This is a genomic window from Hydrogenophaga borbori (assembly GCF_003417535.1).
Classification (GTDB): Bacteria; Pseudomonadota; Gammaproteobacteria; order Burkholderiales; family Burkholderiaceae_C; genus Hydrogenophaga; species Hydrogenophaga borbori.
Genome location: NZ_QVLS01000003.1, coordinates 169,281 through 392,179, shown reverse-complemented (window position 1 = coordinate 392,179; position 222,899 = coordinate 169,281). Strand labels below are relative to the sequence as shown.

At 70.7% G+C, this 222,899-nt stretch carries 211 protein-coding genes, 3 tRNA genes, 1 other RNA gene, 1 pseudogene and 1 riboswitch (2 of these 217 cut by a window edge); of the genes and pseudogenes, 118 read left to right on the top strand and 98 right to left on the bottom strand.

Annotated features, from left to right (window positions below; genetic code table 11):
• The 5 genes from DY262_RS07620 to DY262_RS07600 form a co-directional block, all read right to left on the bottom strand.
• Window positions 1–740: the 5' portion of a prepilin peptidase gene (locus tag DY262_RS07620; RefSeq protein ID WP_116958337.1), read on the bottom strand. Its footprint begins 118 nt before the window's first position; the window shows 740 of its 858 coding nt (coding positions 1–740); it begins with the start codon at window positions 738–740; its stop codon lies off the left edge, out of view.
• Window positions 740–1,957, bottom strand: coding sequence for a type II secretion system F family protein (locus DY262_RS07615; RefSeq protein ID WP_116958336.1), 1,218 nt, complete (start codon window positions 1,955–1,957; stop codon window positions 740–742). Before DY262_RS07615 ends, DY262_RS07620 begins: the two co-directional genes overlap by 1 nt.
• 34 nt (window positions 1,958–1,991) lie before the next feature.
• Window positions 1,992–3,722 (bottom strand): type IV-A pilus assembly ATPase PilB, encoded by a 1,731-nt coding sequence (gene pilB / locus DY262_RS07610; RefSeq protein WP_116958335.1) that lies wholly within the window; start codon window positions 3,720–3,722, stop codon window positions 1,992–1,994.
• A gap of 176 nt (window positions 3,723–3,898) precedes the next feature.
• Window positions 3,899–3,975 (bottom strand) — tRNA-Pro (locus DY262_RS07605).
• A gap of 49 nt (window positions 3,976–4,024) precedes the next feature.
• A complete protein-coding gene (locus DY262_RS07600) occupies window positions 4,025–4,954 on the bottom strand; it encodes a polyprenyl synthetase family protein (protein WP_245980887.1) in 930 nt (309 codons plus the stop codon).
• Between the two features lie 281 nt (window positions 4,955–5,235).
• Here DY262_RS07600 and rplU point away from each other — a divergent pair, with 281 nt between their 5' ends.
• The 4 genes from rplU to proB all read left to right on the top strand — a co-directional run bounded on the left by rplU (window position 5,236) and on the right by proB (window position 8,146).
• Window positions 5,236–5,547: a 50S ribosomal protein L21 gene (rplU, locus tag DY262_RS07595; protein ID WP_070399112.1), complete on the top strand. Its 312-nt coding sequence runs from the start codon at window positions 5,236–5,238 to the stop codon at window positions 5,545–5,547.
• A gap of 12 nt (window positions 5,548–5,559) precedes the next feature.
• A complete protein-coding gene (rpmA, locus tag DY262_RS07590; protein WP_070399111.1) occupies window positions 5,560–5,817 on the top strand; it encodes a 50S ribosomal protein L27 in 258 nt (85 codons plus the stop codon).
• Between the two features lie 80 nt (window positions 5,818–5,897).
• A complete protein-coding gene (cgtA, locus tag DY262_RS07585; RefSeq protein ID WP_116958333.1) occupies window positions 5,898–6,971 on the top strand; it encodes an Obg family GTPase CgtA in 1,074 nt (357 codons plus the stop codon).
• Between the two features lie 17 nt (window positions 6,972–6,988).
• Window positions 6,989–8,146 (top strand): glutamate 5-kinase, encoded by a 1,158-nt coding sequence (proB, locus tag DY262_RS07580; protein ID WP_116958332.1) that lies wholly within the window; start codon window positions 6,989–6,991, stop codon window positions 8,144–8,146.
• A gap of 6 nt (window positions 8,147–8,152) precedes the next feature.
• Here the strand turns inward: proB and DY262_RS07575 are convergent, their stop codons facing one another.
• Complete coding sequence (locus DY262_RS07575; RefSeq protein ID WP_116958331.1) at window positions 8,153–8,671, bottom strand: CNP1-like family protein; 519 nt, start codon at window positions 8,669–8,671, stop codon at window positions 8,153–8,155.
• On the bottom strand, window positions 8,668–9,309 hold the full coding sequence (locus tag DY262_RS07570; RefSeq protein WP_116958330.1) for an RNA pyrophosphohydrolase: 642 nt from the start codon (window positions 9,307–9,309) through the stop codon (window positions 8,668–8,670). The genes DY262_RS07575 and DY262_RS07570 overlap by 4 nt, the downstream gene beginning before the upstream one ends.
• A 168-nt stretch (window positions 9,310–9,477) precedes the next feature.
• Between DY262_RS07570 and DY262_RS07565 the strand changes: the two genes are divergently transcribed.
• Window positions 9,478–11,223, top strand: coding sequence for a proline--tRNA ligase (locus DY262_RS07565; protein ID WP_116958329.1), 1,746 nt, complete (start codon window positions 9,478–9,480; stop codon window positions 11,221–11,223).
• Window positions 11,220–11,849 (top strand): lytic transglycosylase domain-containing protein, encoded by a 630-nt coding sequence (locus DY262_RS07560; RefSeq protein WP_116958328.1) that lies wholly within the window; start codon window positions 11,220–11,222, stop codon window positions 11,847–11,849. The genes DY262_RS07565 and DY262_RS07560 overlap by 4 nt, the downstream gene beginning before the upstream one ends.
• Before the next feature lie 6 nt (window positions 11,850–11,855).
• On the opposite strand, the gene DY262_RS07555 is transcribed toward DY262_RS07560, so the two are convergent.
• The 5 genes from DY262_RS07555 to hemA all read right to left on the bottom strand — a co-directional run bounded on the left by DY262_RS07555 (window position 11,856) and on the right by hemA (window position 16,733).
• The gene (locus DY262_RS07555) at window positions 11,856–12,863 is read right to left on the bottom strand and encodes an AAA family ATPase (RefSeq protein WP_116958327.1); all 1,008 of its coding nucleotides are present in this window, start codon (window positions 12,861–12,863) and stop codon (window positions 11,856–11,858) included.
• Window positions 12,864–13,030: 167 nt separating this feature from the next.
• Entirely contained in the window at window positions 13,031–13,354 is a 324-nt protein-coding gene (grxD, locus tag DY262_RS07550; RefSeq protein WP_116958326.1) for a Grx4 family monothiol glutaredoxin, read from the bottom strand.
• Between the two features lie 43 nt (window positions 13,355–13,397).
• The gene (prmC, locus tag DY262_RS07545; protein ID WP_116958325.1) at window positions 13,398–14,231 is read right to left on the bottom strand and encodes a peptide chain release factor N(5)-glutamine methyltransferase; all 834 of its coding nucleotides are present in this window, start codon (window positions 14,229–14,231) and stop codon (window positions 13,398–13,400) included.
• Window positions 14,232–14,292: 61 nt separating this feature from the next.
• Window positions 14,293–15,378, bottom strand: coding sequence for a peptide chain release factor 1 (prfA, locus tag DY262_RS07540; protein WP_116958324.1), 1,086 nt, complete (start codon window positions 15,376–15,378; stop codon window positions 14,293–14,295).
• 62 nt (window positions 15,379–15,440) lie between these two features.
• Window positions 15,441–16,733, bottom strand: coding sequence for a glutamyl-tRNA reductase (gene hemA, locus DY262_RS07535; protein WP_116958323.1), 1,293 nt, complete (start codon window positions 16,731–16,733; stop codon window positions 15,441–15,443).
• 49 nt (window positions 16,734–16,782) lie between these two features.
• Between hemA and DY262_RS07530 the strand changes: the two genes are divergently transcribed.
• A complete protein-coding gene (locus DY262_RS07530; RefSeq protein ID WP_116958322.1) occupies window positions 16,783–17,043 on the top strand; it encodes a hypothetical protein in 261 nt (86 codons plus the stop codon).
• A 103-nt stretch (window positions 17,044–17,146) separates the two neighbouring features.
• Here DY262_RS07530 and ugpQ read toward each other — a convergent pair whose 3' ends face one another.
• From ugpQ to ugpB, 5 genes are all read right to left on the bottom strand, one after another.
• Window positions 17,147–17,890: a glycerophosphodiester phosphodiesterase gene (ugpQ, locus tag DY262_RS07525; RefSeq protein WP_116958321.1), complete on the bottom strand. Its 744-nt coding sequence runs from the start codon at window positions 17,888–17,890 to the stop codon at window positions 17,147–17,149.
• 2 nt (window positions 17,891–17,892) lie between these two features.
• A complete protein-coding gene (locus DY262_RS07520; protein WP_116958320.1) occupies window positions 17,893–18,903 on the bottom strand; it encodes a sn-glycerol-3-phosphate import ATP-binding protein UgpC in 1,011 nt (336 codons plus the stop codon).
• Window positions 18,904–18,914: 11 nt separating this feature from the next.
• A complete protein-coding gene (gene ugpE, locus DY262_RS07515; protein WP_116958530.1) occupies window positions 18,915–19,769 on the bottom strand; it encodes a sn-glycerol-3-phosphate ABC transporter permease UgpE in 855 nt (284 codons plus the stop codon).
• 4 nt (window positions 19,770–19,773) lie between these two features.
• The gene (gene ugpA, locus DY262_RS07510; protein WP_116958319.1) at window positions 19,774–20,655 is read right to left on the bottom strand and encodes a sn-glycerol-3-phosphate ABC transporter permease UgpA; all 882 of its coding nucleotides are present in this window, start codon (window positions 20,653–20,655) and stop codon (window positions 19,774–19,776) included.
• Window positions 20,656–20,760: 105 nt separating this feature from the next.
• The gene (ugpB, locus tag DY262_RS07505) at window positions 20,761–22,080 is read right to left on the bottom strand and encodes a sn-glycerol-3-phosphate ABC transporter substrate-binding protein UgpB (RefSeq protein ID WP_116958318.1); all 1,320 of its coding nucleotides are present in this window, start codon (window positions 22,078–22,080) and stop codon (window positions 20,761–20,763) included.
• A gap of 177 nt (window positions 22,081–22,257) precedes the next feature.
• On the opposite strand from ugpB, the gene DY262_RS07500 reads away from it, so the two are divergent.
• The 17 genes from DY262_RS07500 (at window position 22,258) to DY262_RS07420 (ending at window position 40,399) form a co-directional block, all read left to right on the top strand.
• Window positions 22,258–26,127: a DUF3683 domain-containing protein gene (locus DY262_RS07500; RefSeq protein ID WP_116958529.1), complete on the top strand. Its 3,870-nt coding sequence runs from the start codon at window positions 22,258–22,260 to the stop codon at window positions 26,125–26,127.
• A 130-nt stretch (window positions 26,128–26,257) separates the two neighbouring features.
• Entirely contained in the window at window positions 26,258–26,683 is a 426-nt protein-coding gene (locus DY262_RS07495; RefSeq protein ID WP_116958317.1) for a gamma-butyrobetaine hydroxylase family protein, read from the top strand.
• 11 nt (window positions 26,684–26,694) lie between these two features.
• On the top strand, window positions 26,695–27,426 hold the full coding sequence (gene ubiE / locus DY262_RS07490; RefSeq protein ID WP_116958316.1) for a bifunctional demethylmenaquinone methyltransferase/2-methoxy-6-polyprenyl-1,4-benzoquinol methylase UbiE: 732 nt from the start codon (window positions 26,695–26,697) through the stop codon (window positions 27,424–27,426).
• A gap of 55 nt (window positions 27,427–27,481) precedes the next feature.
• Entirely contained in the window at window positions 27,482–28,501 is a 1,020-nt protein-coding gene (locus tag DY262_RS07485; protein ID WP_116958315.1) for a Tim44 domain-containing protein, read from the top strand.
• A 50-nt stretch (window positions 28,502–28,551) separates the two neighbouring features.
• Window positions 28,552–29,148, top strand: a complete 597-nt coding sequence (locus DY262_RS07480) for a ubiquinone biosynthesis accessory factor UbiJ (protein ID WP_245980867.1) — start codon at window positions 28,552–28,554, stop codon at window positions 29,146–29,148.
• 58 nt (window positions 29,149–29,206) lie between these two features.
• On the top strand, window positions 29,207–30,772 hold the full coding sequence (gene ubiB, locus DY262_RS07475) for a ubiquinone biosynthesis regulatory protein kinase UbiB (protein WP_116958313.1): 1,566 nt from the start codon (window positions 29,207–29,209) through the stop codon (window positions 30,770–30,772).
• Window positions 30,773–31,002: 230 nt separating this feature from the next.
• Window positions 31,003–31,353, top strand: coding sequence for an FmdB family zinc ribbon protein (locus DY262_RS07470; protein ID WP_116958312.1), 351 nt, complete (start codon window positions 31,003–31,005; stop codon window positions 31,351–31,353).
• A gap of 10 nt (window positions 31,354–31,363) precedes the next feature.
• The gene (locus tag DY262_RS07465; protein WP_116958311.1) at window positions 31,364–32,038 is read left to right on the top strand and encodes a DUF502 domain-containing protein; all 675 of its coding nucleotides are present in this window, start codon (window positions 31,364–31,366) and stop codon (window positions 32,036–32,038) included.
• A gap of 13 nt (window positions 32,039–32,051) precedes the next feature.
• Window positions 32,052–33,854 (top strand): aspartate--tRNA ligase, encoded by a 1,803-nt coding sequence (gene aspS / locus DY262_RS07460; RefSeq protein ID WP_116958310.1) that lies wholly within the window; start codon window positions 32,052–32,054, stop codon window positions 33,852–33,854.
• Between the two features lie 129 nt (window positions 33,855–33,983).
• Window positions 33,984–34,298 (top strand): ElaB/YgaM/YqjD family protein, encoded by a 315-nt coding sequence (locus DY262_RS07455; RefSeq protein ID WP_070399087.1) that lies wholly within the window; start codon window positions 33,984–33,986, stop codon window positions 34,296–34,298.
• 8 nt (window positions 34,299–34,306) lie between these two features.
• Complete coding sequence (locus DY262_RS07450; protein ID WP_116958309.1) at window positions 34,307–34,681, top strand: phage holin family protein; 375 nt, start codon at window positions 34,307–34,309, stop codon at window positions 34,679–34,681.
• A 58-nt stretch (window positions 34,682–34,739) separates the two neighbouring features.
• Window positions 34,740–35,045, top strand: a complete 306-nt coding sequence (locus DY262_RS07445) for a hypothetical protein (protein WP_116958308.1) — start codon at window positions 34,740–34,742, stop codon at window positions 35,043–35,045.
• Window positions 35,035–35,514: a dihydroneopterin triphosphate diphosphatase gene (gene nudB / locus DY262_RS07440; protein WP_116958307.1), complete on the top strand. Its 480-nt coding sequence runs from the start codon at window positions 35,035–35,037 to the stop codon at window positions 35,512–35,514. The genes DY262_RS07445 and nudB overlap by 11 nt, the downstream gene beginning before the upstream one ends.
• Window positions 35,515–35,574: 60 nt before the next feature.
• Window positions 35,575–36,315: an endonuclease/exonuclease/phosphatase family protein gene (locus tag DY262_RS07435; RefSeq protein ID WP_116958306.1), complete on the top strand. Its 741-nt coding sequence runs from the start codon at window positions 35,575–35,577 to the stop codon at window positions 36,313–36,315.
• A gap of 17 nt (window positions 36,316–36,332) precedes the next feature.
• Window positions 36,333–37,586, top strand: a complete 1,254-nt coding sequence (gene clsB, locus DY262_RS07430; RefSeq protein WP_116958305.1) for a cardiolipin synthase ClsB — start codon at window positions 36,333–36,335, stop codon at window positions 37,584–37,586.
• A gap of 30 nt (window positions 37,587–37,616) precedes the next feature.
• On the top strand, window positions 37,617–38,657 hold the full coding sequence (locus DY262_RS07425) for a ligase-associated DNA damage response exonuclease (protein ID WP_116958304.1): 1,041 nt from the start codon (window positions 37,617–37,619) through the stop codon (window positions 38,655–38,657).
• On the top strand, window positions 38,654–40,399 hold the full coding sequence (locus DY262_RS07420; RefSeq protein ID WP_116958303.1) for an ATP-dependent DNA ligase: 1,746 nt from the start codon (window positions 38,654–38,656) through the stop codon (window positions 40,397–40,399). The genes DY262_RS07425 and DY262_RS07420 overlap by 4 nt, the downstream gene beginning before the upstream one ends.
• Window positions 40,400–40,442: 43 nt before the next feature.
• Here DY262_RS07420 and ruvC read toward each other — a convergent pair whose 3' ends face one another.
• The 7 genes from ruvC to DY262_RS07385 all read right to left on the bottom strand — a co-directional run bounded on the left by ruvC (window position 40,443) and on the right by DY262_RS07385 (window position 47,172).
• Window positions 40,443–40,991 carry a crossover junction endodeoxyribonuclease RuvC gene (gene ruvC, locus DY262_RS07415; protein WP_070399077.1) on the bottom strand — a complete coding sequence of 183 codons (549 nt, stop codon included), beginning with the start codon at window positions 40,989–40,991 and terminating at the stop codon, window positions 40,443–40,445.
• A 19-nt stretch (window positions 40,992–41,010) separates the two neighbouring features.
• Entirely contained in the window at window positions 41,011–41,997 is a 987-nt protein-coding gene (locus DY262_RS07410) for a phosphatidate cytidylyltransferase (RefSeq protein WP_116958302.1), read from the bottom strand.
• An 85-nt stretch (window positions 41,998–42,082) separates the two neighbouring features.
• Window positions 42,083–42,700, bottom strand: a complete 618-nt coding sequence (locus tag DY262_RS07405) for a lysophospholipid acyltransferase family protein (RefSeq protein WP_116958301.1) — start codon at window positions 42,698–42,700, stop codon at window positions 42,083–42,085.
• A 118-nt stretch (window positions 42,701–42,818) separates the two neighbouring features.
• A complete protein-coding gene (gene mtgA / locus DY262_RS07400; RefSeq protein ID WP_116958300.1) occupies window positions 42,819–43,568 on the bottom strand; it encodes a monofunctional biosynthetic peptidoglycan transglycosylase in 750 nt (249 codons plus the stop codon).
• The gene (locus DY262_RS07395) at window positions 43,568–44,449 is read right to left on the bottom strand and encodes an energy transducer TonB (protein WP_239478261.1); all 882 of its coding nucleotides are present in this window, start codon (window positions 44,447–44,449) and stop codon (window positions 43,568–43,570) included. Before DY262_RS07395 ends, mtgA begins: the two co-directional genes overlap by 1 nt.
• Window positions 44,450–44,457: 8 nt before the next feature.
• Complete coding sequence (locus DY262_RS07390) at window positions 44,458–46,521, bottom strand: ribonuclease catalytic domain-containing protein (protein WP_116958299.1); 2,064 nt, start codon at window positions 46,519–46,521, stop codon at window positions 44,458–44,460.
• A 36-nt stretch (window positions 46,522–46,557) separates the two neighbouring features.
• A complete protein-coding gene (locus DY262_RS07385) occupies window positions 46,558–47,172 on the bottom strand; it encodes a YqiA/YcfP family alpha/beta fold hydrolase (RefSeq protein ID WP_116958298.1) in 615 nt (204 codons plus the stop codon).
• Between the two features lie 22 nt (window positions 47,173–47,194).
• Between DY262_RS07385 and rodA the strand changes: the two genes are divergently transcribed.
• The 6 genes from rodA (at window position 47,195) to DY262_RS07355 (ending at window position 53,898) form a co-directional block, all read left to right on the top strand.
• Complete coding sequence (rodA, locus tag DY262_RS07380) at window positions 47,195–48,352, top strand: rod shape-determining protein RodA (protein ID WP_116958297.1); 1,158 nt, start codon at window positions 47,195–47,197, stop codon at window positions 48,350–48,352.
• The gene (locus DY262_RS07375; protein ID WP_116958296.1) at window positions 48,349–49,299 is read left to right on the top strand and encodes an NAD(P)-dependent oxidoreductase; all 951 of its coding nucleotides are present in this window, start codon (window positions 48,349–48,351) and stop codon (window positions 49,297–49,299) included. The genes rodA and DY262_RS07375 overlap by 4 nt, the downstream gene beginning before the upstream one ends.
• A 37-nt stretch (window positions 49,300–49,336) precedes the next feature.
• The gene (gene tldD, locus DY262_RS07370; protein WP_116958295.1) at window positions 49,337–50,797 is read left to right on the top strand and encodes a metalloprotease TldD; all 1,461 of its coding nucleotides are present in this window, start codon (window positions 49,337–49,339) and stop codon (window positions 50,795–50,797) included.
• Entirely contained in the window at window positions 50,794–52,155 is a 1,362-nt protein-coding gene (gene chrA / locus DY262_RS07365; RefSeq protein WP_116958294.1) for a chromate efflux transporter, read from the top strand. The genes tldD and chrA overlap by 4 nt, the downstream gene beginning before the upstream one ends.
• 210 nt (window positions 52,156–52,365) lie before the next feature.
• Window positions 52,366–53,499 (top strand): 3-deoxy-7-phosphoheptulonate synthase, encoded by a 1,134-nt coding sequence (locus DY262_RS07360; RefSeq protein WP_116958293.1) that lies wholly within the window; start codon window positions 52,366–52,368, stop codon window positions 53,497–53,499.
• 78 nt (window positions 53,500–53,577) lie between these two features.
• Window positions 53,578–53,898 (top strand): hypothetical protein, encoded by a 321-nt coding sequence (locus DY262_RS07355; protein WP_070399067.1) that lies wholly within the window; start codon window positions 53,578–53,580, stop codon window positions 53,896–53,898.
• A 16-nt stretch (window positions 53,899–53,914) separates the two neighbouring features.
• Here the strand turns inward: DY262_RS07355 and mpl are convergent, their stop codons facing one another.
• Window positions 53,915–55,339, bottom strand: coding sequence for a UDP-N-acetylmuramate:L-alanyl-gamma-D-glutamyl-meso-diaminopimelate ligase (mpl, locus tag DY262_RS07350; protein ID WP_116958292.1), 1,425 nt, complete (start codon window positions 55,337–55,339; stop codon window positions 53,915–53,917).
• A gap of 40 nt (window positions 55,340–55,379) precedes the next feature.
• Here mpl and DY262_RS07345 point away from each other — a divergent pair, with 40 nt between their 5' ends.
• From DY262_RS07345 to DY262_RS07315, 7 genes are all read left to right on the top strand, one after another.
• Complete coding sequence (locus DY262_RS07345; RefSeq protein WP_116958291.1) at window positions 55,380–55,991, top strand: hypothetical protein; 612 nt, start codon at window positions 55,380–55,382, stop codon at window positions 55,989–55,991.
• Between the two features lie 5 nt (window positions 55,992–55,996).
• The gene (locus DY262_RS07340) at window positions 55,997–56,524 is read left to right on the top strand and encodes a TlpA family protein disulfide reductase (protein ID WP_116958527.1); all 528 of its coding nucleotides are present in this window, start codon (window positions 55,997–55,999) and stop codon (window positions 56,522–56,524) included.
• A gap of 174 nt (window positions 56,525–56,698) precedes the next feature.
• Window positions 56,699–57,163, top strand: coding sequence for an acetyl-CoA carboxylase biotin carboxyl carrier protein (accB, locus tag DY262_RS07335; protein ID WP_070399064.1), 465 nt, complete (start codon window positions 56,699–56,701; stop codon window positions 57,161–57,163).
• Between the two features lie 13 nt (window positions 57,164–57,176).
• Complete coding sequence (gene accC / locus DY262_RS07330; RefSeq protein ID WP_070399063.1) at window positions 57,177–58,526, top strand: acetyl-CoA carboxylase biotin carboxylase subunit; 1,350 nt, start codon at window positions 57,177–57,179, stop codon at window positions 58,524–58,526.
• Window positions 58,516–59,430 carry a 50S ribosomal protein L11 methyltransferase gene (gene prmA, locus DY262_RS07325; protein ID WP_116958290.1) on the top strand — a complete coding sequence of 305 codons (915 nt, stop codon included), beginning with the start codon at window positions 58,516–58,518 and terminating at the stop codon, window positions 59,428–59,430. The genes accC and prmA overlap by 11 nt, the downstream gene beginning before the upstream one ends.
• 35 nt (window positions 59,431–59,465) lie before the next feature.
• Entirely contained in the window at window positions 59,466–60,728 is a 1,263-nt protein-coding gene (locus DY262_RS07320) for a DUF3426 domain-containing protein (protein ID WP_116958289.1), read from the top strand.
• A gap of 18 nt (window positions 60,729–60,746) precedes the next feature.
• Window positions 60,747–61,646: a carbohydrate kinase family protein gene (locus tag DY262_RS07315; RefSeq protein WP_116958288.1), complete on the top strand. Its 900-nt coding sequence runs from the start codon at window positions 60,747–60,749 to the stop codon at window positions 61,644–61,646.
• A gap of 67 nt (window positions 61,647–61,713) precedes the next feature.
• On the opposite strand, the gene DY262_RS07310 is transcribed toward DY262_RS07315, so the two are convergent.
• The 8 genes from DY262_RS07310 to DY262_RS07275 form a co-directional block, all read right to left on the bottom strand.
• Window positions 61,714–62,232 carry a histone H1-like DNA-binding protein gene (locus tag DY262_RS07310; protein WP_083293152.1) on the bottom strand — a complete coding sequence of 173 codons (519 nt, stop codon included), beginning with the start codon at window positions 62,230–62,232 and terminating at the stop codon, window positions 61,714–61,716.
• Between the two features lie 220 nt (window positions 62,233–62,452).
• The gene (locus tag DY262_RS07305) at window positions 62,453–63,664 is read right to left on the bottom strand and encodes a ribonucleotide-diphosphate reductase subunit beta (RefSeq protein ID WP_116958287.1); all 1,212 of its coding nucleotides are present in this window, start codon (window positions 63,662–63,664) and stop codon (window positions 62,453–62,455) included.
• 147 nt (window positions 63,665–63,811) lie between these two features.
• Complete coding sequence (locus DY262_RS07300) at window positions 63,812–66,625, bottom strand: ribonucleoside-diphosphate reductase subunit alpha (RefSeq protein ID WP_416186996.1); 2,814 nt, start codon at window positions 66,623–66,625, stop codon at window positions 63,812–63,814.
• A gap of 443 nt (window positions 66,626–67,068) precedes the next feature.
• On the bottom strand, window positions 67,069–67,662 hold the full coding sequence (gene ampD / locus DY262_RS07295) for a 1,6-anhydro-N-acetylmuramyl-L-alanine amidase AmpD (protein WP_116958285.1): 594 nt from the start codon (window positions 67,660–67,662) through the stop codon (window positions 67,069–67,071).
• Entirely contained in the window at window positions 67,637–69,163 is a 1,527-nt protein-coding gene (locus tag DY262_RS07290) for a sigma-54-dependent transcriptional regulator (RefSeq protein WP_116958284.1), read from the bottom strand. The genes ampD and DY262_RS07290 overlap by 26 nt, the downstream gene beginning before the upstream one ends.
• Window positions 69,164–69,177: 14 nt before the next feature.
• Entirely contained in the window at window positions 69,178–70,992 is a 1,815-nt protein-coding gene (locus DY262_RS07285; protein WP_116958283.1) for a sensor histidine kinase, read from the bottom strand.
• Between the two features lie 9 nt (window positions 70,993–71,001).
• On the bottom strand, window positions 71,002–71,253 hold the full coding sequence (locus tag DY262_RS07280) for a PP0621 family protein (RefSeq protein ID WP_116958282.1): 252 nt from the start codon (window positions 71,251–71,253) through the stop codon (window positions 71,002–71,004).
• Between the two features lie 10 nt (window positions 71,254–71,263).
• A complete protein-coding gene (locus DY262_RS07275) occupies window positions 71,264–72,064 on the bottom strand; it encodes a cytochrome C assembly family protein (protein ID WP_116958281.1) in 801 nt (266 codons plus the stop codon).
• 148 nt (window positions 72,065–72,212) lie between these two features.
• Between DY262_RS07275 and ffh the strand changes: the two genes are divergently transcribed.
• From ffh to DY262_RS07250, 5 genes are all read left to right on the top strand, one after another.
• Window positions 72,213–73,583, top strand: a complete 1,371-nt coding sequence (ffh, locus tag DY262_RS07270) for a signal recognition particle protein (RefSeq protein ID WP_116958280.1) — start codon at window positions 72,213–72,215, stop codon at window positions 73,581–73,583.
• Between the two features lie 43 nt (window positions 73,584–73,626).
• Window positions 73,627–74,250 (top strand): hypothetical protein, encoded by a 624-nt coding sequence (locus DY262_RS07265; RefSeq protein WP_116958279.1) that lies wholly within the window; start codon window positions 73,627–73,629, stop codon window positions 74,248–74,250.
• Between the two features lie 108 nt (window positions 74,251–74,358).
• Entirely contained in the window at window positions 74,359–74,991 is a 633-nt protein-coding gene (upp, locus tag DY262_RS07260) for a uracil phosphoribosyltransferase (RefSeq protein ID WP_116958278.1), read from the top strand.
• 147 nt (window positions 74,992–75,138) lie between these two features.
• Window positions 75,139–77,667: an ABC transporter permease gene (locus DY262_RS07255; protein ID WP_116958277.1), complete on the top strand. Its 2,529-nt coding sequence runs from the start codon at window positions 75,139–75,141 to the stop codon at window positions 77,665–77,667.
• 4 nt (window positions 77,668–77,671) lie between these two features.
• Window positions 77,672–78,091, top strand: a complete 420-nt coding sequence (locus DY262_RS07250) for a group II truncated hemoglobin (RefSeq protein WP_116958276.1) — start codon at window positions 77,672–77,674, stop codon at window positions 78,089–78,091.
• An 8-nt stretch (window positions 78,092–78,099) separates the two neighbouring features.
• Here DY262_RS07250 and DY262_RS07245 read toward each other — a convergent pair whose 3' ends face one another.
• The 3 genes from DY262_RS07245 to radC all read right to left on the bottom strand — a co-directional run bounded on the left by DY262_RS07245 (window position 78,100) and on the right by radC (window position 80,351).
• The gene (locus DY262_RS07245) at window positions 78,100–78,894 is read right to left on the bottom strand and encodes a DUF3047 domain-containing protein (RefSeq protein WP_181936442.1); all 795 of its coding nucleotides are present in this window, start codon (window positions 78,892–78,894) and stop codon (window positions 78,100–78,102) included.
• Between the two features lie 85 nt (window positions 78,895–78,979).
• Window positions 78,980–79,624 carry a Smr/MutS family protein gene (locus tag DY262_RS07240; protein ID WP_116958274.1) on the bottom strand — a complete coding sequence of 215 codons (645 nt, stop codon included), beginning with the start codon at window positions 79,622–79,624 and terminating at the stop codon, window positions 78,980–78,982.
• Between the two features lie 34 nt (window positions 79,625–79,658).
• The gene (gene radC, locus DY262_RS07235) at window positions 79,659–80,351 is read right to left on the bottom strand and encodes a RadC family protein (protein WP_116958273.1); all 693 of its coding nucleotides are present in this window, start codon (window positions 80,349–80,351) and stop codon (window positions 79,659–79,661) included.
• Window positions 80,352–80,430: 79 nt separating this feature from the next.
• Here radC and DY262_RS07230 point away from each other — a divergent pair, with 79 nt between their 5' ends.
• From DY262_RS07230 to DY262_RS22135, 4 genes are all read left to right on the top strand, one after another.
• On the top strand, window positions 80,431–80,877 hold the full coding sequence (locus DY262_RS07230) for an FKBP-type peptidyl-prolyl cis-trans isomerase (RefSeq protein WP_116958272.1): 447 nt from the start codon (window positions 80,431–80,433) through the stop codon (window positions 80,875–80,877).
• Complete coding sequence (gene ispH, locus DY262_RS07225) at window positions 80,877–81,830, top strand: 4-hydroxy-3-methylbut-2-enyl diphosphate reductase (RefSeq protein WP_181936441.1); 954 nt, start codon at window positions 80,877–80,879, stop codon at window positions 81,828–81,830. The genes DY262_RS07230 and ispH overlap by 1 nt, the downstream gene beginning before the upstream one ends.
• Window positions 81,831–81,852: 22 nt before the next feature.
• Window positions 81,853–83,199 (top strand): serine--tRNA ligase, encoded by a 1,347-nt coding sequence (serS, locus tag DY262_RS07220; protein WP_116958270.1) that lies wholly within the window; start codon window positions 81,853–81,855, stop codon window positions 83,197–83,199.
• Between the two features lie 94 nt (window positions 83,200–83,293).
• Window positions 83,294–85,279, top strand: coding sequence for a methyl-accepting chemotaxis protein (locus DY262_RS22135; protein WP_116958269.1), 1,986 nt, complete (start codon window positions 83,294–83,296; stop codon window positions 85,277–85,279).
• Between the two features lie 34 nt (window positions 85,280–85,313).
• Here DY262_RS22135 and DY262_RS07210 read toward each other — a convergent pair whose 3' ends face one another.
• Window positions 85,314–85,760 (bottom strand): MarR family winged helix-turn-helix transcriptional regulator, encoded by a 447-nt coding sequence (locus DY262_RS07210; protein ID WP_116958268.1) that lies wholly within the window; start codon window positions 85,758–85,760, stop codon window positions 85,314–85,316.
• A 118-nt stretch (window positions 85,761–85,878) separates the two neighbouring features.
• Here DY262_RS07210 and DY262_RS07205 point away from each other — a divergent pair, with 118 nt between their 5' ends.
• The 6 genes from DY262_RS07205 to DY262_RS07180 all read left to right on the top strand — a co-directional run bounded on the left by DY262_RS07205 (window position 85,879) and on the right by DY262_RS07180 (window position 91,608).
• Window positions 85,879–86,823, top strand: a complete 945-nt coding sequence (locus tag DY262_RS07205) for an amidohydrolase family protein (RefSeq protein ID WP_116958267.1) — start codon at window positions 85,879–85,881, stop codon at window positions 86,821–86,823.
• A 28-nt stretch (window positions 86,824–86,851) separates the two neighbouring features.
• Complete coding sequence (locus DY262_RS07200) at window positions 86,852–87,838, top strand: tripartite tricarboxylate transporter substrate binding protein (protein ID WP_116958266.1); 987 nt, start codon at window positions 86,852–86,854, stop codon at window positions 87,836–87,838.
• A gap of 82 nt (window positions 87,839–87,920) precedes the next feature.
• Window positions 87,921–88,907 (top strand): HlyD family secretion protein, encoded by a 987-nt coding sequence (locus tag DY262_RS07195; protein WP_116958265.1) that lies wholly within the window; start codon window positions 87,921–87,923, stop codon window positions 88,905–88,907.
• Window positions 88,904–89,809 carry an ABC transporter ATP-binding protein gene (locus DY262_RS07190; RefSeq protein WP_116958264.1) on the top strand — a complete coding sequence of 302 codons (906 nt, stop codon included), beginning with the start codon at window positions 88,904–88,906 and terminating at the stop codon, window positions 89,807–89,809. The genes DY262_RS07195 and DY262_RS07190 overlap by 4 nt, the downstream gene beginning before the upstream one ends.
• Complete coding sequence (locus tag DY262_RS07185) at window positions 89,806–90,939, top strand: ABC transporter permease (RefSeq protein ID WP_116958263.1); 1,134 nt, start codon at window positions 89,806–89,808, stop codon at window positions 90,937–90,939. Before DY262_RS07190 ends, DY262_RS07185 begins: the two co-directional genes overlap by 4 nt.
• A 66-nt stretch (window positions 90,940–91,005) precedes the next feature.
• Complete coding sequence (locus tag DY262_RS07180; protein ID WP_116958262.1) at window positions 91,006–91,608, top strand: TetR/AcrR family transcriptional regulator; 603 nt, start codon at window positions 91,006–91,008, stop codon at window positions 91,606–91,608.
• On the opposite strand, the gene DY262_RS07175 is transcribed toward DY262_RS07180, so the two are convergent.
• Window positions 91,605–92,288, bottom strand: a complete 684-nt coding sequence (locus tag DY262_RS07175) for a TetR/AcrR family transcriptional regulator (protein ID WP_181936440.1) — start codon at window positions 92,286–92,288, stop codon at window positions 91,605–91,607. The genes DY262_RS07180 and DY262_RS07175 overlap by 4 nt on opposite strands.
• Before the next feature lie 88 nt (window positions 92,289–92,376).
• Here DY262_RS07175 and DY262_RS07170 point away from each other — a divergent pair, with 88 nt between their 5' ends.
• The 10 genes from DY262_RS07170 to DY262_RS07125 all read left to right on the top strand — a co-directional run bounded on the left by DY262_RS07170 (window position 92,377) and on the right by DY262_RS07125 (window position 101,803).
• Window positions 92,377–93,198 carry a class II aldolase/adducin family protein gene (locus tag DY262_RS07170; protein WP_116958260.1) on the top strand — a complete coding sequence of 274 codons (822 nt, stop codon included), beginning with the start codon at window positions 92,377–92,379 and terminating at the stop codon, window positions 93,196–93,198.
• Between the two features lie 33 nt (window positions 93,199–93,231).
• Complete coding sequence (locus DY262_RS07165; RefSeq protein WP_116958259.1) at window positions 93,232–94,206, top strand: TRAP transporter substrate-binding protein; 975 nt, start codon at window positions 93,232–93,234, stop codon at window positions 94,204–94,206.
• A gap of 8 nt (window positions 94,207–94,214) precedes the next feature.
• Entirely contained in the window at window positions 94,215–94,730 is a 516-nt protein-coding gene (locus DY262_RS07160) for a TRAP transporter small permease (protein WP_147326190.1), read from the top strand.
• Complete coding sequence (locus DY262_RS07155) at window positions 94,718–95,995, top strand: TRAP transporter large permease (protein WP_116958257.1); 1,278 nt, start codon at window positions 94,718–94,720, stop codon at window positions 95,993–95,995. Before DY262_RS07160 ends, DY262_RS07155 begins: the two co-directional genes overlap by 13 nt.
• 11 nt (window positions 95,996–96,006) lie before the next feature.
• The gene (locus DY262_RS07150; RefSeq protein ID WP_116958256.1) at window positions 96,007–96,762 is read left to right on the top strand and encodes an SDR family NAD(P)-dependent oxidoreductase; all 756 of its coding nucleotides are present in this window, start codon (window positions 96,007–96,009) and stop codon (window positions 96,760–96,762) included.
• Window positions 96,755–97,555, top strand: a complete 801-nt coding sequence (locus DY262_RS07145; RefSeq protein ID WP_116958255.1) for an SDR family NAD(P)-dependent oxidoreductase — start codon at window positions 96,755–96,757, stop codon at window positions 97,553–97,555. The genes DY262_RS07150 and DY262_RS07145 overlap by 8 nt, the downstream gene beginning before the upstream one ends.
• Window positions 97,556–97,565: 10 nt before the next feature.
• Window positions 97,566–99,098: a class I adenylate-forming enzyme family protein gene (locus DY262_RS07140; protein WP_116958254.1), complete on the top strand. Its 1,533-nt coding sequence runs from the start codon at window positions 97,566–97,568 to the stop codon at window positions 99,096–99,098.
• 117 nt (window positions 99,099–99,215) lie between these two features.
• Window positions 99,216–100,364, top strand: a complete 1,149-nt coding sequence (locus tag DY262_RS07135) for a helix-turn-helix transcriptional regulator (protein ID WP_147326189.1) — start codon at window positions 99,216–99,218, stop codon at window positions 100,362–100,364.
• Between the two features lie 124 nt (window positions 100,365–100,488).
• Window positions 100,489–101,253: a hypothetical protein gene (locus tag DY262_RS07130; protein ID WP_116958252.1), complete on the top strand. Its 765-nt coding sequence runs from the start codon at window positions 100,489–100,491 to the stop codon at window positions 101,251–101,253.
• 7 nt (window positions 101,254–101,260) lie between these two features.
• Complete coding sequence (locus tag DY262_RS07125; protein WP_116958251.1) at window positions 101,261–101,803, top strand: hypothetical protein; 543 nt, start codon at window positions 101,261–101,263, stop codon at window positions 101,801–101,803.
• A 249-nt stretch (window positions 101,804–102,052) separates the two neighbouring features.
• Here DY262_RS07125 and DY262_RS07120 read toward each other — a convergent pair.
• Window positions 102,053–102,144 (bottom strand) — tRNA-Ser (locus DY262_RS07120).
• 100 nt (window positions 102,145–102,244) lie between these two features.
• Between DY262_RS07120 and DY262_RS07115 the strand changes: the two genes are divergently transcribed.
• Window positions 102,245–103,669 carry a sensor histidine kinase gene (locus DY262_RS07115; protein ID WP_116958250.1) on the top strand — a complete coding sequence of 475 codons (1,425 nt, stop codon included), beginning with the start codon at window positions 102,245–102,247 and terminating at the stop codon, window positions 103,667–103,669.
• Window positions 103,670–103,721: 52 nt separating this feature from the next.
• On the opposite strand, the gene DY262_RS07110 is transcribed toward DY262_RS07115, so the two are convergent.
• From DY262_RS07110 to ppc, 8 genes are all read right to left on the bottom strand, one after another.
• Entirely contained in the window at window positions 103,722–104,315 is a 594-nt protein-coding gene (locus DY262_RS07110; protein ID WP_009517829.1) for a LuxR C-terminal-related transcriptional regulator, read from the bottom strand.
• A gap of 147 nt (window positions 104,316–104,462) precedes the next feature.
• Window positions 104,463–105,764: a tryptophan--tRNA ligase gene (locus DY262_RS07105; RefSeq protein ID WP_116958249.1), complete on the bottom strand. Its 1,302-nt coding sequence runs from the start codon at window positions 105,762–105,764 to the stop codon at window positions 104,463–104,465.
• Between the two features lies 1 nt (window position 105,765).
• Window positions 105,766–106,434, bottom strand: coding sequence for a site-2 protease family protein (locus DY262_RS07100; protein ID WP_116958248.1), 669 nt, complete (start codon window positions 106,432–106,434; stop codon window positions 105,766–105,768).
• A gap of 33 nt (window positions 106,435–106,467) precedes the next feature.
• Window positions 106,468–107,103, bottom strand: a complete 636-nt coding sequence (locus tag DY262_RS07095) for an L-threonylcarbamoyladenylate synthase (RefSeq protein ID WP_116958247.1) — start codon at window positions 107,101–107,103, stop codon at window positions 106,468–106,470.
• A gap of 3 nt (window positions 107,104–107,106) precedes the next feature.
• A complete protein-coding gene (locus DY262_RS07090; protein WP_116958246.1) occupies window positions 107,107–108,015 on the bottom strand; it encodes a DMT family transporter in 909 nt (302 codons plus the stop codon).
• Window positions 108,016–108,028: 13 nt separating this feature from the next.
• Window positions 108,029–108,934 carry a DMT family transporter gene (locus DY262_RS07085; RefSeq protein ID WP_116958245.1) on the bottom strand — a complete coding sequence of 302 codons (906 nt, stop codon included), beginning with the start codon at window positions 108,932–108,934 and terminating at the stop codon, window positions 108,029–108,031.
• Window positions 108,934–109,797, bottom strand: a complete 864-nt coding sequence (locus DY262_RS07080) for a 3',5'-nucleoside bisphosphate phosphatase (protein WP_116958244.1) — start codon at window positions 109,795–109,797, stop codon at window positions 108,934–108,936. Before DY262_RS07080 ends, DY262_RS07085 begins: the two co-directional genes overlap by 1 nt.
• Before the next feature lie 42 nt (window positions 109,798–109,839).
• Window positions 109,840–112,626, bottom strand: coding sequence for a phosphoenolpyruvate carboxylase (ppc, locus tag DY262_RS07075; protein WP_116958243.1), 2,787 nt, complete (start codon window positions 112,624–112,626; stop codon window positions 109,840–109,842).
• Between the two features lie 149 nt (window positions 112,627–112,775).
• On the opposite strand from ppc, the gene hemC reads away from it, so the two are divergent.
• Genes hemC through DY262_RS07055 form a run of 4 tightly spaced genes read left to right on the top strand, consistent with a single transcriptional unit; the run spans window position 112,776 to window position 117,034 of the window.
• The gene (gene hemC / locus DY262_RS07070; protein WP_116958242.1) at window positions 112,776–113,720 is read left to right on the top strand and encodes a hydroxymethylbilane synthase; all 945 of its coding nucleotides are present in this window, start codon (window positions 112,776–112,778) and stop codon (window positions 113,718–113,720) included.
• Between the two features lie 4 nt (window positions 113,721–113,724).
• Window positions 113,725–114,552 (top strand): uroporphyrinogen-III synthase, encoded by an 828-nt coding sequence (locus DY262_RS07065; protein ID WP_245980865.1) that lies wholly within the window; start codon window positions 113,725–113,727, stop codon window positions 114,550–114,552.
• Entirely contained in the window at window positions 114,549–115,706 is a 1,158-nt protein-coding gene (locus DY262_RS07060) for a uroporphyrinogen-III C-methyltransferase (RefSeq protein WP_116958241.1), read from the top strand. Before DY262_RS07065 ends, DY262_RS07060 begins: the two co-directional genes overlap by 4 nt.
• A gap of 23 nt (window positions 115,707–115,729) precedes the next feature.
• The gene (locus DY262_RS07055; protein ID WP_116958525.1) at window positions 115,730–117,034 is read left to right on the top strand and encodes a heme biosynthesis protein HemY; all 1,305 of its coding nucleotides are present in this window, start codon (window positions 115,730–115,732) and stop codon (window positions 117,032–117,034) included.
• Window positions 117,035–117,149: 115 nt separating this feature from the next.
• Here DY262_RS07055 and DY262_RS07050 read toward each other — a convergent pair whose 3' ends face one another.
• Complete coding sequence (locus tag DY262_RS07050; protein ID WP_116958240.1) at window positions 117,150–120,065, bottom strand: Rne/Rng family ribonuclease; 2,916 nt, start codon at window positions 120,063–120,065, stop codon at window positions 117,150–117,152.
• 556 nt (window positions 120,066–120,621) lie between these two features.
• On the opposite strand from DY262_RS07050, the gene DY262_RS07045 reads away from it, so the two are divergent.
• The 7 genes from DY262_RS07045 to DY262_RS07015 all read left to right on the top strand — a co-directional run bounded on the left by DY262_RS07045 (window position 120,622) and on the right by DY262_RS07015 (window position 125,253).
• Window positions 120,622–121,596, top strand: coding sequence for an RluA family pseudouridine synthase (locus tag DY262_RS07045; protein ID WP_181936439.1), 975 nt, complete (start codon window positions 120,622–120,624; stop codon window positions 121,594–121,596).
• Between the two features lie 72 nt (window positions 121,597–121,668).
• Window positions 121,669–121,977 carry an H-NS histone family protein gene (locus DY262_RS07040; RefSeq protein ID WP_070399010.1) on the top strand — a complete coding sequence of 103 codons (309 nt, stop codon included), beginning with the start codon at window positions 121,669–121,671 and terminating at the stop codon, window positions 121,975–121,977.
• Between the two features lie 116 nt (window positions 121,978–122,093).
• Window positions 122,094–122,861: a metallophosphoesterase gene (locus DY262_RS07035; protein ID WP_116958238.1), complete on the top strand. Its 768-nt coding sequence runs from the start codon at window positions 122,094–122,096 to the stop codon at window positions 122,859–122,861.
• A gap of 54 nt (window positions 122,862–122,915) precedes the next feature.
• Window positions 122,916–123,614 carry an RNA polymerase sigma factor gene (locus tag DY262_RS07030; RefSeq protein ID WP_116958237.1) on the top strand — a complete coding sequence of 233 codons (699 nt, stop codon included), beginning with the start codon at window positions 122,916–122,918 and terminating at the stop codon, window positions 123,612–123,614.
• Between the two features lie 103 nt (window positions 123,615–123,717).
• Entirely contained in the window at window positions 123,718–124,287 is a 570-nt protein-coding gene (locus DY262_RS07025) for a ferritin-like domain-containing protein (RefSeq protein ID WP_116958236.1), read from the top strand.
• Window positions 124,284–124,700 carry a c-type cytochrome gene (locus DY262_RS07020; protein WP_116958235.1) on the top strand — a complete coding sequence of 139 codons (417 nt, stop codon included), beginning with the start codon at window positions 124,284–124,286 and terminating at the stop codon, window positions 124,698–124,700. Before DY262_RS07025 ends, DY262_RS07020 begins: the two co-directional genes overlap by 4 nt.
• Before the next feature lie 49 nt (window positions 124,701–124,749).
• Entirely contained in the window at window positions 124,750–125,253 is a 504-nt protein-coding gene (locus DY262_RS07015) for a low molecular weight protein-tyrosine-phosphatase (protein ID WP_245980864.1), read from the top strand.
• Here DY262_RS07015 and DY262_RS07010 read toward each other — a convergent pair.
• The 3 genes from DY262_RS07010 to DY262_RS07000 all read right to left on the bottom strand — a co-directional run bounded on the left by DY262_RS07010 (window position 125,241) and on the right by DY262_RS07000 (window position 128,844).
• Window positions 125,241–126,218, bottom strand: coding sequence for an NAD-dependent epimerase (locus DY262_RS07010; protein WP_116958233.1), 978 nt, complete (start codon window positions 126,216–126,218; stop codon window positions 125,241–125,243). The genes DY262_RS07015 and DY262_RS07010 overlap by 13 nt on opposite strands.
• Window positions 126,219–126,248: 30 nt before the next feature.
• Window positions 126,249–127,940: an AMP-binding protein gene (locus DY262_RS07005; protein ID WP_116958232.1), complete on the bottom strand. Its 1,692-nt coding sequence runs from the start codon at window positions 127,938–127,940 to the stop codon at window positions 126,249–126,251.
• A 97-nt stretch (window positions 127,941–128,037) separates the two neighbouring features.
• On the bottom strand, window positions 128,038–128,844 hold the full coding sequence (locus DY262_RS07000; RefSeq protein WP_116958231.1) for a 2-keto-4-pentenoate hydratase: 807 nt from the start codon (window positions 128,842–128,844) through the stop codon (window positions 128,038–128,040).
• Between the two features lie 40 nt (window positions 128,845–128,884).
• Here DY262_RS07000 and DY262_RS06995 point away from each other — a divergent pair, with 40 nt between their 5' ends.
• Window positions 128,885–129,583, top strand: a complete 699-nt coding sequence (locus DY262_RS06995) for an alpha/beta hydrolase (protein ID WP_116958230.1) — start codon at window positions 128,885–128,887, stop codon at window positions 129,581–129,583.
• On the opposite strand, the gene DY262_RS06990 is transcribed toward DY262_RS06995, so the two are convergent.
• Window positions 129,568–130,527 (bottom strand): EamA family transporter, encoded by a 960-nt coding sequence (locus tag DY262_RS06990; protein WP_116958229.1) that lies wholly within the window; start codon window positions 130,525–130,527, stop codon window positions 129,568–129,570. The genes DY262_RS06995 and DY262_RS06990 overlap by 16 nt on opposite strands.
• A 70-nt stretch (window positions 130,528–130,597) precedes the next feature.
• Here DY262_RS06990 and DY262_RS06985 point away from each other — a divergent pair, with 70 nt between their 5' ends.
• Window positions 130,598–131,071 (top strand): Lrp/AsnC family transcriptional regulator, encoded by a 474-nt coding sequence (locus tag DY262_RS06985; protein WP_181936438.1) that lies wholly within the window; start codon window positions 130,598–130,600, stop codon window positions 131,069–131,071.
• Between the two features lie 133 nt (window positions 131,072–131,204).
• On the top strand, window positions 131,205–132,533 hold the full coding sequence (locus DY262_RS06980; RefSeq protein WP_116958228.1) for a glycerate kinase type-2 family protein: 1,329 nt from the start codon (window positions 131,205–131,207) through the stop codon (window positions 132,531–132,533).
• Here DY262_RS06980 and DY262_RS06975 read toward each other — a convergent pair.
• The 11 genes from DY262_RS06975 to DY262_RS06930 all read right to left on the bottom strand — a co-directional run bounded on the left by DY262_RS06975 (window position 132,530) and on the right by DY262_RS06930 (window position 142,999).
• Complete coding sequence (locus DY262_RS06975; protein WP_245980862.1) at window positions 132,530–133,459, bottom strand: M14 family metallopeptidase; 930 nt, start codon at window positions 133,457–133,459, stop codon at window positions 132,530–132,532. The two genes, DY262_RS06980 and DY262_RS06975, sit on opposite strands and share 4 nt — an antisense overlap.
• A 32-nt stretch (window positions 133,460–133,491) precedes the next feature.
• Window positions 133,492–134,481, bottom strand: coding sequence for a Bug family tripartite tricarboxylate transporter substrate binding protein (locus tag DY262_RS06970; protein ID WP_116958226.1), 990 nt, complete (start codon window positions 134,479–134,481; stop codon window positions 133,492–133,494).
• 96 nt (window positions 134,482–134,577) lie between these two features.
• The gene (locus tag DY262_RS06965) at window positions 134,578–135,468 is read right to left on the bottom strand and encodes a LysR family transcriptional regulator (RefSeq protein WP_116958225.1); all 891 of its coding nucleotides are present in this window, start codon (window positions 135,466–135,468) and stop codon (window positions 134,578–134,580) included.
• A 37-nt stretch (window positions 135,469–135,505) separates the two neighbouring features.
• Window positions 135,506–135,661, bottom strand: coding sequence for a hypothetical protein (locus DY262_RS21765; RefSeq protein WP_175442831.1), 156 nt, complete (start codon window positions 135,659–135,661; stop codon window positions 135,506–135,508).
• Window positions 135,662–135,755: 94 nt separating this feature from the next.
• Window positions 135,756–136,727 (bottom strand): NAD(+) synthase, encoded by a 972-nt coding sequence (gene nadE / locus DY262_RS06960; protein ID WP_116958224.1) that lies wholly within the window; start codon window positions 136,725–136,727, stop codon window positions 135,756–135,758.
• Window positions 136,724–136,981 (bottom strand): acyl carrier protein, encoded by a 258-nt coding sequence (locus DY262_RS06955; protein WP_116958524.1) that lies wholly within the window; start codon window positions 136,979–136,981, stop codon window positions 136,724–136,726. Before DY262_RS06955 ends, nadE begins: the two co-directional genes overlap by 4 nt.
• A gap of 38 nt (window positions 136,982–137,019) precedes the next feature.
• A complete protein-coding gene (locus DY262_RS06950; RefSeq protein WP_245980860.1) occupies window positions 137,020–138,555 on the bottom strand; it encodes a class I adenylate-forming enzyme family protein in 1,536 nt (511 codons plus the stop codon).
• Window positions 138,552–140,495 carry an asparagine synthase (glutamine-hydrolyzing) gene (gene asnB, locus DY262_RS06945; protein WP_116958223.1) on the bottom strand — a complete coding sequence of 648 codons (1,944 nt, stop codon included), beginning with the start codon at window positions 140,493–140,495 and terminating at the stop codon, window positions 138,552–138,554. The genes DY262_RS06950 and asnB overlap by 4 nt, the downstream gene beginning before the upstream one ends.
• Before the next feature lie 36 nt (window positions 140,496–140,531).
• Window positions 140,532–141,662, bottom strand: coding sequence for a hypothetical protein (locus tag DY262_RS06940; protein ID WP_116958222.1), 1,131 nt, complete (start codon window positions 141,660–141,662; stop codon window positions 140,532–140,534).
• 13 nt (window positions 141,663–141,675) lie between these two features.
• Complete coding sequence (locus tag DY262_RS06935) at window positions 141,676–141,945, bottom strand: acyl carrier protein (RefSeq protein WP_116958221.1); 270 nt, start codon at window positions 141,943–141,945, stop codon at window positions 141,676–141,678.
• A gap of 19 nt (window positions 141,946–141,964) precedes the next feature.
• Window positions 141,965–142,999, bottom strand: coding sequence for a 3-oxoacyl-ACP synthase III family protein (locus DY262_RS06930; protein ID WP_116958220.1), 1,035 nt, complete (start codon window positions 142,997–142,999; stop codon window positions 141,965–141,967).
• A 253-nt stretch (window positions 143,000–143,252) separates the two neighbouring features.
• On the opposite strand from DY262_RS06930, the gene DY262_RS06925 reads away from it, so the two are divergent.
• The gene (locus DY262_RS06925) at window positions 143,253–144,341 is read left to right on the top strand and encodes a PA0069 family radical SAM protein (RefSeq protein ID WP_116958219.1); all 1,089 of its coding nucleotides are present in this window, start codon (window positions 143,253–143,255) and stop codon (window positions 144,339–144,341) included.
• A 14-nt stretch (window positions 144,342–144,355) separates the two neighbouring features.
• On the opposite strand, the gene DY262_RS21970 is transcribed toward DY262_RS06925, so the two are convergent.
• From DY262_RS21970 to thiC, 7 genes and pseudogenes are all read right to left on the bottom strand, one after another.
• Window positions 144,356–144,565 (bottom strand): oxidoreductase-like domain-containing protein, encoded by a 210-nt coding sequence (locus DY262_RS21970; RefSeq protein ID WP_245980882.1) that lies wholly within the window; start codon window positions 144,563–144,565, stop codon window positions 144,356–144,358.
• 9 nt (window positions 144,566–144,574) lie between these two features.
• Window positions 144,575–144,823: pseudogene (locus DY262_RS21965) on the bottom strand (DUF1653 domain-containing protein); the annotation flags it as partial.
• Entirely contained in the window at window positions 144,820–145,902 is a 1,083-nt protein-coding gene (locus DY262_RS06915; RefSeq protein ID WP_116958218.1) for a thiamine phosphate synthase, read from the bottom strand. The pseudogene DY262_RS21965 and the gene DY262_RS06915, both read right to left, overlap by 4 nt.
• Before the next feature lie 33 nt (window positions 145,903–145,935).
• Window positions 145,936–146,739, bottom strand: coding sequence for a thiazole synthase (locus tag DY262_RS06910; protein WP_116958217.1), 804 nt, complete (start codon window positions 146,737–146,739; stop codon window positions 145,936–145,938).
• Window positions 146,740–146,765: 26 nt separating this feature from the next.
• Entirely contained in the window at window positions 146,766–146,981 is a 216-nt protein-coding gene (gene thiS / locus DY262_RS06905) for a sulfur carrier protein ThiS (protein ID WP_116958216.1), read from the bottom strand.
• Window positions 146,978–148,066 carry an FAD-dependent oxidoreductase gene (locus tag DY262_RS06900; protein ID WP_116958215.1) on the bottom strand — a complete coding sequence of 363 codons (1,089 nt, stop codon included), beginning with the start codon at window positions 148,064–148,066 and terminating at the stop codon, window positions 146,978–146,980. The genes thiS and DY262_RS06900 overlap by 4 nt, the downstream gene beginning before the upstream one ends.
• Before the next feature lie 2 nt (window positions 148,067–148,068).
• The gene (gene thiC, locus DY262_RS06895; protein ID WP_116958214.1) at window positions 148,069–149,979 is read right to left on the bottom strand and encodes a phosphomethylpyrimidine synthase ThiC; all 1,911 of its coding nucleotides are present in this window, start codon (window positions 149,977–149,979) and stop codon (window positions 148,069–148,071) included.
• 111 nt (window positions 149,980–150,090) lie between these two features.
• A riboswitch (TPP riboswitch) is annotated at window positions 150,091–150,205 on the bottom strand.
• A gap of 69 nt (window positions 150,206–150,274) precedes the next feature.
• Here thiC and DY262_RS06890 point away from each other — a divergent pair.
• Window positions 150,275–150,658 (top strand): VOC family protein, encoded by a 384-nt coding sequence (locus DY262_RS06890; RefSeq protein ID WP_116958213.1) that lies wholly within the window; start codon window positions 150,275–150,277, stop codon window positions 150,656–150,658.
• 31 nt (window positions 150,659–150,689) lie between these two features.
• Here the strand turns inward: DY262_RS06890 and DY262_RS06885 are convergent, their stop codons facing one another.
• Together DY262_RS06885 and DY262_RS06880 are read right to left on the bottom strand one after the other, a co-directional pair.
• On the bottom strand, window positions 150,690–151,241 hold the full coding sequence (locus tag DY262_RS06885) for a glycine zipper 2TM domain-containing protein (protein ID WP_116958212.1): 552 nt from the start codon (window positions 151,239–151,241) through the stop codon (window positions 150,690–150,692).
• A 123-nt stretch (window positions 151,242–151,364) separates the two neighbouring features.
• Window positions 151,365–151,943: a mechanosensitive ion channel domain-containing protein gene (locus DY262_RS06880; RefSeq protein WP_116958211.1), complete on the bottom strand. Its 579-nt coding sequence runs from the start codon at window positions 151,941–151,943 to the stop codon at window positions 151,365–151,367.
• A 53-nt stretch (window positions 151,944–151,996) separates the two neighbouring features.
• On the opposite strand from DY262_RS06880, the gene DY262_RS06875 reads away from it, so the two are divergent.
• Window positions 151,997–152,686 (top strand): phytanoyl-CoA dioxygenase family protein, encoded by a 690-nt coding sequence (locus DY262_RS06875; RefSeq protein ID WP_116958210.1) that lies wholly within the window; start codon window positions 151,997–151,999, stop codon window positions 152,684–152,686.
• A 13-nt stretch (window positions 152,687–152,699) separates the two neighbouring features.
• Here DY262_RS06875 and xdhB read toward each other — a convergent pair whose 3' ends face one another.
• Together xdhB and xdhA are read right to left on the bottom strand one after the other, a co-directional pair.
• Window positions 152,700–155,006 carry a xanthine dehydrogenase molybdopterin binding subunit gene (gene xdhB / locus DY262_RS06870; RefSeq protein WP_116958209.1) on the bottom strand — a complete coding sequence of 769 codons (2,307 nt, stop codon included), beginning with the start codon at window positions 155,004–155,006 and terminating at the stop codon, window positions 152,700–152,702.
• The gene (gene xdhA / locus DY262_RS06865) at window positions 155,003–156,490 is read right to left on the bottom strand and encodes a xanthine dehydrogenase small subunit (protein WP_181936437.1); all 1,488 of its coding nucleotides are present in this window, start codon (window positions 156,488–156,490) and stop codon (window positions 155,003–155,005) included. The genes xdhB and xdhA overlap by 4 nt, the downstream gene beginning before the upstream one ends.
• Window positions 156,491–156,584: 94 nt before the next feature.
• Between xdhA and DY262_RS06860 the strand changes: the two genes are divergently transcribed.
• The 11 genes from DY262_RS06860 (at window position 156,585) to guaD (ending at window position 168,148) form a co-directional block, all read left to right on the top strand.
• Complete coding sequence (locus DY262_RS06860; protein ID WP_116958207.1) at window positions 156,585–157,541, top strand: LysR family transcriptional regulator; 957 nt, start codon at window positions 156,585–156,587, stop codon at window positions 157,539–157,541.
• Window positions 157,542–157,599: 58 nt separating this feature from the next.
• Window positions 157,600–159,153: an ABC transporter ATP-binding protein gene (locus DY262_RS06855; RefSeq protein WP_116958206.1), complete on the top strand. Its 1,554-nt coding sequence runs from the start codon at window positions 157,600–157,602 to the stop codon at window positions 159,151–159,153.
• Entirely contained in the window at window positions 159,140–160,198 is a 1,059-nt protein-coding gene (locus DY262_RS06850; protein ID WP_116958205.1) for an ABC transporter permease, read from the top strand. The genes DY262_RS06855 and DY262_RS06850 overlap by 14 nt, the downstream gene beginning before the upstream one ends.
• Before the next feature lie 2 nt (window positions 160,199–160,200).
• The gene (locus DY262_RS06845) at window positions 160,201–161,121 is read left to right on the top strand and encodes an ABC transporter permease (protein ID WP_116958204.1); all 921 of its coding nucleotides are present in this window, start codon (window positions 160,201–160,203) and stop codon (window positions 161,119–161,121) included.
• Between the two features lie 90 nt (window positions 161,122–161,211).
• Window positions 161,212–162,366, top strand: coding sequence for a BMP family ABC transporter substrate-binding protein (locus tag DY262_RS06840; protein WP_116958203.1), 1,155 nt, complete (start codon window positions 161,212–161,214; stop codon window positions 162,364–162,366).
• Window positions 162,367–162,418: 52 nt separating this feature from the next.
• Window positions 162,419–162,506, top strand: a non-coding RNA gene (locus DY262_RS06835) — sX9 sRNA.
• A 34-nt stretch (window positions 162,507–162,540) separates the two neighbouring features.
• Window positions 162,541–163,536 (top strand): aromatic ring-hydroxylating oxygenase subunit alpha, encoded by a 996-nt coding sequence (locus tag DY262_RS06830; RefSeq protein ID WP_116958202.1) that lies wholly within the window; start codon window positions 162,541–162,543, stop codon window positions 163,534–163,536.
• A 2-nt stretch (window positions 163,537–163,538) separates the two neighbouring features.
• Complete coding sequence (locus DY262_RS06825; protein WP_116958201.1) at window positions 163,539–164,549, top strand: adenosine deaminase; 1,011 nt, start codon at window positions 163,539–163,541, stop codon at window positions 164,547–164,549.
• A 65-nt stretch (window positions 164,550–164,614) separates the two neighbouring features.
• Window positions 164,615–165,583: a hypothetical protein gene (locus DY262_RS06820; protein ID WP_147326188.1), complete on the top strand. Its 969-nt coding sequence runs from the start codon at window positions 164,615–164,617 to the stop codon at window positions 165,581–165,583.
• Window positions 165,584–165,690: 107 nt separating this feature from the next.
• Entirely contained in the window at window positions 165,691–166,788 is a 1,098-nt protein-coding gene (locus tag DY262_RS06815; RefSeq protein WP_116958199.1) for a BMP family ABC transporter substrate-binding protein, read from the top strand.
• A gap of 76 nt (window positions 166,789–166,864) precedes the next feature.
• On the top strand, window positions 166,865–168,148 hold the full coding sequence (gene guaD, locus DY262_RS06810; RefSeq protein ID WP_116958198.1) for a guanine deaminase: 1,284 nt from the start codon (window positions 166,865–166,867) through the stop codon (window positions 168,146–168,148).
• Window positions 168,149–168,187: 39 nt separating this feature from the next.
• Here the strand turns inward: guaD and DY262_RS06805 are convergent, their stop codons facing one another.
• The 10 genes from DY262_RS06805 to hemP all read right to left on the bottom strand — a co-directional run bounded on the left by DY262_RS06805 (window position 168,188) and on the right by hemP (window position 179,797).
• Entirely contained in the window at window positions 168,188–170,131 is a 1,944-nt protein-coding gene (locus DY262_RS06805; RefSeq protein WP_116958197.1) for a metallophosphoesterase family protein, read from the bottom strand.
• A 153-nt stretch (window positions 170,132–170,284) separates the two neighbouring features.
• Window positions 170,285–171,283 carry a cytochrome d ubiquinol oxidase subunit II gene (locus DY262_RS06800; protein WP_116958196.1) on the bottom strand — a complete coding sequence of 333 codons (999 nt, stop codon included), beginning with the start codon at window positions 171,281–171,283 and terminating at the stop codon, window positions 170,285–170,287.
• Between the two features lie 18 nt (window positions 171,284–171,301).
• On the bottom strand, window positions 171,302–172,663 hold the full coding sequence (locus DY262_RS06795; protein WP_116958195.1) for a cytochrome ubiquinol oxidase subunit I: 1,362 nt from the start codon (window positions 172,661–172,663) through the stop codon (window positions 171,302–171,304).
• 25 nt (window positions 172,664–172,688) lie between these two features.
• Entirely contained in the window at window positions 172,689–173,279 is a 591-nt protein-coding gene (locus DY262_RS06790; RefSeq protein WP_116958194.1) for a GbsR/MarR family transcriptional regulator, read from the bottom strand.
• A gap of 115 nt (window positions 173,280–173,394) precedes the next feature.
• Complete coding sequence (locus DY262_RS06785) at window positions 173,395–174,198, bottom strand: heme ABC transporter ATP-binding protein (RefSeq protein ID WP_116958193.1); 804 nt, start codon at window positions 174,196–174,198, stop codon at window positions 173,395–173,397.
• Window positions 174,195–175,277: a FecCD family ABC transporter permease gene (locus DY262_RS06780; RefSeq protein WP_116958192.1), complete on the bottom strand. Its 1,083-nt coding sequence runs from the start codon at window positions 175,275–175,277 to the stop codon at window positions 174,195–174,197. The genes DY262_RS06785 and DY262_RS06780 overlap by 4 nt, the downstream gene beginning before the upstream one ends.
• A 22-nt stretch (window positions 175,278–175,299) precedes the next feature.
• A complete protein-coding gene (locus tag DY262_RS06775; protein WP_116958191.1) occupies window positions 175,300–176,190 on the bottom strand; it encodes a heme/hemin ABC transporter substrate-binding protein in 891 nt (296 codons plus the stop codon).
• Between the two features lie 8 nt (window positions 176,191–176,198).
• Window positions 176,199–177,272 carry a hemin-degrading factor gene (locus tag DY262_RS06770; RefSeq protein WP_116958190.1) on the bottom strand — a complete coding sequence of 358 codons (1,074 nt, stop codon included), beginning with the start codon at window positions 177,270–177,272 and terminating at the stop codon, window positions 176,199–176,201.
• A gap of 20 nt (window positions 177,273–177,292) precedes the next feature.
• Window positions 177,293–179,515, bottom strand: a complete 2,223-nt coding sequence (locus DY262_RS06765) for a TonB-dependent hemoglobin/transferrin/lactoferrin family receptor (RefSeq protein ID WP_181936436.1) — start codon at window positions 179,513–179,515, stop codon at window positions 177,293–177,295.
• 108 nt (window positions 179,516–179,623) lie between these two features.
• Window positions 179,624–179,797 (bottom strand): hemin uptake protein HemP, encoded by a 174-nt coding sequence (gene hemP, locus DY262_RS21760; protein WP_245980859.1) that lies wholly within the window; start codon window positions 179,795–179,797, stop codon window positions 179,624–179,626.
• A gap of 145 nt (window positions 179,798–179,942) precedes the next feature.
• Between hemP and dcd the strand changes: the two genes are divergently transcribed.
• From dcd to DY262_RS06745, 3 genes are all read left to right on the top strand, one after another.
• Window positions 179,943–180,509 carry a dCTP deaminase gene (gene dcd, locus DY262_RS06755; RefSeq protein ID WP_070398958.1) on the top strand — a complete coding sequence of 189 codons (567 nt, stop codon included), beginning with the start codon at window positions 179,943–179,945 and terminating at the stop codon, window positions 180,507–180,509.
• 61 nt (window positions 180,510–180,570) lie between these two features.
• Window positions 180,571–181,458 carry a KPN_02809 family neutral zinc metallopeptidase gene (ypfJ, locus tag DY262_RS06750; protein ID WP_116958188.1) on the top strand — a complete coding sequence of 296 codons (888 nt, stop codon included), beginning with the start codon at window positions 180,571–180,573 and terminating at the stop codon, window positions 181,456–181,458.
• Between the two features lie 151 nt (window positions 181,459–181,609).
• Window positions 181,610–183,079, top strand: a complete 1,470-nt coding sequence (locus DY262_RS06745) for a DEAD/DEAH box helicase (RefSeq protein ID WP_116958187.1) — start codon at window positions 181,610–181,612, stop codon at window positions 183,077–183,079.
• A gap of 13 nt (window positions 183,080–183,092) precedes the next feature.
• Here DY262_RS06745 and DY262_RS06740 read toward each other — a convergent pair whose 3' ends face one another.
• Complete coding sequence (locus DY262_RS06740) at window positions 183,093–183,926, bottom strand: symmetrical bis(5'-nucleosyl)-tetraphosphatase (protein ID WP_116958186.1); 834 nt, start codon at window positions 183,924–183,926, stop codon at window positions 183,093–183,095.
• 27 nt (window positions 183,927–183,953) lie between these two features.
• On the opposite strand from DY262_RS06740, the gene DY262_RS06735 reads away from it, so the two are divergent.
• Window positions 183,954–185,273, top strand: a complete 1,320-nt coding sequence (locus DY262_RS06735) for a hemolysin family protein (RefSeq protein WP_116958185.1) — start codon at window positions 183,954–183,956, stop codon at window positions 185,271–185,273.
• Between the two features lie 12 nt (window positions 185,274–185,285).
• Here the strand turns inward: DY262_RS06735 and DY262_RS06730 are convergent, their stop codons facing one another.
• Entirely contained in the window at window positions 185,286–187,550 is a 2,265-nt protein-coding gene (locus tag DY262_RS06730) for an ATP-dependent DNA helicase (RefSeq protein ID WP_116958184.1), read from the bottom strand.
• Between the two features lie 42 nt (window positions 187,551–187,592).
• Here DY262_RS06730 and DY262_RS06725 point away from each other — a divergent pair, with 42 nt between their 5' ends.
• The 3 genes from DY262_RS06725 to DY262_RS06710 all read left to right on the top strand — a co-directional run bounded on the left by DY262_RS06725 (window position 187,593) and on the right by DY262_RS06710 (window position 192,637).
• The gene (locus tag DY262_RS06725; RefSeq protein ID WP_245980852.1) at window positions 187,593–188,336 is read left to right on the top strand and encodes a hypothetical protein; all 744 of its coding nucleotides are present in this window, start codon (window positions 187,593–187,595) and stop codon (window positions 188,334–188,336) included.
• Between the two features lie 486 nt (window positions 188,337–188,822).
• Window positions 188,823–190,571, top strand: coding sequence for a hypothetical protein (locus DY262_RS06715; RefSeq protein ID WP_116958183.1), 1,749 nt, complete (start codon window positions 188,823–188,825; stop codon window positions 190,569–190,571).
• Between the two features lie 377 nt (window positions 190,572–190,948).
• Window positions 190,949–192,637, top strand: coding sequence for a hypothetical protein (locus tag DY262_RS06710; RefSeq protein WP_116958182.1), 1,689 nt, complete (start codon window positions 190,949–190,951; stop codon window positions 192,635–192,637).
• On the opposite strand, the gene DY262_RS06705 is transcribed toward DY262_RS06710, so the two are convergent.
• The 3 genes from DY262_RS06705 to DY262_RS06695 all read right to left on the bottom strand — a co-directional run bounded on the left by DY262_RS06705 (window position 192,631) and on the right by DY262_RS06695 (window position 196,623).
• Window positions 192,631–194,913 (bottom strand): heavy metal translocating P-type ATPase, encoded by a 2,283-nt coding sequence (locus tag DY262_RS06705; RefSeq protein ID WP_245980850.1) that lies wholly within the window; start codon window positions 194,911–194,913, stop codon window positions 192,631–192,633. The two genes, DY262_RS06710 and DY262_RS06705, sit on opposite strands and share 7 nt — an antisense overlap.
• A gap of 118 nt (window positions 194,914–195,031) precedes the next feature.
• Window positions 195,032–196,309 (bottom strand): NAD(P)/FAD-dependent oxidoreductase, encoded by a 1,278-nt coding sequence (locus DY262_RS06700; protein ID WP_116958181.1) that lies wholly within the window; start codon window positions 196,307–196,309, stop codon window positions 195,032–195,034.
• A gap of 11 nt (window positions 196,310–196,320) precedes the next feature.
• Window positions 196,321–196,623: a c-type cytochrome gene (locus DY262_RS06695; protein ID WP_116958180.1), complete on the bottom strand. Its 303-nt coding sequence runs from the start codon at window positions 196,621–196,623 to the stop codon at window positions 196,321–196,323.
• Window positions 196,624–196,832: 209 nt separating this feature from the next.
• Here DY262_RS06695 and soxC point away from each other — a divergent pair, with 209 nt between their 5' ends.
• The 8 genes from soxC (at window position 196,833) to soxB (ending at window position 203,932) form a co-directional block, all read left to right on the top strand.
• Window positions 196,833–198,173 (top strand): sulfite dehydrogenase, encoded by a 1,341-nt coding sequence (soxC, locus tag DY262_RS06690; RefSeq protein WP_116958179.1) that lies wholly within the window; start codon window positions 196,833–196,835, stop codon window positions 198,171–198,173.
• 1 nt (window position 198,174) lies between these two features.
• The gene (locus tag DY262_RS06685; protein ID WP_116958178.1) at window positions 198,175–199,320 is read left to right on the top strand and encodes a c-type cytochrome; all 1,146 of its coding nucleotides are present in this window, start codon (window positions 198,175–198,177) and stop codon (window positions 199,318–199,320) included.
• Between the two features lie 64 nt (window positions 199,321–199,384).
• Window positions 199,385–199,717, top strand: coding sequence for a c-type cytochrome (locus DY262_RS06680; RefSeq protein WP_070399214.1), 333 nt, complete (start codon window positions 199,385–199,387; stop codon window positions 199,715–199,717).
• A gap of 43 nt (window positions 199,718–199,760) precedes the next feature.
• Entirely contained in the window at window positions 199,761–200,216 is a 456-nt protein-coding gene (soxY, locus tag DY262_RS06675; protein WP_116958177.1) for a thiosulfate oxidation carrier protein SoxY, read from the top strand.
• 45 nt (window positions 200,217–200,261) lie between these two features.
• Complete coding sequence (gene soxZ / locus DY262_RS06670; RefSeq protein ID WP_116958176.1) at window positions 200,262–200,573, top strand: thiosulfate oxidation carrier complex protein SoxZ; 312 nt, start codon at window positions 200,262–200,264, stop codon at window positions 200,571–200,573.
• A gap of 83 nt (window positions 200,574–200,656) precedes the next feature.
• Window positions 200,657–201,463 (top strand): sulfur oxidation c-type cytochrome SoxA, encoded by an 807-nt coding sequence (gene soxA / locus DY262_RS06665; RefSeq protein WP_116958175.1) that lies wholly within the window; start codon window positions 200,657–200,659, stop codon window positions 201,461–201,463.
• A 14-nt stretch (window positions 201,464–201,477) separates the two neighbouring features.
• Window positions 201,478–202,125, top strand: a complete 648-nt coding sequence (gene soxX / locus DY262_RS06660; protein ID WP_116958174.1) for a sulfur oxidation c-type cytochrome SoxX — start codon at window positions 201,478–201,480, stop codon at window positions 202,123–202,125.
• Between the two features lie 82 nt (window positions 202,126–202,207).
• Window positions 202,208–203,932: a thiosulfohydrolase SoxB gene (gene soxB / locus DY262_RS06655; RefSeq protein WP_116958173.1), complete on the top strand. Its 1,725-nt coding sequence runs from the start codon at window positions 202,208–202,210 to the stop codon at window positions 203,930–203,932.
• A 116-nt stretch (window positions 203,933–204,048) separates the two neighbouring features.
• Here soxB and DY262_RS06650 read toward each other — a convergent pair whose 3' ends face one another.
• On the bottom strand, window positions 204,049–205,065 hold the full coding sequence (locus DY262_RS06650; RefSeq protein ID WP_116958172.1) for a porin: 1,017 nt from the start codon (window positions 205,063–205,065) through the stop codon (window positions 204,049–204,051).
• A gap of 254 nt (window positions 205,066–205,319) precedes the next feature.
• Between DY262_RS06650 and DY262_RS06645 the strand changes: the two genes are divergently transcribed.
• From DY262_RS06645 to DY262_RS06620, 6 genes are all read left to right on the top strand, one after another.
• Window positions 205,320–205,988: a thermostable hemolysin gene (locus tag DY262_RS06645; protein ID WP_116958518.1), complete on the top strand. Its 669-nt coding sequence runs from the start codon at window positions 205,320–205,322 to the stop codon at window positions 205,986–205,988.
• A 3-nt stretch (window positions 205,989–205,991) separates the two neighbouring features.
• Complete coding sequence (locus DY262_RS06640) at window positions 205,992–207,473, top strand: AMP-binding protein (RefSeq protein WP_116958171.1); 1,482 nt, start codon at window positions 205,992–205,994, stop codon at window positions 207,471–207,473.
• Entirely contained in the window at window positions 207,470–208,144 is a 675-nt protein-coding gene (locus DY262_RS06635; RefSeq protein WP_116958170.1) for an iron-containing redox enzyme family protein, read from the top strand. Before DY262_RS06640 ends, DY262_RS06635 begins: the two co-directional genes overlap by 4 nt.
• Window positions 208,145–208,159: 15 nt before the next feature.
• The gene (locus tag DY262_RS06630; protein ID WP_116958169.1) at window positions 208,160–208,969 is read left to right on the top strand and encodes an SDR family oxidoreductase; all 810 of its coding nucleotides are present in this window, start codon (window positions 208,160–208,162) and stop codon (window positions 208,967–208,969) included.
• Window positions 208,966–209,628 (top strand): tetratricopeptide repeat protein, encoded by a 663-nt coding sequence (locus DY262_RS06625; RefSeq protein ID WP_116958168.1) that lies wholly within the window; start codon window positions 208,966–208,968, stop codon window positions 209,626–209,628. Before DY262_RS06630 ends, DY262_RS06625 begins: the two co-directional genes overlap by 4 nt.
• An 84-nt stretch (window positions 209,629–209,712) precedes the next feature.
• Window positions 209,713–210,543, top strand: a complete 831-nt coding sequence (locus tag DY262_RS06620; protein WP_116958167.1) for a universal stress protein — start codon at window positions 209,713–209,715, stop codon at window positions 210,541–210,543.
• Window positions 210,544–210,564: 21 nt separating this feature from the next.
• Here DY262_RS06620 and DY262_RS06615 read toward each other — a convergent pair whose 3' ends face one another.
• Complete coding sequence (locus DY262_RS06615) at window positions 210,565–211,014, bottom strand: universal stress protein (RefSeq protein ID WP_116958166.1); 450 nt, start codon at window positions 211,012–211,014, stop codon at window positions 210,565–210,567.
• A 143-nt stretch (window positions 211,015–211,157) separates the two neighbouring features.
• On the opposite strand from DY262_RS06615, the gene DY262_RS06610 reads away from it, so the two are divergent.
• The 4 genes from DY262_RS06610 to DY262_RS21575 all read left to right on the top strand — a co-directional run bounded on the left by DY262_RS06610 (window position 211,158) and on the right by DY262_RS21575 (window position 214,651).
• On the top strand, window positions 211,158–211,607 hold the full coding sequence (locus tag DY262_RS06610) for a host attachment protein (protein ID WP_116958165.1): 450 nt from the start codon (window positions 211,158–211,160) through the stop codon (window positions 211,605–211,607).
• A 9-nt stretch (window positions 211,608–211,616) separates the two neighbouring features.
• On the top strand, window positions 211,617–212,852 hold the full coding sequence (locus tag DY262_RS06605; RefSeq protein ID WP_116958164.1) for an SAM-dependent methyltransferase: 1,236 nt from the start codon (window positions 211,617–211,619) through the stop codon (window positions 212,850–212,852).
• A complete protein-coding gene (locus DY262_RS06600) occupies window positions 212,812–214,203 on the top strand; it encodes an FAD-binding oxidoreductase (protein WP_245980848.1) in 1,392 nt (463 codons plus the stop codon). The genes DY262_RS06605 and DY262_RS06600 overlap by 41 nt, the downstream gene beginning before the upstream one ends.
• A gap of 88 nt (window positions 214,204–214,291) precedes the next feature.
• Window positions 214,292–214,651: a hypothetical protein gene (locus DY262_RS21575; RefSeq protein ID WP_147326187.1), complete on the top strand. Its 360-nt coding sequence runs from the start codon at window positions 214,292–214,294 to the stop codon at window positions 214,649–214,651.
• Between the two features lie 25 nt (window positions 214,652–214,676).
• On the opposite strand, the gene DY262_RS06595 is transcribed toward DY262_RS21575, so the two are convergent.
• Window positions 214,677–215,291: a nitroreductase family protein gene (locus tag DY262_RS06595; RefSeq protein WP_116958162.1), complete on the bottom strand. Its 615-nt coding sequence runs from the start codon at window positions 215,289–215,291 to the stop codon at window positions 214,677–214,679.
• A gap of 193 nt (window positions 215,292–215,484) precedes the next feature.
• Here DY262_RS06595 and DY262_RS06590 point away from each other — a divergent pair, with 193 nt between their 5' ends.
• Entirely contained in the window at window positions 215,485–215,952 is a 468-nt protein-coding gene (locus DY262_RS06590; protein ID WP_181936434.1) for a CBS domain-containing protein, read from the top strand.
• Window positions 215,953–216,021: 69 nt separating this feature from the next.
• Here DY262_RS06590 and DY262_RS06585 read toward each other — a convergent pair.
• From DY262_RS06585 to DY262_RS06560, 6 genes are all read right to left on the bottom strand, one after another.
• A tRNA-Thr gene (locus DY262_RS06585) sits at window positions 216,022–216,097 on the bottom strand.
• Window positions 216,098–216,148: 51 nt separating this feature from the next.
• Window positions 216,149–217,156 carry a class 1 fructose-bisphosphatase gene (locus tag DY262_RS06580; protein WP_116958160.1) on the bottom strand — a complete coding sequence of 336 codons (1,008 nt, stop codon included), beginning with the start codon at window positions 217,154–217,156 and terminating at the stop codon, window positions 216,149–216,151.
• Between the two features lie 13 nt (window positions 217,157–217,169).
• Entirely contained in the window at window positions 217,170–219,854 is a 2,685-nt protein-coding gene (gene pepN / locus DY262_RS06575) for an aminopeptidase N (RefSeq protein WP_116958159.1), read from the bottom strand.
• A 3-nt stretch (window positions 219,855–219,857) separates the two neighbouring features.
• A protein-coding gene (gene prfB, locus DY262_RS06570) for a peptide chain release factor 2 (protein WP_116958158.1) occupies window positions 219,858–220,962 on the bottom strand; the annotation gives its coding sequence in 2 pieces (ribosomal slippage) (window positions 219,858–220,880 and window positions 220,882–220,962; 1,104 coding nt in all).
• Window positions 220,963–221,055: 93 nt separating this feature from the next.
• Window positions 221,056–221,562, bottom strand: coding sequence for a hypothetical protein (locus DY262_RS06565; protein WP_116958157.1), 507 nt, complete (start codon window positions 221,560–221,562; stop codon window positions 221,056–221,058).
• Window positions 221,563–221,621: 59 nt separating this feature from the next.
• Complete coding sequence (locus tag DY262_RS06560; protein WP_116958156.1) at window positions 221,622–222,536, bottom strand: alpha/beta fold hydrolase; 915 nt, start codon at window positions 222,534–222,536, stop codon at window positions 221,622–221,624.
• A gap of 48 nt (window positions 222,537–222,584) precedes the next feature.
• Between DY262_RS06560 and DY262_RS06555 the strand changes: the two genes are divergently transcribed.
• Window positions 222,585–222,899, top strand: partial view of an acetate--CoA ligase gene (locus DY262_RS06555; RefSeq protein ID WP_116958155.1) — the start only. The gene runs 1,422 nt beyond the window's last position; only the first 315 of its 1,737 coding nucleotides appear in the window; it begins with the start codon at window positions 222,585–222,587; its stop codon lies beyond the right edge, outside the window.

Sequence of the window (222,899 nt, the reverse complement as noted above, 5' to 3'; positions counted from 1 at the left end):
TTGATGCCAATGCCGACGACCGCGCCGATCACCGAGGCCATGAGGATGATGGGCACCAGCGCTTGCCAGCCGAACCAGGCGCCGAAGGCCGCGAACAGCTTGAAGTCGCCGTAGCCCATCCCCTCCTTGCCGGTGAGCAGCTTGAAGGCCCAGTAGACGAGCCACAAGGACAGGTAGCCGCCGACCGCCCCCCAGACGGCATCGGCCAGGTGGGTGGGCGTGACGCCGAGTGCCGCGGCGACCAGGCCCGTCCACAGCAGGGGCAGCGTGATGTCGTCGGGCAGCAGGGTGGTGTCCCAGTCGATGCAGGCGAGCGCGACCACGGCCGCGGCGAACCCACACCAGGCCAGGCCGGCGGCGTTGAGGCCCCAGTGCCAGCCTGCCCAGGCGAACAACGCACCGGTGGCGGCTTCCACCAGGGGATAGCGCGGCCCGATGCCCGCGCCGCACTGGCTGCACCGGCCACGCAGCGCGAGGTAGCTCAGCACGGGGATGTTCTCGTACCAACGGATGGCGTGGCCGCAATGCGGGCAGGCCGAGCGCGGCACCAGGAGGTTGTAGCGGTCTGCCGGTGCCTGGGCGTCTCGCGCCGTGCCCTGCAACTCCGCGCATTCGGCGGCCCATTGCCGCTCCATCATCTTGGGCAGGCGGTGGATGACGACATTCAGGAAACTGCCCACGAGCAGGCCGAGCACGCCCAACAGCGCCGCGGCGGGCGCACCGGTGGCCAATTCCGCCATCAGACCACCTGGCCGAGCTTGAAGATGGGCAGGTACATCGAGATGACGATGCCGCCGATCACCGTGCCGAGTACGACGATGATGATCGGCTCCATCAGGCTGGAGATGCCGGCCACCATGTCGTCGACCTCGGCCTCGTAGAAGTCGGCGGCCTTGCCCAGCATGTGGTCGATGGAGCCTGATTCTTCGCCGATCGCGCACATCTGCAGCACCATCGAGGGAAAGATGTTCGCGTTGGTCATCGCGGCCGTGAGGCTGGTGCCGGTCGACACCTCCTGCTGGATCTTTTCGGTGGCGATGGCATAGACCGAGTTGCCCGAGGCGCCACCCACGGAATCGAGCGCTTCCACCAGCGGCACGCCCGCGCCGAACATGGTGGCCAGCGTGCGTGTCCAGCGCGCCACCACCGATTTCTCGATCAGCTCGCCGAAGATGGGCAGCTTGAGCAGCAGGCGGTCCATGAAGCGCTGGACCTTTTCGTTGCGCTTCCAGGCCTGCAGGAAGAAGTAGATGCCGCCGCCGAGGCCACCGAAGATGAGCCACCAGTACTGGACGAAGAACTCGCTCATGGCGATGACGAACAGCGTGGGCGCGGGCAGGTCGGCGCCGAACGAGGTGAACACCGCCTTGAACGACGGGATAACAAAAATCATGATGACGGCCACCACCACGAAGGCCACGATGATCACGGCCGTGGGGTACATGAGGGCCGACTTGATCTTCGACTTCAGCGCCTCGGTCTTCTCCATGTAGGAGGCTAGGCGGTCGAGCAGGTCTTCCAGGATACCGGCCGCTTCGCCCGCCTCGATCAGGTTGCAGTAGAGGCTGTCGAAGTACATCGGGTGCTTGCGGAAGGCCGCGCTCAGCGAGGTACCGGTTTCCACGTCGGCGCGAATGTCGTTGAGCAGCCGCGTGACGTTGGGGTTGGGGTTGCCGCGCCCCACGATGTCGAAGGACTGCAGCAGTGGCACGCCGGCCTTCATCATGGTGGCCAACTGGCGCGTGAAGATCGCGATGTCCTTCGGCTTGATGCGCTTGCCCGAAGACGTGCGGCGCTTCTTGATCTTGATCGGGATGATGCCTTGCCGGCGCAGCGTGGCCGTCACCTGGTTTTCACCCTGGGCGCGCGTTTCCCCGCGCACCGCCTTGCCGTTGCGGTCTTTGCCCTCCCATTCGAACACGAAGTCCTTGACGCTCTTTCTTGCGACGGTGGCCATGGAATTCCTCAGGGGGCTGTGGGTGAGCGGTGGGTCATTCGTTCGTCACGCTGAGGACTTCCTCGAGCGAGGTCTGTCCCAGCTTGACCTTGAGCAGGCCGGACTCCCGCAGCGAGCGAACGCCTTCCTTGCTGGCCTGCTGCGCGATGTCCAGCGAGGTGCCGCCGCGCAGGATGATGCGCTGGATCTCTTCGGAGATCGGCATCACCTGGTAGATGCCGACGCGCCCCTTGTAGCCGTTGTTGCAGGCCGAGCAGCCCACCGGCTTGTAGGGCGTCCAGGTGCCGTCAAGCTCTTCGGGCTTGTAGCCGGCCTCGAGCAAGGCCTTGCGGGGAACGTCCAGCGGCGCCTTGCAGTTGGGGCACAGGCGGCGGGCCAGGCGCTGGGCGGTGATGAGGATCACGCTGGAGGCGATATTGAACGTGGGGATGCCCATGTTCATCATCCGGGTGAGCGTCGTCGGTGCGTCGTTGGTGTGCAGCGTCGACATGACCATGTGGCCGGTCTGCGCGGCCTTGATCGCGATGTCGGCGGTTTCCAGGTCGCGGATCTCGCCGACCATGATCACGTCCGGGTCCTGGCGCAGGAAGGCCTTGAGCGCCACCGCGAAGGTCAGGCCCGCCTTCTCGTTCATGTTCACCTGGTTCACGCCGGGCAGGTTGATTTCGGACGGGTCTTCGGCCGTCGAAATGTTCACGCCGGGCTTGTTCAGGATATTCAGGCAGGTGTAGAGCGAGACCGTTTTGCCGGAGCCCGTGGGACCGGTGACCAGCACCATGCCGTAGGGGCGCTGGATGGCTTCCAGCAGACGCTCTTTCTCTTCCGGTTCATAGCCCAGGGCGTCGATGCCCATCTTGGCCTGACTCGGGTCGAGGATACGGATCACGATCTTCTCGCCAAACAGCGTGGGCAGGGTGCTGACGCGGAAGTCGATGACGCGGTCGGGCCCGACCTTGAGCTTCATCCGACCGTCTTGCGGGACGCGCTTCTCGGAGATGTCCATCCGCGAGATGACCTTGATGCGCGAGGCCAGCTTTTCCTTGATGGCGATCGGCGGCGAGGCGATCTCGCGCAGTTCGCCGTCGATGCGGAAGCGCACACGGTACTGGTGTTCGTATGGTTCGAAGTGCAGGTCGGACGCGCGCATGTTGAACGCGTCGATCAGCATCTTGTGCAGGAACTTGACGACCGGGGCGTCGTCGACTTCGCTGGCCTTTTCAGCGGCATCGGCGGTGGTGGTTTCGGCCGCCAGTTCATCGAACTCGACGTCGCCGACGATGTTCTCCATCGCCTCGGTGACCGATTTGGTCTGCGTCTCGACCAGGCGACTGAGCTTGTCGAACTCTGCGATGACCCAGTCCACGCCCATCTGCGTGGCGAACTTGATCTTTTCGGCCGCCTGCTGGTCGGACGGATCCGCCGTCGCGACGATCAGGCGGTTGTTGCGCTTGCTGAGGACGACGATGCGGAAGTCGGCGCAGATCCTGGCGTCCAGCAAGCCAGCGGGCAGCCGCTGCACATCGATGGCATCGAGGTCGAGCAGGGGGGCGGCGAAAGCCACCGACATGGTGTGTGCCAGGTCCGTTGGCGACACCGCGCCGGAGCCGGTCAGCTCGGCAATAAAGCTGGTTCGGCTGCTTTGGGCCTTGCGGTAGAGGTCCTCGGCCGCGCGCTGGTTGAGCTTGCCCGCGGACACGAGCGCGCGCCCAAGCCCCGGAAGGGCCATGGACGGACTGTCCTGGTTCACCGAATCAACTGACGCCATATGTCCGTAATCTAACGGAAATCAACAACTTGGACGTCACAATTGACGCCAGTTATCCGGAAAACAGGGACTCACGTCGATTGACGTTGTATCCGCGTTGCGTCGGGCGCGCCACCAACTGGGGAACTTGGAGCGCCCACTGGCGCCGCGCGGCGCTCGCTGATGTGACCAGATGATGGTCGGGGTGAGAGGATTCGAACCTCCGGCCTCTACGTCCCGAACGTAGCGCTCTACCAGGCTAAGCTACACCCCGTGTGGATCAGCGGATCCTTTGGCTGATGACGGCGCCAGAACCGTGAACTTCAGGAGCGACGCTCCAGCAGTGCAGCCGCCAATTGTAGCAAAGCCTCTTGGTGCGGATTCGACGGCAGCGTGGCCGCGGCGTCGAGCGCGCGCTGCGCCTCGGCGTGCGCCGCCGCCCGTGCGGTGTCCAGGGCGCCGGTGCCCAGGATGATGCGCTGGATGTCCGGCAGGTTCTCGATGCGGCCATGTTCGATGGCGTCGCGGATCAGCGCGCGCTGGGCGTCGTTCCCCGCTCGCAAGGCGCAGATGATGGGCAGCGTGACCTTGCCCTCGCGCAGGTCGTCGCCCAGGTTCTTGCCGAGTTCGTCGGCGCTGCCCTCGTAGTCGAGCACGTCGTCGATGACCTGGAAGGCCGTGCCCAGGGCCTGGCCATAGGTGGCGCAGGCATGTTCGACGGCCGGCCCCGCTTGCGCCAGGATCGGGGCGAGCCGCGCGCTGGCCTCGAACAGCTTGGCCGTCTTGGAGCGGATCACGCGCAGATAGGACGCCTCGTCGATCGAGGCGTCGCGCATGTTCATGAGCTGCAGCACCTCACCCTCGGCGATCACGTTGGTGGCGTCCGACAGGACCTCCATCACGCGCATCTGGTTCACGTCGACCATCATCTGGAAGGCGCGCGAGTAGAGGAAATCGCCCACCAGCACGCTGGCGGCATTGCCGAACGTCTGGTTGGCCGTGGCACGGCCCCGGCGCAGCGTCGATTCGTCGACCACGTCGTCGTGCAGCAGGGTGGCGGTGTGGATGAACTCCACCACGGCCGCCAGCGTGTGGCGGTGCGGGTGCTCGCAGGACAGGGCGCCGCTGACCAGCAGCAGCAGGGCGGGGCGCAGGCGCTTGCCGCCGGCCGAGATGATGTACTGGGCCACCTCCCGCACAAGGGGTACGTCGGTGGTCAGGCGTTCGTGGATCACCCGGTCAACCGCGGCCATGTCGGCGCGGATCAGCTCGAGCGGGTTGTTCGTCGACAAGGCAAGGGACAAGTGAGGGGGCCCGTGGTCGGGTGGCGTTGGGCGGCGCTGGATTATAGGAAGGCCGTCCGCCTGCCCTTGGGCCCCTGGGTCTGCCCAGGCGGCACGGACGGGCCAGTTTGCCGGGTGGTTCGCGGAAGGCTATAATCCGCAGTTCGGTGGAAATCCGTCTGCCGATGCCTTCGTGGTCAGCCGGCTGTCTCGGCCGGGCTCTGCAGGAAGGCCAACTTCAAGAGGTTCCTATGTACGCGGTCATAAAAACCGGTGGCAAGCAGTATCGCGTGGCTGCCGGCGAAAAAATTAAAGTAGAACAGATTGCTGCGGACGTGGGCCAAGAGATTGTGTTCGATGAGGTTCTGGCTGTCGGCAACGGCACCGAGCTGAAAGTGGGCACTCCCTTGGTCTCCGGCGCATCGGTCACGGTCAAGGTGGTGGCGCACGGTCGTCACGACAAAGTGCGCATCTTCAAGCTGCGCCGTCGCAAGCACTACCAGAAGCGCCAGGGTCACCGGCAGAATTTCACCGAGATCGAAATCGCCTCGATTTCGGCCTAAGGAGCAGGCAAGATGGCACAGAAAAAAGGCGGCGGCTCTACACGCAACGGGCGCGATTCCAAGCCCAAGATGCTGGGCGTCAAAGCGTTCGGCGGCGAGCTGATCACGGCTGGCTCGATCATCGTGCGTCAGCGAGGCACCAAGTTCCACCCCGGCACCAATGTCGGCGTCGGCAAGGACCACACCCTGTTCGCCACCGTGGACGGCCATGTGCAGTTCGCGGTCAAGGGTGCGCTGGGTCGTCACGTGGTCAGCGTCACCCCGGCCTGATCCCGCACGATCCTCGCGCAAGGGGCCCGCGCATGCGGGCCTTTTTGTTGTCTTCGGGCTAGCATTCGCATTCAACCCCCATGAAGTTCGTTGATGAAGCCACCATCGACGTCGCCGCAGGCGATGGGGGGAATGGGTGCGCGTCGTTCCGGCACGAGAAGTACAAGGAGTTCGGCGGCCCCGATGGCGGGGACGGCGGGCGTGGTGGCCACGTGTTCATGCTGGCCGATGCGAGCCTGAATACCCTGGTGGACTTCCGCTACACCCGGCGCTTCGAAGCGCAGCGCGGCGAGCACGGCAAAGGCTCCGACATGTTCGGTGTCAAGGGCGATGATGTGGTGCTCAAGGTGCCGGTCGGCACCATCGTGTCCGACGCCGAGTCGGGCCAGGTGCTGTGCGAGCTGCTGCAGGCCGGTGAGCAGGTGATGATTGCCAAGGGCGGTGATGGCGGCTTTGGCAACATGCACTACAAGAGCTCCACCAACCGCGCGCCGCGGCAAAAGACGCCCGGCTGGCCTGGCGAACGCAAGGCGCTCAAGCTGGAGCTCAAAGTGCTGGCCGACGTGGGGCTGTTGGGCATGCCCAACGCGGGCAAATCCACCCTGATCGCCGCCATCTCCAACGCCCGACCCAAGATCGCCGACTACCCCTTCACCACCTTGCACCCCAACCTGGGCGTGGTGCGGGTGGGTCCCGAAAAGAGCTTCGTGGTGGCCGACGTGCCCGGCCTGATCGAGGGCGCGTCCGAGGGCGCGGGCCTGGGCCACCAGTTCCTGCGCCACCTGCAGCGCACGCGGCTGCTGCTGCACCTGGTGGATGCGGCGCCGTTCGACGAGGCCGTCGACCCGGTGGCGCAGGCCAGGGCGATCGTGGCCGAGCTCAAGAAGTTCGACCCCGAGCTGCACGCCAAGCCCCGCTGGCTGGTGCTCAACAAGGTGGACATGCTGCCGCCCGAAGAGCGCGAGGCCCGCGTCAAGGACATCGTCAAACGCCTGCGCTACAAGGGTCCGGTGTTCGAGATCTCGGCGCTGACGCGCGAGGGTTGTGAGCGGCTGGTGCAGAAGGCCTACGAGCATATCGAGGCACAGCGGCAGCAGGCCATCGGGCCCGTCGAGATCGATCCCCGTTTCGCGCCGGGCGGCGGCGACGACTGATCCGAATCCATCACACCATGAGCCAGGTCATCGATAGCACGGCCAGCGAAGCGGCCGACCTCGTGCGCCACGCGCGGCGCATCGTCGTCAAGGTGGGCTCCAGCCTGGTCACCAACGAAGGCCGGGGCCTGGACGAAGGGGCCATCGGCCACTGGAGCCAGCAGCTCGCGGCCCTCGTCCAGCAGGGGCGCGAGCTCATCATGGTGAGCAGCGGTGCCATCGCCGAGGGCATGAAGCGCCTGGGCTGGAGCAGGCGGCCGCACGAGATCAACGAACTGCAGGCCGCCGCCGCCGTGGGCCAGATGGGCCTGGTGCAGATGTATGAGACGCAGCTGCGCGCCTGCGGCGTTGGCAGTGCGCAGGTGCTGCTGACCCACGCCGACCTGGCCGACCGCGAACGCTACCTCAACGCCCGCTCAACCCTGCTGACGCTGCTGCAGCTCGGCGTCGTGCCCGTGATCAACGAGAACGACACGGTGGTCAACGACGAGATCAAGTTCGGCGACAACGACACGCTGGGCGCGCTCGTGGCCAATCTGGTCGAGGCCGACGTGCTGGTCATCCTCACCGACCAGAAGGGCCTCTACACCGCCGACCCGCGGCGCGATCCCGAGGCGCGCTTCGTGCACGTGGCGCGCGCGGGCGATCCGGCGCTGGAGGCCATGGCCGGTGGCGCAGGCAGTGGCATCGGCAAGGGCGGCATGATCACCAAGATCCTGGCCGCCAAGCGCGCGGCGGCGTCGGGCGCTTCCACGGTCATCGCCTGGGGGCGCGAACCCGACGTGCTGCTGCGCCTGTGCGCCGGCGAGGCCATCGGCACGGCCCTGGTCGCGCAGACGGCCAAACACCAGGCGCGCAAGCGCTGGATCTCGGACCATTTGCAGTTGCGCGGCGCGGTGGTGGTGGACGACGGCGCGGCGGCCAAGATCGCGCGCGAAGGCAAGAGCCTGTTGCCGATCGGCATGACCGCGGTGGAAGGCGACTTCTCGCGCGGCGACGTGATCGCGGTGCGCGATGCGCGTGGCCAGGAGGTGGCGCGCGGGTTGGCGAACTACGCCAGCTCGGAAGCGCGCCTGCTGTGCCGCAAGTCCTCGGCCGATTTCGAGCGCCTGCTGGGCTACGCCGCCGAGCCCGAGATGATCCACCGCGACAACCTGGTGCTCAGCCGGGGCTGAGCCGGCTCAGCGCAACCGGTAGGGGTGCTCGCCCCGCAGCGTCTGGAGGATCTGGCGCGGCGACCCGTTCGGGGCTCTCCCGTCGCACAGGCCGGACTGCGCGAGTTTCAGAGCGCGCCGGGTGCTGCCCCGCGTGTCCAGAGGCTGCCAGTCGTCCGAGGCGCTGGTGCGCCAGCTCGCGCTGTCCGGGTCCCAGCGGCCATAGACCTTGACCTCGGCCGCATTGCACCGCACCCCCTCGTAGAGCGCATTGAGGGCCCCGCTGCGGCTGCGCGCCACGAAGACGTAGCGCACCACACCATCGGCGCCCACGCTCAGCGTGTCCGGGTCGATGCCGTATTCGAAGGACGAGCGGTCTTCGATGTCGACGGTGACGAGCCGGTCGGTGCTGAAGCGCGCCGGCAGGGCCACCTCGCCCTCCTTCCAGGTTTCGGGTTCGCGGTACGGGTACTGGGCCCAGAGCGGGCCGCCCATGGAGGCCAGCGCGACGGCACAGGCCGCCGCGCGGAAGAACCGGCTGTTCATTTGGGGACGGCGCCCTCGGGGCGAATGCTGGGTTGGGGCCCGGGGTCGAAGCTGGCGCCGGGGGGCAGTTCCAGGCCGGGCGGCGCCTCGGTGGCGGGAAAGCCGTCGACCGGGCGATAGCCGCGCCCCGGGTGGTGGCGTGGGTAGCGGCCACGACCGCCCTCCTGGCGCGGGACGTAACGCGCCAGCTCGGTCAAGGCCATCTCGTAGACGCCGCGCTTGAATTCGACGACCACGTCCAGCGGCACCCAGTAGTCGTTCCAGCGCCAGGCGTCGAACTCGGGGTGGCTGGTGGCGCGCAGGTTCAGGTGCCAGTCCTGCGCGACGAGGCGCAGCAGGTACCAGATCTGCTTCTGCCCCTTGTAGTGGCCGCGGGCGTCCCGCCGGATGAAGCGGTCAGGCACTTCGTAGCGCAACCAGTCCTTCGTGCGGGCCACGATGGCCACGTGCTCGGGGCGCAGTCCGACTTCCTCGTGCAGTTCGCGGAACATCGCCTGTTCGGGCGTTTCACCGCGGTCGATGCCCCCTTGCGGGAACTGCCAGGAATGGGAGCGGATGCGCTTGCCCCAGAACACCTGGTTTTTCTGGTTGAGCAGAATGATGCCGACATTGGGCCTGAAGCCCTCTCTGTCAAGCATAATCAACCTCGATTTTTGAACTGCGACCATTATGCATCGCACCCCGCGCCCAGCGAAGTGATCGCACACCGCACGGCCCCGCGTCCCGCCTAGGGATATACCCGCAAGCGGTGCCGGCGCCACCCCTCCTGAACCCCCTTTCGCGCACCGCCCGGTGCAGGCCCCTTCATGAAAGCCAGCCAGTTCCTGATCACGACGCTCAAGGAAGCGCCTGCCGACGCCGAGGTGGTGAGCCACCGCCTCATGACCCGCGCCGGCATGATTCGCAAACTGGGAGCGGGCATCTACAACTACATGCCCATGGGGCTGCGCGTGATCCGCAAGGTCGAGCGGATCGTGCGCGAGGAGATGAACCGCGCCGGTGCCGTGGAGCTCACCATGCCGGTGGTGCAGCCGGCCGAGTTCTGGCAGGAGAGTGGCCGCTTCGAGAAGATGGGCCCCGAGCTGATGCGCGTGAAGGACCGCCACGACCGCGACTTCGTGGTGCAGCCCACGAGCGAGGAGGTGGTGACCGACATCGCGCGCCAGGAGCTGCGCAGCTACAAGCAGCTGCCCAAGAACCTGTACCAGATCCAGACCAAGTTCCGCGACGAACGCCGGCCGCGCTTCGGACTCATGCGTGGTCGCGAGTTCATCATGAAGGACGCCTACAGCTTCGACCGCGACGAAGCCAGCGCCAAGCGCAGCTACGAGGTGATGGCCCAGGCCTACCGCCGCATCTTCGACCGCTTTGGCCTGAAGTACCGCGCGGTCGCGGCCGACAGCGGCGCCATCGGCGGTGACCTGAGCGAGGAGTTCCAGGTGATCGCTGCCACCGGCGAGGACGCCATCGTCTACTGCCCCGGCAGCGATTACGCCGCCAACCTGGAAAAGGCCGAGGCGCTGGCGCCCCAGGGGCCGCGCCCCGCGCCGGCCAACCCACTGACGCGCACGCCCACCCCCGGCAAGAGCACCTGCGCCGACGTGGCGCAGTTCCTGGGCGTTCCGCTGGCCACCACGGTCAAGTCCATCGTCCTGGCCACCGACACGCTCGACGACGCCGGCGCGGTGAAAGCCTCCAAGGTGTGGCTGCTGCTGCTGCGCGGTGACCACGACATGAACGAAGTCAAGGTGGGCAAGGTGCCCGGCCTCGACCAGGGTTGGCGCTTCGCCACCCCGCCCGAGATCGAGTCGCACTTCGGCTGCCGCCCGGGCTACCTGGGCCCCATCGGGCTCAAGCGGCCGGTGGAGCTGGTGGTGGACCGGGAGGTCGCCGTCATGGCCGACTGGGTTTGTGGCGGCAACGAGGCCGACGTGCACCTCACCGGCGTGAACTGGGGCCGCGACCTGCCCGAGCCCACGCGCGTGGCCGACATCCGCAACATCGTCGAGGGTGACGCCTCGCCCGACGGCCAGGGCGTGCTGGCGATCGAGCGCGGCATCGAGATCGGCCACGTGTTCTACCTGGGCACCAAGTACAGCCGTTCGATGGCCGCCACCTTCCTCGACGAGGACGGCAAGCCCAAGCATTTCGAGATGGGCTGCTACGGCATCGGCATTACGCGCCTGCCGGCGGCGGCCATCGAACAGAACCACGACGAGCGCGGGATCATCTGGCCGGACGCGATCGCGCCGTTCACTGTGGTGGTGTGCCCGATCGGCATGGACCGCAGCCCGGAAGTCAAGGCCGCGGCGGACAATCTCTACTCCCAACTGCTGGAGCAAGGTGTGGATGTGATCCTGGACGACCGTGGAGAACGCCCCGGGGCGATGTTCGCCGACTGGGAGCTCATCGGCGTGCCCCACCGCATCACCCTGGGCGACCGGGGCGTGAAGGCCGGTCAGGCCGAGTACCAGCACCGGCGGGACAGCGCGGCCACGGCCGTGCCGCTGGCGGAAGTGGCGGCCCACGTGAAGGCCCGCCTAACGGCATGAACGCAGGCGGCTGGACCCGGCGCGACGGGCTGGCCGCCATGGCCGCTCTGGTGGGCGGGGCTTGGCTGCCGCCGGTTGCGCGGGCCGGCCAGCTGGAGGAGCCCCTGGCCGATTCCGTGCGCACGGCGCTGAGCGCGGCCGTCGCCAACGACACGCCTCCGGTACCCGAGTTCTTCGACACCGAGCGCCGGTTGGCCTATCTGCGCTGGCTGGGCGCCAACAGCGAGCGCCTGCGCCGCCGCAAGCCCGACTTCCAGACCCGCATCGAGTTTCTGCAAACCGTGTGGTACGAGACCCGCCGCGCGGGGCTGGACACCACCATGGTGCTGGGCCTGATCCAGGTGGAGAGCGGTTTCCGCAAGTTCGCCATCTCCAGCGTGGGCGCGCGCGGCTACATGCAGATCATGCCGTTCTGGTCGCGCCTCATCGGCGACGGCGATGTGGGCAGCCTGTTCCACATGCAGACCAACCTGCGCTTCGGCTGCGTGATCCTGCGGCACTACCTGGACCGCGAGCGCGGCAATGCCTTCATGGCCCTGGGTCGCTACAACGGCAGCCGCGGCAAGAGCGAGTACCCGAACGCCGTGCAGGCGGCGGCGCGCCAGTGGGCGCACCCCGACGCCTGAAACCCCCTACTGAAGGAAGCCGATGCGGCCCTTCGCCGGCCCGCCGCGTGGCAGGTCCTCGGGTTCGAGGCGGTAGCGCTGGTCCAGGCGCGCGTTGCCGAAGGCGGTGACGAGCGCGCGGCGCATGTCGCGCGGCGGCAGGCCGCCCAGCACGTCCAGCACGTCGGCGGGCACCTCGGGGTCAAAGCGCTGGCCCCAGTCGTGCTCGCCGCGGATGCCCCGGTAGAGGTTGGCCGCGATCTTGCGCGCCGCCTCGGGCGAGGGCGGCTGGATCTCGAACACGTTCATGCGGTTGAGGATGGGCTCGGGGATGGCGCGCTCGTCGTTGGCCGTGGTGACCCAGATCACCTGGCTGGCGTCGATCGCCACCTCGGCGAACTCGTCGACGAAGTGCTGCGCCGTGTCGTGTTCGAGCAGGCTGTAGAGCGCGCCCAGTGGGTCGTACTGCGCGTCGGCGCTGGCCTTGTCGATCTCGTCCACCACGATCACCGGGTTGGCGTACTGGCCATCCACCAGCGACTCGAACACCTTGCCGGGGCGGGCGCCCTTCCATTGGGACGAGGACCCCGACAGCAGCCAGCCGGCGGTCATGCTGCTCATGGGCACCAGGTTCATGCTGGTGCCCAGCAGGTCGGCGAGCTGGCGTGCGAAGTGGGTCTTGCCCACGCCGGGCGGGCCCAGCAGCAGCATCGGCGTCACCTCCAGGCTGTCGCGGCTGTCCTGGCTCAGGGCCACATGGCGTTTGACGTCGTCCAGGGCTTCGCCGAAGTTGGGCATGAGTTCATAGAGCGGCGCCATGTCGGGCAGGCCGGAGGGCTTGACGGCGAAGCGCTGCGAGCCGCGCTCGAGCATGCGCTGCCAGGTGTTGCGAAGGCCCTCGTGCTCGCGTTCGTTGCCGCTGGCCTGCAGTTTGGCCAGCTTGCGCTCGACTTCGTCCGTGTTGAACACGCTGCGCATCTGGGCGATGGGCAGGCCCAGGGGGGATGGCGCGACCAGGCTGCGTGAGCTGCTCATGGAACTCTCCTTCGAACGCGGCGGTGAGGACATTCAAGCACGGTGCGTGCCATTCCGGCTCGCTGATAAGGACCGGAAACAGCCCGCTGGCGTTCACTTTCGTGCAGAGCGTGCAAAAAGCACGAAGCCGCCCGGTGGGCGGCTTCGGTGGAGATACGGATGGGGGTTCAGTTCTGCGCGCTGAGTACCTGCTGCAGCTCGCCCGACTGGTACATCTCCATCATGATGTCCGAGCCGCCGATGAACTCACCCTTGACATAGAGCTGCGGGATGGTGGGCCAGTTGCTGTAGTCCTTGATGCCCTGGCGGATGGCGTCGTCTTCGAGCACGTTGACGGTGGTCAGCGTGCGGGGGTCCACGCCGCAGGCCTTGAGGATCTGGATCGCTCGGCCCGAGAAGCCGCACATGGGGAAGCTGGCGCTGCCCTTCATGAAGAGCACGATGTCGTGGGATTTGACCAGTTGGTCGATGCGGGTCTGGGTGTCGCTCATGTCGTGGTCCTGCTGGCGGGGCGCACCCCGGTAAGAAAGGGAATTATCGCGCCGCCGGCCAGCGCCCGCCGCTGCAGCGCACGATGCCCGCCAGGTCGGTGCGGCCACCCACGGCCTCGAAGCCGGCGGCGCGCAGCAGGGCCTGCACCGCTTCGGCCTGGTCGTGGCCGTGTTCGAGCAGCAGCCAGCCGCCCGGCGTCAGGGCGCCCGGGGCCTGGGCCACGATGGCCCGGATGTCGTCCAGCCCGTCGGCGCCCGAGACCAGGGCCGACAGCGGCTCGTGGCGCAGGGCCGCCAGGTGCGGGTCGCCGGCGGCGATGTAGGGCGGGTTGCTGACGATGAGCTCGAAACGCTCGCCAGGCACGGCGGCCAGCCAGGCGCCGGCCGCGAAGCGCGGGCTCAGGCCCAGGCGCTGGGCGTTGTCGCGCGCCAGGGACAGGGCGGCCTCGCTGGCGTCGGTGGCGGTCAGGCGCAGGCCAGGCGCGGCGTGCAGCAGGGCCAGGGCGATGGCGCCGCTGCCGGTGCCCAGGTCGATGGCCCGGGCATCGGGCGGCAGGCCGGCCAGCAATTCCAGCGCCCAGTCGACCAGGGTTTCCGTGTCGGGGCGCGGGGCGAGGGCGCGCGGGTCGGACCGCAGCACCAGGCCGTGGAAGCCCTGCTCGCCGCGCAGGTAGGCCATGGGTTCGCCGTCGCGGTGGCGTCGGGCGAGCGCAGCCAGACGGGTACGGGCGCTGTCGTCCAGCGTGAGTTCGTCGTGCGCTGCGAGCCAGGCGCGGGCCTGCGGGTCGCGGCCCAGGGCCAGCAGCAGCAACTGCTGGGCCTCCAGGCGCGGCACGCCGCTGGTCACCAGGGCGCGCAAGGTGTCGGCGATGGTCACGGGATGGCCCTCCGCGCTGCGCACCGCGGAGCTGAGCGGCTTGGGACCGGCGCGGTGGCGCTCACGCCGCCGCCTGTTCCAGTTCGGCCAGCAGCTCGGCGCCGCGCGCCACCTGCAAAGCGTGCACCACCTCGTCGAGTTCCCCCTCCAGCACGCTGCCCAACTGGTAAAGCGTCAGGTTGATGCGGTGGTCGGTGAGCCGGCCCTGCGGGAAGTTGTAGGTGCGGATGCGGTCGCTGCGGTCGCCGCTGCCGATCAGGCCCTTGCGCGTGGCAGCTTCCTTGGCGGCGCGCTCGGCGCGGTCCTTTTCGCGCAGCCGCGCGGCCAGCACCTGCAGGGCCTTGGCCTTGTTGGCGTGCTGGCTGCGGCCGTCCTGGCATTCGGCGGTGATGCCCGTGGGCAGGTGCGTCACGCGCACGGCCGAGTCGGTCTTGTTGATGTGCTGGCCGCCCGCGCCACTGGCGCGGAAGGTGTCGATGCGCAGCTCGGCCGGGTTGAGCTCGATGGTGGCGGCCTCGTCGGGCTCGGGCATGACGGCCACGGTGGCGGCGCTGGTGTGGATGCGGCCCTGGCTTTCGGTGGCGGGCACGCGCTGCACGCGATGGCCGCCCGATTCGAAGCGCAGCCGCCCGTAGGCGCCGTCGCCGTCGATGCGCAGCACCACCTCCTTGTAGCCGCCCAGTTCGCTGGGCGATTCGCTCATGAGCTCGACGCGCCAGCCCTGGCGCTCGGCGTAGCGGCTGTACATGCGGGCCAGGTCGCCGGCGAACAGGGCCGATTCGTCGCCGCCAGCGCCGGCCCGGATCTCCAGGAAGGCCGGCCGGGCGTCGTCGGGGTCGCGCGGCAGCAGCAGGGTCTGCAGCTGGCCGTCCAGCGCGGACAGGTCGGCGGCGCAAGCGGCGATCTCCTCTTGCGCCATGGCGGCCATCTCGGGGTCGCGCAGCAGGTCCCGCGCGGCCTGCTCGTCGGCTTCGCGGGCGAGGAAGCGGTCGAACACGGCCACCACCTCGCTGGCCTCGGCGTGCTCCCGGCTCAGGGAACGAAAGCGCGCGATGTCTTCCACCACGTCGGGCGCCGAGAGCAGGGCGTCGAGTTCGTGGAGGCGGGCGCGCTGTTTCAGCAGGGCGTGGCGGACGAAGGGTTTCATGGGCGGTGCCCGGCCGAAGCGCCCGTGGCTGGACGCGCCACGGCCACCGCGCGCCGGGCGGGCTAGGAGCGGGGGTCTTGGGGCGGCCGGCCGTCGCGCAGGAACAGGCGCGAGACGGTTTCGGCCGTGGCCGCGCGCGCGGCGGCGTCGCCGCTGTGCAGCTCGGCCAGGGTGCCGTGCAGCATCTTCTGGGTGAGGCCTTTGGAGAGTGCTTCCAGCACGGCCTCCACGGGCTCGCCGCGCGCCAGCAGGCGCCTGGCGCGGCCGAGTTCGTGGGCGCGCCAGGCGTCGGCCTGGGCGTTGATCTGCTGGATCAGCGGCACCACGCCGTTGGCCGGGTCGCGCCGCTCCATCCAGTGCATGAAGCTCAGCACGCCGGCGTCGATGATGGCCTCGGCCTGCGCCACGGCGGCCAGGCGGTTGTCCTTGCCGGTCTGCACCACGGTGGCGAGGTCGTCCACGGTGTAGAGGTAGACGTCGTCGAGCGCCTTCACCTCGGCCTCGATATCGCGCGGCACCGCCAGGTCGACCATGAACATGGGGCGGTGCTTGCGCTTCTTCAGCGCGCGCTCCACCGCGCCCAGGCCGATCAGCGGCAGGGTGCTGGCGGTGCAGCTCACCACCACGTCGAACTCATGCAGGTGTTCGGGCAGATCGGCCAGGCGCATCACCTGGGCGCCGAAGCGGCTGGCCAGCTTCTCGCCACGCTCCATGCTGCGGTTGGCGATGGCCATGGCCCGGGGCGTCTTGGCCGCGAAGTGGGTGGCGGCGAGTTCGATCATCTCGCCCGCGCCGACGAACAGCACGCGCACTTCGCGCAGGTCCTCGAACAGTTGCGAGGCCAGGCGCACGGCGGCGGCCGTCATGCTGATGGAGTGCGCGCCGATCTCGGTGGAGCTGCGCACCTGCTTGGCCACGGCGAAGGAGCGCTGGAACAGCTGGTGCAGCGTGGTGCCCAGGGCGCCGGCCTCGTCGGCGGCGCGCACCGCGTCCTTCATCTGACCCAGGATCTGGGCCTCGCCCAGCACCATGCTGTCCAGGCCGCTGGCCACGCGAAAGGCGTGGCGCGCGGACTGGTCGTCGCGCAGCACGTAGGCGTGGTCGCGCAGCACCTGGGTGCTCACGCCACCGGCCTGGGCCAGCCAGTCCAGGGTGGGGTCCAGCACGGCCGGGTCGCCCGCGCCGTAGAGCTCGGTGCGGTTGCAGGTGGACAGCAGGGTGGCCTCGGGCTGGCGCGGCAGGGCGCTGCGCAGGGTGTGCAGGGTGGGCTGGATCTGGTCGAGCGCGAACGCGAAACGGCCCCGCAGATCGAGCGGGGCCGTCTGGTGGTTGATGCCGAGCGTCCAGACAGACATAGCCCGGATTATAAAATTTGTTGCTTATGGACGGCCTTGATCCTTCTCAATGACGCCGGCACTGCTTCTGGGGCATGTGCTGGGCCTGATCGCGCCGGCCGTCGGGGTGGCGCTGGTGCTGTGGTTGGGCCTGCGGCTGCGCCGCGCCGGGCGCTTCGGACGCGGCACACAACTGGCCGTGCTGGCCACTGCTGGCGTGCTGGTGCTGCTGGCCGGGCTGATCGCCTTCGGCCGCGACGGCAAGGTGGCGACCTACGCCGCCCTGGTGCTGGCGCAGGGCAGCCTGGCCTGGTGGCTGCGGGGCCGATAAGGGTCCCCCCGCGCTTCGTGCGACCCCTGACGGCAACACCAGTGGCTCGGCGAAGCCGGTTCCACGGTGCCCCTGGGTTCGACCGCTTCTCGCGCCCCGCTTCTCAGGTGCTGGGCGCCAGCAGGTCGACGCGGTCCGTGATGATCCCGTCCAGCCCCAGGTCGATCAGCCGCTGGGCCGCCCATTCGTCGTTCACCGTGTAGGCCAGGGTGCGCCAGCCCTCGGCACGGGCCAGGTCCACCAAGGCCCGGTCCCACAGGGCGTGGTTGCACACCAGGGCCACGCAGCCCAGGTCGCGGGCCACGCGCTGCCAGCCATCCCAGGGGGTGTCCAGCAGCAGGCCACGCGGCAGTTCGGGGGCCGTCTCCCGCGCGCCTTGCAGCGATTCGGGGCGGAAAGAGGTCAGCAGCGGCGGGTCGCCTGGCTGGCCGGCCCACAGGCGCCGCGCCTCGGCGGCCACGGCGCGGCCGGTGGCCAGTTCCTGCCCCGGCGTGGGCTTGATCTCGATGTTGAGCCAGTGCCGCTGCGCCTGGCAGTGGCGCGCCAGCGCCTCCAGCGTGCACGGCGGCTCGCCCGCGAAGGCGCGCGAATGCCAGCCGCCGGCGTCGAGCCGGCTCAGCTCGGCCCAGGGCCGATCGCCGGCCAGGCCGTGGCCGTTGGTGGTGCGCTCCAGCGTGGCGTCGTGCAGCAGGAAGACCACGCCGTCGGCGCTGAGCTTGGCGTCGCACTCGTACATGCGGTAGCCGTGCGCCGCGCCCAGGCGGAAGGCCGCCAGGGTGTTTTCCGGCGCCAGCTTGCCGGCGCCGCGGTGCGCGATCCAGCGCGGGTAGGGCCAGGGGGCGGCCACGCTCAGGCCTCGACCCGCTGGCCGGACGCCGCGTCGAACCAGTGCAGCCGGTCCTCGCGCGGGCGGGCGTGGATGGTGCTGCCCACGGCCGGCGCGCCCTCGTCTTCGTGCGTGCGGATGATCACGGCCTCATCGCCCAGGCGGCAGTGCACCAGGCGCTCGGCGCCCAGCAGCTCCACCGTCTCCACCTGCAGCGCCCAGCCCTCGGGGCCGATGTCCAGGTGCTCGGGGCGGATGCCCAGGAGGCGGCCCTCGCGCCCGCCCGGGGCCTGCTTGAGCAGGTTCATGGGCGGCGAGCCGATGAAGCTGGCCACGAAGGTGGTGGCCGGGCGGTTGTAGACCTCTTCCGGCGTACCGAACTGCTCCATGTGGCCGGCGTTCATCACGATCATGCGCTGCGCCAGCGTCATGGCCTCCACCTGGTCGTGGGTGACGAACAGGCTGGTGATGCCCAGTTCGCGGTGCAGCTTCTGGATTTCGATGCGCGTCTGCGCGCGCAGCTTGGCGTCCAGGTTGGACAGCGGCTCGTCGAACAGGAAGACCTGCGGCTGGCGCACGATGGCGCGGCCCATGGCCACGCGCTGGCGCTGCCCGCCCGAGAGCTGGCGCGGCTTGCGCTCCAGCAGGTGGCCCAGTTCCAGGATCTGGGCGGCCTTGTCCACGCGCGCCTTGATCTCGTCCTTGGGCACCTTGGCGATCTTCAGGCCGTAGGCCATGTTGTCGAACACGCTCATGTGCGGGTAGAGCGCGTAGTTCTGGAACACCATGGCGATGTCGCGCTCGGCCGGCTCCAGTTGATTGACCACGCGCGGGCCGATACAGATCTCGCCGCCCGTGACCTCCTCCAGGCCGGCGACCATGCGCAGCAGCGTGCTCTTGCCGCAGCCCGAGGGGCCGACGATGACGATGAACTCGCCATCGGCGATGTCGGCGCTCACGCCGTGGATCACCTGCAGGGATTGCTTGCCCTGTCGGTATTGCTTGATGACGTTCTTGAATTGCAGCGTTGCCATGGAGCGTCTCTTTATTTCTCGGTGTCGACCAGGCCCTTGACGAACCATTTCTGCATGAGCATGACCACGATGGCCGGTGGCAGCATGGCCAGGATCGCCGTGGCCATGACCACGTTCCACTCCACGTAGACCTCGCCGAAGATGGCGCGCTTGATGCCCAGCACCACGGGGTACATGTCCTCGCTGGTGGTCACCAGCAGCGGCCAGAGGTACTGGTTCCAGCCGTAGATGAACTGGATGACGAACAGCGCCGCGATGCTGGTGCGCGACAGGGGCAGCAGCACGTCCCAGAAGAAGCGCATGGGCCCGGCGCCGTCCATGCGCGCGGCCTCCACCAGCTCGTCGGGCACGGTGAGGAAGAACTGGCGGAACAGGAAGGTGGCGGTGGCCGAGGCGATCAGCGGCACCGTGAGGCCGGCGTAGCTGTTGAGCATGCCCAGGTCCGACACCACCTCGTAGGTGGGGCCGATGCGCACCTCCACCGGCAGCATCAGGGTGACGAAGATCATCCAGAACACCAGGCCGCGCGCCGGAAAGCGGAAGTAGACGATGGCGAAAGCCGAGAGCAGCGAGATCGCGATCTTGCCGATGGCGATCACCATGGCGCAGACGAAGCTGACCCACAGCATGGGCGCCACCGGCGCGATGGTGGAGCCGCTGTAGGTCTTGCCGCCGAACAGCGCGAGCCGGTAGGTTTCCAGGAAGTGCGTGCCGGGCACCAGCGACAGCGGGTTGCTGCTGGCGATCTGCTCGGCCGTCTGGGTGGAGCCGACGAAGGTGATGTAGACCGGAAAGGCCACCACCAGCACGCCGATCAGCAGGATCAGGTGCGAAACGAAGGTGAGGACGGGGCGTCGTTCGATCATCATGTCAGTACTGGACTTTCTTCTCGACGAAGCGGAACTGCAGCACCGTCAGCGCGATGACGATGCCCATGAGGATGACCGACTGCGCCGCCGAGCCCCCCATGTCCAGGGCCTTGAAGCCGTCGTAGTAAACCTTGTAGACCAGGATCGCCGTGTCCTTGCCCGGGCCGCCGTGCGTGGTGGCGTCCACGATGGCGAATGTGTCGAAGAAGGCGTAGACGACGTTGATCACCAACAGGAAGAAGGTGGTGGGCGACAGCAGCGGGAAGACGATGGTCCAGAAGCGCCGCCAGGGCGAGGCACCGTCGATGGTGGCGGCCTCGATCAGCGACTGCGGGATGGACTGCAGGCCCGCCAGGAAGAACAGGAAGTTGTAGGAGATCTGCTTCCACACGGCGGCCATCACGATCAGGGCCAGGGCGTGGTCGGCGTTCAGCAGGTGGTTCCAGTCCAGCCCCAGCCAGCGCAGGGCGTGGGCCACCACCCCGTAGGGCGAGGCGAACATGAACAGCCACAGCACGCCGGCCACCACCGGCGCCACGGCGTAGGGCCAGATCAGCAGGGTCTTGTAGACCGAGGCGCCGCGCAGCACGCGGTTGGCCATCACGGCCAGCAGCAGGGCGATCACCAGGCCGAAGCCGGCCACCATCGCCGAGAACAGGGCGGTGACCTTGAAGGAGGCCAGGTAGCCCGGGTCGTCGAACAGGCGCTGGAAGTTGGCCAGGCCCACGTACTCGGTGGAGATGCCGAAGGCGTCCTGCTGCAGCACGCTCTGGTAGAGCGCCTGGGCGGCGGGCCAGAAGAAGAACACCAGCACCACCGCCATTTGCGGGGCCACCAGCAGCCAGGGCAACCAGGCGGATCGGAACCGGACGCGTTTTTCCATGGGGGTTTCGCGGGCTAGGGGAGGGGCGACGCTACAACAAAAACCGCCCCGCCCGGGTCGCGCCGGTGCGGGGCGGGCAGGGCGCCTGGGGCGCCCGGCGGGCCATCACTTGCCCTTGTTGGCGGCCTCGAAGCGGATCAGCAGCTCGTTGCCGCGCTTGACGGCGTCGTCCAGGGCCTGCTTGGGTGCCTTGCGGCCGGCCCAGACCTGCTCGAGTTCCTCGTCATTGATGGTGCGGATCTGCACGAAGTTGCCCAGGCGGATGCCGCGCGACTTGTCGGTGGTCTTGCGGATCATCTGCTCCACCGACACGTCGGTGCCCGGGTTCTGCTTGTAGAAGCCCGACTTCTCGGTGAGCTCATAGGCCGCCTTGGTCACCGGCAGGTAGCCGGTGCGCTGGTGGCTCTTGGCGGCTTCCTCGGGCTTGGACAGGAAGGCGAAGAACTGGGCCACGCCCTTGTACTCGGCCTCCTTCTTGCCCGACATCACCCACAGGCTGGCGCCGCCGATGACGGTGTTCTGGGGCGCGCCGGCCACGTCGGGGTAGTAGGGCAGGGTGCTGATGCCGCCGGTGAACTTGGCGTTGCGCTTGACGTTGCCGTACAGCGCCGAGGAGCCGGTCACCATGGCGCACTCGCCCGAGACGAAGGTGGCGTCGGCGGCGTTGCCGCGGCCCTTGTAGACGAACAGGCCGGTCTTGGCCATGTTGGCCAGGTTTTCGATGTGGCGCACGTGCAGCGGGCTGTTGAAGCTTAGGCGGGTGTTGAGGCCGCGCATGCCGTTGCCCAGGGTGGCGAACTCGGTGTTGTGCCAGGCCGAGAAGCTCTCCAGCTGGGTCCAGCTCACCCAACTGGTGGTGAAGGGGCATTTGTGGCCCGAGGCCTTGAGCTTGCCGGCCGCCAGGGCCACCTCGGGCCAGGTCTTGGGCGGCTTGTCCGGGTCCAGGCCGGCGGCCTTGAAGGCGTCCTTGTTGTAGTGGAAGACGGTGGTCGAGCTGTTGAAGGGGAAACTCAGCATCTGGCCATTGGGCGCGGTGTAGTAGCCGGCCACGGCGGGCACGTAGGCGTTCGGGTCGAAGGTCACGCCGGCCTTCTTCATCACCTCGCCCACGGGCACGATGGCCTGGCGGCTGGCCATCATGGTGGCGGTGCCGACCTCGAAGACCTGCAGGATGTGCGGGGCATTGCCGGCCCGGAAGGCCGCGATGGCGGCGGTCATGGACTCGTCGTAGCTGCCCTTGAAGGTGGGCACGATCTTGTACTGGGTCTGGCTGGCGTTGAAGTCCTTGGCCAGGTCGTTGACCCATTCGCCCAGGGCGCCGCCCATGGAATGCCACCACTGGATCTCGGTCTGGGCGTGGGCGGGGCCGGCAAGGGTGGCGGCCAGGGCGACGGCACCGGCCAGGGGCAGGAATCGGTTTTTCATGAAGGCTCCTCGGGTAGGGGATGCTGCGGAAGCCGCAGGCTATCGGTCTGGTGTGACGGATCGATTGCACAGGTGTTGCCCGCGTATGACAACGGGGGGTTTCCATAAGGAAGGGATGGGATGTTGCGCTGCGATACCATCCCCGCCTCGGTGCCCTATGACGGTGCCGGGTGCCCCATGAACGCTCCCACTCCGCTCACGTTGCTCGCCACCGCCACGGACGATACCCCCCGCTTGCGGGAGATCCCTTACAACTACACGTCCTTCTCGGATCGCGAGATCGTGATCCGGCTGCTGGGCGAGCGCTCCTGGTCCCTGCTGGACCAGCTGCGCGGCGAGCGCCACACCGGCCGTTCGGCCCGCATGCTGTACGAGGTGCTGGGCGACATCTGGGTCGTGCAGCGCAACCCTTACCTGCAGGACGACCTGCTGTCCAGCGCCAAGCGCCGCGGCCAGCTGGTCGACGCCCTGAACCACCGCCTGGCCGAGGTGCAGAAGCGCCGCACGCCCCAGGACGACCCGGCCCGCGACGCCCTGGTGGGCGAGCTGCTGGTGGCCGCCCGCGCCGCCGTCGAGGCCTTCGCCCGCTCTTTCGACGAGGTCGCGGCCCTGCGCCAGCGCGCCCAGAAGGCCCTGGGCCGGCTCACGGCCAGGGACAACATCAAGTTCGACGGCCTGTCGCGCGTCTCGCACGTCACCGACGCCACCGACTGGCGCGTGGAATACCCCTTCGTGGTGCTCACCCCCGACACCGAGACCGAAATGGCCGGCCTGGTGCAGGGCTGCATCGAGCTGGGCCTGACCATCATCCCGCGCGGGGGCGGCACCGGCTACACCGGCGGCGCCATCCCGCTGACCTGGAAGAGCGCGGTCATCAACACCGAGAAGCTCGAGGCCATGACCGAGGTGGAATGGGTCAAGGTGCCCGGGCACGACGAGCCGCTGCCCACCATCTGGACCGAGGCCGGCGTGGTCACGCAGCGCGTGGCCGACGCGGCCGAGCGCGCCGGCCACGTGTTCGCGGTCGACCCCACCAGCGCCGAGGCGTCGTGCATCGGCGGCAACGTGGCCATGAACGCGGGCGGCAAGAAGGCCGTGCTGTGGGGCACGGCGCTGGACAACCTGGTCAGCTGGCGCATGGTCACGCCCCAGGCCGAGTGGCTGGAGGTGATCCGCCTGGACCACAACCGCGGCAAGATCCACGACGCCGAGGTCGCCACTTTCGAGTTGCGCTACTTCGCGCCCGACGGCAAGACCCCGCGCCGCACCGAAACCCTGGCCATCCCGGGCAAGACCTTCCGCAAGGAAGGCCTGGGCAAGGACGTCACCGACAAGTTCCTCTCGGGCCTGCCCGGCATCCAGAAAGAGGGCTGCGACGGCCTGATCACCAGCGCGCGCTGGATCGTGCACCGCATGCCCGAGCACACCCGCACCGTGTGCCTGGAGTTCTTCGGCAACCCCAAGGACGCCGTGCCCAGCATCGTCGAGATCAAGGACTTCATGTTCGCCGAGCAAAAGCGCTCGGGCGTGGTCCTGGCCGGCCTGGAGCACCTGGACGACCGCTACCTGAAGGCGGTCGGCTACGCCACCAAGAGCAAGAAAGGCAATGGCGGCCTGCCCAAGATGGTGCTGATCGGCGACATCGTGGGCGACGACCCGGACGCGGTGGCGCGTGCCACCAGCGAGGTCATTCGCATCGCCAACACGCGCCACGGCGAGGGTTTCACCGCCATCAGCCCCGAGGCGCGCAAGAAATTCTGGCTCGACCGCAAGCGCACGGCCGCCATCAGCAAGCACACCAACGCCTTCAAGATCAACGAAGACGTGGTGATCCCGCTGCCGCGCATGGGCGAGTACACCGAGGGCATCGAGCGCATCAACATCGAACTCTCGCTGCGCAACAAGATCCGCCTGGCCGACGAGCTGGAGGCCTTCTTCCAGCGCGGCAGCCTGCCCCTGGGCAAGGGCGACGACGCCAGCGAGATTCCCACCGCCGAACTGATGGAAGACCGCGTGCAGCAGGCCCTGGCCCTGGTGCGCGAGGTGCGCGCCCTCTGGGCCGGCTGGCTGCAGGACGTGGACCGCCTGTTCCCGCAGCTGCAGGACCACAGCCTGCGCGCGAGCTGGAAAACCCAGATCCGCGCGCCGCTGCAGCAGCTGTTCGCCGGTGCCGCCTTCGGCCCCCTGCTGGCCGAGTGCAACGCCATCCACAAGCGCGTGCTCAAGGGCCGCGTCTGGGTGGCCCTGCACATGCACGCGGGCGACGGCAACGTGCACACCAATATCCCGGTGAACAGCGACGACTACGAGATGCTGCAGACCGCGCACGAGGCGGTGGACCGCATCATGGTGCTCGCGCGCGGCCTGGATGGCGTGATCTCGGGTGAGCACGGCATCGGCATCACCAAGCTGGAGTACCTCACCGACGAGGAGCTCAAGCCGTTCGCCGACTACAAGGCCAGGGTGGACCCCGAGGGCCGCTTCAACAAGGGCAAGCTGCTGCGCGGCGCCATGGACGGCGCCCACACCGCCGACCTCTCGCGCGCCTACACGCCCAGCTTCGGTCTCATGGGGCACGAGTCGCTGATCATGCAGCAGAGCGACATCGGCGCCATCGCCGATTCGGTGAAGGACTGCCTGCGCTGCGGCAAGTGCAAGCCGGTCTGCGCCACCCATGTGCCACGCGCCAACCTGCTCTACAGCCCGCGCAACAAGATCCTGGCCACCTCGCTGCTGATCGAGGCCTTCCTGTACGAAGAGCAGACGCGCCGCGGCGTGAGCATCCAGCACTGGCAGGAGTTCGAGGACGTGGCCGACCACTGCACGGTCTGCCACAAGTGCCTCACGCCCTGCCCGGTGAAGATCGACTTCGGCGACGTGACCATGAACATGCGCAACCTCTTGCGCAAGATGGGCCAGAAGAGCTTCCGTCCCGGCAACGCGGCGGCCATGTTCTTCCTCAACGCCACCCAGCCCGAGACCATCAAGCTCATGCGCACGGCCATGGTCGGTGTGGGCTTCAAGGCGCAGCGCCTGGCCAACCAGCTGCTCAAGCGCGTGGCGCGCAGGCAGACCAGCGCGCCGCCGGCCACCCTGGGCCCGGCGCCCATCAAAGAGCAGGTCATCCACTTCATCAACAAGAAGATGCCGGGCGGCCTGCCCAAGAAAACCGCGCGGGCGCTGCTCGATATCGAGGACAAGGACTACGTCCCCATCATCCGCAACCCGCAGGGCACCACGGCCGAGACCGAGGCGGTCTTCTACTTCCCCGGCTGCGGCTCGGAGCGCCTGTTCAGCCAGGTTGGCCTGGCCACCCAGGCCATGCTCTGGCACGCCGGCGTGCAGACCGTGCTGCCGCCCGGCTACCTGTGCTGCGGCTACCCGCAGCGCGGCTCGGGCCAGTTCGACAAGGCCGAGAAGATCATCACCGACAACCGCGTGCTGTTCCACCGCGTGGCCAACACGCTCAACTACCTCGACATCAAGACCGTGGTGGTGAGCTGCGGCACCTGCTACGACCAGCTGCAGGGCTACGAATTCGAGAAGATCTTCCCGGGCTGCCGCATCGTCGACATCCACGAGTACCTGCTGGAGAAAGGCATCCGCCTCGAATCCAAGGGCGCCTACCTGTACCACGACCCCTGCCACAGCCCCATGAAGCTGCAGGAGCCCATGAAGACCGTGAAGGCGCTGGTGGGCGAGCAGGTGCTCAAGAGCGAGCGCTGCTGCGGCGAGTCGGGCACCCTGGGCGTCACGCGCCCCGACGTGTCCACCCAGGTGCGTTTCCGCAAGGAAGAAGAGATTCGCAAGGGCGAGGCGGCGCTGCGCGCCAGTGGTGCCGTCGGCGCCGAGGACAACGTCAAGATCCTCACCAGCTGCCCGAGCTGCCTGCAGGGCCTCACCCGCTACGGCGACGACCTGCAGAATGGCCTGCTGGAGGCCGACTACATCGTCGTCGAGATGGCCCGCCACATCCTGGGCGAGAACTGGCTGCCCGAGTACGTGGCCCGCGCCAACCAGGGCGGCATCGAGCGCGTGTTGGTATGAGCACCCCCCTGCGCCGCTTCGCGTCTTCCCCCCTGAAGGGGGGACCGCGCCCACGGCCCGGCGAAGCCGGTTCCGTGGCGCGCCGGGGTTCGACCCGGGCGCGCGCTGGCTATTGATTTCTGGAGACGATATGGCCGGCCTGGACCGCAACACCCCCACCCCGCAGGACATCACCGTGCACGGCGCCTCGCGCGTGCTCGAGGTCGCCTTCTCCGACGGGCAGACCTTCCGCATCCCCTTCGAGCTGATGCGCGTTTACTCGCCCTCGGCCGAGGTGCAAGGGCACGGCAAGGGCCAGGAGGTGCTGCAGACCGGCAAGCGCGCGGTGCGCCTCGTCTCGCTGGCGCCAATCGGCAACTACGCCGTGCAGCCCAGCTTCGACGACGGCCACGATTCCGGCATCTTCACCTGGGATTACCTGTACTTCCTGGGCTCGCAGCAGGCCCAGCTCTGGGCCGACTACGAGGCCCGGCTGCAGGCCGCGGGCGTGGGCCGCGACGACCCCATGCCGCTCAAGGGCGGCTCTGGCGGCGGCCACGGCTGCGGCCACCACTGAGGGCCGGCGCCATGGCACAGACCCATTTCGGCTTCCAGTCCGTCGACGAGGGCGACAAGGCGCGGCGCGTGCGCGGCGTGTTCGACTCCGTCGCCTCGCGCTACGACGTCATGAACGACCTGATGTCGGGCGGGCTGCACCGGCTCTGGAAGCGCTACGCCGTCACCGTGGCCAACGCCCGGCCCGGCCAGCAGGTGCTCGACATCGCGGGTGGCACCGGCGACCTCTCCCTGGCCTTCGCGCGCCAGGTCGGCCCCACGGGCCGCGTGGTGCACACCGACATCAACGAGGCCATGCTGCGCGAGGGCCGCACCCGGCTGCTGGACGCCGGCGTGGTGCTGCCCACCATGGTCTGCGACGCCGAGAAGCTGCCCTTTGCCGACGCCAGCTTCGACATCGTCTCGGTGGCCTTCGGCCTGCGCAACATGACGCACAAGGAACTTGCGCTGGCCGAAATGCATCGGACGCTCAAGCCCGGCGGCCGGTTGCTCGTTCTGGAGTTTTCCCGGGTGGCCCAACCGCTGGAGAAGGCCTACGACTGGTATTCGTTCAATGTGCTGCCGAAGCTGGGTCAGCTGGTCGCGGGGGACGCCGAGAGCTACCGCTACCTGGCCGAGTCCATCCGCATGCACCCGGACCAGGAGAGCCTGCGGCAGATGATGAAGGGGGTCGGCTTCGGACACGTCGACGTGCACAACCTCACCGGGGGTGTCGTCGCCTTGCACCTGGGCATCAAGTGTTGATCGGGCGCTCTCTCGGCCCCCGGCGTCGGAATCGTTGCAATCGGAGACACATGGCATGAAGAAACACAAACTCTGGTCCTTTCTGCTGGCCTGCGCCCTGGCCGTCGGTTCCGCCGACGTGATGGCCAAGCGCCTGGGCGGCGGCGGGTCCTTCGGCAAACAGTCCGGCAACGTGACGCAGCGCAGCACCGCGCCAACCCCGCCCAATCAGGCGCCCGCCCAGCAGGCCACGCCGGCGCCCACGCAGAACGCCGCTGCCCAGCGCCCGGCCAACGCCGCCCCGGCCGCCGCGCCCAAGCGCCCCTGGGGGGCCATGCTGGGTGGCCTCGCGGCCGGCCTGGGTCTGGCCTGGCTGGCCTCGGCCCTGGGTTTTGGCGAGGCCTTCGCGCAGTTCCTGTTGTTCGCCCTGCTGGCCGTGGTGGTGCTGGCCGTCGTCGGCATGGTGATGCGCCGCAAGGCGCCGGCCCAGGCCGCCGGCCGCAGCGATGGCCTGGCGTACCAAGGCGCGGCCGGTGCCACGGCGCGCGCGCCGCTCGACCTCGAGCCGGCCACGCCGGCCAGTTACAGCCCCAAGAACGTTGGCAACGACGCCTCGGCCCGCCCCTGGGAGCGCAGCGCGCCCGCCTCGCTCGACAGCGGCCACGGCTCCATGATCGGCTCGGCCCTGCAGGGCCGCCAGACCTGGGGCATCCCTGCCGGGTTCGATACGGAGGGCTTCCTCAAGGCCTCCAAGGCCAACTTCGTGAACCTGCAGGCCGCCTGGGACAAGTCCGACATCCCCAGCCTGCGCGCCATGATGACCGATGAGATGCTCGAGCAGATCAAGGGCCAGCTGGCCGAGCGCGAGCGCAGCGGTCCCGGCGCGGCCCACCACACCGAGGTGGTGATGCTCGAGGCACAGCTGCTGGGCATCGAAGAGCTCGACGGCGAGTACATGGCCAGCGTGGAGTTTTCCGGCCTGATCCGCGAGGAGCCTTCGGCCGGCCCCAACCCCTTCCGCGAGGTCTGGAACATCACCCGGCCCAAGAGCGGTCCGGGCGGCTGGCTGGTGGCCGGCGTGCAGGCCCTGCAGTAAGCCGACGCGGCGCCGGCGCGGCGCCCGTTATCCGTCAGAATCGGGTGGTCATGGCCCATGTACCACCCGATTCCGTTTCTGGTGCCGGCCCGGCCGGCCCGCAAGGCCCGGCCGGCGCGCCGACCGATCCGTTGCGCTCCATCCTGCAGGCCCTGCGCCCACCCGGCTGGGTGATCGACGAGCTGCAGAACAAGCTGGTGCTCTTCCTCAACCACGTGCTGCAGCAGGAGCCGGCGGCCACCGAGCGGCTGCGCCGCCAGGCCGGCAAGCCGCTGCGCGTGCAGTGGGGCGATTTCCATTTCTGTGTGGCGCCCACGCGCGCCGGCCTGCTGGAGCGTGTCGACCCCGTGCAGCACCCGCCCGAACTCACCGTGAGCCTCACCCAGACCTCGCCCGCCGAGTTGGCGCGGCGCATGCTGGCCGGCGAGAAGCCGGCCGTGGACATTCAGGGCGACGTGCAGTTCGCTGCCGAAGTGGCCTGGCTGGTGGACAACGTGCGCTGGGACGTGGAGGAAGACCTCTCGCGCCTGATGGGCGACGCGGCGGCGCACACCCTGGTGGGCTTCGCGCGCCAGGCCGCGCAGGCGCTCAAGGGCTTCGTCGCCCGCATGCCCCGCCCGCCGAGCGCCGGCGGGGGCGCCGCATGATCGCGGCCCGACCGGCCGGGGGCGACCGCACCGCCTGGCACCGCGCGGAGGCGTTCGAGTGACCCGGTTCCTGCGCGGCGGCTTCATCGTCTGGGTGGTGCTGCGGTACGGGCTCGACGAGCTCGTGCTCTCCAGCTTCGATCACCCGTGGATCCGCCGGCTCACCCGCGTCGTCTCCACCGGCCGGCGCCTGGACAGCCCGCGCGGTCAGCGCCTGCGCGAGGCGCTCGAGCGCCTGGGCCCGATCTTCGTGAAGTTCGGCCAGGTGCTGTCCACCCGGCGCGACCTGCTGCCGCCCGACATCGCCGACGAACTTGCCCGCCTGCAGGACCGCGTGCCGCCGTTCCCCAGCGAGATCGCCATCGCCACCATCGAACGCGCCTTCGGCCGCCCGCTCGACGAGGTGTTCAGCCACTTCGAGCGCGAGCCCGTGGCCAGCGCCTCCATCGCCCAGGTGCATTTCGCCACCCTGCGCGGCGGCCGCCAGGCCGGGCGCGAGGTCGCCGTCAAGGTGCTGCGACCCAACATGCTGCCGGTGATCGAGAAGGACCTGGCCCTCATGCGCCTGATGGCCGGCTGGCTGGAGCGCCTGTCGGCCGATGGCCGGCGCCTCAAGCCACGCGAGGTGGTCGCCGAGTTCGACAAGTACCTGCACGACGAGCTGGACCTGCTGCGCGAGGCCTCCAACGCCGCCCAGCTGCGCCGCAACATGGCCGGGCTGGACCTGGTGCTCATCCCCGAGATGGTCTGGGACTGGTGCCGCAACGACGTGATGGTGATGGAGCGCATGAGTGGCGTGCCCATCAACCGCGTCGACGAGTTGCGCCGCCTGGGCGTGGACATCCCGCGCCTGGCGCGCGACGGCGTGACCATCTTCTTCACCCAGGTGTTCCGCGACGGTTTCTTCCACGCCGACATGCACCCGGGCAACATCCAGGTGAGCGTGGCGCCGGCCAGCTTCGGCCGCTACATCTCGCTCGATTTCGGCATCGTCGGCACCCTGACCGAGCACGACAAGGAATACCTGGCGCAGAACTTCACGGCCTTCTTCCGGCGCGACTACCGGCGCGTGGCCGAACTGCACATCGAATCGGGCTGGGTGCCGCCGGAGACCCGGGTCGACGAACTGGAATCCGCGATCCGCGCGGTCTGCGAGCCCTATTTCGATCGCCCGCTGAAGGAAATCTCGCTGGGCATGGTGCTGATGCGACTCTTCCAGACCTCGCGGCGCTTCCAGGTCGAGATCCAGCCCCAGCTCGTGCTGCTGCAGAAGACCCTGCTCAACATCGAAGGCCTGGGCCGCGAGCTCGACCCCGAGCTGGACCTGTGGGCCACCGCCAAGCCTTTCCTGGAAAAGTGGATGCTGGAGCAGTTGGGGCCGCAGAAGCTGCTGGCCCAGCTCAAGGCCGAGGCGCCCCAGTACGCCAAGCTGCTGCCCGCGCTGCCCCGACTGATGCACGACTACCTCAAGCACCGGCCGAACGAGCTGCGCAAGGAGCTCGACGTGCTGCTGGCCGAGCAGCGGCGCACCAACCGGCTGCTGCAGGGCATCGTCTACGGTGGCATCGGTTTTGCACTGGGGCTGGTGCTGACCCAGCTGCTGCTGCGCGTGCGCCTGTGGTGAGCCGGCCGGGCCGGGCCAGGGAATACCCCCGGAATTTATAATCGCCGGCTTTGTCCGCCGTTTCCGGGCGGGCGCGTCCTTTTCCTATCCATTCCCCGCCGCGCTTGGCGCGACCCGCGACGCATGAAGCGGTCGAACCGAGAAACACCGCGGAACTGGCTGTGCCAGGCCGCGGGTGTAGCCCCCTCGAGGGGGTCGCGCGCAGCGTGGCGGGGGTGATTCGAGTACTTATGCCCATCTACGCCTACAAGTGCGAGTCCTGTGGCCACGCCAAGGACGTGCTCCAGAAGATCTCCGACGCTCCGCTGAGCGTGTGCCCCGCCTGCGGGGCCGACGCCTTCCGCAAGCAGCTCACCGCCGCCGGCTTCCAGCTCAAGGGCTCGGGCTGGTACGTGACCGATTTCCGCGGCGGCAACGGCAGCGGCGCCAATTCCGGCGTGGCGGCCGCCCCGAGCGAGGGCAAGCCCGCCGATGGCGCGGCCAGCGCCGCACCGGCCGCGGGCGCCAAGACCGAGTCGTCGGCCGCGCCGGCCCCGGCTCCTGCCCCCGCGCCGGCCACGCCGTCCACCCCCAGCACCTGATCGGGTCCGCATGACCGCCCTGCGCAAGTGGCTGTTCTCGGGCCTGCTGGTCCTGGTGCCGCTCATCGTCACCCTGTGGGTGCTCGATTGGGTGGTCGGCACCCTGGACCAGACCCTGAACATCCTGCCCACGTCCTGGCGCCCCGACGCCTGGCTGGGCGTGCACGTGCCCGGGCTGGGCGTGCTGTTCGCGCTGGTGATCGTGCTGTCCATCGGCGCGCTGGCCTCCAACATCATCGGCAACAAGCTGGTGCACTGGTGGCACGCGCTGCTGCACCGCATTCCGGTGGTGCGCTCCATCTATTCGGGCGTGAAGCAGGTGTCGGACACGCTGTTCTCCGAGAAAGGCAACGCCTTTCGCAAGGCGCTGCTGGTGCAGTGGCCGCATGAGGGCATGTGGACCATCGCCTTCCTCACCGGCTCGCCCCAGGGCGACCTGCTGGAGCGGCTGCAGGCCCGGCCCGGCAGCGACTCGCCGCAAGACGAGTTCCTCAGCGTCTACGTGCCCACCACGCCCAACCCCACGGGCGGCTACTTCGTGCTGCTGCGCGCGCGGGACTGCGTCGAGCTCGCCATGAGCGTGGACGAGGCCCTCACCTACATCGTGTCCATGGGCGTCATCGTGCCCGGCGGCCCCCGCAACCCCAAGATCCCGCTCGCGGCCGAGGCCGAGACGCAACCCTGAGAAAGAAGACCCCATGTCCATGCGAAGCCACTACTGCGGTCTGGTGACCGAAGCCCTGATGGGCCAAACCGTCACGCTGTCGGGCTGGGTGAACCGCCGGCGCGACCACGGTGGCGTCATCTTCATCGACCTGCGCGACCGCGAAGGCACGGTGCAGGTGGTCTGCGACCCCGACCGCCCCGAGATGTTCAAGACGGCCGAGGAGGTGCGCAACGAGTTCTGCGTGCAGGTGGTCGGCCTGGTGCGCGCGCGCCCCGAGGGCACCACCAACGACACCATCAAGAGCGGCAAGATCGAGGTGCTGTGCCACGAGCTCAAGGTGCTCAACCCCTCGGTCACGCCGCCCTTCCAGCTCGACGACGACAACCTGTCCGAGACCACGCGCCTGACGCACCGCGTGCTCGACCTGCGCCGCCCCTACATGCAGCGCAACCTGATGCTGCGCTACCGCGTCGCCATGGAAGTGCGCAAGTTCCTCGACGCCAACGGCTTCATCGACATCGAGACGCCAATGCTCACCAAGAGCACGCCCGAGGGCGCGCGCGACTACCTGGTGCCCAGCCGCGTGCACGACGGCATGTTCTTCGCGCTGCCGCAGTCGCCCCAGCTGTTCAAGCAGCTGCTCATGGTGGCCGGCTTCGACCGCTACTACCAGATCACCAAGTGCTTCCGCGACGAGGACCTGCGCGCCGACCGCCAGCCCGAGTTCACGCAGATCGATATCGAGACCTCCTTCCTGACCGAGCAGGACATCCGCGACATGTTCCAGGGCATGATCAAGACGGTGTTCCAGAACGTGCTCGGCATCGACCTTGGCGAGTTCCCGGTCATGCCCTACGCCGAGGCCATGCACCGCTACGGCTCGGACAAGCCCGACCTGCGCGTGACCATGGAGTTCACCGAACTCACCGACGTCATGGCCGACGTCGACTTCAAGGTGTTCAGCGCGCCCGCGCAGATGAAGAACGGCCGCGTGGTGGCCCTGCGCGTGCCCGGCGGCGGCGAGATGAGCCGCAGCGAGATCGACGCCTACACCGAGTTCGTCAAGATCTACGGCGCCAAGGGCCTGGCCTGGATCAAGGTCAACGACGTGGCAAAGGGCCGCGACGGCCTGCAGAGCCCGATCGTGAAGAACCTGCACGACGCGGCGCTCGAAGCCATCCTGCAGCGCAGCGGCGCGCAGAACGGCGACATCCTGTTCTTCGGTGCCGACAAGGCCAAGGTGGTCAACGACGCCATCGGCAACCTGCGCATCAAGATCGGCCACAGCGAGCTGGGCAAGAAGAACGGGCTGTTCGAGGACCGCTGGGCCCCGATGTGGGTGGTGGACTTCCCCATGTTCGAGCACGACGACGAGGAAGACCGCTGGACCGCGGTGCACCACCCCTTCACCGCACCCAAGGACGGCCACGAGGACTTCATGGTCAGCGACCCGGGCCGCTGCATCGCCAAGGGCTACGACATGGTGCTCAACGGCTGGGAAATCGGCGGCGGTTCGGTCCGTATCCACCGTGCCGATGTGCAGGCCAAGGTCTTCGACGCGCTCAAGATCGGCCCCGAGGAGCAGCGCCTGAAGTTCGGCTTCCTGCTCGACGCGCTGCAGTACGGCGCGCCGCCGCACGGCGGCCTGGCCTTCGGCCTGGACCGCATCGTCACGCTCATGACGGGCGCCGAGTCGATCCGCGACGTGATCGCCTTCCCCAAGACCCAGCGCGCCCAGTGTCTGCTCACGCAGGCGCCCAGCCCGGTGGACGAGAAGCAGCTGCGCGAGCTGCACATCCGCCTGCGTAACCCCGATTCGGTCAAGAACAGCTGAGATCCTTGTAGGACCAGGCCGCAAAAGGCGCCTTCGGGCGCCTTTTTCGTGGGAACCTGCGTATCCTTGGGCGATCGCACTATCGGTTTTTCCGATCGATTGTCCCAACTGCCTGGAAAGGAGCCCGCCATGGCCGACGCCACCACCGAAACCAGCAAGAAAAAACTCGTGCGCGATCTGCAGCGCGTCATCACCGACGCCGAAGAGCTGCTGCAAGCCACCGCCAACGAAACCGAGGGCAAGGTGATCGAGATGCGCGAGCGCATCCGCGAGAACCTGATCGCCGCCCGGCACAAGCTGGGCGACATCGAGGAAACCGTCGCCGCCCGCACCAAGGAAGCCGCCCGCGCCACCGACGAGTACGTGCACGAGCACCCCTGGCAGGCCATCGGCACCGCCGCCGGCGTGGGCCTGCTGATCGGCATGCTCATCGCCCGGCGCTGAGCGCCGCCATGGAGCCGTCCGCTCAACGCCTCTCGGCCTCCGTGCGCGGGCTGGCGGCCACGCTGGTCGAGCTGGCCCAGGTCCGCCTCGAACTGTTCAGCGTCGAGGCCCAGGAGGAGGTGCTGCGCCTCGCCGGGCTGGTGGCCTACGGGGCCATCGCCCTGGTGTGCCTGGCGCTCGGCGTGGGCTTCCTGGCCATCCTGATCACCGTGGCCCTGTGGGATGAACACCGGCTGGCGGCGCTGGCCACCTTCACCGGCCTGTTCCTGTTCGTCGGCCTGCTGGCCATCTGGCAGGCGCGTGCGCGCTTGTTGCGTGGCTCGCGGCTGTTCTCGGCCAGCATCGACGAGCTGCGCCAGGACCGCGAGGCATTGGACCCATGAGAGCCGCTCGACCGCCCGCAGGGGCTTGCACCGCGGCCTCTGGCGCGCAGGCGATCCCATGAGCCTTCCGCGCGCCGAACAGCTCAGGCAGCGCCATCTGGCGCTGCGCCGGCGTTCGCGCACGCTGCGCGTGCGCGCCGGGATGCAGGCCGAGTCCCTGCATCCCCTGTTCGGTTGGGCCGACCGGGTGCAGGACGCCTGGCGGTGGCTGCGCGGCTGGCCGCCCCAGCTGACCCTGCCCCTGGCCGCCGTGGCCGGGCTGTGGCTGGCGCGCCGCCCCAGCCGGCTGGTCTCGCTGCCGCTGCGCGCGCTGTCCCTGTGGCGTCTGTGGCAGCGCTTCGGCGCGGCCCGCCGTGGGCGCTGATCCGGCGCGGGCCTTCAAGGTCCCGCAGTCGGTGCTGGTGGTCATCCACACCCCGGCTTTCGAGGTGCTGCTGATCGAGCGCGCCGATGCCCCGGGCTTTTGGCAGTCCGTGACCGGGTCCAAGGACCGGCCCGAGGAACCCTTCGAGCTCACCGCCGCGCGCGAGGTGAGGGAGGAGACCGGCCTGGACGCCGCCGCGCCGGGGCACGCCCTGCGCGACTGGGGCCTGGAGAACGTCTACGAGATCTACCCCCAGTGGCGGCACCGCTACGCGCCGGGCGTCACGCACAACACGGAGCGCGTGTTCGGCCTGTGCGTGCCGCGCGCCGCGCCGGTGCGGCTGAGCCCGCGCGAGCACCGCGACCAGGTCTGGCTGCCCTGGCGCGAGGCGGCGCAGCGCTGCTTCTCGCCCTCCAATGCCGAGGCCATCGGCTGGCTGCCGCGCCTGGGTGGGGTACCGAGGCCGTAGCGCCATGCCGTCCGGCCGTGGGGCGGGGGCGCCCGCGCGGGGCCTGTGGCCCGTGCGATCATGCGCGCCATGAGCATGGTGCGCGTAGCGACCTACAACATCCACAAGGGCGTTCAGGGCCTGGGCCCGGCGCGCCGGCTCGAAATCCACAACCTGGTGCACGCGGTCGAGCAGTTCGACGCCGACATCGTCTGCCTGCAGGAGGTGCGCAGCCACCACCGCAAGCTGGAACGCTACTTCACCCGCTGGCCCGAAATGGACCAGGCCGGCTACCTCTCGCCGGAAGGCTACGAGGCCGTCTACCGCAGCAACGCCATCACGCGCCACGGTGAACACGGCAACGCCCTGCTGTCGCGCTGGCCGGTGGTGGGCGTGGGGCATTCCGACGTCTCCGACCACCGCTTCGAGCAGCGCGGCCTGCTGCACGTGCACCTGCTGGTCGATGGCCTGGAGCTGCATGTGGTGGTGGTGCACCTGGGCCTGGTGCACGCCAGCCGCGAACGGCAGGTGCAGCGACTGGGCCAGTTCATCGCCCGCGAGGTCCCCGCCGGCGCGCCGCTGGTGGTGGCGGGCGACTTCAACGACTGGAGCGCGCAGCTGCTCAAGCCCATGGCGGCGCTGGACCTGCACACCTTCGAAGGCATCCGCCTGCCCACCTTCCCGGCGCGGCTGCCGCTGCTGCACCTGGACCGCATCTTCTTCCGTGGTCTGCGCCCGGTCTCGGCCCACGTGCCGCATGGGCGCGCCTGGCGCCGCATGTCCGACCACCTGCCGATCATCGCGGACCTCGAATTCCCGTGAAACGCCTGCACGCGACGATGAAGGATGGGCACCAGCTCGTGCTGCTGGTGGGCGGCGACGAGCTCTTCCCCGCACTGGCCGAGGCCATGGACGCGGCGCGCCAGGTGGTGCACCTGGAGACCTACATCTTCGAGTTCGCGGGCTCGGCCTTGCAGGTGGCCGAGGCGCTGGAGCGCGCCGCGCGGCGCGGCGTGGCGGTGCGCCTGGTGGTCGACGGCGTGGGCACGCCGTCGATTCCCGAAGAATGGCGCCAGCGCTTTGGCGCCGCCGGCGTGCAGTGGCGCATCTACTCTCCCCTGGGCCGCCTGGGCCTGCTGTTCCCCCGCCTGTGGCGCCGCCTGCACCGCAAGCTCTGCGTGGTGGACGGCACGGTGGGCTTTTGCGGTGGCGTCAACATCATCGACGACCGCGACGACGTGTCGCTGGGTCGGCTCGACGAACCCCGGCTGGACTACTCGCTGCGCGTGGCCGGGCCGCTGGTGCAGGACATGACGGAGACCATGGAGCAGCTCTGGTGGCGCCTGCAGGCCGTGCGGGCGGCGCGTCAGCGCGAGTTCTCGGCCGCCTGGCAGGCGCTGCGCGGCTCGAGCGCCTCGGGCGATTTTTCCAAGCTGCTGCGCAAGCTGGAGACGCGGGCGCGCGGCCTGGCGTCCGGCGGCGAGGACGACACCGGCAGCGCGCTGATGGGCGTGGACGATGCGCGCGCCGCGCTGCTGCTGCGCGACAACGTGGCGCACCGCCACGACATCGAGCGCGCCTACCTCAAGGCCATCGGCGAGGCGCGCCAGGAGGTGCTCATCGTCAACGCCTACTTCATTCCCGGGCGCCGGCTGCGCAAGGCCCTGCTGATGGCCGTCGGGCGCGGCGTGCGCGTGCGCCTGTTGCTGCAGGGGCGCTACGAGCACTTCCTGCAGTACCGCGCCGCGCGGCCCGCGCTCAAGCGCCTGGTGAACGCGGGCCTGGAGGTCTGCGAGTACGCGCCCAGCGCGCTGCACGCCAAGGTGGCCGTGGTGGACGAGCGCTGGGCCACGGTGGGCTCCACCAATCTGGACCCGCTGTCGCTGCTGCTGGCGCGCGAGGCCAACGTCATGAGCACCGACCGACGCTTCGCGGCGCTGCTGCGCGCCCACCTCGACGACATCGTCTGCCACCGCAGCACCCCCATCCACGCGGAGGCGCTCAACAGCCGGCCCTGGGGCCAGCGCATCCTCGACCGCATCGCCTTCGGCATCATGCGCACGGTGCTGTTTCTCACCGGCCACCGCTATTGAGGCGGCCGTGGCCGCCCCCACGTCCCTGATATGCAGGACCTGATCGTCCAGCGCCCCGAGGGCCTGTACTGCCCGCCGGGCGATTTTTTCATCGACCCCTGGCGCCGCGTCGACCGCGCGGTGATCACGCACGCGCACGCCGACCACGCGCGCACCGGGCACCGCCACTACCTCGCGGCCGCGCCCGGCGCCGGGCTGCTGCGTGCGCGGCTGGGGGAGGGCATCCCCCTGCAGCCGATGGACTACGGCGAGGTGGTCACGCACCGCGGCGTGCGCATCAGCCTGCACCCGGCGGGCCACGTGCTGGGCTCGGCCCAGGTGCGCCTGGAACACCAGGGGCAGGTGTGGGTGGCCAGCGGCGACTACCGGCCCACGCCCGCCCACGGCGTGCCCGACCGCACCTGCGCGCCGTTCGAGCCGGTGCGCTGCGACACCTTCATCACCGAGTCCACCTTCGGCCTGCCCATCTACCGCTGGCGGCCCGACCACGAGCTGTTCGCCGAACTCAACCGCTGGTGGGCCGACAACGCGGCCGTCGGACGCGCCAGCGTGATCAGCTGCTACAGCCTGGGCAAGGCGCAGCGCCTGCTGGCGGGGGTGGACCCGTCCATTGGCCCCATCGTCTGCCACGGCTCGGTGGAGCCGCTCAACCGCGCCTACCGCGCGGCGGGCGTGGACCTGCCGGCCACGCTCGCGGCGGAGGGCACGCACGATCCGGCGGACCTGCGCCGCGCCCTGGTGCTGTGCCCCGGCAGCGCCCTGTCCTCGCCCTGGATGCGCCGCTTCGGTGACACCAGCGACGCCTTCGCCAGCGGCTGGATGCAGATCCGCGGCTGGCGCCGTCGCCTGGGCCATGACCGCGGCTTCGTCATCAGCGACCACGCCGACTGGCCCGGCCTTCTCTCGGCCATCGGCGCGACCGGCGCCGGGCGCGTGATCGTCACGCACGGCAGCGTGCCCACCCTGGTGCGCTACCTCCAGGAGCAGGGCCTGCGGGCCGAAGGCTTCAAGACCGAGTACGGCGACGGCGCCGACGATCCGCCCGCCGCGCGCGCGGAGTCCGCCGCATGAAGCGCTTCGGCGCGCTGTTCGCCGAACTCGACGCCAGCACCGCCACCCACGCCAAGGTGGCGGCCCTGGTGCGCTACCTGCGCGAAGCGCCCGACGAGGACGCGGCCTGGGCGGTCTACTTCCTCGCGGGCGGCAAGCCGCGCCAGCTCATCCGCACCGCGCAGCTGCGCGCGCTGGCGCTGCGGGCCTCGGGCCTGCCCGAGTGGCTGTTCGAGGAGAGCTACCAGGCGGTGGGCGACCTCGCCGAGACCATCGCCCTGGTGCTGCCCGCGCCGACCGAAGGGGGCGCCGAGCTCGGCCTTCACGGCTGGATGACCCAGCGGCTGCTGCCGCTGCGCGGCGCCGACGAGGCCACGGTGGCGGACGCGGTGCTGGGGTGGTGGGGCGAGCTCGACAGCCTGGGCCGCTTCCTCTTCGTCAAGCTGGTGGGGGGTGGTTTTCGTGTCGGCGTGAGCCAGCTGCTGGCGCAGCGCGCCGTGGCCGAGTTCGCGGGCCTGGACCCCAAGCTCGTGGCGGCCCGCATGATGGGCTACACCAGCGGTCAGCGCGCGCCCACGGCGCAAGCCTGGCGCGCCATCGTGGCGCCGGCCGCGGGCGAAGGGGCGGCCGCGCGCGACCCGAGCCAGCCCTACCCCTTCTTCCTGGCGTCCGCGCTCGCGGGCGCGCCCGAGGCCACGCTGGGCGAGGTGGGCGACTGGTTCGCCGAGTGGAAGTTCGATGGCATCCGCGGCCAGATCGTCAAGCGCGCGGGCCGCGCCTGGGTCTGGTCGCGCGGCGAGGAACTGATGACCGAGCGCTTCCCCGAGCTGGAGCGCCTGGCCGCGGCCTGGCCCGACGGCACGGTGGTCGACGGCGAGATCGTGGCCTGGGACGCGCTGGCCGCGCCACTGCCGGGATTCGAGACGCCGGGCCGGCCCGCGCCCTTCGCCACGCTGCAGCAGCGCATCGCGCGCAAGACGCTCACGGCCCGCGTGCTGGCCGATGCGCCCGTGGGCTTCATCGCCCACGACCTGCTGGAGTGCGGCGGACAGGACCTGCGCGGCCAAGCCCAGCACGCCCGCCGCGCCGCCCTGGAGGCCCTGGCGCGCGCCTGCGCCCCGCCGCTGCCCTGCTCGCCGCTGCTCGACGCGCCCGACTGGGCCACGCTGGCCGCCTGGCGCGCGCGCTCGCGCGAACTCGGCGTCGAAGGCCTGATGCTCAAGCACCGCGACGGTGCCTACGGCACCGGGCGCGTGAAGCGCTCGGGCGAGGGCGAGCGGCTGGCCTGGTGGAAATGGAAGATCGACCCGTTCACGGTGGACGGTGTGCTGATCTACGCCCAGGCCGGCCACGGGCGGCGCGCCTCGATCTACACCGACTACAGCTTCGCCGTCTGGAACCGCGCACCGCGCGATCCGGCCGAGGCGCAGGCGGTGGTGGACGCGATCGCCGAGCGCCGCCCGGCCAACCCGCAGGGCCTGCAGCTGGTGTCTTTCACCAAGGCCTATTCCGGGCTGAGCGACGCCGAGTTCCAGGCCGTGGACGCCGTGATCCGCGAGACCACGCTGGAGCACTTCGGCCCCGTGCGCAGCGTGCGCCCGACGCTGGTGGTGGAGCTGGCCTTCGAAGGCATCGCGCGCAGCAAGCGCCACAAGAGCGGTGTGGCGCTGCGCTTCCCGCGCATGCTGCGCGTGCGCGGCGACAAACCCCTGCACGAGGCCGGCACGCTGGGCGAGCTTCTGGCCTTGCTGCCCGGCGCCTGATCCCCTCGGTGGGAGACTTGGTGCGCCTGTGGCACGGGCTGGGCTAGTAGTTGCGCCCACCTTTGTACGCCGCGTGCGTGCGCGCGCGCAGTGGCGCCACGCGTTCGATGGCGGCCTGGGTGCGCGCCACCTGGGCGTGCGTGATCGCCAGGCCCAGGGCATCGGCCGCGTCCTTGCCGGGCAGGCCGGGCAATTGCAGCAGGCGCTTCACCATTTCCTGCATCTGTTCCTTGGTGGCTCGACCGTGGCCGGCCACGGCCTTCTTGAGCTGCAGCGCGGTGTATTCGGCCACGCCCAGGCCATTGGCCACCAGGGCGGTGAGGCAGGCGCCGCGCGCCTGACCCAGCAGCAGCGTGGCCTGCGGGTTCACGTTGACGAACACGATCTCGCACACCGCCACCTCGGGCTGGTAGCGGCGGGTCACCTCGGTGATGCCGTCGAACAGCACCTTCAGCCGTTCGGGCAGCAGGGCGCCATCTTTCGGGCTGGTCTGGATGGTGCCGCTGGCCACGTAGGCCAGGCGCGGGCCTTCGGTGTCGATGACGCCAAAGCCGGTGCACTGCAGGCCGGGGTCGATGCCGAGGATCCTCATGCGGCGCTTCCGTGCGGGCTCACAGGCCGAAGGTCCAGCGGACCGAATGGAAGAAGACCGGCGCCGCGAAGCACAGCGCGTCCACGCGGTCGAGCAGGCCGGCCGCGCCGGTGACCGAGCGGCGCTCGCCACCCCAGTTCGTCACCCCGCGGTCGCGCTTGATGGCCTTCATCACCAGGTGGCCCAGCGAGCCCGCGGCACAGGCCACCAGGGCCATGGCCAGGGCCGGCAAGGGCTTGAAGGGGGTGAAGCCCGCCAGCAGCGCGCCCAGCAGGCCGCCGGCCAGCAGACCCCAGCCCCAGCTGGCCCAGTGGAAGCTGGCGCTGATGGCCGGCGCCACCGGGCGCTGGCGGCCCCGCGCGGTGAGGTGCTGCACCAGCATGCAGGTCTGCACCACCAGCACCAGGAAGAAGACCAGGAAGGCGTTGTTGCCCAGCCAGCGCGGGAACTGCAACAGCAGCAGCGCCGGCACATGGCTCAGGCCGTAGACGCAGACCATGATGCCCCACTGCAGCTTGGCGTTGCGCTCCAGGAAGCGCTGCGGGTCGCCGCGCAGCGCGCTCACCACGGGCAGCGCCAGGAACACGTAGACCGGCACGAAGACCGTGAACAGGTTGAACTGCGCGTTCCACACCAGCGCGTACTGGGTCGGCAGCACCACGAAGAAGGCCAGCACCAGGCTGCGGTGGTCGCCGCGCCGCGTGGGGGACAGGCTGATGAACTCGCGCAGCGCGAAGAAGGAGAGCACGCCGAACAGGGCAATGGACGGCCCGCGGCCCATCACCCAGCCGATCCAGAACACGACGGCCATCAGCCAGGAGATGCGCAGCAGGTCGGCGTTGTCGTGGCGGCGGCGGGTCAGCGCGGCGTCGTCGCCGTGCGCGCGGCGCTCGCGCAGCGAGAGCAGCACCCCCGCGACGGTGGCCAGGGCCAGCAGGCCGAACACCACGAGGAACAGCAGACCGACCTGCTGGTCGGAGGTGAGGCCGCGCAGGAAGCCGGTCATGGGATCGCCCGCCGGGCCGCCCCAAGGGCGGTCTGCTCCCCCGCGGGGGGCAGCGAATACACGAAGTGACGAGCGTGGGGACCCATCAGACGTCCCTCAGCGCCATGACGGCCAGGCGCGCGCGCGCCAGGAAGTCGGCGCGCGGCTCGTCGGCGCCAGGCTTCACCGGTTCGCCGAAGGTCACGGTGCACAGCACGGGCACGGGCACCACCTCGCCCTTGGGCATCACGCGCTGCACGTTGTGGATCCAGGTGGGCACGAGCACCACCTCGGGGAATTTCATGGCCAGGTTGTACAGGCCGCTCTTGAAGGGCTGGGGGTCTTCCTCGAAACCGCGCGTGCCCTCGGGGAAGAGGATCAGCGAGTCGCCGCTCTGCAGGGCGGCGATCAGCGGCGCCAGCGGGTCCTCGTCGCCCTTTCTTTCGCGTTCCACGTAGACGGCGTTGAACACCTCGGTGGTGATCCAGCGCTTGAGCGGCGAGGCGGTCCAGTAGTCCTTGGCGGCGATGGGCCGCGTGATGCCGCGCAGTTCCTTGGGCAGCGCGGCCCAGATCAGCACCAGGTCGGCGTGGCTCTGGTGGTTGGCGAAGTAGATGCGCTGCTCGGCCTTGGGCGGCGCGCCGTACCAGCGCGCCTGCGCGCCCGTGAGCAGGCGAACCAGGCCCAGCAGGAGGTAGCCGACGGCGGGGGCCAGTACCCTCATCGACGCGCCTCGGCTGCCGCCACCGCGAAGACCGAACCCAGAGACACCACGGAACGGGCTGTGCCAGGCCGTTGGTGTCGTCCCCCTCGGGGGGAAGGCGCGAAGCGACGCAGGGGGGTCATGGAATTTTGACGTCGCCCATGCGGGCGACGATGGTGGCGGTGCGGCGCGCCAGGTAGGCCGAGCCCTGGCGCGTTTCGAAGAAGCGCGGCGAGGGCAGCATCACCGCCAGGCGGGCGGCCTCGTAGGCGCTGAGGCGCGCGGCCGGCTTGTTGAAGTAGCGCTGCGCGGCGGCCTCGGCGCCGAACACGCCTTCGCCCCATTCCACGCTGTTGAGGTAGATCTCGAGGATGCGGCGCTTGTCCAGCACCAGTTCGAGCATCAAGGAGAGCACCAGCTCCTGGCCTTTGCGCAGCAGCTTGCGTTCGCCCGACAGCAGCAGGTTCTTGGCGAGCTGCTGGGTGATGGTGGAGCCGCCCACCACCTTGGCCTCGCGCACGGGGCGGTTGGGGCTGTGCGCGGCGCGGCGCTCGGCCTGCTCCTGGCGGCGCTCGTTTTTCTGCCAGGCCTTTTCGATGGCGGTCCAGTCGACGCCGCCATGGTCGAAGAAGCCGGCGTCCTCGGAGGCCACCACGGCGCGCCACAGGTTGGGGCTGATCTGCTCGCCGTCGACCCAGCGCTGGCGCCAGCGCCACGGGGTCTCGCCGCGCGCGCTGGCGGTGGCCACGCGCCAGGCCTCGGAGCGCTGGAAGGCGGTGCTGTGCGGGTCGAGCACGGCCATGAGCGCGATGCCGGCCAGGAAGTACAGCTGCAGGGCCAGCCCCGCGAGCACCAACCACAGCAGCCAGCGACCGAAGGCGCGTACCACTACTGTCCCGACAGTTGGGTCTGCAGGCCGTCCTCGCGCGTGAAGCGAAAGCGCGAGACGACCACGATCTGGTCGGCCTGGCGGCGCATGGCCTCGTTGAAGCGGCCGAAGGCCAGGCCGCGCACGATGGCCTGGGCGCGGCTGTCGAGCAGGCGGTTGCCCGAGCCCTGCACCACCTCGGTGTCGAGCACCTGGCCGGTGTGGTTCACGGTGATGACCATGGTGAGTTCGCCGTAGAGCTTGCGCCCGGCGGCCTCGGGGAAGTTGGCCGTGCCGTGCTGCTCGATGCGCCGGCGCAGGCCGTCGTAGTACACGGCGTAGACGGCCTCGCGCGTGGCCGGGCTGATGTAGCGTTTGCGCGGCCGCGCGTTTTCCTCGTTGATGCGTTTCTCGATCTCGGCCAGCACGCGCACCAGGGCCTGGCGCCGCTGTTCCTGCTCGCGGGCTTCGGGCGTCTGGCGCTGGGCCGCGGGAGCGGGCGGTGGCATGGTGGCCAGCGCGCGGCGCACCTGCGCGAGCAGCTGCACCTGCTGCTCCATCAGGGCCTCCATGCGGCGCAGTTCTTCGTCGGGCGTGTCGCCCAGCCGGGCGATGGCGGCGGGGGGCAGCGGCGAGGTGGCGCGCCCGCGCTCGGCGTCGCCGCCGCCGGCCAGCGCGGCCTGGGCGATGGCCTGTGCCTTTTCGGGGCGCTGGTCGCTGCGCGCGTTGACCAGGATCACCTCCAGCGGCGTGTCCTTGAACACGCGGTCGAAGCGCTCGGGGTCGGCGAAGCGCACCGCCAGCAGGGCCGCGTGCACCCCGAGCGAGACCAGCAGCGCGAGCTGCAGCGTGCTCAGGTTCCTCAGGGTGCGGACGGCCTTGGCGCGGGCGGCGGATTTCACGCGGGGGATTATCCGTTCTGCGTTCCACCGGGGGGCGTTTCGCCCGCCGCGGCGTCGTCCAGGTCGATGGCCAGCGCCACCGGGGCGCCCAGCGGCTCTTCCTCGTCCTCCTCGGCCTCGGACTCGAGCGCCGCGGGGTCCTCCACGGGCTGGTCGAGCCGCTCGATGACCGTGCCGCTCAGCTCCAGGGTGATGTCGTCGATGGCCCCCAGCCGGATGCGCAGGTGGGCACCGCGCTGCAGGCCATCGGCGCCCAGCACCGGCAGCACCAGGGGCAGGGTGTCGGCGCGCACCAGGCCGTCCTTGATGAGCGTGGCGGTGAGCTCGGTGATGCCGTTCTGGCGCAGGTACTGCAGCGTCCAGTAGCGTTCCATGCCGCCCTGGAAGCCGTTGTAGGCGGTGTGGGCGGCGTCGAAGGCGCTGACCACGGCGAGCAGGTTGGCGTCCTTGGGCTTGAAGGGCGCGGCCAGCGCGGCGGTCTTGCCGTGGCGCGCGCAGGCCACGATCTGCCATTGGTTCACCAGGTCGACGTAGCGGCGCAGCGGCGAGGTGGCCCAGGTGTACGCCTTCACGCCGATGCCCGCGTGCGGCAGGGCCTTGGTGCCCATGCGCACCTTGATGCCCGGCAGCAGGCTGGCCTGGCTGCGGTAGATGCCGGGCACGCCGCACTCGGCCAGCCACAGGCCCCAGGTCTTGTTGGCCAGGATCATGGCCTCGGCCACCATCAGGTCCAGCGGCGCGCCGCGCGAGCGCGTGCCGATGAGCACGCGCTCGTCGCCGGCGGGCTCGTCGCCCTGCACGCCCTCCAGCTTGAAGGTGTAGTCGGGGCGCGTGAAAGTCTCGGGCTTGCCGCGCGCGATTTCGCGCTGCGCCTTGTGTTCGCGCGCGAAGCGGTGCAGGAAGACCAGCGCGGGCTGCAGCCCGGCCAGCTCGGCCGGGGCCTGGGCGTTGGCTTCGCCGGCGAGCCAGGCCTCGGTGACGATCGTGTCGAGCCGGTCGTGGCGCAGGTTGTGGGCGATGGGCACGCGCTCCAGTGCGGTGCGGCTGGGGCCCACGGCCAGCGTGGCCTCGTCGATCTCCACGTACAGCGAGACGGCCGGGCAGTCGCGTCCGGCCTGCAGCGTGTAGGCGTCGACCACCGCGTCGGGCAGCATGGTGATCTTGTGGCCGGGCATGTAGACGGTGGACAGGCGCGTGCGCGCCAGCTCGTCGAGCGGGTCACCCGGCGCGATGGCCAGCCCCGGCGCCGCGATGTGGATGCCCAGCGTGACCGTGCCCGAGCCCAGGCCCTGCACGGAGAGCGCGTCGTCGATCTCGGTGGTGGCGGAGTCGTCGATGGAGAAGGCCGCCACGGCCGCCAGCGGCAGCGCCTCGGCCACCGGCGGGGCGCTCAGCGCGGGGAAGCCCGTGCCTTTGGGGAAGTGCTCGAACAGGAAGCGCTGCCAGTGGAACTGGTAGGCGCTGCGGATGGCCCCCGCCTGCTGCAGCAGCACCAGCGGCGCGGTGTGGCTCAGGCGCGCGGCCTCGACCACGGCCTTGTACTCGGGACCGTTCTTGTCGGGCTTGAAGAGGATGCGGTAGAGCTGCTGGTGCACCGGCTCGGGGCAGCGGCCCGCCACCAGCTCGGCGGCCCAGGCCTCGATGCGGGCCTGCAGCTCCTTCTTCTTCTCGATGGCGGCCAGGGCCTGGGCCACGATCTCGGGCGGGGCCTTCTTGAAGCGGCCCTTGCCGGCGCGGCGGAAGTAGTGCGGCGCGTTCTGCAGCGTGAGCAGCGCCGCCACCTGCTGGGCGGTGCCGGCCTGGGCGCTGAAGTACTCGCGCGCGAGGTCGGCGAAACCGAACTCGTCCTCGGGCGCGAATTCGTAAGCGAGTTCGAGCTCCATGCCCTCGGCCAGCGAGCCGGCCTCCTTCAGGAGCTCGGCGGGCGCGGGTTTTTCGAACCGCAGCAGCGCGTTGGCCGCTTTCACTTTCACCCGCTTGCCGGAGTCGAGTTCCACCTGGAGGGAACTGTCGGACTCGGACAGCAGGCGGCCGGTCAGGAACTTGCCGGCCTCGTCGAACAGGATGTGCATGGGCGCGATTGTCCCATTCCGCCCATCCCGTCCGGCTCAGGCCAGCCGCAGAAAGCCGAACACCGCGTCCATGTGGGCCTCGAAATCGCTGATCGCGTGGTCGCCGCCTTGCAGCAGGCGGATGTCGCCGCCCGCGCAGAAGGCCTGCATCTCGCGCCAGTCCAGCACCTCGTCGCCCTTGGCGATGAGCGCGAACAGGCGCTCGGGCGTGGCCGGCGAGGCCGGCGACAGGCGCGCGATGTCGCTCTCCAGCACCCGCAGCTCGTCCACGAAGCCGGGTTCGAAGAAGAAGCGCTCCTCGGGGTTCTGCCAGGTGGTCTGTTCGCCGATGTGGGTGGCCAGGTCGCGCGCGGGATGGGCCGCGGGGTTGAGCAGCACCGCCCGGCAGCCGGTCTGCAGGGCGAACCAGCGCGCGTAGAACCCACCCAGCGAGGACCCCACCACCGCCGTGCGCCCGCGCGGCCAGCCGGTGGTGGCCTGGCGGATCCATTCGGTGGCCGCGCGGGGCGAAGGCGGCAGCTGCGGGCACCACCAGGTCACGGCCGGGTGCGAGCGGCGCACGCGCTCGCCGACCAGTCGGGCCTTCATCGACAGGGGCGAGGACCGGAAGCCGTGCAGGTAGAGCAGGTGGGTGGTGGGGAGGGGGTGCATCGACTGAGGATAATCGCGGCCCATGGCCGTCGTTCTCGACAAACCCAGTCTGCTGCAGCGCGCGATCCCCTTCATGCGGGGCTTCGACTGGCCGCTGATCGCCATCATTGGTTTCATGGCCGCCCTGGGCCTGGTCACCATGTACTCGGTGGGCTTCGACCACGGCTCGCGCTTCTCCCAGCACGGCCGCAACATGCTGATCGGCGCCACCGTCATGCTGGTGTGCTCACAAATCCCGCCGCAGCGCCTGATGAGCCTGGCGCTGCCGCTCTACCTGGTGGGCGTGGCCTTGCTGCTGGGGGTGGAGTTCGCCGGCATCATGCGCAAGGGCGCCCAGCGCTGGCTCGACATCGGCGTGACGGTGATTCAGCCCAGCGAGATCATGAAGATCGCCATGCCCATGATGTTGGCCTGGTGGTTCCACCGCCGCGAGGGCCAACTCAAGCCCATGGACTTCGTGGTCGCGGGCGGGCTGCTGGCCGTGCCCATCGGCCTGATCCTGCTCCAGCCCGACCTGGGCACCACGTTGCTGGTGCTGGCCTCCGGCCTGGCCGTCATCTTCTTCGCCGGCCTGAGCTGGAAGCTGATCGTCCCGCCCGTGGTGCTGCTGGGCATCGGCGTGGTGGTGCTGATCTTCAACGAGTCGGCCTGGTGTGCGCCCGGCGTGGATTGGCAGGTGCTGCACGAGTACCAGCGCCAGCGCGTGTGCACCCTGCTGGACCCGACCACCGACCCGCTGGGCAAGGGCTTTCACATCATCCAGGGCATGATCGCCATCGGCTCGGGCGGCGTCTGGGGCAAAGGCTTCATGCAGGGCACGCAGACCCACCTGGAGTTCATTCCCGAACGCACCACCGACTTCATCTACGCCGCCTTCTCCGAGGAGTTCGGCCTGGTGGGCGTGCTGGTGCTGCTGGCCGGCTTCACCGCGCTCATCGGCCGCGGGCTGATCATCGCGGCCGAGGCGCCCACGCTGTTCTCCCGCCTGCTGGCGGGCGCGCTCACGCTGAATATCTTTGTCTACGCCTTCGTGAACATGGGCATGGTCAGCGGCATCCTGCCCGTGGTGGGCGTGCCGCTGCCGTTCGTCAGCTACGGCGGCACCGCCATGGTGACCATGGGCGTGGGCCTGGGCATGTTGCTGGCCATTTCGCGCGCCAAGCGCCTGGTGCCCTCATGACCGACGCACCGGAGCGCGGCGGCGATCACGCCGTGGCCGTCATCGGCGCGGGCCTGATGGGCGGCGCCATGGTCGAGCGCCTGCGCGAGCGCGGCTGGGCCGTGGCGGTGCGCGACGTCGACCCCGCCTGCGCCGAACGCGCCCGCGCGGCCGGCGCCACCGTCTGCGCCAGCGCGCGCGCCGCCGCCGGGCGCCTGGCCGACGGCGGCGTGCTGGCCCTGGTGGTGGTGGACGCCGCGCAGTGCCGCGAGGTGCTCTGGGGAGAGCAGGGGGCCGCCGCCGCGCTGCGGCCGGGCCAGACCCTGCTGCTGTGCCCCACCATCGCCCCGGAGGACACCGAGGCCATCGCGGCGCGGCTGGCGTCCCAGGGCGTGGACACCATCGACGCCCCCATGTCCGGCGGCCCGGCCCGGGCGCGCGCCGGTGCCATGAGCCTGATGCTCGCCGGCCCCGAGGCCACGCTGCAGCGCCACGCGGGCCTGCTGGCCGACCTGTCCGACAGCCAGTTCCGTGTCGGCGCCCGCGTGGGCGACGGTGCGCGCACCAAGCTGGTGAACAACCTGCTGGCAGGCATCAACCTGGCGGGCGCGGCCGAGGCCCTGGCCCTGGCCCAGCGCCTGGGGCTGGACCTTTCGCGCACGCTGGACGTGATCGAGCGCTCCAGCGGCCAGAGCTGGATCGGCACCGACCGCCTGCGCCGCCGACTGGCCGGCGACATGGCGCCGCGCGCCCACATGAGCCTGCTGGCCAAGGACACCCGCCTGGCGGTGGCCGCCGGTCGGTCCACCGGCCACCAGGGGGTGCTGGGCCCGCAGGCCGCCGCTGTCTTCGCCGCCGCGCTGGCGCAGGGCATGGCCGGCCAGGACGACGGCGCGCTGCTCGACTGGATGCGCGAGCACCCGGCGGGACTGCCCCCGCCGGAACCTCAGCCAGAACCAAAGCCCTGACGCCCACAGGCGGGCGGGCGGTTCCTACAATGCCCGGATGATCGCCCGCGAACCCACCCTGGCCCGACTGGCCACCGCCGAGCAGTTGCTGCTCGAACCCTTCGGCCTCACCACCGCTCACCTGCACCAGGCGCTGGCGGAGATCCGCTCGCACGGGGTGGACGACGCCGATCTCTATTTCCAGGCCACGCGCAACGAGGGCTGGAGCCTGGAAGAGGGCATTGTCAAGACCGGCAGCTTCCACATCGAGCAGGGCGTGGGCGTGCGCGCGGTCAGCGGCGAGAAGACCGCCTTCGCCTACTCCGACGACCTGTCCTGGGACTCGCTGCTCGACGCCGCGCGCACCGTGCGCAGCATCTCGGGCCAGGGCCAGACGAAGAAGGTCAAGGTGACGGCGCGCAAGGTCGCTCCCTCGCGCTCGCTCTACGCCGATGTGGACCCCATCGCCTCGCTGGACAGCACCGCCAAGGTGGCGCTGCTTGAAAAAGTGGAGCGCCTGGCGAAAGCCAAGGACCCCCGCGTGGCCCAGGTGATGGCCGGCCTGGCCGCCGAGCACGACGTGGTGCTGGTGGCGCGCGCGGACGGCACGCTGGCGGCCGACGTGCGCCCGCTGATCCGCTTGTCGGTCACGGTCATCGCTGAACAGAACGGCCGGCGCGAGATGGGCAATTCGGGTGGCGGTGGCCGTTTCGGCCTGGCCTACTTCGACGACGCCATGGTGCAGTTCTACGTCGACGAGGCGGTGGAGCAGGCGCTGACCAACCTCGAATCGCGCCCCGCGCCGGCGGGCGAGATGGTGGTGGTGCTGGGCAGCGGCTGGCCCGGTATCCTGCTGCACGAGGCGGTGGGCCACGGACTGGAAGGCGACTTCAACCGCAAGGGCAGCAGCGCCTTCGCTGGCCGCATCGGCCAGCGCGTGGCGGCCAAGGGTGTCACCGTGCTCGACGACGGCACCATCGCCGACCGCCGCGGCTCGCTCAACGTCGACGACGAAGGCCATGTGTCGCAGCGCAACGTGCTCATCGAGGACGGCATCCTGCGCGGCTACATCCAGGACGCGATGAACGCGCGTCTGATGGGCGTCAAGCCCACCGGCAACGGTCGGCGCGAGAGCTACGCCCACACGCCCATGCCGCGCATGACCAACACCTACATGCTCAGCGGCGACAAACACCCCGACGAGATCGTCGCCAGCATCAAGAAGGGCCTGTACGCCACCAACTTCGGCGGCGGCCAGGTGGACATCACCAGCGGCAAGTTCGTGTTCTCGGCCAGCCAGGCCTTCTGGGTCGAAAACGGCAAGATCCAGTACCCCGTGAAGGGCGCCACCCTGGTCGGCAACGGCCCGGACGCGCTCACGCGCGTGAGCATGATCGGCAACGACATGAAGCTCGACAGCGGCGTGGGCACCTGCGGCAAGGAAGGCCAGAGCGTGCCCGTGGGCGTGGGCCAGCCCACGCTGCGCATCGAGGCCCTCACGGTCGGCGGCACGGCTTGAGCGCGGGAGCGCCGGGGCCGGTGCCGTTTGGCGAGGCCCTGCGCTTCTGGCTCAAGCTCGGCTTCATCAGCTTCGGCGGCCCGGCGGGGCAGATCGCGGTGATGCACCGCGAGCTCGTGGAGCAGCGGCGCTGGATCAGCGAGCGGCGCTTCCTGCACGCGCTCAACTACTGCATGCTGCTGCCAGGCCCCGAAGCCCAGCAACTGGCCACCTACATCGGCTGGCTGCTGCACCGCACCTGGGGTGGCATCGCGGCGGGCGCGCTGTTCGTGCTGCCCTCCCTGCTGCTGCTCATCGCCCTGAGCTGGGCCTATCTGGTGTATGGCCAGGTGGGCTGGGTGGCGGGCCTGCTCTATGGCATCAAGCCCGCCGTGGCGGCCATCGTGGTGCAGGCGGTCTGGCGCATCGGCGGCAAGGTGCTGCGCTCGCCGCGCCGGGCGCCCTGGCTGTGGGCCATGGCGGTCGGCAGCTTCGCCGCCATCGCCGTCTTCCAGCTGCCGTTTCCGCTGGTGGTGCTGTCGGCACTGGTGCTGGGTTGGCTGGGCGGGCGCTTCGCGCCTTCGCAGTTTCTGCCCGCCGGCGCCGAGGCCGCGGCCGCGGTGGCACCAGCGCGTGCGCCGCCGGTGGCGCTCATCGACGACCACACGCCACCGCCGGCGCACGCGCGCTTCTCGCGAGGCCGCTTGGCGCGCGTGCTGCTGGTGGGCGCGCTCCTGTGGGCGCTGCCCATGGCGGCGCTGCTCGCCTGGCAGGGCGAGCAGGGGGTGCTGGGCGCCATGGGCCTGTTCTTCTCCAAGGCCGCGCTGCTCACCTTCGGCGGCGCCTACGCGGTGCTGCCTTACGTCTACCAGGGCGCCGTGGTGCAGCACGGCTGGCTCAGCGGGCCGCAGATGATCGATGGCCTGGCCCTCGGCGAAACCACGCCGGGGCCACTGATCATGGTGGTGGCCTTCGTCGGTTTCCTGGGCGGCTGGCACACCGAGGTGCTGGGCCCCGAGGCCCGCTTCTGGGGCGCTGCGCTGGCGGCGGCGGTGGTCACCTGGTTCACCTTCCTGCCTTCGTTCGTTTTCATCCTCGCGGGCGGCCCGCTGGTGGAGAGCACGCATGGGCAGGTGCATTTCACCGCGCCGCTCACCGCCATCACGGCGGCGGTGGTGGGCGTGATCGCCAGCCTCGGCGTGTTTTTCCTGGCCCACATCGCCCGGCCCTTGCCCGGCGGGCCGGTCGATGCCGCCGCGCTGGTGATCGCCGCGCTCGCGGCCCTGGCGCTGGTGCGCTTCAAGCTCGGTGTCATCCCGGTGATCGCGGCCTGCGGCGCGTTGGGGGTGTTGCTCAAAACCAGCGGCTGGGCGGCCTGAGGGGCGGGCGCCACAGGCCCTGTGCTACATTGCGTGCCATGCCTTCGCGCGCCGTTTACTTTGCTTTTTACTTTTGGTTCTCTGTCCCCGGCGGACGAGAGGCGAAGTCGTAAGCGCGCCAAGCATCTCGAACAACAACCGCCGGAGCCTCAAGCCCGGCGGTTTTTTTTCGCCCCATCCATTTTCTCTAGACCCACCCAGGAGCCCGTGATGAACGCCAAAGCCACTTCCGCCGCCAGCGACGCCTGGTATGCGCGTCCGCTCGACAAGACCAGCGAGACCGACGACCAACGCATCCAGAAGATCACCGTGCTTCCCCCGCCCGAACACCTTATCCGCTTCTTCCCTATCGCCGGCACGGCGACGGAAGACCTCATCAGCCAGACGCGCCAGCGCATCCACCGCATCCTGCACGGCAAGGACGACCGGCTGCTCGTGGTCATCGGCCCGTGCTCCATCCACGACCCCGGCGCGGCCCTGGACTATGCGCGGCGCCTGAAGAAGCTGCGCGAACAGCACGCCGATACGCTGGAGGTCGTGATGCGCGTGTACTTCGAGAAGCCGCGCACCACGGTGGGGTGGAAGGGCCTGATCAACGACCCCTACCTGGATGAGAGCTACCGCATCGACGAGGGCCTGCGCATCGCGCGCCAGCTGCTGATCGAGATCAACCGCCAGGGCTTGCCGGCGGGCAGCGAGTTCCTCGACGTGATTTCACCGCAGTACATCGGCGACCTCATCAGCTGGGGCGCCATCGGCGCGCGCACCACCGAGAGCCAGGTGCACCGCGAGCTGGCGTCGGGCCTGTCGGCGCCGATCGGCTTCAAGAACGGCACCGATGGCAACATCAAGATCGCGACCGACGCCATCCAGGCGGCGGGCCGCGGCCACCATTTCCTGTCGGTGCACAAGAACGGTCAGGTCGCTGTCGTGCAGACCAAGGGCAACCGGGACTGCCACGTGATCCTGCGCGGCGGCAAGGTGCCCAACTACGACGCCGCCAGCGTGGCCGCCGCCGTGAAGGACCTGGAGGCGGCCAAGCAGGTGCCTCGCCTCATGATCGATTTCAGCCACGCCAACAGCAGCAAGCAGCACGAGAAGCAGCTCGACGTGGCGCGTGACGTGGGCGCGCAGATCGCGGGCGGCTCCCGGTCCATCTTCGGCGTGATGATCGAAAGCCACATCGAGGCCGGCGCGCAGAAGTTCACCCCCGGCAAGGACGACCCCGCGGCGCTGCAGTACGGCCAGAGCATCACCGACGCCTGCCTGGGCTGGGACGATTCGGTGCAGGCGCTGGAGATCCTGTCGCAGTCGGTGCTGGCCGCGCGGCGCCGCGCGGGCTGAGCCGTCCAGGGGGTTCGCGCCGTGCCGCGCCCCGGCGCGCGGCACAATGGCTCGACAACACGCCTTGCGGAGACCCACATGCGCAGCCAAGTCATCATCACCTGGGGCGAGCCCGCCACCTACCGCATCGACCTGGAAGAGGTGCAGCCCATGCCGCACGACCAGGCGCGGCACTGGCTGGACGAGCAATTCACGCGGATGGGCTGCGAGCCGATCCGCCCCACGGGCAAGGTGCTCACGGCCGACAAGATCCTGTGCATCGCGCAGGCCGCTGGCCAGCCGCGCTTCCAGGACGCGGCGCACCGCGACTGGGCCCTGGCCTTTGCTCGCGCGGCCAGCGCAGCGCTGGCCAAGCCGCTGGTCACGGTGGATGTGCCGGCGCAGTCGCTGAGCTACTGAGCCCGGCGCGCGGCCATCAGCCGGCGAGCGCCTTGAGCAGGCGCTCGTGAATGCCGCCGAAGCCGCCGTTGCTCATGCACACGATGTGGTCGCCGGCCTGCGCGGCCCGCACGACCTGGTTGACGACCGTTTCGATGTTCGCGCCGACCTGCGAGCGCGCGCCCATGGGGGCCAGTGCCTCGGCAGCGTCCCAGTCGAGCCCGCCCGAATGGCAGAAGGCCAGATCGGCGTTTTCCAGGCTCCAGGGCAGCTGCGATTTCATGGTGCCCAACTTCATGGTGTTGCTGCGTGGCTCGAACACCGCCAGGATGCGCCCGCGCGGCTGGCCGAGTCGGCGCGCCAGGCCGTCGAGGGTGGTGCGGATGGCCGTGGGGTGGTGGGCGAAGTCGTCGTAGACCGTGATGTGCCCGCCCGCACGCGCCACGGTGCCGCGCACCTCCATGCGGCGGCGCACGTTCTGAAAGTGGGCCAGCGCCTGCGCGGCCTCGGCCGGCGGCACGCCGAGGTGATCGGCCGCGGCGATGGCGGCGAGCGCGTTGAGCTGGTTGTGCACGCCACTGAGCGCCCAGCGCACATGGCCGACCGCCTGGCCGCGGTACAGCACGGCGAAATCGTGCGGCTCGCCCTGCGCGGTGAAGTCGCTCACGGCGGCGCCGAAGCTGCGCAGCTCGCTCCAGCAGCCCTGGTGCAGCACGCGCTCCAGGCTGTCCTCCAGGCCGTTGACCACCACGCGGCCACTGCCCGGCACGGTGCGCACCAGGTGGTGGAACTGCCGTTCGATGGCCTTGAGGTCGTCGAAGATGTCGGCGTGGTCGAATTCGAGGTTGTTGAGGATGGCCGTGCGCGGGCGGTAGTGCACGAACTTGCTGCGCTTGTCGAAGAAGGCGGTGTCGTACTCGTCGGCCTCGATGACGAACGGGGCCCTCGCGCCCGGGGACGGACCTGCGGCGCGATGGGCCTGGCCTTCGCCCAGCCGCGCTGACACGCCGAAATTCATCGGCACCCCACCCACGAGGAAGCCGGGTTGGTGCCCGCAGGCCTCCAGCACCCAGGCCAGCATCGACGTTGTAGTGGTCTTGCCGTGCGTGCCGGCGACGGCCAGCACGTGGCGGCCCTGCAGCACGTGCTCGGCCAACCACTGCGGTCCGCTGGTGTAGGGCGCGCCGGCCTCCAGGATGGCTTCCATCAGCGGGAACTTGGGCGCGCCGTCCGCCAGGCGCGCGCGGCTCACCACGTTGCCCACCACCCAGATGTCGGGGTTCAGCGCCATCTGGTCGGCACCGAAGCCTTCGATGAGGTCGATGCCCAGCGCGCGCAGCTGGTCGCTCATGGGGGGGTAGACGCCGGCGTCGCAACCGGTCACGCGGTGGCCCGCCTCGCGGGCCAGGGCCGCGACACCGCCCATGAAGGTGCCGCAGATGCCCAGGATGTGAATATGCATGCGCGGATTCTAGGTTTTGCCCACGGGGCACAATCCCCGGATGCTCTCGCGAGACGACACCGCCGCCGAGATCGCCGCCGTGGCCGCGCGCCTGGTGGTCGACGAAGGCCAGGACTACGCCGCGGCCAAGCGCGCCGCCATCCGCCAGCTGGGCCTGCCGGCCCGAACCCCGCTGCCCGACAACGACACGCTGGAAGCGGCCGTGCGCGAGCACATCGCCGTGTTCTGCGCCGACACCCAGCCGGCCGAGCTGCGCGCGCTGCGGGAACTGGCGCTGGTCTGGATGGATCGACTCCAGTCCTTCCGCCCCCACCTGGGCGGCGCCGCCTGGCACGGCACGGCCACGCGCCACAGCGACCTCCACATGCACCTTTTCTGCGACGACCCCAAGCAGGCCGAATGGGCCTTGATCGACCACAAGGTGGACTACCACCCCGGCACGGCCAGCGGCTGGCGCGGTGAGGCCGTCGACGCCCTGACCGTGCGCACGCGCAGCGAGGCACTGGGCCAATGGGTGCTCATGCACCTGCTGGTGCACGACCTGGACGACCTGCGCGGCGCCCTCAGGCCCGACAGCCAGGGCCGCAAACCGCGCGGCGACGCCGCCGCGCTGCGTGAGCGCCTGATCGCCGAGGCGGGGGAGGGCGCCTGATGGCCATGAAGATGCAACGCCGCCACTGGCTGGCGGGGGGCGTGGCCCTGGCCGCGGCCGGCACCGGCGCCTGGTGGGCCGACCGCCGCCTGAGCCCGACCCCTGTGCTCGACGGCGCCGAGACCGCTTTCTGGCAAACGGCCTTCGAAACGCCCGAGGGCGGTTCGCTGGCTGTGGCCAGCTGGCGCGGCAGCCCGCTGTTGGTGAACTTCTGGGCCACCTGGTGCCCGCCGTGCGTGGAAGAGCTGCCGCTGCTCAACGCCTTCCACGAGAAGCAGGCGCCCAAAGGCTGGCAGTTCCTCGCCTTGGCCGTGGACCGGGTGGAGCCGGTGCGCCAGTTCCTGCAGCGCCTGCCGCTGCGCTTTCCCGTGGGCATGACCGGCTTCGCCGGCACCGACCTCAGCCGTTCGCTGGGCAACGCCACCGGCGCCTTGCCGTTCACGGTGGTGTTCGGGCCAGACGGCCGCGCCGTTCACCGCAAGATCGGCCAGGTCCACGAGGCCGAGCTGACGGCCTGGGCCGGGTCGGTCTGACGCGCTCAACGCGCATCAAGCGCGGCCATCTTCATTGAATTCCGCCGGGATGGCCGAACCGGCCGGGTTCGGCCCTTCGTGTACACTGCCCCACCCTTTGGCGGCTTGGTCCTCTCCATTCTGTGAAATAGAGAGCATTTAGTACCAATTTCGCCGAACTTCGTTGGAGAAATCATGGATTTGCGAAAACTCAAGACGCTGATCGATCTGGTGTCGGAATCGAACGTGTCGGAGCTCGAGATCACCGAAGCGGAAGGCAAAGTCCGCATCGTCAAGGCCACCCCGGCCGTGATGCCCGCCCCCATCACCTACAGCATGCCGCCCATGCAGGCCCCTGCAGCCCCGGCCCAGGTGGTGGAGGTGGCTTCGCCCGCCGCGGCGCCGGCCGCGCCCGCGCAGCCCGCCGGCCACACGGTCAAGTCCCCCATGGTCGGCACGTTCTACCGCGCCTCGGCCCCGGGCGCCAAGCCGTTCGTCGAGGTCGGCGACACGGTGAAGGAGGGCGACACCATCTGCATCGTCGAGGCGATGAAGATCCTCAACGAGATCGAGGCCGACAAGAGCGGCACCGTCACCCAGATCCTGGTCCAGAACGGCCAGGCCGTCGAATACGGCCAGCCGCTGTTCGCGATCGAGTGAGGGCCGCCCACCCATGTTCAAGAAGATCCTGATCGCCAACCGGGGCGAGATCGCGCTGCGCATCCAGCGCGCCTGCCGCGAGATGGGCATCAAGGCGGTGATGGTCTATTCCGAGGCCGACCGCGACGCCAAGTACGTCAAGCTGGCCGATGAGGCGGTGTGCATCGGCCCGGCGCAATCGGGGCAGAGCTACCTGAACATGCCCGCCATCATCTCGGCCGCCGAGGTGACGGACGCTGAGGCCATTCACCCGGGCTATGGCTTCCTGAGCGAGAACGCCGACTTCGCCGAGCGCGTGGAACGCAGCGGCTTCACCTTCATCGGCCCCACGCCCGACTCCATCCGCCTCATGGGCGACAAGGTGTCGGCCAAGCAGGCCATGATCCGCGCCGGCGTGCCCTGCGTGCCCGGCTCCGACGGCGCGTTGCCCGACGACCCGGTGGTGATCAAGCGCACCGCCAAGGCCGTGGGCTACCCGGTGATCATCAAGGCCGCGGGCGGCGGTGGCGGCCGCGGCATGCGCGTGGTGCACACCGAGGCCGCGCTGCTGCACGCGGTGCAGACCACCAAGGCCGAGGCCGGCGCCGCTTTCGGCAATGCCGAGGTCTACATGGAGAAATTCCTCCAGAACCCGCGGCACATCGAAATCCAGGTGCTGGCCGACCAGCACCGCAACGCCGTCTACCTGGGCGAGCGCGACTGCTCCATGCAGCGGCGCCACCAGAAGGTCATCGAGGAGGCGCCGGCGCCGGGCATCCCGCGCCGCCTGATCGAGAAGATCGGCGAGCGCTGCGCAGCGGCCTGCAAGAAGATCGGCTACCGCGGCGCGGGCACTTTCGAGTTCCTGTTCGAGAACGGCGAGTTCTATTTCATCGAGATGAACACGCGCGTGCAGGTGGAGCACCCGGTGACCGAATGGATCACCGGCATCGACATCGTGCGCACGCAGATCGCGGTGGCCGCGGGTGAAAAACTCCCGTTCACGCAGCGCCAGGTGCAGCTCAAGGGCCACGCCATCGAGTGCCGCGTGAACGCCGAGGACCCGTACAAGTTCACGCCCTCGCCGGGCCGTATCACCATGTGGCACCCGCCGGGCGGCCCGGGGGTGCGCGTGGATTCGCACGTCTACGCCAACTACTTCGTGCCGCCCAACTACGACTCCATGATCGGCAAGATCATCGTGCACGGCGACACGCGCGAGCAGGCGCTGGCGCGCATGCGCACCGCGCTGGCCGAGACGGTGGTCGAGGGCATCAAGACCAACATCCCGCTGCACCGTGAGCTGATGGTGGACGCCAACTTCGTGGCTGGCGGCACCAACATCCACTACCTCGAAGAGTGGCTCTCGCAACGTGAGCGCTGAACAGCCCGGCGCGGCCACGCCCTTCGAACTGGTTCTGGTGGTGCCCGAGGCGGCCATCGAAGCCGTGGGCGAGGCCTTGGACGCGCTGGACGCGCTCAGCGTGTCGGTGGAAGACGCCGACGCCATGACCGAGGCGGAGCAGGCCCTGTTCGGCGAGCCCGGCATGCCACCGCCCAAGGAGGGCTGGCAGCGCTCGCGCGTGGTGGCGCTGTTCCCGGATGAGGCGGGCGCGCGCGAAGCCGCCGTGCTGCTGGCCGCGCAGGACTTCTTCGATGGCTGCCGCGTGCAGGGCGTGCGCGCCGTGCCCGAGCAGGACTGGGTGCGCCTGACGCAGTCGCAGTTCGAGCCGGTGGAGATCACGCCCACGTTCTGGATCGTGCCGTCGTGGCACGAGCCGCCGGCTCAGGCGCGTGAGGTGATCCGGCTCGACCCGGGCCTGGCTTTCGGCACCGGCACCCACCCCACCACGCGCATGTGCCTGCGCTGGACGGCCACGCACGCGCCCGTGGGACCGCGCGTGCTCGACTACGGCTGCGGCTCGGGCATCCTGGCCATCGGCGCGGCCAAGCACGGCGCGCGAGAAATCCTCGCGGTGGACATCGACCCGGCCGCGGTGGAATCCACGCGCCTGAACGCCGAGGCAAACCGTGTGGCGCTGCAGGCCGGCCTGCCCGACGCCGCGAAGGGCGAGCACGACCTGGTGCTCGCCAACATCCTGGCCACGCCGCTCAAGGTGCTGGCGCCGCTGCTCTGCGCGCATGTGCGCGCCGGCGGGCACCTGGTGCTCGCCGGCATCCTCGCGCGCCAGGCCGACGAGCTGCGCGAGGCCTACGCGCCCTGGCTCGCGCTGGAGGTCAGCGACGAAGAGGACGGCTGGATCCTCATGACCGCGCGCAAGCCTTGAGGCCCGCCCGGCGCGGCCCGCGATAATCGGGCCCCATGAGTTTCACCACCCGCTGTCCGGCTTGCGGCACCGTGTTCCGCGTGGTGGCCGATCAACTCAAGATTTCGGATGGCTGGGTGCGCTGCGGGCATTGCGCCGACGTGTTCGACGCCACCATCCACCTGGAGGCTTGGGCACCCGCCGCGGCGGCGCCGGTCGCTGTGCCGCCGCCCGCGCCGGGACCCGTGAGCGCTGCGCCGCCGCCCACGGCTGAGCCAGCGCCGGTGCCGGCTGCACCCACGCCGGCGCCAGCGCCGGTCGACACGCCTTCGGTGCCCGACGATGACGACCCGAAGGCCTGGTTCGGCGATGGCCCGCTGGAGCCCGCCGCCACGGCGCAGTCGGTGCCGCCCGCCGCCGAGCCGCCCGCCACCGAGTCCCCCGTGGCCGCCCCGCCGAGCGCCGCACCGGCGCCCAGCCCGCGGGATGCGGGCGAGGACGACGACGGTGTCGAGCGGCGCGCACCCTCCGATTGGCCCGACTCCATCCAGCCCCCCGATGCGCTGGCGGTGCCCAGCGTGCTGCAGACGCTCGCCGTCGAATCGCGCGAGGAACCGGAGTCCGACTTCCACGCCGAGCTCGAGCGCTTCGCGCATTCGTCCCGGGCGCCCCTGGTGCCCGACGCCCCACCGGCCCATGGCGACAGCGATGCGTCGCCCGCCGCGCCAGCCCCTCCCGCGCCCGCCAGCGAGGCGCCGATGGACAGCCGCCCGCCAGCCGATGCCGACGCGCCCGACGCCGAGCCAGGCTTCGTGCGCCAGGCCCGCCGGCGCGCCTTCTGGTCGTCGCCTGGCGTGCGCGTGGTGCTGGTGCTGGTGGCGCTGCTGCTGGCCGCGCTGCTCGCGGGCCAATGGGCCATCCAGCAGCGCCACCGCCTGGTGGCGGCCCAGCCCGCGCTCAAACCGTTGATCGTGCAGGCCTGCGGCTGGCTGGGCTGCGACCTGGCGCCGGTGCGCCGCATCGATGCCATCGTGATCGACAGCGCCGAACTGGTGCGCCGCCTGGGCAACTTCCACTCGTTCGACCTTGTGCTGCACAACCAGTCGCCGCTGGAGGTGGCGCTGCCCGCGCTCGAACTGACCTTGACCGACCCCAACGGGCTCGTCATCTCGCGCCGGGTCTTCCTGCCGCAGGACTGGCCCGTCGAGACCGCCGCCCTGCCGCCCGGTGGGCGCCTGTCGGTCAGCTTCCGCCTCTCGATTTCGCTCGGCGAGGGCGTGCCCACCGCGGGTTACCGCGCCCTGGTCTTCTATCCCTGAAACCCACCCTCCGACACCATGCCCATCCTCGTTTGCGGCTCGCTGGCCTTCGACACCATCATGACCTTCGAGGGCCGGTTCGCCGATCAGATCCTGCCCGACCAGCTGCACATCCTGAACGTGTCTTTCCTGGTGCCCGGCCTGCGCCGCGACTTCGGCGGTTGCGCGGGCAACATCGCCTACGGGCTGCGGCAACTGGGCGCCGAGGTGGCCCCGCTCGCCGCGCTCGGCAGCGATGGCGCCGACTACCTCGCGCGCATGCGCGAACTCGGCGTGGACACCGCCCACGTGAGCACGGTGGCCGACGCATACACGGCGCAGGCCATGATCATGACCGACCGCGACAACAACCAGATCACGGCGTTCCACCCGGGCGCGATGTCCTTCGCGCACGACACGCCCGTGCCCGCTCGCCAGGATCTGGCGCTGGGCATCATCGCGCCCGACGGCCGCGAGGCCATGCTCTCCCACGCCGCGCAGCTCAAGGCCGCGGGCGTGCCCTTCGTGTTCGATCCGGGCCAGGGCCTGCCCATGTTCAATGGCGAGGAGCTGCTGCGCTTCATCGACCAGGCGAGCTGGGTGGCGGTGAACGACTATGAAGGCCGCATGCTCTGCGACCGCACGGGCCTGTCGTTGGCGGATATCTCCCGGCGCGTGCGTGGTCTGGTGGTCACGCTTGCCGACCAGGGCTGCGATGTGTGGGAAGGCGGTGTGGCCACGCGCGTGCCGGGTGTGAAGGCCGAGGCCGTGATCGACCCCACGGGCTGCGGCGACGCCTTCCGCGCGGCCCTGCTGCACGGCCTTTCGCAGGGCTGGCCGCTGGCGCGCTGCGCCGAACTGGGCAACCGCCTGGGGGCGCTCAAGATCGCGGTGCGTGGTCCGCAGAACTACACGGTGGACGCCGCGCTCAAGGCCTGAACGCGGACCGGCAATGAAAAAAGCCCGGTGCTTTCGCACCGGGCTTTCAGATCAACTCAAGGCTGTCTCAGGGCTTGCTGGACGTCGGGAACGGCCAGGCGGCTTGAGGGTTGAGCTTGGTCTGAGCGGCGGGAGCGGCCGCGGGAGCAGGGGCAGCCGGCTTCTTGGCCGGCTCAGCTTTTTTTGCGGGGGCCGCCTTCTTCGCAGGGGCAGCCTTTTTCGCAGGAGCCTTCTTGGCCGCCGCCTTCTTCGCGGGCGCCTTCTTCGCAGCGGCTTTCTTCGCCGGCGCTTTCTTGGCAACGGCTTTCTTCGCCGGAGCCTTCTTCGCCGCGACTTTCTTCGCCGGGGCTTTCTTGGCGGCGACTTTCTTCTTCGCCGGCGCCTTCTTCGCCGCGACTTTCTTCGCCGGGGCTTTCTTGGCAGCGACTTTCTTCTTCGCCGGGGCCTTCTTCGCCGCGACTTTCTTCGCCGGAGCCTTCTTCGCCACGACTTTCTTCGCCGGGGCTTTCTTGGCGGCGACTTTCTTCTTCGCCGGCGCCTTCTTCGCCGCAGCCTTCTTGGCCGGGGCCTTCTTCGCAGTTGCCATTGCTTTCTCCTTGATCAAGTTGCAAAGAGCACTTCAGCCGGTCGGATGGCCGGTGAAGCGATTCAACGTACTGCGGTCAGGTGGATGCATCCACAACAGACCCCAGGGCGCTGAATCCGGGGGTCAGGCCAGCGCGGGCGTCTGCGCGTCCTGCGGCTGTCCTGATGATTCAATTCGTGTTCTTGTTTTCTGGCAATGCGCGAAGCGTCCGGCCGGGACATCAGTCCCAGGACAACGCTCCGCCCGATTGGTACTCGATCACCCGCGTTTCGAAGAAGTTGCGTTCCTTCTTGAGATCGATCATTTCGCTCATCCAGGGGAACGGGTTCTCTTCGTTCGGGAACAGGGGCTCCAGGCCGATCTGCGTGGCGCGCCGGTTGGCGATGTAGCGCAGATAGCCCTTGAACATGGAGGCATTGAGGCCCAGCACGCCGCGCGGCATGGTGTCCTCGGCGTAGCGGTATTCGAGCTCGACGGCCTTGAGGAACAGCTCCTTGACCTCGGCCTTGAATTCGGCCGTCCAGAGCAGCGGGTTCTCCATCTTGATCGCGTTGATCAGGTCGATGCCGAAATTGCAGTGCATCGACTCGTCGCGCAGGATGTACTGGTACTGCTCGGCGGCGCCGGTCATCTTGTTCTGCCGGCCCAGCGCCAGGATCTGGGTGAAGCCGACGTAGAAGAACATGCCTTCCATGAGGCAGGCGAAGACGATCAGGCTCTTGAGCAGCGTCTGGTCGTTCTCGGGCGTGCCCGTGTGGAAGTTCGGGTCCATGATCGCCTCGATGAAGGGGATCAGGAACTCGTCCTTGTCGCGGATCGACTGCACCTCGTTGTAGGCGTTGAAGATCTCGGCCTCGTCCAGGCCCAGCGATTCCACGATGTACTGGTAGGCGTGCGTGTGGATCGCTTCCTCGAAGGCCTGGCGCAGCAGAAACTGGCGGCACTCGGGCGCCGTGATGTGGCGGTAGGTGCCCAGCACGATGTTGTTGGCGGCCAGCGAGTCGGCGGTGACGAAGAAGCCCAGGTTGCGCTTGACGATGCGGCGCTCGTCCTCGGTGAGGCCGTTGGGGTCCTTCCAGAGCGCGATGTCGCGGCTCATGTTCACTTCCTGCGGCATCCAGTGGTTGGCGCAGGTGGCCAGGTACTTCTCCCAGGCCCACTTGTACTTGAAGGGAACGAGCTGGTTGACGTCGGTCTGGCCGTTGATGATGCGCTTGTCGGCCACGTTGATGCGGCGCTGCGGCGCGGCCTGCTTGGCGCGCTGGGCTTCTGGCGACGGGGACTGCGCGGCGGCCGCGGCGAAGGCGGCAGCGCTGGCGACGGAAGTAGGTGCCTCACCGAAGGATGAGACTTGCAAGCCCGGCTGGCCGGAAGGGCGGGGGCTGTGCGTCGACGTCGAAGATGGCGTTGTGGGTTCTTCCCAGGTCAACATAAGGATCGGTCCGATTCAGCGAATTATCAAAGTGTCTGTGCGAATTGCAAAGCAATCAGGCCGCGCGCTCACGAATTCTGTTGCGGTGTTGCATCGAATGATTCGACGTTTCGCACCGCTTCGGGCTTCGATTGCGCGCAATCCGAATCACTGACAGGCCTCGCAACCCGGGTCGTCGATGGCGCAGAACTTCACATCGGTGGCGGGTTCGCTCGCGGCTTCGGCGGCGCTGGCGCTCGCGGCCATCGGCGCGCTCGGCGTCACCGACACGGCATTGAGCTGGCCCGTGCGACCGGTGGATTTCTCCACCTGCGTGGCCGAGGTCGTGCGCAGGTAATAAGTGGTCTTGAGGCCGCGCAGCCAGGCGAGCTTGTAGGTTTCGTCGAGCTTCTTGCCCGAGGCGCCGGCCATGTAGATGTTCAGGCTTTGCGCCTGGTCGATCCACTTCTGGCGGCGCGCCGCGGCCTCCACCAGCCACACCGGCTCGACCTCGAAGGCGGTGGCGTACAGGGCCTTGACGTCCTGCGGCACGCGGTCGATGGGACGCAGCGAACCGTCGAAGTGCTTGAGGTCCATGACCATCACGTCGTCCCACAGGCCCAGGCGCTTGAGGTCCTTGACGAGGTAGCCGTTGATGACGGTGAACTCGCCGGACAGGTTGGACTTGACCGAGAGATTGCCGAAGCAGGGCTCGATGGAGGCGTCCACGCCGATGATGTTGGAGATGGTGGCGGTGGGGGCGATGGCCACGCAGTTGGAGTTGCGCATGCCGTCGCGGGCGATCTTCTGGCGCAGCGCGTCCCAGTCGAGGCTGCTGGAGCGGTCGACGTCGACGTAGCCGCCGCGCTCGCGGGCCAGCAGGTCCAGGGTGTCGGGCGGCAGGATGCCCTTGTCCCACAGCGAGCCCTTGAAGCTGCTGTAGCGGCCGCGCTCGCGGGACAGTTCGGTGGAAGCCCAATAGGCGTAGTAGCAGACGGCTTCCATGGAGCGGTCGGCGAATTCCACCGCCTCGTTCGAGGCGTAGGGGATGCGCAGCTCGTACAGCGCGTCCTGGAAGCCCATGACGCCCAGGCCCACCGGGCGGTGGCGCAGGTTGGAGTCGCGCGCCTTCTTGACCGCGTAGTAGTTGATGTCGATCACGTTGTCGAGCATGCGCATGGCCGTGGCGATGGTCTTGCGCAGCTTGTCGTGGTCGATCGCGCCGTCCTTCAGGTGGCGCAGCAGGTTGACCGAGCCGAGGTTGCACACGGCGGTCTCGGTGTCGCTGGTGTTGAGCGTGATCTCGGTGCAGAGGTTGGAGCTGTGCACCACGCCGGCGTGCTGCTGCGGGCTGCGCACGTTGCAGGCGTCCTTGAAGGTGATCCAGGGGTGGCCGGTCTCGAACAGCATCGACAGCATCTTGCGCCACAGGTCGGTGGCGGGCACCTTCTTGTAAGGCTTGATCTCGCCGCGCGCGGCCTTTTCCTCGTAGGCCACATAGGCCTTTTCGAAGTCGGTGCCGAACTTGTCATGCAGGTCGGGGGTGTTGGAGGGGGAGAACAGGCTCCACTCGCCCTTTTCCAGCACGCGCTTCATGAACAGGTCCGGAATCCAGTTCGCGGTGTTCATGTCGTGGGTGCGGCGGCGGTCGTCGCCGGTGTTCTTGCGCAGCTCCAGGAACTCCTCGATGTCGAGGTGCCAGGTCTCGAGGTAGGTGCAGACCGCGCCCTTGCGCTTGCCGCCCTGGTTCACGGCCACGGCGGTGTCGTTGACGACTTTCAGGAAGGGCACGACGCCCTGCGATTCGCCGTTGGTGCCCTTGATGTGGCTGCCCAGGGCGCGCACGCGGGTCCAGTCGTTGCCCAGGCCGCCGGCGAACTTGGACAGCAGGGCGTTTTCCTTGATGGACTCATAGATGCCGTCGAGGTCGTCGGGCACCGTGGTGAGGTAGCAGCTGGACAGCTGCGAGCGCAGCGTGCCGCTGTTGAACAGCGTGGGCGTGCTGCTCATGAAGTCGAAGGTCGAGAGGATCTCGTAGAACTCGATGGCGCGGGCTTCGCGGTCGATCTCGTTGAGCGACAGGCCCATGGCCACGCGCATGAAGAAGGCCTGCGGCAGCTCGATGCGCGTCTTGCGCACGTGCAGGAAGTAGCGGTCGTACAGGGTCTGCAGGCCGAGGTAGTCGAACTGCAGGTCGCGCTCGGGCTTGAGCGCGGCGCCCAGGCGGGCGAGGTCGAAGTTCAGCAGGTCCGGGTTGAGCAGCTCGGCGTTGACGCCGCGCTGGATGAACTCGGGGAAGTAGTCGGCGTAGCGCTGGGCCATCTGCGCCTGCGGCACTTCCTGGCCCAGGATCTCCTTGACGATGGTGTGCAGCAGCAGGCGCGCGGTGGCGTAGGTGTAGTCGGGGTCTTTTTCGATCAGCGTGCGCGCGGCCAGGATGGCGGCCTTGTAGACCTCGTCCATGGGCACGCCGTCGTACAGGTTGCGCTTGGTCTCGGCGACGATGGGATCGGCCTTGACGTCGGCACCCAGACCGACGCAGGCGTCGGTGATCAGGCGCGTGAGGGCGTCGATGTCCAGCGGCACGCGCTGGCCGCCGTCGAGCACGTGCAGCTGAGGCTCGGCGGCGCGCGCGGTGGCGGCCTGGGTGGCGCGCTCGGCGGCGCGGCGCTCGCGGTAGAGCACGTAGGCGCGCGCGACTTCATGGTGGCCGCTGCGCATCAGGCCGAGTTCGGCCTGGTCCTGCACGTCCTCGATGTGGAAGGTGCCGCCGCCCGGACGCGAACGCATGAGGGCGCGCACCACGACCTGCGTCAGCTGGTCCACCGTTTCGCGCACGCTGGCCGAGGCCGCGCCCTGCGTGCCGTGCACGGCCAGGAAGGCCTTCATCATGGCCACGGCGATCTTGCTGGGCTCGAAGGGCACCACGGCGCCATTGCGCCGGATGATCTGGTACTGGGCGTAGGCGGACACGGAGGCCATGGCGGGGGAGGGCGAGACGCCGGGCGCGGATGTCGGGACGTTGGCGGCGGGGGACTGGGGGGTGGCTGCGCTCAGCATGGTTCCTCTCGATTCAGGATTTGTTCTCGGTGATCGGGTCGATCCGCCCCTGGTGCCTGGCGCCGGGTGGGCTCGCGGCGGCGCGGTTTTCAGGGTTGGGGGGTATCCGGGGGCACACTATATCTGGTGTGTAGGGGGCCAACAAGGCACTACCGATAGTGTTTGTGAATCCATCGCGGCCGATGGATGCCCTCAGGGAAACAGCCGCCGCGCGAGGGCGCGCGCGCAGCATTGGCCGCGCCTGCGTTTCACTCGAAAAGCGCAGTGTTCATGCGGGGTGCAAGGCGATTCGGTGCCGCAGGCCGCGTGCCGTCTCTGGTGTCCGATGGCGCGCTTGGGGTGGCGCGCGAAATGCCCCGATACCCTCAGCCTGTGGCCTCGGGAAAACACGAGGGGTTCCACCCGACGAGCTGCCGCAGCCGGGGCCAGTCGAAACCCGGCCCGGGGTCGTGTTTGCGGCCCGGCGCGATGTGCTCGTGCCCGGCCACGTGCGCGATCGGGTGGCGCGCGCGCAGCGCGCGGCACAGCCGCGCCAGCGCCGCGTACTGTGCGGCCTCGAAGGCCTCGCCCTCCAGGCCTTCGAGCTCGATGCCAACGGAGAAGTCGTTGCAGTTGTCGCGGCCCCGCCAGTGCGAGGCGCCGGCGTGCCAGGCGCGGCGCGCGGTGGAGACGAACTGGAGCACCCGACCGTCGCGGCGCACGAAGAAATGCGCCGAGACCTCGATGCCGCGGATGGCCTGGAAGTAGGGGTGCGCGTCCCAGTCGAGCCGGTTGGTGAACAGGCGCTCGACCTCGTCGCCGCCGTACACGCCGGGTGGCAGGCTGATGGAGTGCAGCACGATCAGGTCGACGGCCGCGCCGCGCGGCCGCGCGCCATGGTTGGGCGAATCGATCCGCCGAGCGCCGCGCCACCAGCCGCCGTGCCAGCGGGGCTCAATCGGTGGCGTCGGTGTCGCCATGGCCGGTCGCGCCGGGCACCACGATGCCCAGGCGCTGGATGCGGTAGCGGATCTGCCGCAGGTTCAGGCCCAGCCGTGCCGCCGCCGCGGTGCGGTTGTAGCCGCATTCCTGCAGGGCCTTGAGCAGCACCTGGCGTTCCTGCTCGTCGAGGTAGCTCTGCAGATCGCTGGGCAGGGCGGGCTCGTCGGCGGAGGCGGCCGGCGGCGTCAAGGGCACGAAGCGGTAGGGTCCGCCAGCCGGCACCGGTGCGTCGGGCAGCGGGTCGGGCAGCGTGGCGGGCTCGGTGTCGCCGGTTTCGCCGAAATCGGCGGGTTGCAGCACGGGGCCGCTGGCCAGCGCGAGCGCGCGCTGCAGCAGGTTCTCGAGCTCGCGCACGTTGCCCGGCAGCTCGCGCGCCTGCAGCCAGGCCAGCGCGGCCGGCGAGAGTTCGGGCACGGCCTGGCCGGCTTCGGCGCACAGGCGCTCGAGCAGGGCCTGCGCGAGCAGGGGCAGGTCCTCGGGTCGGTCGCGCAGCGCGGGCGTGCGCAGGCCGATCACGTTCAGCCGGTAGTACAGGTCCTGGCGGAACTGGCCGGCCTGCACCAGCGCGGGCAGGTCGCGGTGGGTGGCGCTGACCAGGCGCACGTCGACCACGTCCTCCTGTACCGCGCCGAGCGATCGCACCCGGCGTTCCTGGATGGCGCGCAGCAGCTTGGCCTGCATGGACAGGGGCAGGTCGCCGATCTCGTCGAGGAACAGGGTGCCGCCGTGCGCGGCCTGGAAATAGCCTTCGCGATCGGCGCTGGCGCCGGTGTAGGCGCCCTTGCGGGCGCCGAAGAACTCGGCCTCGATGAGGTTTTCGGGGATGGCGCCGCAGTTCACCGCCACGAAGGGGCCGCTGGCGCGGTGGCTGCATTCGTGCACGGCGCGCGCCACGAGCTCCTTGCCGGTGCCCGACTCGCCCAGGATGAGCACCGGCGCCATGCTGGTGGCGACCTTCTCGATGCGCGCCTTGGTCTGCACGATGCTGGGTGCCTGGCCCACCAGGCGCGCGAGCGCGCGCACCCCGCTGGGCGGCGGCGGCGCGCTGCGCGTGGGCTCGTTGCTGGTGGCCGGGCGCTCGCTGGCGGCGGCCAGAGGCGCGCGCTGACTGCGCAGGGCCGAGCCGACGGCGCTGCGCAACTGGCGCAGGTCGACCGGCTTGGTGAGGTAGTCGAAGGCGCCGGCCTTGAGCGACTCGACCGCGTTCTCGGCCGAACCGAAGGCGGTGATGACGATGCACTTCTCGGTCCGCGGGCTGTCGGCGATGTCGCGCAGCAGCGTCAGGCCCAGGCCGTCGGGCAACTGCATGTCGGTGATCAGCACGTCGTAGCGCTGCTGGGCCAGGCACTCGCGCGCCTGCGCCAGGTCGGCGGCGGTGGTGACGGCGTGGCCTTCGCGCAGCAGCGTCAGCTCGTAGAGCGTGCGCAGGTCGGGCTCGTCATCGACGACCAGGATGGAGGCGCTCGCGGCGACGGACATGCGCGGCGGCGGGATCAGCTGGCGGCCAGGGGCGGGTGGCCCGAGCGCAGCGGATCGACGATGGTGTGCTCATGGTCCTGAGCGGCTTGCGAGGGATAGGACAGGCTCTGCTGGTGCCCGCCGTCGCGCGCGGGCGGCGCAACCAGGGCCGCGCCGCGCACCGCCGGCATGAGCACATAGAACTCATTGCCCTCGCGCTGGTCGAGGCGGGCGCGCTGGTAGGCGATCTGGGCGCCGTAGCGTTCGCAGAGCTCGCGGCAGATGTACAGGCCCAGACCGCTGGAGCGGCTCTCGGACGAGAAGAAGGGCTCGAACAGGTGCTTGAGCACCGTGGCCTCCAGCGGGCCGCCATCGCTCCAGATGGACAGGCGCAGGTGCTCGCCGCCGCTGGGCTGGGTGATGATCCGGATGGAGGCCGGCTTGCCGCTGGCATGGCGCCGCGCATTGTCGAGCAGGTTCACGAGCAGGCGGCGCAGGTGCTCGGGGTCGAAGGACACCAGCCCCTGCGAGGCGTGCAGGTGCACACCCAGGGTCTGCGTCACGCTGTTCTGGCGCATCCACTCGGCGGTCACCTGGCGCACCATCGAATCGAGCGGCAGGGGCGGTACGTGGCCGTCGGTGCGGCTGGGCTGGGGGCGCGCGACGTTGAGGATGTCGTCGACGATGCGCGAAAGCCGCTGCGCGTTCTGCTCGATCATCGTCGTGAGGCGCTTGTGCGCGGGGTCGCGCACCTCTTCGTCGAGCAGGGCGTTGGCCTGGGTAATGGCCGACAGCGGGTTGCGGATCTCGTGCGCCACGGCGGCGGACATGCGGCCCATGGAGGCGAGCTTTTCGGTGCGCACGCGCGCCTCGACCTCGCGCAGGTCTTCCAGGAACAGCACGCACAGCGAACCGCGCTCGCCCACGGCGGGCGTGAGCTTGGTGCGCGCGTGCAGGCGCTGGCTGGGGCGCTCGCCGTGTTCGATGGTGGTCTCGGTCTCCAGCGCGGCGTCGACGGCGAAGCTCTCCTCCACCAGGGCCGCCAGGTGCGACCAGCTTGGCCGCGCCGACAGCAGCAGCCGCGCGCCCTCGGGGTAGTTGTCGCCCATGAGCATGCCGCGCGCGGCGGGATTGGCGTTGCGCACCACGCCGTGCGCGTCCACCACCAGCACGCCCACGCCCAGGCTTTCGATGACCACCTCGTTGACAGCGGCCTGCGCACGCGCGGCGGCCTGGCTGCTGGCCGAAACCGCTTCTTCGCGCGCCAGGCGGCTGGCCAGCTGGTGGGCCAGCACGGCCACCAGGAAGAAGCCGGTGCCCGCCAGCCCGGCCTGCAGGAAGCGCGCGGTGTCGAGCTGGCCCAGGCCTGTCCCGTGCAGCCAGGCGTCGGCCAGCAGCAGCAGGGTGGCGCCGGCCGCCGTGCCCAGCCCCAGCACCATGGGGCCCAGGATGGCCGCCGTGAGCACGGGCAGCGCGAACAGCGGGGTGAAGTTGATGCTGCTGCCGGACTGGAAGTACTGCAGCGCGGCCACCACCGCCACGTCCACCCCGACGGTGATGAGCCACTGCACCGTGGGCGCGCGGCCGTGTTCGGCCGGCGTCCACATCAGCATGACGGCCACGGTGACCAGCAGGTACGTGGAGGTCAGGGCCGTCGGCCAGACCGTGGCGTTGCCGTCGGCGGTCAGCAGCAGGAACAGCTGCAGGGCGAGCAGGACCAGCGCCACGAACACGCGCGCCCGCATGAAGGCGCGCCACAGGCGCTCGAAGGCCCGGGCGCGCTGCAGGGCCGGGCTTTCGTGGGCCGAGTACCAGGACGGGGCGAAAGTGGAGCTGTCGTCGCGTGGCATGCGGGGTCCTCAGGCCGGCGGGCCCTCGATGCGCTGCCGGTGCTCGGCGCTGCAGTAGCTGCCCTGGCGGCCGGTGACGGCCTCGTTCTGCGGCAGGTGGGTGCCGCAGGCGCGGCAGGCCACCATGGCGATCGGCTGGCCCGTTGCGCGCGCGGGGCGCGGCGGCGCGGCGGCCTCGCGCTCCTGGCGCTCGGCGCGGCGGTTGTTGCGCCAGACGTGGAACGCCACGACGACGACGGCGAGCACGAGCAGGTATTTCATCGGTGGGGCCTCATGGGCGAAGCAGCAGCACCTCGAGCACGAAGCGCGAGCCCACGTAGGCCAGCAGCAGGAAGCCCGCGCCCACGTAGAGGGTGCGCACGGCGGTGCGGCCGCGCCAGCCCAGCCGCCAGCGGCCCCACAGCAGCACACCCATGGTGGCCCAGGCGAGCAGGGAAAACACGGTCTTGTGGTTCCACACCATGCGCTGGTTGAGGAGTTCGGAGAAGTGCCAGCCGGCCAGCAGCGTGAGGCTGAGCAGCAGGAAGCCGGCGGCCACGAAGCGGAAGGTGAGGCGCTCCAGCGTGAGCAGCGGCATGGTGGTGTCGCTGGTGACGCCGCTGCGCATGGCGCGCTCGGCGCGCTGCATCAGCCAGGCGTGCACCACGGCGGCGGCGATGAGCCCGTAAGCCGCGATGCCCAGAGCCCAGTGCAGCGGCATCCACACGGAGGGCAGGGTGGGGTGCTCGGCGCCGGGGAAGATCATCACCAGCAGCATGACCGCCGCCCCCATCAGCGCCAGCGCCCAGCGCGCCCGCAGTTGCGGGTACAGGCGGCTTTCGACCAGGTAGACGGTGAGCACCAGCCACAGCGTGACCGACAGCGCGGGCGCGAAGCCGAAGCGCACCGGCTCGCTGAGCAGGCCGGCCAGCAGCGCGAGCAGGTGCAGGCCCCAGGTGATGGCGAGCAGGGCGCGCGCCTGCAGGCTGCCCAGCCGGGGGTGCGCCCAGGCCACCAGCGCGTACGCCAGCGCGGCCAGCGTGGACAGCACGGCGGCCGGCAGGTTGGAAGCCAGTTGGGGGAACAGGTTCATGGCCACGGGCCAACACGGGGGGTGCCGAAGGCTAAAATCAACTGCACATCTTAACGGCGCCACCCGGGCCCCTCCCTTGCCCGGCCACCCGTTCGACGGGTCCACCGTGGCGCTCCGTCGGCGCCCTCCACACCCTCCCACCGCAGCCATGGCCTCAGCCCTGTCCGACCGCCTGTCACGCATCGTCAAGGAAATGCGTGGACAGGCCCGCATCACCGAGAGCAACGTGAGCGACATGCTGCGCGAGGTGCGCATGGCCCTGCTCGAGGCCGACGTGGCCCTGCCGGTGGTGCGCGACTTCATCGCGCGCGTGAAGGACAAGGCGCTCGGCCAGGACGTGGTGGGTTCGCTCACCCCCGGCCAGGCCCTGGTGGGCATCGTCAACCGCGAGCTGGCCGCCACCATGGGCGAGGGCGTGGCCGACATCAACCTGGCCGCGCAGCCGCCCGCCGTCATTCTGATGGCCGGCCTGCAGGGCGCGGGCAAGACCACCACCACGGCCAAGCTGGCGCGTCACCTGATCGAGAAGCGCAAAAAGAAGGTGCTCACCGTGTCGGGCGACGTCTACCGGCCGGCCGCCATCGAGCAGCTCAAGACCGTGACGGCCCAGGCCGGCGCCGAGTGGTTCCCGAGCACGCCCGACCAGAAACCCGCCGACATCGCGCGCGCCGCGCTCGACCACGCGCGGCGCCACCACTTCGACGTGCTGCTGGTCGACACGGCCGGCCGGCTGGCCATCGACGAGGCGCTGATGCGCGAGATCCGCGAGCTGCACGCGGTGCTGAACCCGGTGGAGACCCTGTTCGTGGTGGATGCCATGCAGGGCCAGGACGCGGTCAACACCGCCAAGGCCTTCAAGGAAGCCCTGCCGCTCACCGGCATCGTGCTCACCAAGCTTGACGGCGACTCGCGCGGCGGCGCGGCCCTGTCGGTGCGCGCCATCACGGGCGCGCCGATCAAGTTCGCGGGCGTGTCGGAAAAGATCGACGGCCTGGAGGTGTTCGACGCCGACCGCCACGCGCAGCGCGTGCTGGGCATGGGCGACATCCTGGCCCTGGTCGAGCAGGTCACGGCCGGCGTGGACATGGCCTCGGCCCAGAAGCTGGCGGCCAAGGTCAAGAGCGGCGAGGGCTTCGACCTCGACGACTTCCTGGGCCAGCTGCGCCAGATGAAGCAGATGGGCGGCCTGTCCAACCTGATCGACAAGCTGCCCGCGCAGATGGCGGCCAAGGCCGGCACCGCCGACCTCTCGCGCGCCGAGAAGGACATCCGCCGCAAGGAGGGGATCATCTGCAGCATGACCCCCGCCGAGCGCCGCAAGCCCGAGATCATCAAGGCCACGCGCAAGCGCCGCATCGCCGCCGGGGCGGGCGTGCATGTGCAGGAGGTCAACCGCCTGCTCAAGGAGTTCGAGCAGATGCAGGGCATGATGAAGAAGATGAAGGGCGGCGGCCTCATGAAGATGATGAAGCGCATGGGCGGCATGAAAGGCATGCCCAAGCTGCCCGGCATGGGCTGAGTGGCGCCGCCACCCGGCCTGGCCTGTCGGCGCACGGGGTTCCATGGAGGGACTTCGCATCGAGACCATCGGCACGGTGCTGGCGCTGCTGTGTGCGCTCTGGCTGCGCCCCTGGCGGCTGCTGAAGGGCCCCTTGCTCACCCCGGCGCTGGCGGCGCTGGTCCTGCTGCCGCTGCTCTGGCTCACGCCGCAGTTCATGCCCGCGGGCCTACGGGTGCAGTTGTCCGGGGCCAGCCTGCTCGTGCTGGTGCTGGGCTGGCCGCTCGCGGTGCCGCTGCTGGCCGTGGTGGCGCTGCTGGTGTGGGGGCTGGGCACCGAAGGGCCGCAGCTGGCGCTGATCCAGCTCTGGTGGCTGGGGGTGGTGCCCGCCACCCTGGCGCTGGTGCTGGGCGCGGCCCTGCGCCGCTGGCTGCCGGCGAACCCGTTCGTCTACACGCTCGGGCGTGGCTTCCTGGGCACGGCGGTGTCGGTGTTCGTCGCCGGCGCCCTGATGCGCTGGTTTCAACCCCTGGGCCACGACGGGTCGCTGGTGGCCGTCTGGCTCATGGCCTGGGGCGATGCCTTCCTGACCGGCATGGTGTGCGCGGTGTTCGCGGCCTTCGTGCCGCAGTGGCTGGCCACCTGGTCGGACGCGCGCTACCTGCGCCCGCCCGGCGCGGACCGGTAGCCCCGCCGGGCCGCTGGCGCCTGGGCGCGGCGCTGGCCAGGCCCTACACTCGACGGCCGCGCCGATACCCCCCGGCGATCCGCCTCTTTCACGCCGACCGACCCTGCCATGCCACGCGACGTCCACGTCATCACCCACCCGCTGGTGCAGCACAAGCTCACGCTGATGCGCCGCAAGGACACCAGCACCAAGAGCTTTCGTGAGCTCGTGCACGAGCTCAGCGCGCTGCTGGCCTACGAGCTCACGCGCGACATGCCCATGCAGGAAATCGACATCGAAACCCCGCTGGAGCCCATGAAGTCGCGCGTGATCGACGGCAAGAAGATCGTGCTGGCCTCCATCCTGCGCGCGGGCAACGGCTTCCTAGACGGCATGCTGCAGGTGATCCCGGGCGCGCGCGTGGGCCACATCGGCCTCTACCGCGACCCGGCCACGCTGCAGGCCGTGGAGTACTACTTCAAGATGCCGCAGGACATGCACGAGCGCGACGTGATCGTGCTCGACCCCATGCTGGCCACGGGCAACTCGGCCGTGGCCGCGGTGGACCGGCTCAAGAAGACGCACCCGCGCTCCATCCGCTTCGTCTGCCTGGTCACCTGTCCCGAAGGCCTCCAGACCTTCCACGACGCCCACCCCGACGTGCCGGTCTACACGCCCGCGATCGATCGCGGCCTGAACGACCATGGCTACATCGTGCCGGGCCTGGGCGACGCTGGCGACCGCATCTTCGGCACGAAGTAGGCCCCCCTGCGGCGCTGCGCGCCTCCCCCCGAGGGGGCGATGCCGACGGACCGGCGGAGCCGGATCCGTGGCATCCCCGGTTTCGGGGCTGGCCTGCCGGTGTCCGGATGACAGCTTTGTTATTCGGTTTGCGATAGGGTCGCGACCATGCATCCTCAAGCCCCCTCCTTCTGGCGCATCGGCTGGACCTCGCTGCTGCGCGACTGGCGCGCGGGCGAACTTCGCCTGCTCGTGGTCGCCGTGACGCTGGCGGTGGCCGCGCTCACCGCCGTGGGCTTCTTCGCCGACCGCCTGCAGGGCGGCCTGGCGCGCGACGCGCGCGCCCTCATCGGTGGCGACGCCGTGGTGGTGTCCGACCAGCCGGCCGATCCGGCCTTCGCGGCGCGCGCCGAGGCCCTGGGCCTGCGCCACACGCTGAGCCTGGGCTTTCCCACCATGGGCCGCGCGCCCGACGAGCAGGGCGGCGCCGCCCGCCTGGTGGCGCTCAAGTCGGTGGGCGAGGGCTACCCGCTGCGTGGCACGGTGCGCGTGTCCGAATCGCCGGACGCGCCGGACACGGTCGCCCCCGGCATTCCCGCGCGCGGCACCGCCTGGGTGGACGCGGCGCTGCTGGTGCAGCTCGACCTGCGCGTGGGCCAGCCGCTGCTGTTGGGCGATGCGCGCTTCACCATCGAGCGGGTGCTCACGGTGGAACCCGACCGGGGCGGTGGCTTCATGAGCTTCGCGCCGCGCGTGATGATCCGCAACGACGACCTGCCCGCCACCGGACTGGTGCAGCCCGCCAGCCGTGTGAGCTACCGGCTCGCCGTGGCCGGGCCCGACGCCGCCGTGGCCGCGTTCAGCCGCTGGGCGAAGGAGGCGATCGAACGCCCGGGCGTGCGCGGCGTGCGGCTGGAGTCGCTGGAGGGGGGCCGGCCCGAGATGCAGCGCACCCTGGGCCGCGCCGAGAAATTCCTCAACCTCGTGGCCCTGCTGGCCGCGCTGCTGTGCGCCGTGGCCGTGGCCATCGCCGCGCGCGGCTTCGCCCAGCGCCACCTGGACGACTGCGCCATGCTGCGCGTGCTGGGCCTGTCGCAGGGCAACATGGCGCGCGCCTACACGGTGGAGTTCGCCGCCGTCGGCCTGCTGGCCAGTGCGCTGGGCGTGCTGCTGGGCTGGGCCGTGCACCACGTCTTCGTGTGGCTGCTGGCGGGCCTGGTGGAATCCAGCCTGCCACCGCCCGGCCCGGTGCCGGTGCTGCTGGGCCTGGGCATGGGCCTGACGCTGCTGCTGGCCTTCGGCCTGCCGCCGGTGCTGCAGCTGGCCAAGGTGCCGCCGCTGCGCGTGATCCGCCGCGACGTGGGCCAACTCAAGCCGGCCACGCTGGGCGTGCTGGGCCTGGGCGTGCTCGGCTTCGCGGCCCTGCTGCTGGCGGCCAGCCGCGACCTGCTGCTCGGCGGTATCGCGGTGGGCGGCTTCGCGGCCGCCGTGCTGCTGTTCGCGGCCGCCAGCTTCCTCGCGGTGCGCGTGCTGCGGGCCAGCGTGAACGAGGCCACGGCGCCACGGGCCCTGGTGATGGCCACGCGCCAACTCTCGGCGCGCCCGGTCTACGCGGTGGTGCAGATCAGCGCGCTGGCCGTGGGCCTGCTGTCGCTGGTGCTGCTGGTGCTGCTGCGCACCGACCTCATCGACAGCTGGCGTCAAGCCACGCCGCCCGACGCGCCGAACCGCTTCGTCATCAACGTGCAGCCCGAGCAGGCCCAGGCCTTCCAGCAGGCGCTGCGCGGCGCGGGCGTGAGCCAATACGACTGGTTCCCCATGATCCGGGGCCGCCTGGTCAACATCAACGGCAAGGCCGTGCAGCCGGAGGACTTCGAGGCCGAGCGCGCGCAGCGCCTGGTCGAACGCGAGTTCAACCTCTCGCACACCGCCGAGCGGCCCGAGAACAACCCCATCGTGGCCGGCCGCTGGACGCCCGAAGAGGCCGACGGCCTGAGCGTGGAGGAGGGCCTGGCGGACGAGCTGGGCCTGAAGCTGGGCGATACCCTGGGTTTCGACATCGCCGGCCAACTGGTGCAGCGCCGCATCACCAGCCTGCGCCACGTGGACTGGGGCTCCATGCGGGTGAACTTCTTCGTGCTCTTTCCGGTGGCCGAGATGAACGACGTGCCGGTCACCTACATCAGCGCCTTCCGCGCGCCCGAGACGCGCGGCTTCGACAACGCCCTGGTGCGCGAATTTCCCAACATCACCAACGTCGACATGAGCCAGACCATTGCCCAGGTGCAGCGCGTGCTGGGCCAGGTGATCGCGGCCATCGAGTTCCTTTTCGCCTTCACGCTCGCGGCCGGGCTGGTGGTGCTGCTGGCGGCCGTCACGGCCACGCGCGGCGAGCGCGAACGCGAGTTCGCCATCCTGCGCGCGGTGGGTGCGGGCTCGGGCCTGCTGCGCCAGGTGCAGCGCATCGAGCTGCTGGGCGTGGGCCTGCTGGCCGGGTTCCTGGCCTCGGTGGTGGCGGTGGCCGTGGGCTGGGCGCTCGCGCGCTACGCCTTCGAGTTCACCTGGACGGCCTCGCCCTGGGTGCCGCTGGGCGGCGCGCTCGCCGGCGCGGTGCTGGCGCTGGCGGCGGGCTGGTGGGGGCTGCGCGCGATCCTGCGCACGCCGGTGGTTGAAACCTTGCGCCGCGCGGCGACCTGAAGACATGAGCGATCCACTCCTGCCACCCGAAGAGCCGGCGACGTTCGCCACGCCGTTTGAGTGGATCGGCGGCGAGGCGCGCGTGCGCGCCCTGGTCGACCGCTTCTACGACCTGATGGACCTGGAGCCCGGCTACCGCGCGCTGCGCGCCGCGCACGGCAGCACGCTGGACAGCGCGCGCGACAAGCTGTTCTGGTTCCTGTGCGGCTGGCTCGGCGGGCCGGACCACTACGTCTCGCGCTTTGGCCACCCGCGCCTGCGCATGCGCCACCTGCCGTTCGCCATCGGCATCCTGGAGCGCGACCAGTGGCTGGCCTGCATGGACCAGGCCATGGGCGAGACCGGGGTCGACCCCGAGCTGCGCGAGCGCCTGAAACGCAGCTTCTTCCAGACCGCCGACTGGATGCGCAACAGCCCGGGCTGAGACCGGCCTCAGCGCGTGATGAGCGCGGATTCGCGCAGCACCAGCGGGCCGTACCAGGCCTCGGCCGTGGTGGCCAGGTTGTTGGCGTCGGTCATCAGGCCCAGGGCCGTGAGCGGGCCCGGTGGGCGTTCGAAGGCCGCCAGGTAGTCGGCCCGCACGTCGCGCTCGTGTTCCACCCAGCGCCCCAGCTGCTGCGGCCCCTGCTGCACCACCAGTTTGCGGATGCGCCGCGTGTGCGGGTTCTCGATCACGGTGCCCACGGGGTAGCGGTTGTCCCACACATACATGAGCGTGGCGTAGGGCAGGGGCTCGCCGGTCATCAGCTGCGCCAGCTCCGAAAGCATGTGGTCGCGCCGGCTCCAGGTCTGGCGGTCGCCGTCGAAGCTGAGCATCACGCGGGCGACGGCGTCGTCGGCCTGCGGGTCTTTCATGTCGGCCTGCTCCAGCAGCGCGTCGGCCCACCAGGAGAACCGCAGCCGCGCGCCCGGTGGCAAGTCCGCCGCCTTCAGGGGCAGGCGCATGAGGCTGTTGCCCGCGGCGCTGCGCGCGTGCAGGGCCGGGCGGCCGCCGTGCTCGGTGGCGCGGTAGTCGGTGGGGCGGCGGTTGCCGTAGCGGCGGTGTGTCCAGGGGCCGGCGGGCGCCAGGCCGTCGACCGCACAGGCGCGGGCCCAGGCCGATCCGTCGACGCTCCCGTCGTCGGGTCCGGGCGAGGGCCCTGGCGCGGCGCAGCCCGCGAGGGCGGCGCCGGTGGCCAGCAGCCAGTGGCGGCGATCGGGGCGCATGGGGTGGGCGGAGGCCGGCATGGCGCGGATCATGCCTTGCGCGGGCGACAGCGGCCCGGCCCGGGCCGGCCGACGGCGCCACGCGGGCCGGCGGGCGTGCAGGGCGTCACGCCGGGCGCAGCAGCACCACCAGGGCACCCGCGCCGCCGTCGGCCGGGCGGGCCTGCACGAAGGCCAGCACTTCCTTCTTCTGGACCAGCCAGCGCAGCACCCGGCCCTTGAGCACCGGCGCGCGGCCCGGCGAGCCCAGGCCCTTGCCGTGCACCACGCGCACGCAGCGCAGGCCCTGCTGGTGGCTCTCGCGCACGAAGCGGCCCAGGGCTTCGCGCGCCTCGTCGGTGCGCAGGCCGTGCAGGTCGATCTCGCGCTGGATCGCCCAGCGGCCCTCGCGCAGCTTGCGCGCCACGTCCAACCCCAGGCCGGGGCGGCGGTAGCTCAGCAGCTCGTCGGTGTGCAGCAGGGTCTCGACGTCGAACTCGTCGGACAGGGCCTCGCGCATCACGGCGGCTTCGTCGCGCTCGCGCTGCAGGGGCCGGGGCTCGGGCGGGCGGCGGGCGGGCTCGGCCCGGCCGTGCGCGGGCAGGCGCTCCACGGGGCCCACGGCGAGTTCGAACAGGCGGCGCTCGCGCTCGCGCCGTGCGGCGGCCAGGCGCTCGGCTTCGCGCTCGGCGGCCTCGCGCGCGCGGCGCTCGGCCAGCGCGTGGCGGATGGACTGGAGCTCGCTGAGGGCGTTCACCTTCATGGCCCGCATTGTCGGGCCGGGCCGCGGGCGCGTGGCGCGGGGCTCAGAGAAGCCCGAGCTGGGCCAGGGAGGCGACGCGCTCGCGCGTGACCACGATGTGGTCGAGCACCCGCACGCCCACCAGGGCCAGCGCGTCGCACAGGCTGCGGGTGAGCGCCACGTCGGCCGCCGAGGGCTCGGCCACGCCGCTGGGGTGGTTGTGGGCCAGCACCACGGCGGCGGCCTGGTGGTGCAGGGCGCGCAGCACCACCTCGCGCGGGAACACGCTGGCCTGGTTGAGCGTGCCGCGAAACAGCTCCTCGAAGGCGATCAGGCGGTGCTGGCTGTCGAGCAGCAGCACGGCGAAGACCTCGTGCGGGCGGTCGCCGAGCTGCAGGCGCAGGAAATCGCCGGCCGCCGCCGGGTCGTTGAGCAGCTCGCGGGTCTTCAGCGGCTGGGCCAGGGCGCGGCGGGCGATCTCCATCACGGCGGCGATGAGCGCGCGCTTGGACGGCCCCAGGCCCTTGACGCGGCCGAGTGCCGCGGCGTCGGTGGCCACCAGGCCCGCGATGCCGCCGCAGGTGTCCAGCAGCTCCTGGGCGAGCTGCAGCACGTGCTTGCCGGCCAGGCCGGTGCGCAGCAGCACGGCCAGCAGTTCGGTGTCGCTGAGGGCGTTCGCGCCGCGCGCGAGCAGTTTCTCGCGCGGTCGCGCGTCGCTGGGCAGGCCCTTGAGCCCGACCCCCGGATGGACTTGCATGCCTTGGCTCCCTGGGTGGCCGGCGCTTTTTACAATACGCGTTTCACCCCATCCCCCCGGGTGCATCGCCACCCCCGCCATGTCCCACGTCCAGCCCGGCTCCTTCCTGACCCTGCACTACCGCATGAGCGATGCGGGCGGTCAGGTCATCATCGATACCTTCAACGGCCAGCCCGCCACGCTCAGCCTGGGCCAGGGCGAGCTGTCGCCGGCCATCGAACAGCGCCTCATCGGCCTGGAAGAGGGCACGCGCACCGTCATCGAACTGGCGCCCGGCGAGGCCTTTGGCGAGCGCCAGCCCGAGATGCAGCAGTGGGTGGCGCGCAAGCTGCTCGACCAGCTGGGCGACCCGCTGGAGCGCTACGCCGTCGGCGATGTGGTGCAGTTCCCCACGCCCGACGGCACCGGCACCTACGCCGGGGCCGTGCGCGAGGTGCGCGAGGACGGCGCAGTGCTGTTCGATTTCAACCACCCGCTCGCCGGCCAGCCCGTGCGCTTCGAGGTGCAACTGATCGGGGTGCTGTGATGGCGCGTCTTGAAGACATCGTCCTTGCCGAGCCGCGGGGTTTTTGCGCCGGGGTCGACCGCGCGATCGAGATCGTCGAGCGCGCGCTGACCAAGTTCGGCGCGCCCATCTACGTGCGCCACGAGATCGTGCACAACACCTACGTCGTCAACGACCTCAAGTCCAAGGGCGCGATCTTCATCGAGGACCTGGCCGACGTGCCCCCTGGCGCCACCCTGGTGTTTTCGGCCCACGGCGTGAGCAAGGCGGTGCAGAACGAGGCCGCGCAGCGCGGCTTTCAGGTGTTCGATGCCACCTGCCCGCTGGTGACCAAGGTGCACGTGGAAGTGGCCAAGCTGCACCGCGAGGGCTACGAGTTCATCATGATCGGCCACAAGGGCCACCCCGAGGTGGAAGGCACCATGGGCCAGCTCGACAGCGGCATCCATCTGGTGGAAGACGTGGCCGACGTGGCGCGCGTCAACCCGGGGCGCGGCGACAAGCTCGCGGTGGTGACGCAGACCACGCTGTCGGTGGACGACGCGGCCGAGATCCTGGCCGCCGTGAAGGCGCGCTTCCCCCAGGTGCGCGAGCCCAAGCAGCAGGACATCTGCTACGCCACGCAGAACCGGCAGGACGCGGTGAAGCTGCTGAGCGCCCAGGTCGACGTGGTCATCGTGGTGGGCAGCCCCACCAGCTCCAACAGCAACCGCCTGCGCGAGGTCTCGCTCAAGCGCGGCACGCCGGCCCACATGGTGGACAGCGCCGACGAGTTGCGCCCCGAATGGTTCGAGGGCCGAGCGCGCGTGGGCCTCACGGCCGGCGCCTCGGCGCCCGAGATCCTGGTGCGCCAGGTGATCGACCGCATCAAGGCCTTCGGTGCCATTTCCGTGCGCTCCATGGACGGCCTGTCGGAGACCGTCAAGTTCCCGCTGCCCAAGGGCCTCAAGCTCGGCGACACCAGCGCCCCCTGATTCCTTCCACCCCCCTTTTTCCATGCTCGACATCGTTCAACTGCGCAAGGACCTGCCCGCCACCGTGGCCCGGCTCGAGACGCGCAAGCAGCCCCAGCCTTATCTCGACGTCGCGGCCTACCAGGCCCTCGAAGGCGAGCGCAAGACCCTGCAGACCCGCACCGAGGAGTTGCAGGCTCAGCGCAACAGCGTGTCCAAGCAGATCGGCATGCTCAAGGGCAAGGGCCAGCACGCCGAGGCCGATGCGGCCATGGCCCAGGTCGGCGCCATCAAGGCCGAGCTGGAGGCCGGTGCCGCCCGGCTGGACCTGATCCAGGCCGAGTTGCAGGCCCTGCTGATGGCCGTGCCCAACCTGCCGCACGAGAGCGTGCCGGTGGGCGGCGACGAGTCGGGCAACGTGGAGGTGCGCCGCTGGAGCCCTGGCGGCAAGGGGCCGCGCGCGTTCGACTTCCCGGTACGCGACCACGTCGACCTGGGCGCACCGCTGGGGCTGGACTTCGAGACCGGTGCCCTGCTCTCGGGCTCGCGCTTCAGCTTCCTGCGTGGCCCGATCGCGCGGCTGCACCGCGCGCTCGCCCAGTTCATGCTGGACGTGCAGACCCTGGAGCACGGCTACACCGAGTGCTACACGCCCTACATCGTCAACCGCGAGGCGCTGGAGGGCACGGGCCAGTTGCCCAAGTTCAAGGAAGACATGTTCTGGGTCTACCGGGGGAAGGGCCCCGGTGATGCCGGCGCGGGCGGTGGCGACGACGCCGCCACCGAGCAGTACCTCATCTCCACCTCGGAAATTTCTCTCACCAACACCGTGCGCGAGCGCGTGCTGGCCGAGTCGGAGCTGCCCATCAAGCTGACCGCGCACAGCCCCTGCTTCCGCTCGGAGGCCGGCAGCGCGGGCCGCGACACGCGCGGCATGATCCGCCAGCACCAGTTCGACAAGGTCGAGATGGTGCAGATCACCCACCCCGACCAGAGCTACGAGGCGCTGGAGCAGATGGTGGGCCACGCCGAGGCCATCCTGCAGAAGCTGGAACTGCCCTACCGCGTGGTCGCGCTGTGCACGGGCGACATGGGCTTCGCTGCGGCCAAGACCTACGACCTGGAGGTCTGGGTGCCGGCGCAGGACACCTACCGCGAGATCTCGAGCTGCTCCAACTGCGAGGCCTTCCAGGCGAGGCGCATGCAGGCGCGCTTCAAGAACGCGCAGGGCAAGAACGAACTGGTGCACACGCTCAACGGCTCTGGCCTGGCGGTGGGCCGCGCGCTGGTGGCGGTGCTGGAGAACCACCAGAACGCCGACGGCAGCATCAGCGTGCCGGTCGCGCTGCGGCCCTACCTCGGCGGGCTGGAGCGGCTGGCGGCGGAATAGGCGCCGCTTCGCCGCGCTGTTCCCGGCTTCACGGGGCGGCAGACGTGGGAGATTCCCTGGCGGTCATGTCGGCCGACGAAAGGAATCGCGCGTGTTGTCTTCCCAGTCCCCTTCCCCGGGCCCCTGGCTCGCCTCCCTGAGCCTGCGCACCAAGCTGCTGCTGATGGTGGTGGGCGTCGTGCTGGCCGGTTTCGCCGCCACGGTGGTATCGCTGACGCGCCAGGCGGGCCAGCTGCAGGAGAAGACGGCGCTCATGTTCGCCGAGGAACTGGCGACGCGCAACGCGGCGCAGATCGGCGCCGAGCTCAACGCCACCATGACGGCCGCGCGCACCCTGGCGCAGTCGCTGGCCGGCTTGAAGGCCAGCGGTCGCGCCGACCGCGCGCAGGCCGACGCCTTGCTCAAGAGCGTGCTGGAGGGATCGCCGCAGTTCCTGGGCGTCTGGACCGCGTGGGAGCCCGACGCCTTCGATGGCCGCGACGCGGAGTTCGCGGGCAAGCCCGGGCACGACGCCTCGGGTCGCTACATCCCGTACTGGAACCGCGGCAGCGGCGTGGCGTCGGTGGAGGTCCTGGTGGACTACGACAAGCCCGGCGCCGGCGACTACTACCAGTTGCCCAAGCGCAGCGGCCAGGAGACGCTGATCGAGCCGTACAAGTACACCGTGGCGGGCAAGGAGGTGCTGATCACCACCACGTCCGTGCCCATCGTGATGGGCGGTCGTCTGCTCGGCGTGGCGGGCATCGATGTGGCGCTCTCCAGCCTGCAGGACAAGGTGGGCGCGATCCGCGTCTACGACACCGGCTACGCCAGCCTGTTCTCCGCGGGCGGCCTGACCGTGGGCGACCGGGATCCCGACAACGTGGGGCGCGAGCTGACGGCGGCCGACGAGCGCGAGCCGCTGAACGCGTCCCTGCGCGACGGCCGGGTGGTGCGGGTCAGCCACGAAGACCCGCGCCTGGACACCGAGGTCACGCGCATCTACGTGCCGGTGCCGGTGGGCAAGGACCGCTCGCTCTGGGCCTTTGCCGCCACGGTGCCGCAGGACCGCATCCTGGCCGAGGTGAACGCCTTGCGCGTCACCGCCTGGACGTTGGGCGCCGTCTCGGTCGCGCTGGTCTCGCTGGGCCTGCTCTGGGCCCTGCAGCGGCTGGTGCTGCGCCCGCTCGGCGGTGAGCCGGCCGAGGCCGTGGCGGTCAGCGAGCGCGTGGCGCGCGGCGACCTGGGCCAGCCCGTGCCCGTGCGCCCGGGCGATCAGCACAGCCTGATGGCCCAGCTGGCGCGCATGCAGCGCGACCTCGCGGGCGTGGTGGCGCGCGTGCGCCAGGGTGCCGAGGCGGTGGCCACGGCCAGCTCGGAGATTTCGCAGGGCAATCAGGATCTCTCCGGCCGCACGGAAGGTCAGGCCAGCGCGCTGGAAGAGACGGCCGCCTCCATGGAGCAGCTGGGCACGGCGGTCGGTCAGAACGCGGGGCACGCGCGCGAGGCCGACCAGCTCGCGCGCTCGGCCAGCGAGCTGGCCGAGCAGGGTGGCGCGGCCGTGCAGCGGGTGGTGGACACCATGGGCGACATCAACGCCGGCTCGCGCAAGATCGCCGACATCATCGGCGTCATCGACGGCATCGCCTTCCAGACCAACATCCTGGCGCTCAACGCGGCCGTGGAAGCGGCGCGCGCGGGCGAGCAGGGCCGCGGCTTCGCCGTGGTGGCCAGCGAGGTGCGCCACCTGGCCACGCGCTCGGCCCAGGCCGCGCACGAAATCAAGGCCCTGATCGGCAGCAGCGTGGACAGCGTGGACCAGGGCACCGTGCTGGTGAACGAGGCCGGCCAGACCATGCGCGAGGTGATCGCTTCCATCCAGAAGGTGTCGCGGCTCATGTCCGACATCAGCACCGCCAGCGGCGAACAGAGCGCTGGCGTGGGCCAGGTGGGCGAGGCGGTGGTGCAGCTGGACCAGACCACGCAGCAGAACGCCGCGCTGGTGGAACAGATGGCCGCGGCCGCCAACAGCCTGCGCCAGCAGGCGGACGAACTGGTGTCGACCGTGTCGGTGTTCCGCCTGGGGGCCGGCGGGGCCTGAGCCCGCCCGGGCGCCGGCGCGCGCCCGCGGCTTCTTACTCTCCGACCTTGCCCAGCAGGCGGATCAGCTCCGCCACGTCGCTGTCCGACAGGCCGCTGCGCAGGTGGTTCTCGTGCTCGCGCACCACGCGCGCGGCGCGCGTCCAGAAGCGCCGCCCTTCGGGCGTGAGCTTGAGGTGCACGCTGCGGCGGTCGTGCTCGTGGCGGCAGCGCTCCACCAGGCCGCGCTCGGCCAGCTTGTCCACCAGCGGCACCATGGACGGGTTGGTCAGCCCCACCGCCTTGGCCAGCCGCCCCTGCGACAGCTCCGCATTGCAGCTCAGCAGCTCCAGCACGCCGTACATGGCGGTGGTGAGCTGCAGCTTGGCCAGCGCCTGGTCGATGCGCTTGAGCGAGCGGTTGTGCGCCCGGCGCAGGTGGTAGCCCAGGTAGGCGTCGAGGTTGCCCAGGGCGGGCGAGGGGGTGTCGGGGGGAGCGGCCATGCGGGGCGGCAGGATAGCACGCACCCCCTGATGATTTGATGTCTATTAGTTTGACATCGAACTATTCGACGTCTACCATTCGACTCCCGTCACGGACCACCAAGAGACAGGAGATCGCATGTTCGTCGTCGACAACCACATCCACCTGGGCCAGCCCGGCGTGCACGTGTCCGAGCACGTGTACAAGCAGCTGCGCAAGAACTGGAGCGAGCGGGGCTTCCGCTACCACAGCACCGAGGTGAAGTCCGAGCGGCGCGACGGCGAGATGCTGGTGCACGTGATGGACGAGGTCGGCATCGACGTGTGCTGCGTGCTCGCGGGCAACTGGAACCGCGTGCTCAAGCCCGAGCACCGCCCCTACGACGTGCCCAATGACTTCGTGGCCAAGCAGGTGGCGGCGTCCAACGGCCGCCTCATCGGCATCTGCAGCGCCGACCCCATCGTCGACCCCTGGGGCGCGGCCGACGAGCTGGAGCGCTGCGTGCGCGACCTCGACTTCCGCGGCATCAAGCTCTACCCCACCTATGCGCACTTCGATCCGCGCGACAAGGCCTGCGACCCGCTGTACGAAGCGGCCACGGCGCTGGGCGTGCCGGTGCATTTCCACATGGGCTTCACGCCCGTGTGCGGCGCCGACATGAAACTGCAGCAGCCCTGGCTGCTCGACGAGGTCGGCCAGCGCTTCCCCGACATGAAGGTGGTGATCTGCCACCTGGGCTACCCCTACGCGGCCGAGGCCATGGGCGTGGTCGCGCGCAACCCCAACTTCCACGCCGACCTCAGCGCGCTGGGCTTCTACCACCCGCGCACCGTCTACCAGCTGATCCACGACTTCGGCTGCGTGAACCCCTGGGAGCGGCTGCTGTACGGCTCGGAGAACCCCTTCATGTGGACCTTCCACAAGACCGTGCAGGGCATCAACGAACACGCCAAGGCGCTGGGCATGCCGGAGATTCCGGACCACGCCATTGAACTCATCATGGGCGGCAACGCCACCCGCCTGTACCGCATCGACCAGGCCAAGCAAGGCCGGGGCACGCGCGCCGACAAGGCCGCCGCCTGATTCCCAGCCCCTCACCGGAGACAAGCACATGAACTTCCATCGCCGCTCCCTGCTGGCCGCCGCCGCGGCCTCGACCCTGAGTGCCGTGGCCCCTCTGGCCCTGGCGCAGGCCAGCTACCCCGCGCGCCGCGTATCGCTGGTGGTGCCCTTTCCCGCGGGCGGTCCCGCCGACATGGTGGCGCGCGTCATGCAGCCCCTGGTGCAGAAAGCGCTGGGCGAGGTGGTGATCGTGGAGAACTTCGCCGGCGTGGGCGGCGCGCTCGGCGTGGGCAAGGTGCTGTCGGCGCCGCCCGACGGCCATTCGGTGCTGCTGGCCACGGTGGCCGAGCCCATCCTGCCGCCCCTGACCATGCCCAACGTGCGCCACAAGCCCGAGGACCTGGTCCTGGTGTCGCAGCTGTCGTACACCAACATCGCGCTGGTGGTGCGGCCCAGCCTGAACATCCGCTCGGTGCAACAGCTGCTGGAGCACATGAAGAACCCGTCGGCCAAGGCGCTGAGCTACGCCACGCCGGGCAGCGGCACGCTCTACCACCTCATGGGCGAGCACTTCAAGTCGCTCACGGGCGGGCAGCTGCTGCACGTGCCCTACAAGGGGCTGGCGCCCGCGCTCAACGACCTGCTCGGCGGACAGGTCGACATCGCCTTCCTGCCCATGGCCGGCAGCACGGCCAAGCTGATCGAGCAGGGCTCGCTGCGCCTGATCGCCAACGCCGCGGCCGAGCCGGTGGCCGGCGTGCCGCGCCTGGGCGACGTGGATGGCCTCAAGGACTTCGTCTACACCGTGTGGACCGGTGTCTTCCTGCCGCGCCAGGTGCCGGCCGAGGTGGTGGCGACGCTGCACCGCGCGGTCGACACCGCCCTGCAGGGGCCCGAATTCGAGAACTACACGCGCGAGGCGGGCGGTGTCGCGCTCAAGCGCGCCATGCCCCTGGCCCAGGCGCAGAAGTTCTACAGCGCCGAGGCGCAGCGCCTCACGCGCATCTTCCAGGCGGTCAAGCTCAAGGTGGACTGAGGCGGTCGCCGGCGGCGCGCCGGCTTGATCCAGATCATGGCCAGCCGGCGACGCCGGCGGCCATTTCCTCTAAGCTGGCGCCATGTTCTGCCGTGTCAGCGCGTCCCCCGTCGCCCGCGGACTCTGCGCCGCCGCCGCGCTGGCGCTCGCGGCCTGTTCGCCCGAACCACCCGCCACCTGGTCCGGCTATGCGGTGGGGGATTTCGTCTACGTGGCCGCGCCGCTGGCGGGCACCCTCGAATCCCTCCAGGTGCGCGCCAGCGACACCGTGGCGCGCGGGGCGCCGCTGTTCGAGCTGGAATCGGCCAGCGAAGCCGCGGCCCGGGACGAGGCCGCCGCGCGGCTGCAGGCCGCCCAGGCGCAACAGGCCAATCTGGAGAAGGGGCGCCGCGCCGACGAGCAGGCGGTGATCCGGGCGCAGCTGGCGCAGGCCCAGGTGGCCCTCGCGCTGGCCCAGCGCGAGGTCGAGCGCCAGCAGCGCCTGCTGGCGCAGGGCTTCGTGTCGCTCGCCCAGGTCGACGACGCCAGCACGCGGCAGCGCGCGGCGGCCGCGCGGGTCGACGAGTTGTCGGCCGCGCTGCGGGTCGCCCAGCTGCCGGCGCGCGGCGACGAGCAGCAAGCCAGCCGCGCCAACGTGGCGGCGGCGGGCGGCGCCCTGCGCCTGCTCGAGCGCCAGCTGGAGAAGACGCGGCGGTTCGCGCCGGTGGCCGGTGTCGTGAACGATGTCTTCTTTCGCCCGGGCGAGTTCGTGCCGGCCGGCCAGCCGGTGCTGGCGCTGCTGCCGCCGGGGAACATCAAGCTGCGCTTCTTCGTGCCCGAGGCCGAGCTGTCCGGCATCCGCCTCGGCCAGTCCCTGGCGGCGCGCTGCGACGGCTGTGGCGCGCCGCTGCAGGTCCGTGTCTCGCACATCGCCGGGCAGGCCGAGTACACGCCGCCGGTGATCTATTCGAACGCGCAGCGCGCTCGGCTGGTGTTCATGGTCGAGGCCCGGCCCGAGCCCGCGGACGCGGCGCGCCTGCACCCGGGGCAGCCGGTCGACGTCGAGCGCCCTGTCGCGGGCACGCCATGAGCGCGCTGGCCATCGACGTCAGCGGCCTGACCAAGGCCTACGGCGGGCGCAAGGTGGTCGATGGCGTGCAGCTGCAGCTGGCCGCCGGGCGCATCTGCGGCTTCCTCGGCCCCAATGGCAGTGGCAAGACCACGACGATCCGCCTGCTGTGCGGCCTGCTGCGTCCGGACGCGGGCAGCGGCACCTGCCTGGGCCTGGACCTGCGCGAGCAGGCGGTGCGCATCAAGCGCCAGGTGGGGTACATGCCGCAGCGCTTCGGGCTGTACGAGGACCTGTCGATTCGCGAGAACCTGGACTTCGTCGCGCGCCTGTACGAACTGCCGCGGCGGCGCGAGGTGGTGGCGCGCACGCTGGAGCGGCTGGGACTGGCCGCGCGCCAGGGGCAGCTGGCCGGCGCCTTGTCCGGCGGCTGGAAGCAGCGCCTGTCGCTCGCCGCCTGCCTGATCCACGAGCCGCGCCTGCTGCTGCTCGACGAGCCGACGGCTGGCGTCGACCCCAAGGCGCGGCGCGAGTTCTGGGACCAGATCCACGACCTGGCGGACCAGGGCATCACGGTGCTCGTGTCCACGCACTACATGGACGAGGCCGAGCGCTGCCACGAACTGGTCTACATCGTCGACGGCCGCGTACTGGCGCGCGGCAGCGAGCGCCAGATTCTGGAGGCGGCCGGGCTGGTGGTGTGGTCGCTGAAGGGGGAGGGGGTGAGCACGCTCGCACCGTCGCTGCGCGCCTGGCCCGGCGTGCTCGGCGTGGCCGCGTTCGGCAATGCCTTGCACCTGAGCGCGCGCGACGCGGCACCGGTGGAGCCCCGCCTGCGGGCGCTCGAGCAGCAGGGCTTCGGGGTGCAGCGCATCGAGGCCAGCCTGGAGGACGTGTTCATCAACCTGATGGGGCGCGCATGAACGGCCTTTCCTGGGCGCGCACGCTGGCCGTGTTCGTCAAGGAGTTCCAGCAGATGCTGCGCGACCGCCTGACCTTCGCCATGGCGGTCGGCGTTCCGGTGCTGCAGCTGGTGCTGTTCGGCTACGCCATCAACACCGACCCCAAGGGCTTGCCCACCGCCCTGGTGAACGCCGACCGGGGCGCGCTGGCCCAACCCATCGTGAGCGCGATCGAGAACACGGGCTATTTCCGCATCACCCACCAGCCGGCCGGCGAGGCCGAGGCCGAGCGCCTGATCGCCCTGGGCGAGGTGCAATTCGTGGTGGCGATCCCGGCCGACTTCTCGCGCCGGCTCCTGCGCGGCGAGACGCCCGCGCTGCTGGTCTCGGTGGACGCCACCGACCCGTCGGCGGCGGCCAACGCCATCGCCGCGCTGTCGCAGCTGGTGCCGCGGGCGCTGGAGCACGACCTCGTGGGCCCCTTGCGCGGCCTGCAGGCGGCCGCGCCGCCGTTCGATCTGCGCGTGCACCGCCGCTACAACCCGGAGGGGCTGTCGCGCTACAACATCGTGCCGGGGCTGATCGGCACCATCCTGACCATGACCATGGTGATGCTCACCTCCCTGGCCATGACCCGCGAGCGCGAGCGCGGCACCATGGAGAGCCTGCTGGCCACGCCGGTGCGGCCGGCGGAGGTGATGCTGGGCAAGATCCTGCCCTACGTGGTGATCGGCTACCTGCAGCTCGGCGTGATCCTGGGCGCGGCCTTCGTGCTGTTCGAGGTGCCCATGGTGGGCAGCGTCTGGCTGCTGCTGGCCATGATCGGGGTGTTCATCGTGGCCAACCTCGGCGTGGGCTTCACCTTCTCGACCATCGCCCGCAACCAGCTGCAGGCGGTGCAGATGACCTTCTTCTTCTTCCTGCCCTCGATGCTGCTGTCGGGCTTCATGTTCCCGTTCCGGGGCATGCCGGCCTGGGCGCAGGCCATCGGCGAAGTCCTTCCGCTGACGCACTTCCTGCGCATCGTGCGCGGTATCCTGCTCAAGGGCAGCACGCTGGCGGACGTGTTGCCCGAGCTGTGGCCCATGCTGGCTTTCCTGCTGGTGGCGGCCGTGGTCGCGCTCGCGCGCTACCGGCAGACCCTCGACTGAGGGCCCACCGGCGGACCGGTCTCAAGGCGTGCCTCTCCCCAACCCATCCCACCGACGATTGCCTCTATGTCCAGCACCAAACCGGCCCGATCGCCCCGATCCGACAACCGACTGCCGGAGCTGCTGGATGCCGCGGCGCGCCTCTTTGCCCGCCACGGGTACGCCGCGACGTCCATGCGGGACATCGCCGTCGAAATCAAGATGCTGCCGGGCTCGCTCTACTACCACTTCCCTTCGAAGGAAGATTTGCTGCTTGCGGTGTACCAGGCCGGCGTGATCGAACTGGAAAAGGCGGCCACCGAAGCCGTGGCCAAGGAGACCGATCCCTGGGACCGCCTGGAGGCGATGTGCAAGGCGCACCTGGAGACCGTCTTGCGCGACAGCGACTACGCCCAGGTCCTGATCCGTGTGTTGCCCGATGACATCCCGCAGGCCGCGGACCGCTTGCGGGAGCTGCGGGACAGCTACGAGCAGTTCTTTCGCCAGGTCGTGGCGCAGCTGCCCTTGCCGGCCGGGACCGACAGGCGCGCCCTGCGCCTGATGCTCATGGGCGCGCTCAACTGGGCGGCCCTGTGGTTCGACCCGGACGGCCGCGATTCACCGCGCGTGCTGGCGCGCAAGTTCGTGGGCCTGGTGAGGGAGGCGCAAGGCAGCCGGGCTGCCGCCTAGGAGGAGCGGGTGCCCGCGCGTGCGGCGGGCGCCTTCGTGTCCTGGCCCTTCTTCGGTGGTTTCGCCGGTTTCTTGGCCCGGACCGCGTCGAGCTTGACGTTCTCGCTCAACACGCCGTGCATGGCGAGGTCGAGGTACTCGCGCACGAACTTCGGCGTCAGCGTCTGGTGGCCCACGAGCAGGCGGTAGTACAGCGGCGCATAGAGCACGTCCAGAATGACCTCCGGGTCGGCGTTGCGCACGGTGCCATCGGCGATGCTGGACTTGACGATGCGAACGCCTTCCTCGCGCCGGGCCCGGATGTAGCCTTCGCGAAACGCCTCGGCCAGCGCCGGGTCGGACTGCCCCTCCGCGATCAGCGCCGCCATCATGCGCCCCAGGGGGCCTCGGAACTGCTCGCTCATGTTGAGCAGACGGTCGATCACCACGTCCAGCGACAGCCGATCGGGGTAGGGGATCGACACCAGCGACTCGCGCCGGAAGGCCGACATGATGATCGCGGCGCGGTTGGGCCACCACTTGTAGATGGTGGCCTTGCTCACCTTCGATCGGGCCGCGATCGCGTCGACCGTCGTGGCCTGCAGGCCGTGCTCCGACAGCAGGGCATAGGCGGCATCCAGCACCGCCTCTTCGGCCTCCTTGCTGCGCGTGCGCCCGCGCGGTCTCTTGCTTTCGGCCACTGAATTGTCGGCAGGCGTTCGAGTAGACATGGTGTCGCGATGTTAATATACTGAACGTTCAGTTTATAAAAAGGAGACGTTCCCCATCATGCAGCAATCCGCCGAACAGGTCGCGCAGGCCGGTCAGACCAGCTTCCGCAGCTTCGAACTCGACGCGAACCGGCGGCCCGATCCCGTGGGCATCACCGCCGAAGAGTGGGCGGTGCGCGTGGACCTCGCCGCAGCCTACCGCCTGTGCGCGATGCACGGCTGGGACGACCTCATCTACACCCACATCTCGGCGCGTGTGCCGGGCACGTCGGGGCACTTCCTCGTCAACCCGCTGGGGCTGGCCTTCGACGAGATCACGGCCTCCTCGCTGGTGAAGATCGACTACGACGGCAACGTCATCGGCGACACGCCCTATCGCCCCAACGCCGCCGGCTTCGTCATCCATGGGGGTGTCCACCAGGCCCGCGAAGACATGGGCAGCGTCATGCACCTGCACACCATCCACGGCATGGCCCTGTCCATGCTGCCCGAGGGCCTGCAGCCGCTGAGCCAGCACGCGCTGCGCTTCTATGGGCGCATCGGCTACCACGACTACGAAGGCATCGCCCTGTCGACGGGTGAGCGCGAGCGCATCGTCGCGGCGCTGGGGCAGCACCGCGCGCTGGTGCTGCGCAACCACGGCACCCTGACCGTCGGCAAGACGGTGGGGGGTGCCTTCGTCGAGATGTACTACCTCGAGAAGGCGGCGCAGGCCCAGATCACGGCCCAGTCGACCGGCCAGCGCCTGCTGGTGCCCGAGCCGCAGGTGTGCGCGCTGACCGACCAGCAATGGCAGGAGGACTTCAGCAGCGATGCCAACCGCGAATGGCCGGCCCTGCTGCGCAAGCTGGACCGCCTCGACCCGTCCTACAAGAACTGATCCCGACTTCAACCGACAACCAGGAGACAAGACATGAGCACCTTCCGCACCCTCGCGGCGGCGATCGCCGTGGCCGGCGCCACGCTGGCCGGCGCCGCCGCCCACGCCCAGCAGATCGTCAAGATCGGCTACGCGGTGTCCCGCGACAGCCACTATGGCGCTGGCGCCGACGCGTTCTGCGACACGCTGGAGAAGGGGTCCGCGAACCGCTTCAAGTGCAGCCAGGCCCCCAACGCGACCCTGGGCAACGAGCGCGAGATGGTCGAGTCCGCGCAGATCGGGTCGCTCGACGTCGCCTTTGTGTCGAGCGGCACGGTGGGCAACTTCGTGCCCGACATCCGTGTGCTGGACGTGCCCTTCCTGTTCCGCGACACCGAACACGCCCGCGCCGTTCTCGATGGCGCGGTGGGCCAGAAGCTGCTCGCCGCCTTCCCGTCCAAGGGCCTGATCGCCATGGCCTGGGGCGAGAACGGCTTTCGCCACCTGACGACCTCGCGGCGCGAGATCCGCGCGCCGGGCGACCTGGCCAACATCAAGCTGCGCACCATGGAAAACCGCGTGCACGTGGAGAGCTTCCGCGCCCTGGGCGCGCTGCCCACGCCGATGGCTTGGCCGGAGGTCTACACCGCGCTCCAGCAGGGCACCATCGACGGGCAGGAGAACCCCCTGTCGATCCTGGTGACGGCCAAGCTGTGGCAGGTGCAAAAGCACCTGGCGCTCACCTCGCACGTGTATTCGCCGACGCTGCTCATCGCCAGTCCGGCGCTGTGGGCCAAGCTCAACGCCGCCGACCGCCAGCTGTTTCTCAACGCCGCCAAGGCCGGCGCGGCGGCGCAGCGTGAGCGCGTGACGCGCGAGGCACAGACCGCCGTGGCCTTGCTGGAGAAAGAGGGCATGAGCATCACGCGCCCGGACACGGCCGATTTCCGCAAGGCGCTGGCGCCGACCTTCAAGAAGTTCGAGGCCCAGTTCGGCCCCGACATCGCGGCCATCCAGCGCGTGCAGTGAGCCTGAACGTGCGCCGCGCATACCTGGGGTTTGCCAATGGGTGCGAGCGCCTGTGCGCGCTCGCGCTCACCGCGTTGATGGGTGCGATGGCCCTGCTGGGCTTCTTCCAGGTGGCCACGCGCTTCGTGCTGCATGAGCCTTCGCCCTGGTCGGAAGAGTTCCTGCGGCGGGCCATGATCTGGCTGGTGGCCATCGGGCTGTCCATCGGCTTTCGCTACGGCTCGCACATCTGCGTCGACGTCATCAACCGCGTGCGGGCGGCCTGGCTGCGGGCCTTCGTGCGCGCGAGCGTGTTCCTGCTCTCGCTGGTGTTCCTGGTGACGGTGGCCTGGATCGGCGCCGACATGGCCTGGCGGGTGCGCTTCCAGAGCTTCGCCAGCGTGGAGCTGTCCATGACCTGGGCCTACGCGGCCATTCCGGTGGGCGCGGCCTTCGCCGCCATCGCCCTGGTGGCCCAGTTCATCGCCCCGTCGCAAGACGCGCCAGGCCAGCGGGAGTTTGGAGGCTTGGCATGCCAGGAATGATGTTCGGCACGATGCTGCTGTGCTTCGCGCTCAGCGTCAGCGTGGCCGTGTCGATCGGCCTGGCCAGCCTGGGCGGCGTGCTGATGTCGGGCAGCCTGCCGCTGGTGGTGGTGCCCAAGGAGATGTTCTCCAGCCTCGACAAGTTTCCGCTGCTGGCGGTGCCCTTCTTCGTCCTTGCCGGCAAGCTGATGGAAGAGGGCGGCATCTCGCAGCGCCTGGTGGAGTTCGCCCGTTCGCTGGTGGGCGGCATGCAGGGTGGCCTGGCGCTGAGCTGCGTGCTCACCTGCCTGATCTTCGCGGCGGTGTCGGGCTCGTCCGTGGCCACCACCTTCGCCGTCGGCTCCATCCTCATCCCGGCCCTGGTGCGCATGGGCTATCCCACGAACTGGGCGGCGTCGCTGCAGGCCACCTCGGCGGAGCTGGGGGTGATCGTGCCGCCGTCGGTGCCCATGATCCTGTACGGCGTCGCGGCCGAGGTCTCGATCGGCGAGATGTTCGTCGCCGGCATCGGCCCGGGCGTGCTCATCGCGGGGGCGCTGATGCTCTACGTGCTCATCTGGGCGCGCGTGACGGGCATGGGCAAGCGCGATGGCGAGGGCCGGCTGGCCCTCTGGGTGGCGGGGCGCAACGCCTTCTGGGCGCTGATGATGCCGGTGATCATCCTGGGCGGCATCTACGGCGGCATCTTCACGCCCACCGAGGCCTCGGCGGTGGCCGTGGTCTACGCGGTGTTCGTGGGCCTGTTCGTCTACAAGGGGCTGAGCTGGCGCGCGCTGCCACGCGTGCTGCGCCAGTCGGCGGTCACCACCTCGGTGATCATGTTCATCATCATGAACGCGGGCCTGTTCTCCTACCTGGTGAACTACGCCGGCATCCCGGAGACCCTGGGCCACTACCTGCAGGAAACGCTCAAGACGCCGATGAACTTCCTGCTGGGCGTCAACCTCGCGCTGTTCCTGATCGGCATGTTCGTCGAGACCGGGGCGGCCATCATCGTGCTGGCGCCGATCCTGGCCCCGGTGGCGGTTTTCTTTGGCATCGACCCGGTGCACTTCGGGCTGATCGTCATCGTGAACCTGGCCCTGGGCATGATCACACCGCCGGTGGGGGTGAACCTGTTCGCCGCCTGCGCGGTGGCGCGCATCCCCCTGGACCAGCTGGTCAAGCCGCTGCTGCCGTTCGTGGGCGTGGTCATCCTCTGCCTGGTGCTGATCTCGGCGGTGCCGGAGATCTCGCTCACGCTGCGCGACGCGGTGTTTCGATAGGGGGCGGCACGATGAACCCGAAAGAAGGCATCGACGCGCTGGGCGTCGACCTGAGAGGGCGGCACGCCCTGATCCTGGGCGTGGGCGGCATCGGCTGGGCCCTCGCGCGCATCTGCGCGGCCCTCGGCGCGCGCCTGACCCTGGTCGACCGGCAGCTGCCCGCCGAGGACCTGCGAAACACCCTGTGCGCGGCGGCCTCGCACCGGTGGCTGGCGATGGACCTGTCCGAGGCCTCGGCGCAGGACCGCCTGCTGGCGCAGTGCGGCGACGTCGATGCGCTGGCCATCACCAGCGCGGTGTGCCCGGACGAGTCCGGGCTCGACCCCGCGTCCGCCGCTTGGGACGAGAGCTTCGAGGCCGTGTTCCGCATCAACGTGGCGGCGCCGCTGCGGCTGAGCCTGCGCATGCTCGAGGCCATGGCCGCGCGCGGCCAGGGGCGCATCGTGCTGGTGGGGTCCATGGCGGCGCGCAATGGCGGCTTGCTGGCCGGTGGCCAGTACGCGGCGAGCAAGGGCGCCCTGCACACCGCGGCGCGCTGGCTGGCGCAGCGCGCCGCGCCGCGCGGCGTGAGCGTCAACGCCGTCGCGCCCGGGGTCACGCTGACCCCCATGATCGAGGGCCGCTCGTACAACGCCTCGCGCATCCCGCTGGGGCGGGCCGCGGAGCCAGTGGAGGTGGCGCGGATCATCGCGTTTCTGATGAGCCCGGCGGCCAGCTACGTGCAAGGCCAGGTCATCGACGTCAACGGAGGGGCCTGGATTGGCTGAGACACACGCATTCGAGGGGCGCTGGTCTCTCATCACCGGCGGTGCCAGCGGCATCGGCCTGGCCTGCGCGCAGGCGCTGGCGCAAGAAGGCAGTGCCCTGGTGCTGCTGGACGTGGACGCGGCCGGCCTGGCGGCGGCGCGCTCGCGCCTGTCCTCGCTGGGCGTGGCGGTCGAGACGCGCGAGGTCGATGTGTCCGATGCGGCTGCGCTGGAGGGCATCGCCGCCGATCTCGACGCGCGTGGCGTGCGGGTCGAGCACATGGTGCTGGCCGCTGGCGTGCTGCAGCCCATGCATGGCATCGACACGCTGGACCTGGCCGTGCACGACCGGGTCTGGCGCATCAACTACCACGGCAGCTACCACTGCTGCCGCCTGTGGGGCGAGCGCATGCGGGTGGTCGGGCGCGGCGCCATCGTCACCGTGTCCTCGGTCACCGCGCAGCGCGCCACGCCGCTGCTGGCCTACGGTCCCGCCAAGGCGGCGCTGGAGAACCTGACGGCCTCCCTGTCCGTGGCCTACGCGCCGCACGGTGTGCGCATCAATGCCGTGGCGCCCGGCTTCACGCTGACGCAGGCGTTGCAGGACAAGATCGATGCCGGCCTGCGCGACGCGGATGCCATCCTGTCGCAGGTGCCCATGGGCCGCTTCGCGACTCCCCAGGAGATCGCCGCCAGCGTGCGCTTCCTGCTGTCCGACCAGGCCGCCGCGGTCACGGGCACCACCCTGGTGGTGGACTGCGGCTGGCTGGCGGGCTCCGGCTGGCAGACTTACCAGCCGATGCCGCGGCGCTGAAAGGGTCCCCATGCATTTCAATCACGGTGTTTTCGGCCTGTTGTGGCGCACCGCCACGCAGCGGCCCCAGGCCCCGGCCGTGGCCCTGGGCGAACGGGTCGTGGCGCGCTACGGCGATCTGCTCGAGCGCGCCCTGGACGTGTCGGCGGGGCTGGCCCGCCTGGGCTGCCGGCCCGGCGACCGGGTGGTGATCTTCATGAAGAACCAGCCCGAGTGGTTGGCCCTGATGTTCGGCTGCTGGGCGCGTGGCCTGGTGGTCGTGCCGGTCAACGTGAAGCTGCACGCGCGCGAACTGGCCTTCATCCTGGACGACTGCCAGGCGCGCGCGCTGTTCCACGACCCGGGCCACCAGGACGCGCTGGACGCGCTCGGCCTGGTGCCGCGCACGCCCGGGATCGCGGTCGGCGGCGCCGACTACCAGCGCCTGCTGGGCGCGCCCCCGATGGCGCCCGAACCGGTGGCCCCGGACGCCCTGGCCTGGCTGTTCTACACCAGCGGCACCACCGGACGGCCCAAGGGCGCCATGCTCAGCCACGCCAACCTGCTGGCGATGGCCTGCGCCTACGCCAACGACGTCGAGCCCGAAGGCATGGGCCGCGCCATCCTGCACGCGGCGCCCATGTCGCATGGCTCGGGCCTGTACATCCTGCCGCACGTGCTGCACGGCTCGCTGCACATCTGCCCCGAGTCGCGCGGCTTCGAGGTCGACGAGATCGATCGGCTGATGGCCGTGCACCGGGGCGTGTCGATGTTCGCCGCGCCGACCATGGTCACCCGGCTCACGCTGTCGGCGGTCACCGACCTGCCCGGCCTGCAGACGCTCGTCTATGGCGGCGGGCCGATGTACGTGGCCGACTGCGTGCAGGCCATGGATCGCTTCGGCGAACGCCTGGCGCAGATCTACGGCCAGGGCGAAACGCCCATGACCATCAGCTCGCTGACACGCTCGCAGCACGAGCGCGGCCACCCCCGGCTGCAGGCACGCCTGGCCTCCTGCGGCTACGCGCAGACCGGCGTGCAGATCCGCATCCTGGACGATCGCGGCGAGGCCCTGCCGGTCGGCGAGACGGGCGAGATCGTGGTGCGCGCGCCCACGGTCATGCTGGGCTACTGGAACCTGCCGGACGCGACCCGCAAAACCCTCCGGGATGGCTGGCTCTACACGGGCGACGTCGGCGCCTTCGACGCGGACGGCCTGCTGACGCTGAAGGACCGCAGCAAGGACGTGATCATCAGCGGCGGCACCAACATCTACCCGCGCGAGGTCGAGGAGGTGCTGCTGCGCCACCCCGCGGTCCGCGAGGTGTGTGTGCTCGGCATGCCGGACGCCGATTGGGGCGAATCGGTGGTGGCCGTCTACAGCTGCCGCGACGGCGAGGCCGCCACGGCGCAGGAGCTGGACCAGCTCTGCATCGAGCACATCGCGCGCTTCAAGCGGCCCAAGCGCTACCTGCAGGCCGCGGAGCTGCCCAAGAATGCCGCCGGCAAGATCCTCAAAGCGCAGTTGCGCGAGCAACTGGCGGCATCCGGCCAGGCCGACTGAGCGGTTCCACGGCGGCCGATGGTGCGCGCGCGCGAGATCGCGTTCCCTTGGCCACGCCGGTCGCCGCACGGGGAAGGCACCCGCTTGCGATGGGCCGATATCGGTTAAAACGCCGCCATGTCCCGACCCGATGTCCTCATGCACCGGGCCACCGAGGCCCTGTACGACGCTGTGATCGACCCAGCCGCCTGGGACGATGCCATGCGGGCGCTGCGCGCCCTGTTCCATTCGCGGGTGGAAGCCTTGTACTGCCTGGACCTGCGCGCGCGCGCCCTGCGGCCCGTTCGCGTCGAAGGCGTCGAGCGGGCACAGATCAAACGCTTCTCGGCCAGTTTCTACCTGCCCGACAACCCCTGTCTGAAAACGCCCGAGTTGCACCGGCCCGGCGTGGTCCGCACCGACGAACGCATGCTCGCTCACCTGGGAGACCCGCAGGCCCTGCGGCGCTCGACCTATTTCAACGAGTGGCTGCGGCCGCAGGACCTCGCGCACACCATGGGCATCACCCCGTGGGCAGAGGAGGGCTTGGTGCTCAACTTCAGCCTGCTGCGCGAGCCCGGTCGCGGCGCCTTCGGTGGTGCCGAGCAACGCCGCCTGGATCGGCTCGCGAGGCACATGGAACGCGCCATGCGCATGGTGGTGAAGCTCGACACGCTCACGCAGCGTTGCAGCGACAGCACGATGGCCCTCGATCGGGTGGAGCAGGGCATGGCCGTGCTCGACGCGCGAGGGGCCTTGCTGCAGGCCAACCAGGCGGCGCTGCGGCTGCTCGCGCGGGGCAAGGGCTTCTGCTTGCGCAGCGGCCGGCTCGCCGCTCGCGAGCCGCAAGACCAGGCGCGTGTCGATGCCCTGCTGAACGCCTGCACGGCCGGCAGCACCCGGGCCGAACCGCTCCAGCCGGCCGCGCTCGTGGTCCAGGGGCTGGTGCTGCAGATGACACCCCTGCGCAGCACGCGCAGCGTGTTCGTGTCGCCGCAGGCGGCCGTCCTCGTGAGCCTGTCGGAGCCGCTGGCGCTGCCGCTCGCGCAGGCGCGCGAGACGCTGTCCGCGCTGTTCGGCTTCACCAGGGCCGAAGCGCGGCTGGCGCTGTCGCTGATGGACGGGGGCGGACTGCGCGAAGCCGCGTCGCGCGCGCGCATGAGCTATGCCACCGCGCGCTGGTACCTGAAGATCCTGTTCCAGAAGACCGGGACCACGCGACAGAGCGAACTGATCGCGCTGCTGGTGCGGGTCACGCAGTCGGCCCGCCCGCTGCAGACGCACTGAGGTCGTGACCCCGCCCGCCAGCGCCGCGGGTCTCGCACCGTTCATTGGTGTACCTCTCATTTGGGGGGTGTGTCGCGTGCCCGCGCGACTTAGCATGCGCCCATCACATCCGAGGACAGTCGATATGCGTTACGCCGTTTCCCGGCGCGCCTCGGCCGGGCTGCTCGCCATGGCCGCCGCGTTGTGCCAGCCCGCCGTGGCCCAAGCCTCGTTCGACATCGTGGGCTTGCGCCCCGGCATGAGCGAAGCCGAAGCGATGGCAGCGCTCAGCGCACACCGGCCCGGCATGCGCGTGCAGAAGCGCCACATGGCCTACAGCTACAGCGACGGCGTGCAGCAGCTCAATACGCCGTCCTTTCTGTACGAGCTGTGGGTGAGCTTCGACGACGCGCAAGGCCGCGAGGATTTCCGGCTCTACTTCGCGCCGCCGCCCAGCGCCTCGCGCGTGCTCGGCGTGACGCGGCAACTGAGCCTGAAGGCACCACCCACGCAGGCCCAGCTCGGCGCCCAGCTGACGCAGCGTTACGGCGCGCCCACCACCAGCGGCAAGAGCAACGCCACCACCAACCTCGTTTGGGGGGAACCCGGCAAACCCATGTGCTGGCGCAGCACGCCCAACACCACGGTGATCGGGGTGGGCGAGGCATCCGACATCCTGAGCAGTCTCAAGCGCGGCCAGGACAAGGGCCATGTGCCGCGAGACCCGTCGACCTGCGGGCTGGCCGCAGCCGCCAGCATGGCTGGCGAGCCGGTGCGCAACCTCACGGTTCGGTTGGTGGACTACGGCGCCTGGGCCGGCACGCACCAGAAGGCCAAGGACTGGGTGGAGCAGCAACGGCAAGGGGCCGTGAAGGCGCGGTTGTCGCGCGGCGCGGCGCCCAAGCTCTGAGCACCCCATGGCACCGCGTTCGTGCTGGCTGGCCGCGCTGTGCTTCACGACCGCAGCGGCGACCTGGGCCCAGCCTGCGGGGCCGCGCCTGTTGTTCGGCGACATGGCCGGCCGCTTGCCCGTGGCCGAGCAGCAGGCCATCTTCCGCCTGCTCGACTACCGGCTCGCCCCGGGTGGCAAGGCCTTGATCGCGCCCGATTGCGGCGAGATCGCGCACGAGACCGAGGTGCTCGACCTCAACAGCGACGGTGTGCCCGAGGTGCTGGTGATCGCGGGCAATGCCTGCACCTCGGGTCATACCGGCTCGTCGGTGTTTCTGTTCGTGAAAGACGCGCAGGGCCGCTATGCGCAGCAACTGGGTTTTCCCGGCGCGAGCGTCACGCCGCTGCCCACACGAACCCAGGGCTGGCCGGACCTGCGCATCGGTACCGCGGGCTTCTGCGAGCCGGTGTGGGCGTGGAAGGGTTCGGCCTACGACCTGAAGTGCAGCGTGGAAACGCAGCGTCGGGGCTGTCAGGGGCGGGGGCCGGTGAAGCTGTGCCGGCGTTGAGGCCCTATCCAACGCCCCGCAAGTCGAGGCATCGGGTCCGCGGCACCCCATGCGACGTCGGCACCGCTGGCCTCCCCACCGGGATCGACCGAACCCCCGGTCGACAGACAGTCGGCCCGTGCCGGCCCGAGCGCGTTGCGACGGGTGCCAGGGGCGCCGGGAGAAACGCCCGGGGCCTGCGCCATTCAGCGCCATGCCTCGCGTTCAGCCAACAAAAAAGCCCCTGCACTGCAGGGGCCTGAGACTCGCTGGCGGAGAGAGAGGGATTCGAACCCTCGGTACAGGAGAACCTGTACGCCGGATTTCGAATCCGGTGCATTCGACCACTCTGCCATCTCTCCGTGTCGAAGCCCGCGATTCTAGCAGGCGGCGAAACCCCTCCCGGTTCTGCCGCAGCCGCTGTTTCGCCGTGCACAATCGCGCGACCCTTCCGCCGCCGCCATGCTCGTCGACACCCAGCCCGCCACCCATCAGCACGTTCCGGCCGCGCCAGAGGTGCGCGACGCCTGGGTCAATTCCCAGCTCGTGGGGGTGATGATGGACAACCTCGGGTCGACCCTGCTGCTGGGCGGGCTGTCGCTGCCGATCCTGGTCTATCTCATGGCCGGCGAGGTTTCCACCCCGGCCCTGGTGCTCTGGACGGCGGCCATGCTGATCAGCCTGGTGCTGCGGTTTCGACTCATCGGCATCTACCGCCTGCGCTACGACAGCGTGGACGGCCCGCAGCGCCAGGCGTTCATCGAGCGCTACGGCTGGTCCTGGCCCGCTATCGGCCTGCTCTGGGGCGGTCCGGTGGCGCTCAGCTACCTGCAGGCCAGTTTCATCACCCAGTTCGTCTGCGCCTTGCTGGTGGTGGGGCAGGGCCTGGTGACGCTGGCCGCCTACAGCGCCTACCGCCCCATCTACCGCTCCTATACCAACGCGCTGTCGCTGTCCGCCCTGATCGGCCTGGTGCTGGCCACCGTGCTCTATTTCGATCGCACCGACCCGCTGCAGACCACGGCCCTGTTCGCCGTGCTGGTGGTCTTCTGGGCCCTGCTGCAGATGGCCGGCGTGCGCCTGCACCAGGTCTACCGGTCCAGCTTCGAGCTGCAGTTCTCCAACCAGGAGTTGATCGACTCGCTCACGCTGCAGACGCGCGCTTCGCTGCGCGCCGTGTCCACCAAGAACCGATTCCTGGCTTCGGCCGCGCACGACTTGCGCCAGCCGGTGCACGCGCTCAGCCTGTACGCCGACTGGCTGGCCAGCGAGCCCGAGATGGCGCGCGACATCGCGCCGCGCATCCTGCAGTCCACGCGCGCCATCAACGAGCTGTTCGACTCGCTGTTCGACCTCACCCGCATCGACGCCGGCAACTACAAGGTGCGCTTGCAGCACGTGGAGGTGCACAAGCTGTTCGCCGACATCGCGCTGCAGTTCGAGCCCGTGGCCGCGGGCAAGCAGCTGCGGCTGCGCACCCGGGCCCAGCCGATCACGCTGTGGTCCGACCCGGTGGTGCTGCGCCGCATCCTGGGCAATCTGGTGTCCAACGCGCTGCGCCACACCACGCGCGGCGGCGTGCTGCTGGCGCTGCGCCGCCGCCAGGACATGGTGGTGTTCGAGGTCTGGGACACCGGCGTGGGCATCGCGCGCGAGCACCAGCAGGCCATCTTCCAGGAGTTCTTTCGCGTGTCCCAGCACCAGGGCACCGAGGACAGCCTGGGCCTGGGCCTGACCATCGTCTCCAAGCTGGCCACGCTCATGGGCTACCAATTGGCGCTGCAGTCCGAGGCCAGCCGGGGCAGCGTGTTTCGCGTGATGCTGCCGGCCTATACCCAGCAGGACGGCGCCGCCGACCCGCAGCCCACGGTGGTGGCACCGGGCTGAAAAAACAAAACCGCCGTGTGAACGGCGGTTGTGGCGGGGAGGGGCGCGGGCTTCAGAGGTCCAGCAGGCCGGCGGTGCGGGCCAGGTGGCTGGCCTGGGAGCGGCTCTTCACGTTCAGGCGGCGGAACAGCCGCCACAGGTGCACCTTGACGGTGTGCTCGCTGATCTGCAACTGCTCGGCGATGTCGCGGTTGGACAGGCCGCGGTCCAGCATGACGAGCAACTGCTTCTGGCGCTTGGACAGCTTGTCGGGAATGGTGGGGGCGTTCTCGTCCTCGACCTCATCGGCCAGGAATTCGCGCAGCACCTTGGCGATCTGGGCCGCGCCAGCGGACTTTTCCACGTAGGCGTCGGCGCCGGCCTCGCGGGCCAGGTCTTCGTAATCGGATGAGGGGGAGGCCGACAACACGATCAGCGAGGTGTCGGGCAGCATCTGACGGATCTCGCGCACACCGGAGACGCCGTTGGTGTCGGGCAGTTTCAGGTCGAGGCAGACCAGCTCGGGTTCACCGTGTTCGGCAATGGCCTTGCTCACCGAGGCCAGGCGCTCGAGCTCAACCACCTGGGTCGATGCGCGCAGGCGGCGCAGCAACATGACCACGGCCTCGCGCATCAGCGGGTGATCGTCAATGACAAAAATACTCATGTCAGGATGCGCAATTCATGATTTGGTTTAACGGCACAGCATATCGGCATATAACCGATTTGGCGATAGCCGGGCGCCCTTCCCCAGGGGCACGCTGAAGGCGGAGGAGGGTTGCGCTATCCGCCTGGGGGCCGATTGTGAACCAATTCAGGTGGCCGATTCGCGCAACTGCAGCAGCGCGGACGTGACGCGCTCCACATCATTGGGCGTAATCAAATGGGGCGCCAAGGCATCGAGCGCGGCCTTTCCCTCGGCCTGCAGCCGGGCCATGGCCTGGGCGGCCTCGCGCGGGGCGGCGAAGCCCTGGCTTTGCAGCAGCAGCTCGCCTTTGGCGTCGGCGAGCTTGAAATAGAAGAGGCCGTCCTTCTCGCGGTACTGCTTGAAGACCGGCAGGGCCGCCTTGGCGGCCTTGGCCGAAGCCCCGGCCCTGTCGGCCTGGGCGTCCAGCGGACGCAGGCCGACGGCGTGGCGCAGGCGTTGCGTGAAGGGGGTGGCGGTGGCGCGCGCCTTGGCCGCGCCCATCTTCAGGGTTTTCTCGATGCGCGAGGGGTCCTGGATCAGGTCGTCGTAGACCTCGCGCAGGGGCGCGATCTCGCGGTCCAGGCGCTCGAACAGCAGCTGCTTGGCCTCGCCCCAGGCGATGCCCTCGGCATAGGCCTTGGCGAGGGCGGCGGTCTCCTCGGCGCTGGCGAAGGCCTGGTAGAGCTGGTACAGGGCCGAGCCCTCGGTGGACTTGGGCTCGCCCGGCGCGCGCGAGTCGGTGACGATGCCCATGATGAGCTTCTTCAGCTGTTCGCGCGGCACGAACAGCGGAATGGTGTTGTCGTAGCTCTTGCTCATCTTGCGCCCGTCCAGGCCGGGCAGGGTGGCCACCTGTTCCTCGATGACCACTTCGGGCAGCGTGAAGTGCTCGCCATAGAGGTGGTTGAAGCTGGAGGCGATGTCGCGCGCCATCTCCAGGTGCTGGACCTGGTCGCGCCCCACGGGCACCTGGTGGGCGTTGAACATCAGGATGTCGGCCGCCATCAGCACCGGGTACATGAACAGGCCGGCGGTCACGCCGTCGTCGGGCTCGGCGCCGGCCGCGGCGTTCTTGTCCAGCGCGGCCTTGTAGGCGTGGGCCCGGTTGAGCAGGCCCTTGCCGGTCACGCAGGTGAGCATCCAGGTGAGTTCGGGGATCTCGGGGATGTCGGACTGGCGGTAGAAGGTCACCTTCTCGGGGTCGAGCCCGCAGGCCAGCCAGGTGGCGGCGATCTCCAGCGTGGAGCGCTGCACGCGGGCCGGGTCGCCGCTGGTCTTGATGAGTGCGTGGTAGTCGGCCAGGAAGTAGAAGCTCTCGACGCCGGGCAGGCGGCTGGCGCGCACGGTGGGCCGGATGGCGCCGACGTAGTTGCCCAGGTGGGGCGTGCCGGACGTGGTGATGCCGGTGAGGACGCGAACGGGATTCATATCAGAGCAGGAGCAGACGGATCGGGGTGAGCAGCCATTCGATGGCGCTGCCGGTGATGTTCATGAGCGGGCGCAGCCAGAGGTTGCCCACGATGCCCGTGACCACCAGCGCCAGCACGATGAAGAAGCCGTAGGGCTCGATGCGCGAGAAGGCGGCGGCCTGCTTCCAGGGCAGCAGGCCGGTGAGGATGCGCCCGCCGTCCAGCGGCGGCAGCGGGAAGAGGTTGAAGGCGAACATCACCAGGTTGACGACGAAGCCGGCGCGGCACATGGCGAGCCAGAAGCGCTCGCTGACACCGATGGACTGCAGCACGTAGAGCAGCAGCAGCCACAGCGCGGCCTGCAGCAGGTTGGAGGCCGGGCCGGCGAGGGCCACCCAGACCATGTCGCGCTTGGGGTTGCGCAACCGCCCGAAGTTGACCGGCACCGGCTTGGCGTAGCCGAACAGGAAGTTGCCGGCCGTGGCGAAGTACAGCAGCAGCGGCATGAGGATGGTGCCCAAGGGATCGATGTGCTTCATCGGATTGAGCGTGACGCGGCCGAGCTGCCAGGCCGTGGGGTCGCCGTAGTGGTGCGCCACGTAGCCGTGCGCCGCCTCGTGCAGGGTGATGGCGAACAGCACCGGGATGGCGTAGAGCGTGACCGTCTGGACGATGAGGGCGATATCCATGGGCGGATTGTCCCAGACGCGGGCGCCGGGGCGTCAGAGCCCCAGCGGGGCCAGCGAGCCCTGGCCCTGGCGCACCACCTCGGGTTCGCCGCCGGTGCCCATGGGCACCAGGTCGAGCACGGTGGTGGGCTCCAGTGCGCAGGCGCCGGCGTCGATCACCGCGTCCACCTCGTGTTGCAGGCGGTCGCGGATGGTCTCGGGGTCGTTCAGCGGGTGCGACTCACCGGGCAGGATGAGCGTGGTGGCCAGCAGGGCCGCGCCGTGCTGCTCCAGCAGCTCGCGCAGCGCGCGGTGCTCGGGCACGCGCAGGCCGATGGTCTTGCGCGAGGGGTGGCTGACGCGGCGCGGCACCTCCTTGCTGGCTTCGAGGATGAAGGTGTAGGGCCCGGGCGTGGCGAGCTTGAGCAGGCGGTACTGGCGGTTGTCCACCTTGGCGTAGCTGGCGAGCTCGCTCAGGTCGCGGCACAACAGGGTGAGGTGGTGCTTGTCGTCCACCTGGCGGATGCGGCGCAGCCGGTCGGCCGCGGCCTTGTCGTCCAGGTGGCAGGCCAGGGCGTAGCTGGAGTCGGTGGGCACGGCGATCACGCCGCCGCGCTGCAGCACGGCGGCGGCCTGCTTGAGCAGGCGCGGCTGCGGGTTGTCGGGGTGGACGCTGAAGAGCTGGGACATGGGTCAGTCCTCCGGCGGGCGGATCGGCAGGTGGCCGCGCGCGGTGCGCCAGCCGCTGAGCGCGCCGCACAGCACGATGAGCGCCGTGCCGGCGAGTTCGACCGCCCCGGGCACGTGGCCGAACACCAGCCAGCCGAAGGCCATGGCGAAGGCGATCTGCGAGTACAGGTAGGGCGAGAGCGTGGAGGCCGGGGCGCGCTGGTAGGCCATGATGAGCAGCAGGTGGCCGACGGTGCCTGCGATGCCCACCAGCACGAGCAGGCCCAGGGTGCGCCCGTCGGGGATGGCCTGCCACACCAGGGGCAGCAGGGCGCTGGTGACCAGGGCGCCGACCCAGCCGGTGTAGAAGTGCATGGTCATGGGATCCTCGGTGCGCGCCATTCGGGCGGTGAGGATCTGGAACCAGGCGCTGAGCAGCACCATGGCCAGCGGCAGGGCGCTGGCCCAGCCGATGTCGCCGCCACCGGGGCGCACCACCAGCAGCACGCCCGCGAAGCCGCCGGCCACCAGCAGCCACTGCCCGGCCGAGACGCGCTCGCGCAGCACGGTGGCGCCCATCAGCGTCACGGCCAGTGGCGTGAACATGAGGATGGCCGTGAACTCGCCCACCGGCATGCGCTGCAGCGCCACGAAGCCCATGAGGCTGAGCGAAAGCAGCAGCGCGCCGCGCAACAGCTGGAAGCGCGGGTGGGCGGTGCGCAGCGCGCTGCGGCCCCGGCGCGGCAGCAGCCAGGCCGTCATGGCCACCGCGTGGAACAGGTAGCGGAACCAGATGACCAGCAGCACCGAGACCACGGCGCCCACCAGTTTGACGGTGGTGTCGAGCACCGCGAAACAGGCCGTGGCCGCGATCAGCAGGGCGATGCCCGCGAGGGCGCGGGCGGCGGGGGCGGACGCGGTAAGGGCTGTCATGGTGCGGGCGCGCTCAGGCCTCCGGCGGCTCCACCGGCAGGCGCTGCTCGCGCGCGGTGAGCCAGCTCGCGCTCGCGCCGCACAGCACGATCAGGCCGATGCCGGCGAGTTCGAGCGCGCCGGGCACGTGGCCGTACACCAGCCAGCCGCAGAACATCGCGAAGCCGATCTGGGTGTAGAGGAAGGGCGAGATGGTGGAGGCCGGCGCGCGTTGGAAGGCCAGGATGAGCAGGAAGTGCCCGACCGTGCCCATGAGCCCGATGAGGCAGAGCAGCGCGAGCGCGCGCGCGTCCGGCACGGCCTGCCACACCAGGGGCAGCGCCAGGCTGGCGATCAGGGCGCCGACCCAGCCGGTGTAGAAGTGCATGGTCATCGGGTCCTCGGTGCGCGCCATCTTGGCGGTGAGGATCTGGAACCAGGCATAGAGGAAGACCATCCCCAGCGGGATCAGCGCGGCCCAGCCCAGCACTCCGCCGCCCGGGCGCACCACCATCAGCGCCCCCGCGAAGCCGCCCGCCACCAGCAGCCAGCGCAGCGGGGCCACGCGCTCGCCCAGGAACAGCGCGGCCAGCAGCGTCACCGCCAGCGGCGTGACCATGACGATGGCGGTGAACTCGCCCACTGGCATGTACTGCACGGCGACGAAGGACACCAGGCTCACCGACAGCAGCAGCGCGCCGCGCAGCGCCTGGTAGCGGGGGTGCTCGGTGCGCAGCAGCGCGCGCCCGCGCAGCGGCAGCATGACGGCCGTGACCGCCACCGCGTGGAAGGTGTAGCGGAACCACAGCGCCAGCAGCACCGAGACCACCGCGCCCACCACCTTGACGGTGGTGTCGAGCACCGCGAAGCAGGCCGTCGCGGCCACCAGGAAGCCGATGCCGGCCAGGGCCTGACCGGGCCGGGGCGCGGCAGCGCCCATCAACGCACCCGCTCTTCCAGCAGGGTCCACACGGGGGTCACGCTGCCGGGTAGGTCCGGCAGCTGCCCGAGGTCGGTGTGGCTCTCGTCGGGACTGTGGAAGTCGCTGCCGCGCGAGGCGGCCAGGCCGAACTCGGCGCAGAAGCCGGCGTACTTGGCGTACTCGGCCTGGCTGTGGGCGCCGGTGACCACCTCCACCGCCCGGCCCCCGTGCTGCTTGAACTCGGTGAACAGGGCGTATTCCTCGGTGGGGGTGAACTTGTAGCGGCCCGGGTGGGCGACGATGGCGATGCCGCCGGCGCCGGTGATCCAGCCCACGGCGTCGCCCAGCGCGGCCCAGCGGTGCGGCACGAAGCCGGGCTTGCCCTCGCTGAGGTAGCGGCGGAAGACCTCGGGGATGTCCTTGCAGACGCCGGTGTCCACCAGGTGGCGCGCGAAGTGCGAGCGCGAGATCAGGTCCGGGTTGCCGACGTAGCGCAGCGCGCCATCGAAGGCGTCCGGGATGCCGACCTGGGCCAGCCCATCGGCCATTTCGCGGGCCCGCTGCTCGCGCCCGCCGCGCGTGGCGCGCAGGCCGTCGAGCAGGGCCTGGTCGTCCGGGTCCATGCCCAGGCCGACGATGTGCACGGTGATGCCGGCGAAGGTGACGGAGATTTCCACGCCGGTGAGGTAGGGCAGGCCCTGGGCGCGGGCGGCGGCCAGGGCGCGCTGCTGGCCGCCGAGTTCGTCGTGGTCGGTGAGGGCCCAGAGCTCGACCCCATTGGCCTTGGCGCGTGCGGCCAGGGCCTCGGGCGCCAGCGTGCCATCCGAGACGGTGGAATGGCAGTGCAGGTCGGCGTTGAGCAGGGGGTTCACGCTTGACATTGTAAAAGTGGGGGTATTGGCCGCGCTGTCACCGGGGTCGGCTCAGCCGGTGTTGCGCAGTCCCGCCGCGATGCCGTTGATGGCGATGTGGATGCCGCGCTTGGCCCGGCCCTCGTCGTCGGCATTCAGCGTGCCGGCCCGGTGCCGGCGGATCAGCTCGACCTGCAAGTGGTGCAGCGGGTCGATGTAGGGGAAGCGGTGCTCGATGGAGCGGCGCAGCGCGACGTTGCCCGCGAGGCGCTCGCGCTCGCCGGTGATGAGCGCCAGCGCCTGTGCCGTGCGCTGCCACTCGGCCTCGATGGCCATGAACACGCGCCGCCGCAGGGCCTTGTCCTCCACCAGCTCGGCATACAGCGAGGCGAGCGCCAGGTCGCTCTTGGCCAGCACCATGTCCATGTTGGACAGCAGGGTGTTGAAGAAAGGCCAGTCGCGGTGCATGCGCTTGAGCAGCGCGGCGTTCTTCGGGTCCGCGGCGACGAAGGCCTGCACCGCCGAGCCGAAGCCGTACCAGCCCGGCAGCGTGAGCCGGCACTGGCCCCAGCTGAAGCCCCAGGGAATGGCGCGCAGGTCCTCGATGCGGCCCGTGGCCTTGCGGCTGGCGGGGCGCGAGCCGATGTTGAGCTCGGCGATCTCGCGGATCGGCGTGGCGCTGAAGAAGTAGTCGGCGAAGCGCGGCGTCTCGTAGACCAGCGCGCGGTAGGCCGACATGCTGGCTTGCGACAGCGCCTCGGCCGCTTTCAGGAACGCGGGCGAGGCGTCGCGCGTGGGTTGCAGCAGCGTGGCCTCCAGCGTGGCAGCCACCAGGGTTTCCAGGTTGCGCCGGCCGATCTCGGGGTTGGCGTACTTGGCGCCGATCACCTCGCCCTGTTCGGTCAGGCGGATCTGGCCGCGCACGGTGCCCGGTGGCTGCGCCAGGATGGCCTGGTAGCTCGGCCCGCCGCCGCGTCCCACGGTGCCGCCGCGGCCATGGAACATCCGCAGGTTGATGGGCTTCTTCTTTCCCGCATTGAGCTCGTCGAACAGCGCCACCAGGGCCGTCTCGGCCTGGTAGAGCGACCAGTTGCTGGTGAAGATGCCGCCGTCCTTGTTGCTGTCCGAGTAGCCCAGCATCACGTCCTGCTCGCCGTAGCCGTCGGCCGCGCCACGCTGCACCATGGCCCGCACGCCGGGCAGGGCGTAGTAGTCGCGCAGGATGGGCGCGGCGTTGCGCAGGTCTTCGATCGTTTCGAACAGCGGCACCACGATCAGGTCCGCCAGCGCGCCGTCGTTCAGCGTGCCGTGCAGCAGCCCGGCCTCTTTCTGCAGCACCAGCACTTCGAGCAGGTCGCTCACGGTTTCGGTGTGGCTGATGATGGCGTGGCGGATGGCCTGCGGGCCGAAGCGCTCGCGGCCGCGCCGCGCCGCCTCGAAGATGGCGAGTTCGCTGCGCGTGTGCTCGCTGTAGGCGGTGCCGGGCACGCGCAGCGGGCGCACGTCGTCGAGCGCGCGCAGCAGCACGGCGCGCTTGGCGGCTTCGTCGAGCGCGCCGTAGCCGGGCGCCAGGCGCGCGGCGGCCAGCAGCTCGGCCACGGCGAGCTCGTGCTGGTCGGAGCTTTGCCGCAGGTCGATGGTGGCGAGGTGAAAGCCGAACACCTCCACCGCGCGGATCAGGCCGCTCAGGCGCATGTCCACCAGGGCTTCGCCGTGGTGGGCGCGCAGCGAGGCCTCGATGGTGCGCAGGTCGGCCAGGAAGCCGGCCGCGCTGGCGTACGGGTCCTGCGGCGCCACGGCGTGGCGCGCGGCCTCGCCGCCGGTGAGCGCGGTGAGCGTGGCCGCCAGCCGCGCGTAGATGCCGGTGAGCGCGCGGCGGTAGGGCTCGTCCTGGCGGTGCGCGTTGGTGTCGGGCGAGCGCGCGGCCAGGGCCTGCATGGCCTCGCTGGCGCCCACCAGCATGCCGGACATGGACAGCTCGCCGCCCAGCAGGTGCACCTGGGTGAGGTGGTGGCGCAGGGCCACCTCCGCCTGGCGCCGCAGCGCCAGCTCCAGCGTGTCGGCGGTGACGTTGGGGTTGCCGTCGCGGTCGCCGCCGATCCACTGGCCCATGCGCAGGAAGGGCGCCACGGGTCGGCCCAGGCCGGCCTCCAGTTCGGCATACAGGCGCGGGATCTCGGGCAGGAAGGTGCTCTCGTAGTAGCTGAGCGCGTTCTCGATTTCGTCGGCCACGCTGAGCTTGGTGAAGCGCAGCAGCCGCGTCTGCCAGAGCTGGGTGACGCGCGCGCGCAGTTGCGCGTCGATGACCGCCTGCTCGCGCGGCGTGGCCTCGTCGCGCGCCGCCAGCAGCCGCGCGATGGCGCGCTCGGCGTCCAGGATGCTCTTGCGCTGCACCTCGGTGGGGTGGGCGGTGAGCACCGGTGAGAGGTGGGCGCCGGCCAGCGTGCGCGCCACCTGGGCGGGCGCGACGCCGGCCTCGCGCAGGCGCCCCAGCGCGAACGCCAGGCTGCCGGTCTGCGAGCGTTCGCCCGCGCGTTCGTGCACGGTGCGGCGGCGGATGTGGTGGCGGTCCTCGGCCAGGTTGGCGAGGTGGCTGAAGTAGGTGAAGGCGCGGATCACGCTCACCGTCTGGTCGGCGCTGAGCGACTTGAGCAGCTTCTTCAGCGCCTTGTCGGCCGAGCGGTCGTCGTCGCGGCGGAAAGCCACCGAGAGCTGGCGGATGCGCTCGATGAGTTCGAAGGCGTCCTTGCCCTCCTGCTCGCGGATCACGTCGCCCAGGATGCGGCCGAGCAGGCGGATGTCGAGGATCAGGGGTTGGTCCTTGTCGCGTCGGGCGGCGCCCGCGGTGGATCGGCTCATGGCGGGAGGGGCCTTGACGGAAGGCTTACCAAAGGTGGGGGAGGGGGCATGCTAGCATCGCCCGCGCCCTGTTCCGGTTCCGAAACGGGTACCGAATTCCCCCGTGTTCCGCGCTCCGTCAGCCGGGTGTCAGTCCTTCGAGTTTGCCCATGTCTTCGCCCCCGGCCATCACCATCGCCACGCGCGAAAGCCGCCTCGCCCTGTGGCAGGCCCGGCACGTGCAGTCCCTGCTCGAAGCGCGCGGCCACGCGGTCACGCTGCTGGGCATGACCACCCTGGGCGATCAGATCCTCGACCGCACGCTGTCCAAGGTGGGCGGCAAGGGCCTGTTCGTGAAAGAGCTGGAGCACGCGCTCGCCGACGGCCGCGCCGACATCGCCGTGCACTCGCTCAAGGACGTGCCCATGGAGCTGCCCGAGGGCTTCGCGCTGGCCTGCGTGATGGAGCGCGAGGACCCGCGCGACGCCTGGGTGTCGCCGCACGCGGCGGGCCTGGCCGATCTGCCCCAGGGCGCGGTGGTGGGCACCTCCAGCCTGCGCCGCGTCGTTCTGCTGCGCGAGGCGCTGGCCACGCTGGGCCGCGCCGACGTGCGCATCGAGCCCCTGCGCGGCAACCTCGACACGCGCCTGCGCAAGCTCGATGAGGGCCAGTACCAAGGCATCGTGCTCGCCGCCGCCGGGCTCAAGCGCCTGGGCCTGGGCGATCGCATCCGCGCCGTCTTCGAACCCACGCAATCGCTGCCGGCGGCGGGGCAGGGCGCTCTCGGCATCGAGGTGCGCGCCGACCGCGCCGACCTGATCGAAGCGCTGCGACCGTTGGCGCACCAGGCCACCTGGCTGCGCGTGGCGGCCGAGCGCGCCGTCTCGCGCGCCATGGGCGGCAGCTGCTCCATGCCGCTGGCCGCGCACGCCGAATGGGTGGGCGAGCGCCTGTGGCTGCGCACCGCCTGGGGCGAACCCGAGGGCGCCGCCACGCTGGTGCGCGCCGAGGACACCGCCTCGGTGGCCAGCCTGGACGAGGCCGAGGCCCTGGGCGCGCGCGTCGCCGCCGCCTTGCGCGCTGCCGGCGCGCACGCCCCGCACGGGGAGGCCTGAGGCCTTGGCCGCCGCTGCCGCGCACGCCATCGAACGGGTGATCGTCACGCGTCCCGAGCCCGAGGCCGGGCGCTGGGTGGCTTCGCTGCGCGAGCGCGGCTGGCCCGCCGAGGCCTGGCCGCTGCTGCGAATTGCCGAGCCGCCCGAAGGCCCGGCGCTGGAGCGCTTGCGCACCTGGCGCGCGGCCTGGCCGAAGCAGGACGCGCTGATGTTCGTCAGCAGCGCCGCCGCGCAGCGCTTCTTCGCCGAGCCCGTGGCGCCGCCGAACGCACACACGCGCTTCTGGGCGCCTGGCCCCGGCACCGCGCGCGCGCTGGCGCAGGCGCTGTGGCCGCTCGGCGTGGGCGAGGACCGCATCGACACGCCCCCGCCGGCGGCCGAGCAGTTTGACTCCGAGCACCTGTGGCCGGTGGTGCGCACCCAACTCGCGCCGGGCCGGCGCGTGCTGGTGGTGCGCGGCACCAGCGGCGCCGCCGAGGGCGACCCGTCGGGCCAGGGCCGCGACTGGCTCATCGAACAGTGCCGCGCGGCCGGTGCCGAGGTCGAGGCCTGCGTGGCCTACCGGCGCGAGCGCCGGCCGCCCGGCGAGGCCGATCGCGAGCGCCTGCGCGCCGCCAGCGGCCCCGCCACCGTGTGGCTGTTCAGCAGCAGCGAGGCGGTGCAGGCCCTGCAGGGCCACTGGCCCGCCGGCGCGCGCGCGGTCGCCCTGGCCACGCACCCGCGCATCGCCGAGGCGGCGCTGGCCCTGGGTTTCACCCGGGTGATCCGGTGCCGTCCTACATTGGCCGACGTGGGGCGCGGCCTAGAATCCTGGGCATCTGCCTCGCCATGAACGCACCCGACAACGATCCCGCGCCCGTGGCGGCCCCCGCGCCCAGCGCCCCTTCCCCCACCAGTCCTGCGCCCGACGCGCCGCGGCGTGCGGGCGTGGGCCTGACCCTGCTGGCGCTGCTGGTGGCCGCCGCCGCGCTGGTCATGGCCGGCATGATGTGGCAGCGCCTCAACCTCACACAGGCCGAGCTCGCGCGGCGCGCGCACGACGCCGAGCTGCAGGTGGTGGAGGCCCGCACCGTCGCTTCGCAGGCCGAGGCACAGGTGCAGGAGCTGCAGGCGCGCCTGGGCGTGGCCGAGGTGCGCCTGTCGGAGGTCAGCCTGCAGCGCAGCCAGCTTGAGGAGCTGATGCTTTCGCTGTCGCGCTCGCGCGACGACAACCTCATCCAGGACCTCGAAGCCTCGCTGCGCCTGGCGCTGCAGCAGGCCCAGCTCACCGGCAGCGCGCAGCCGATGGTGTCCGCCCTGCAGGCGGCCGACCAGCGCATCCAGCGCGCCGCTCAGCCGCGCCTGAACCCGGTGCAGCGCGCCATCGCGCGCGACGTCGACCGCATCCGCGCCGCCGCGCTCGCCGACATTCCCAACCTGGCCTTGCAGATCGATGAACTGGTGCGCCAGGTCGACGGCTGGCCGACGCTCAACGCCGTGGGCGTGGAGCGCGCCGCGCCGCGCAAGCCGCGCCGGCCCGCGCCGGAGGCGGGCGCGCCCGCCGCGGCACCCGACGCCCCCGCCGCCGACGCGGACCCAGCCGCCGACGCCTCGCCCTGGCAGCGCTTCGCCGAGCGCTGGAACCGCTGGTGGCGCGAGGCCTTCGGGCAGGTCGTGCAAGGCTCGCGCGACCTCGTGCACGTGAGCCGCATCGACCACCCCGAGGCCGCGCTGCTCGCACCCGAGCAGGCCTTCTTCCTGCGCGAGAACATCAAGCTCAAGCTGCTCAATGCGCGCCTGGCCCTGCTGGCGCGCCAGATGAGCGCCGCGCGCGCCGACGTGGTGGCCGTCGAAGGCCTGCTGCAGCACTACTTCGACACCAGCGCGCCGGCCGTGGCCAGCGCGCTCGGCGGCCTGGGCCGCCTGCGCCGCGACCTGGTGGCGCAGGACCTGCCGCGCCCCGACGACACGCTCGCGGCGCTGGCCGCGGCCGCCGGAGGCCGCTGATGCGGGCGCGGCAGCGGGGCGCCATGCGCAGTGTGTTCTGGCTGCTCGGCCTGGCGGCCCTGGCCGTGGCCCTGGCCATGCTGATGGGCGACAACCGCGGCACCGTCACGCTGTTCTGGCCGCCCTGGCGCTTCGACGTGTCCTTCAACCTCGTGCTGTTCGTGCTCGTGGGGGGCTTCGTACTGCTGTACGCCGCGCTGCGCGCGCTGGCCCTGCTGCGCGAGCTGCCGCTGCAGGCGCGGCGCTGGCGCAGCCAACAGATGGAACGCGCGGTGGTGGGCTGGGTGCTGGACGCGCTGTCCAACCAGCTGGCGGGGCGCTTCGTGCGCGCGCAGTCGGCGGCGCAGAACGCGCTCGACCACCTCGGCGGCAGCACCAGCGCCGACTGGCCGCGCCGGGAGCAGCTGCGCGCCCTGGCCCACCTGCTGGCGGCCGAGAGCGCGCATTCGCTGCAGAACCGCGCGCAGCGCGACGAGCACCTGCAGTCCGCGCTGAACCCCGCCATGGCGCGCCACTCCCCCGAGGTGCTGGAGGGCGCCTTGCTGCGCGCCACCCGCTGGGCGGTGGAAGACCGCGACGCCAGCGCCGCGCGCGCGCGCCTGGCCGAGCTGCCGCAGGGTGCGCAGCGCCGCGTGCAGGCCCTGCGCCTGAAGCTGCGCGTGGCGCGCCTGGGCGATGCCACTGGCGAGGCGCTGGAAACCGCCCGCCTGCTGGCCAAGCACCGCGCCTTCTCGCCCGAGGCCGCGCGCAGCCTGCTGCTGGGCCTGGCGCTGGACGCGCTGCGCGGCGCGCACGACCTGACCCAGCTGCAGCGGGTGTGGGATGGCCTGGATGCCGCCGAGCGCGCCATGCCCGAGCTGGCGCTGGCCGCGGCCGACCGCGCGCACGCGCTGTCGCGGCGGGAGGAGAACGAGGGCGCCGACGAGAGCCGCGAGGACATGCGCGGCGAGGACGTCGCCACGCGCGTGCGGGGCTGGCTGGCGCCCCTGTGGGAGGATTTCGGCGCACTCGACGAACGCCACCAGGCCCGCCTCGCGCTCGCGCTGGAGCCGGACCTGGCGCAACTCGACGCCGCCGGCCTGGCGCGCCTGGAGCTGCTGCAGCGCCAGTGGCCGCAGAACCCGCACCTGCAGTACCTGGCGGGCCAGGCCTGCCTGCACCGCCAGCTGTGGGGCAAGGCCGCGCAACTGCTGGGACTGGCGCGCAGTGGGCTGCGCGACGCCACGCTGCGCCGGCGCACCTGGCGCTCGCTGGCGCGGCTGGCCGAGGAGCGTGGCGACACCGAGGCCGCGCAAGAGGCCTGGCGGCAGGCCGCGCAGATCGACTGAAGCCGCCGCCGTGGGGCGGGCCCGGGGGCGTCCCCCAAAACACAAAGGCCAGCGTTCCCGCTGGCCTTTGTGTTTTGGGCCTTCCACGCGGCGCCGGTGGCGCCGCGCCGGCCGGTCAGCGCTGCTCGAAGGGCAGCGTCATGTCGCGCAGGTCCTTGCGGGTCTCGACCAGCACCAGCGGGCCTTCGTCCACGACCACGGGCGGCTTGGGCTCGCGCGGCGCATGGATGGGCGCGGGCTCGGCGGCGATGGCGGCCTGCACCTGGGCGACCTTCTCGGCGTCGGAGTTGACCCATTCCAGGCCGCTGGAGGCGGCCACGGCGCGCAGTTCGTCCACACCGAGTTGGTAGGCCTGCACCTTGGGCATGCCGCGCGGCGCCTCGGCCGGGACCGGCGCGGGGGCGGCGGCGACCGGCGCGGCAGCCACCGGCGCGGCAGCGCTTGGGGCGCTCTGCGCCACCGGCGCGGGGGTGGGGGCGCTCACCGGGGCGGCCACGGGCGCGGCGGCGGGCACGGTGAAGTAGCTGCGCACCGGCGGCGTGTCCTCGGCGGCTTCGCCCTCCATGGCCATGGGCACGGTGTCGCCGGCTTCGGCGGGCGCATCGGCGGCGGCTTCGTCGCGCGGGCCGCGTTCGCGGCGGTCGCGGCCGTAGCGGTCGCGGGTGCGGCGCTCGCGCGGCGCGCGCTGGGCGTTGTCGTCGCCCTGCTCGGGGCTGGCGGCAACGGCTTCTGCGGAGGCGGCGGCTTCCTCGCCACCGCGCGGCACGTCCTGGCCCTCGGGGCGGCGGCGCTGCTGCTCGCCCTCGCGGCCCTCGCGGCCGTCACGCCCGCGGCCACGGCGCGGCTCGCGGCGGTTCTGCGCGTCGGCGTTGTCGGCCGTGTCGGTGGACGGCACGGCGGTGGCGTTCAGTTCGGCGGTCTCGGCGGTAGGCGCGTCGCGGCGCTCGCCCCGGCGCTCGCGGCGCTCGTTCTGGCCGCGGGCGCCTTCGCCACGGCCCTCGCGGTTGTCGGCGCGGCCTTCGCCGCGGTTGTCCTGGCGGCCCTCACCCCGGCGGTTCTCGCCGTTGCGGCCACCGTTCGGGCGCTGGCCGTCGGCCGCCTGCGCCTCGCGCGGCTGGCCGTCGCGCTGGCCACGGCCTTCGCGGTTGTCGCGGCCCTCACGGCCTTCGCCACCGCGGCCACCGCGGTTGCCACGGCCCCGGCCGCCGTCACGGCCAGCGTCGCGGCGGCCATCGCCCCTGCCGGTGTCCTTGGCGGCGGGGGTGGCGGCCGGCGCGGGCGCGGGGGTGGCGGTGGGGGCGCCGCCGAAGAGGCCCTTGAGCCAGCCGAAGAAGCCCTTTTCGGCCGGCGCGGCAGCGGGTACGGGGGCGGCCACGGCCACCGGGGCCGCCGGGGCGGGTGCCGGCTTGGGCACGGCCACGGGCGCCGGCGCGTCGGGCAGCACGCCCTTGATCACCGGCTCCTGCTTGTTGGTGCGTTCCTGGCTGCGGCGCGTGAAGCTGGCCACGTCGTCCACTTCCTCGGCCAGCTTGTAGCTGGAGTCGAGGTTGTCCAGGCGCGGGTCGTCGTGCTTGAGGCGCTCGAGCTTGTAGTTGGGCGTGTCGAGCGACTTGTTGGGCACCAGCAGCACGCTGATGCGCTGCTTGAGTTCGATCTTGGTGATCTCGGTGCGCTTTTCGTTGAGCAGGAAGCTCGCCACCTCCACCGGCACTTGCACAAGCACGGCGGCCGTGCTGTCTTTGAGCGATTCTTCCTGGATGACGCGCAGGATCTGCAGCGCCGAGGACTCGGTGTCGCGGATGTGGCCGGAGCCGCCGCAGCGCGGGCAGGGGATGGAAGCGCCTTCGCTGAGCATGGGCTTCAAGCGCTGGCGGCTCATTTCGAGCAGGCCGAACTTGCTGATGGAGCCGAACTGCACGCGCGCGCGGTCCTGGCGCAGCGCGTCGCGCAGGCGGTTTTCCACCTCGCGCCGGTTCTTGCTCTCCTCCATGTCGATGAAGTCGATGACGATGAGGCCGCCGAGGTCGCGCAGGCGGGCCTGGCGCGCCACTTCATCGGCGGCTTCGAGGTTGGTGCGCGTGGCGGTTTCCTCGATGTCACCGCCCTTGATGGCGCGCGCCGAGTTCACGTCCACGGCCACCAGGGCCTCGGTCTGGTCGATCACGATGGCGCCGCCGCTGGGCAACTGCACGATGCGGCTGTAGGCGGTCTCGATCTGGTGCTCGATCTGGAAGCGGCTGAACAGCGGCGCGTCGTCGCGGTAGCGCTTCACGCGGTGCCCGTGCTCGGGCATCACGTGGCTCATGAACTGGTGCGCCTGCTCGTAGATGTCATCGGTGTCGATGAGGATCTCGCCGATGTCGCTGTTGAAGTAGTCGCGGATGGCGCGGATCACCAGGCTCGATTCCTGGTAGATCAGGAAGGCGCCCTTGCCGGCGCCGGCGGCGCCGTCGATGGCGGTCCAGAGCTTGAGCAGGTAGTTCAGGTCCCACTGCAGCTCGGCGGCGTCGCGGCCGATGCCGGCCGTGCGCGCGATGATGCTCATGCCATTGGGGTACTCGAGCTGGTCGAGCGCGGCCTTGAGTTCGGCGCGCTCATCGCCCTCGATGCGGCGCGAGACGCCACCGCCGCGCGGGTTGTTGGGCATCAGCACCACGTAGCGGCCGGCCAGGCTGATGAAGGTGGTGAGGGCCGCGCCCTTGTTGCCACGCTCCTCTTTCTCGACCTGGACGATGAGCTCCTGGCCTTCCTTGATCACGTCCTGGATGCGCGCCTGCGAGGGCGAGACGTTGCCCTGGAAGAACTGGCGGGCGATTTCCTTGAACGGCAGGAAGCCGTGGCGGTCTTCGCCGTAGTCGACGAAGCAGGCCTCCAGCGAGGGCTCGACGCGCGTGACGACGGCCTTGTAGATGTTGCCCTTGCGCTGTTCGCGCCCCTCGATCTCGATTTCGTAGTCGAGCAGTTTCTGCCCGTCCACGATCGCCAGCCGGCGCTCTTCGGCCTGCGTGGCGTTGATCAGCATGCGTTTCATGGTGCGTTTCCCTTCGTTGGCACACGGCGGCGCTCGGGCCGATCTGCCCGGGCCGCCCGCAAGGCCGGGAAGCCGCACACGCAACGAACGTAGGAGGAATTGCCGGAGAGCCGTGACCGGGCACGGTGCGCGCGCTCGGGCGCTGCGACAGGGTGCCGGGTCGGGCATGGGCGCGTGGAGCCGAGGGCAGGGCCGCTAGGGGTCGACGGCTGTCGGTGACAGCGTCGGGCCTCGGTGGCTGCTGGGTCGTCTCCTCGTCCAGGCCGTTGCTGTCGGGGCCTGGGCGATTGGGGTATTCCGTTGTCGGTTCGCTGTGGGTCTGCGGATTCCACCGCGGCGTCCTCCGGCACGGGGGCCGACCGGGATGCACGAAGCGGCATCGGGGTCTGGCGCGAGGGCCGGGTGCCGCGGCTGGCCACCTTCGCCCGCCGGGCTCCCGGCATCCGGGTCGGCCACTGCGGTGTCCGCTGCCTTAAACTCAAGGCAAATCAAACACTTACAGCACACAACGGGCGTCGCGCATTATAGACACGTCCCCCGCGTCCGTGGTGGATACATGAAAGCCCCGATAGACACCCCGCCTGCCGTCCGCCATATCACCGTCGACGAGGAGTCCGACGGCCAGCGGCTGGACAACTTCCTCATGCGCCACCTCAAGGGCGTGCCCAAGACCCACATCTACCGGGTCATCCGTTCCGGCGAGGTGCGCCGCAACAAAGCGCGCGCCAGCGCCGACGAGCGCGTGGCCGCCGGTGACGTGTTGCGCATTCCGCCCATTCGACTGTCCGCGCGCGTCGAGGAAAAGGCCGAACGGCCGGCCCCCGCGCGCGAATTCCCGGTGGTGCACGAAGACGAGGGATTGCTCGCGATTCACAAGCCGGCAGGGGTTGCCGTGCACGGTGGCAGTGGTGTCAGTTTTGGCGTCATCGAGCAATTGCGGCAATCGCGGCCAACCGCCCGTCTGCTCGAATTGGTGCATCGGCTGGACCGCGAAACCAGCGGGCTGTTGCTCATTGCGAAAAAGAAGAGCGTGCTGAAGGCCTTGCAGGACCAGTTTCGCGAACGGGAAACCGGCAAGACCTATCTGGCGCTGGTGCTGGGCGATTGGCCGGCGGCGCGCAAGGTGATCGACGTGCCACTGCACAAGTACCTGCTGGCCGACGGCGAGCGGCGTGTGCGCGTGACCTCGGCCGACGATCCCGATGGCATGCGGGCGATCACTCTCGTCAAAGTGGCGCGCCGCTGGGCATCCTCGCCCGGCGGGGGCGGGCCGCTGAGCCTGCTGGAGGTCACCATCAAGACCGGACGCACGCACCAGATCCGCGTGCACCTGGCCAGCGCCGGCCACCCGATCGCCGGCGACGACAAATACGGCGATTTCGAACGCAACCGGGAATTGGCGCGGCATGGCCTCAAACGCATGTTCCTGCACGCCTGGCGCCTGCGCCTGACCCATCCGCAAAGCCAATCTCCTTTGCAATTGCAAACGGAATTGCCAAACGAACTGCAAGGCTTCGTCGATTCCCTGTGAAAAGCGAATAGAATTCACGGCGCATCGCATCGATGCCCCGATTCATTTCACAAAGCGACAAGGATTACCGGTATGGCAACGTATTCCGAACTGATGGCCCAGGCGCAATCGCTGATGGCGCAGGCCGAGCAGGCCCGCAAGGACGAACTGTCCAACGTGATCGCCGACATCAAGGCCAAGATGAAGCAGTACGGCATCAGCGTGGCCGATCTGGGCGGCGCCAGCGCGGGCGGCCGCAAGGCGGCCAAGTCCAAGTCGGGCGCGGCGCCCAAGTACCGTGGCCCCAACGGCGAACTCTGGGCCGGCGGCCCGGGCCGCAAGCCGCAGTGGGTGCGCGATGCGCTCGCCGCTGGCAAGGATCTGGACGCGTACAAGATCTGAGCGCGCCACCGCGCCCACCCCGCGCCCACCAGAAAGCCCGCCCTCCGGCGGGCTTTTTCTTTCCGCCAGACTGCGGCCCGGGCCGGCCGGCCTGCCAGCGACGAAAGGGCCATCGCATGAAGCTGCATGTGCTGTCGGATCTGCACCTGGGCGTCCAGGGCATGGCGGCGCCACCCACCGAGGCCGACGCGGTGGTGCTGGCCGGCGACATCGCTCGCCCTCGGGAGGCGGTGGCCTGGGCCCTGGGCCTGGGCAAGCCGGTGCTCTATGTGCCGGGCAACCACGAGTTCTACGGCTCCAGCCTGCCCGAAGCGAAGGACGAACTGCGCCGGCTGTGCGAGGGCACGCCGGTGCACCTGCTGGACGGCGCGGCAGTGGTCCTGCAGGGCGTGCGCTTCCTGGGCACCACGCTGTGGACCGACTTCCGGCTGCTGGGCGATGGGACGGGCCAGGCCGAGGCCATGGCCGAGGCGCAGCGCTTCATGCGCGACTTCAGCCGCATCCGCCGCGACGCGCCGCCCGCGCACGCGGCGCTGGCGCCGCGGGACACGGCCGATCTCTTCGCGGATCAGGCCCGCTGGCTGGACGCGGCGCTGTCGGTGCCGCACGCGGGGCCGACCGTGGTCATCACGCACCACGCGCCCTCGCCGCGCAGCATCCACCCGCGCTTCGCGGGTTCGGCCCTGAACGCCTGCTTCGTGTCCGACGCCGAGCGCCTGGTGGACGGCCGGCGCGTGCGCCTGTGGATCCACGGTCACACGCACGACAGCTTCGATTACCCGCTGCATGGCACGCGCGTGCTGTGCAACCCGCGCGGCTACGCCCGCGACGGCGTGAACGAGAACGCCGCCTTCGATCCGGCGCTGGTGGTCGAGGTGGTGTGACCGGGCGGCGGGAACGGCGCCGGCGCCGCGGCCATCCAATGGGCGGAGGTTCCCATGCACAGCACCCACCGCGGCACGACCGTGCCGGCCGATGACCCCCTGGCGGACGCTGCGGACAACGCGCTGGCGGCGCGCGCCGCCAGCGGCGACGAAGCCGCGTTCGAGACCATCATGCGACGCCACAACCGACTGCTCTTTCGCACGGCCCGCAGCATCCTGAAGAACGATGAAGATGCGCAGGACGTGCTCCAGGAGGCCTACCTGCGCGCCTGGCGCGCGCTAGGTAGCTTTCGCGCCGACGCCCGGCTGTCGACCTGGCTGGCGCGCATCGTCATCAACGAGGCGCTGGGGCGGCTGCGCCGGCGCGAGGTGCCGGTGATCCCGCTCGACGCCGCGATGGCGTCCATCGAGCCGGACATGCAGCGCTGGCTGAGCGACGACGTGGACCGCCAGCCGGACCGCATCGCCATGCGCGAGCAGATCCGCCGGATGATGGAGGCGCGCATCGACCAGTTGCCTGAGGCTTTTCGCAGCGTGTTCATGCTGCGCGGCGTGGAAGAGCTGAGCGTGGAGGAGGTGGCGCAGGCGCTGGCCATTCCCGAGGCCACGGTGCGCACGCGCTTCTTTCGCGCGCGCAGCCTCTTGCGCGAAGGGCTCTCGCGCGACGTGGACATGGCCATCGCCGACGCCTTCTCGTTCGACGGCGAGCGCTGCGACCGCATCGTGGCCACCGTGCTCAGGCGCTTGGGCTGAAGGCCGCGCGCTGTGTCCCGCGCCGCGCGGGAACGGGGCGGAAAACCGCTCCATCCAATGGGCAGAGGGTCGATCGTGACCCCAGCCCCCGATGGAGAAAGCCATGTCCTTCCTGCAGATGCCCCACCCCGCCGCGGCGCGCCGCCGCTTCCTTGGCCAGTCCGGCCTCATCCTCTCGGGCACCGCCGTCGCGCTGCTCGCCGGCCGCGACGCGCTCGCCGCGCAAGCGGGCGGCAGCGCGGCGCAGGACGTGCAGATCCTCAACACCGCGCTGGGCGCCGAGCTCGAGGCCATCGCGGCCTACCAGCTGGGCGCCGAGAGCAAGCTGCTGCAAAAGCCCGTGCTCGACCTGGCGCTGAGCTTCCAGGGCCACCACAAGGAACACGCCGACGTGCTGGCCAAGACGGTGGAGAAGCTGGGTGGCAAGCCCGTGGCGGCCAAGGCCAGCTACAACTTTCCGGTGGACCAGCTGAAGTCGCAGGCCGACGTGCTGCGCTTCGCGGCGCGGCTGGAGCAGGGCGCCGTGAGCGCCTACCTGGGCGCCGTGCCGCTGTTCGGCAACCGCGACCTGTCCAAGGCCGCCGCCAGCATCCTGGGCGACGAGGCCATGCACTGGGCCGTGCTGCGCCAGGCGCTGGGCGAGGTGGCGGTGCCCTCGGCCTTCGTGTCATGAGCGGCGCGCGGGGTGGGCTGGCCGGGCCGCTGGCCCTGGCCGCCCTGGCCGCGCTCGGCGCCGCGCGCGCCGATGCGCCGTCCGCGCAACGCGGCGCGCAGGTCTACAACCGCTGCCTGGCCTGCCACGCGCTGGCGCAGGACCGCGTGGGGCCGCGCCACTGCGGCCTGCTGGGCCGGCGCGCGGGCAGCGTGCCCGGCTTCGCCTACTCGCAGGCCATGAAGGACTCGCGCCTCACTTGGGACGAGAAGACGCTGGACCGCTTCCTGGCGCGGCCGCTGCAGGTGGTGCCGGGCAGCAGCATGACTTACGACGGCGTGGCCGACGCGCGCGAGCGCGCCGACCTCATCGCCTACCTGCGCCAGGCCAACGGCGCGCCCGAATGCCGCGCGCCGGACGCCGGGCCGCGCTGACCATGGGGCCAAGGGCAGGGGCGGTCCGCGCCTCGTTATGCTCGGACCCATGCAACAGGTTCAACGGGTACTGGTGGTCTGCATGGGCAATATCTGCCGCTCGCCCATGGCCAGCGCGGTGTTGCAGGCCGAGGTGGAACGCCGCGGCCTGCAAGGGCGCGTCGCGGTGGATTCGGCGGGCGTGTACGGCGGCCACACGGGTGAGCGCGCCGACAGCCGCGCGGTCAAGCTGGCGCGCGCACGCGGCTACGTGGCCATCGACGCCGAGCGGGCGCGCGCCGTGCGGCCCGAGGATTTCGAGCGCTTCGACGCCATCCTCGCCATGGACGAAGGCAATCTTGCGCAGCTGCGGCGCCGCTGCCCGCCACCGCAGGCGCACAAGCTGCACCTGTTCCTGGATTACGCGGGTCTGGGGTTCGACGAGGTTCCCGACCCCTACTACGGCCCCCTGCAAGGCTTCGAGAACGTGATGGCCATGTGCGAGCGCGCCGCGCCGCGCGTGATCGAGCGCCTGGTGGGTCTGGCGCCCGAGGCCGCGCCTCAGACCTTGTAGTAGTCGCGGTACCAGCGCACGAAGCGCTCAATGCCCTCGGCCAGCGGCGTGGCCGGGGCGAAGCCCACCCAGTCGTTCAGGGCCTTGGTGCTCGCGTAGGTGGCGGGCACGTCGCCGGGCTGCATGGGCAGCAGCCGCTTGCTGGCCTCGCGGCCGGTGGCGCGCTCGATGCAGGCGATGAACTCCATCAGCTGCACCGGGTCGTGGTTGCCGATGTTGAACACGCGGTGCGGCGCGCCACCCTCGCTCTCGGGCGTGGCGGGCTTGTCGAGCACGCGCAGCAGGCCCTCGACGATGTCGTCGATCCAGGTGAAGTCGCGCTTCATGTCGCCGTGGTTGAAGACGTCGATGGTGCGGCCTTCGAGCACGGCCTTGGTGAAGGAGAAGTAGGCCATGTCGGGCCGGCCCCAGGGCCCGTACACCGTGAAGAAGCGCAGGCCGGTGGCGGGCAGCCGGTAGAGGTGGCTGTAGGTGTGCGCCATCAGCTCGTTGGCCTTCTTGGTGGCGGCGTACAGGCTCACGGGGTGGTCGACCGGGTCGCTCTCCTCGAACGGCATCTTGGTGTTGCCGCCGTAGACGCTGGAACTGGAGGCGTAGACCAGGTGCCCCAGGCCCTGGGCGCGGCAACCTTCGAGCACGTGGCCGAAGCCGGTGAGGTTGCTCTCCAGGTAGGCGTGCGGATTCGTGATGGAGTAGCGCACGCCGGCCTGCGCGGCGAGGTGCACCACGGCGTCGAAGCGCTGGCGCGCGAACAGCGCCTCCATGCCGGCGCGGTCGGCCAGGTCCAGGCGCTCGAAGCGGAACTGGGCGTGCGGCCGCAGCCGCTCCAGCCGGGCCTGCTTGAGCGCCGGGTCGTAGTAGTCGTTGAGGTTGTCGATGCCGGTGACGGTGTCGCCGCGCGCGAGCAGCCGCAGCGCGGTGTGCATGCCGATGAAGCCGGCGGCGCCGGTGAGCAGGATGTGCATGCCGCGATCGTAGTGCAGGCCGCTGGCGGATCAGTCGGCCCAGATCACCGGCTTGCCGGTGACCTCCCACTTCTCGTAGTGGCGGGCGTACACGTCCTCGATGCGGTTGCGCTTGACCTTGAAGGTCGGCGTGATCATGTCGTTGTCCACCGTCCAGGGCGTGGACACCACGACCAGGCATTGCATCTGCTCGTGCGGGTCGAGGGTGGCGTTGATGGCCGCCCGGTGCTCGGCCAGCGAGCGCTCCAGCGCGGCGCGTTCGTCGGCGTTCTTCGCCTTCGCGGACGCCTCGGGGCTGAGCATGCAGATGCCCAGCGGCTGGCCCAGGTTGGCGCCCGTCACCACGCAGGCCTCCACCGCCTCGTGCATGACCAGCTTGTCCTCGATGGGCGCGGGCGCCACGTACTTGCCCTTGCCGGTCTTGAACAGGTCCTTCACGCGGCCGGTGATGCTCAGCAGGCCGGCGGCGTCGATGCTGCCCTTGTCGCCGGTCCGCAGCCAGCCGTCCTCGGTGAAGGCCTCGCGGCTCTTCTCGGGTTCCTTGTAGTAGCCCTGCATCAGCGCCTGGCTGCGCATCTGGATTTCGCCGGTCTGCGGGTCCAGGCGCTGCTCCACGCCGGGGTAGGGGGGGCCCACCGTGCCACGCTGGTTCTTGCCCGGTTCGGTGATGTGCGAGAGCGCGAGGTTTTCGGTCATGCCGTAGCCCTCGTTGATGGGGATGCCCAACTGGGCGTACCACTGCAGCAGCGCGGGCGGCATGGGCGCGGCGCCGCCGGCGGCGAACTGGCACTGGTCCAGACCCAGGGCCTTCTGGATCTTGCGGCGCACGATGCCGCCCAGCAGGGGAATGCGCAGCAGCCGCTCCAGCTTGGCCGGCGGCATCTTGGCGTGGATGCCCTGCTGGAACTTGACCCACAGACGCGGGACCGAGAAGAACACCGTGGGCCGCGCGCGCTGCAGGTCGGCCGCGAAGGTGTCCAGCGATTCGGCGAAGAACACGTGCATGCCCGTGCGCAGCCAGCCGTGCTCGACCAGCATGCGCTCCACCACATGGGCCAGCGGCAGGTAGCTCAGCATGCGGTCCTTGGCCGTGAGCGGGATGCGCTGCAGGCCGCGGTCGATGGCCCAGGCGAAGTTGCCGAAGCTGTGCATCACGCCCTTGGGCAGGCCGGTGGTGCCCGAGGTGTAGATCAGCGTGGCGAGATCGTCCTCGGCACGCACGGGCTGGCCCTGGAGCGGCTCGGTGCGCGCGCAGATGGCGTCCCAGCCGTCGTAGTCCTGGATCGCATCCACCGGCGACAGCGGGTAGCTGATGCAGGGCATGCCGGCGGGCACGCCCGGCTTCATGCCGTCCCAGCCGTCGAGCTTGCCCACGAACAGGGCCTTGGACTCGCTGTGCGTGAGGATCTGGCGGATGGTCTCGGGCGCGAGCGTGGGGTACAGCGGCACCGACACGTGCCCGGCCATCCAGATCGCCAGGTCGCTCATCATCCACCAGGCGCAGTTCTTGGACAGGATGGCGACCTTGCTGCCGGGTTCCCAGCCCTGGGCCTGCAGGTGCGCGGCCATGCGGCGCACCTGGTCGGCCACCTGGGCCCAGGTGAAGTCGTGCACCACGCCGCCGCCCATGGGCTGCGTGAGGGCCACGCGCGCGGGCGCCTTGGTCTCCCAGTCGTACAGGCGTTGCAGGGCCAGCAGCGCGGGCGCGATCTTCTCGCTCATGGACGGGTCTCCTTGGTGTCTGAAACCCGGCCAGCCTAGCGAGCGGTGCGCGATTTCCTCAGTGGGTTTTCCCCGTGTCCCCCCTGGATTGGGGAGCTCACTCCAGCCGCAGGCTCAGCGGCGACAGCGGCGACAGCGGCGCATCGAAGGCGCCGTGCCAGACCTGGCCCGGGGCGACAGGCCAGGCGTCGGTCCAGGTGCCGGTGGTGACGATGTCGCCCGCTCGCAGCGCCGGCGCGCCGGGGCAGGCGCGCTGCGCCTGCACGAAGTGCCACAGGGCCTGCACGGGGCCGTCGAGCACGGCCGCGCCCTTGCCCCGGTCCAGCGCCTGGCCGTCGCGCGCCAGCACCACACCCGCGCCGGCCAGGGCGGCGTCCAGGCCGGCGGCGTCGGCTGCGATCTCGCGCACCGGCATCCGCCGGCCCACCAGCAGGCGCGCGTGCAGGCCGCCGTCCGCCACGGTGTCGGGGGCCTCGAACTTCCAGCCCGCCAGGTGCGACTGCACGATCTCGAAGCCCGGCGCGACCCATTCCAGGGCGTCGAAAAGATCGCCGATGGAGGCCTCGGCGGCGGGCGCCGAGCGCAAGCCGAACACCGCCTCGGGCTCGATGCGCGGCTCGCAGGTGTGGGACAGGTCGAGCCGGCCCTCACCGTCGCAGAACACCACGGTGCTGTCGTATACGCTGCCCCAGATGGGTGCGTAGACGTTGTAGACCGGCCAGATGCCGCGGTTGGTGAAGCCCACCTTGTAGCCCAGGGGCCGCTCGCCACGCGCCACGCGCAGCGCGCGCACGGCCAGGGCGTCGGCGTAGGCGGTGTCCAGGCCGTAGCCGGGGCGGGTGCTCAGGCGCGCGGCCCAGGGCCGGCCGGTGTCGACGTGGTGCAGCAGGGTCTCGGGGGTCATGCGGCGCATTGTCGGGGGCGCGCGGCTATGCTGCCATCCCATGAACGACACCCCCCTCGAACTCGAGCGGCTCGAAGGCCGCTCGGGCGCGCCCGACGCGCCCACCGCGGCCAGCCTCATCGTGCTGCACGGCCTGGGTGCCGATGGCAACGACTTCGTGCCGGTGGCGCAGATGCTGGACCTGTCGGCCGTCGGCCCGGTGCGCTTCGTCTTTCCCAGCGCGCCGGTGCGGCCCGTCACGCTGAACGGCGGCTACGCCATGCGCGCCTGGTACGACATCTACCCGCCGCTGGCCGACCCCGGCCAGCCGCGCCGCGAGGACGAGGCCGGCCTGCGCGCCTCCCAGGCGCAGGTGCAGGCGCTCATCGACCGCGAGATCGGCATGGGCGTGCCGGCCTCGCGCATCGTGCTGATGGGTTTTTCGCAGGGCTGCGCCATGACGCTGCTCACCGGCCTGCGCGCGCCACAGCGCCTGGCCGGGCTGGTGGCGCTCTCGGGCTACCTGCCGCTGCCCGATCGCACGGCGGCCGAGCGCAGCGGGGCCAACGCCGGCCTGCCCATCTTCATGGCGCACGGCGATGCGGACGACATCGTGGTGCCCGCGCGCGGCGAGGCCTCGCGCGACGCCCTGCTGGCGCTGGGCCACCCGGTGCAATGGCACAGCTACCCCATGGGCCACAGCGTGTGCCCCGAGGAAGTGGGCGACCTCAACCGCTGGTTGCTTCAGGTCCTGGCCTGAGAAGGCGCGAGCCGCCGCCACAGCGCGCCGGCGGCGTCCACCACCGGCCGGCCGTAGAGGATCAGCGCCAGCGCCGCGCCGATCAGGGGCAGGGCGACGAACACCCAGCCCGTGAGCCGCTCGCCGCCGAAGCCCACGCCCACCGCCAGGGCCACCACCGGGTTCACGAAGGAGTAGCTGCCCGCCAGCGCGGCGCTGGTGTTCTTCAGCAGCCACAGGTAGGCGTTGAGCGTGACCATGGTGCCCATCACCACCAGGTAGAGCCAGGCCAGGGCCGAGGCCACCGACACCTGCGCCCATTGGAAGCCGCGCGCGCCCGGCTCGAACAGCAGCGCGGCCAGCGTGCACAGCAGGCCGCCCAGCAGCCACTGCGCGGCCGAGGCCATGGCCGGTGGCGGCAGCGCGAGCTTGCGCGAGGCATAGGAGCCCAGGCTCCAGGCCAGTGGCGCGCCGAAGGCGCACAGCGTGCCCAGCAGGGTGGTGGAGAAGTCGCCCTCCAGTGCCAGCAACGCGGCGCCCGCCGCGCCCAGCACCAGGCCCAGCCAGCTGGTCAGCGGCACGCGCTCGCCGCCCCAGCGCGTCCACAGCGCCAGCCACATGGGCATGGTGGTCACCACCGTGGCCATCAGCCCGGAGCCGATGCCGGCCTGCTGGGCCAGCACCACCAGGGCCATGGCGGCGAAGGCCATCAGCCCGCCGATGAGCGCGCTGGCGCGCCACTGCGCCGCCGTGGGCCAGGCCAGGCCCCGCCAGCGGGCGATGGCCAGCATGGCCAGGCCGGCCGCGATGAAACGGGCCCCGTTCATGAGCACTGGCGGCAGGGTCTGCATGGCCACGGCCAGCGCGAAGTAGGTGGTACCCCAGACGAGGTAGACGATCAGCAGCGCCAGGGCGAGGCGCCAGGAGGCGTTGTCCGCCCCGAATCGGTTGAAAATGGACGGCATGCGGCCACCTGTGTCGTAAGATTTCCGGCGATTGGCCGAGGGTTCGTATTTTTATCAGAGTTGGGCTCGCATGCAAGCAAATATTCAGCTCGATGGCATCGACGCCGGAATTCTTACGGCGCTGAGCGCCGACAGCCGCCGCTCCTATGCCGACGTGGCGGCCGAGGTGGGCCTGTCCACGGCGGCCGTGCACGAGCGGGTGAAGAAGATGGTCGAGCGCGGCGTGATCGAGCGCTTTTCGCTGCGCGTGGACCCAGAGCGCGTGGGCCTGCACTTCACCGCCTTCGTCGCCATCCGCAACGACGGCGGCGTGCACTGCCGCGAGATCGCGCCGCGCCTGCGCGAGCTGCCCGAGGTGCTGGAGCTGCACAGCGTGGCCGGCGAGTACGACTTCATGGCCAAGCTGCGCACCACGCACGCGCGCGCGCTGGAAGACGTGCTCTACGCCATCAAGGCCATTCCGGGCGTGGCGCGCACCACCAGCACGGTGGTGCTGAGCACGGAGTTCGAGGAGCGCCCGCTGCGCTGGCCCGGCGCGGCCTGAGGCGCGTTCCTTTCCAGGTCCTTCGGGCGGGGGTGTCGGGGCCAGGTGCCGACGCACGCCGTTCCCCGCGGCCCTCGCGGCCTTGTGGACAATGCCGGCTGGCCGCGATACCTCCCACCCAGCCCTGCCCGACATGACCTTCGCCACCCAAGACCCCCGCGCCCTGCTGCGCCACCTGTACGACGCCGCCGTGCGCCGCGCGCTGCCCCTGCACAACACCGCGGCCTTCCTGCCGCCGCCGCCCAAGGGGCGCACGGTGGTCATCGGCGCGGGCAAGGCCGGTGGCGCCATGGCCCAGGCGGTGGAGGCGCTGTGGCCGGCCGAGGCGCCGCTGTCGGGCCTGGTGGTCACGCGCTACCACCACACGCCGCCGCGACCCGAGGGGCTGCTCGAGCGCATCGAGGTGGTGGAGGCCTCGCACCCCGTGCCCGACGCGGCCGGCCTGGCGGCCGCGCAGCGCATCCTGCAACTCGTTCAAGGCCTCACGGCCGATGACCTGGTGCTGTGCCTCATCTCGGGCGGCGGCTCGGCCCTGCTCACGCTGCCCTGCGAAGGCCTCACGCTGCAGGACAAGCAGCGCATCAACCGCGAGCTGCTGGACAGCGGCGCGCACATCGGCGAGATGAACACCGTGCGCAAGCACCTCTCGCGCATCAAGGGCGGGCGGCTGGCGGCGGCCTGCGCGCCCGCGCAGGTGGTCACGCTCACCATCAGCGACGTGCCCGGCGACGACGTGAGCGTGATCGCCAGCGGCCCCACCGTGGCCGACGCCAGCACCTGCGCCGACGCGCTCGCCATCCTGGACCGCTACCGCATCGCCGTGCCGGCGCCGGTGCGCGCCGCCCTCGAATCGGGCGCGCTGGAAACGCCCAAGCCGGGCGATCCGCGCCTGGCCGGCCACGACACGCGCCTGATCGCCACGCCGCAGCAAAGCCTGGAGGCCGCGGCCGAGGCCGCGCGCGCGCTCGGGCTGGCCGCGCACATCCTCAGCGACGAGATCGAAGGCGAATCGCGCGAGGTGGGCAAGGTGCATGCGGCGCTGGCGCGCTCGGTGGCCCTGGGCCGCAGCGCGTTCCAGGCGCCCTGCGTGCTGCTCAGCGGTGGCGAGACCACGGTCACGGTGCGCCCGCGCGCCGAGGGCCAGCCCAGAGGGCGCGGCGGGCGCGCGGGCGAGTTCTGCCTGGGCCTGGCCCAGGCCCTGGGCGGGCAGGCGAACGTGTGGGCCATTGCGGCCGACACCGACGGCATCGACGGCATCGAGGACAACGCGGGTGCGCTGGTCACGCCCGACACCCTGGCGCGCGCGGCGGCGAAAGGCCTGAAGGTGGGCCAGCACCTGGAGCGCAACGACGCCTACGGCTTTTTCGAGCCGCTGGGCGACCTGGTGATCACCGGGCCCACGCACACCAACGTGAACGACTTCCGCGCGCTGCTGGTGCTGCCGGCGGGCCAACCCGCCTAGGGCGTGGTGCGGGCGAAGCGGACCAGCGTGGCGCCGGGCCGCGCGTGCAGCAGCGTGGGCATCACCAGCACGCAATCGTCGTAGGGCGTGATGACCGGCAGCGCCGCGTTCCACCCGATCAGGGTGCCCGCCTTGGCGATCCGGTCGCCGCTTTTCCAGGGCTTCGTGAACGCCGGCACCGAGTGGGGCGCCACGGTCACGGCGTCGGTGACCTCCAGCAAGGGGCCGCTGCCATGGGCATGGGGCTGGCGCCAGCCGGCCGGCATGTCCTGCGCATCCACCACGCCGCTGAGATCGAGAAAGCGCGCGAGCGCGTCGCGGGCGACGGTCACCGATGCCCGTGCGCCGTGGTAGCCGCATTCCACCAGCAAGGCGAAGGCGTCCGGCGCATCGGCCCGGCCGAAGCGGCCATGGTCGCGCAGACGAACGCCCGCCTTGTGACCGGGGTCGGCCACCCGCAGGGCACCCAGTCCCAGGGCGGCCGCCCGGCTGGCGTGGTGCGCGAGCGGCCCGGTGAGCGCCAGCGGCGGGCCCGGCTCGTGCATGGAGTGCAGATCCAGCAGCCAATCGCTGGCCTCCACATGGGGTTGCAGTTCCAGCACCCGCCGGTGCTCGGACGCCAGCTCGGTGCCGTCGTGGCGCCAGGGCATGTCCCCCCACAGGCGGTTCATGTCGGTGTGCACGCAGCGCGACACATGGGGCCTTTGCGGGTTGAAGCGCGCGAAGGCGTCGAGGTTGGCCAGCGCCACGGTGAGCGTTCCGCGGCGCGGCCTCAAGCCGCTGGCCAGCAGGTCGCGCACCGCCCAGGCGCCGCACAGCTCGTTGCCGTGGACGAGCGCACTCACCATCACCCGGCGACCGGGCTCGCTGGCTGTCCAACGCCACACGCCGGGCGTGCCGGTGTTGCCGGCCAGCCAGGGGCCCATGTCGGGCGGGGAAATTTCGAACGGCGGCGGCATCACACGCGGATGCCGGCGTGGTCGACGATGCGGCGGTACTTGGCGATTTCGGCCGCCTGGAAGTCGGCCAATACCGCGCTGGCCGGGGCAATGGTCGCCCCCGAGGCCGTCAGCTTTTCCACCAGGGAGGGCACCTTGAGCGACTCGGCCAGGGCGCCGCGCAAGCGCTGCGCGACGGGCGCCGGCAGGCCCGCGGGCCCCCACAGGCCGAACCAGGTGCCGATGTCCACATGGCGCAGGCTGGGCGTCTCGGCCAGCGCGGGGATGTCGGGCGCCACGGGCGAACGCTCGCGCTCGGTCACGCCCAGTGGCACCACCTTGCCCGCCTTGATCTGGGGCAGGCCGCTGGACAGCACGTACACGCCCAGCTCCACCTGGCCGCCGATCAGATCGGTCGTCAGCGGGCCCACGCCGCGGTAAGGGATGTGAACGATGAACAGCCCGGCGGCCTGCTTGACCATTTCGCCCGCCAGGTTGAGGGCGGTGCCGACGCCGGCGGAGCCATAGCTGAACTTGCCCGGGTTCTGCTTCACGCGTTCGATGAAACCGGCGATGTTGGGCATGCCGGCGCTGGGGCTGGCCACCAGCACCATGGGCTGCGAGGCGACCATGCCCACTGGGGTGAACTGCTTGACGGGGTCATAGCGCAGCGCGGGATTGATCAAGCCGGCGATGGCCATCTCGTTGTTGCTGCCCAGCAGCAGGGTGTGGCCGTCCGCCGTGGCCTGCGCCACCCGCTGGGCGCCCAGCGCGCCACCGGCCCCGCCCACGTTTTCGACCACGACCGGCTGGCCCAGCGAGCGGGCCAGCTGCTCTGCCAGCACGCGCGCCGTGAGGTCGGTGCTGCCGCCTGGGGGGTAGCCCACCACCAGGGTGATCGGGCGATTCGGGTAGTTGGTGCTCTGGGCCAGCGCCGGCGCGCACCCGAGGGTGGCGGCGGCGCCCGTGAGAAGCAGAACCTCACGGCGGCGGATCAGTGGGGACTTCATCGGCGCTCCTGGTTGGCTGCGATGGCGCAGCGGTGAAGCGGACTCTAGGTGGCTCGTCTGAGACCAAGGTGCCGGATCGGCACCGATGCGTGCCGACTAGCGATTGCTGTGCTCCCAGGCGGCTTCGATCAGGTCCGATTGCCGGGCGCGGTGCCGGTACAGACGGACCTCGAAGTGGATCTGGTCCCCGCGGCCGCCCAGCACCTTCAGCAGCCCGGCGCGCACCGCGGACGCGGTCAGCGAATGGGGCAGCCAGGCCATGCCCAGGCCCTTGATGGCCAGCTCCAGCACCGCGTCGGCGGAGTCGCACACGATGGTGGGCGGCGATTGCTGCCCGCTGCGGGTGGCCTCCAGGTGGTCCTCCAGCAGGCGGCCCAGGGTGAGGCTGGGTGCGTAGCCGATCCAGGTGGCATCGAACAGGTCGTGGCGCGCGCGGCCCGAGGCGTCGACGCGCGCCACCGGCAGCAGGCGGTCCGTGGCCAGGGTGATGTGGCGAAAGCGCTGCCCCGTGAGGCCGTAGGACAGCGCCGGGTGTTCGTAGCAGATCAGCAGATCGACCTCGCCGCGCTCGAAGGTGGCGCAGATCTCTTCCATGGCCTGTGTGCGCAGCTGCACCCGGGCGCCACGGATGGTGCCCCGCAGCCGCCCCAGCCAGTCGGCCACCAGGGTGCGCGCCAAGGTGCGGCCGGTGCCCACGCGCAGCAGACCGGTCCCTTGCCCGTCGGCGCGGTCGCGCGCGCCCCATTGCGTGCGCAACTGCCGCAGGCCGGCGAGCAGCGGCGCGCTTTGCGTGAGCAGGGCCTGTCCCTCGGGGGTCAGGCGAACGGGGGCCCGCGTGCTGGCCACCAGGGGCACGCCCGCCCAGTCTTCCAGTGCGCGGATGCGCCGCCCGAAGGCGGGATGGGTGACATGGCGGGCCTCGGCCGCCTTGACGAAGCTCGCGCAGCGTTCCAGCGCGGCCAGATCCTCGATGAGCTTGATGTCCATGCACGCGCGGCCGGCCGGGCCGTGGCCGGTGCCGAGGCTACTTGTTCTTCATCTTGCCCTTGGGCATCACCGCCGTGACGGGCGGCGTGGGGCGGGGGGACAGCGAGGCCCCGGCCGAGGCTTCCTGCGGCGGGCTGGTGTCCTTCTTCGGCTTCTTGACCATCTTGTTGCTGCGCTGTTCGCCTTTGGGCATGGTGGGCTCCTGATGCGCCGGATTGAGGGCGCCAATGTAACCCGGCCAACCCGCCGCGAAAACGCCCGGCGAAGGCTTCGCCAGGCGCCCGGACTCAGGCCGGCAGCCGTTCCGCCGCGGCGGCCAGGTACTCCGTCGCCCGCCGCTTGGCGCGGATGTCGTCGTAGACGCGCTGCGCCTGCGCGGGCGTGGTGTTCAGGGCGGCGGCCAGCTCATCGGCCGTGTGCCCATGCTCCAGCGCCCACAGCGCCAGGTCCATCTGCGCGTAGGGCAGGGCGAAGTAGAACTCGTCCTGGCCCTGCGGCAGGGTGTAGGTGTCGGTGGTGGGCACGGCGCTGCAGATCGCCTCGGGCAGGCCCAGGTGACGCGCCATGGCGTAGACCTGGGTCTTGTAGAGGTGGGCGATGGGCTTGAGGTCGGCCGAGCCGTCGCCGTTCTTCACGAAGAAGCCCTGGTCGTACTCCAGCCGGTTGGGCGTGCCCACCACGGCGTAGTTCAGGCGGTCGGCGTGGAAGTACTCCATGGTCTTGCGCACGCGCTGCTTGAAGTTGGTGGCCGCCACGATCTGCAGGTACTCGCGCGGAGGCAGACGCACGCTTTGCTGCTCGCCCTCGGGCGACTGCACCACCAGCCTGAAGAAGTTGATGCCGCCCTCCAGCCCGCCCGCGAGCACGATCTTGTTCTTCCAGCCCTCGCCGTAGGCCGGTACCACGCGGCGGATGGCCTCGTCGCGCTGCTGGTAGCAGCCCAGGGCCTCCAGCGCGGGCGCGATGTCGTGCACCTGGTACCGAATGCCCAGGTGCTCGGCCAGCAGGCGGCCGCGCTCGCTGCTGAAGCCGCTGGAGTCGCGCTCGGGCAGCAACAGGCCAAAGACCTTGTCCGCGCCCACGGCACGCACGCTCAACGCGGCGCAGACCGAGCTGTCGATGCCGCCGCTGATGGCCACCACCAGGCCGCGGCGGCGCAGCTTCTGCGTCAGCACGCGCGGGATCCATTCGCTGATGCGAGCGAGTTCGGCCGCGCAGTCGAGGTGCAGGCTTTGCGGGCCCAGCGGTGCCGCGCTCATACCGACGCTGCCTTCTTGCCGAGCACGAAGGCCTCGATCGCGTTCAGCGAATCCAGGTTTTCCGGCACCATTTCCTCGTCACCGATCGTGATGCCGTAGGTCTGCTCCAGGTGCGCCACAAGTTCGAGGAAGCCGGTGGAGTCGAGCACCTGGTGCTCGAGGAAGGACTCGTCGTCGCCCGGCGAGACGGCGCCCGCGCCCAGCAGCAGGTTCTCTTCGATGTAGCGCCGGACCTCGGCTTTGATGGTGCTCATGGTGGTGTGCTCGTTGGGGGGGGTCAAGGGAAAAGGGCTCAGGCCAGGTCGCGCCGGCGCAGCTTGCCGGACTCGGTTTGGGGCAATTGGTCGACGAAGGCCACGGCCTTGGGCGCCATCCAGCTTTCCAGGCGGGCCTGGCAGTGGCGGATGACCTCGCGCTCGCTCAGCGTGGCGCCGGGCTGCAGTCGCACGTGGGCCTTCACGGCCAGGCCCAGGCGTTCGTCGGGCATGGGGGCGACGGCCGCCTCCAGCACGCCGGGCAGTTCGCAGATGGCGTGCTCCACTTCCAGCGGGTAGACCTTCTCGCCGCGCGACTTGAACATGTCGTCGGTGCGGCCCACGCAGTAGAGCCAGCCGTGCGCGTCGCAGCGGAAGACGTCGCCGGTGCGCAGGGTGTGTTCGCCGGGGCGCGGGCCTGGGGTGATGCGGCCGGTCTGGCCGGGCGGCGCGTTCCAGTAGCCGGGGCTCACGTGCGGACCGCTCACCACCAGCTCGCCGGTGGCGCCGAGGCCGCCGTTGGGCAGGCGCTGGCCGTGCTCGTCGATCAGCCAGTGGGCTTGGAAGGGCAGGCCGCGGCCCACGCTGTCGGGGCGGATGTCCACCTCGTCGTGCGGCAGGTAGCTCGCGCGCATGCACTCGGTCAGCCCGTACATGAGCAGCAGGCGCGCCCGGGGCAGGCGCTGGCGCAACTGCGCGGTGTGCGCGGCCGGCAGGGCGGCGGCGGCGTTGGTGATGAGGCGCAGGGCGGACAGGTCGTGCGCGCCCAGGTCCAGCGCCAGCAGGCTGGCCCAGAGCATGGGCACGCCAGGGAAAACGCTCACGCGCTCGGCCGCGAGGCGCTGCAGCAGCCTGGCCGGGAAGGCCGCGCTGTTTTCCAGCACCAGCGTGGCACCCAGTCCCAGCCCCATCACCACGTGGTACAGGCCGTAGCTGAAGCTGGGCGGCAGCGCCAGGCCGATGACGTCGTCGGGCCGCAGCTGCAGGTAGGTTTGCACCGCGCGCCAGGCCGCGAGCATGTTGGCGTGGCTGAGCATCACGCCCTTGGGCTGCCCGGTGGTGCCGGAGGTGTAGATCAGGGTGGCCAGGTCGCCGGGGCTGGTGGGGCCGGCGAGGGGCGCGGGGATGGGCGCGGGCTGGGGCCAGGGCCGGGCGGTCGTGGCCGCGGGCACCGGACCGTGGGCCCACACGTGCGGCGTCTCGGGCGCCTGCGCGAGCGCGGCGGTCCACACGGTTGCCAGCGTGGCTTGCGTGAGCAGGGCGCGCGCGCCGGTGTCGGCGAGCACATGGGCGAGCTTGGCCGCCTTGGTCTGCGGACCCAGCGGCACCGCCACCGCGCCCAGGCGCCACACCGCGTGCAGGGCGGCCACGTACTCGGCGCCGCTGTCCAGCAACAGCACCACGCGATCGCCGGGCCGCACGCCCTCGACCTGCAAGGTCTCGGCGATGCCCTGGACCATCGCCGCGAGTTCGCCGTAGCTCAGGCGCCGCTCGCCCACCACCACGGCCACCTTGCCGGGTTGGTCGCGGCAGCGCGCCTCGAAGGCGCTGTGCACGAAAGGGCCCATGCTCATGACGGCTCCATCGCCGGTGCCTCGGCGCGCACGAACTGCCGGTGCAGCAGCTGGGTGGAGAGCACGCCCACGAAGGCCATGTTGTCGGCGAAGCCGATGGCGCGACCGGCCGCGCACTTGGCGCTGAGCCGCGCGACGGCAGGTGCGTCGAACAGCCCGGCCTCGCGCAGGCTGCCCTCGCTCAGCAGCTCGCGCACCCAGGGCAGGGGTTGGCCGTCCTCGAAAAAGCTGGCGCTGTCGGGCGAGCGGTAGGGCTGCTTGGTGCGCTGGCCGATGGCGGGCGGCAGCTCGCGCGCGAAGGCCTGGCGCAGCAGCAACTTCTCGCGCAGGCCGCGCATCTTCAGGCGCGGCGGCAGGGCGGCGGCGAAGGCGATGACCCGCGGGTCGAGGAAGGGGTAGCGGCCTTCGATGGACGCCGCCATGGCCATGCGGTCGCCCTGCGCGGCCAGCAGGTAGCCGCTCATGAGCGTGTGGGCCTCGGTGTACTGGTCGCGCGCCAGCGGCTGCCAGTGGGCGAAGGCCTCGGGCACGCGCGCGCGCCATTGCGCGGCGGGCTCGTGCGCGGCGAGCCTGTGCTGCCACTCGGGCGTGAAGAAGGCCCAGGCGCGGCGCGTGCTGGCCAGGCGCGTCTGGTGGGCGAAGCCGGGGTCGCCATCGGGCACGCGGCTGTCGGTGAAGAAGCGCTGCGCGAGCACGTTGTGGGCGCCGCCGGGCGAGCGCGCCATCCACGGGTAGAGCCGCTCCACCGCGCGCGCGCGCCGCGCCGAGCCGGGCAGCCGCGCGACGAAGCGGCGGATCTTGGCTTCCTTGAACAGGTCGTAGCCGCCGAAGACCTCGTCCGCGCCTTCGCCGGTGAGCACCACCTTGTAGCCGGCGGCGCGCACGCTGTCGGCCAGGCGCAGCATGGGGGCGGGGGCGGTGCGCACCAGCGGGGTTTCGGCGTGCCACACGCTGCGCGCGAAGGCGGCGGCGATGTCCGCCCGGCCGCAGCCGATGGCGCTGTGCCGCGTGTCCAGATGGCGCACCATCAGGCGCTGGTGCGCGCTCTCGTCGTATTCGGCCTCGTCGAAGGTGAGCGAGAAGCAACGCAGCGGCGTGTCGGTGTGGCGGCGGATGATGGTGGTGAGGATGGACGAGTCCAGCCCGCCGCTGAGGTAGGCGCCCACGGGCACGTCGGCGCGCAGCTGCAGGCGCACGGCGTCCACCAGCAGGGCGTGCAGCTGGTCGGCCAGCGCGTCCTCGTCCACGGGCGCGAAGGGGTCGCTGTCGGGGAAGTCCCAGTCCCACCAGCGGCTGAGGTGTTCACCGGCGGCGTCCACCACCAGGCGGTGGCCCGGCGGCAGGCAGTGGATGCCATCGAATGCCGTGCGCGGCGCCAGCGGCGCCCACCAGCCCAGGCTGGCGGCCAGGCCGGCCGGGTCGAGCGCGCGCGGCACGGCGGGCAGGGCGAACAGGGCCTTGGCCTCGGAGGCGAAGGCCAGCCGTTCGCCCATCCGCGTCCAGAACAGCGGACGGATGCCCACGCCGTCGCGAGCCAGCAGCAGGCGCTGCCGCTCGGCGTCCCACAGGCCGATGGCGAACTGGCCATTCAGGCGCGACAGGAAGCCATCGCCCCAGGCCTGGTAGGCCTGCAGCAGCACCTCGGTGTCGGAGTCGGTGCGGAAGTGCCGGCCCAAGGCGCGCAGCTCGGCGCGCAGTTCGATGTAGTTGAAGATTTCGCCGTTGAAGACCAGCTGCACGCGGCCGTCCGCGCTGGCCATGGGCTGGGCGCCGCCATCGAGGTCGATGATGGCCAGGCGCGCGTGCGCCAGGCCGATCGGCCCGTCGTGCCACACGCCCTGGCCGTCCGGGCCACGGTGATGCAGGGCGCGCGCCATGGCGGCGAGTTCCTCGCGCCGGGGCGGCTGGCGGGGGCTGAAGAGACCGGCGATGCCGCACATGCTCAGGCCTCGCTCGGCAAGGGGCGCTCGGGCTTCCTAGAAGCCATCGGCGTCGTCGCGCAGGTCGGTCAGGCGCCAGGGCGCGCGGGCCAGCCGGGCGGCCAGTTCGGGGTCGCGCGACTGCACGCCGCAGGGGCGACCCCCGTCGTCCTGCGACGGCAGGAAACCGGCGCGCACGGCCACGCGCCGCGAGGCCTCGTCCTGCAGCAGCAGGCGCACGCAGGTGCAGCGCAGCGCGGCGGCCTCGCGGATGGCCTCGTGCAGCAGCACCAGCAGGGTGTCGTCGCCGTCGTGGTGCCAATCGACCAGGTGCAACTCGGGCCGGCCGCGGTCGTCGGTTTCCACCGACCAGGCGATGAGGCCGGCGACGGCGTCGCCGCGCCGCGCCACGCGCAGGCTCAAGGGCCGGCGCGGGTTGTCGAGCAGGCGGCGCTGCAGGTAGGCGCCACCGTGGCGCAGGTGCACGCCGGCGGCCCCGCGCGCCAGCGGCGCGCTCAGCGCGGGGTCGAGCCGCGGGGTGTTCTCCAGCGTGAAGCCGCGCGGGCGGTGGCGGCGCAGCGCCAGGCGCCGCAGGGCCAGGCCGGCGTTGGCCAGGCGCATGGCCAGCGGCGTGGCGGCCAGCGCGGGCCAGCGGCGCCGAACGAAGGGCTGCAGGTCCAAGGGGTGGGTGAAGGTCAGGCGCGGTGGCAGCGGCTCGAAGAGGCGGCGCACGATGCCGGCCGAGTTCTGGTTGGCGCCCACCGCGAGCGTGAAGCCGTGGCGCGCGAGCATGGCCTGGTTGAGCCAGATGCCCAGGCCCGACTCCTGCGCCTCCGGCCGCACCAGCAGGTCCATCACCTGCGCGCCGGCGAGCGCCTGGCCGTCCAGTTCGATGGGCAGGTCTTCCACGCCGATGGTGGCCAGCACCCGGCCGTGGGCGCGCAGGCACCACAGCTCGCCGAAGCCCGCGCCCTCGCGCCCGAGGCGGTAGCGCCAGCGCAGGTAGGCGTCGTCGTCCCACTCGTGGCCGGGCAGCAGGTGCTCGCGGCGCAGGGCGATGAGCTCGGGCAGGTCGTCCAGCGTGGCCGCGCGCAGGCCCTCGCGCAGCGCGGCCTCGTCCAGCCCCAGGCTGCGCGCCACCAAGCGGCCGAGCTTGTCGTGCGCCGGCACGCGCGGCGCCGGCGCCACGGGGCGGCCGTGTTCAGTCGCCCGCACGCAGCGCCCCCTGCTCGCGCAGGAAGTCCAGCACGTGGCCGATGCGCGTCATCTCGCGCGAGACATCGGCCGTGAGCTCGATGCCGAAGCGCTCGTCGAGTTCGGCGATCAGCATCAGCGCGCCCATGGAGTCCCAGTCTTCGATGGACTCGCGTTCCACGTCCGGGTGCAGGCTCTCGGGCGGCACGTTGAAGCACTCGGCCAGCATGGCCAGGGCCTCGGTCTGGGTGATGGTGGGGCGGGTGCTGGGCGTCATGCGGAGCGGTTGGGATGGATCACAGGCCTTCGCCGTCGTCGTGCAGCAGCAGGGTACGGTCGTCGGCCCGCACCAGGGCGGCGCCCCAGGACAGGCCCACGCCGTAGCCCAGCAGCATCCACAGCCGGTGCTGCCCGGGCGGCGGCGGCGCGATCCGGCGCGTGAGCGCCACCGCCACCGAAGGGCCGCCGCAGTTGCCGCTGTCTTCGATGGACATCGGCACGCGCTCGTCCGGCAGGCCGCTCTTCTTCATCAGGTGTTTCATGATGAAGCGATTGGACTGGTGGAAGACGAAGGCGTCGACGTCGGCCACCGCCTTGCCGGCGAAGGCCAGGGTGTCGGCGATCAGCGCGGGCACGCGCTTGATGGTGAAGTTGAAGATGGCCGCGCCGTCCATTTCCAGGAAGCGGTGGCGCGGGTTGGCCGGCTCGCGGTCGCGGAAGGCACCGCCGCGCAGGATCAGGCCTTCGGCGCCGCTGCCGTCGGTGTGCAGCACGAATTGGCCGCCCGCGGCGGGGTCGTCGTCGAGTTCCAGCGCGGTGGCCGAGCCGGCGTCGCTGAACAGCAGCACGGTGGCCTGGTCCTCGGGGCTGACGAAGCGGCTGGGCGTTTCGCCGTGCAGCATGAGCACGCGCCGGTGGCCGCCGCCGCGCAGCATGGCGGCCGCCAGGTACAGGCCATAGGGGTAGCCCGAGCAGCCCAGACCGACGTCGAAGGCGGCGCAGCTGTCGGGCAGGCCCAGCCGCTGCTGCAACAGGCAGCTGGTGGAGGGCAGGAAGTGGTCGGGCGTCTGGGTGACGAAGATCAGCGCGCTCACGCTGTCGGGCGCCCAGTCCAGGCGCTCCATCAGCCGCGTGGCGGCGCGAAAACACAGGTCGGCCGAGGTGAGGCCGGGTGTGACCACGCGGCGCTCGCGCACGCCGGCCATGGCCACCACCTTGCGCACGTCCTCGGGCGCGAAGCCCAGGGCCGGGTCGAGGTTGTCCACCACCGTCGGCGGCAGGCAGGTGCTCACGCCGGCCAGGCGAAAGCCGCCGATGTTCGATTGGCTCAACCGGGGTCCCTCTTGAAATCTGGAAGAACGGGCGATCTCAGCGCGAGGGCTGGACGTCTTTTGGCTTACCCCGGTCAGTATAAGGAGGGGCCTATGCATGCCCCAAGGCTGGGCGCTGGGCATAAGTCACACAAGTGGGGGGCGCGCGGGGAACCGGGGCCGGTTCGGCGCTCGGTCGCCGACGACGGGCGGCTGTGCGCCCAGGGTGGGGGCTTCATATACTGTGGTTTTGTACAGTATTTTGGAGGCCCTCATGAGCGAGGTCCACATCCCCGTCGCGGCCCTCAAGGGGCGTGGCGTGTCCTTCCGGCAGCCCCACCGTTTCGAGTCCGCCGCGCGCGCCGCCTTCGACGACGGCTGGAGCACGCTCGACGCCGAGCAGGCCGAAGAACACGCCGCGCCCGCCACCAGCGTGAGCTGGGAGGACGCCAGAAGCGCCATCACCACCAACGCCTCGCCCGACATCGGCTTCGTGCACGGCCTCAACCCCTACCGGGGCTGCGAGCACGGCTGCGTGTACTGCTACGCGAGGCCCAGCCACAGCTACCTCAACCTCTCGCCGGGGCTGGATTTCGAGACGAAGCTCATCGCCAAGCGCGGCTTCGCCGAGGTGCTGGCGCGTGAGCTGCAGCGCCCGTCGTACGAGCCCAGCATGGTGGCCCTGGGCACGGTGACGGACGCCTACCAGCCCATCGAGCGCGAACTGCGCTTGACGCGCGCCGCGCTGGACGTGCTCTTTCGCGCCCGCCACCCGGTGGGCATCGTCACCAAGGGCAGCGGGGTGGAGCGCGACATCGATCTGCTTGCACCGCTGGCCGGCATGGGCCTGGCGGCGGTCTACGTCACCCTCACCACGCTGGACCCGAAGCTGGCGCGCGCGCTGGAGCCGCGCGCCGCCGCGCCGCACCGGCGCCTGCGCACCATCCGCACCCTGGCCGAGGCCGGCATCCCCGTGGGCGTGAGCGTCTCGCCGCAGATTCCCTTCCTGAACGAGGACATGGAGCAGGTGCTGGAGGCCGCGCGCGAGGCCGGCGCGCGGCGCGCCTTCTACCAGGTGATCCGCCTGCCCTGGGAGCTGGCGCCCATCTTCCGCCAGTGGCTGCTGCAGCACTGCCCGCAGCGCGCGGGCCGGGTGATGGCGCGCATCCAGGACATGCGCGGCGGGCGCGACTACGACAGCGACTTCGCCACCCGCATGAAGGGCAGCGGCCCCTGGGCCGAGCTGCTGCGCCAGCGCTTCCACAAGGCCTGCGCGCGGCTGGGCTACGCCACCGAGCGCGAGGCCATGGACCTGTCGCGCTTCCAGCCGGCGGCGCTGTCGGCGCAGCGGGAGTTGTTCTGACGCGGCCGACGGCCTCAGCCCAGCCGCTCCAGCGCGTCGTCGGCCCAGTAGCGCACGGCGTGGTAGTAGCCCTCCCACACGCAGCCGTTGCAGCCGCGGCCGCAGCAGGTGCTGGGCTCGGGCGGCGGGGCGCGCAGGGTGGTGTCCAGGTCGAGGCCCTGGCGCTGCGCGCGGCCGCGCAGGTGCGCGATCAGCGCCTGCGCGCTGGCCCGGTCGGCGGGCATGAGCTCGGCCGCGCGGACGCGGCGGAAGCGCTTCTGCTCCCGGCCCTCGAAGACAGCGGTCTCGTTGAACATGGCCGAGGGCCGCACCCACAGGCCCCCGCCATCCAGCCCCGCGCCGTAGAGCGCGCGGTACAGCACCAGCGGCTGCAGCGTTTCGCTGCAGCGCACGGTGTCGATCACCTCGTACCAGCCGCCCTTGTAGTGGCGGTACAGGCCGGGCGGTGTGGGGATCAGCGGGGGCAGGTCGCCGTCGTTCACGCGCACTCGGGCGAGAGCGTGGGATGTGGCCACGCCGGGACGGGGCGGCGCGGCGAGGCGTGTCCCGCGTCCCAGGCGCGCTGCCAGCGCGGCAGCGTGGCGCGCGGGTCTTCGCCCAGGCCGCGCACCACGCACACCGTGGCCGCGCCGGTGGCGGCGCATTGCTCGAGCTGGTCGGGGTCCAGGATGCCGCCGATGGCGATGACCGGGCGGCCGGCCATGCGCACCCACCAGGCCAGGTTGTCCAGTCCCTGCGCGTGCCAGGGCATGTCCTTGGTGAGCGTGGGCCAGACCGGGCCGCAGGCGATCAGGTCGGCCCCGGCGCCGCGCGCGCGGCACAGCTCCCACAGGCTGTGCGAACTCATGCCCAGCTGCAGGCCGCGCGCCTGCGCGGTGGCGATGGTGGTGCGCTCGGTGTGCCGCAGCGCCAGCCAGTCTTCCTGCCCCAGGTGCAGGGCCGGCGCGTTCAGCGACAGCGCCAGGCGCCAGTGGTCGTTCACCACCAGAGCGGCGCGGCCGGCGCTGCGCGCGGCGTCCAGCGCGGCGCGCAGCTCGGGCACCAGCGCGGGGTCGTCGCGACGCGCCTTGATCCGCAACTGGATCAGGCCGGCGCCGGCCTCGGCGCAGGCGCGCACGCGCTCGGCGCTGTCGACGATGGCGTAAACGCCCAGCGCGGGCACGTGCGAGAGCGGCGCCGTCCAGCGCGCCGGGGTCTCGTCGACGGAGAGCACCGGCAGATCGAGCGAGCTGGCGCGGTCGGGCAGGCGCGCGAGCACGGCCGCGTCGGCGGCGACCCAGCCTTGCGCCAGCGCGGCGCCAAAGCGCAGGGCGTGGTCCGTGGGGCCCGAGCGCGGGCGCGTCAGCCAGCCCTGCGCGTGCAGGGTGTCCAGCCAGTCGTGCGGGTCGCCGGTGATCACCACGTCGCTGGCGCCCTGGTCGCGCAGCGTGCGGGCGAGTTCGGGAACGGACAGGCGGCCGGCGGGCAGGCCCAGGCGCGCGGCCGCCTCGTGGGCGGTGAGCCGCAGCACGGCGTCGGTGGTCGCGTCGCTGGGCGATTCGGTGGGAGCGGGGGATTGCATGGTCGCGGGAGTGTCGCCGATCGTGGGCGGTGCTCAGCCGATCAGCATGGGCCGCCCGCTCACGGGCGTGCTGGCCACGGCCATGTCCTGCGGCGCCATGACGCCGGCCTCGAAGGCCAGGCGCCCCGCGCGCACCGCGTCGCCGAAGGCGCGCGCCATGGCCACGGGCTCGCGCGCATGCGCCACGGCGGAGTTCAGCAGCACCGCGTCGAAGCCCAGCTCCAGCGCCTGCGCCGCGTGCGAGGGCGCGCCGATGCCGGCGTCCACCACCAGCGGCACGCCCGGCAGGCGCGCGCGCAGCGTGCGCAGTGCCCAGGGGTTGACCAGGCCCTGGCCCGAGCCGATCGGCGCGCCCCAGGGCATCAGCACCTCGCAGCCGGCGTCCAGCAGGCGCTGGCAGGTGACGAGGTCATCGGTGCAGTACGGAAAAACCGCGAAGCCGGCCTTCACGAGTTCGGCGGCGGCCTCGACGGTGCCCCAGGGATCGGGCTGCAGGGTGTGCTCGTCGCCCACCACCTCCAGCTTGATCCAGTGCGTGTCGAGCAGCTCGCGCGCCATGTGCGCCAGGGCCACGGCCTCGCGCGCGCTGCGGCAGCCGGCGGTGTTGGGCAGCAGGCGCACGCCGCGCGCGCGCAGCGGCGGCAGCAGTTCGGCCAGGAAGGCGTTGCCGTCGGCACCACCGGCGGCGGCCATGCGGCGCAGGCCCAGCGTGACGACCGAGGCGCCGCTGGCCTGCAGGGCCTGCTGCAGCACGGTGGGCGAGGGGTAGCCGGCGGTGCCCAGCATCAGCCGCGTGGCGAGGGTTTCGCCATACGCGGTCCAGGGCGCGGGGTCCATGGGAGGCGTCGTCTGAAGGTCCACGCTCAGCCTCCGACGATGGCTTCGAAGGTGCTCACCTCGTCGCCGGCTTGCAGGGGGGTGTCGGCGCGCGCGGCGCGCGGCACGAAGCGCGCGTTGAGCGCGGTGGCCACGCGTTCGGGCCGCAGGCCCTCGCGCTCCAGGAGGCTGTGCAGTGTGGTGCCGGGCGGGCAGGGCAGTTCGCGACCGTTCAGGCGCACGGTGGGAAGGGAGGCTGTCATGGCGGGGATTGTCCCTCGCTCGCCAAGCCCGCGGCGGCAAGGGCGTCTTGCACCACGGCGGGCGCGACCATCCAGCCGTGGCGGAACAGGCCATTGATGCGCAGCAGCCCGGGCCTGTGCTCGATGCTGGGCAGGTGGTCGGCGCGCGCGGGGCGCAGGTTGGTTTCCAGGTGGTCGATGCGGGCCTCGGCGAGCTCGGGCAGCACGCTGTGCGCGGCCGACATGAGCTCGACGGCGCTGCGCAGGCTCACGGGCGAGCGGTCCTCGCTTTCGATCTCGCTGGCGCCCACCACGACCCGGTCGCCCGGGCGCGGCACCAGGTAGACGCGGTGGCGCGGGTGCAGCAGGCGCACGGGGCGCAGCAGGCGCACGCCGGGGGCGTGCAGCCACAGCACCTCGCCGCGCACACCACGCAGCGGCACCTCGGGCCGCGCGCCCAGGCCGCGCGTGTCGATGGCGAGATCGGCCGCGGCGGTGTCGCCACCGATCAGGCGCAGGCGGCCCGCGTCCACGGTGTCGACCAGGGTGTTCCAGTGCCAGCGCACGCCAGCGGACTGCTCGGCCAGGGCCAGCAAGGTCTCGCGCGGCAGCAGCTGGCCTTCGCCGGGCAGCAGCCAGGCCAGCAGCCCGCTGGCCAGCGCGGGCTCCAGCGCGCGCAGCGCGGCGGCGTCCAGGGGCTGGGGCGCGGGCGCCTCGGGCACGCCGTTCAGGCGCGCGAGCGTGCGCTGCGCGTTGCCCCGGTCGCTGCCATGCGCGAGCAGCAGGCTGCCCTCGGTGCGCACCAGCCCGGGCGCGCCGCCATTGGCCAGCTGCCGGCCGATGGCCTGCCACAGGGGCAGCGAACGCCAGCCCAGGCGCGCCACCGCGGGCTCGGCGCCGTCGAGTTCGGCCAAGGGGCTCAGCATGCCGGCGGCGGTGAAGCCGGCCGCGTGCGGCCGCTCGTTCACGGCCGCGACACGGCCCGGCACTGGCGGCTGCGGGCCGTCGGCCGGGTCGAACACGCTCACCGAATGGCCTTCGCGCGCCAGCCGCCAGGCCAGCAGGCGGCCCAGCACCCCGGCGCCCGCGATCGCGATGCGCGCCATCCTCAGCCCTTCTTCAGCGTGTCGAGCGGTACGTAGAACTCGCCGCCCGCGGCCTTGAATTGGGCCGACTTTTCGGCCATGCCCTGCTGCAGCGCCTCGGTCTCGGCCAGGCCTTTCTGCTCGGCGTAGTCGCGCACGTCCTGCGTGATCTTCATCGAGCAGAACTTGGGGCCGCACATGGAGCAGAAGTGCGCCTCTTTCGACGAGTCCTTGGGCAGGGTTTCGTCGTGGTAGGCCTCGGCGGTGTCCGGGTCCAGGCCGAGCGCGAACTGGTCGCGCCAGCGAAACTCGAAGCGCGCCTTGCTCATGGCGTCGTCGCGCGCACGCGCGCCGGGGTGACCCTTGGCGATGTCGGCCGCGTGCGCGGCGATCTTGTAGGCAATGATCCCTTGCTTCACGTCGTCGCGGTCCGGCAGGCCCAGGTGTTCCTTGGGCGTGACGTAGCACAGCATGGCCGTGCCCATCCAGCCGATCATGGCCGCGCCGATGGCCGAGGCGATGTGGTCGTAGCCTGGTGCGATGTCGATGGTCAGCGGGCCCAGGGTGTAGAAGGGTGCCTCGTGGCAGTGCTTGAGCTGCTCGTCCATGTTGGCCTGGATCAGGTGCATGGGCACGTGGCCGGGGCCTTCGATCATGGTCTGCACGTCGTGCTTCCAGGCGATCTGCGTGAGCTCGCCCAGGGTGCGCAGCTCGGCGAACTGGGCCTCGTCGTTGGCGTCGGCGCCGCTGCCGGGGCGCAGGCCGTCGCCGAGCGAGAAGCTCACGTCGTAGGCCTTCATGATTTCGCAGATTTCCTCGAAGTGCGTGTAGAGGAAGTTCTCCTTGTGGTGGGTGATGCACCACTTGGCCAGGATGGAGCCGCCGCGCGAGACGATGCCGGTGCGCCGCTTGGTCGTGAGATGGATGAAGGGCAGGCGCACGCCCGCGTGGATGGTGAAGTAGTCGATGCCCTGCTCGGCCTGCTCGATCAGGGTGTCGCGGAAGATCTCCCAGCTGAGGTCCTCGGCCACGCCGCCCACCTTTTCCAGCGCCTGGTAGATGGGCACGGTGCCGATGGGCACGGGCGAGTTGCGCACGATCCAATCGCGCGTGGTGTGGATGTTCTTGCCGGTCGAGAGGTCCATCACCGTGTCGCCGCCCCAGCGGATGGACCACACCAGCTTCTCCACCTCTTCCTCGATGCTGGAGGTGACGGCCGAGTTGCCGATGTTGGCGTTGATCTTCACGCCGAAGTTGCGGCCGATGATCATCGGCTCGAGTTCGGGGTGGTTGATGTTGGCCGGGATGATGGCGCGCCCGCGCGCCACTTCTTCGCGCACGAACTCGGGCGTGATGATCTCGGGGATGCGCGCGCCCATGGGATTGCCGCGCAGTCGCGCCTCGCGCTCGGGGTCGCCCAGGTACTCGCGCATCCAGTCGCGCTTGCCGTTCTCGCGGATGGCGATGTACTCCATCTCGGGCGTGACGATGCCCTGGCGCGCGTAGTGCATCTGGGTGACGTTGGCGCCGGCACCAATGCCACCTTTCGCGCGGCGCGGCGTGCGCTGCAACGCGGCGGCCTCGCCGCGCAGGGCGGCAATGCGCTCGGCCGCGTGCGCATCCGGTACCTCGTGCTTCACGCCGTCGTCCAGCGCCTGGCGCTCGCGCCCGCTGTAGGCCTCGGTGTCGCCGCGGGCCTCGATCCAGGCCGCGCGCACGGGGGCCAGGCCCTTGCGCACGTCGATGCTCACCGTCGGGTCGGTGTAGGGGCCCGAGGTGTCGTAGACCGTCACGCGCTCGCCATTGGTGAGCGCGATTTCGCGCATGGGCACCTGCACGCCGGCCTGCGTGCCGGGCACGAAGACCTTGGTGGAGGCGGGGAAGGGCTCGCGCGTGAGCGTGAGCAGGGGGGCGAACTTGTCGGGGGCGTTCATGGGCGGTCTCCTGGTGGCAAGCAACGGGGGCTGTGTGCTCCGGAGGACCGCCTGGATGGATGTCATGCCTGGCACCCGTGCCGCCATGGGGCGGTGGGCCGGCAGGCCGCTCATCTCGGCATGCGCTCTTCTTTCGCCGGTACTAGCCGGATCAAGTTCACGGGTTCGGCCTTTCAGCCATCTCAGCGCCGGGCCTTCACAGGCCGGGGCACCCCGGAGCAGGGGGGAGTGTACGCCGGGGCCCGGTGTGGGCATAGTGAAAGCCCTTCCACCGATCGATTGCAAGGAGACCCGCATGAAGAACAACCCCGTGGGCTGGTTCGAGATCTATGTGCAGGACATGCCGCGCGCCAAGGCCTTCTACGAGGCGGTGTTCCAGGGCGCGCTGGAACCGCTGGGCAATCCGACCCCCGGGGAGCCCCTGGAGATGTGGTCTTTTCCGTCCGCGAGGGACGGCTACGGCACGCCGGGCGCGCTGGTGAAGATGGCGGGCATGCCTTCCGGTGGCAACAGCACGCTGGTGTATTTCGTCTGCGACGACTGCGCCGTGGAGGCGGCACGCGCCAAGGCCCACGGCGGCTCGGTCTTCAAGGACAAGATGTCCATTGGCGAGTACGGCTTCATCGCCCTGGTGAACGACACCGAGGGCAACCTGATCGGCTTGCACTCGATGCGCTGAACACCCGCGCGCTCGCGCGGGTGGGGGCCGATCAGGAGCGCGCGGCGGCCGGTGGCGTGGTGTCCACCTTGCCGTCCTTCACCGGCAGCGTGGCGCCGGGCTTGAACGAAGTGCGCACCGTGGCGTCCTGGCCGTCGAGGCGGTAGGTGACGTCGTACCCGGAGAGCTTCTGCGACTTGTCGCTCACCGTGCGGCAGCGGCGCTCGGTGGTCGTCACCGTGTCGTTCTGCTGCATGCGCTTTTGCACCTGATTGCCCGCGTAGCCCCCGGCGGCGGCGCCGGCCACGGTGGCCACCGTCTTGCCGGAGCCCTTGCCGATGGTGCTGCCCAGCAGGCCACCGGCCAGACCGCCCACCACGGTACCGGCGATGCGGTGCTCGTCCTTCACCGGCGCCTGGCGCTGCACGGCCACGTTCTCGCACACCTCGCGCGGTGTGCTGACGGTGGTCATCACTTCCTTGACCGACACGACCTCGGCCACTTTGGGCCTGGCGAGGGTCTGGTAGCCGCCGACGGCGCCGGCGCCCAGCACCACCATGGTGAGTCCGCCGATGGCGATGCCCTTGATCATTGATGTGTCCATGTGGCTCACTCCTTTGGCCGCGAGTCTGCGGTGGTGGCCAGGTGCGCCTGTAACCGCCGGTTTCTGGCGCGCCGGAATGGAAACAGATCGGTAACGGGCTTTACGAAGCGGCCGGCTGGTGGCTCAGTCCAGCAACGATCCGAGCACCGGCTGCTGGCTCCTGCGCAGGCGCGTGGTGCGCTGGAAGAACAGGCTGTTGGGAATGCGCAGGTGCGTAGGCTCCTTGCCGTCCACGGGGTCTTCCTTCAGCGTGGTGTAGACGAGGTTGATGTCCAGCACCTCTCCAGCCAGGCCGGGCTTGTCGCCGCCTTCCAGCAACTCGATGTGGTCGTGCAGGCCGAAGGGCCGCGTGGTGAAGATCAGCACCGAACAGAAGATGTTGGAGAGCACGCTCCAGGCCGCGAAGAAGGCGATGGCGCCGACGGTGACGAAGCCCGTGAAGCCGGCCCAGATAACGCCGGCCGATACGCCCAGGCGATCGAGGATCCACAGCAGGGCGGCACCGCTCAGCAGCAGCGTGATCAGACGCTTGCTGCCCACGGTGAAGTCCAGCGGCAGGTTCTTCTCGGCGGCCAGCCGGGTGATGAAGCGGTGCAGCAGGGAGCGCAGCAGCACCGCGACGAGGACGATCACGACGATCTGCAGGGCGATGGTGATGGCTTCGATCCAGGGGTGGGCCCAGTCGGGGAGGAAGGGTTTCATGTCGGTCGGGTCGCTTGCGGGAGGGGCGTGTCATCCGTTAGTGTCCGCGATCGATGACGCCCGATCAGGTCCACCGTTTCAATGACAAGGGCATCGTGCGACTGGACGGCTTTCACGCCCGCGGCGTGGCGCCCGTGCGGCAGCGCGTGCTCGACGAACTTCGGCGCCTCACCGGCGGCAAGGGTCTGCCGCGCGCGGTGCAGGGGCTGCCGGTGTTTCAGCAGATCGGCAAGCTGTCGTCCCTGGTGAAGGTGCCAGGGGCGCACGGGGCGCTGGTGACGCCTGCCCTGGTGGCGTGCATCGGCCAGCTGGCCGGGCGCGCGGCGCCTGTGCCGCAGCCGCTTCAGCTCTTGTTGTCGCCGCCGCAGCAAGGGGCCTGGCGTCTGGAGGGCCTGAACTGGCACGTGGACGTGGTGGCCGATCCACCCGGGCGTGTGCCGGGCATCCAGGCCTTTTTCCTGATCGACGATGTGGCGCCCCAGGGCGGCGCGACGCTGGCGCTGGCGGGTTCGCATCGGGCGACGGCGCAGCGCGGCGCCGACGGCGTGTCGCTGCGCGAGGCGCTGCGTTCAACGGCGGATCGGGCGGCGCGGCTGCAGGCGCTCGGGGTCGACGTCGTCGAGATGTCCGGGCGCGCGGGCGACGTCTACCTGATGGACATGCGCCTCTTGCACACGCCGTCGATCAATGCCACCCGCCAGATGCGCCTGATGGCGACGACGCGCTGCCTGTTCGGCCCCTGAGGGCGCCGCAGCGTCAGCCGCCCAGGGCCTTCAGGACCTCTTCCGCCGTCGCCGGCGCGTTCATCGCCTCGGGGTCGCCGCCGGCCTGCGCCACCGCGTCCCGCAGCGCCTCGTAGACGCTGATTGCCAGCATGAACGGCGGTTCGCCCACGGCCTTGCTGCCGTGCACGTTGTCCTCGCGGTTGGCTTCGGGCCAGAGGTCGATGTTCCAGCGCGGCGGCAGGTCGCCCGCGGTGGGGATCTTGTAGGTGCTGGGGGCGTGGGTCTGCAGGTAGCCCTTGTGGTTCCACACCAGCTGCTCCGTGGTCAGCCAGCCCATGCCCTGGATGAAGCCGCCCTCGATCTGGCCGATGTCGATGGCCGGGTTGATGCTGTGGCCCACGTCGTGCAGGATGTCCACGGCCAGCACGCGGCTCTCGCCGGTGAGGGTGTCGATGGCCACCTCGCTGCAGGCCGCGCCGTAGGCGAAGTAGTAGAAGGGCCGCCCCTTCATGGTCAGCTTGTCGTAGTGGATCTTGGGCGTGCGGTAGAAGCCGTCGCTCCAGAGCTGGATGCGGTTGGCGTAGGCCGCGTTCACCACCTCCTCGAAGCGGCGCGTGCTCTTGGGGGTGATGACATCGCCGCCCAGGAAGCGCACCGCGCCCGCGCCGCAGCCGTCCAGGCCGGCGACGAAGGCCGCCAGGTTGTCGCGCACGTGGCGCGCGGCGAACTGCGCGGCGCGCCCGTTCAGGTCGGTGCCGCTGCTGGCGGCGGTGGCGCTGGCGTTGGGCACCTTGCTGGTGTCGGCCGCGGTGGCGATGATCCGCTCGAAGGGCACGCCCAGCTCGTCGGCCACGATCTGCGCGACCTTGGTGTTCAGGCCCTGGCCCATCTCGGTGCCGCCGTGGTTCACCATCACGCTGCCGTCGGTGTAGACATGCACCAGCGCGCCCGCCTGGTTGAACAGGGTGGCGGTGAAGCTGATGCCGAACTTCACCGGCGTGAGCGCGATGCCTTTCTTGATGACCGGGCTGCGGGCGTTGAAGGCCTCGATGGCGGCGCGGCGGCGTCCGTAGTCCGCGCTGCGCGCGAGCGCCGTCATGAGCGGTTCGAGGATGTTGTCCTCCACCTTCATGTCGTAGTGCGTCTGGTCGCGTTCGCCCATGCCGTAGAGGTTGCGCAGACGCACCTGGAGTGGGTCGAGGCCGAGGTGGCGCGCGACGTCACCGAGGATGCGTTCGATGGCGATCACGCCCTGTGGTCCGCCGAAGCCGCGGAAGGCGGTGTGGCTCTGGGTGTTCGTCTTGCAGCGGAAGGAGTCGATCGCGACGTCTTCCAGGAAGTAGGCGTTGTCGCAGTGGAAGATGGCGCGGTCCGCGACCGGGCCCGAGAGGTCGGCGCTGAAGCCGCAGTTGGCCAGCATCACGATGCGCAGGCCGCTCAGGCGGCCGCTGTCGTCGAAGCCCACGCGGTAGCGGTAGGCGAAGGGGTGGCGCTTGCCGGTGACCATGAAGTCGTCGTCGCGGTCCAGCCGCAGCTTGACCGGGTGCCCGGTCTTGCGCGCGGCCAGCGCGGCCCACACGGCCAGGTGGCCGGCCTGGGTTTCCTTGCCACCGAAGCCGCCGCCCATGCGCCGGCACTCCACCGTCACCGCGTGGATGGGGATGCCCAGGGCGTGCGCCACCCAGTGCTGCACCTCGCCGGGGTGCTGGGTGCTGCTGTGGATCCACCACTGGTTCTGCTCCAGCGGCAGCGCGTAGGCGATCTGGCCTTCCAGGTAGAAGTGCTCCTGGCCGCCGACCTCGAATTCGCCGTCGAGGGTGTGCGGCGCGCGCGCCAGTGCGGCGGCGGCGTCGCCGCGCGCCACGTGCACGGGCGGCAGCACATAGCTTTTGAGCTCGTGCGCCTCGTGCACGCTCAGCACGGGGTGCAGGGGCTCGATGCGGGGCTTGACCAGGCGGGCGGCACGGCGCGCGGTCATGGCGTCGTCGGCCACGATCAGGCCCATCACCTGGCCCAGGAACTGCACCGAGTCCCGCGCGAACACGGGCTCGTCGTGGCCGAAGGCGGCGAGGATGGGGTCGCCGGGTACGTCGGCCGCGCCGACGAAGGCGCGCACGCCGGGCAGGGCGAGGGCCGCGGCGGTGTCGAAGCCGCTCAGGCGGCCATGCGCCACGGGCGAACAGACAGGCGCGGCGTGCAGGGTGCCGCGCGCCTCGGGGATGTCGTCGATGTAGGTGGCGGCGCCGGCCACCTGGGCGCGCGCGCTTTCGTGGAAGCGCGAGGCGCCAGCGGCGCTGGTGGCCTGGCGCTGCAGCAGGGCGGTGTCGGGGGCGTTCATGCCAGGGCCTCCAGGTCCAGGGATTCCAGTCGCAGGCCGCGCTGGCCTTGCTGCGCCAGCCAGTGGCGGCGCAGCAGGTTGCCCAGCACCGCGCGGCGGTAGTCGGCGCTGGCGCGCATGTCGCTGATGGGGCGGAACTCGTCGCGCAGCACGGCGCTGGCGGCCATGACGGTGTCTTCGTTCCAGGGCTGGCCGGTGAGCGCCGCCTCGGTCAGGGGCGCGCGCACCGGCGTGGCGGCCACGCCGCCGGCGCCGATGCGGGCTTCGCGCACCACGCCGCCGTCGATCCGCAGCTTCACGGCCAGGCAGACGGCCGAAATGTCGTCTTCGAAGCGTTTGCTCACTTTATCGACCTGCAGGCACTCATCCGGCGAGGGGCGCGGCACCTTGATCCAGCAGAGCAGTTCGTCCGCCCGCATCACGTTTTGGCGGTAGCCGGTGTACAGGTCTTCCAGGCGCAGCTCACGGTGGGCGACGGCGCGCCGCTTCGTGTCCCAGCGCATCAGCACCACGCTGGCGCCCAGGGCGATGAGCAGCGGCATGCTGTCGCCGATGGGCGACCCGTTGGCCACGTTGCCGCCCAGGGTGCCGGCGTTGCGCACCGGCAGGCCGGCGAAGCGGTGGGCGAAGGCGGCGAGCGAGGGCCGTTCGGCCACCAGGGCGGCGTAGGCCTGCGTCAGGTTCACGGCGGCGCCGATGGCGATGTGGTGCGGGTAGGTCTCCACGCGGCGCAGCTCGGCGGCGCCGGTCACGTCGAGCAGGCGGGCGTAGCGCTGGTGTTGTTTGGTGATCCACAGGCCGACGTCGGTGGTGCCGGCCACCACCTGCGCCTCGGGGTGGGCGGCGCGGGCCTGCAGCAGGGCCTGCAGGGTGGCGGGGCGCTGGTAGGGCGCCTCGGGGGCGGGCTGGCCCAGGGTGCGCAGGCCGCGCAGCACGGCGGCCTCGTCGACGCGGGCGCCGGCCGGGCAGGGCAACTGCCCCATGCGCGCGGCGGCGTCCAGGATGGGCCGGTAGCCCGTGCAGCGGCACAGGTTGCCCGACAGCGCGGCCTGGGCGGCGGCGTGGTCCACGCCCTGTCCACCACCGGTGTGTTCGTACAGGGCGAACAGGCTCATGACGAAGCCCGGGGTGCAGAAGCCGCACTGGCTGGCGTGGCACTGCACCATGGCTTCCTGCACCGGGTGGGCCTGGCCGTCGACGGCCAGGTCTTCCACGGTGAACACCGCCTGACCCTGGACCGAGTGCGCCAGCTTGATGCAGGCATTGACGGCCTGCAGCTGGAGCCGTCCGTCCACCGCCTCGCCCAGCACCACGGTGCAGGCGCCGCAGTCGCCCTCGCCGCAGCCCTCCTTGGTGCCGGTGCAGTGCAGGTCCTCGCGCAGGACCTGCAGCAGGGTGCGGTCGGGCGGCACGGCGGGCAGGGTGACGGGCTGGCCGCGGCGCAGGAAGGTCAGGGGCTGGGCGGGCGAATTCTGGACGAGCATGCGGACCAGCATACCCATACCGGCACGGCACGTCATATGCTTGGGCGTATGCCGCCAATGCCTTCCATCCGATGCCACTGAAGCCGACTGCGCCATGAAATACGGCCCCATGTTCGAACGCATCGACCTGCACCTGATCCGTGTGCTGCACACCGTGCTCACGGAGCGCAGCGTGTCGCGCGCGGCCATCAAGCTGGGCATGTACCAGCCGGCGGTGAGTGCCGCGCTCAAGCGGCTGCGCGAGCTGGCCGGCGACCCCCTGCTGGTGCGTTCGGGCGCCGGCATGGTGCCCACGGTGGCCGGACTGCGCATGATCGAGCCGGCCGCCGACATCCTGCGCAGCGCCGAGGTGCTGTTCTCCGACGCCCGTGCCTTCGACCCGGCCACCGCCTCCCACGTCTTCAGCCTGGCCGCCAGCGACTACCTGGACCCGCTGTTCCTGCCTCAGCTGGTCACCCAGATCAAGGCGCAGGCGCCCAACGCCAGCATCGACATCCACCCCCTGTCCAGCGACGCCGACTACCGCAGCCACCTGGCCCAGGGCACGGTGGACGTGGTCATCGGCAACTGGATGCGCCCGCCCGACGACCTGCACCTGGGCCGCCTGTTCGGCGACGAGGTGGTGAGCCTGGTGGCCAAGCACCACCCGGCGGTGCGCCGCGGCTGGGACGTCGAGGCCTGGCTCAGCGCCGAGCACGTGGCGCCCACGCCCACGCACCCGGGCGCGCGCGGCGTCATCGACGAGCACCTGGCCGGCCTGGGCCTGACGCGCCACATCACGGCGCGCTGCCCGCATTTCGGGCTGATCCCGGCCATGGTGGCGGGCAGCCTGCTGGTGCTCACCACCGGTCGACAATACTGCGAGCGTTTCACGGAGCAGCTGCCCGTGACCATCCTGACCCCGCCCGTGAGCTTCCCCCGCATGATGTATTACCAGCTCTGGCACGAGCGCACCCACGCGTCCAACGCGGGGCGCTGGCTGCGTGACCAGGTCAAGTCCGTCGCCGCCTCGCTGCGCGCGAGCGAATCCACCCGCGCCGAGGCCGCATGAGCGCCGCCCGGCCGCCCGAAGGCACTCGCACCGCAGCGCGCCGCGCGAAGGTTTCACCATGACCACAGCCGAGAACCCACGACTCGAACTCAGCGGCATCACCAAGCGCTACCCCGGCGTGGTGGCCAACGACGGCGTCTCGCTGCGCGTGCGCCCCGGCGAAATCCACGCCGTGCTGGGCGAAAACGGCGCCGGCAAGTCCACGCTGATGAAGATCATCTACGGCGCGGCCAAGCCCGACGAGGGCGCGGTGCGCTTCAACGGCCAGGCCGTGCACGTGCGCGACCCGCGCGAGGCGCGCGCCCTGGGCATCAGCATGGTGTTCCAGCACTTCAGCCTGTTCGACACCATCACCGTGGCCGAGAACGTCTGGCTGGGGCTGGACAGGTCCTTCTCGCTCGCGCAGGTGCGCGCGGCCATCCGCGCCAAGGCGGGCGAGTACGGGCTGGACGTGGACGCCGAGCGCCCGGTGCACACCCTGTCCGTGGGCGAGATGCAGCGCGTGGAGATCATTCGCGCGCTGCTCACCAACCCGCAGCTGCTGATCCTGGACGAGCCCACCTCGGTGCTCACGCCGCAGGCGGTGGACAAGCTCTTCGTGGTGCTGCGCCAGCTGGCGGCCGAGGGCTGCAGCATCCTCTACATCAGCCACAAGCTGCACGAGATCCGCGAGCTGTGCACCGCCTGCACGGTGCTGCGCGGCGGCAAGGTCACTGGCGTGTGCGATCCGCGCGAGGAAAGCAACGCCTCGCTCTCGCGCCTGATGATCGGCGCCGAGCCGCCCGAGCTCACGCACCGGCCGTTGCACGCGGGCGAGCCGGTGCTGCGGGTCGACGCGCTCACCCTGGCCAGCGACGACCCGTTCGGCACCGCGCTGCAGGACGTGGCGCTGAGCGTGCGCGCGGGCGAGGTGGTGGGCATCGCTGGCGTGTCGGGCAATGGCCAGGGCGAGCTGCTGCGCGCGCTCTCGGGCGAAGACGTGCGCGCCCCGGCCGGCAGCGTGCGACTGGGCGAGCGGGACGTGGCCGCGCTGGGTCCCGCGCGGCGGCGCGCCCTGGGCCTGCACTTCGTGCCCGAGGAGCGGCTGGGCCGCGGCGCGGTGCCCACGCTGTCGCTGGCGCAGAACCTGCTGCTGTCGCGGCGCGACGCGGTGGGCCGCGGCGGCTGGATCCGCGTGGGCGCGCTGCGGCGCCAGGCCGCCGACATCATCGAGCGCTACCGGGTCAAGGCCAACGGGCCGGACGCGGCGGCCAAGTCGCTGTCGGGTGGCAACCTGCAGAAATTCATCGTCGGGCGCGAGATCGAGGCCAAGCCGAAGCTGCTGATCGTCAGCCAGCCCACCTGGGGCGTGGACGTGGGGGCGGCGGCGCAGATCCGCGGCGAGATCCTGGCGCTGCGCGACGCCGGCTGCGCGGTGCTGGTGGTGAGCGAAGAGCTGGAGGAGCTGTTCGAGATCAGCGACCGCCTGCACGTCATCGCCAAGGGGCGCCTGTCGCCCAGCCTGGACCGCGCGGACGCCACGGTGGAGCGCATCGGCGAATGGATGTCGGGCCTGTGGACCGGGCGCGAGCGGGACAACAACCAGAAGGAGACCGCGCATGCTGCGGCTTGAAGCCCGTCCCCAGCCGTCGAAGCTGTGGGGCTACGCCTCGCCGCTGCTGGCGCTGGCCATCACGGTGCTGATCGGCATCGCCCTGTTCGAGGTGCTGGGCAAGGACCCGGTGCGCGGCCTGCAGGTGTTCTTCTGGGAGCCCATCAAGAGCACCTATGCCCTCTCCGAGCTGCTGGTGAAGGCCACGCCGCTGCTGATCATCGCCCTGGGCCTGGCGGTGTGCTTCCGCTCCAACGTCTGGAACATCGGCGCCGAGGGGCAGTACATCATCGGCGCGGTGTTCGCCGGGGGCGTGGCGCTCACCGCGGACAAGGGCACGGGGTTGTGGATCGTGCCGGCCGTGATCCTGGCGGGCATGCTGGGCGGCATGTTGTGGGCCGGCATCACCGCGCTGCTGCGCGACCGCTTCAACGCCAACGAAATCCTGGTGAGCCTGATGCTGGTCTACGTGGCGGTGCAGGTGCTCAACTACCTGGTCTACGGCCCCTGGAAAGACCCGGCGGGCTACAACTTTCCGCAGACCAAGACCTTCGAGCGGGTGGCGCAGATGCCGCGCCTGATGGACGGCTCGCGCGTGAACATCGGCCTGCTGTTCGCGCTGCTGGGCGTGGCCGGCGTGTGGCTGTTCCTGTTCCGCACGGTCTCGGGCTATGCCCAGACCGTGGGCGGGCTGGCGCCCATGGCCTCGCGCTACGCGGGCTTTTCCTCGCGCAAGGCGCTGTGGGTGGCGCTGCTCACCTCGGGTGGCGCGGCGGGCATGGCCGGGGCCTTCGAGGTCGCCGGCCCCATCGGCCAGCTCACGCCCTACGTGCCGGCGGGCTACGGCTTCGCGGCCATCATCGTGGCCTTCGTGGGGCGGCTGCACCCGGTGGGCATCGTGTTCTCGGCCGTGCTCATGAGCATGTTCTACATCGGCGGCGAACTGGCGCAGTCGCGCCTGGGCCTGCCCAAGTCCATCACCGGCGTGTTCCAGGGCCTGCTGCTGTTCTCGCTGCTGGCCTGCGACACGCTCATCGCGTACCGCGTGCGCTGGAAGAAAGGCTGAGCATGGAATCCTACGCACTGCTCATCGCCGCCACGCTGAACGCGGGCACCGTGCTGGCCATCGCCTCGCTGGGCCTGCTGATCAACGAGAAGGCCGGCATCGTCAACCTGGGCGCCGAGGGCATGATGCTCTGCGCCGCGCTGGCGGGCTTCGCCACCGTGGTGCACACGGGCAGCAGCTGGCTGGGCTTCCTGGCGGGCATGGGCGCGGGCGCGCTGCTCGCGGCCCTCTTCGGCGTGCTGGTGATCTGGCTCAACACCAACCAGTACGCCACGGGCCTGGCGCTCAGCCTGTTCGGCGCGGGTTTCTCGGCCTTCGCGGGCACGGGCTACGTGCAGGCCACCCTGCCCGAGCAGGTGCGCTGGGCCATCCCCGGCCTGGCGGACATCCCCTGGCTGGGCGCGGCGCTGTTTCGCCACCACCCCATGGTCTACGCCTGCGTGGCCATGGCGCTGGGGCTGATCTGGTTCCTGTACCGCACGCGCGCCGGCCTGGTGCTGCGCAGCGTCGGCGAAAGCCCCGAGTCGGCGCACGCCCTGGGCTACCCGGTGCGGCGCATTCGCCTGCTGGCGGTGATGGCCGGCGGCGCCCTGTGCGGCCTGGCGGGCGCCTACGTGTCCACCGTGTACACGCCGCTGTGGGTGGAGGGCATGATTGCCGGCAAAGGCTGGATCGCCCTGGCGCTGACCACCTTCGCCACCTGGCGGCCCGCGCGCGTGCTGCTCGGCGCCTACCTGTTCGGCGGCGTCACCATGCTGCAGTTCCACCTGCAGGCCATCGGCCTGCAGATCCCCAGCCAGTTCCTGACCATGCTGCCTTACCTGGCCACCGTGGTGGTGCTGGTGCTGATTTCGCGCAACCCGACCTGGATCCGAGTGAACATGCCCTCGTCGATCGGGAAACCGTTCTACCCGGGGTCATAATTTGCGTGTCACCTTGAATGCCCCACCGGGGTGGAGCCGCGGCGCCCGCACCGGACCGATTCACCCAACCGTCGACACCCGAGGAAACCCATGACAGACCTCCACAAGCGTTCCCTGTTCAAGGTCGCCGCGATGAGCGCGCTGGCCGCCGCCGTGCTGATCGGCTGCGGCAAGAAGGAAGAGGCCGCCGCGCCCGCGCCCGCCCCGGCGCCGGCCGCGCCCACCGCCGCCGCGCCCGCGCCCGAGCCGCTGAAGATCGCTTTCGCCTACGTCGGCCCGGTGGGCGACGGCGGCTGGACCTTCGCGCACGACAACGGCCGCAAGGCGCTGGAAGCCGAGTTCGGCGACAAGATCAAGACCACCTTCGTGGAGAGCGTGCCCGAGAGCGCCGACGCCGAACGCGTGATCCGCGACATGGCGTCCAACGGCAACAAGCTCATCTTCGGCACCACCTTCGGCTACATGGAGCCCATGCTCAAGGTCGCCGCCGACTTCAAGGACGTGAAGTTCGAGCACGCCACCGGCTACAAGACGGCCGAGAACATGCGCACCTACGACAGCCGCACCTACGAGGGCGCCTACATGGCCGGCGTGATCGCGGGCTCCATGACCAAGACCAACACCCTGGGCGTGGTGGCTTCCATCCCCATCCCCGAGGTGATCCGCAACATCAACAGCTTCACGCTGGGCGCGCAGTCGGTGAACCCGAAGATCAAGACCAAGGTGGTCTGGGTGAACGGCTGGTTCGATCCGCCCAAGGAGACCGAGGCCGCGACCTCGCTGCTCAACGGCGGCGCCGACATCCTGTTCCAGAACACCGACTCGTCGGCCGTGCTGCAGACCGCCGAGAAGGCCGGCAAGCGCGCCTTCGGCTGGGACTCGGACATGACCGCCTACGGTCCCAAGGCCCACCTGGGTTCGGCCGTCATCAACTGGGGCCCGTACTACATCAAGGCCACCAAGGACGTGCTGGAAGGCACCTGGAGCACCGGCGGCGTGTGGTGGGGCCACAAGGAAGGCGCGATCGACATGGTCTCCATCGCCGACGACGTGCCGGCCGAGACCAAGGCCAAGATCGACACCATCAAGGCCGGCCTGAAGGACGGCAGCTTCCACCCCTGGACCGGTCCCATCCAGGACCAGGCCGGCAAGGAAGTGCTGGCCAAGGACCAGAAGGCGGACGACGCTTTCCTGGGGGGCATCAAGTTCTATGTCAAAGGCGTGGAAGGCAAGCTGCCGAACTGAGATCGGCGACTGCGCGGGCGCCATGCGCCGCTGGGCGGTGCTCGGGATCCTCACGTACGGAGAGTACGTTCCGGTTCCTGTGCTCCGTCCGCCTGGCCTGGCACCCGCTCGCAACGCCTCCGGTGCTTGGCGTGCCAGCAAGCTGCCTTCGGGCAGCTTTTGTTTTTGAGGACCATGATCGAACGTCAACTCTGGCATCCCGTGCTGGCCTCGCACACGCTGCGCGAGGCGCCGCTGGGCCTGGGCCTGCTCGGCGAGTCCCTGGTGCTGTGGCGCGACCACGGCGCGGTGCACGCCTGGGCCGACCGCTGCCCGCACCGCGGCGCGCGCCTGTCGCTCGGGCGCGTGCTCACCACCGTGCAGGGGCCGCGCCTGGAATGCCCGTACCACGGCTGGCAGTTCGAGGCCGGGGGACGCTGCCGCCACGTGCCGGCCTCGCCCGATTTCCAGCCGCCCGTGGGCCACGCGACCACGGCCTTCGAGGCGCGCGAAGCGCACGGCCTGGTGTGGGTGCGGCTGGACGCGCCGGCGGCCGGCCTGCCCGACGCGCCACCCGCCTTCGCCGAGGCCGGGGACCCCGGCTGGCGCCGTGTGGTCTGCGGGCCGTACGCGGTGGCCACCAGCGCGCCGCGCCTGGTGGAAAACTTCCTGGACCTGAGCCACTTCGGCTTCGTGCACGAGGGCTGGCTGGGCGAACGCGGCCACGCGCAGGTGCTCGGCGGCGTGGTCAGCGAAAGCCCGCAAGGCCTTCAGGTGCTCAAGGCGCGCGCCTGGCAGCCGCGCGGCTACGCCGAGGCCGGCGGCGGCGCCTGGGTGGACTACGCCTACGAGGTGTCGCACCCCTACGCCGCCCTGCTGCGCAAGGACGCCAGCGACGGCGACCCGGTGCGCAACGCCATTGCCCTGTTCATCCGGCCCGATGGCGACGAAGCCTGCACCGCCTGGTTCGTGATGGCCACGCAGAACGACCGCTCCAGCGACGAGGCGCTGGTCGATTTCCAGGACACGGTGTTCGCGCAGGACCGGCCGGTGGTGGAGTCCCAGACGCCCAAGGCGCTGCCGATCGGCCGCACCGCCCGCGTGGCCGAAGTGCACGGCCCCGCCGACCGCGTGAGCAGTGCCTACCGCCGCTACCTCCAACGACTGGGCATTGCCCTGGGAACCTGCTGACCATGTCGCCTGCCGAACTCGCCGCCCACCTGCCCAAGGCCGAGCTGCACATCCACATCGAAGGCTCGCTCGAACCCGAGCTGATCTTCGCGTTGGCGCAGCGCAACGGCGTGAAGCTGCCGTACCACGGCGTGGAGGCCCTGCGCGAGGCCTACGCTTTCACCAATCTGCAGAGCTTCCTCGACATCTACTACGCGGGCGCCAGCGTGCTGCTGCACGAGGTCGACTTCTTCGACATGGCCTGGGCCTACTTCCAGCGCGCCTACGCCGACCGCGTGATCCACGCCGAGCTGTTCTTCGACCCGCAGACGCATACCGCGCGCGGCGTGGACATCGGCGTGGTCATCGGTGGGTTGCAGCGCGCCTGCGAATGGGCGCAGGCCGAGCTGGGCATCTCCAGCCGGCTCATCCTGTGCTTCCTGCGCCACCTCAGCGAAGAAGAGGCCTTCGCCACGCTGGAAGCGGCCTTGCCGTACCGCCAGCACTTCGTCGGCGTCGGCCTGGACTCGAGCGAGCTGGGCCACCCGCCGAGCAAGTTCTCGCGCGTGTTCGCGCGCTGCCGCGAGCTGGGCCTGCACGTCGTGGCGCACGCGGGCGAGGAGGGGCCGCCGGCCTACATCTGGGGCGCGCTGGACGACCTGAAGGCCGAGCGCATCGACCACGGCGTGCGCTGCCTGGACGACCCCGCGCTGGTCGCCGAGCTGGCGCGCCGACGCACGCCGCTCACGGTCTGTCCGCTGTCCAACCTCAAGCTCTGCGTCGTGAAAGACCTGCGCGAGCATCCGATGAAGCGCCTGCTGGACGCGGGCCTGTGCGCCACCGTCAACAGCGACGACCCAGCCTACTTCGGCGGGTACCTCAACGCCAACTTCGTGCAGACCGTCGAGGCCCTGGGCCTGTCGCGCGAGGAGGTCATCGCCCTGGCGCGCAACAGCTTCGAGGCGAGCTTCATCGACGAGGAGACGCGCCAGCGCTACCTGGCGCGGCTGGAGGCGGCCAGCGCGCCGCCTTGACGCGCGTCATCTTGCGGCCGGTCGGGCTGGCCTAGAGTGGCCCATCGCATCGCAAGGGGTGAGCCATGCGCGCTTGGCGTGCTCTGTGGTCCGTGGGACTGTCGCTGGCCCAGCTGTCCTGTGGCGGCAGCGGGGGCTCGGTGCCGCCCCCGCCGCCTTCGGGCTGGGTCGTGATCGACGCCCCCGCGTCGACCGACACGGTGTGCAACGAGCTTGGCCTGAGCGGCCAGGCCTTCATCAGCCCGACCGATTGGCATTGCTGCGGCGGTTCGGCGGTCGAGATGACGGCGGTCACCGTGACCTGGCGCAATGAGACCTCGGGCGCCGCGGGCACCGCCAGCCAGTCGGTGAAGACGAGTCCCTTCGTGGGCCTGTACGGGCACACCTGGAGCGCCACCGTGCCGCTGGTGCCGGGCACCAACCGCATCGCCGTCACCGCCACCGACACGGCCGGGCTCACCGGCACGGCGCGCCTGGACATTCGCAAGACCGGGCCGTCGTTCGCGCTGTCCGGGCGTGTGCTGAGCGACAGCGGCCTGTGGGGCCTGGGCTACGCCGAGAGCGGGGTGAGCGTGGCGCTGGCCGGCCCCACCAGCGCCACGGCCTTGCCCCTGAGCGGCGCGGCGCGGGGCGACTATGCCCTGAGCTGCCTGCCGCCGGGGCGCTATGCGGTGACGCCGCTGTCTGGGCCGTTCGGCTTCGCCTTTCAGCCGGCCTCGCGCACCGTGGACATCGTCTCGGCCGACGTGGGGGGCGTGGACTTCCAGGCGCCCGCCCACCGCCTCGCGGGCCGCGTGAGCTGGGCCGTCAGCGGGTTGCCGAGCACGGCCGAATGGATCACGGTGGGCGCCGGCGCGGCCGCCCTGGTGCGCGCCGTCGACGCTCTCGGGGCCTACGGTTTCGTGCTGCCGGACGGGGCCTACACCGTGACGCCGTCCGACCCGCTGTGTCTGGGGTGTTCGTACACGCCGAGCCAGCGCGACGTGCAACTGCAGGGCGCGGATCAGGCCGGCCTGGACTTTCTGCGCCAGTGAGGCGAAGGCTCCGCCGTCGAGGCCCGGCCTACAATACGGCCCCGACGCGATCCGGTGCTTCCCCGGTTCGCGTTTTTTCATCACCGGAAGCCATGTAGAGGAACACCATGTACAAAAACCTCGCGGCCTGGCGCGCCTTCGCGCCGGCGTTGGCCGCCGTGTTGGTATCCCCCCTTGTCGCTCACGCCCAGCCGGTCAAGCCGCCGGTGAAAGCCGCCTTCGTCTATGTGACGCCGCTCACCGAGGCCGGCTGGGTGCGCCAGCACGAGCTCGGCCGCCAGGCCGTGCAGGCCGCGCTGGGCGAGCGCGTCCAGACGAGCTACGTGGAAAACGTGGCCGAAGGCGCCGACGCCGAGCGCGTGATCCGTGACCTCGCGCAGCAGGGCAACCACATCATCTTCACGCCCAGCTTCGGCTACATGGAGCCCACGCTGAAGGTGGCGCGCGATTTCCCGAACGTGAAGTTCGAGTCCATCACCGGCTACAAGGCCGCGCCCAACGTGGCCACGGCGAACGCGCGCTACTACGAGGGCCGCTACCTGGCGGGCGTGGCGGCGGGCCGGCTGGCCACGCAGGCCGGTTACCTGGCGGGCTTTCCCATTCCCGAGGTGATCCAGGGCATCAACGCCTTCACCCTGGGCATGCGCTCGGTGAACCCGCGCGCCACGGTGAAGGTGGTGTGGCTGGGCGAGTGGTTCAACCCGCCGCGCGAGCGCGACGCGGCCATGACGCTGATGAACCAGGGTGCCGAGGTGCTGGCTTTCCACACCGGCAGCACCGCCGTGATGGTGGCCGCGCAGGAGCGCGGCAAGCTGGCCGTGGCCTACCACTCCGACATGCGCGCGGTGGCGCCCGACGCGCAGGTGGTGGCCGTGACGCACCGCTGGGGCGACTACTACACGCGCCGCGTGAAGGCCGTGCTCGATGGCAGCTGGCGCAGCGAGCAGGTCTGGGGTGGGGTGGCGCAGGGGTTCATCCGCGTCGAGGGCTTCGGCAAGAAGGTGCCCGAGGCCGTGCAGAAAGAGGTGAACGCGCGCCAGGCCGACATGGCCGCTGGCCGTCTGGTGGTGTTCGCGGCGCCCGCCTCGGCCCCGGTGCGCGGCCAGAACGGCCAGGCCGTCATCGAGGCCGGCCAGCGCCTGAGCGACGAACAGATCCTGACGATGAACTGGTTCGTCGAGGGCGTGCAGGGCAGCTTGAACTGAAACACCCTCCGGCCGGCATAGGCCGCATCGGCGCGGCCGTATGACGATGGGCGCCGGGCCGTGTAGGCTCCCGACCATGAAAGCCTACCGTGCCAGCCTGCTGCGCTTCGACGAGGACAGCGGCGCCCCCCAGTTCGACGACGACGGCCTGCTGGTGGTCGGGCCCGATGCCCAGGGCCGGGCCGTGGTGCGCGCGGCCGGCGCGCATGGCGCGCTGATCGACCGTTTCCCCGGCGTGGCCGTGCACGACCTGCGCGGCCGTCTGATCGCGCCGGGCTTCATCGACATGCACGTGCACTACCCGCAGACCGACGTCATCGGCGCGCCGGCCGCCGGTCTGCTGCCCTGGCTGGAGCGCTACACCTTCCCCCACGAATCGCGCTTCCACGACCCCGTTCACGCGCGCGAGGTGGCGCGCTTCTTCTTCGACGAACTGGCGCGCAACGGCGTCACCACCGCGCTCACCTTCGCCACCTCGCACCCGGTCTCGGTGGACGCGGCGTTCGAGGAGGCCCGCGCGCGCGGCCTGCGCTTCATTACCGGCAAGGTGCTGCAGGACCGGCACAGCCCCGAGGGCGTGCGCGACGACACCGAACAAAGCCTGCTCGACACCGAGGCCTTGATCCGCCGCTGGCACGGCGTGGACCGGCTGGGCTACGCGATCACGCCGCGCTTTGCGCCCACCAGCACGCCCGCGCAGCTGCGCGGCGCGGGGGAACTGGCGGCGGCCCACCGCGAGGTCTGGATCCAGTCGCACGTGGCCGAGAACCTCGACGAAGTGCGCTGGGCCATGGAGCTTTTTCCCAAGAGCCGCAGCTACCTCGGCGTGTACGAGGACTTCGGCCTGCTGCGCGAGCGCGCCGTCTACGCGCATTGCATCCACCTGAGCCAGGCCGACCGTGAGCGCATGGCGGCCACCGGGGCCGTGGCCGCCGTGAGCCCCACGAGCAACCTGTTCCTGGGCAGCGGCTTCTTCGACTACCGGGCCGCCGACGCGGCCGGCATGGGCTATGGCCTGGCCAGCGACGTGGGCGGTGGCACCAGCTTCTCGCCGTTTCGCACCATGCTGGCGGCCTACACGGTGGGCCGCGAAGGCCAGACCAAGCCGGGATTGAGCCTCGCGCCCGGCCAGCTCTGGTGGCAGCACACGGCGGGCGCGGCGCGCGCGCTGGGGCTGCAAGGCGTGGTGGGCAACCTGCAGCCGGGCCACGAGGCCGACTTCGTGGTGCTGGACCCCAAGGCCACGCCGCTGCTGGCGCGCAAGACCGCCCAGGCCGACAGCCTGGACGAGTTCCTGTTCGCCCTGATCGTGCTGGGCGACGACCGCGTGGTCGCGCGCACCGTGGTCAACGGCCGCTAGGGCCCGTCCACGCGGGTGCGGGCGGGCGCCCGACCGCCGTCAACGCGCCACGATGGCCAGGCGGTCGTCGCGGTTCAATCGGGCCCAGAAGGCGCCCCGGCCGGCGTCGAAACCCACCACGGTGGTGTTGCCGCAGCTGGCGTTCACGTCGGCGGGCAGGGCCGTGAGGTAACCGGTCTGGTAGGCCTGCGCGCTCACGCAGCTGGCGTCGGCCAGCGGCACCCAGGCGCGTGCCGCGGTGTCGTAGCGCGCGATCGCGCTGTTGGCCGCGGTGCGGCCGGCGGGCGCGGCGAACTCGAGCACGTAGCTGTCGCCCACGGTGGACTCGTTCAGGGCCCAGGCCTTGGTGGCGTGCGCGGGCAGCACCACCGGCGCCTTGCCCAGCTCGGTGCCATTGCCGTAGCTGCCGGCCAGGCCGGTGTCGGTGGCGATGTCCTTGGCGACGCCATACGGGTCGATGTAGGTGCCACCCTGTCCGCTGATGCCGCTGACGATCAGCTCGTCGCTCAGGGTGGCCGCGCCCTTCGCCTGCCAGTTCAGCAGCACCTGCTTCTTCAGGTCGATGGTGGTGCCGCGCACCTCCACCTCCTCGTCGGGCGCGCCGACGTTGATCACGCGCGCGCGCTGGCTGTTGTTGAGGTTGGGGCTGTAGCTCTGGTGGCGCTGGAAGAGGTAGCGGTACATCATGGACTCCATTTCCAGGTTGCTGTTCGCGAACGAATAGCCTGGCGTGGCGTTCATGGTGCGGGTGCGCGTGTCGTGGCGATTGAAGGTGTTGTTCACGCCGTCGAGCAGCCGCGCGCGGCTGCCGCCGGCCGATGTGCAGGGGCTGGTGCGGTACGAGGGGTCGTACGCGCCATTGCGCTGGATGTCGCTGGGCACGCTGGAAGGGTAGACGGTCTTGGCGCAGCGGTCGCGGGTGCGAACGAAGCGGTCCATCAGTGTCCAGCTCGGGTTGTCCAGCTGCTGCAGCGCGGCGGCGTTGCTGAGCACCGAATGGGTGACGAAGTACGAGCGGTAGTCGATCTTCGGCCCCGTCACCTCGAACACCGAGGCGTTGACGTCGACGAAGCCGGTGCTGTCGCTCTGCACCTTCATCATCAGGTAGTCCTGGATGCGCTCGTGCTCGCTGAAGCGGGTTTCGTAGCCTTTGTAGGCGGCGTTGCCGGAGATGATCTGCAGGAAGGGCCGGTCGGTGTCGTCGCGGATCAGGCTGCGCGAGTAGTGGTGCTCATGGCCGCTCACGTAGATCACGTCGTGCGCCGCGAGCAACTGGCGGTACTTGTCGTAGGCGTCGCGGAACAGCACGTCGTTCACGATGGAGATGCTGCCGTCGACGATGTTCTCGCGCACCAGGCCATAGCGGCTGCCGGCGAAGGAGTTGTGCGTCTGCAGGATGATGTGGTCGACCTTGGCCGCGTGCTTGTTGACCATGGCCTCGACGAAGCCGTAGGCGCGCTCGAACCAACCGTAGGAGATGTTGATCAGCAGCACGTTGTCGCGCACCAGCGCGTAGTTCTTGTTGCGGGAGCCGGGCATGTGCTCGGCGTCGGCCGGGATGAGGGACTCGACGGTGTCGTGCCAGTCCTGGTCCGTTCCCTTGGGCTCGTGGTTGCCCATCACGGGCAGGATGGTCAGCTTGTCCTTGTACTGGTCGGCCAGTCCGCGCCACATCGCGTATTCCTGCGGCGTGCCGTTCTCGACCAGGTCGCCGACGGCGAGCACGATCTTCACGCCTTGCTGCACATGGAAGTCGAGCACCGCCTTCATGGGGTGCAGGGCCACGCCGGAGTTGCTGCCCTGGGTGTCGGGCATCACGCCGATCTTGAGCGTGGTCGGTGTCGGCTGGGTGGTGGGTGGCGGGCTGGGCGGGGTGCCGCTGTCGGCGGCGCCGCCACCGCCGCCTCCGCAGGCGGCGAGCGTGAGGCAGGCAGCCAGCGCGAGCGCGCTGGCACGGGGTCGGGCATTGTTGTGGGCGAGCATGGAGGTCTTCCGCGTTGTGGTGTTGCCAACGAAAACCTGTTGGCGCACCAATGATCGGGAAGCCCCATGGCATTCACGTGAATGCGCGGCCGTTCGGGACCGGCGCGGCGCACCCGCCGGGGTGCGGGCCCATCGGTGGGTGGGCCGCCGGGCTCAGTTGTAGGTGAGCGGGTGGGCCTTGCCCCAGAAGACGCGGTACAAATAAATCGTGTACACGACGATCACCGGCAGCGTGATTGCCACGCCGACGAAGATGACGGTCAGCGAGCTCGTGGCCGCCGCCGCGTCCCACAGCGTGAGCCGGCCGATCACGATGTCGGGAAAGATGCTGTAGGCCAGGCCGAAGAAGGCCAGCACGAAGATCAGCACGGTGTTCACGAACACCAGCCAGCCATAGCCGGCGTCGATGAGGTTCGGCCGCGTGACCACCCAGTGCACGGCGAAGAAGGCCGCCGCGCAGATCAGCGGCACCGGCAGCAGGGCGAAGATCTGCGGCAGGCCGAACCACTTCTCGACCACCGCCTGGTTCACCAGCGGCGTGGCCGCCGAAATGGCGAGCAGCGCCACGCCCATGGGCCACAGCGCGCGGCGCGCCCAGCCCACGGCCCGGTGCCGCAACTCACCCTCGGTTTTCATGATGAGCCAGCCCGCGCCCAGCAGCAGGTAGGCCGCGGGCAGCGTGACGGCGATGCCCAGGCTGAACAGCAGGCCGATCGGGCCGGTGTCGAAACCCGTGATGTAGCTGCCCAGCATCCAGCCCTGGGCCATGCTGGCGGCCAGCGATCCGGCGAAGAAGGCGCGGTTCCAGAACGGCAGGTACCGGGTGGGCGCCTTGACGCGAAAGTCGAAGGCCACGCCGCGCAGGATCAGGCCCACCAGCATGACGGCCACCGGCAGGTACAGCGCCTGCAGCACGATGCCGTGCGCCTTGGGAAACGCCACCAGCAGCACGCCCACGCCCAGCACCAGCCAGGTCTCGTTGGCGTCCCAGAAGGGGCCGATGCTCGCGATCATGGTGTCCTTCTGGTCGCGCTCGCCCAGCGGCAGCAGCAGGCCCACGCCGAGGTCGTAGCCGTCGAGCACCACGTAGGCCAGCAGCGCCAGGCCCATCACGGCCATGAAGATCAAGGGGAGGAATTCGGCCCAGGTCATGTGGATCTCCGTCGAGGTTCAGGCGCCGGCTTTGCCCAGTTCGCCATGCGGCGCTTCGGGCGCGTGCTTCACGGGATGCTCGGCCATGTACTTGAGCACGCCCACGTAGGTGATCAGCAGCAGGCCGTAGACGGTGAGGTAGGCCGCGAGCGTGAGCGCCACGTGGCCCGATGCGATGGTGGTGGCCACATCGGCCGTGCGCAGCAGGCCATAGACGATGAAGGGCTGGCGGCCGATCTCGGTGACGTACCAGCCCGCCAGCGTGGCCAGCCAGCCGGAGAACGTCATGGCCGCCAGGGTCCACAGCAGCGGGCGCGGCAGGCGGGTGAGCGCGGCGCCACGCTGCGGCCACAGCTTGTACACGCCCCACAGCGCGACGAGCAGCATCAGCGAGCCTACGCCCACCATGACGCGAAAGGCGTAGAACACCGGGGCCACGGGCGGGTGCGCGTTCGGGAAGTCGGCGATGCCCCGCAGCTCGCCGTCCCATTCGTGCGTGAGGATGAGGCTGCCCAGCTTGGGCACCTTGACGGCGTAGTGCGTGGTGCCGGCCTTTTCGTCGGGGATGCCGAACAGCGTGAGGGCGGCGCCTTTCTCGGTTTCCCAGACGGCTTCGATCGCGGCGACCTTGGCCGGCTGGTGCTTCAGCGTGTTGAGGCCGTGCAGGTCGCCCACGAAGATCTGCACCGGGGCGATGAGCGCGGCCGCGAACACGGCGGTGCGCAGCGCCTTGTGCGTGCCGCCGGTGGCGCTGCCTTTGAGCAGTTGCCAGGCGCACAACCCCGCGATGAGGAAGGACGCGGTGAGCCCCGAGGCCAGCAGCTTGTGCGCCAGGCGGTAGGGGAAGGAGGGATTGAAGACGATGGCGAACCAGTCCACCGGAATGAACTCGCCCTTGATGATCTCGGCGCCCGCCGGCGTCTGCATCCAGGAGTTGAGGCTGAGGATCCAGAAGGCCGAGAACGTGGTGCCCAGCGCGACGAGGAAGGTGGCGATGAGGTGCACGCGCTCGCTCACGCGGCCCCGGCCGAACAGCATGATGCCGAGGAAGCTGGCCTCCAGGAAGAAGGCGGTGAGCACCTCGTAGCCCAGCAGCGGGCCGGCGATGTTGCCGGCCTTTTCCATGAAGCCCGGCCAGTTGGTGCCGAACTGGAAGCTCATGGTGACACCCGAGACCACGCCCAGCGCGAAGCTCAGCGCGAACACCTTGGTCCAGAAGTAATAGGCCTCCTCCCAGGCCTGTTCGCGCGTGCGCACGAAGCGCAGGCGGAAGAACAGCAGGAACCAGCCCAGGGCGATGGTGATGGTGGGAAAGAGGATGTGGAAACTGATGTTCGCGGCGAACTGCAGGCGCGAGAGCAGCAGGGTGTCGAATTCCATGGCGGGCGCTCCTTCGGGTTCTGGGTCAGGCCGCTTTGCCGGCCTTGTCGCCGCGCGCGGGGGCCTTGCCGGTCAGGCGGTCCTTGATCTCGAGCACACGCGTGACCGTAGCGCCCATGCCCATGAGTTGCAAGGCCGTCTCGGGCGCGAGCTTCTGCACGTCGTCGAACCAGGTCATGAGGCGGTCGATGAGGTCGTGCATTTCGCGCATGCGCTGCTGCGCGTGGCGCTCGGCCTCGGTCTTGGGTGTTTCGAGCAGCGCGGTGCGCAGCATGGACAGGGTGGGCTCGATCTCGCGCCGGCGGCGCTCTTCGGCCAGCACGCGGAAGATCTCCCACACGTCCGCGGGCGCCTCGAAGTACTCGCGTCGGTCGCCGGGCTGGTGGCGCAGCCGCACCAGGCGCCAGGCCTGTAGCTCCTTCAGGCCCATGCTGACGTTGGAGCGCGAGAATTCCAGGGTCTCGGCGATCTCATCGGCGCACAGCGCCTGGTCCGAGAGGTAGAGCAGGGCGTAGATCTGCCCCACGGTGCGGTTGATGCCCCAGCGGCTGCCCATCTCCCCGAAGTGGGCGACGAACTCGCGGTTGAGGGGCGGGAGGTGGTCTTGCAGCGGCATGGCCGGCACTGTAGCCGGTTTGGCCTGAACTTTCAGAAATTACTGAAATTCCAGAATTGAACCAAGGGCCTTCGCTGAAGAACTGCGGTCTGGACGGCCATGGGGCCGCCGGCCCTCAGGGGGTCATGACGAACTGCGGCACGCCCACCGGGTCGAGCACCGGGTGGGCCTTGACGCGCCAGACCGCGCGCACCAGGTCGGCGGTGAGGGCGTCGGCCGTGGCGCCGTGGGACACCAGCTGGCCATGGGCCAGCACCCACGCGCGGTCGGCGTAGCGCAGCGCCAGGTTGAGGTCGTGCAGCACCATCAGCACACCGATGCCCTGCTCGCGCGACCAGTCGCGCAGGGCGCCCAGGCCCTGGTGCTGGTGCTGCAGGTCCAGCGCGGCGGTGGGTTCGTCCAGCAGCAGCCAGCGCGGCAGGCCGTCGGCGCAGGGCCGCCAGACCTGGGCCATGGCGCGCGCCAACTGCACGCGCGCGCGCTCGCCGCCGCTGAGCTGGCGGATGCCGCGCCGGGCCAGCGCCTCGACCGAGACGCGGCGCATGGCGGCGCGCACGATGGCGGCTTCATCGGATTCGGGGTGCAGGCGGTGCGGGTAGCGGCCCAGTTCCACCACTTCTTGCGCGGTGAAGTCGAAGGCGGGCACCAGGTCCTGCGGCAGGTAGGCGCGATGGCGCGCGAAGCCGGCCGCGTTGACGGTGTCGAGCGGCCGGCCGTTGAGCCACACGCGGCCGGCGTCGGTGCGCTGCAGGCCGCCCAGCGCGCCCAGCAGCGTGGACTTGCCCGCGCCGTTGGGACCCAGGATCACGCCCACCTCGCCGGCGCGCAGCTGCAGGTCGATGTTCTTGAGCACCTCGCGCGCGCCATGGCGCACGCACAGGCCCTCGGCGCGCAGCCGCTTCGGGTCGCCGCCGCTCACAGCGTCCTCGCTTGCGCACTGCGCAGCAGGGCCAGGAAAAAGGGCACACCCACCCCGGCGGTGATCACGCCCAGCGGCAGCTCGGCCGGCGCCAGTGCCGTGCGCGCCCAGGCGTCGGCCACCAGCACCAGGCAGGCGCCGAGCAGCGCCGAGCCCGGCAGCACCCAGCGGTGGTCGGCGCCGGCGAGCAGGCGCACGATGTGGGGCGCCACCAGGCCAATGAAACCGATGGTGCCGGTGGTGGCCGTGACCGCGCCCACCGCGAGTGCCGTGACCACGACGCACAAGCGCTTGAGGCGTTCCACGCGCACGCCCAGCATCACGGCCTGCGCCTCGCCCAGCGCCAGCGTGTTGAGCGCGCCCGCCAGGCGCAGGCCGATGGCCAGCGCGGCGGTGGTGATGCCGGCGACCAGCAGCACCGCGCTCCAGCGCGCGCCGCCGAGGCTGCCGAGCAACCAGAACTGCAGGTTGCGCAGCTGCTCGTCCGTGGCCAGGAAATTCAGCAGGCCCAGGCCAGCGCCCGCCAGCGCATTGACCGCGATGCCGGCGAGCAGCATCAGGCCGACGCGGGTGCCGCCCTCGCTGCGCGAGAGCAGGTAGATCAGGCCCGTGACCGCCAGCCCGCCCGCGAAGGCCATCAGCACCAGCGGCCAGCTCCCCAGGGCGCGTGGCATCTCGGGGAACCAGGTGGCGCCCAGCACGATGGTGGCTCCCGCCGCCAGCGCTGCGCCGCTGCTCACGCCGATGAGACCGGGATCGGCCAGTGGGTTGCGGAACAGGCCCTGCATGAGCGCGCCCGCCATGCCCAGCCCGGCGCCCGCGGCCACGCCGAGCAGCAGGCGTGGCAGGCGGATGTTGAAGAAGACCAGTTCAGGCCCGCTGCGCGCGGCCTCGGCGCCACGGGCGAGCGCGCCCCACAGCAGCGCGGGCAATTCGTGCAGCGGCAGGCCGTAGGCGCCCCGACCGGCGGCCCACAGCGCGCAGAGCGCGAGCAGCAGGCCCAGCAGGGCCAGGGTCCAGGGGCCGCGCCGCTGCGCCGGTGGCCAGGGCGATGCGCTCACGCGCGCGAGCGTGCTCACAGGATCCCCTTGCGGACGGCGCTCACGCGGCCACCAGGCGCTGGTGCAATTCGCCCACCACCCGGGGCAGGCGCGGGCCGAAGCCCAGCAGTTCGAGCGCGTCCAGGTGTACGAGGGCGCGGCCACTGTCGCGGCGCCGCCAGGCGGGCGTGAGCGGCAGCTCGGGGCGGCGCCAGAAGGCGGCCTCGCCACCGATGGCGTCCAGGCCCTGCGTGGTGGTGAGGATCGCGTCCGGTGCGGCGGCGGCCATGGCTTCGGCCGTCATCGGGCGGTAGCCCCTGAAGCCCGAGACGGCGTTGCGCGCGCCAGCGAAGCCGATCAAGGCGTGGGCCGCCGTGGCCTCGCCGGCCACCATGGGGCTGCCGCCGTGCGCGAGCACGAACAGCACGCGGGGCGGGGGACCGGCGTGCGCGCGCACGCGCCGCAAAGCCTGGTCCCATTGCGCGTCCAGCGCGACCAGTAGGTTCTGTGCAGCGCGCGCCGTCGACGCGGCGCGGCCCACGGCCTGCACCTTGCGGCGCACCTCGCCCCAGTCGTGGCTGCTCTCGATGAGATCGACGGTCACGCCGGCCGAGCGCAGCTGGTCGAGCACCACGGGTGGCCCCGCATCGCCTGGCGCGATGACGGTGTCGGGCCGCAGCGCGAGCAGGCCTTCGGCCGAGAGCTGGCGCAGATAGCCGACCTTGGGCGTGTCCAGGGCGGCGGCGGGGTAGAGGCTGGTGGTGTCGGTGCCCACCAGCAGGTCCTGCGCGCCGAGCGCGTAGACCACCTCGGTGATGCCACCGCCCACGGTGACCAGGCGTGGCGCGCGCGGGGGTGCTGCCGCGAAGGCGGGCAGGGCGGTGCCGGCGGCCAGGGTGGCAGTGGCGCGCAACAGCGCGCGGCGGTGCGGGTTGACGCGGGTGGGTGCCATGGCGCGCCTCAGGCCGGGGTGGGCGCGTCCAGCGTGGGCCGCTGGGCCAGCATGTCGCGCCAGGCGCCGCGCTCGGGCTGTCCCGGCTTGCGCGCGCCGAAGAACATGGCCATGAGCTCGCCGCGCGCGTCGAAGGCCTCCAGCGAGGTGACGACGCCGTCGCTGGTGGGCTTTTCCACCACCCAGGCCTCGTCGATCAGGTCCTCGCGCAGGTGCAGGTTGAAGCCGGGATCGAGCACGTTGAGCCAGGTCTGGCCCTTCATCTCCAGCGGTTCCACACGCTTCACTGGCCCGGTGTGGATCTGGATGCAGCCAGGGCTGCCCACGAAGACCATGATGGGCGTGCCGTTGAAGGCGGCGTCGGTGAGCGTCTCGCGCACGGCGCCGCGGTCCACGCGGCGCGTGTAGCGGCCTTCGACCAGGCGAAAACCCTGGCGCCGCTCCACGCCGAACTGGCGCAGCAGCGGGAAGAACTGGTGCGTGTCGGTCATGGCGCCCCAGGCCTCGGAGAAGGCCTTGGCGTCGACCCGCGCGGGGGCCTTGGTGGCGGGCGAGGTCGGGCGCTCGAAGGCGGGCCTGGCGGCATGGTCCTGCCACTGCTCGACCACGCGGCGCCAGGCCGCGCGGTCGCTGGTCTCGCGCACGAAGATCTTGTGCACGGCGGTGCCGTGGCGGTCGAAGAACTGCAGGCTGGGCAGGGCTTCGTTGCCTGGGTTCTGCGCCCACTCGGTCACCGCCAGGCCCGCGTGCCATTGGTGGAAGAAGAGGCGCAGGTCGATGTCCTCGCCCAGCGCCAGGCCGATGGCGCCTTCGCCGGACAGCTTGTCGTAGACGCCGGTCTTCTCGTGTACCGCGCCCTCGTTGCGCGTGAGCGCGAGCAGCGGCCCACAGGGCTTGAGCGACCGCAGCAGCGCGAGCCAGTCGGCCCTGAGCGCGACGGCGCGCGTGGGACCTTCGTCGGCGCCGATGTGCGCGGCCAGCGCGGCGCCCTCGCTCACGCCGATGGATTCGGCGGCGTCGCGCGCGCGCCGGCCCTGGGCGCGCGCGGCCTGGTAGGCGGTGCGGATGTCGTGCTTGTCCATGCGGGTTCTCCTTGTGGGGCTCAGAAGTCGGTGACCAGCGCCAGCGACAGGCTGCGGCCGGGCGAGGTGTAGGCGTCCAGCGTGGCCAGGTTGCCGGCCACGCCCTGCACGCTGCTCCACAGCCAGTACTTGCGGTCCGTCAGGTTGTGGACCGCCGCGCTCAGTCGCGTGCGGGGGGTGATGCGCCAGGTGGCGCGCAGGTCCAGCGTGGTCCAGGCGGGCGTGGCGAACTGCTGCGGCGTGCTGCTGCGGTTGATGTCCTCGCTGTCCTTGGCCAGCGCGTGCGTGAGCACGGCGCCCAGGGTCCAGTCGGCGATGCGGTGGTCCACGCCCAGCACCAGCTTGGCCGGGTTCACCGAGTTCAGCGGTTGGTTCAGCAAGGTGTCGCGGCCCTTGGTCCGGCCATAGGCCAGCTTGAGCGTGGTGGCCGGCGTCACGGTCCAGCGGCCTTCGAGTTCGACGCCGCTGAGCTTGACGCGGCCGCGGTTGACGGCCTGGAACAGGAGGGGATTGCCCGGCGCGCCCGTGCCGCCGACCCGCACGTTGTCCTCGATGAAGTCCTTGTAGCGGCCGGTGAAGGCGGTGACCAGCCAGTTCAGCCGGCCGTGCTCGCCGCGCGCGCCGAGCTCCAGGGTCTGGCTGGTCTCGGGCTTGAGGTCCGGGTTGGGCAGGGTGCGGTAGTTGGCGAGCGCGTTCTGGAAGAAGTTGTTGAGCTGCAGCGGGCTTGGCGCCTTGAAGCCGGCCGCCGCGTTGGCGAATACCTGCCAGTGCGGCTGGGGGCGCAGGATCAGGCCCAGCTTGGGCGAGAGCGCGCTGTCGGACAGCGCCGCCGGGGCGAGCGGGTACAGCGGGCTGCTCTGCGGCTTGAGCGAGAAGCGGTCGTAGCGCAGCGCGGGAATGACGCTCCAGCGCTCGCTCACGAACTCGCTCTGCAGGAAGAACGCGCTGTTGGTCTCGCGCGTCTTGGGAAAGCGCTGCAGCGGGTAGGTTTCGTAGGCCGGGCCGGCCACGCCAGTGACCAGGTTGTCGAGTTCGGCCACCGACACGTCGGCGCCGTAGACCAGGGTATGGGCCCATCCGTTGCCGAGCGGGCGCGTGCGCTCGGCCTGCAGCACGGCCTGCCAGAGGTCTTCCTCGTAGCGCACGTCGCGTTCGCGCACGGTGGGCAGGGCGGTGCGGACCTCGCGCGACCACTCGCGCGAGCGCGACTGCTGGTAGCCCAGGGTGGCGCGCAGCGTGTCGGCCCAGGCAGATTGCAGGAAGAAGCGGCCGTCCCAGCTGGCGCGCGTGCGCTGCATCTCGCTGGTGCCATCGAGGTCCTGCACGCCGGTGGCCGTGGGCGAGCGGCCCGTGTAGCCCTCGACCTCGGTGTCCTTGTCGACGTGTTCGAGGGTGAAGGTGTGGGTCTGGCCCGCGCCGGGCGTGAGCACGATCTTGCCCAGCGCCGAGACGCTGCGGTCTTTCTGCGGGTTGGGGGCGGTGCGGTTGCTGTTGAGCGAGCGGTTGTCGCCCTTGTTGTCCAGTTCCTGGGCGCGGCCCACCTGCACGCTGCCCAGCCACTGCAGGCGGTCGTTGGCGATGCCGGCCAGCGTGAGCCCCGTGCCGGCGCTCTTGTCCTCGGTGTCGGCGCGCACGCCCGCGCGGCCGCCGAAGGTCTGGCCCTCCTTCAACAGGTCCTTGGGCGCGGTGGTGGTCATGGCCACCATGCCGGCCAGGCCATCGGAGCCATGGAGTGCCGAGGCCGCGCCGCGCAGGATCTCCACGCGCGAGATCAGGCCGAGGTCGTAGTAGTCGCGGCCGAACGCGGCGGCGCCGAACACCTGGTTGTTGAGTTCGCGCGGCATGCGGATGCCGTCCACCGTGAGCAGCACGCGGTTGCCGTCCAGGCCGCGGATGTTGAAGCCCGCGTTGCCGTCGCGGCCGGTGGAGCCGCTGACCGCGCCGAAGCGCTGCGGCGCGCGCTTGACCTCCACGTTGGGCAGCTCGCGAACCAGCTCGCGGATGTCTTGGGCCCGGGTGGGGTCCAAGGCCTCGCCTTCGATCACGTCGATGCGCGCGGGCACGTCCTCCAGTTCACGCTCGCTGCGCGAGCCAGACACCACCACGGGCTTGAGCGAGCCGGCGGCGACCTGCGTGGCGGAGCCGGGCACGGTTTGCGCATGGACCGGCGCGGTGGCGAGCAGCGCGCAGGCCAGCGCGACGGGGTGGAGGGCGGAAGAGGGGAAAAGGCGAAGGCGTGGCACGAGGGCACCCGGTGTTTGTGGTGGAAGACACGGGCTGGCTCGCGCGCCGCGAAGCGGCAACTGGCTGGCTGGTAGCGGAAGGCGCGCGCCGCGGCGCACCGGTGGAACCTATTTGGTGAGGATCAGCTTGTTCAGTGCGGTCAGGCTCAGCTTGTAGTGCTGGCCGTCGTGTTCGATGAACACGTCGCGCCGGCCACCGCTCAGCTGGCCGAACTGCACCTGCGCCGCGGGCACCGGCGAGGGCACGGGCGAGGGCACGGGCGAGGGCACGGGCGAGGGCACGGGCGCAGGCGTCGATGGCGGGAGGGGGGTGGCGGGCTTCACGGATGGCATGCCGGCATGATAAACACAAATGCGAACTATTCGCAAATGAGTGGAGAAAAATGGCTGAGGAAAGCGGTGGGGGCGCTGCCTACAATCGCCGCCCATGAGCATCAAGAGCGACAAGTGGATCCGCCGCATGGCCGAGCAGCACGGCCTGATCGAACCCTTCGAGCCCGGGCAGGTCCGCCAGGTCGACGGCAAGCGCGTCATCAGCTACGGCACCAGCAGCTACGGCTACGACATCCGCTGCGCGCCCGAATTCAAGGTGTTCACCAACATCCACAGCACGGTGGTGGACCCGAAGAACTTCGACGAGAACAGCTTCGTCGACGTCAACAAGGACGTCTGCGTCATCCCGCCCAACAGCTTCGCCCTGGCGCGCACGCTGGAGTACTTCCGCATCCCGCGCAACGTGCTCACCATCTGCCTGGGCAAAAGCACCTACGCGCGCTGCGGGATCATCGTCAACGTCACGCCCTTCGAGCCCGAGTGGGAGGGCTACGTGACGCTGGAATTCAGCAACACCACGCCGCTGCCGGCCAAGATCTACGCGGGCGAGGGCTGCGCCCAGGTGCTGTTCTTCGAAAGCGACGAGGTCTGCGACGTGTCCTACAAGGACCGGGGCGGCAAGTACCAGGGCCAGGTGGGCGTGACCCTGCCCAAGGCCTGATTCGCGGCCGCTGGCCGTACCATCGCGAGCAGGCCCGCGCGGCGGGTGAAGGAGCTTGGCGATGAAATGGGAAAACAACCGGCAGTCGGACCAGATCGAGGACCGGCGCGACAGCCCGGGCGGAGGGGGGCGCCTGCCGCGCATCGGCGGCGGCCGGGGCATCGGCCTCGGCACGATCGCCATCGCGCTGGTGGCCGGCTGGGTGTTCGGGATCAACCCGCTCACCATCCTGGGTGCCCTGGACGGCGGGGGCCTGCAGGCCCCCGCGCCCATGGAGGCGCCGCAGGGCCAGGCCGGCGCGCCGAGCGACGAGTCGGGCCGCTTCGTGGCCGCCGTGCTCGGCGGCACCGAGGACGCCTGGGGCGCGATCTTCCAGGCCGCCAACGCCCAGTACCAGAAGCCGCGCCTGGTGCTGTTCCGCGGCGCCACGCCCACGGCCTGCGGCACCGGGCAGTCGGCCATGGGGCCGTTCTACTGCCCGGCGGACCAGAAGGTCTACATCGACCTCAGCTTCTACGACACCCTGCGCCGCCAGCTCGGCGCACCCGGCGACTTCGCCCAGGCCTACGTGATCGCCCACGAGGTGGGCCACCACGTGCAGAACCTCATGGGCATCACCGACCAGATGGAGAAGGCCCGCGCGCGCATGAGCGAGCGCGAGTACAACGCGCTGTCGGTGCGCCTGGAGCTGCAGGCCGATTGCTTCGCGGGCATCTGGGCGAACCACAACCACCAGCAGGGCCAGATCCTCGAGCCCGGCGACGTCGAGGAGGCGCTCAATGCGGCGGCGGCCATCGGCGACGACGCGCTGCAGAAGAAGAGCCAGGGCCACGTGGTGCCCGACAGCTTCACCCATGGCACCAGCGACCAGCGCCAGCGCTGGTTCCAGAAGGGCCTGCAGACGGGCGATGTGCGTGCCTGCGACACCTTCAAGGCGGCATCACTTTGAGCACCCCCGCCGCGCTTCGCGCGACCCCCTCAAGGGGGCGGCGCCGACGGCCCGGCAAAGCCGGTTCCGTGGCACCTCTGGATGGGTACCGGGCGGGGTTGTAGCGCGGGTGCGACAATAGAGGGCTTACCGCCACCCCGGCGCTCCCGACATGACCCAAAGCTTCTCCGAACTCAACCTCGCGCCCGCGCTCGCGAAGGCCGTGGCCGAAATGGGCTACGAGACCATGACGCCCATCCAGGCGCAGGCCATCCCTCAGGTGCTCACCGGTCGCGACGTGATGGGCGCGGCCCAGACCGGCACCGGCAAAACCGCCGCCTTCTCCCTGCCGCTGCTGCAGCGCCTGCTCAAGCACGAGAACGCCTCCACCTCGCCCGCGCGCCACCCCGTGCGCGCCCTGGTGCTGCTGCCCACGCGCGAGCTGGCCGACCAGGTGGCCGAGCAGGTCAAGCTCTACGCCAAGTACACGCAGCTGCGCAGCACCGTGGTGTTCGGCGGCATGGACATGAAGCCCCAGACCCTGGAGCTGAAGAAGGGCGTGGAGGTGCTGGTGGCCACGCCGGGGCGCCTGCTGGACCATATCGAGGCCAAGAACTGCGTGCTCAATCAGGTCGAGTACGTGGTGCTCGACGAGGCCGACCGCATGCTCGACATCGGCTTCCTGCCCGACCTGCAGCGCATCCTGAGCTACCTGCCCAAGCAACGCACCACGCTGCTGTTCTCGGCCACCTTCTCGCCCGAGATCAAGCGCCTGGCCAGCAGCTACCTGCAGGACCCCATCACGGTGGAGGTGGCGCGTTCCAACGCCACGGCCTCCACGGTCGAGCAGCACTTCTACCGCGTCGACGACGACGACAAGCGCGGCACGCTGCGCCAGATCCTGCGCGAGCGCGGGCTCAAGCAGGCCTTCGTTTTCGTCAACAGCAAGCTCGGCTGCGCGCGCCTGGCGCGCTCGCTCGAGCGCGACGGCCTGAACACCGCCGCGCTGCACGGCGACAAGAGCCAGGACGAGCGCCTGAAGGCACTCGACGCCTTCAAGCAGGGCAACGTCGACCTGCTCGTCTGTACCGACGTGGCCGCGCGCGGACTCGACATCAAGGACGTGCCGGCGGTGTTCAACTTCGATATCCCGTTCAACGCCGAGGACTACGTGCACCGCATCGGCCGCACCGGCCGCGCGGGCGCCTCCGGCCTGGCGGTGTCCTTCGTCTCGGGCCGCGACGCGCGCCTGGTGGGCGAACTGGAAAAGCTGCTGGGCAAGAAGCTGGAGATCGAGGCGCTGGAGCTGGAGCAGGACCGCCGCCCCGCGGGCCGCTTCAACGACGGCCAGCGCGCCTGGCAGCGCGAGGAGTCGGGGCGCGAAGGCCGCGACAACCGCGAGGCCCGTGAACCGCGTGAATCGCGCGGCGCCCGTGCGCCGGCCCCGCGTGTGGCGCGCGCGCCGGCCGACCCCTTCTTCGACCAGCCTTACGAGGCCAAGCCGGCCGGCGACACGCCGCCGCAGTGGGAAACCGCGCAGCGCGCGAACGCGCCCAAGGGCCTGTCGCCCAACATCAAGCAGCGGCGCAAGGTGCCGGCGCTGTTCAAGTCCAGCGCGCCGCCGCCGCCGGCCGCGTCCTGACCGGACCGGGCCCTCACCGCCCCGGGCGCTGCGCCTGGGGACACTTCACCTCGAAGCGCTCCAGCTCATCCGGCGACGCACCCAACCGTGCGGCCGTGAGGCAGCCGCCCCATACGCAGCCCGTGTCCAGCGCCAGCAGGTGCGGCCGGTGCACGCCGCGCAGGGTGGACCAATGGCCGAAGGCCACGGGAGTGTCCGCGGTGCGGCGGCCGGGCACCTCGAACCAGGGCAGATGGCCCTCGGGCGCGGCGCCCGCGCCGTCCTTGGTCTCGAACTCCATCTCGCCCTCGGGCGTGCAGAAGCGCAGCCGCGTGAAGGCGTTGACGATCACGCGCAGGCGGTCGCTGCCCTGCAGGGCCTCGTGCCAGCGCGCGGGCTGGTTGCCGTACATCTGGTGCAGGAAGCCGCCCCAGTCGGGGGACTGCAGCACGGTTTCCACCTCGTGCGCGAGCTGCAGCGCCTCGGCCGCGTCCCACTGCGGCAGCACGCCGGCGTGCACCAGCAGCCAGCCCCGCTCCATCAGGGCCAGGGGGCGCTGGCGCAGCCAGTCGAGCAGGGCTTCGCGGTCGGTCGCGGCCAGGATGTCGCCGATGGTGTCCACGCGGTGCGGCCGGCGCACGCCCTGCGAGACCGCGAGCAGGTGCAGGTCGTGGTTGCCCAGCAGGCACTGGCCGCTGCCGCCGAGCGCGATCAGCCGGCGCAGCGCGGCGAGCGAGGCGGGGCCGCGGTTGATGAGGTCGCCCAGCACCACGAGGCGGTCCCGGCTGGGCGAGAAGTCCACGAGCTCGAGCAGGCGGCCCAGGGGCTCGTCACAGCCCTGCACATCGCCGATGAGATAAATTGCCATCGCCCGATTATGGGTACCCCCCCTGCCATGGATACCGTCCTCATCGTTTTCCTGACGCTGCTCAACGGCGCTTTTGCGATGTCCGAGCTCGCGCTGGCGTCCAGCCGCAAGGCCCGCCTGGCGGCCATGGCCGAGGCCGGCGACAAGGGCGCGCGCACCGCGCTCGACCTGCTCGACAACCCCACGCAATTCCTGTCCTCGGTGCAGGTGGGCATCACTTCCATCGGCATGCTCAACGGCATCGTGGGCGAGGCGGCGTTCAGCGACGACCTGGGCCTGTGGTTCCAGTCGCTGGGCCTCAAGGGCAGCGTGGCCGGCGTGCTGGCCACGGCGCTGGTGGTCACGGTCATCACCTTCATCACCATCGTGTTCGGTGAACTGGTGCCCAAGCGCATCGGCCAGCTCTACCCCGAGGCCGTGGCGCGCTGGGTCTCGCGGCCCATGGCGGCCGTGGCGCGCGGCGCCAAGCCCTTCGTGTGGTTGCTGACGCACACCACCCAGGGGGTGCTGAAGGCCCTGCGCGTGGACAACAGCGCCGCGCAGGTGGTCACGGAAGAAGAGATCCAGGCCAGCCTGGCCGAGGGCGTGGACGCCGGCATCATCGAAGCGCAGGAGCACCGCATGGTGCGCAACGTGTTCGGCCTGGACGAGCGCCTGCTCACCTCCATCATGGTGCGGGCCTCGGACATCGAATGGCTGGATGCGGCGATCGGCGTGGACGACGCGGTGCGCCAGGCCGCGGCCTCGGGGCACTCCTGGTACCCGGTGTGCCGCGGCGGGCTGGAGGACGTGGTGGGCGTGATCCACGTGCCGCGCCTGCTGGCCCTGCAGGCCGGGGGCGAGCGGGGGCCGGTGGGCCCGCTCGCGCAGCCGGCGGTGTTCGTGCCCGAGACGCTCACCGGCATGGAACTGCTGGAGCAGTTCCGCGCGCGGGCCACGCGCATGGCCTTCGTGGTGGACGAGTACGGCGTGGTGCAGGGCCTGCTGACGCCGCTGGACATGCTGGAGGCGATCACGGGCGAGCTCTCGCCCGAGCAGCCGGTGGACGCCTGGGCGCACCCTTGCGAGGACGGCAGCTGGCAGGTGGACGGCGCGATGCCGGTGGCCGAGCTGAAGTCGAGGCTGGAGATCGACGCGCTGCCCGACGAGGACCGGGGCCGCTACGCCACCGTGGCGGGGCTGATGCACTCCATGGCCGGCGAGCTGCTGCACCAGGGGCAGCACGTGGACGGCGCGGGCTGGCGCTTCGAGGTGGTGGAACTGGACGGCCGGCGCATCGCGCGCGTGCGGGTGACCCCGCTGCCGCCGGACGATGCCGAAGCGCCCGACGCGCGCCTGGACGGCTGATCCGCGACCGCTTCAGGCCACGCCCCACCAAGGCGGCAGCAGCGCGCGCACCTCGGGGCTGGCGAAGCGCTCGTCGAGCAGCAGCAGCGTGCCGCGGTCCTCGGGCGTGCGGATCAGGCGGCCGGCGGCCTGCACCACCTTGTGCAGGCCGGGGTAAAGGTAGGCGTCGGCCCAGCCCTGGGCGCCGGCCCGCTGCAGGCGCTCGCGCAGGGCCTCGCTCAAGGGGTCGGGCGGCGGCAGGCCCAGGGTGGCGATGCTCACGCCCACCAGGCGCGAGCCGGGCAGGTCGATGCCCTCGCCGAACACGCCGCCCAGCACCGCGAAGCCCATGCCCCGACCCCCTTCGACGAAGCGCGCGATGAAGGCCTCTCGCGCGGCCTCGTCCATGCTGCGCGACTGGGACCACACGGGCACGTCAGGCAGGACGGCGCGAAACGCCTCCAGCGCCTGCGTGAGGTAGTCGAAGCTGCTGAAGAAGGCCAGGTGGTTGCCCGGGTGCGCGCGGTAGTGCGCGCCAAGTTCGTCCACCAGGCGCGGCAGGGTGCGCGCGCGGTCGGCCCAGCGTGTGGACAGGCCGTGCGCCACGCGCACCGACCACTGCGCCGGATCGAAGGGCGAGGCCACGTCGAGCCGCGCCACGGGGTCGGGCAGGCCGAGCAGGCGCTGGGTATGCGCCATGGGCGCCAGCGTGGCCGAGAACAGCGTGGCCGCGTGCGCGCCGGCCCAGCGCGGTGCGAGCAGCTCGGCCGGCAGCAGGCAGCGCAGCGCCAGGCGCGGGCGCGGCTTGCCGCGCCGCGCGGGCGGGCCGGGCGATCGCTCCACCACCGAATGCGCGCCGAAGCGCTCGGCCACGCGCAGGAAGTGCAGGGCCTCGAACAGCCAAGGCTGCAGCGTGGCGGCGGCCTGCGGGTGGCGCGCCATGAAGTCGCTGAGGGTGGCGGCGTGGCGGCCCAGGGTGGCCATGAAGGCGGCGGGCAGGGCGTCGTCGAGCGTGGTGGTGCCGGGCCCGTCCAGGGCCAGCGCGCCCCAGGCGCGGTGCACCGCGTCCAGGCTGGATTTCAGCGCCTGCGGTGCCTGCGCGCGCCAGGCGCCGAAGCGCAGCGGGTCCAGCTCGGCGCTGTACATGGCGCGCGCGCGCTCGGCGAGGTTGTGGGCTTCGTCGAGCAGCAGCTGCACGCGCCAGCCCTCGGCCTGGGCGAGCGACCAGGCCTGGGCGCTGAGGTCGAACCAGTGGTTCACGTCGCCCACCACCACGTCGGCCCAGCGCTGCATTTCCTGGGCGAGGTAGTAGGGGCAGATGCGGTGCGCCAGCGCGATGTCGCGCAGGGCCTCGCGGTCCAGCCAGGCGCGCCGCACGGCGGCCTGGCGCGCACCGTCCAGGCGGTCGTAGAAGCCCTGCGCGAGCGGGCAGGACTCGCCGTGGCAGGCCTTGTCGGGGTGCTCGCAGGCCTTTTCGCGCGCCAGGCGCTCCAGCACGCGCAGCGGCTGGGCCTTCAGCCGGCGCAGGCCGTCGAGGGCGATGGCGCGGCCGGTGGTCTTGGGCGTGAGCACCAGCAGCTGGTCGCTGCGCACCAGCGGCATGGCGCGCAGCGCACCGAAGAGCGTGGCCACGGTCTTGCCGATGCCGGTGGGCGCCTGCGCCAGCAGGTGGCGGCCCGCGCGCTGGGCGCGAAACACCGCCTCGGTGAGTTCGCGCTGGCCGGCGCGGTAGTCGCGGAAGGGAAAGGGCGTGGCGGCCAGCGCAGCGTCGCGCGCGCGGCGGTGCGCGGCTTCCTGCCGCGCCCAGTCGCGGTAGCGCGCGCACAGGCCTTGCGTGAAGGCCTGCAGGGCCTCGCGCGTGGCCTGGCGCGTGTGCACCGTTTCATGGCCGCTGTCGATGTCGTAGTAGACCAGCGCGAGTTCGATCGATGCCAGGCCCTCGGCTTCGCACAGCAGCCAGCCGTAGACCTGGGCCTGCGCCCAGTGCAGGGCCTGGCGGTTGGGCGCGATGAGGGCCGGGTCGCCGCGGTGGGTCTTGGTTTCGTCGAGGCGGCGGGCCTGGGGGTCGTAGCCGTCGGCTCGGCCCTGCAGCAGCAGGCCCTCGCACAGGCCCGAGAGCGTGCGCTCGCGCTGGTAGTGCGCGGGGCGGCGCGCGGCCACGCTGGCGTGGCCCGCGATGCCCTCGAAGGCGCTGGGTGCAGGCGTGAAGCGGTGGTCGAGGTCGCCCGCGCGCGCCGCGAAGTCGCACAGGCGCCGCACGGCGACGCGCAGGGGCTCGGGGACGGGTTCGGCGGACACGGAGCGGGGATGATACGGAAGGACAGGAAGGACAATGGCGCGGTGAGCGAGCCTTCCCCGTTGCCACTGCCGCTGCCCCTGACCCGGCGCCACCACCAGCGCCTGCGCGAGATGCACCGCTCGGCCGGCTGGCCCTGCCACGATGCCATCGAGGTCGAGCTGATCGCGGCCGGTTGCCTGCAGCGCTGTTTCGACGGCGTGGGCCGCGAGCACCTGCGCGTGAGCGACGAGGGCATCGCCTTGCTGGCGCGCATTTACGCGCGCAACCGCGCGGCGCTGTCGGCGCACGAGGCGCTGGTGCAGCGCGTGGCGCTGGAGCAGGCGCGCGCGGGCCGGCTGGCCTGGTGCGGGCTGGCGCTGCGCGCGCCGCTGCCGCGCGAGGGCGCACCGCTGGCCAGCGACTGGGTGGTGGCCTGCCCGGACGTGTACTCGATCCGCCGCAGCTCGCGCGCCGACTGGCTGGAGCCCGTGGTACACGAGATCAAGGTGAGCCGCGCCGACCTGCTGTCCGACCTGCGCAAGGCCGACAAGCGCGCGGCCTACCTGGGCATGGCGGGCGCGGTCTGGTACGTGCTGGGCCGCGACGCCAAGGGCCGACCCGTGGGCGACGAGCGCGACGTGCCCGAGGACTGCGGCGTGCTGGTGGACGCCGGCACCGCCGGTGGCTGGGAGCTGCGCCGCGAGGCGCCGCGCCGCGCGGTGCCGCAGCTGCCGCTGGGCGTGTGGCTGGCCCTGGCGCAGGCCACGCCTGTGCGGGCCGAAGAACCCGACCAGCAGGGCCTCTGACCATAGTGCCGTCGGCCGTCCAGCCGGGGCGGTCTCGGGCGGGCTGCGGATACCCGTGGGCGCCCCGGCTGGCTACCTTGTGGACTGACCGGGTGGCGGGCCCGCCCGGTCGCGTCCCGGCCGTTTCCGCGGGGGCGTGCCCGGGCCCGGCTTCCTGGGGAGCGCGGCATGCAGACGGTGCGTCGATCGATGGGGTGGTTCGCGGCGGCGATGGCGCTGGTGTCCGTGACCGCGTGCGGGGGCGGTGGGGGCGATGCCGGCCCCAGTGGCGGATCGGGCAACTCCGCGAGCCCCAGTACAAGCCCCAGCCCGGCCCCGGGCGGCAGCCCCGCGCCATCGCCATCCCCATCGCCTGCACCGGCGCCATCCCCGGCCCCCGTCCCCGCACCACCGCCCGCCGGCACACCGCCGGCCGCGCCGCCGCCGGGTTCGGGCAGCGCGCCCATTCCCGACCCCGGCTCTGGTGCGGGCGCCACCCCCTTCACCTTGACGATCACGGCCGCGCCCCAGCGCGGCCTGAAGCTCGATTGGACCGCGGTCACAGGCGCTTTCAACTACCGGATCGACCGGGACGTCGACGCCACCGACGGTGTCGACAACTTCGGTTCGACGGCCGTGGCCGGCGCCGCGGCGCCGACGCAGTCGCACACCTTCACCGACCTGCGCCTCGTCGAGGCCATGAACCACCGGTACCGCATCCGCGCGTTGGCGGACAACGGCACCACCCTGGCCACGGCCTTCGCCACGGTGAGTGGCGACCTGGCCGCCTCGATCGACAGCGTGTCCAACCCGGTGGACGACTCCGGCGGCAACCGGGCGCGCGTGATGGCCACGGCCCTGCGCGACCAGGACGTCGTGCGGCATGTGCTGGCCGTGGGCCTGCCAGGGGCGAACCAAGGCATGGGCCTGGTCAAGGTTTACGAACGCCTGCCGCAGGGCGGGGCCTGGACCGAGGTCCAGACCCTGTCGCTGCCGCAGGCGGCCTTGGGTGACTTCTTCGGCGCCAGCGTGGCCCTGTCGCCCCATGGGCTCTGGCTCGCGGTGGGCGTGCCGGGCGACGACCATGCCACTGCGGGCACGGGCGTCAACCCCCAGCCCTCGGCGCTGGCGCGCGAGGTGCAGGATTCGGGCGCGGTGCAGGTCTACCAGTACGTGGCGGGCCAGGGCTGGACACCGCATGCCCGCTTCAAGGCCCTCAACGCGGGGGCGGGCGACGCCTTCGGCACCGCCGTGGCCATCAGCGACCAGGGCCACCTGCTCGTGGGCGCGCCCAACGAGGACAGCGCGGCGGACCCGGGCGTGTACCAGCCATCCTCCGCCGACTCACCCGAACTGGGCGATGGCCCCACCAATATCCAGGACCGGGGCGCGGTGTACGCCTACGCGAACACCGCGCAGGGCTATGCCTTTGACGCCTATGTGAAACCCCTGGTCACCGATGCGTCCCAGTCGTCGATGTACTTCGGTGCCGCGCTCGCCATGGACGCGACCGGGCAGCGGGTGGCCGTGGGCGCGCCCCGCGCGTCCTACGACGGCGCGCTCGCCGGGGGGGTGGCGTTCTACAGCGTGTCGTGGGCCCCGCCATCCGATCCTCCCTGGACGCGGTGGAACCTGCTGCAAACCGTCGGCCCCGGGGGCGATCGCCGCGTGGATGCCAGCACCAGCCCTTTGTCCCCCGCCTACCGCGGCCTGGGCGGCGCCCTGTCCATGAGCGCCGACGGCAACTGGCTGGCCGCCGGCTACGCCGAGAAGGGTGGCCTGGTGCCGCAGACCGGGCAGACCCTGCCCGCGAACGCGGGCCAGGTGGCCGTGTACCGGTTCCAGAACAACGCCTGGACCTGGCATTCCTCGCCGGTGGCGCCGGCCCCGCGCGCCAACGACCGCTTCGGCTCCAGCCTGGCCCTGGTCAATGGCGCCAACGGGCCCCAGCTGCTGGTCGGCACGCCCGAAGACGGTGCCCCGCACCAGGGCCTGATGCGCGCGGCGGACATCGTGCCCGTGGACATCGCATCGCCGGCGGAAGCCGGCGCGGCCTACTGCTTCGTGGGCAATGCCAGCGACCCCGGTCAGCCGCTGGTGCTGAAGGCGCGCCTGAAGTCGCCCGATCCGCAAAACCAGCAGTGGCTCGGCCAGGCCACGGCGCTGACACAGGACGGCAACGAATCCCTGTTGAGCGGTGCCTACGACGGCGACCCGCGCGCGCGCTTTCCGAACCTGATCTTTTTTGGCTACTGAGCCTTCTCGACCACTCAACCAAGGAAAAAGGAATGCAGATGGGGCGTCGTTCGATGCAGTGGTTCGCGGCCGCGATGGCGGTGGCGTACCTGAGTGCTTGTGGTGGTGGGGTGGACGACCCCCAGCACCGCGAGGGATCGGGCGGCGGTTCGTCCGCCACGCCCAGTCCCAGTCCAAGCCAGAGTCCGAGTCCGAGTCCGAGTCCGAGTCCGAGTCCGAGCCCCGCTCCGGGCACCCCGACGCCGCCGCCCCCGCCGCCCGCCTCGCCGGCCCCCTCGGGTTCGCCACCGGCGGCACCGCCGCCCGGCTCGGGCACGGGGCCGATTCCCGATCCCGGCACCGGAGGCCCCGCGGGCTTCACGCTGAGCATCACGGCCGTGCCGCAGCGCGGCCTGAAGCTCGATTGGCCCGCCGTCGCGGGCGCCTCCAGCTACCGCATCGAGCGCGACGCCGATGCGCTCGACGGCACCGACCGCTTCACCGAGGTGGCGCAGTCCCAGGGCCCTTCGATCACCTTCACCAACCTGAGCCTGGCGGAGGCGGTCACCCACCAGTACCGCGTCACCGCCTGCGGCGCCAGCGGCTGCACCCTGGGCAGGGGCACCGCCGTGGTGAGCGGCGACCTCGCCAGCGCCATCGTCTCCGCCACCGCCGACGTCGACGATGGCACCCAGGTGGCGCGCGCCATGGCCAGCGGCCAGCGCGGCACCGCGCAGGTGCTGGCGGTGGGCTTGCCGGGCGCCAATGGCGAGCGCGGCATGGTGCTGCTGTACGAGCGCGCGGTGGACAGCGCCGCCTGGTCGCCGCTGCCGCTCACGCTGGCGCGGGTGAACGGCGCGGCGCTCGACCATTTCGGCGCCAGTGTGGCCCTGTCGGCCAACGGGCAATGGCTCGCGGTGGGCGTACCGGGCGACGACGCGCCGACCGCCCTGGACGGCGTCAACCCCAACCCGCCCGCGGGCACGGCGCCGGTGAATGATTCGGGCGCGGTGCAGGTGTACCGCCACGCCAGCGGCGGCGGCTGGAACCTGGTGGCGCGCATCAAGGCCCCCAATGCCGGGGCGAAGGACGCCTTCGGCACCGCGGTCGCCATCGGCAACGAGGGGCAGCTGATCGTTGGCGCGCCCAACGAGGACGGCGGCGCGGAGGGTGGCGCCTACCGCTACGGCACGGCCGAGGCGGACGCCCTGAACGACCGCAGCGCCGAAGACCGCGGCGCGGTGTACGCGTACGCGGCCAGCGGCGATCTGTACAGCTTCAAGGCCTATGTCAAGCCGCCGGTGCAGCCGGGGTCGACCGGTGTGTTCTTCGGTGCGGCCCTCACGGCGGACCAGTCGGCCCAGCGGGTCGCCGTGGGCGCGCCGCGCGCCTCCTTCAACGGGCAGCTGGCCGGTGGCGTGCTGATCTATGACTTGGCCTGGCTCTGGTCCGGCGCGGCCAAGCCGGACCCGCTGGCGGCGGGTTTTGCGCCGCAGGCCAACCGGTCCTCGCCGGTCACGCCCAACCCCGCGCCCTCATCCCCCGCCTACCGGGGCTTTGGTGGCGCCGTGTCGATGGGCGCGGGCGGCGACTGGCTGGCGGTGGGCTACGCCGAGAAGGGCTACGACCCGCAGGACGGCGGCCCGATCCGTTCCGCCGCGGGCCAGGTGATCGTGTACCGGCGCCAGGGCACGGCCTGGAGCGAGCACTCGGTCCTGCTGGCGCACACGCCGCACGCGAACGACCGCTTCGGCATCAGCGTGTCGCTGGTGAGCGCCAACGGTCCGCAGCTGCTTGTCGGGGCCAGCGAGGACGGCGCCCGGCACAAGGGCCTGCAGCGGGCGGCGGAGGTCGCGCTGGAAGACGCGCAGCCGCTCGAATCGCCGGCCGACGCCGGTGCGGCCTACTGCTTCGTGGCGAACCCCGACGCCAGCCAGCCCCTGGTGCTCAAGGCGCGGCTGAAGGCGCCCACGCCCCTGGGCAACCAGTGGCTCGGTCTGGCCACCGCGATGACGCGGGACGGCAAGGAGCTCCTGCTGAGCGGTCACCACGTCGACACCTCCAGCGCGGTCTTCTTCGGCTACTGAGCCCTGGCCCGCAGCAGCCGCAGCCCGTTGAACACCACCAGCAGGCTGGCGCCCATGTCGGCAAACACCGCCATCCACATGGTGGCGTTGTCGAACAGCGCGAGCAGCAGGAAGACGAACTTGATGCCCAGCGCCAGCGCGATGTTCTGCCACAGCACCGCGTGCGTGCGCCGGGACAGGCGCACCGTCTCCGGCAGCTTGCGCAGGTCGTCGTTCATGACGATGACGTCGGCGGCTTCCATGGCGGTGTCGCTGCCCGCGCCGCCCATGCCGAAGCCGATGGTGGCGGCGCTCAGCGCCGGGCCGTCGTTGATGCCGTCGCCCACCATGCCCACGGCGCCCCGGGCGCGCAGGGCCTCGATGGCCTCGAGCTTGTCCTGGGGCAGCAGATTGGCGCGCACCTCGCCGATGCCCACCTGGGCCGCGATGGCCTGGGCCGTGGCCGGGTTGTCGCCGGTGAGCATGACCGTGCCGATGCCCAGCGCGTTCAGCGCCTGGATGGCCTCGCGGCTGCTGGCCTTGGTGGTGTCGGCCACCGCGAACAGCGCGAGCACGCCCTGGGCGCCCGCGAGCAGGGTGACGGTGCGGCCCTGGGCCTCGTGCTCGCGCATCAGCGCCTCCAGCTCGGGCGAGCACTGCCGGCGCTCTTCCATCCAGCGGTGGTTGCCCAGCGCGTAGGCCTGGCCCTCGACCTGGCCGCGCACGCCGCGGCCAGGCTCGGCGGCGAAGGCCTCGACGGGCGCGGCGGGGCCTTCGAGGCCGACGGCGATGGCCTTGGACACCGGGTGGTCCGAGCGCGCCGCCAGGCCGCGCGCGATGGCCATCACCCGCTCGGGCGCCAGCGCGCCCGGCAGCAGGGCCTGCGCCACCAGGCGCGGCTTGCCCTCGGTGAGGGTGCCCGTCTTGTCGACGGCCAGCACGCGCAGGCGGCGCGCCTCCTCCAGGTACACGCCGCCCTTGATGAGGATGCCGCGGCGCGCCGCCGCCGCCAGGCCGCTCACCACGGTCACCGGGGTGGAGATCACCAGCGCGCAGGGGCAGGCGATGACCAGCAGCACCAGCGCCTTGTAGACGGCGCTCAGCCAGGGCCAGCCGAACAGCAGCGGGCCGCTCAGCGCCACGGCGAGCGCGATGGCGAACACCGCCGGCGTGTAGACGGACGCGAAGCGGTCGACGAAACGCTGCGTCGGCGCGCGCTTGGACTGGGCCTGCTCGACGGCGTCGATGATGCGCGCCAGCACGGTGTCGCCCGCGGGCTTGCCCACCTCGAACTCCAGCGCGCCGTGCTGGTTGATGGTGCCGGCGAAAACCTCGTCGCCCGGGCCCTTGTCCACGGGGATGCTCTCGCCGGTGATGGGTGACTGATCGGCCGCGCTGTGGCCGGCGGTGACCCGGCCGTCGAGCGCGAAGCGTTCGCCGGGCTTGATGCGCACGGTGGCGCCCACGGCCACCGTTTTCGCGTCCACCAGGGCCCACCGGCCGTCGGCCTGGCGCACCTCCGCCTGGGGCGGCGACAGGGCCAGCAGGCCGGCGATGGCGTTGCGCGCGCGCTCCACCGAGCGCGCCTCGATCAGCTCGGCCAGCGAGTACAGCGCCATCACCATGGCCGCCTCGGGCCATTGGCCGATCAGGAAGGCGCCGGTGACGGCCACCGCCATCAGCGCGTTGATGTTGAGCTGGCCGCGCCGCAGCGACGACCAGCCCTTGCGGTAGACCGAGGTGCCGGCCAGCGCGATGGCGCCCGCCGCGACGCCCATGCCCAGCAGTTCCCAGGGCAGGGTGTCGGGGGCGAAGAATTCGATGAGTTCGGACAGCAGGGCCACCACCAGGGCGGCGACCAGCCGCCACAGCTCGCGCTGCTGCGATTGCGCGGTGGCCTGCGCCGAGGGCGGCGCGGCGACCCGTTCGGTCTGGAAGCCGGCCGAGCGGATGGCCGCGTCCAGCGGTTCCCAGGACGCTTCGGGCGCCTCGATGCCCAGGGTGCGGCCGGGCAGGTCGAAGTGCAGGCGGCGGACCTCGCTGAAGCGCTCCAGCGCGCGGCGGATCTCGCCTTCCTCGGTCGGGCAGTCCATGGCGGGAATGCGCAGCAGCAGCTCACCGGGCGCGGCGGCGCGCGGGGGGCGGGTGAGCGACACCGGCGCGGCGCAGGCGGCGCCGTCGCAGCAGGCCTGCGCCTGGCCGTGGTCGTGGTCGTGGCTTTCCTTGTGGTCGTGCCCACCGTGGCCGTGATCGTGGCCGTGGGGGTCGTTCGCGTGTTCGTGGCGGGTGGTGGACATCGTGGTTGCTCTCCGGTCCACCGATTGAAATCCCTGTAGCGGGTACAGGGTCAAGCCCGCGCCGCCAGAAAGGACAAACCCCGCCGAAGCGGGGTTGTTTCCTGGGAGGGCTGGCGGATCAGGCCAGCATGTCGGCCCAGATGTTGCGTGCCCAGCCGAGGGCGTAGGCGCCTTCGATCTCGCTCGCCGCGCTGGACAGGCCGCCCGAGCCCGGCACCGTCAGCATGGTCTTCTGCGCGGCGTCGTAGCGGTGCACGCTGGCCACGTGCACCACGTCCTTGGCGGTGACGAAGCTGTAGCAGGTGTTGGCGTACAGCGGGTTTTGCGGCGGTTGCTGGCCCATCAGCAGCGAGACCACCGCGGCCGCGCAGGTCTTGCCGTGCTGGTTGGCCATGTGGCCCGATTTGGGCATGGCCGGCGCGATCTGGATCGCGTCGCCCAGCACGTGGATGTTCTTGGCCACCTTCGATTCGAAGGTGAGGAAGTCCACCTCGCACCAGCGCGCGTTGGCCGTGGCCAGGCCGCTCTTGACGGCGATGGCGCCGGCGCGCATGTCGGGCAGCACGTTGGCCACGCCGGCCTTGAAGTCGTCGTTGAACTCGAACTTCAGGGTGTTGGTGGCGGCGTCCACGTCGACCACCTTGTGCTTGGGGCGGTATTCGATGAGGCCCTTGTAGTGCTCGTCCCAGGCCTTGAGGAACAGGCCCTTCTTGGAGGTGATGTCGTCGTTGGCGTCGAAGACGATGACCTTGCTCTTGGGCTTGGCCACCTTGAAGTAGCTCGCCACCATGCAGGCGCGCTCGTAGGGGCCGGGCGGGCAGCGGTAGGGCGCCAGCGGGATCGACAGCGCGTACGTGCCGCCGTCCGGCAGGGCCTTGAGCTGGTCGTGCAGCGCGGCCGTTTGCGGGCCGGCCTTCCAGGCGTGCAGGATCTTGTCGGCCGCCCCGGGCTTGGCCAGGCCGGGGATGGTGGGCATGAAGTCCACGCCGGGCGAGAGGATCAGCCGGTCGTAGGGCAGGGTGGCGCCGCTGGCCAGCTTCACGGTGCGCTTGTCGGGGTCGATGCTCTCGACCATGTCGCGCACCAGCTTCACGCCGTGCTTGCGCTGCAGCTGGTCGTAAGACACCGTGATGTCGGCCAGGGTCTTGTGGCCGCCCACCACCAGGTTGCTCAGCGGGCAGGACACGAAGTTGGCGTTGGGCTCCACCAGCGTCACCTCGACGCGGCCTTCGGAGAACAGGCGCAGGTACTTGGCGGCCGTGGCGCCGCCGTAGCCGCCGCCCACCACCACCACCTTGGGGCCGGCACCGCCGCCGGTGGCGCATCCCGCCAGCAGGCCCAGGCCGGCCACCGCCGAGCCGGCGCCCAATGTCTGTACGAATTGACGACGTTTCATGGCGGGGCTCCTCACTTCTTCTGGGCCGCGAAGTACGCGGCGATCTGGGCCAGCTGCTCGTCGCTGTAGCCCTTGGACAGCTGGTGCATGATGGTCGCGGGCCGCTGGCCGTTCTTGAAGGCCAGCAGCTGCTGCAGCAGCTCGTTCTTGTCCCGGCCGGCCAGGGCGATCATGCCGGGCTCGGCCCGGCCGTCGGTGCCATGGCAGTTGGCGCAGGCCGCCGCCCAGACCTTGATCTGGTTGACCTGGGCCTGGGCCCCGGCGGCGGCAGCGAGCAGGGTCGCCGCCGCCAGCCATTTTGTTGTCCTTTGCATCGTCGTCTCCGATTGCGGGTTGGGATGGAAGCGCACCCAAAACTGTAGCAGCGGGCCTCCCTCGAAAAACAGATACCGGTATGCGCGGGTCGCACAGGGGCATTGAAGACCAGCGGGTCGGGAATTGCATCAAGGGTTTACGCGCATCCAAATATCAGCAATTAACGATATAGTCGCGGCCCTGAGATCTCTCCCTGAACGGACGCATCGTGTCGGACGCACTGCAACACACCATCGGACGGGTGCTGCCCGCCCCTGAAAACCACCTCGACGCCAACCAGCTCGACGCCGCGCGCAAGGCGCGCCGCAGCTTCATGGGCAAGGCGCTGGCCATGGGCGCGGGCGCCGTGGCCGTGGGCCACGCCCCTCGCGCGCGCGCGAGCGAAGGCGACCCCGCCATCCTGAAGACGCCCGAGCACACCCGCGGCCTGGGCCGGCCGGTGGCGGACAACCCCTATGGCCAGCCGAGCAAGTGGGAAGCCAACCTGCAGCGCCGCCAGAGCCCGGGTCTCACGCGCGTGCCGCAGGCCTCGGTGAGCTTCACGCCGCTGCAGGGGCTGTTCGGGATCATCACGCCCAGCGGCCTGCATTTCGAGCGCCACCACCAGGGCTGGTGGGACATCGACCCCAGCCAGCACCGCCTCATGGTGCATGGCCTGGTCAAGCGCTCGCGCGTCTTCACCATGGACGACCTGATGCGCCTGCCCAGCGTCTCGCGCATCCACTTCATCGAATGCGGCGCGAACTCGGCGCCCGAGTGGGGCAACGTCGCCCTGCCGTCCGTGCAGTACACGCACGGCATGGTGAGCTGCTCCGAGTTCACCGGCGTGCGCCTGTCCACCCTGCTGGAGATGTGCGGCGTGGACAAGAAGCTCGGCAAGTACGTGCTGGCCGAGGGCGCCGATGGCTCGTCGATGACGCGCACCATCGACATGGAGCGCGCCATGGAAGACTGCATCGTCGCCTGGGCCATGAACGGCGAGATGCTGCGCCCCGAGAACGGCTATCCGCTGCGCCTGGTGGTGCCCGGCATCCAGGGCGTGAGCTGGGTGAAGTACCTGCGCCGCCTGGAAGTGGGCGACCAGAAGTGGGCCACCAAGGACGAGACCATCCACTACATCGACCTCATGCCGGACGGCACGCACCGCCAGTACACCGGCATCCAGGAGTGCAAGAGCGTGATCACCACGCCCTCGGGCGGGCAGATGCTGCTCGACAAGGGCTACTACAACGTCAGCGGCCTGGCCTGGTCGGGCCGTGGCTCGATCAAGCGCGTGGACGTGAGCGTGGACGGCGGGCGCAACTGGCGCACCGCGCGCCTGGAAGGCCCGGTGCTGGACAAGGCGCTCACGCGCTTCAACATCGACTGGGTCTGGGACGGCAAGCCCGCCGTGCTGCAAAGCCGGGCCATCGACAGCACCGGCTATGTGCAACCCAAGATCAACCAGCTGAGGGCGGTGCGTGGCTCGCGCTCGATCTACCACCAGAACGCGATCCAGTCGTGGCGGGTGGCGGAGAACGGCGAAGTGTCGAACGTACAGGTGTATTGATATGAAACTCCCCCGCCTCGCGACGCGCGATCCCCTCAAGGGGGCAACAGCTGCGGCCCGGCAAAGCCGGCTCCGCGGTGTTTCCCGGTTCTTCGTTGGCGCCCTCACGCTGGTGGTGAGCCAGCTCGCCTGGGCCCAGGCGCAGCCCTGGCACGATCTCGGCCGCGAGGCCACCCCGGCCGAGATCAAGGCCTGGGACATCGATGTGCGGCCCGATTTCAAGGGCCTGCCCAAGGGCGCGGGCAGCGTCTCGCTGGGCGAGCAGGTGTGGGAGGCGAAGTGCGCGTCCTGCCACGGCGTCTTCGGCGAGTCGAATGAGGTGTTCACGCCCCTCGTCGGCGGCACCACCAAGGCCGACATCGAGCGCGGCCGGGTGAAGAACCTCGAGCTGGGCAGCGTCTTCCCGCAGCGCACCACGATGATGAAGGCGTCCACGGTGTCCACGCTGTGGGACTACATCAACCGCGCCATGCCCTGGAACGCGCCCAAGTCGCTCAAGACCGACGAGGTCTACGGCGTGCTGGCCTACATGCTGAGCCTGGCCGACGTGGTGCCGGCCGACTACACGCTGTCGGACGAGAACATCGCGGACGTGCAGAAGCGCCTGCCCAACCGCAACGGCCTGGTGTTCTACGAGCCCCTGTGGAAGGTCTCCGGCAAGGGCGACGTGAAGAACGTGGCCTGCATGAAGGACTGCCCGACCGAGGCCAAGGTGCGCTCGGCGCTGCCCGACTTCGCGCGCGACGCGCACGGCAACATCCAGGAGCAGAACCGCGTGGTGGGTCCGGTGCGCGGCGCCGACACCACCAAGCCGCCGCCGACCGCGCCGGCGGGCAGTGCCCCGGCGCCCGCGCCGGTGGTGGTGGCCGCCGCGCCCGCCGCGTCCGGCGGCGTGGACGTCAAGGCGCTGCTGAGCGGCAACGGCTGCACGGCCTGCCACGGCGTGAGCAACAAGATCGTCGGCCCTGGCTTCACCGACATCCTGGCCAAGCACAAGGGCAAGGCCGATCTGGAAGCCTACCTGGCCGCCAAGATCAAGGCCGGCGGCAGCGGCGTGTTCGGCGCCGTCCCCATGCCGCCCCAGCCCCAGCTCAAGGACGCCGAGGCCCAGGCGATCGCGCGCTGGATCGCTGCCGGTCCGCGCTGAACCGGGCCCGCCCCTACGCGTTTTCCCCCTGTCCGTTCCCACGAGGAAACATTAGTCTATGAGCATGAAGATGTTGATTGCCGCCGCGACCGCGGTCGCGGCCGTGTCGGCGCTGCCGGCGCACGCGATGGACGCGGCGGCCGCCAAGGCCCTGGCGACCAAGAGCGCCTGCATGGCCTGTCACGCGGTCGACCGCAAGCTGGTCGGCCCGGCGTTCAAGGATGTGGCCGCCAAGCACAAGGGCCAGGCCGACGCGCCCGAGAAGGTGGCCGCGCGCATCAAGTCGGGCGGTTCGGGCCTGTATGGCCCGGTGCCCATGCCGCCCCAGCCCGGTCTCAAGGACGACGAATTGAGGCTATTGGCCGCCTGGGTGCTGGCCGGTGCCCCCGATAAGTAAACTCCCACCCCCTCACGCCCCGAATTTGTACAGGAGTTCAACCATGAACCAGACCCGTCGAGACGCTCTCAAGACCACCGGTGCCCTCGCCACCCTGGTCTCTCTGGGCATCGTCACCCAGAGCCAGGCGCAGGCCGCGCTGGAGCGCGCCAGCTTCGAGGGCAAGACCCTGGCCGACGCCCTCAAGGCCGTCGGCGGCACGCCGGCCAACAGCGACCAGGTGAGCGTGGTGGCCCCGGACATCGCCGAGAACGGCGCCGTGGTGCCCATCGGTGCCGCGAGCAAGCTGCCCAACACCACCGAGATTTTCCTGATCGTCGAGAAGAACCCGATGCCCCTGGCCGCGGCCTTCACCATCCCGGCCGGCACGCTGCCTGAAATCTCCACGCGCCTGAAGATGGGCCAGAGCTCCAACGTGATCGCCGTGGTCAAGGCCGACGGCAAGCTCTACTCGGCCACCAAAGAAACCAAGGTCACGCTGGGCGGCTGCGGCGGCTGATCGCCGCGCACCCCTTCCGAGATTCAACGTACACAGGAGTCCCCCATGGCTGATCCGATGCGCATCCGCGCCGCCGTTGCCGACGGCGAAACCACCGTCCGTGTGCTCATGTCGCACATCATGGAGCCCGGCACGCGCCGCGACGCGTCCGGCAACCTCATCCCCGGCCACTTCATCACGAGCGTCGACTGCACCCACAACGGCAAGGCCGTGCTGCAGGCGCAGTTCACCGGCGCCGTGGCCCAGAACCCCTTCCTGTCCTTCAAGTTCAAGGGCGGCGCCAAGGGCGACAAGATCGTCGTGAAGTGGAGCGACAACAAGGGCGATTCGCGCACCGACGAGGCGACGATCGCCTGAGCACCCCCCACGCGGCCATCCGTCCAGGGCGGGGCGGGTGGTCGCCGGTTTTCCGACAACGCCTGAGAAGAGGAGATCTCCCCATGAAGCGACCTGTTTCCCGCGCCATCGCCTTTGCGGCGTTGGTGCTTGGCGCCGCTGCCGCGCACGCGCAGTCGTCCACGGCCGACGGCATCGCCAAGTACCGCGAGATGCTGCAGGACGGCAACCCCGCCGAACTGTTCGAAATGAAGGGCGAAGAGCTCTGGAAGCAAAAGCGTGGGCCGAAGAACGCCTCGCTGGAGCAGTGCGACCTGGGCAAGGGCCCGGGCGTGATCAAGGGCGCCTTCGTGGAGCTGCCGCGCTACTTCAAGGACACCAACCGGGTGGAAGACCTGGAGGGTCGCATCATCACCTGCATGGAAACCCTGCAGGGCTTCAAGGGCGACGAGGTTCGCAAGACGCCGTTTCGCCGTGGGGAAATGGCCAACGTGACGGCGATCGCCACCTATGTGGCCACCGCGTCCAAGGGCATGAAGATGGACCTGCCGCAGTCGCATCCGCAGGAAAGGATGATGTACGAGACGGGCAAGCGCCTGTTCTTCACGCGCGGCGGCACGCACGACTTCTCCTGCGCCTCCTGCCACGGCGCGGACGACAAGCGCATCCGCCTGCAGGACCTGCCCAACCTCACCAAGAACCCGGGCGACGGCATCGGCTTCGCCGCCTGGCCGGCCTACCGCGTGTCCAACGCGCAGATGTGGGGCATGCAGCTGCGCCTGAACGACTGCTTCCGCCAGATGCGCTGGCCCGAGCCCAAGTTCGGCAGCGACGCCACGCTGGCGCTGAGCGTCTACATGGGCGTCAACGCCAAGGGCGCCGAGTCGGCCGTGCCCGCGATCAAGCGCTGAAGAGGAGACCCACGATGAACAAGAAGACCATCCTCGCCATCCTGCCGCTGGCCGCGCTGCTCGCCGCCTGCTCGATGCCGCCCTCGCAGGCCGACGTCGAGAAGGCCACGGCCGACATGATGAAGAACTCCTTCCAGGCCAAGGGCATCGCCACCCTGGATCGCCTGGAGCAGGACCAGGCCAACGCCACCTGCCTGCAAGCCGATCTCTCGGGCAAGCCCCTGGACGAGAAGCTCGCCAAGGCGGTCGAGGAAGCCAGCATGAAGACCATCAAATGGCCTTCCGATGGCAAGTTCCTGGGCGACTGGAAAGAGGGCGAGAAGATCGCCCAGAGCGGCCGTGGCCTGACCTGGACCGACGACGCGAAGCAGGCCAACGGGGGCAACTGCTACAACTGCCACCAGATCAGCAAGGAAGAGATTTCCTTCGGCACCCTGGGCCCCAGCCTCTACCACTACGGCAAGCTGCGCGGCGTGAGCGACCCGAACGCCGCGGGTTCCAAGGCCATCGTCGAGTACACCTGGGGCAAGCTCTACAACGCGCGCGCCTACAACGCCTGCTCGCAGATGCCGCGAGTGGGCCACAAGGGCATCCTCAACGAGACGCAGCTCAAGCACGTGATGGCGCTGCTGCTCGACCCGAACTCGCCCGTCAACAAGTGATTCCCGCAGCCCGGCGGCCTCTGTGGCCGCCGGGCTTTTTTTGCGTTTGAATATCAGTATTTGCTTCTAGAGAGAGTGCCCCATGAGCCTGAGCCGTCGTGAATTCATGCAACTGCTGGCCGCCGCGAGCGCCGCCGGCATGGCGCTCGACCACCGCGACGCCCTCGCCGCCAGCGCCGGCGCCGGCGAGCGCCTGTACGACGTGCCCGGCTTCGGCAACGTCAGCTTCCTGCACTTCACCGACTGCCACGCACAGCTCACGCCGGTGTACTTCCGCGAGCCCAGCATGAACCTGGGCGTGGGCGGCGCCGCAGGCAAGGCCCCGCACCTGGTGGGCGAGGCCCTGCTCAAGCACTTCAAGATCCGTCCCGGCACCGCCCAGGCGCACGCCTTCAGCTACCTCGACTTCGCCCAGGCCGCCAAGACCTACGGCAAGGTCGGGGGCTTCGCGCACCTGGCCACCCTGGTCAAGCGGCTGCGCTCGGGCCGCCCGCACGCCTGGCTGCTGGACGGCGGCGACACCTGGCAGGGCTCGGCCACCTCGCTGTGGACCAACGCGCAGGACATGGTCGACGCCTGCAAGAAGCTCGGCGTCGACATCATGACCTCGCACTGGGAGCACACCTTCGGCGCCAAGCGCGTGCAGGAAATCGTCGAGAAGGACCTGAAGGGCCACATGGAATTCCTGGCCCACAACATCAAGACCACCGACTTCGAGGACCTGGTGTTCAAGCCCTACACCATCCGCGAAATGAACGGCGTGCCGGTCGCCGTCATCGGCCAGGCCTTTCCGTACACGCCCATCGCCAACCCGCGCTACATGGTGCCCGACTGGACCTTCGGCATCCAGGAGGACCACCTGCAGAAGATGGTGGACGAGGTGCGCGGCAAGGGCGCGCAGGTGGTGGTGCTGCTCTCGCACAACGGCATGGACGTGGACCTGAAGCTGGCCTCGCGCGTCAGCGGCATCGACGCCATCCTGGGCGGCCACACGCACGACGGCATGCCCGCGCCCACCGTGGTGAAGAACCCCGGCGGCCAGACCCTGGTCACCAACGCCGGCTCCAACACCAAGTTTCTCGGCGTGCTCGACTTCGACGTGCGCGGCGGCAAGGTCCAGGGCTACCAGTACAAGCTCATGCCCATCTTCGCCAACCTGCTGCCGGCCGACGCCGACATGCAGGCCTTCATCGACGGCGTGCGCGCGCCGTACAAGGCCCGGCTGGAAGAGAAGCTGGCCGTCACCGAGGACCTGCTCTACCGCCGCGGCAACTTCAACGGCTCCTGGGACCAGGTCATCTGCGACGCGCTGATCGACGTGAAGGGCGCGGACCTGTGTTTCTCGCCGGGCGTGCGCTGGGGCACCTCGCTGCTGCCGGGCGACACCATCACCATGGAAGCGCTGATGGACCAGACGGCCATCACCTACCCCTCGACCACGCTCAACGAGTTCACCGGCGCGCAGATCAAGGACATCCTGGAAGACGTGGCCGACAACATCTTCAACCCCGACCCCTACTACCAGCAGGGCGGCGACATGGTGCGCGTGGGCGGCATGCAGTACGCCATCGCGCCGAACGAGCGCATGGGGCAGCGCATCCAGAACATGCGGCTCAAGGGCAAGCCCGTGGAGGCCGACAAGACCTACAAGGTGGCCGGCTGGGCCTCGGTGCAGGAAGGCGTCAAGGGCGAGCCGGTGTGGGACGTCGTGGCCGGCCACCTGCGCGCGCGCAAGGTCGTCAAGGGCGTGAAGATCAACACCCCGACGCTGGTGGGCATGAAGGGCAACCCGGGCATGGCGGCGTGAGGCCGCGCCCATGAAAAAAGCCACCGCCCGCGAGGGCGATGGCTGTCAAAACCAAACCTTGGAAAGGAAGGGGCCCGAGGGCCCCGGAGCGGGGCCGCGAGGCCCCGCTGTCACGATCAGAAGTCGTGACGGATGCCCGCGGCGTACAGGCGGCGCTCGGCGACCTCGGTGCCGGCGCCGTTCTCGGCGTCGCCATTGAGGTAGGCGGCGTACACGCGGGTGCGCTTGGACAGCGAGTAGGTCACGCCGAAGGCCAGGCCCTTGGACTTGGCGGTGTCGACGCCGGCGTTCTCGGACTTGTTGTAGGCGTAGCCCACCGAGAAGTCCCAGGGGCCCATCGGCATGTTGGCGCCGACCACGAAGCCGTTGGACTCCAGCGTGCCCTGCTCGGCCATGTTGTAGCCGGCGGAGACGCGCACGGCGCCGAAGTCGTAGGCGCCGGCCAGGGTGGTGTACTCGCGCTTGGTGGCCGACACCTCGTGGTTCTGTTCCTGGTAGCCCAGGCCCACGTCCAGCGGGCCGCTGCGGTAGCGCAGGTTGAAGGCGGTCACGTCGCGCTTGACCGGCGAGGCTTGCTCGTCCAGGCCGTAGCTGATGCCGCCGGTGAAGCCGCCGAAGTTCGGCGACTCATAGCGGATCTGGTTGCTGCTGCGCGACGAGTAGTCGGCCACGTGGCCCACGGCGACGCCACCCACGCTGTTGGCGTAGGCGATCTTGGTCGGCGAGAACTCCGAATCCCACAGCGCGCTGCCGACGCTGATGTCGCGGATGTCGTCGAACGCGGTCTCGGTGCGGCCGAGCTTGACCGCGCCGAAGCCACCCGTCAGGCCGACGATGGACTGGCGATCGAAGCCGGCGCCGAAGGCGGCGCCGGTGTCCACGCCCAGCGTGGTCTCGAGCTGGAAGATGGCCTTGAGGCCGCCGCCGAGGTCTTCGGTGCCGCGGAAGCCCAGGCGGCTGGTGCTCAGCAGGCCGCTGGACATCTGCGACTGGCTTTGGGCGGCGCCCGACGCGCCGGCCTTCTCGGAGCCGAGGGAGGCGTCAAGGCGGCCGTAGACGCTGACGCTGGACTGCGCCATGGCGGCGCCGCTGATGGTGGCCAGGGCGGCCAGAGCAATCAGGCTCTTTTTCATGGAATGGTTTCTCCGTTGTGGGGTCTCGGGCCCTGAAGGGACCCGTGCCTCCCGCACCGTGCGGGACGACGGGCCTATTCCACGTGGTGAAGATAACCGTCTGATTACATTTGTAATGGTTTGCCCTATTTACAACGAGCATCCTTAGGTGTTGGAAGGGCTTTCTCGCCGTTGGCATGAAGTTGTGCGCACGGGCGTCTGAGGGTTCTCACGGATTAATGTTGGGCTAAGAGGGGCGCCCGAGCATGCGGCGCATGAACTCCCGAACCCCCCCCTCCCACCCGCGCCTCGGCGCGGGTCGCGCGCCCCGCGCACCGGACGCCGCGCCACGCGGGCCCTTGTCGCTGCGGCCCCTGGTGGGCGCGGCCCGCGACAACGGCCTGGACCTGATCCGGCGCCGCTTCGAGCGGGAACACCAGGCGCGGCTCACGCACTTCATGCCCGGGCTGCTGGGCCTCATGGACGCCGACAACGCGATCGTGGGCGCGGCGGGCTGCCGGCCCGCCGCCGGTGGCGCGCTGTTCCTGGAGCGCTACATCGACGTGCCGATCGAGGCCGCGATCGCGGCCGAGACGGGCGAGCCCGTGGCGCGACACGAGGTGGTGGAGGTGGGCAACCTCGCGGCCGAGGGCCCGGGCAGCGCCCGCCTGCTCATCGTCGCGTTGACCGATTGGCTGGCCGCACAGGGCTACCGGTGGGTGGCCTTCACCGGCACGCGTGGCCTGCTGAACAGTTTTCGCCGCCTGGGCCTGGCGCCGCGCGTGCTGGCCCCCGCCGACCCCGCGCGCATGGGCGATGCCTTGCCGCAGTGGGGCCGCTATTACACCCAGCAGCCGCAGGTGGTGTTCGGCGAAATCCCACCCGCGCAGCGCCAGCTGTCGCGCCACCCAGCCACGCCGGGCTGGTGGCTGGACGGGGAGTGAGCCATGTCGCCCAGCCCTTCCATCGAACATTTCTGGCAGACGCTGCTCGCGCACGGCGATCGACCGGCGCTCAGCGATGGCGCGCAGCGCCTGGACTACGCCGAGCTGGTCCGGCAGGTGCAGCGGCGCCGCGCCCAGCTGGCCGGCTTCGGCGCGCGCCGCGTGGCCCTGTGCCTGGACAACGGCATCGACTGGGTGCTCTGGGACCTCGCCCTGCTGAGCGAGGGCCTGGTCTGCGTGCCCGTGCCGGCTTTCTTTTCGCCCGCGCAGCAGCGCCACGTGGTCGACAGCTCGGGGGTGGACACGCTCATCGGTCCGCTGGCCCCCTGGTCGCAGGAGGCGGGCTTTCGCCCCGTGGCGCCGGGCCTGGGCCAGCGCCCGGTGGCCGACGCGCCGCCGCTGTTCCCCGGCACGGTGAAGATCACCTACACCTCGGGCACCACCGGCCTGCCCAAGGGCGTGTGCCTCGACGCGGCGGCCATGCTCGCCGTGGCGGCCAGCCTCTGGGACGTGGTGGGGGCCAGCGGCGCGCGCCAGCACCTGGCCGTGCTGCCCCTGGCCACGCTGCTGGAGAACGTGGCCGGCGTGTACGCGCCGCTGCTGGGCGGCGCCAGCACCGAGCTGCGGCCCATGGCCGAGATCGGTCTGCTGGGCGCGAGCGGGCTTGACCTGCCGCGCCTGCTCGGGCGCCTGGGCGAGAGCCAGCCGCACAGCCTGATCCTGCTGCCGCAACTGCTGCAGGCCCTGGTGGGCGCGGTCGAGCACGGCTGGACGCCACCGCCCAGCCTGCGGTTCATCGCCGTGGGCGGCGCGCACGTGGCGCCTTCGCTGCTGCGCCGCGCGGTGGCCGCGCGCCTGCCGGTGTTCGAAGGCTACGGCCTGTCGGAGTGCGCCTCGGTGGTGTGCTTGAACACGCCGAACGACAACCGCATCGGCACCGTGGGCCGGCCGCTGCCGCACGCGCGCGTGCGGCTGGCCGACGACGGCGAAGTGCTCGTGCAGGGCGCGCGCGCCCTGGGCTACCTGGGCGAAGCGCCCGAGGCCGGCGAATGGCTGGCCACCGGCGACCTCGGTCGCTTCGACGAGCAAGGCCATCTGCTGCTGAGCGGGCGCAAGAAGCACCAGTTCATCACCGCCTACGGCCGCAACGTCAACCCCGAATGGGTGGAATCTGAGCTGGTCCAGCAGGCGCCGATCGCGCAGGCCTGGCTGTACGGCGAGGCCCTGCCCGAGAACCTGGCCGTGCTGGTGCCGCGCCACGCTGGCGTGAGCGACGGCGAGCTGGCCGCCGCCGTGGCCGCCGTCAACCAGACCCTGCCCGACTACGCGCGCGCGCACCACTGGCGGCGCGCGGCGCAGCCCTTCAGCGCGGACAACGGCCTGGCCACCAGCAACGGCCGCCTGCGGCGCGACGCGCTGCGCGCGTACTACCACGCGGCGCTGGCCGCGCTCGATCCCACCTCCCGACCCAAGGACATCGCATGAACTTCTTCGACCAATTGCAGGCGCAGACCGCCAGCGAACGGGCCTACCTGCTGGGCGCGCCCATCATCGGCCAGGCCATGGAAGGCCGTGTGTCGACGGCCGACTACATCGCCTTCCTGACCCAGGCCTACCACCACGTCAAGCACACCGTGCCGCTGCTCATGGCCTGCGGCGCGCGCCTGCCCGACCGGCTGGAATGGCTGCGCCAGGCCGTGGCCGAGTACATCGAAGAGGAGTACGGCCACCAGGAGTGGATCCTCAACGACATCGCGGCCTGCGGCGGCGACCCCGACGCGGTGCGCCGCGGCGAGCCCGCGCTGCCCACGGAGCTCATGGTCGGCTACGTGTACGACCGCATCGCCCGCCACAACCCGGTGAGCTTCTTCGGCATGGTCAACGTGCTCGAAGGCACCAGCATCCAGCTCGCCTCGCGCGCGGCCGGGCGCATCCAGGAAACGCTGGGCCTGCCGGGCAAGGCCTTCAGCTACCTCAGCTCGCACGGTGCGCTGGACCTCGACCACATCCAGCTGTTCGCCAGCCTGGTCAACCGCCTTGACGACGAGGGCGATCGGCAGGCCGTGCTGCACACGGCCCGCGTTGTCTACCGCCTCTATGGCGACCTGTTCCGCTCGCTGCGCCCGCTTGAGCAGCCGGCCGCGCTCACCGCCTGAAAGCGAGGCCACACCATGAATCTGGCATCGAGCCGCTGGGTCATCACCGGCGCCAGTGGCGGCATCGGGCAGGCGCTGGTCGAGGAGCTGTGCCGGCGCGGCGCGCGGGTGCTCGTCGCGGGCCGGCAGGCCGACACCCTCTACGCCCTGGCCGAGAGGCACCCGCAGCGCGTGCGCGTGGTGGTGGCCGACCTGCGCACGCCCGCCGGGCGCCAGGCCGTGGTGGACGCCGCGCGCGACATCGGCCACGTCGACGGCCTCGTCAACGCCGCCGGCGTCAACCACTTCGGCCTCTTCGACGGCATGGACGACGCGGCCATCGAGCAGATGGTCGCGCTCAACCTCACGGCCACCCTGCAGCTCACGCACGCGATGCTGCCGCTGCTGCGCGAGCGCCCGCACGCCATGGTGGTGTTCCTCGGGTCCATCTTCGGCTCCATCGGCTACCCGGGCCAGGCGGTCTACAGCGCCACCAAGTTCGCGCTGCGCGGCTTTGCCGAGGCGCTGCGCCGCGAACTGGCCGACGGCCCGGTGCGCGTGCTGTACGCCGCCCCGCGCTCCACCCGCACGGCGATGAACGCCGACGCCATGGTGCAGATGAACCGGCAGCTGCAGGTGGCCATGGACCCGCCCGAGGCCGTGGCGCGCCGCATCGCCGATGCGCTGCGCGACGGGCGCAAGGAAATCTACCTGGGCAGCCCCGAGAAGTTTTTCGTCCGCCTCAACGGCCTGCTGCCGCGCCTGGTGGACCGCGCACTGCGCAAGCAGCTGCCCGTCATCCAGCGCTTCGCGCGCCAACCCTCCGAAGGAACCGCCTCGCCATGAAAACCCGACACCACCTCCTCGCCCTCACCCTCGCCGCCGCCTTGGGCGCCGGCCTGAGCCTGCCGGCCCTGGCCCTGGGCGACGCCGCCCGCCAGCAGCTCGACGGCATCCAGGCCCGCTGGGCCGAGGTGAACTACAAGCTGCCCGACAAGCAGCGCGAAGCCGCCTTCGCCGATCTCGCGCAGCAGGCCGCGCAGGCCGTGGCCGCCGAGCCCGCAGCGGCCGAGCTGCGCATCTGGCACGGCATCGTGCTCAGCACCTACGCGGGCGCCAAGGGCGGCCTGGGCGCGCTCGACCTGGTGAAGAAGGCCAAGGCCGAGCTGGAAGAGGCGCTCAAGCTCGATCCCAAGGCGCTTGACGGTTCGGCCTACACCAGCCTGGGCAGCCTGTACTACCAGGTGCCGGGCTGGCCGCTGGGCTTTGGCGACGACGCCAAGGCCGAGGTCCTGCTCAAGCAGGCGCTCGCGATCAACCCCGACGGCATCGACCCCAACTTCTTCTACGGCGACTTCCTGCTGCGCAAGAAGCGCTACCCGCAGGCCAAGGCCGCGCTGGAGAAAGCCCTCGCGGCGCCCGACCGCGCGGGCCGCGCGGCCGCCGACGAAGGCCGCCGCGGCGAAATCCGCCAGCGGCTGAAGGAGCTCGAAAGCCGCCTGTGACGCGGCACCGCCGCGCTTCTTGACGGGCATCAAGCCGGCGCGCGCGGGCGCGCCGCAAGCTGCGGGCGGCTTCAAGGAGTCGCCATGCCCCTCAAACAGATCCTCGTCCACATGGACGCGGACGAACGCAGCCTGGAGCGCCTGCGCATCGCCCGCCAGCTGGCCCACGCGCACGGTGCCGTGCTGGACGCGCTCTACGCCGCGAGCCTGGTGCCCCTGGCGATGCCGTACCCCGAACTCGGCGAGAACGCGGCCAGCCTGCTGCAGCGCGAACTGCAGCGCTGCGCGCAGGCGCGCGCGGCCTTCGAGCGCGACATGCGCCGCCCCGATGGCTCCGCCACCTGGAGCGAGCTGACGGTGTTCCCGCTGATCGAGGGCTTCGCCGAGCAGGCGCTGTTCGCCGACCTGCTGGTGCTGGGCCAGCACGACCCGGGCAGGCAGCACGCGCCCGACGTGCCGCCCGACTTCGTCGAAGGGGTGCTGGCCGCCAGCGGGCGACCCGCGCTGGTGGTGCCCTACACCGGCCAGTTCGAGGCCTTGCCGCGGTGCATTGCCATTGCCTGGAAGCCCGGCCGGGAGGCGATGCGCGCGGTGATCGCCGCGCTGCCGCTGCTGCAGCGCGCCGAGCGGGTGCACGTGCTGGGCTGGGGCGCCGAACCGGGGCCGCTGGTGCAAGGCCCCCGGCTGGACCTGCGCGGCTGGCTGAGGCTGCACGGCGTCTCGGTGCAATGGCACCGGGAAGACCAGGAGCCCGCGGACCTGGGCGAGGTGCTGTTGTCGCGCGTCTGCGACCTGTCGGCCGACCTGCTGGTGATGGGTTGCTACGGCCACGCGCGCGTGCGCGAATGGGTGCTGGGCGGGGTCAGCCGCACCGTGCTGGGGTCCATGACGCTGCCGGTGCTGATGTCGCACTGAGGCGGCGCCCCGGGCGCGACCTCAGGCCAGGTCGGTGGGCCGGATGACCATCACCGGCGACGGCGCGAGCCGGATGATCTGCTCGGCGCCGCTGCCCAGCAGCAGGCGGTTGACGCCGCGCCGGCCATGCGTGCCCAGCACGATGAGGTCGGCCCGCCAGTCGCGCGCCGCCTGCGCCACCGATTCGCCCAGCCGCGGGCCGAGCTCGTCGATGAGCAGCGAATCGCAGGCCACCCCGGCGGCCTTGACGGTCGCCATCGCCTCGTCCAAGGCCTCGCGGGCCCAGGTGCGCGCGGTGCCGAGCAGATCCACCGTGGCCTCGTAGCCGCTCACGTACATCATCTGATCGATGGCGTGCATCACGCGGATCTGCCCGTCCATGGCGCGCGCCAGCTGGATGGCGGCCTCGAGCGCCCTGTTGGAGGTCTCGCTGCCATCCACGGGCACAAGGATTCGCTTGAACGGGTTCATGGCAGGTCTCCGCAGGGAACGTTGAACAATGGCCCCACTGTGCATGGGCGCGCGCGGAACCGCTTTGCGATGGATCAACAACGCCCGCGGGCGGCGGGTCTATGGTGATTGGCAAGACCACTTTTCCCCGAAAGGACCGTGCCATGCCCCGCATCGAATGGATTCTGGTGGCCAGTGCCACGCACGCGCGCCTGCTGCAGCGCGAACCCGGTCTGCCCCTGGTGCCGATCGCCACCTTCTCGCATCCCGAAGGCCGGCTCAAGGCCAGCGAGCTCGGTGACGACCGCGCGGGCCATGAGCGCGCCGACCGCCGCGGCCAAGGCGGCGTGGCGCTGGAGCCCCGCCTGGACCCGCACCGCAAGGAGCATCAGCGCTTCGCGCGCGAACTCGCCGAGCACCTGGAGGCCGGCGCGCGGTCGCAGGCCTACGGCGCGCTGGTGGTGTTCTCCGGCAAGCCCTTTCTCGGCGAGCTTCGCGATGCGCTGGGCGATGGCGCGCGCCGCCTGCTCAAGGCCAGCCTGCCCGTGGACCTGAGCCACGTGAGCGCGCTCGAACTGGACCAGCGCGTGCGCGATGAGCTGGCGTCCGCCTGAGGCGTGCGCATGGCCCCCGTCGCCGCCTTCCTGGAAGAGCTCGCGCGGCGCGCCGGTGTCGCCTTCGAGGTGGTGCTGCCCGGCGGCGGGCGCCTGAAGGCGGGGGAGGGCGCGGCCGCCTTCGGCCTGCACTTTCGAAGTGAGGGCGCGCTTGCGGCCACGCTGCTGCGTGGGCACATGGGCCTGCTCGAGGCCTACTTCGATGGCCAGGTCGATCTGGCCGGGCCCCTGAACCTGGCCCTGGCCGCGGGCCTGAGCGCCGGCTTCGACCTGCAGGCCTCGGTGGTGAACAGCGTGGAGAACCACCTGCTCGAGCGCGGGCAGAGCAACCGCGACCGCGCCCAGGCCAAGCGCAACGCCTGCGCGCACTACGACCTGGGCGAGGCCTTCTATCGGCTCTGGCTCGACGAGCCGCTCAAGATGTACACCTGCGCCTACTGGCGCGAGGGCTGCACGACGCTGGAGCAGGCGCAGCGCGACAAGATCGACCACGTCTGCCGCAAGCTGCGCCTGGCGCGTGGCGAGCGCTACGTGGACCTGGGCTGCGGCTTTGGCGGCTTTTTGCTGCGCGCCTGGGAGACCACGGGCGCGATCGGCACCGGCGTCAACACCGCCACCGGCCAGGTGCGGTGGCTGCGCGAGGCGCTGGAGCGCCAGGGCCTGGCGACCCCGTTGTCGGTGCGCGAGGCCGATTTCCGCGACGTGGGCGAGTGCTTCGACAAGCTGGTGTCCATCGGCGTGCTGGAACACGCCGGCCGCGACCAGCTGGCCGAGGTGATCCAGGCCCACGCCGACTGCCTGCGACCGGGAGGCATCGGCCTGCTGCACTTCATCGGCCACGTGGGACCGCGCGAAACCGAGCCCTTCATCCGCAAGCACGTTTTCCCCGGTGGCTGGATTCCCGCGCTCAGCGAGGTGATGCAGGAGATGGAGCGCTGTGGGCTCGAGGTGCTCGATGTGGAGAACCTGCGCCGCCACTACGCGCTCACGCTCGATGAGTGGGCGCGGCGCTTCGCGCAGCGCTGGCCCGAGATCCAGGCGCTGGACCCCACGCGCTTCGACGAACGCTTCCGCCGCATCTGGACGGTCTACCTCGTGGGCTGCGCGGAACTGTTCCGCTCCCCCGTCGGGTGTACCCACCTGTTCCAGGTGCTGTTCAGCAAAGGCAATGCGGGCCGCGGCGCCTACCCCATGACGCGGGACCATGTCTACGCCGTCGATGCCCCAGGCGCGCGCGGCGCGTGAAGCGCAGCGCGCGCACGCGGCCCGCGTCCGCGCGGTCGCCGAGCGGCTGCGCCAGGACCCGTCGCGCAAGCCCCTGGCCCTGGACAAGCGCACCTCCAACCTGTTCCGCCATCGCCAGCGCGCGGCGCGCCAGCGGCTGGACCTGAGTGGCCTGAACCAGGTGCTGGGTGCCGACACGCAGGCGGGCTGGGTGGACGTCGAGGGCATGCTCACCTATGAGGACCTGGTGGCCTGGACCCTGCCGCGCGGGGCCATGCCCGCGGTGGTGCCGCAGCTCAAGACCATCACCGTGGGTGGGGCGCTCGCGGGCGTGGGCATCGAGGCCACCTCGTTCCGCCACGGCCTCGTGCACGAGACCATGAGCGCGCTGGAGGTGCTGCTGCCCGGTGGCGAGGTGGTGCGCTGCACGGCCGACAACGAGCACGCCGATCTCTTCCACGGCTTTCCGAACGCCTATGGCACCCTGGGCTATGCGCTGAGCGCCCGGCTGCGCACCCAGCCCACGCAGCCCTTCGTGCATGTGCGCCACCAGCGCTTCGACGACCCGCGGGCCTTCTTCGACGCCCTGGCCGCGGCCTGCGCGCCCATGCCGGCGGGTGTGGGCTCCGACTTCGTCGATGGCGTGCTGTTCGGTCCGCGCGAGCAGGTGCTCAGCCTGGCGCGCTTCGTGCCCGAGGCCGCGCGCGCCAGCGACTACACCTGGCTCGACATCTACCACGAGTCGCTGCGCCGGCGCGAGGAAGACACGCTGACCACCGCCGGCTACCTGTGGCGCTGGGACACCGACTGGTTCTGGTGCTCGCGCCGCTTCGGCCTGCAGCACCGCTGGCTGCGCCATCTGCTGGGGCGGCGGTACCTGAATTCGCGCACCTACACGCGCTGGATGCGCTGGAACGCGCGCTGGCGCGCCGCGCAGCGCCTGGACCGCCTGCTCGGCCAGCGGCACGAGAGCGTGGTGCAGGACGTGGACATTCCCCTGGCCGGGGCGGTGGCCTTCGCGGAGTTCCTGCGCAGCGAGGTCGGCATCTGGCCGGTGTGGGTCTGCCCGGTGCGCGGCAGCGCTCCCCCGCGCTTTCCGCTGTACCCCTTGCCGGACGGGCTGTGCGTCAACTTTGGTTTCTGGGACGTGGTACCGGTGCGCGCGGGGCAATCGCCCGACCACGTCAATCGCCGCGTCGAAGACGCGGTGCTGCGCCTGGGGGGCATCAAGTCCCTGTACTCCGACACCTTCTTCACGCGCGAGGTGTTCGACCGCGCGTACGGCATGGACAGCTACGAGCGCCTGAAGGCGCGCTACGACCCGCAAGGCCGGGCGCCGCACCTGTTCGACAAATGCGTGCGGGGCGCCTGAGCGCGTCGCGCGCAACTTGATGGCCATCAAGCCACGGCGGGCGGCGCGCTCCTACGCTGGGCATCTCTTCACTTCAAGGACCATTGCCATGCGGACATCCACCCTTCGATCGATCACGCTGTCGGCCGTGCTGGCCTGCGCCGCTGTGGCGGCCTTTGCTCAAAGCACAAGCCGGCCCGGCGAGGACAACTACCCGCCCGGCGCACCCAATGCGGCCAGGCCGGGTGTTCCGCCCAGCGGCGCCCGCGTGGGGCCGCGCTACACGCCGGGCTGGTCGATGATGAGCAAGGAAGAGCGGGCGCAGCACCGGTCGCAAATGCGGGCAGCCAAAACGCCCGAGGAGTGCCGCCAGCTGATGGAGGAACACCACCGCCTCATGGAACGCCGCGCGGCCGATCGCGGCACGCCCTTGCGCACGCCCCCGCGCGCCGCCTGTCCCGCGCGCTGAGCCGCGCGCTGCGCGACGCCCGCGCTCAAGTGTCCGCGGGCGTCGCGCAGCGGCCCACCGATTGCGCCAGCGCGATGCGCTCGGTGGGCTGGAGGCCCAGCGCCTGGGCCAGCCGGCGTCGGTCGATCAGGGCCCGCACCACCGTGCCCAGGCCATGGGCCGCGCAGTGCAGGTACACGTTCTGCGCGATGCAGCCCGCGTCGGCGCCGGCAAGGAAAGGGCGTTCGTCCGCGCGCACGTCGTGCATGGCCGCGAAGTCGGCCACGTAGACCAGGTCCAGCGGGGCCGAGGCGGCGAAGGCCTGAAGGCCGGTGAAGCCGCGCAGGTCCTCGGCCTTGACCAGGCTCAGCCGGTGCGCCTGCGGGTCGTAGCGGAAGGCCCCTTCCGGCAGCACGGCGAACACCGCGATTTCCTGCCAATCGTGGGCCGAGGGCGCGGTGCGCCCCTGCCGTGGCGGGCGGTTCACGCCGAACGCGGCCCACAACAGGTCGGACACCTCCTGCAGGCTCAGGGCGTCGGGCAGGAACTCGCGCGTGCTGCGGCGCAGCCGCAGTGCGCTGGCCAGCGTGGCGCCACCTTCCGTGCGCGGGGGCGGCAGGACGGCATCATCGGTGTCGAGATTGAGCTGGACGGTGGACATGGTCTTCGTTCCATGGGGTGCAGGGATGGACGCACCATGACGCGGGGCGCGGCGCCTGTGCTTGACGCAGGTCATGTCCGCGGGCTGGAACGTCGCGCGGGGCACCGCGTGGCCAGCTTGATGGCCGTCAACATGCGTGCCCCCCGCCTGGGCCACATTGGTCGACATGGGTCCCCGACCCCTTGGAGCCACCATGAAGATCGCCCATATCTGCCGGCGCGCGCCGGTCACCATTCCCGCCAATGCCTCGGTGCGCGAGGCGGCCCGCGCCATGCAGGCCGAGCGCGTGGGCGCGCTCGGCCTGACCGACCCGTTCGAGCCCGGGCGCATCGTCGGCGTCGTCACCGACCGCGACCTGGTGCTGCAGGTGCTGGCGGGCGAGCGGCCCGTCGACGGTCAGGTGGTGGCCGGCGTGTGCTCGTCCGACCTGCATGGCGTGTCGGCCCAGGCCTCGGTGCACGAAGCCGTGGAAGCGATGCGCCGGCACGGCGTGCGGCGCTTGCTGGTGATCGGCGACGACGGCCAGGCGGTGGTGGGGGTGCTGTCGATGGACGACGTGCTGGGCGTGCTGGCCGACGAACTGGCGGCGCTGGCCGGCACCCTCAGGTCCGGCCTGGCGCGCGAGGGCGAGCCCCGTGGCGAGGCGCGCGCCAGCCATTGAGCCTGCGGCGCCCAGCGCGCCCCAATGAAAAACCCCCGCGGGCCGGACGGACCGCGGGGGTTGGGAAGGTGGTGCCGGAGAGAGGAGTCGAACCCCCGACCTTCTCATTACGAATGAGCTGCTCTACCAACTGAGCTACACCGGCGAAGCCCGGCATTATAGCCAAGCGGGCGGGGCCTGGGCCGTGGCCGGCGGCTCAGGCCTCGCGGTGGTATTGGGTGACGCGCTCGACCTCGTTCTTGCTGCCCAGGATCACGCTGACGCGCTCGTGCAGCTTGGAGGGCTGGATGTCCAGGATGCGCTCGCGCCCGTTGGTGGCGGCGCCGCCGGCCTGTTCCACCAGCCAGCTCATGGGGTTGGCCTCGTACATCAGGCGCAGCTTGCCGGGCTTGTCGGGCTCGCGCTTGTCCCAGGGGTACATGAAGATGCCGCCGCGCGTGAGGATGCGGTGCACGTCGGCCACCATGCTGGCGATCCAGCGCATGTTGAAGTCCTTGCCGCGTGGGCCTTCCTTGCCTTGCAGGCATTCGTCCACGTAGCGCTTCACCGGGGCGTCCCAGTGGCGCATGTTGCTCATGTTGATGGCGAACTCCTTGGTGTCGGCCGGGATGCGCACGTCTTCCTGCGTGAGCACGAAGGAGCCCTGCTCGCGGTCCAGCGTGAACATGGCCACGCCGTCGCCCACGGTCAGCACCAGCGTGGTCTGCGGGCCGTAGACGCAGTAGCCCGCCGCCACCTGCCGGTGGCCGGGCTGCAGGAAGTCCCCCTCGTCGACGCCGCGGTCGTCCTCGGGCATCTTCAGCACGCTGAAGATGGTGCCGATGCTGACGTTGACGTCGATGTTCGACGAGCCGTCGAGCGGGTCGAACAGCAGCAGGTACTCGCCCTGCGGGTAGCGGTTGGGCACCACGTAGATGCTGTCCATTTCCTCGCTGGCCATGGCCGCGAGGTGGCCGCCCCATTCGTTGGCCTCGATCAGGACCTCGTTGGCGATGATGTCCAGCTTCTTCTGGACCTCGCCCTGCACGTTCTCGCTGCCGGCGGTGCCCAGCACGCCGCCCAGCGCGCCCTTGTTCACCGCATGGCTGATGCTTTTGCAGGCGCGCGCGACGATCTCGATGAGCAGGCGCAGCTGCGAGGGGATGTGGCCGTCGACGCGCTGCTTTTCGACGAGGTAGCGGGTGAGGGAGATGCGTTGGCTCATGGTCGGGGGTTTCTCAGTCGTCAGACAGGGCGCGGGTCACGACCTCGCGCACGTCGTTGCTCAGCTCGGTCTGCGCGGCCACGCGGGCGATGGCCTCGCGCGCGGCGCCGCGGTAGGGTTCGGCGAGTTTCCTCCAGCGGTCCAGCGCGCGCGCCAGGCGCGCGGCCACCTGCGGGTTGAAGCGATCGATCTCGATGACGCGCTCGCTCCAGAACACGTAGCCGGCCGCGTCGGCGCGGTGGAAGGCGCCCGGGTTGGCGTTGCAGTAGCTGAAGATCACGCTGCGCGCGCGGTTGGGGTTGCGCGGGTTGAAGTCGCGGTGCGCCATGAGCTGCTTCACCGCCGGCAGCACGTTGCCGCCGCGGTCGGGCGCGCCGGCCTGCAGGGCGAACCACTTGTCCAGCACCAGGGCCTCGTCGCGGAACATGGCGTGGAAGCGGGTGAGCGCTTCGCGCGCCAGCGGGTGGTCGGCCACCACCAGGGCCGACAGCGCGTTGAAGCGGTCGGTCATGTTGCCGGCGTCCTTGAAGCGCTGGTAGGCCTTGCCGGGCCAGACGGCGTCGCCCGAGCGGCGCGCCTGCAGGCACAGCATGGCGAGCGCCAGGCCGGCCAGGGCGCGGCGGCCCGCGCTCAGCGGGTCGGGCCGGTAGGCGCCGTTGTCCTTGTGCGCTTCGTAGGCCCAGACCCAGTCGGCCTGCAGGGCCGTGGCGAGCTGTTCGCGCATGGCCTCGCGCACCGCGTGCACGCGCTGCGGGTCCACCACCTCGAGCTGCTCGGCGATGTAGGTCTCGCTGGGCAGGGTGAGGGCCAGTTCCTTGAAGGCCGCGTCCAGGCGTTCGTGGCGAAGCACGGCGCGCATGGCCTCGATGAAGGCGGCGTCCAGCGGGGCGTCCACCGCGCCGGGGGCGGCAATGGCCGCGAGCGCGCGGCGCAGCGCCAGGCGCTGGCCGGCTTCCCAGCGGTTGAAGGGGTCGCTGTCGTTGGCGAGCAGGATCAGCAACTGCTCGTCGCTGTAGTCGCATTCCAGCACCACGGGCGCCGAGAAGCCGCGCAGCAGCGAGGGCACGGGCTCGCTGTCCACGCCGTCGAATACCAGCGACTGGCTGACCTCGGTGAGCACGAAGAGGCGCTGCTCGGGCGCCAGCGGCAGTTCACGGCCCTCGGCGTCCAGCAGACCCAGCGCCACCGGGATCACGAAGGGCTGCTTGAGCGCCTGGCCCGGCGTGGGCGCGCAGCGCTGCGTGAGCGACAGCGTGTAGCGGCGGGCGGCGGCGTCGTAGTGGCCCTCGGCGCGCACGCGCGGCGTGCCGGCTTGGCTGTACCAGCGCTTGAAGGGTTCCAGCAGGCGCGCCAGCGCGCTGTCGGGGTTGGCGTCGGCGAGGGCCTGGGCGAAGTGGTCGCAGGTGACGGCCTGGCCGTCGTGGCGCTCGAAATAGAGCTTCATGCCACGCGCAAATCCCTCGCGGCCGACCAGGGTCTGCATCATGCGCACGACCTCGGCGCCCTTTTCGTACACCGTGACGGTGTAGAAGTTGTTGATCTCGACGTAGCTGTCGGGGCGCACTGGGTGGGCCATGGGGCCCGCGTCCTCGGGGAACTGGGCGGTGCGCAGCACGCGCACGTCCTCGATGCGCTTGACCGCGCGCGCCGAGGCTTCGGCGCACAGGTCCATGCTGAACTCCTGGTCGCGAAAGACCGTGAGGCCTTCCTTGAGCGAGAGCTGGAACCAGTCGCGGCAGGTGACGCGGTTGCCGGTCCAGTTGTGGAAGTACTCGTGGCCCACCACCGATTCGATGTTGGCGAAGTCGGTGTCGGTGGCGGTGGCGCTGTTGGCCAGCACGTACTTGGTGTTGAAGATGTTGAGGCCCTTGTTCTCCATCGCCCCCATGTTGAAGTCACTGGTGGCCACGATCATGAAGCGCTCGAGGTCCAGCGGCAGGCCGAAGCGGGCCTCGTCCCAGGCCACGCTGGCCATGAGCGAGTTCATGGCGTGCTCGGTCTTGTCCATGTCGCCGGGGCGCACGTAGACCTGCAGCAGGTGCTCCTGGCCGCCGCGCGAGACGATGCGCTGCTCGCGCGCCACGAGCTGGCCCGCCACCAGGGCGAACAGGTAGCAGGGCTTGCGGTGGGGGTCGACCCACTTGGCGAAGTGGCGGCCATCGGCCAGTTCACCCGACTCGACCAGGTTGCCGTTGGACAGCAGCACCGGGTAGCGCTGCTTGTCGGCGCGCAGCGTGACGGTGTAGCTGGCCATCACGTCGGGCCGGTCGAGGAAGTAGGTGATGCGGCGGAACCCCTCGGCCTCGCACTGCGTGAAGAAGGTGCCCTGGCTCACGTACAGGCCCATGAGCTGGCTGTTCTTCTCGGGCGCGCAGGTGGTGAAGATCTCCAGCGTGAAGGGCGCGTCGCCGTGTTCCTCCAGGCTTGGCAGGTTGTCCAGCACCAGCTGGCCACCGTCCATCTTGAAGGAGCAGCCGGCGCCGTTGACCAGCACGCGCGCGAGGTTGAGCTCCTCGCCGTCCAGGCGCAGCGGCTGCGCGGGCACGGCCGGATTGCGGCGCAGCGCCATGCGGTTGAGCACGCGGGTCTTGGCCGGGTCGAGGTCGAAGGTGAGTTCGACCGTGTCGATCCAGTAGGCGGGCGGGGCGTAGTCTTCGCGGCGCACCACCGTGGTGGGGCCTTCACGCAGGGAACTCATGGATCACACCCCTTGTTTGAGCGAGGCTTCGATGAAAGGATCGAGGTCGCCGTCCAGCACCTTCTGGGTGGCGGAGATCTCGACGTTGGTGCGCAGGTCCTTGATGCGGCTGTTGTCCAGCACGTAGCTGCGGATCTGGTGGCCCCAGCCGACGTCGGTCTTGGTGTCCTCCAGCTTCTGCTGCTCTTCCATGCGCTTGCGCATCTCGTGGTCGTACAGGCGCGAGCGCAGCCGCTGCCAGGCCAGGTCGCGGTTGCTGTGCTGGCTGCGGCTGTCCTGGCACTGCACCACGATGCCCGTGGGCATGTGCGTCAGGCGCACGGCCGAATCGGTCTTGTTGATGTGCTGGCCGCCCGCGCCGCTGGCGCGGTAGGTGTCCACGCGCACGTCGGCGGGGTTGATGTCGATCTGGATCGAGTCATCGATCTCGGGGTAGACGAACACCGAGGCGAACGAGGTGTGGCGCCCGCCCGAGCTGTCGAAGGGGCTCTTGCGCACCAGCCGGTGCACGCCGGTTTCGGTGCGCAGCAGGCCGAAGGCGTATTCGCCCTCGATCTTGATGGTGGCGCTCTTGATGCCGGCGGTGTCGCCCGGGGTCTCGTCTTCCACCGTGGTGCTGAAGCCCTTGCGCTCGGCGTAGCGCAGGTACTGGCGCAGCAGCATGCTGGCCCAGTCGCAGGCCTCGGTGCCGCCGGCGCCGGCCTGGATGTCGAGGAAGCAGTTCAGCGGGTCCGCCGGCTTGTTGAACATGCGGCGGAATTCGAGCTTCTCCACCTCGGCCTGGATCTTGGCGGCCTCGTTGGCGATGGTCTGCAGGCCGGCGTGGTCGTCATCGGCGGCCGACATCTCATGCAGCTCGGTGTTGTCGGCGAGCTCGACGCTGAGCCGGTCGAGCACCAGCACCACGTCTTCCAGGGCCTTCTTTTCCTTGCCCAGGTCCTGGGCGCGCTTGGGGTTGTCCCAGACGGTGGGGTCTTCCAGCGCGGATTCGACTTCTTTCAGCTTCGATGCCTTGGCATCGTAGTCAAAGATACCTCCGCAACTCGACCACACGGGTGGTCAGGTCATCGAGTTGCGTGCGGATGGCGTTGATCTGTTCGGCGTCCATGGCGGTTCCTGCGTGTGTTCGGCAAAAACCTTGATTTTCTCATGCAGGGGCGGCTCTGGCGATGGCCGTGCCGCCCATGGCCCCGCTGGTGCGTCAATAGCGCCAGGTGAAGCCGAACATCAGGGCCGCGGTGCCCAGAATCTGCACTTCCAGGCCGGCCTTGTCGTTGAGGCGGTAGCCGATGGCCGGGACGATGGCGGGCGAGAAGCCGCCGACGTTGCCGGGCACCTTGTTCTTGTACTGGCCCACGTAGCCGTAGAGGACGCCGGCGCTCACCTGCGCGTAGACCTGGGGCCAGCCGTCGATGAGGTCGTTCCAGCGCTTGCCCGCGTAGAGGTAGGCCGAGGGCTGGCCGAAGGAGTTGCGGAACAAGGACAGGCCGCAGAAGCGGTCGTCGGGCAGTTGGCGGTTCAGCGCCAGGGCGAACACCGGGCGGTGTTCCGGGTCGTTGGACCAGTGGTGGGTGTAGGGCGAGGCGAAGAGCTCGTAGCGCGACTGGCCTTCGGGCAAGGGGTTGTCCCAGCCGGGGCAGGCGTTGAAGGCGAAGGCGGGGGCGCAGAGCAGGGCGGCCGTGGCGGCGAAAGAATGGAGCGGTCGCATCGGCCAAGTATGCCTTCCTGCCTGTTTCGGGAAGGTCGGGGTATGCAAGAAAACGTGACTCAGCCGCCGCGCAGGAAGTCCTCGATCAGTGCCGCCAGGGCCTCGGGCCGGTCGTGGTGCATCATGTGTCCCGCGTCTTCGATCAGGGCGTGGCGCAGGTTCGGCACGTGCGCGATGCGCTCGCGGAATTCGTCCAGCGTGTAGCGGCCCTTCCACCACAGGCCCAGGCTGTCGTCGCTGGCCACCACGCACAGCGTGGGCGCGGCGATGCGGCGGTAGACCTCGATGGCTTCCTCGGGCCGGAACAGCACGGCGTTGGTGACCTTGTGCGCCGGGTCGCCCAGGATGGCCCAACGGCCCTCGGCATTCGGCCGCGCCCACTGTCGCGCCAGCCAGTCGGCCTTGTCCGGCGGCAGGCGCGGATTGGTTTTCATCAGGCGGCGCGCCACGCCCTCGGCGTCGGCGTAGTCGCTCAGGTCCATGTCGCCCCGGCGCAGGGCGCGGATCTCGTCCAGCCATTGGGCGTAGCGCTTGGGCGCCTGCTCGGGCGGGGAGGCCGGCATGCCGAAGCCTTCCAGGTTGACCAGACGGCGGATGCGCTGTGGCCGCGCGCCCGCGTACAGCGTGGCGACGTGGCCGCCCATGCTGTGGCCCACCAGGTCCACGGGCTGTTCACCGGCCAGGGCGTCGAGCAGGGCGTCGAGGTCGCCCAGGTAGTCGGGGAACCAATAGCTGTCGGGGGCGGCGCCGTTCCATGTGGTGTCGCCGTAGCCGCGCCAGTCGGGGGCGACGATGTGGCGGTCCTCGCGCATCGCGTCCACCACGAACTGCCACGACGCGGCCACGTCCATCCAGCCGTGCACCAGCACCAGCGGCGGGCGGCCGGCCTCGGGCGTGCCCCAGTGGCGCAGGTGGTAGCGCCAGCCGCGGATGGGGAGAAACTCGCTGCGTGAGGGGCGTCGTGCTTGGTACATTCGCCCGATCATAGAGAGCCCCCGGTCGCGGGGCTTGGAGACAAAGGCATGCCCCACGCCGCCCGCCGCCCAGGCCGTGACACCGCGATCGACCACTATCCCGCGCTGCACGCGGACTTCCGCTGGCAGGTGCCGGCCGAGTTCAACATGGCCGAGGTCTGCATGCGCCGCTGGGCCACGGGCGCGGCCAGCGGCCGCCGCACGGCGGTGATCGCCACCGCTCCCGGCCAGGCCGACCGCGAGCACAGCTACGCCGAGCTCTTCGCCCAGGCCAATCGCCTGTCCAACGCGCTCGACGCCCTGGGCGTTCAGCGCGGCGACCGCGTCGCCATCGTGCTGCCGCAGCGCTTCGAAACCGCCGTG

Bases quoted from the DNA above. Each gene is read 5' to 3' on its own strand.
- DY262_RS07615 (WP_116958336.1), bottom strand. From the start codon at position 1,957: ATGGCCACCGTCGCAAGAAAGAGCGTCAAGGACTTCGTGTTCGAATGG.
- pilB (WP_116958335.1), bottom strand. From the start codon at position 3,722: ATGGCGTCAGTTGATTCGGTGAACCAGGACAGTCCGTCCATGGCCCTT.
- DY262_RS07600 (WP_245980887.1), bottom strand. From the start codon at position 4,954: ATGGCCGCGGTTGACCGGGTGATCCACGAACGCCTGACCACCGACGTA.
- rplU (WP_070399112.1), top strand. From the start codon at position 5,236: ATGTACGCGGTCATAAAAACCGGTGGCAAGCAGTATCGCGTGGCTGCC.
- rpmA (WP_070399111.1), top strand. From the start codon at position 5,560: ATGGCACAGAAAAAAGGCGGCGGCTCTACACGCAACGGGCGCGATTCC.
- cgtA (WP_116958333.1), top strand. From the start codon at position 5,898: ATGAAGTTCGTTGATGAAGCCACCATCGACGTCGCCGCAGGCGATGGG.
- proB (WP_116958332.1), top strand. From the start codon at position 6,989: ATGAGCCAGGTCATCGATAGCACGGCCAGCGAAGCGGCCGACCTCGTG.
- DY262_RS07575 (WP_116958331.1), bottom strand. From the start codon at position 8,671: ATGAACAGCCGGTTCTTCCGCGCGGCGGCCTGTGCCGTCGCGCTGGCC.
- DY262_RS07570 (WP_116958330.1), bottom strand. From the start codon at position 9,309: ATGCTTGACAGAGAGGGCTTCAGGCCCAATGTCGGCATCATTCTGCTC.
- DY262_RS07565 (WP_116958329.1), top strand. From the start codon at position 9,478: ATGAAAGCCAGCCAGTTCCTGATCACGACGCTCAAGGAAGCGCCTGCC.
- DY262_RS07560 (WP_116958328.1), top strand. From the start codon at position 11,220: ATGAACGCAGGCGGCTGGACCCGGCGCGACGGGCTGGCCGCCATGGCC.
- DY262_RS07555 (WP_116958327.1), bottom strand. From the start codon at position 12,863: ATGAGCAGCTCACGCAGCCTGGTCGCGCCATCCCCCCTGGGCCTGCCC.
- grxD (WP_116958326.1), bottom strand. From the start codon at position 13,354: ATGAGCGACACCCAGACCCGCATCGACCAACTGGTCAAATCCCACGAC.
- prfA (WP_116958324.1), bottom strand. From the start codon at position 15,378: ATGAAACCCTTCGTCCGCCACGCCCTGCTGAAACAGCGCGCCCGCCTC.
- hemA (WP_116958323.1), bottom strand. From the start codon at position 16,733: ATGTCTGTCTGGACGCTCGGCATCAACCACCAGACGGCCCCGCTCGAT.
- DY262_RS07530 (WP_116958322.1), top strand. From the start codon at position 16,783: ATGACGCCGGCACTGCTTCTGGGGCATGTGCTGGGCCTGATCGCGCCG.
- DY262_RS07520 (WP_116958320.1), bottom strand. From the start codon at position 18,903: ATGGCAACGCTGCAATTCAAGAACGTCATCAAGCAATACCGACAGGGC.
- ugpE (WP_116958530.1), bottom strand. From the start codon at position 19,769: ATGATCGAACGACGCCCCGTCCTCACCTTCGTTTCGCACCTGATCCTG.
- ugpA (WP_116958319.1), bottom strand. From the start codon at position 20,655: ATGGAAAAACGCGTCCGGTTCCGATCCGCCTGGTTGCCCTGGCTGCTG.
- ugpB (WP_116958318.1), bottom strand. From the start codon at position 22,080: ATGAAAAACCGATTCCTGCCCCTGGCCGGTGCCGTCGCCCTGGCCGCC.
- DY262_RS07500 (WP_116958529.1), top strand. From the start codon at position 22,258: ATGAACGCTCCCACTCCGCTCACGTTGCTCGCCACCGCCACGGACGAT.
- DY262_RS07495 (WP_116958317.1), top strand. From the start codon at position 26,258: ATGGCCGGCCTGGACCGCAACACCCCCACCCCGCAGGACATCACCGTG.
- ubiE (WP_116958316.1), top strand. From the start codon at position 26,695: ATGGCACAGACCCATTTCGGCTTCCAGTCCGTCGACGAGGGCGACAAG.
- DY262_RS07485 (WP_116958315.1), top strand. From the start codon at position 27,482: ATGAAGAAACACAAACTCTGGTCCTTTCTGCTGGCCTGCGCCCTGGCC.
- DY262_RS07480 (WP_245980867.1), top strand. From the start codon at position 28,552: ATGGCCCATGTACCACCCGATTCCGTTTCTGGTGCCGGCCCGGCCGGC.
- DY262_RS07470 (WP_116958312.1), top strand. From the start codon at position 31,003: ATGCCCATCTACGCCTACAAGTGCGAGTCCTGTGGCCACGCCAAGGAC.
- DY262_RS07465 (WP_116958311.1), top strand. From the start codon at position 31,364: ATGACCGCCCTGCGCAAGTGGCTGTTCTCGGGCCTGCTGGTCCTGGTG.
- aspS (WP_116958310.1), top strand. From the start codon at position 32,052: ATGTCCATGCGAAGCCACTACTGCGGTCTGGTGACCGAAGCCCTGATG.
- DY262_RS07455 (WP_070399087.1), top strand. From the start codon at position 33,984: ATGGCCGACGCCACCACCGAAACCAGCAAGAAAAAACTCGTGCGCGAT.
- DY262_RS07450 (WP_116958309.1), top strand. From the start codon at position 34,307: ATGGAGCCGTCCGCTCAACGCCTCTCGGCCTCCGTGCGCGGGCTGGCG.
- DY262_RS07445 (WP_116958308.1), top strand. From the start codon at position 34,740: ATGAGCCTTCCGCGCGCCGAACAGCTCAGGCAGCGCCATCTGGCGCTG.
- DY262_RS07435 (WP_116958306.1), top strand. From the start codon at position 35,575: ATGCGCGCCATGAGCATGGTGCGCGTAGCGACCTACAACATCCACAAG.
- clsB (WP_116958305.1), top strand. From the start codon at position 36,333: ATGAAGGATGGGCACCAGCTCGTGCTGCTGGTGGGCGGCGACGAGCTC.
- DY262_RS07425 (WP_116958304.1), top strand. From the start codon at position 37,617: ATGCAGGACCTGATCGTCCAGCGCCCCGAGGGCCTGTACTGCCCGCCG.
- DY262_RS07420 (WP_116958303.1), top strand. From the start codon at position 38,654: ATGAAGCGCTTCGGCGCGCTGTTCGCCGAACTCGACGCCAGCACCGCC.
- ruvC (WP_070399077.1), bottom strand. From the start codon at position 40,991: ATGAGGATCCTCGGCATCGACCCCGGCCTGCAGTGCACCGGCTTTGGC.
- DY262_RS07410 (WP_116958302.1), bottom strand. From the start codon at position 41,997: ATGACCGGCTTCCTGCGCGGCCTCACCTCCGACCAGCAGGTCGGTCTG.
- DY262_RS07405 (WP_116958301.1), bottom strand. From the start codon at position 42,700: ATGAGGGTACTGGCCCCCGCCGTCGGCTACCTCCTGCTGGGCCTGGTT.
- DY262_RS07390 (WP_116958299.1), bottom strand. From the start codon at position 46,521: ATGCACATCCTGTTCGACGAGGCCGGCAAGTTCCTGACCGGCCGCCTG.
- DY262_RS07385 (WP_116958298.1), bottom strand. From the start codon at position 47,172: ATGCACCCCCTCCCCACCACCCACCTGCTCTACCTGCACGGCTTCCGG.
- rodA (WP_116958297.1), top strand. From the start codon at position 47,195: ATGGCCGTCGTTCTCGACAAACCCAGTCTGCTGCAGCGCGCGATCCCC.
- DY262_RS07375 (WP_116958296.1), top strand. From the start codon at position 48,349: ATGACCGACGCACCGGAGCGCGGCGGCGATCACGCCGTGGCCGTCATC.
- tldD (WP_116958295.1), top strand. From the start codon at position 49,337: ATGATCGCCCGCGAACCCACCCTGGCCCGACTGGCCACCGCCGAGCAG.
- DY262_RS07360 (WP_116958293.1), top strand. From the start codon at position 52,366: ATGAACGCCAAAGCCACTTCCGCCGCCAGCGACGCCTGGTATGCGCGT.
- DY262_RS07355 (WP_070399067.1), top strand. From the start codon at position 53,578: ATGCGCAGCCAAGTCATCATCACCTGGGGCGAGCCCGCCACCTACCGC.
- mpl (WP_116958292.1), bottom strand. From the start codon at position 55,339: ATGCATATTCACATCCTGGGCATCTGCGGCACCTTCATGGGCGGTGTC.
- DY262_RS07345 (WP_116958291.1), top strand. From the start codon at position 55,380: ATGCTCTCGCGAGACGACACCGCCGCCGAGATCGCCGCCGTGGCCGCG.
- DY262_RS07340 (WP_116958527.1), top strand. From the start codon at position 55,997: ATGAAGATGCAACGCCGCCACTGGCTGGCGGGGGGCGTGGCCCTGGCC.
- accB (WP_070399064.1), top strand. From the start codon at position 56,699: ATGGATTTGCGAAAACTCAAGACGCTGATCGATCTGGTGTCGGAATCG.
- accC (WP_070399063.1), top strand. From the start codon at position 57,177: ATGTTCAAGAAGATCCTGATCGCCAACCGGGGCGAGATCGCGCTGCGC.
- DY262_RS07320 (WP_116958289.1), top strand. From the start codon at position 59,466: ATGAGTTTCACCACCCGCTGTCCGGCTTGCGGCACCGTGTTCCGCGTG.
- DY262_RS07315 (WP_116958288.1), top strand. From the start codon at position 60,747: ATGCCCATCCTCGTTTGCGGCTCGCTGGCCTTCGACACCATCATGACC.
- DY262_RS07310 (WP_083293152.1), bottom strand. From the start codon at position 62,232: ATGGCAACTGCGAAGAAGGCCCCGGCCAAGAAGGCTGCGGCGAAGAAG.
- DY262_RS07305 (WP_116958287.1), bottom strand. From the start codon at position 63,664: ATGTTGACCTGGGAAGAACCCACAACGCCATCTTCGACGTCGACGCAC.
- DY262_RS07300 (WP_416186996.1), bottom strand. From the start codon at position 66,625: ATGGCCTCCGTGTCCGCCTACGCCCAGTACCAGATCATCCGGCGCAAT.
- ampD (WP_116958285.1), bottom strand. From the start codon at position 67,662: ATGGCGACACCGACGCCACCGATTGAGCCCCGCTGGCACGGCGGCTGG.
- DY262_RS07290 (WP_116958284.1), bottom strand. From the start codon at position 69,163: ATGTCCGTCGCCGCGAGCGCCTCCATCCTGGTCGTCGATGACGAGCCC.
- DY262_RS07285 (WP_116958283.1), bottom strand. From the start codon at position 70,992: ATGCCACGCGACGACAGCTCCACTTTCGCCCCGTCCTGGTACTCGGCC.
- DY262_RS07280 (WP_116958282.1), bottom strand. From the start codon at position 71,253: ATGAAATACCTGCTCGTGCTCGCCGTCGTCGTCGTGGCGTTCCACGTC.
- DY262_RS07275 (WP_116958281.1), bottom strand. From the start codon at position 72,064: ATGAACCTGTTCCCCCAACTGGCTTCCAACCTGCCGGCCGCCGTGCTG.
- ffh (WP_116958280.1), top strand. From the start codon at position 72,213: ATGGCCTCAGCCCTGTCCGACCGCCTGTCACGCATCGTCAAGGAAATG.
- DY262_RS07265 (WP_116958279.1), top strand. From the start codon at position 73,627: ATGGAGGGACTTCGCATCGAGACCATCGGCACGGTGCTGGCGCTGCTG.
- upp (WP_116958278.1), top strand. From the start codon at position 74,359: ATGCCACGCGACGTCCACGTCATCACCCACCCGCTGGTGCAGCACAAG.
- DY262_RS07255 (WP_116958277.1), top strand. From the start codon at position 75,139: ATGCATCCTCAAGCCCCCTCCTTCTGGCGCATCGGCTGGACCTCGCTG.
- DY262_RS07250 (WP_116958276.1), top strand. From the start codon at position 77,672: ATGAGCGATCCACTCCTGCCACCCGAAGAGCCGGCGACGTTCGCCACG.
- DY262_RS07245 (WP_181936442.1), bottom strand. From the start codon at position 78,894: ATGCCGGCCTCCGCCCACCCCATGCGCCCCGATCGCCGCCACTGGCTG.
- DY262_RS07240 (WP_116958274.1), bottom strand. From the start codon at position 79,624: ATGCGGGCCATGAAGGTGAACGCCCTCAGCGAGCTCCAGTCCATCCGC.
- radC (WP_116958273.1), bottom strand. From the start codon at position 80,351: ATGCAAGTCCATCCGGGGGTCGGGCTCAAGGGCCTGCCCAGCGACGCG.
- DY262_RS07230 (WP_116958272.1), top strand. From the start codon at position 80,431: ATGTCCCACGTCCAGCCCGGCTCCTTCCTGACCCTGCACTACCGCATG.
- ispH (WP_181936441.1), top strand. From the start codon at position 80,877: ATGGCGCGTCTTGAAGACATCGTCCTTGCCGAGCCGCGGGGTTTTTGC.
- serS (WP_116958270.1), top strand. From the start codon at position 81,853: ATGCTCGACATCGTTCAACTGCGCAAGGACCTGCCCGCCACCGTGGCC.
- DY262_RS07210 (WP_116958268.1), bottom strand. From the start codon at position 85,760: ATGGCCGCTCCCCCCGACACCCCCTCGCCCGCCCTGGGCAACCTCGAC.
- DY262_RS07205 (WP_116958267.1), top strand. From the start codon at position 85,879: ATGTTCGTCGTCGACAACCACATCCACCTGGGCCAGCCCGGCGTGCAC.
- DY262_RS07200 (WP_116958266.1), top strand. From the start codon at position 86,852: ATGAACTTCCATCGCCGCTCCCTGCTGGCCGCCGCCGCGGCCTCGACC.
- DY262_RS07195 (WP_116958265.1), top strand. From the start codon at position 87,921: ATGTTCTGCCGTGTCAGCGCGTCCCCCGTCGCCCGCGGACTCTGCGCC.
- DY262_RS07190 (WP_116958264.1), top strand. From the start codon at position 88,904: ATGAGCGCGCTGGCCATCGACGTCAGCGGCCTGACCAAGGCCTACGGC.
- DY262_RS07185 (WP_116958263.1), top strand. From the start codon at position 89,806: ATGAACGGCCTTTCCTGGGCGCGCACGCTGGCCGTGTTCGTCAAGGAG.
- DY262_RS07180 (WP_116958262.1), top strand. From the start codon at position 91,006: ATGTCCAGCACCAAACCGGCCCGATCGCCCCGATCCGACAACCGACTG.
- DY262_RS07170 (WP_116958260.1), top strand. From the start codon at position 92,377: ATGCAGCAATCCGCCGAACAGGTCGCGCAGGCCGGTCAGACCAGCTTC.
- DY262_RS07165 (WP_116958259.1), top strand. From the start codon at position 93,232: ATGAGCACCTTCCGCACCCTCGCGGCGGCGATCGCCGTGGCCGGCGCC.
- DY262_RS07155 (WP_116958257.1), top strand. From the start codon at position 94,718: ATGCCAGGAATGATGTTCGGCACGATGCTGCTGTGCTTCGCGCTCAGC.
- DY262_RS07150 (WP_116958256.1), top strand. From the start codon at position 96,007: ATGAACCCGAAAGAAGGCATCGACGCGCTGGGCGTCGACCTGAGAGGG.
- DY262_RS07140 (WP_116958254.1), top strand. From the start codon at position 97,566: ATGCATTTCAATCACGGTGTTTTCGGCCTGTTGTGGCGCACCGCCACG.
- DY262_RS07135 (WP_147326189.1), top strand. From the start codon at position 99,216: ATGTCCCGACCCGATGTCCTCATGCACCGGGCCACCGAGGCCCTGTAC.
- DY262_RS07130 (WP_116958252.1), top strand. From the start codon at position 100,489: ATGCGTTACGCCGTTTCCCGGCGCGCCTCGGCCGGGCTGCTCGCCATG.
- DY262_RS07125 (WP_116958251.1), top strand. From the start codon at position 101,261: ATGGCACCGCGTTCGTGCTGGCTGGCCGCGCTGTGCTTCACGACCGCA.
- DY262_RS07115 (WP_116958250.1), top strand. From the start codon at position 102,245: ATGCTCGTCGACACCCAGCCCGCCACCCATCAGCACGTTCCGGCCGCG.
- DY262_RS07110 (WP_009517829.1), bottom strand. From the start codon at position 104,315: ATGAGTATTTTTGTCATTGACGATCACCCGCTGATGCGCGAGGCCGTG.
- DY262_RS07105 (WP_116958249.1), bottom strand. From the start codon at position 105,764: ATGAATCCCGTTCGCGTCCTCACCGGCATCACCACGTCCGGCACGCCC.
- DY262_RS07100 (WP_116958248.1), bottom strand. From the start codon at position 106,434: ATGGATATCGCCCTCATCGTCCAGACGGTCACGCTCTACGCCATCCCG.
- DY262_RS07095 (WP_116958247.1), bottom strand. From the start codon at position 107,103: ATGTCCCAGCTCTTCAGCGTCCACCCCGACAACCCGCAGCCGCGCCTG.
- DY262_RS07090 (WP_116958246.1), bottom strand. From the start codon at position 108,015: ATGACAGCCCTTACCGCGTCCGCCCCCGCCGCCCGCGCCCTCGCGGGC.
- DY262_RS07085 (WP_116958245.1), bottom strand. From the start codon at position 108,934: ATGGGCGCTGCCGCGCCCCGGCCCGGTCAGGCCCTGGCCGGCATCGGC.
- DY262_RS07080 (WP_116958244.1), bottom strand. From the start codon at position 109,797: ATGTCAAGCGTGAACCCCCTGCTCAACGCCGACCTGCACTGCCATTCC.
- ppc (WP_116958243.1), bottom strand. From the start codon at position 112,626: ATGAGCCGATCCACCGCGGGCGCCGCCCGACGCGACAAGGACCAACCC.
- hemC (WP_116958242.1), top strand. From the start codon at position 112,776: ATGTCTTCGCCCCCGGCCATCACCATCGCCACGCGCGAAAGCCGCCTC.
- DY262_RS07060 (WP_116958241.1), top strand. From the start codon at position 114,549: ATGAACGCACCCGACAACGATCCCGCGCCCGTGGCGGCCCCCGCGCCC.
- DY262_RS07055 (WP_116958525.1), top strand. From the start codon at position 115,730: ATGCGCAGTGTGTTCTGGCTGCTCGGCCTGGCGGCCCTGGCCGTGGCC.
- DY262_RS07050 (WP_116958240.1), bottom strand. From the start codon at position 120,065: ATGAAACGCATGCTGATCAACGCCACGCAGGCCGAAGAGCGCCGGCTG.
- DY262_RS07045 (WP_181936439.1), top strand. From the start codon at position 120,622: ATGAAAGCCCCGATAGACACCCCGCCTGCCGTCCGCCATATCACCGTC.
- DY262_RS07040 (WP_070399010.1), top strand. From the start codon at position 121,669: ATGGCAACGTATTCCGAACTGATGGCCCAGGCGCAATCGCTGATGGCG.
- DY262_RS07035 (WP_116958238.1), top strand. From the start codon at position 122,094: ATGAAGCTGCATGTGCTGTCGGATCTGCACCTGGGCGTCCAGGGCATG.
- DY262_RS07030 (WP_116958237.1), top strand. From the start codon at position 122,916: ATGCACAGCACCCACCGCGGCACGACCGTGCCGGCCGATGACCCCCTG.
- DY262_RS07025 (WP_116958236.1), top strand. From the start codon at position 123,718: ATGTCCTTCCTGCAGATGCCCCACCCCGCCGCGGCGCGCCGCCGCTTC.
- DY262_RS07020 (WP_116958235.1), top strand. From the start codon at position 124,284: ATGAGCGGCGCGCGGGGTGGGCTGGCCGGGCCGCTGGCCCTGGCCGCC.
- DY262_RS07015 (WP_245980864.1), top strand. From the start codon at position 124,750: ATGCAACAGGTTCAACGGGTACTGGTGGTCTGCATGGGCAATATCTGC.
- DY262_RS07010 (WP_116958233.1), bottom strand. From the start codon at position 126,218: ATGCACATCCTGCTCACCGGCGCCGCCGGCTTCATCGGCATGCACACC.
- DY262_RS07005 (WP_116958232.1), bottom strand. From the start codon at position 127,940: ATGAGCGAGAAGATCGCGCCCGCGCTGCTGGCCCTGCAACGCCTGTAC.
- DY262_RS07000 (WP_116958231.1), bottom strand. From the start codon at position 128,844: ATGACCCCCGAGACCCTGCTGCACCACGTCGACACCGGCCGGCCCTGG.
- DY262_RS06995 (WP_116958230.1), top strand. From the start codon at position 128,885: ATGAACGACACCCCCCTCGAACTCGAGCGGCTCGAAGGCCGCTCGGGC.
- DY262_RS06990 (WP_116958229.1), bottom strand. From the start codon at position 130,527: ATGCCGTCCATTTTCAACCGATTCGGGGCGGACAACGCCTCCTGGCGC.
- DY262_RS06985 (WP_181936438.1), top strand. From the start codon at position 130,598: ATGCAAGCAAATATTCAGCTCGATGGCATCGACGCCGGAATTCTTACG.
- DY262_RS06980 (WP_116958228.1), top strand. From the start codon at position 131,205: ATGACCTTCGCCACCCAAGACCCCCGCGCCCTGCTGCGCCACCTGTAC.
- DY262_RS06975 (WP_245980862.1), bottom strand. From the start codon at position 133,459: ATGGGCCCCTGGCTGGCCGGCAACACCGGCACGCCCGGCGTGTGGCGT.
- DY262_RS06970 (WP_116958226.1), bottom strand. From the start codon at position 134,481: ATGAAGTCCCCACTGATCCGCCGCCGTGAGGTTCTGCTTCTCACGGGC.
- DY262_RS06965 (WP_116958225.1), bottom strand. From the start codon at position 135,468: ATGGACATCAAGCTCATCGAGGATCTGGCCGCGCTGGAACGCTGCGCG.
- DY262_RS21765 (WP_175442831.1), bottom strand. From the start codon at position 135,661: ATGCCCAAAGGCGAACAGCGCAGCAACAAGATGGTCAAGAAGCCGAAG.
- nadE (WP_116958224.1), bottom strand. From the start codon at position 136,727: ATGAGCGCGGCACCGCTGGGCCCGCAAAGCCTGCACCTCGACTGCGCG.
- DY262_RS06955 (WP_116958524.1), bottom strand. From the start codon at position 136,981: ATGAGCACCATCAAAGCCGAGGTCCGGCGCTACATCGAAGAGAACCTG.
- DY262_RS06950 (WP_245980860.1), bottom strand. From the start codon at position 138,555: ATGAGCATGGGCCCTTTCGTGCACAGCGCCTTCGAGGCGCGCTGCCGC.
- asnB (WP_116958223.1), bottom strand. From the start codon at position 140,495: ATGTGCGGCATCGCCGGTCTCTTCAGCCCCCGCCAGCCGCCCCGGCGC.
- DY262_RS06935 (WP_116958221.1), bottom strand. From the start codon at position 141,945: ATGACGCCCAGCACCCGCCCCACCATCACCCAGACCGAGGCCCTGGCC.
- DY262_RS06925 (WP_116958219.1), top strand. From the start codon at position 143,253: ATGAGCGAGGTCCACATCCCCGTCGCGGCCCTCAAGGGGCGTGGCGTG.
- DY262_RS21970 (WP_245980882.1), bottom strand. From the start codon at position 144,565: ATGCCCGCCGACCGGGCCAGCGCGCAGGCGCTGATCGCGCACCTGCGC.
- DY262_RS06915 (WP_116958218.1), bottom strand. From the start codon at position 145,902: ATGCAATCCCCCGCTCCCACCGAATCGCCCAGCGACGCGACCACCGAC.
- DY262_RS06910 (WP_116958217.1), bottom strand. From the start codon at position 146,739: ATGGACCCCGCGCCCTGGACCGCGTATGGCGAAACCCTCGCCACGCGG.
- thiS (WP_116958216.1), bottom strand. From the start codon at position 146,981: ATGACAGCCTCCCTTCCCACCGTGCGCCTGAACGGTCGCGAACTGCCC.
- DY262_RS06900 (WP_116958215.1), bottom strand. From the start codon at position 148,066: ATGGCGCGCATCGCGATCGCGGGCGCCGGGGTGCTGGGCCGCCTGCTG.
- thiC (WP_116958214.1), bottom strand. From the start codon at position 149,979: ATGAACGCCCCCGACAAGTTCGCCCCCCTGCTCACGCTCACGCGCGAG.
- DY262_RS06890 (WP_116958213.1), top strand. From the start codon at position 150,275: ATGAAGAACAACCCCGTGGGCTGGTTCGAGATCTATGTGCAGGACATG.
- DY262_RS06885 (WP_116958212.1), bottom strand. From the start codon at position 151,241: ATGGACACATCAATGATCAAGGGCATCGCCATCGGCGGACTCACCATG.
- DY262_RS06880 (WP_116958211.1), bottom strand. From the start codon at position 151,943: ATGAAACCCTTCCTCCCCGACTGGGCCCACCCCTGGATCGAAGCCATC.
- DY262_RS06875 (WP_116958210.1), top strand. From the start codon at position 151,997: ATGACGCCCGATCAGGTCCACCGTTTCAATGACAAGGGCATCGTGCGA.
- xdhB (WP_116958209.1), bottom strand. From the start codon at position 155,006: ATGAACGCCCCCGACACCGCCCTGCTGCAGCGCCAGGCCACCAGCGCC.
- xdhA (WP_181936437.1), bottom strand. From the start codon at position 156,490: ATGCTCGTCCAGAATTCGCCCGCCCAGCCCCTGACCTTCCTGCGCCGC.
- DY262_RS06860 (WP_116958207.1), top strand. From the start codon at position 156,585: ATGAAATACGGCCCCATGTTCGAACGCATCGACCTGCACCTGATCCGT.
- DY262_RS06855 (WP_116958206.1), top strand. From the start codon at position 157,600: ATGACCACAGCCGAGAACCCACGACTCGAACTCAGCGGCATCACCAAG.
- DY262_RS06850 (WP_116958205.1), top strand. From the start codon at position 159,140: ATGCTGCGGCTTGAAGCCCGTCCCCAGCCGTCGAAGCTGTGGGGCTAC.
- DY262_RS06845 (WP_116958204.1), top strand. From the start codon at position 160,201: ATGGAATCCTACGCACTGCTCATCGCCGCCACGCTGAACGCGGGCACC.
- DY262_RS06840 (WP_116958203.1), top strand. From the start codon at position 161,212: ATGACAGACCTCCACAAGCGTTCCCTGTTCAAGGTCGCCGCGATGAGC.
- DY262_RS06830 (WP_116958202.1), top strand. From the start codon at position 162,541: ATGATCGAACGTCAACTCTGGCATCCCGTGCTGGCCTCGCACACGCTG.
- DY262_RS06825 (WP_116958201.1), top strand. From the start codon at position 163,539: ATGTCGCCTGCCGAACTCGCCGCCCACCTGCCCAAGGCCGAGCTGCAC.
- DY262_RS06820 (WP_147326188.1), top strand. From the start codon at position 164,615: ATGCGCGCTTGGCGTGCTCTGTGGTCCGTGGGACTGTCGCTGGCCCAG.
- DY262_RS06815 (WP_116958199.1), top strand. From the start codon at position 165,691: ATGTACAAAAACCTCGCGGCCTGGCGCGCCTTCGCGCCGGCGTTGGCC.
- guaD (WP_116958198.1), top strand. From the start codon at position 166,865: ATGAAAGCCTACCGTGCCAGCCTGCTGCGCTTCGACGAGGACAGCGGC.
- DY262_RS06805 (WP_116958197.1), bottom strand. From the start codon at position 170,131: ATGCTCGCCCACAACAATGCCCGACCCCGTGCCAGCGCGCTCGCGCTG.
- DY262_RS06800 (WP_116958196.1), bottom strand. From the start codon at position 171,283: ATGACCTGGGCCGAATTCCTCCCCTTGATCTTCATGGCCGTGATGGGC.
- DY262_RS06795 (WP_116958195.1), bottom strand. From the start codon at position 172,663: ATGGAATTCGACACCCTGCTGCTCTCGCGCCTGCAGTTCGCCGCGAAC.
- DY262_RS06790 (WP_116958194.1), bottom strand. From the start codon at position 173,279: ATGCCGCTGCAAGACCACCTCCCGCCCCTCAACCGCGAGTTCGTCGCC.
- DY262_RS06775 (WP_116958191.1), bottom strand. From the start codon at position 176,190: ATGGCACCCACCCGCGTCAACCCGCACCGCCGCGCGCTGTTGCGCGCC.
- DY262_RS06770 (WP_116958190.1), bottom strand. From the start codon at position 177,272: ATGGACAAGCACGACATCCGCACCGCCTACCAGGCCGCGCGCGCCCAG.
- dcd (WP_070398958.1), top strand. From the start codon at position 179,943: ATGAGCATCAAGAGCGACAAGTGGATCCGCCGCATGGCCGAGCAGCAC.
- ypfJ (WP_116958188.1), top strand. From the start codon at position 180,571: ATGAAATGGGAAAACAACCGGCAGTCGGACCAGATCGAGGACCGGCGC.
- DY262_RS06745 (WP_116958187.1), top strand. From the start codon at position 181,610: ATGACCCAAAGCTTCTCCGAACTCAACCTCGCGCCCGCGCTCGCGAAG.
- DY262_RS06740 (WP_116958186.1), bottom strand. From the start codon at position 183,926: ATGGCAATTTATCTCATCGGCGATGTGCAGGGCTGTGACGAGCCCCTG.
- DY262_RS06735 (WP_116958185.1), top strand. From the start codon at position 183,954: ATGGATACCGTCCTCATCGTTTTCCTGACGCTGCTCAACGGCGCTTTT.
- DY262_RS06705 (WP_245980850.1), bottom strand. From the start codon at position 194,913: ATGTCCACCACCCGCCACGAACACGCGAACGACCCCCACGGCCACGAT.
- DY262_RS06700 (WP_116958181.1), bottom strand. From the start codon at position 196,309: ATGAAACGTCGTCAATTCGTACAGACATTGGGCGCCGGCTCGGCGGTG.
- DY262_RS06695 (WP_116958180.1), bottom strand. From the start codon at position 196,623: ATGCAAAGGACAACAAAATGGCTGGCGGCGGCGACCCTGCTCGCTGCC.
- DY262_RS06685 (WP_116958178.1), top strand. From the start codon at position 198,175: ATGAAACTCCCCCGCCTCGCGACGCGCGATCCCCTCAAGGGGGCAACA.
- DY262_RS06680 (WP_070399214.1), top strand. From the start codon at position 199,385: ATGAAGATGTTGATTGCCGCCGCGACCGCGGTCGCGGCCGTGTCGGCG.
- soxY (WP_116958177.1), top strand. From the start codon at position 199,761: ATGAACCAGACCCGTCGAGACGCTCTCAAGACCACCGGTGCCCTCGCC.
- soxZ (WP_116958176.1), top strand. From the start codon at position 200,262: ATGGCTGATCCGATGCGCATCCGCGCCGCCGTTGCCGACGGCGAAACC.
- soxA (WP_116958175.1), top strand. From the start codon at position 200,657: ATGAAGCGACCTGTTTCCCGCGCCATCGCCTTTGCGGCGTTGGTGCTT.
- soxX (WP_116958174.1), top strand. From the start codon at position 201,478: ATGAACAAGAAGACCATCCTCGCCATCCTGCCGCTGGCCGCGCTGCTC.
- soxB (WP_116958173.1), top strand. From the start codon at position 202,208: ATGAGCCTGAGCCGTCGTGAATTCATGCAACTGCTGGCCGCCGCGAGC.
- DY262_RS06650 (WP_116958172.1), bottom strand. From the start codon at position 205,065: ATGAAAAAGAGCCTGATTGCTCTGGCCGCCCTGGCCACCATCAGCGGC.
- DY262_RS06645 (WP_116958518.1), top strand. From the start codon at position 205,320: ATGAACTCCCGAACCCCCCCCTCCCACCCGCGCCTCGGCGCGGGTCGC.
- DY262_RS06640 (WP_116958171.1), top strand. From the start codon at position 205,992: ATGTCGCCCAGCCCTTCCATCGAACATTTCTGGCAGACGCTGCTCGCG.
- DY262_RS06635 (WP_116958170.1), top strand. From the start codon at position 207,470: ATGAACTTCTTCGACCAATTGCAGGCGCAGACCGCCAGCGAACGGGCC.
- DY262_RS06630 (WP_116958169.1), top strand. From the start codon at position 208,160: ATGAATCTGGCATCGAGCCGCTGGGTCATCACCGGCGCCAGTGGCGGC.
- DY262_RS06625 (WP_116958168.1), top strand. From the start codon at position 208,966: ATGAAAACCCGACACCACCTCCTCGCCCTCACCCTCGCCGCCGCCTTG.
- DY262_RS06620 (WP_116958167.1), top strand. From the start codon at position 209,713: ATGCCCCTCAAACAGATCCTCGTCCACATGGACGCGGACGAACGCAGC.
- DY262_RS06615 (WP_116958166.1), bottom strand. From the start codon at position 211,014: ATGAACCCGTTCAAGCGAATCCTTGTGCCCGTGGATGGCAGCGAGACC.
- DY262_RS06610 (WP_116958165.1), top strand. From the start codon at position 211,158: ATGCCCCGCATCGAATGGATTCTGGTGGCCAGTGCCACGCACGCGCGC.
- DY262_RS06605 (WP_116958164.1), top strand. From the start codon at position 211,617: ATGGCCCCCGTCGCCGCCTTCCTGGAAGAGCTCGCGCGGCGCGCCGGT.
- DY262_RS06600 (WP_245980848.1), top strand. From the start codon at position 212,812: ATGTCTACGCCGTCGATGCCCCAGGCGCGCGCGGCGCGTGAAGCGCAG.
- DY262_RS21575 (WP_147326187.1), top strand. From the start codon at position 214,292: ATGCGGACATCCACCCTTCGATCGATCACGCTGTCGGCCGTGCTGGCC.
- DY262_RS06595 (WP_116958162.1), bottom strand. From the start codon at position 215,291: ATGTCCACCGTCCAGCTCAATCTCGACACCGATGATGCCGTCCTGCCG.
- DY262_RS06590 (WP_181936434.1), top strand. From the start codon at position 215,485: ATGAAGATCGCCCATATCTGCCGGCGCGCGCCGGTCACCATTCCCGCC.
- DY262_RS06580 (WP_116958160.1), bottom strand. From the start codon at position 217,156: ATGAGCCAACGCATCTCCCTCACCCGCTACCTCGTCGAAAAGCAGCGC.
- pepN (WP_116958159.1), bottom strand. From the start codon at position 219,854: ATGAGTTCCCTGCGTGAAGGCCCCACCACGGTGGTGCGCCGCGAAGAC.
- DY262_RS06565 (WP_116958157.1), bottom strand. From the start codon at position 221,562: ATGCGACCGCTCCATTCTTTCGCCGCCACGGCCGCCCTGCTCTGCGCC.
- DY262_RS06560 (WP_116958156.1), bottom strand. From the start codon at position 222,536: ATGTACCAAGCACGACGCCCCTCACGCAGCGAGTTTCTCCCCATCCGC.